Below are 224,209 nucleotides of genomic sequence, written 5' to 3'. Positions count from 1 at the left end.
CGTTTATTTCAATCTTTTTTTATTCCCTTCCGCAACATCCGCTGCTTCTGGATCCCTTCGTTTCCGTTTGGGATTGCAAAGGTAGAAAAACTTTTTTAATCCGCAAGAAAAATAAAATCTTTTTTTTCTTTTGTTTTACCGGCTTAGTCCGCTTAAAGCTTTCTTAAACCCCGTTTTTCCCATTCCTTCAATTCTAATCTCTCTTCACCTTTTCTCTAGCTTACCGTCCTTCCGAACCGGGCTGCAAAGGTAGCAATCTTTTATTCAATCGCAACTTTTATTTGAAAATAATTATCGCTCTCTCTTTTCAACCACTCACCCTCTTTTCCTCTTCCTCCGAAGCGGGTTGCAAAAGTAGAAAAATTATCCAAAACAGCAAAGCTAACACACCCTTTATTTCACCTAAACATCCTAACAGCATGGTTTTCAAGCTTAAAAAATAAATCATAACCCCAAACTTTTTTAGTCAATGGGTGTTTGGGGCTATTAATCCAGTAAAAACGTTATAATTCTATTAAATTACATAGGTAAACCCTGCTACTTTATATATTAATAGTATGCACAGTTTATTTTCAACTATAAAAAATTAGTTTACCAAGGCAAAAAATTACTCAACCGTATACTATATATACTATACTAAAGAAAAATAACCAATGAAATACCCTACCCGACTGAAATAAACCCGACCTGAATGGAAAACCCGCATCCCGAGGTTTTATCGGGAGAGGATTTGAAATGGTGGGCGGGACTAAATGTTAATAGCACCACCAAATTGATTTTCACAAAAATAAGCTTATTGTCAAATACAATTTAATAACAACCTATATATATACTATAAGTAATGGAATTAGAAATGTACCTCAATGAGGTTTTAAGCTTCGTATATATAATAATGTTAAAATTTGTTAAGTGTTTGAAAGGACTAATTGCTTTGCATAGCTTAGCGGTCAATTGTTTTATATTGATGTTATCGTATTATTAATTATCTTTGCAGAATGTTTAAAGTTAAACACTTAATTATTTTAGTATTTGTTGCCGCTTTGGGTATGGCGGGTTGTAAGAGCCGTTTCGAAAAACTTAGGGCTAGTAATGACGTAGCTAAAAAGTACCAGGAGGCCCTTCGTTTGTATAATAAAAGGGATTATAGTAAGGCATTGGTTCTTTTTGAGGATCTTTCTCAAAAATATCGTGGGCGTGCTGAGGCTGAGGATTTGAACTATTATTATGCTTATACACTATATAGATTAAGCGATTATACTACAGCAAGATATCAATTTAAGAGCTTTGCGGATACTTATCCTGCAAGTAAAAATGCTGAGGAGGCTCGCTACATGGGTGCTTATTGCTACTATTTAGAATCGCCTTCATTCTCTTTGGATCAGGAAAATACTTATAAAGCGATAGATGCTTTGCAGTTGTTTATCAACTTATACCCTACTAGTGAGCGTGCGGCAGCGGCAAGTAAATATATAGCTATATTGAGAGGTAAACTTGAAGATAAAGCTTTTGCTAATGCGAAGATGTATTTAACTACTGGCCCTAGTAATGTAGATAATTATAGAGCTGCAGTTATTGCTTTAAAAAATGCTCAGAGAGACTATCCTGATATTAAGTATGCAGAGGAAATGGACTTTTTGATGATTAAATCGCAATATTTATATGCGAAAAACAGTTATGCTGTTCGTCAGGAAGACCGTTATAATGAGGCTTTGGCTTTATATGATGAATTTACAGAGCACCATCCTGAAAGTAAATTTACTAATGACGCTAAACAATTAAAGCAAGATATAGAAAGTGGTTTAGTTGTAGCAAAACAAGAATTGGCTGATTATGCTGCTCAAGAGGCAAAGTATAAAGAAATGCTAATAAGAACTGGTAAGTTAAAAGATACCAATACCGTTAATAATACCGATAAAAAAAACAAGTAACACATGAATACTAACAAACCTGCTGTACCTAATACTACGGTTACCAGAAATGTACACGATTTAGACAGAACAACTGATAATCTTTACGAATCTTTAGTTGTGATTGCTAAAAGAGCAAACCAGATTTCTAATAATATGAAAGAGGAATTGCATGGTAAACTTGCAGAATTTGCTTCAAGCAACGATAACTTAGAAGAGATTTTCGAAAACCGTGAGCAAATTGAAATCAGCAAGCACTACGAACGTATGCCTAAACCTGTTTTAGTTGCTATTGATGAGTTTTTGAATGAGAAGATTTATCACAGAAATCCTGCTAAAGAACAAAAGTAATTAGCATAGCGCATGGCGTTTAGAGCATGGCGTTTTTATGCATTACGCTCTATGCTCTATGCTTAATGTCCTCTGCTTGTATGCTTAAAAATAAAAACATTATCCTTGGCGTTTGCGGTAGCATTGCAGCTTATAAATCGGCATTTCTTGTTCGGTTATTTGTTAAAGCTGGTGCAAACGTTAAGGTTATTCTTACCCCTGATGGCGCAAATTTCATTACGCCACTTACTCTTGCTACACTTTCTAAAAACCCAGTATATACGCAGTATTTCGAAGAGGAAACTGGTGTATGGAGTAATCATGTAGAATTAGGTCTTTGGGCAGATTTAATGATTATTGCTCCAATAAGTGCCAACACACTAGCCAAACTTTCTAATGGAATTTGTGATAATTTATTAACTGCGGTTTATCTTTCGGCAAAATGTCCGGTTTATGTTGCGCCGGCAATGGACCTTGACATGTGGAAACACGAGAGCACGCAGCAAAACATAGAAAGAGTTATCAGTTTTGGAAATACAGTAATTGCACCTGCAAGCGGCGAATTGGCGAGCGGTTTATTTGGCGAAGGCAGAATGGCTGAACCAGAAGAGATTGTTTCTTTTCTTGATGAAGCCATTAAAAAAAGCATGCCCCTTTTTGGAAAAAAAGCATTGGTAACTGCTGGTCCAACTTATGAAGCTATTGATCCGGTACGTTTTATAGGAAATCATTCTTCTGGAAAAATGGGATTTGCAATAGCAGATGAACTAACAAGATTAGGTGCAGATGTTATACTTATTTCAGGACCTAGTGCACAAAAATCAAATTTTCCAATTAAACGAATAGATGTGGTAAGTGCCCAGGATATGTTTAATGCATGCACTTCCATTTTCGAAGAAACGGATATTACTGTAATGTGCGCTGCTGTTGCAGATTATCGTCCGAAGATAGTTGCAACCCAAAAAATAAAAAAGCAGGAAAGTGAATTCACTCTTGAACTTGAAAAAACCATTGATGTACTGGCTTCTTTAGGAAAGATCAAAAAGGAAAATCAAACTTTAGTTGGCTTTGCTTTAGAAACAAATGATGAAGAGAACTATGCAAAAGGCAAACTAGAAAAGAAAAATCTTGATCTTATTGTACTTAATTCATTAAATGATAAAGGAGCAGGTTTTAAATCAGATACAAATAAAATTACTATTTTTAACAAAGCATTTGAACGGACGGTGTTTGATACAAAATCGAAAACTGAGGTTGCCAAAGACATTTGTGAAGCTATTTTAAAGATTATATAAATGATAAAGAGAATTGTTTGCTTGTTGATGTTAATTGGTATTGGGAAAATACAGGCCCAAGAACTTAATGCAAGAGTTACCTTGCTTGCTCCGCAAGTTTCTAACATTAGCAAACCAACGCTTGATGCTTTGCAAAAAACAATTCGGGATTTTTTAAATAATAATAAATTTAGCAACGAAAGTTATCAACCACAAGAGCGTATAGATTGCAATTTGATTATTACCATTAACTCTTGGGATGGTGGTTCTGGTTATACAGCTGAAGCTCAAATTCAAAGTAGCCGCCCTGTTTTCAACAGTACTTACAACAGTACATTATTAAATATGAGCGATAAAAACTTTGACTTTAGTTTTAATGATGGCTCCACAATTGATTTCTCCGATCAAAATTATATTTCTAACATTAGTGCCTTATTAACTTATTATGCCTACACTATTATAGGTATAGATAAAGATAGTTTTAGTAAGATGGGTGGAACACCTTATTTCAAAAAGGCACAAAACATATTAAACCTTGCGCAAGCATCTGGCAATACCGGATGGAAAGCCGCTGATGGTTTACGTAACCGCTTTTGGTTTAACGAAAATGTACTTAACCCTATCTTTGGCGAGTTACGTAACTTTGTTTACAGCTACCATTTAAGTGGGTTAGATCAATTAACGGATAATGATAAGGGCTTAACACAAATTATGGCTGCCCTACCTGCACTACAACAAATGGATAAGCAAAAGTTAGGGTCTATTTTTCCTAACGTATATTTCGCAGCTAAAGCGGAAGAGATCACAAATGTACTCTCTAAGTTAAATCCTCAAGAAAGAATCAGAGCTTATAATATGCTAGCCGAAATTGACCCTGCAAATATTGGTAAATACGAGGGCCTTAAGAAAAATTAATCCTTTACGCTTTTATAGTTTCTAAACACTAAAAAGGTATTTATTTGTTACTATTTGCTTTCTTCCGATCAGTTTATTTTCTGAATTACCTTTAACTATTTAGCGGTACCGATAAAACAAAATGTTTAGTTGCCATTAAAGAAGATCAACTTCCATGGATTCAAGTATCTGACATTAAAAAGGAAAACGAGGCAGCCGCTCTATATGGCGTCACAACTATACCAGAAAAAGTTCTTACTTGTCCTACTGGAAAAGTAATTGAAAAGGATATTAAAGGAAAAGAATTACTTGATAAACTGGCTGATCTAGTTGCTTCCAAATAATAAGCGGTAAGAAAACAAGTTAAAATCTACTCTACGATAACTTAAAAGCTATTTTTTTTAAAAAAATTGATAAAACATTTTGATTATACGAATATCTTCGTACATTTGAATACGAAATAATTCGTAGAACGATTGTAACAAAATGAGTAATACCGGAATCAAACCAACAGAGGGTGAAATGGAAATATTGCAAGTACTTTGGGAAAAAGGAAATGCAACAGTAAGGGATGTTCATGAGGCTTTGAACAAAAAAGATTCTGGCTATACCACTACTTTAAAACTTATGCAAATTATGCATGAAAAAGGAATGGTAGAAAGAGATACAAACCAAAAAACACATATTTATAAAGCACTTGTAAATCGTGATAAAACGGAGAAACAGTTGGTGACAAAAATGATTGATAATGTGTTTAATGGTTCGGCTGCCAGATTAGTGATGCAAGCTTTGGGTAACCACAGCGCCAGTACAGATGAAATAGAAGAAATTAAAAAATATTTGGATAGCCTTAAATAGCCCCTTCCCAAAAAAAAGTAACGTAAATAGTATTTATCAGTTTTTAATAAAATAAACAATAAGCATGGAAACTTTAGTACCACAATTTATCAAAGCATTTGGCTGGAGCATCATAAACTCCCTTTGGCAGTGCGCCCTGATTTACGGAGTATTGTTCATCTTATTATACAGTTTACCAAAGCTGGCTTCAAAATATAAACATAATATGGCATTTGGTTCTATTGTGCTAATGTTTCTTTGCTTTGCATACAATGTAGGAAATCAAATGTTTTCAAACCTTCCGAAGCAAGCTAACGGGGTATTGATTCAAAACCAAGAAGTTTTACAGTACTTAAATAATATCCCTCAAACTTTGAGTAATAAAGCAGAGCAATATTTTCCAATTGTTGTTGCGTTTTATATCCTTGGAATTGTACTACAACTTATCATTATTTTGAAAGGATACAAGCAACTGGCTAAATTTAAAAACGAGTCTCTAAGTTCTGTTCCAGAAGAATGGAAAGTGCTTTTCGAAAAGGTAATTTCAAACTTAAAGATCAAGAAAAAAATACGCTTCCATTTATCGGAGATTGTTAACGTTCCCTTGGTTATTGGATATTTAAAGCCTATTGTATTGTTTCCTGTCGCATTGGTAAATCAGCTGGATGCCGATCAAGTTGAGGCCATATTAATACATGAACTTTCGCATATCCGCAGAAACGATTTCTTACTAAATCTAATTAAAACTGCCATAGAGACTATATTATTTTTTAATCCTTTTGTATGGCTTGCAGGCAGATTTATACACATAGAAAGAGAGCACTCGTGCGATGATTTAGTTTTAAAATTTACGGGCAAACCGCTTAATTATGCCCATGCCCTACTCAAATTAGAATTATTAAAAGATAAAAATACACCTGCATATGCTATGGCTGCTACAGGTAAAACTCAAAATTTATATCAACGCATAAAAAGAATAACCAACATGAAAACGAACTATTTAAACACCAAACAACAAATGGCTGCCTTAACTTTAGGTATTGCCTGTTTATTTTCAATTGCCTGGATAAATCCTGCTGAAAAGAAAAAAGAAGCTATAAAGGCGATAAATACTTATGTATTAAACACTAATAATGATTATGCAAAAACTATCGCTTACACGGATACCACAAAAAGAAAAAAAGTTAAAATTGTAACTGTTGATGCTAAAGGCAAAAAAACAGAATACAGTTCATTTAATGAAATGCCTGATAGCCTTAGAAACGGCTTTAAAGGAAGTATCTATTTTGGTAAAGGCTATAATTATAATATCGACAGCAATAATATTGTAATAAACTTAGATACTGCGGCTTTTTCTTCAATTTACAAACAATTTAGCTCTCCTGAGTGGAAAGCACAGATGGCGGCAATTCAGAAAAATGCAGTTCAAATTGCAAAACATTATGATTCACCAGAATGGAAAGCTAGCATAGAAAAAATCCAAAAAAATGCATTATCTGCTGCTAAAATATATGATTCGCCAGAGTGGAAAGCTAATATAGAAAAGCTTGAGAAAAATGCAATCTCTATTTCAAAACAATATGATTCTCCTGAATGGAAAGCTAGCATAGAAAAAATCCAAAAAAATGCAGTAGAGATTGGCAAAAAATATGACAGTCCTGAATGGAAAGCTAATTTAGAAAAGATACAAAAGAGTGCTGCGGAAATGACAAAGGAATTTAATTCTCCTGAATGGAAGCAAAAAATGAAAGAAATGAAAGAATTCCAAGATTCGAAAGAATATCAGGAGTTGAGGAAAAAATTCGATAAAGATGTTCAGGAATTGAAGGAGAAGAAAGAAAAAACTGAAAGAAAAGAGAAACCAGAGCAGAAAGAACAAAAAGAAGCTCAACAAAACTAATACAACCACACAAACTATAAACTTAAAGCGAAGAAATCTCTTCGCTTTTTTTGTTTGAAAAAATCTCACTCCTTTTTAAAACCTACAAGCTTAATTGTTTATTTTCGCAATAGTTATGCTACAAAAACTTTCTATACGTAATTACGCATTAATTGATAGCCTTGATATTGAATTTGATAAAGGCTTAAATATCATTACCGGTGAAACTGGAGCGGGTAAATCTATCATTTTGGGTGCCCTTTCTTTAATTTTAGGTCAACGGGCAGAAAGCAAATACTTTTTTAACCAAGATAAAAAATGTGTTATTGAAGGTAGCTTTTTGTTGGCAGATGAAAATTTAAGACTCCTATTTGAGGAACAGGATCTTGATTTTTTCAATGAGAATACTTTACGACGTGAGATTTCCATTGATGGAAAATCAAGAGCTTTTATTAACGATACACCTGTTAATCTCACCATTTTAAAGCAGATTGGCGAAAAATTAATTGATATTCATTCTCAGCATGCTACGCAGGAAGTTAATGATCCAGATTTCCAACTGTTAATTGTTGATGCACTTGCCAATCATACCACTTTACTTTTTGAATATAGAGCAGGTTTTAAAAAATTAAAACAAGATCATAACCGATTAAAAAAATTAATTAGCGAAGCTGATGAAGCTCGTAATAAACAAGATTATGAACAGTTTTTATTTAATGAATTGGAGCAAGCCAATTTAAAGGAAGGAGAGCAAGAAGATTTAGAATTAGAGCTTGAACGCTTAACACACGCCGAAACAATTAAAAGAGGACTAATTACTGCCACTGGTTTACTAACTGAAAGCGAACCTTCAGCGTTGCAATTGCTAAAAGAATCATCTATTCAACTACAAAGTATAGAAAAATTTGATCCTGCTATTAACGTTTTGTACGAACGTTTACGCTCGGCCATTATAGAAATTAAGGATGTGGCGGATGAAACTACTTCCATAGAAAGTAACACTTTACACAATGCGGAACGGTTAGAATCTATAAATGAACGATTAGATTTGTTTTACACGCTTCAACAAAAACATCGTGTTGCAAATAATAAAGAACTAATTGAAATACAGCAGCAGCTAGAAAATAATTTAAATCAATTACTTTCTTCTGATGAAGCTATTGAAAAATTAACAAAAGAAACTGAAAAGCTGAAGTTAGATTTAACTAAACAGGCAGAACAGTTAAGTGCAAATCGTAAAAAAGCAATTAAGCTTGTTGAAGAACAAACGGCTAATACTTTGAAAAAAGTTGGTATGCCAAGTGCAAAACTAGTTTTAGAGCAAAAGCGATCAGCTGATTTAAATAAAGATGGATCAGATGAAATTACCTTACTTTTTACTGCAAATGCAGGTCAAGCACCTGCTCCAGTAAATAAAGTTGCATCCGGTGGGGAGTTATCTCGCTTAATGCTGGCGATTAAAGGATTACTGGCAAAACATACTTCGTTGCCTACAATTATTTTTGATGAAATTGATACGGGTATTTCTGGAGAAACCGCATTAAAAGTTGGAGAAGTAATTGCAGAACTTGGAGAAAATATGCAGGTAATTTCCATTACTCATTTACCACAAATTGCAGCAAAAGGAAAATCACATTACTTTGTTCATAAAAATGAAGCCAGCGGAAAAACAACTACAGGAATTAGAAAATTAAAACAAGAAGAACGAATTGAAGCCATTGCAGAAATGCTAAGTGGTAAAAATCCTGGCGCATCAGCAATAGAAAATGCTAAAGAATTGCTAGGATAGCAAAAAAATAAATCCATTCAAATATAAACTAAAAAATTAGTTTATATTTGAATATGAGAAAAATCTTACCTCTTCTTTTATTTCTTCATATTTCGATATTTGCTTTTGCACAACAAAGTTTTATACTGAGTGGAACGGTAAAAGATAATGGTGGTAATCCACTTCCTGGCGCTGGTGTATATATTAGTGGCTATAAAATTGCTACTTCAACTAATGAGAATGGCACTTTTTCTCTAAATCTAAAACCTGGAAACTACGATGTTCTGGTTCAAATGATCGGTTATAAAGCAACGAATACTAATGTAGTTTTAAGCGATAAGGATAAGAATATCCAAATTAAATTGGAGGAAAATTCCGTTCAGTTAAATGAAGTTACAATAAAAGCTGACCCCAATCGACTTAGATACATTAAGATTTTTACAGATTATTTTGTTGGTACAACTCCAAATGCGCAACAATGCAAAATTTTAAATCCTGAGATTTTATATGTCGATTACGACGAAGATGAACAGGCTTTAAAAGTAAAAACGACGGATTTTTTAATTATTGAGAACAGGGCGCTTGGTTATCGGATTAAATATTTGGTTAATAATTTTGAATATAATTACAAAAGTAGAATTATTTACTATGAAGGTTATCCCTATTATGAAGATTTGAAAGGATCAACCGGAAGATTAAAAAAGTGGGCTGAAAAAAGATTAACAGCATACCAAGGCTCATCCCAACATTTTTTCACTTCGTTATACAATGAAAAAGCAACTGAAGAAGGTTTTATTATTCATAAATTGAGTAGAATAAAGAATCCAGAAAAGCCTTCAGATGCGGTAATAACAAGCAAAATGAAGCAATTTATGCCTACTGATAAAAATGCAACTATTCGCATTGGGCATGGTAACGATTCGTTAAGTTACTGGGCAGGAAAAAAAAGAATGCCTGAAAGTATCGCCGTTCTTAATCGTCAACTTGTTACGCCAGATACCTTGGTTCATCAATATAATAATATTTTTAAGTATGTAAATTTCACGGATGTGCTTTACGTAATTTACACCAAAGAAAGAGAAGATCATACTTATGGCAGTTTATTAAATACATCAATTACAAGACCATTAGACATTCCAGATTATCAAATATCATTAATAAACACACTGGTTTCGCCAATTTACTTCTATCAAAACGGAGCACCATATAATCCACGATCGATGCTTTTTGAGGGTTACTGGGCATGGGAAAAAATAGCTGATAGTGTACCGATGGATTACTCGCCTCCAAAGAAACAATAACGCCCTGATCCCATTATTTAACCAAATGTTAAAATTGTTAAAAATCTTTTTAGATTTTAATAAATATTCAGCGTTTTGGCTACATTCGCTTCCATGATTAAAAGCCTTTTGGTAGCCCTTATTTTGTTTGTTTTGGGCACCAATGCATTCGCTCAAAATACTTTTACCATAAGTGGTGTGGTTAAAGATAACAGGGAAAGTTTACCCGGTGCAGGTGTGTACCTAAGTGGCTACAAAGTATCTACCGTGGCAGATAATGATGGAAGATTTAAAATTAGCAACCTTAAACCTGGAAGTTATGATATTCTGGTTCAAATGGTTGGATACCTTCCCTACTCAAAAAGTGTAATTATATCTGATAAATCCGTTCAACTTGAATTAATTTTAAAAGAAAATACTGTTCAATTAGGCGAAGTGGTTATTCGTGCAGATCCTAACAGACAAAAATATATCAATCAGTTTAAAGAGTTTTTCATTGGTAAAACTCCTAATGCTCAACAATGTAAAATATTGAATCCACAGGTTTTAAATGTAGATTTCGATGTTACAAAAAGTACTTTAACCGTAAGCACTACCGAGTTTTTAATTGTTGAAAATAAAGCTCTTGGATATCGCTTAAAGTATATGCTCGATCATTTTGAGTACAATTCCAGAACACGCATTATTTATTATTCTGGTCATCCTTTTTTCGAAGAACTGAAGGCCTCTGCCGCAAAGAAAAAGAAATACATTGCAGCAAGAGAAGCTGCTTATTATGGTTCTTCTCAACATTTTTTTAGAGCTCTTTATGCTGATAAAATTAAAGAAGAAGGATTTATACTCACCAAGATGATTAAAATCCCAAACCCTAATCGTTACCCCGAAGCAGTTATAAACGAAAATCTTTTTAAAATTAAAACGTTGCCAGAAAAAACAGGAATTAGGAAAACAGCTGGTAAAGTTGATACCGCCTTACTTGCATTTTGGACTAAGCAAAAAGAGATGCCCAAAACGATTGATAAATTTAGTCGGGCAGAATTGTTAACAGATACTTTGGTGCATGATTATAATCAAAATCTAAAATGGTTGAACTATACAGATGCCCTTTGCGTACAATATACTAAAGAAAAAGAATCTCTGGAATATTCTAAAACAGGTTTTTGGATTTTCAGACCTTTAGATGTTCCTGAAAATGAAATCTCTGTTGTCAATTTAATGGAAGGTCCAGTACGTTTTTATGAAAACGGAGGCATTTATGATTCTCGATCATTACTTTTTGAAGGCTATTGGGCTTACGAAAAAATAGCCGATATGGTTCCTATGGATTATATTCCACTAAAAAAATAATTTACTAATTTTAGTATAAATACTTTTCAACAGTTATTAAAATTACTAATATTTTTAGTAATTTTAATCTTATGATTGGGGATGATGATAAACAATATTTTAGGGGCCGTGGTGCTCAGGTTAATCCGCACAATAAGTTTTTAAAAGACGATTACGTAAAAGAACATATTGAAGGCATAGATGACTGGGAAGAAAGCGATCATAAAACAACTTTTCTATTCGAAAACTCTAAAACCATTGTAAACAAAGTAGAAAGTCCTGATGTTGGCATGGATTATTCCTTAAATCCATATCAGGGATGCGAGCACGGCTGTACTTATTGTTATGCTCGTAATGCACACCAATATTGGGGTTATAGCGCTGGATTGGATTTTGAAAGAAAAATTATTGTTAAAAAAGATGCCCCAGCCCTTTTCAAAAAATTTCTGGAGAAGAAAGGTTGGGATGCCACAACAATTTCTTTATCCGGAAATACAGATTGCTATCAACCAGCAGAACGAAAATTTAGATTGACGAGACAGTTATTGGAAGTTGCATTAGAATATAAACAACCCATTGGCATGATAACCAAAAACTCTTTAATTTTAAGAGATAAGGATATTCTGCAAGAAATGGCTAAGCTAAATCTTTGCATGGTTTATCTATCTATTAATAGTTTAAACGAAAACTTAAGGCAAGCAATGGAACCCAGAACTACTACTGCTAAGCAGCGTATTAAAGTTGTAGAGGAGTTAAGTAAGCTTAATATTCCGGTCGGTGTAATGGTTGCACCATTGGTACCAGGGCTAAGCGACCATGAAATCCCATCTGTTTTAAAAACTGTTGCAAATGCTGGTGCCGTAAGAGCTGGTTATACTATTGTGAGGTTAAATGGTGCAATTGGTCAAATATTTGAAGACTGGCTGAAGAAGAATTTTCCTGATCGGTTTGATAAAGTATGGCATATGATTCAAAATTGCCATAATGGAAATGTTAACGACAGCCGTTTTGGAGAAAGAATGCGTGGTGGCGGAAATATTGCCCAAATGATAAGAGATACATTCAGGCTTCATTGCAAGTTAAACGGCCTAAACATTAAAAATATTGAGTTAAATCATAGCATCTTTAAAGTACCAGGCTCCCAAATGACTTTATTTTAAGTGATAATATTTTACCTCTTACCAAAATCCTGTGTCCAAAAAACACCTTGCCTTGCTGCGCCCATTTCGGTTACCTGAGCATTCATAATATTTTTACAGTGTCCTTCGCTTTTAAGCCAATCATTAAAAACTTGTTGTTCGGTAGTTTGGCCTTGTGCGATATTCTCTCCATAAGCTACCCACTTATAACCAAAAGTAGTTAATCTTTGCCCAGGGTTTTGCCCGTTTGATGAATCATGCGATAAAACATTTTTATCGGCCATATCTTTACTATGACTTATGGCAGCAGAAGCAAGTGTATTATTCCATACTAACGTAGGAACTGGAGGCATAACAGTTGTACCACAATTACATCCCGCAGCACGGGTATCATTTACAAGTTTTAATAATAAATCATTGTTAATATTTGTGACAACTGTTTTATCGATTTCAACAGTTTTAGTATCAGACGATTTTTTACAAGAGAATGCAAAACATACTGCAAGGCATACTAATGGGAAATAGATGAATTTCATAAATAGGGATTTGATGACCCTAAAATAAGTGGTTTTTTATAAAAATAAGATAATTGAATAAATTAAATCTATAGAACATTAATCATCCAATTTTATAGTTACGTAGAGGAATAGGAAAAAGCAATTATAAAAAAAGCTCCGAATTAAAATCCGGAGCTTTTTTTTATTTACTTGAAGAATCTTCTTCTTTCGATTCTTCTTTTTTAGATTCGCCTTTTCTATGGTGAATAGAAATTAGTTCTGTTTCTTTATCGTAATCGATTTCTAAAACATCCCCTTCGGTTAATTCACCTTTCAGGATTTCCTCTGCAATTGGATCTTCTAAATACTTTTGGATCGCTCTTTTTAGTGGACGGGCTCCAAAATTACTATCGAAACCTTTTTCAGCAATGTATTCTTTAGCATTTTCAGTTAAAGCAATTTCGTAACCTAAGTTATGAACGCGACCGAATAAAGCTTTTAATTCAATATCAATGATTTTGAAAATCTCATCTTTACCTAAGCTGTTGAATACAACTACATCATCAACACGGTTTAAAAATTCAGGTGCAAAAGCACGTTTTAAAGCACTTTCAATTACACCACGACTGTGAGATTCTGCTTGATTGGTTTTTGCTGAAGTAGAGAAACCAACACCTTGACCAAAATCTTTCAACTGGCGGGCACCGATATTTGAAGTCATAATGATGATTGTATTTCTAAAATCAACTTTACGGCCTAAACTATCTGTTAATTGTCCTTCATCTAAAACCTGCAATAATATATTGAATACATCTGGATGGGCTTTTTCAATCTCATCCAACAAGATTACAGCATAAGGTTTTCTTCTAACTTTTTCAGTTAATTGTCCACCCTCTTCGTAACCAACATATCCTGGAGGCGCACCCACTAAACGTGAAACTGCAAATTTCTCCATATATTCACTCATGTCGATTTGAATTAATGAATCATCACTATCAAACATGAAACGGGCAAGTTCTTTTGCTAATTCAGTTTTACCAACACCAGTAGGACCCAAGAAAATAAATGAACCAATTGGTTTTTTAGGATCTTTTAATCCCGCTCTAGTACGTTGAATAGCTTTTGTTAATTTCTTAATCGCATCATCCTGTCCGATAATTTTTTCAGCAACTTTATCGTACATATTTAATAACTTTTGGCTATCTGTTTGTCCAACACGTTGCACCGGAATACCAGTCATCATTGCCACTACTTCGGCTACATTATCTTCTGATACTTCGTAACGTTTAGTTTTGGTTTCTGCTTCCCACTCCGCTTTAGCTTTATCTAATTCTTCAATTAAATTTTTCTCTGTATCGCGAAGTTTTGCTGCTTCTTCATATTTCTGACTGCGAACTACTTTGTTTTTCTCTAACTTAATATCTTCGATTTTAGCTTCGATATCAATAATGTTTTGAGGAACATGAATATTGGTTAAATGCACTCTTGATCCAGCTTCATCTAAGGCATCAATAGCTTTATCAGGTAAGAAACGGTCAGAAATATAACGTGATGTTAAAGTAACACAGGCCAAAATTGCCTCATCTGTATAAGTTACACCGTGGTGTTCTTCATACTTATCTTTAATACGGGTTAAAATTTCTACAGTTTCATCTGGTGTTGCAGGCTCTACCATTACTTTTTGGAAACGACGATCTAAAGCACCATCTTTTTCGATGTATTGACGGTACTCATCTAAAGTTGTTGCACCAATACATTGAATTTCTCCTCTAGCTAATGCCGGTTTAAACATGTTTGAAGCGTCTAAAGAGCCTGATGCGCCACCTGCACCAACAATGGTATGAATCTCATCAATGAATAAGATCACATCTGTTGATTTTTCAAGTTCGTTCATTACCGCTTTCATGCGTTCTTCAAACTGACCACGATATTTTGTACCAGCAACAAGGGAAGCTAAATCTAAAGTAACTACGCGTTTGTTAAATAAAACACGAGAAACTTTGCGTTGCACAATGCGTAAGGCTAAACCTTCTGCAATGGCAGATTTACCAACTCCTGGCTCTCCAATTAAAATCGGGTTGTTCTTTTTACGACGGGATAAAATTTGAGACACACGCTCAATTTCTTTCTCTCGACCAACAATTGGATCTAAACGACCTTCTTCTGCGGCCTTAGTTAAATCACGACCGAAGTTATCTAAAACAGGTGTTTTGGATTTAATATCAGAAACTTTTTTAGGTGTGCTAAAAGCTTCATCTTCGCGATAATCATCATCGCCACCTGTTGAGGCGCTATTAGAGATATCATCTCTGAAACCGTTTTTGTTCACTTCTACCTCCTGTTTAAAAACATCATAAGTAACGCCGTATTGCAATAAAATTTGCGAGGCGATGTTATCATCATCTCTCAAAACCGAAAGCAATAAGTGTTCGGTACCAATTAAGTCACTTTTAAATATCTTAGCTTCTAAGTAAGTAATCTTTAAAACTTTTTCTGCTTGTTTCGTTAAAGGAATATTTCCAAGATTAACGGTAACACTCGAAGTACCACGAACGGCATCTTCAATTGAGCGGCGTAATTTACCGGTATCAACTCCTAACGATCGTAAAATTTTTATAGCCATACCATCCCCTTCGCGGATGAGGCCCAACAATAAATGTTCGGTACCAATGTAATCGTGCCCTAAACGCAAGGCCTCTTCTCTACTAAAAGAGATTACATCTTTAACCTGTGGTGAAAATTTTGCTTCCATAATACCTTTCTTAAACAGCTCGCCACTAATCTATAAAATAACTTTATAAAAACGAACGTGCTGTTTTGTTTATTTTATCAACAATTGCGCCATATCAGTGGATAAAAGGCAGATAAACAAAAAACCAATGCAATAAAAATAGTAATAATATATAGTTAAGGCACCTACTCCATTTACGTAAAAAGCCTTTTTATGGGTTTTGAAAAAGGATAATTTAGGTTAACACAACATTAAATTCATATTGTCGGTTTTTTGTAAGGATTATAACAGAGCAATAACCTGACAATTTGTTGCTTTTTCTTAATGCAATTTACAACATTTGACAGGAAATCTCAGATAATGTGACATCTTTTAACAAAATCTATTCTATATTTTGAAACATTGATATAACTCATCTCTTTATAAGCCAAGTATATTTTTAACTTTTGGAAAGCTGATTTTGTTTTAAAATACACGATCGTAATCAAGCTAATGGATAAAACGCGATACAATTTTGCATCGCGTTTTTATTATTTGAGTTAATTTAAGGAATTTTATCCAGCGCCGCCACATTAGTTTCGTAACCTGTATATCCTTTATTTTGGTTGATATGGCCATTTGTATTAAACCTTTGAGCAGTTGAAGGTACTGGCCAAAGTACGTGGTATGGCGAAATTTTATAGTTTACACCTGAAATGGTCGGTACTTTATTTTTATAAAAATCATTTTTTTCAATAATTCGGTCATAGAAAAAATTATTGTCAGAAAAATTAGCTAATGCATAACTTTTTCCGTTATAAGCAGTTTTGCCAGTAATAGCAAAAATATAGGCAATTCTGGTAAGTTCCGTTTTACGAGGTTCCTCATAATATAATTCTCTCGCTCGCTCATCTAAAATAGTACCGATGTTAATGGTTGATGCATCGGTTAAAATTTTTGCATTCGCTCTTGATCTAACTTCATTAATATCGGCCATTGCCGCAGCCACATTTCCTTTCCAATAGTTCGCCTCCGCTCTTAATAGGTAAGTTTCTGCAAGTCTGAAAATATACCAATCTGTATTTGTTCCTCTCGGTGGAGACCAATATTTATCTATTGCCAACGCATTAGTAGAGTTAATAAAGGTTTTGTAATGAGGCCAGCCAAAAAAGTGACGAATAGAATCCAAACCTTTATTTAAGAACATATTATTAATATTTGCTGGTGTCATATCAACCAATGGTTTACCATACAAAGCTTTTTCGGTGGCATTTGTTGAGTTTTTGAGGGCTGGATTATTATAAACCAAATCTGTCATATTCATCCACATTCCTGGTGCATGACGAAAATCTGTATCATCTGTCCAAATATACTTTGTACTATACGGTGTGCCGCGATATCTGCCAATACCTCTACCATACATTAAAGTAAGTGGAATTTCAACACCTGTTCCATCAACAATTGCAGGGTTTGATCCAGATGGGGTTCTTAAATTTGCAAAATGCCATGCAGGCACACAATTACGCATTACCTGCGAACCTAAATCTGTGAATCCAGCAAGGGCTTCTCTATCAATAGTAAGAAATAAAGCTTCTCTATTTGTTGCAATTGCTTTATTATCCATTCTATGTAAATCCCAAACTACATTTTTCGTGGCGTCTCCGGCTGTACTACCAAATCGGTTTCTCATTAATGAGTACTTTCCACCATTGATTACATTATTTGCCGATGTAATTGCGGCATCAAAATCGCCTAGAGATAAATTTACTTTTGTTAACAAATGACTAACAGCTCCTTTAGTTACTTCGCCCCTATTAACATTATCAGTTACCCACTGCTCTGCAAATAAAAGGTCTTCTTGCATCTTTTTAAGGATTACTTCACGTTTGGTTGAATAATAATCAAGCTTTGGCGAAGTAAGGTCTTTGAGGATTAATGGCACATCTCCAAACTGATTTACCAAACGGTAATACCAATAAGCACGGTAAAAATATGCTGATCCTAAAATTGAATTTCGTTCGGCTGCATCTTTAAATGTTACATTATCTATATAAGTAATGACGGTATTTGCGTACCGGATGCCTTTGAAACCTTCTGTCCAATAAAATCCTATTCTATTAAAATCAGGATTATCAAGGTTTCCATCAGGTGTAACTCGGGTATCCATATCCTGGGCCTGCGTACTTTTATCAGTAGTACCATCAACGGCAACTTCCGAAAAAATTGATTCGGTGACAATTGGAGCCATATCTCCGGTAAATTCTCTTCGTACATTAGATGCCATTCCCGCAAGTGCGGCTTTCATCGCTGTAACACTTGTTAAAGATGTTTCAGGTTCAAATTTAGAAAGTAGGTTTGAGTCGAGATATGATTTTTTGCATCCATTTGCTGAAAGTAAAATTGCAGCGCACAAAAAAGGTGCAATTTTTTTATATAAAGTTTTCATATTCATTTAATTTAAAAAGACACGTTTAAACCGAGGGTATAAATTCTTGGTACAGGAACGGGGTTACCATTTTCATCGGCAGCTTGAGGATCCCATTGATTCCACTTTTGTGTATAAACTGCTGCATTTGAAACATTACAGTATATTTTGGCACTTTGAATTTTTACCTTTTCTAACAGAGATTTAGAAAAACTATATGATAGCGCAACAGTATTTAACCTTATATAAGAACTTTTACGGTATACATTAAATGTGGTACCACTCAGCCCTGAGTTTAATCTTGCGTAATCATTAATCGGGTTTACGGAGGTCCAATAGGGTGTAATATATGAGCTGGTACGACCCAGCCCTACACCACCAGGTTGATTCTTACCTTGGTTATCAATTCGTTGTTGGCCCCAGCTTGAAACTAACTGAAAAGAGAAATCTATGCTTTTAAAAATATTGAAATCGTTTCTTATTGACCAATTAAACCTTGGGCTACGATAGCCGATAAATTGTTTATCAGCATCATTATACACATGATTTCCGTCTACATCTTCAAGTTTATAATCTCCAGGCTTTATACCTTTGTTAAACTTATTGGCCTCCGTCACTTCATTTTCTTGCCAAACGCCGAGTATTTTATATTCCCAAATTACATCTACATCCTTACCTATAAACCAACCATTTCCAGGATCGTTGTTTGGAGTTGCCAAAGCCACAATTTTGTTTCTATTTAAAGAAAAATTTATTCCTGTATTCCAAATTATGTTACCGCTGGTGATGTTTTTACTGGTTAAACCTAATTCTATTCCTCGGTTATTTACCCTACCCAGATTTGCAATTACATTAGAATATCCTGAAACATTGGGTAAGGCCTGGCTAATTAACAGATCAGAAGTTTTCTTATTGTACAAATCAATAGAGCCACTGATTCGGTTTTTTAAAATACCAAAATCTAATCCTAAATTGAGTGATTTTGTTTTCTCCCACTCCAAATTCGGATTACCTAGGCGAGAACTATTTACCACCGTATTTACCTCTCCTGCTGCCCCACTCCCATTAACAGTTTGATATTTTCCCCCATCCAAAGTTTGAATAGAAACGTATGGATCAATTGCATTGTTGACATCACGAATTTCTCGGTTTCCGTTAATACCATAAGAGATGCGAAGTTTTCCATAATCAAGCCAACTGATATTTTTCATAAAGCTTTCTTCACTGAATGACCAGGCAAAAGCTGCCGCAGGAAAATTAGCTCGTTTTTTTGTTGCACCAAAAGCTGAATACCCATCTCTACGGATTGAAAGTGTTAATGCGTACTTACTTAAATAGGAATAATTAATTCTAGCCATCAGTGCATCGCCTGTAAAAGCTTTATCATCACTGGATACCGTTGGTTTATTTCCGCTGCCAATATTGTGATAACCCAAAATATCGGTGGGTGCAAAACCCTCATTCCCTGCCATGGTATACCATGCTTGATATTTTTCGGCATTTGCCAACAATGTTATATCAATGTTATGATTTTTAGCAAAGGTTTTATTCCATTTTAATAAATTATCTAATTGCCAATTATACCGGTTTTCTTCTGCTCTTGTTGCAGAGCCGCCGGGAGTAGTAACATTGGGATTTTGGGATGAAAGGTGGTTAAAAGTACGATACATATCCAAACCAGGGCTAAAGTTAAGCTGGTAAGTTATCCCAAATGGTAATGCAAGCCTACTATAAATGCTACCAAATAATGTACTTTGTTTTTGTAAACGTGAATTGTAAGTAGAATTTAAAAATGGATTTCTTGCATTTAAACCGTTATCGTCTGTAGGGATTCTTCGCAACGATCCGTTCGAATTGTAATAATCACCGTAAGGAGAAAGATCGGTAAGTTGCGTCCAATCGGCTTCAATAGCCCCTTCATCTCTATCTGCAAATTGCATGTTCATGCCAAGCGTTAAAAATTTTGCTGCTTTTCCTTCTAAATTTATTCTAGTACGAAAAGTGCTAAATCCACCTCCAGCAATAATGCTTTCATTTTTTAAATAACCTAAAGACATATAATAGGTTAATTCCTCTTTTTTACCGGCCATGCTTAATGTATGATCCTGACGTTGACCAGTTCGAAATAATAAATCATACCAATCAATAGTTTTGCCTAAGTTATAATTTGCTTTCTCGTTGGTTAGTAAACCTAAACGAGTTAACCATAAGTCAGTTGGGTTTGTAGTAGTTTGCCCGTTAAGCCATTGCGTAAGCGTTATTCCTGATGGCAAATTATTAGGATCATTGTAAATATATGCTGGATTTACCCCGCCACTTCTTGCAACATCGGCACGCCAATTTAAAAAGCCCGGGCCATCATAAACAGGTTGATTTTGAGCTAAAGTTGCGAATCCAAAATTGGTATTTATGGTAATTGTTGGTGTGCCGCTTTTACCTTTTTTAGTTGTAATTGCAACCACTCCTGTAGCTGCTTTAGCCCCATAAACAGCTAATGAACTTGCATCTTTTAAAACATCGACAGATTCAATGTCATTGGGATTAATATCAGAAAGCTGACCAATAAAAATCACACCATCAAGCACAATTAAAGGGCTTGTTGTACCTGTTAGGGTAGTTTTGCCTCTTACTAATAAGTCGCCCCCACCCTTTGGGCTGTTATTAAGCCCAACATTTAACCCAGGAATATTTCCTCGCAAAATATCTGTCACACTATTTGGATTTTCATTTTCCAGTTGCGCAGCTTTTACGCTGGATACGGCCCCCGTAACATCCTTTTTTTTCGCAGTTCCATAACCGATAACCACAACATCAGTTAAATCGTTTACAGATTCTAGGAGCAAAACATTAATGGATGTGCGGTTGTTAACAGCAATTTCTTGTGGTATAAATCCAACGGCAGAATAAACTAAAATTGGATTACCAGAAACAGTAATAGAATATGTTCCCTCTATGGTGGATGAAACACCCGTTTTTGAATTTTTAATTGTGATTGAAACCCCAGGAATTGGAGCACCATTTTTGTCTTTAATCGTTCCTTTGATGCTAGTATCTTGTGCGTTAACTAGTGTACAAAAGAAAAATAAGAGACCGATTAATACGGTAACTTTTCTTTTCATTTTTATTTGGTTAGTAAATTGGATTGGATTTTCCAGTAAAAAAAATGCATTATGATCTACAGATCATTCGATTTTTAGGAGGGATATGAAATAATTGCTAAAAAAAACCTGCAATATCTTTTATTTAACGTTTAAAATGATTGGCTAACAATCAAAAAAACTGAAAAAGAAATTGCAAATATTATTTATACACTAACTTCATTGATAAAAATCTGACTTATAATCAGCAAAATAAATTATTATTATTTATACTTAAAATAAAGGTAATTATACAAACTTATCAATCTAGTAATTATCCTAACAGATTATATAGATTGTTGCCGGAAATTGATTTCAAACGATAGAAATAATTTAACGGTTAGGTAATAATCATTTCGTGGGTTAAACTAAATTTAAAAATTGATAATACCTACAAAGCGCTTTTTTATAGCCACGTTGTTTTTATCTTTGCGCTAAATAAATTTTCAATATTATTTATTGAGCATTTTTTATTCGTTTAATTGACACATTTAAAAAAGAGCGTTTATCGCTTTATAGAAATACTTTATGGATGAAAAAATAATTTTTTCAATGGCGGGTGTAAATAAGATTTACCCACCACAAAAACAGGTTTTAAAAAACATTTACCTTTCTTTCTTCTACGGTGCAAAAATCGGTGTTATTGGTTTAAATGGTTCTGGTAAATCATCATTACTAAAAATTATCGCTGGTTTAGATAAGGCTTATCAAGGTGAGGTGGTTTTTTCGCCGGGTTATTCTGTAGGATATTTGGCACAAGAGCCAATCCTTGACCCTGAAAAAACTGTGCGTGAGGTTGTTGAGGAAGGTGTTGCTGAGGTAACTGCTATTTTAAAAGAATATGAAGAGGTAAACGAGGCGTTTGGTTTAGAAGAAAACTATTCAGACCCTGATGCCATGGATAAATTAATGGCCAGACAGGGGGAGCTTCAAGATAAAATTGACGCTTTAGGCGCTTGGGAAATAGATTCTAAACTTGAAAGAGCGATGGATGCCTTACGTTGCCCTGATCCTGAAACTAAAATAGGTGTACTTTCTGGGGGTGAGCGCCGCCGTGTTGCCATGTGCCGCTTGCTATTGCAACATCCTGATGTTTTATTACTGGATGAGCCTACCAACCACTTGGATGCTGAAAGTATTGATTGGTTGGAGCAATTTTTACAAAATTACGAGGGTACAGTTATTGCCGTAACCCACGATAGATATTTCTTGGATAATGTTGCGGGTTGGATTTTAGAGCTAGATCGTGGTGAAGGTATTCCGTGGAAAGGAAATTACAGCAGCTGGTTAGATCAAAAAGCTAAACGTTTATCTCAGGAGGAAAAAACAGAAAGCAAACGTCAAAAAACTTTAGAGCGTGAATTAGAATGGGTGCGTATGGCTCCAAAAGCTCGCCATGCAAAATCTAAAGCACGTTTGGCAAATTATGATAAACTGGCATCGGAAGATGGAAAAGAAAGAGAAGATAAATTGGAATTGTTTATTCCGGCAGGGCCACGTTTGGGTAATGTTGTAATCGAAGCTACAAATGTGACCAAAGCGTACGGTGATAAAATTTTGTTCGATAACCTTAACTTTTCTTTGCCACCTGCGGGTATTGTTGGAATTATTGGCCCAAATGGTGCAGGTAAAACAACTTTATTTCGTTTAATTACAGGACAGGAAGAAGCTGATGCCGGAACTTTCCGCGTTGGTGAAACCGTTGAATTGGGTTATGTAGATCAAATGCATAATGATTTAGATGCTGATAAAACTGTTTACGAAAACATTACCGATGGCTTAGATAATATCCAATTGGGTACAAAAGCAGTTAATGGTCGTGCTTATGTTTCTAAATTCAACTTTAATGGTGGCGATCAGCAGAAAAAAGTAGGTATTCTTTCTGGTGGTGAGCGTAACCGTGTACACTTGGCTATTACTTTGAAAAAAGGTGCTAACGTACTTTTACTGGATGAGCCTACCAACGATATTGATGTAAATACGCTCCGTGCTTTAGAGGAAGCACTAGAAAACTTTGGTGGCTGTGCAGTAGTGATTAGTCACGATAGATGGTTTTTAGATAGAATCTGTACGCATATTCTTGCTTTTGAAGGAAATTCTGAAGTTTATTTCTTCGAAGGAAACTACTCTGATTACGAAGAAAACAGAAAGAAACGTTTAGGCGATGTTACGCCGAAGCGAATTAGATATAAAAAATTAGATTAGTAGAAAAGTCCTGATGAAAGTCAGGATTTTTTTGTTTAATAAGGTTTTAGGTAGCATTTTACCTGTCGGTGTTATCACCGTACCATTTAAATGTGTCCATTGCAGCCTCAGATGAGCTCCCGACGACCGGATTCTCTCCATTGCAGCCTCAGATGAGCTCCCGACGACCGGATTCTCTCCATTGCAGCCTCAGATGAGCTCCCGACGACCGGATTCTCTCCATTGCAGCCTCAGATGAGCTCCCGACGACCGGATCAAGCTGTTCGAGATGTTAGCTTTTCAGCGCATCTCGTACTATTGATAAAACAGGATTTTCAAATCCTGAAGGTCATTTATAGATTTACTTATTTACGGGTTCACAGAACCCTTTTTATTGTTAATTCGAGATGCCTGCAGAACATCTCAAACAGCTGACCGGATTCTCTCCATCGCAGCCTCAGATAAGCCCCGACGACTGGTTCCCGACGACCGGATTCTCCCGGTGTACACCTCTACAATGCTTACGATTATACCTGCGTTCGCTATTATCACCGTATCATTTAATTTGATCTAAGCAATGTGTTATGATTTTTTGGAAACTATTGTCTGTAGATTTTGGCTAATGCAGCCCCGCCCTTTGCTAAATTCCGATAGAAAAATCGGAATACCGCTGTTGGTCGGGTTTATTTAACAACGGCAGCAAGAATTGGGAACATTAAGTGCACAAACTTGGTATCTAAACAAGCTGTTCGAGATGTTAGCTTTTTCAGCGCATCTCGTACTATTGATAAAACAGGATTTTCAAATTCTGAAGGTCATTTATAGCTTTACTTATTTAAGGGTTCACAGAACCCTTTTTATTGTTAATTCGAGATGCCTGCGGAACATCTCGAACAGCTGAAATTTACCAAATCAAGGGCACAATCTTTATCTCTAAACCGGATTGAAACGGCATCCCGATTTTTTTCTATCGGGATACAGTGCAAAGCAGGACTTCAATTGCCACAAGAGCCGAAGCGTTCATTTCCAAATTCTAATATAAAAGTCCTCACCCTGGATTTATTTTGGGGTTCTTGTAGCATGAAAGATGCCGAAATAAATTTTGCACGACGATGTAAAATATAAATACCAACAGATGGTACTACCTAAACCTTTTGCCGCCGAAATTATTGATGTTGTAACTTAAGCTCGCTTGTACAAAGCGGCTAATAAATCGTGTTCGATTCTCTGATATTGAATTATTATTAACGGTTGTTCTAAAAAGTGAACCTTGGTTAAATAAATCGTTTGCTTGTACGGAGAAACTCAGTCTGTTATTTTTAAGGAAGTATTGATTAAGACCTAAATTTACAATTAAAGGATTTCCATTATTGATGTTAAAGCCAAAATTTAAACTTTTTGATACATTGGTATTCACTCTAAATTTAGGGCTGAAAATATAAGTACCACCAAAGGTCATATTTAAAATCTGAATGTTTTTAATATTTTGATTTTGAACCGAATAGGTATTAGAACTGTAGCTATAATTTGCACCAGCATTTAAACTAAATTTTTCTTCATTTAAATTTAATCGCACTCCATTGGATAGGTTTATACCACCGCTTTTATATAAAACATTATCGGTATAAAAAACATTGTGGCTGTAGGCTACATTTCCGTTATATGATACGGAAAGTTTATTATCCATAAAACGCTGAAATATAGAATAATTACCACCAATATTGTATACACCATTTACGTTTTCGTAGGTGGTTTGCTGCTTTAAACTATTTAGTGTATCGGTTAAAATAACTGTATTATTTACTACACTATTTATGGTAAAAGTTCCAATAAGGCCAACCATTAAGCTAAAACCCGATTTCAGGTTATTTTGATTGTAATCTAAATTGATAATATGTGTTGCGGTAGCTTTAAGATTTGGGTTACCCACAACAATATTTTGTACATCGCTGGTGTTTTTAACGGGTTGTAATTTATTAAAATCAGGTGCACTTGTATAACCATTGTAACCAAAAGCGAGGCTTTTACTATCCTTAATTAAATAACTTAGATTGGCACTTGGCGAAAAATTCAGCTGAAAATTTTGAAGTCGTTCTCCGGTTTTTTCATATTTTCCTGTAATAATACTAGGCATAAAGCTGAAGCCGAAACTGTAACTCAAATTTTTATTGTTGCTATTGTAACTTAAGTTTAAGGTTTGATTAATAAAAGTTGAAGCATAATCTAAACCCAACGAATCTACTTCTTTACTGTTTCCTTCATAATCGAATACAGTAGTATTTTGCAGGTTTTTAGTTTTACTAATTCCAAAGCGATAAGAAAATGTAATAAACCTCGAGCTTAAAGAATCTGCATTAGAATTTAAGGAGTTTGCAAATTGAACATTCCCACCAAAATTTGTACTTAAGGTATTGCTATTTACTAAACGATTAAGCAAAGAATCTTTAACCAACACGTTGTTGGTTTCATTATAGTATTTAATAATATCCTCTATCCCACTATTGGATGTTCCTTTATTACGACCAAAGTTAATACTTGCTGAAAGCGATTTCTTCGCATTTAATAGCTTTCTAGACCAGTTTACATTACCACTAAAGTTTGGCGTACTTTGTTCTGAACCCGATTTGGAAAATAAATCCTGTTTTATATAACCTGTTTTATTGGAGATAGAATAAGCATCAGTTTGGCTATTACTTAAAACTCCTGATACGGCTGCATTTAGGTAATTTTTTTTATTTACTAGATTTAAGCCAAGATTTAAGGTATTATTATTCGATTTAGCATCGTTGGAACTTTGCCTTAAATCGTTGATAACGCCAAGTGGATTAAAAGTTTCCAAATAGCTGGATTGAATTGATTTGCTATCGGTATTGGTAAAAGTATAGCCTCCATTAACTGTAAGTTCTTTTGATACCTTATTCCTTATATTGGCATTTATACGTTTGTTCTGGTTATCTGTAAACTCGTTATTTGTTGTACCGTAATTACCTCCCAAACCTATTTGCTTAGATTCTCGCCATAAATTGCCATTAAAATTAACATTGTAAGCATTACTTGTTGCCGCGTTAACATCAACATTACCAAAAACCCCCTTATTCATTCCTGGCTTGGTTACCAGGTTGAGCATTTTTTGTGGCGATCCAGTTTTAATACCTGTAAAATTAGCTTCATCACCATAATCTTCAATAACCTGCAGCTTGGCAACTAAATCTGCAGGCAACTGCCTGATGTAATCCTGAACATTTCCTGTAAAAAAATCCTCACCATTTACACGAAGCTTATTCATCGGTTTTCCCATTGAGGTAACAGCGCCATTTGCATCAACCTCAACGCCTTGCAGTTGCTTTAATAAATCCTCAATTTTATCGTTTTGCCTAATGGTATACGCCGCAGCATTATACTCCACTGTATCTTTTTTCAATACAATAGGATCAACCTTTACCTTAACCTCTACTTCTTTTAAGGTTATGCTTCCTGCCTTAATCACAATTGGATCAAGAACAATGTTTTTCAGTTGCTTTTCCACTTGATAAATGGTAACAAAGGGCCTATACCCAATTCCACTTATAAAAATGTAAAACGTATTGCTGCGAACGTGATTAAAAGAAAAATTTCCTTTTGAATTTGAATTGGCTTTCAGTGTATCAGTTCCGGTAATTAATTGAATATTAATCCCCTCTACAGGTCGTTTCAAAGAATCCACTACATTCCCTGATACTTTACGCTGTGCCTGAGATTTAACGCTAAAGCTTAAAGCAAAAAATAAAAAAAATAATAGAAAATATAATCTATTACTTTTTCTCATCCCTCGGACCTCTTTTGTAAATGACTAAGCCATTTAAAAAATTGCGTAGAATCTGATCTCCACACGGTTTAAAATTTTCGTGATCTTCACTTCTGAAAATATCGCCCATTTCGGCTTTGGTTACCTTTAAACCAACCAAGCCACAAATTTTAATGATGTCTTCAGTAGTTAAAGATAATGCGACTCTAATTTTTTTTAGTATTTCGTTGTTACTCATGTTTAATCTTTAATATGGAAATGTAACCGTTTTTAGATTAACGGGCAACTTCCAGCTTTAATTTTTTCCCTTTAATCTTTTCACCTTGCAAAGCTTTCAGCAATTTATCCACTACATTTCTTTTTACGGCAACATAACTGGTGGTATCTTTTACCTCTATCAATCCAAGTTCTTCTTTTTGCAAACCGCCTTTCTGTAAAAACAAGCCTACAATATCAATTTTATTTATTTTATCTTTTTTCCCGTGAGCAATATATAAAGTTTGCCAATCACTTTGCTCCGGTAATTTATAATGTTCAGCTAAAATTTCCTCTTCAATCTTTTCTGGCAGATATTTATAATGCTCCTCTTCCGTTAAAATGGCATAAGCAGTACCTTTGGCATTCATTCTGGCTGTACGCCCATTGCGATGAATATATGCATCTTCGGTATATGGTAATTGATAATGCACAATATGCTCCACTTCAGGAATATCTAAACCACGGGCAGCTAAATCTGTTGTGATTAATATTTTATGACTTCCATTTCTAAATTTCAGCAATGCTTTTTCACGATCGTCTTGCTCCATACCACCATGAAATACATCATGCCCCAAACCATGTTCGAAAAGTAAATCACTAATCCGGTCTACCGTTTCCCTATGATTACAAAAAACCAAGGTATTTCTATTGCCAATTTTACTTAATAGCTTAAATAAAACATCAAGTTTATCAGCCGCAGGAGCCATTACTTTTTTAAGCTTTAAATCCGGTTTTACTTGTACATCCTTAGAAAAATCTATTTCTATCTGTTTTGCAAGCTTTACAAAAGCAGGGATTTCTTCCATTTTTGTGGCAGATGTAAGAATACGTTGCTTAAGTGAAAGTAATGCTCCGATGATGTAAGACATATCTGCTTCAAAGCCAAATTCAAGCGCCTTATCAAATTCATCTAAAACCAAAGTTTCAATCGTGGATTCATCAAAATTTTGATGTTCCAAGTGATAAGCAATTCGGCCAGGTGTACCAATTAAAACCGCTGGTGGGTGGGCAAGATTATTTTTTTCTATTCTTACAGCATGACCACCATAACAGCAATTTGCTTTAAAAGGTGTACCCATTTGCTTAAATACCTGCTCAATTTGCAGAGCGAGTTCTCTCGAAGGAACCAAAATCAATGCTTGAACTCCTTTTTGTTCCGGTTTTAAATTTGCTAATACAGGTAAAAGGAAAGCAAGTGTTTTACCTGATCCTGTTGGCGCAATAAGTACGAGATCATTACCGGCTTTTGCAGACTTAACAGAAGCGCGTTGCATTTCATTAAGTGCCGATATATTTAATCTTTTTAGGGCATTTTCTATCATTATGCCATAAAGGTAAGCAATTATACGATTAGCTGAGGGCTATGAAATTAGCCTTTAAAAAATCTATTTCTCAATTTTCTCAAGGCAGTAAAATTTAATCGCTTATCTAGCAGCATTAACATTTTACCCCTTTGGGCAATAGAATATGTAACTTTTTCATTTACAGCATCAACCGATGATAAAATTCGATCCGTTAATTCGCCCGCAAATTTATTTGCTCTGCTTTGTTGTAATAACTGAAATTCCTGAATGAGTTCGATATTCATAATGGATGTGATTTGGTTAAACAATACCTAAATATAACGATTGCTATGTGAATATTGTTGCAAAAATTATCAGATTATATCATTTCAAAGCATTAACTTGTTGATAACTAGATTTCTGTTAGCAAATAAACAATAGTGAATTAACATAAATTTAATTTATTGCTCTTATTTTTATAAAAACCTGATTACCATTTGTTAACCTCAAAAAAACATAGTGTATGACCTGGAAAAAATTTAGTGGCGAAATTATTCATTCTTCCATCCTCGAAGAAGTAGAAAAAGCAATTATCAGAGAAACAGAAAACGGCTACAAATTAAAAGTTTGTATAGGTACGGATTCGCAAGTTAAAGGAGTTATTACCGATTTTGCTACAGTAATTGTATTGGTTAGAGAGCACCATGGAGGCTTTATGTATATTCACCAGGAAAAAAGCACTCAACAAGTAGGTATAAAAGAGCGTATGTTAATGGAAGTGCAAAAATCAATAGAAACTGCTTACTCCATTTGTGATTTACTAGATCTTTATAATGTTGCGCTCGAAGTACATGCAGATATTAACACCAACCCGTCGTTTAAATCAAATAAAGCATTAAACGACGCGATGGGTTATATTTTAAGTATGGGCTTTATTTTTAAAGCAAAACCTGAAGCTTTTGCCAGCTCTACCTGCGCCGATAAGATGGTGCATTAATGGTAAAAACCTGTTGCAGATAGCGGTTTGCGCTTTCCTTCGCCCAAGCTATATTCCAGTTGTAAGGTATAGCCGCCACCGCCTTCAATAAATAATAATTCAAAAGGATGGTATCCTTTACTTAAAGCAATTTGCGCAGATTTTTCTGTTGCACTGTGCAAACCGTCGTTATCTATCAGCAATTTATTATTGATATAAAGGTTGCTCCCATCATCTGCCTTTAAATAGAATGTATAAATTCCATCTTGTGCAGCATAAAAATATCCTTTATGCCTGGTACCAAAAGAAGGTGCCGTATCTTTTATCGGAATATCGATTTTCTCCGTAATTGCAGAATCCGTTCTATCGCTTTCAATTAATTTAGTTACCGATTTATAGTATTTTGGATAATAAGAAAATTTTAATCCTTTTTGTAAGTTAGCTGAGGGCACTCCTTTTTGATAAGCTTGTTTTTTATAGTCAATTACATATACTTCCCCAGGATTTCCATTTGATCTAAAAGCAGCTATTTTAATCTTTTGTGCTTTATTTATGAGCAACGGGCCTGAGTAAATTTTAGAACTTTTCACCGGATCCGATCCATCAGTTGTATAGTGCAAAACAGTGCTTTTTAGTGGATTAGTTAATTTTAACCAAGTTTGATCTACAAAAACACTTTGTGGAGAAAAGCCATTAATATCTGGCATACGGTAATTAATGTTCATTGCATCAAGCATGCTGTATTGATTATTAGCACGCTTTAAAAAGTCATTCCAACCGGCTGTATTTCCTGTCCATGCAACTTCAGATAGTGCAAGCAAACGAGGGAAAACCATATACTCCAATCTACGTAACGAAGGTATTTTTTCTGACCATGTGGCAGCCTGAACGCCTAAAATTAGTTTCTTTTCATCGCTTGTTAAATTGTAATTGTAAGGATCAAATGAATACACTTTTTTCAATGATCCGGCATCTTGAGGTGCATCAAAGTAACAAAATTCTCCAGGCAACATTATTACTTCATTTCCTTTTTCCGCAGCTTTTTTAGGAGCTCCTGGCACCCATGCACGCCAATACATTACAGTAGCCGTAGGCGATAAACCTCCCTCCAACATTTCATCCCAGCCAATTAACTTTTTACCTTTAGTAAGGAAAAATTTCTCCATCCGGTGTACAAAATAACTTTGCAACTCTTCAACACTTTTAAGCCCTTCACGTTTCATTAATTCATTGCATTCAGGAAGCTTTTTCCAACTATCTTTTTCAACTTCATCTGCTCCTAAATGAATGTACTTACTTGGAAAAAGGGCTGCAACCTCCGTAAATATGTTTTCAGCAAATTCAAATGTGGTTTCTTTGCATGGACATATCGGCTCAGAAAAATCTTTCCCAAAACCACCAGAACTAGAAGCAGTTAACCACGGAAACAATTTTGTAGCTGCCATCATATGCCCTGGCATATCTATTTCAGGAATTATCTCTACACCATGATCTTGAGCATACTTAATCAATCCTTTCATCTGCTCTTGCGTGTAAAAGCCCCCGTACATTTTCTTGCCATTAATTATTTTAAAATTCTTTTCAGGCAGGTTAAAGTCTGGATTAGTTTTCGCTAGCTGCATACAAGCAGAATCTTGGTCGTTAAGCGTTCTCCAGGCACCTTTTTCTGTTAATTCAGGATATTTTTTAATTTCTAATCTCCAACCTTGGTCATCTGTTAGGTGCAAATGCAGTTTGTTAAACTTATACAAAGTCATTCTATCGATCATTAAACGGATTTCTGCCAAATCAAAGAAATGGCGGGCAACATCTAAGTGCAAGCCTCTCCAGCTAAATCTAGGTTGATCTTCAATCTCTACACAAGGAATGTCGGTTTTTTTAGCATACAATGAAGTACCTGCCAATTGCTTTAAAGTAGAAACCGCCCAAAAAGCGCCTTCTATATTGGCCGCAGCAATGATAATTTGATTTGGATTAACCGATAATTTATAGCCTTCGCTTGCTTGAATATTTTTATCTTGAACAATTAAAATACTACTTTTTTGGCTAGAAACACTTAATTTTAAGCTAACTGCGCTTAATTCTTTTTTTACAATATCAAAGGATGAATCACCAGATAATTTAATTGTAGTATTTTTCGTCCAGATAAATGCACCATTAACAGGCTTCAGTTTTACTGGTGCCGGAATGATATTATAGCGATTAACATTGGATTGTGCGTAAATAGAGATACTGTTGCCTATGCAAAGCAATAAAAATAATAGCTTAAATTTCATTTGGTTGAGGTATTTTAAACTAAAATAGAGAAAATATTTGTTTTAGAAATTCCTCTATGAGATTAACTTTTAACTAAAAAAGATACAACTTTACCAACAAAACAGGCAGATTTGTGTTAAACAATAAATTGAAATTTGAAAACTTATAGATTAGAGTTTACGCAGAAAATTCCGGTGGATTTGCATCAGGCTTGGGATTTTTTTTCATCGCCTTTAAACTTGTCGGAAATTACGCCAAAGGATATGACTTTTGATGTAACTTCTCCAAACATGGAGCATGCTAAAATGTATCCGGGCATGATAATTACTTACAAAGTTTCGCCACTTTTAGGAATTAAACTAAATTGGGTTACAGAAATTACACATGTTAAGGATAAAGAATATTTTATTGATGAACAGCGTTTTGGTCCTTTTGCATTTTGGCACCATAATCATCATTTCGAGGCCATTGAAGGCGGTGTTTTAATGCATGATATTTTGCACTACAGCATTGGTTGGGGTCCAATTGGGTTAATTGCTAATAGTTTGGTTGTAAGCAAAAAAATTAATGAGATTTTTAATTTCAGATATAAAAAGGTAGAAGAAATATTCGGCAAACTTTAACAAATGCTACCAACTTTTTGTAGAAATATTTTCGGTTTTCTTTTTCATTTTTTCTTTTAAACTCGTTTCCATAACCTTTTTAAAATCTTCACCAAATTTAACCGTTTTAGCGTAGGCACTGTTTACAATATCCTTCCATGCACCTGCGTTTAACTTTCCTGGCGTTTGCTCTAAAGCTGTGCCAATAGTTGTTGTAGCTACATAATTGCCATATCGATCTCGCTGGTACGGAATGAAGTTAAAATCTGTTAACCAAAATCTGTATTTCTCATTGCGCACCTCAACCGTTAAATTATAGCTTATTTCGCCACTTGGATGACTGGCTACCAAAAGTGTTTTATCGATAACCATTTTCCCTTTAGCCAAAATTGAAGTATCCGTTTTACTCTCCAATTTAATGTTTTTAGCATTAATCTTATTTATAAAAACTTCTGCCCTCTCCAATAAACTATCTTTATTCAATTTTTTAGCTTCTACTACAGCGTAATAAATATACTTCCCCCGATCGTCCGAATCAAACTGCTTTTGTTGTGCTTTAACGTTATAAAAGAAAGTGGTTAAAATAAATGATAAAAGGTATTTCATCGGCTGTGTATTTTTTCGGTATCTGAATTACTAATATAATAAAATGCCGCCAGGAAATTCTGGCGGCTAACTTTAAATATTTTATTAAAAAGCGTAAACCGCCGCTAATGAAAACTGACCGGCATTGGGAGCCGCTAATCCATCCTTATTAAAGAAAGGTTTATCGCCATTATGATCCATCCTAACTTCAGGAATAAAAGTTAAACCACCTGATTTAACATTTGCTGTAAAAGTTAAACCTGTATAACTGGTTTTTGCTGCGCCTTTTGTGGTATAATATTCACCCCTTAAACCCAGTGTAACTGCATCACTTAAAGCATATTGAGGATATAAAGCAACACCCACATAACCCTCATCACTACTTTTTTTATCGTAATTTGCCGCATTTAAACCTAGCTTAAACTCTTTAGTTATCTGATATGAAGTAGTTAAGTCTTCTATCGTTCCATAACCATAAGGATCAGCACCGGATAATACATTAATATATGCTGTCCAGCCCTCTACTGGCGAAATGGTTAATTGCCCACCAACACTAGAAACACCTCTTGTAGCTTTATATAAATTCCAATCGTTAAATAATCCCGCCATTAAACTCACTTTATCTGAAAATTTATACGTCGCTTTAATTCCTGCATTTTGAAAAGGACCAGCACCAAATAAATAAGAAGTTGAGTAGTTGAAGTTTCCAACCGGAGAAATTACTTCATAACCCACAAAAGTGCCCATATACCCTGCCGTCATCGAAAACTTATCCGTAAACTCATAATTAATATATAAGTTTTGAATATGGAAAGTATTTTGATCTGTCCCATCTCCATTTGGAATAGATTGATATTGGCCTCTCGGGCCAAAAGATAATTCACCAACAAAAGAAGCTTTACCCGTTTTTTTCTTTAAAGCGATATCAAGCATACCAAGAGATACAGAATTGTGATCTGATGCAAAGTAAGTTCCAATATTAGACCTTTTTGCAAAGTCGTACTTATAATAGGTATCTACAGAACCAGAGATTTCTAGTGGTGATGATGCCTCTTGAGCCAGGGCACACGTAGTGCTGGCTATGCTAAACATAGCAGTTAAAAATTTCTTCATGTGAGCGGGATGGTTTAGGTTTCGTTTATAACAAAGATTCTTGTAAAGGACTATTTTTTTCTATATAAGCCACTTTTTCTTCTACTAATAAGGTACCTTGAGTATACTTTTCGTTGTGCTGACTGGCATCCAATCCTTCTTCTTCTTCCTCTGCAGTTACACGAATTGGTTGTACCAGATTAATTAACTTGAAGATTAAAAATGAAACAACAAAACTAAAGATGATTACAATTACGGCTCCTTTTAATTGTGTAAGAAAAAATGCCGGATTGCCATAAAATAACCCATCAGCACCCAACGGATTTACAGTTTTAGTTGCAAATACGCCCGTTAAAAGCATCCCTACAATACCACCAACTCCATGACAAGGAAACACATCTAAAGTATCATCAAGACTTGTTTTTTCTTTCCATGATACGACTAAATTTGAAACAACTGCACCAATGGCACCAATAAATATACTAGATGGAATACTTACAAAACCTGCGCCTGGCGTAATGGCTACTAAACCCACTACAGCACCTATGCAAAAACCTAAAACTGACGGTTTTTTACCTCTTGCTACATCAAAAAACATCCATGATAAACCCGCAGCACCTGCAGCTGTATTGGTTGTAATAAAAGCTGAAACTGCCAAAGCATTTGCGCCTAAAGCAGAACCTGCGTTAAAACCAAACCAACCGAACCACAATAAGCCTGTTCCAATTAGCACGTAAGGAATATTTGCAGGTGGAACTTCTTTATGCTCCATGTGAGATTTTCTTCTTTTAAGCACCATAGCACCTGCTAAAGCTGCCATCCCTGCAGAAATGTGTACAACTGTACCCCCAGCAAAATCTAATACACCCATTTTTAATAAGAAACCATTTGCAGACCAGGTCCAGTGTGCCAAGGGCGAATAAACAAAAATGGCAAATAATACAATGAACAAAATATACGAGGTAAATTTAATACGCTCTGCAACAGCACCAACCACCAAACCTGGCGTAATAATGGCAAACATTAATTGAAATACAGCAAATAAAGACAATGGAATAGTTCCCCAGGCTGGCCCCGAATTAACGCCTTGAAAAAACAAATAAGTTTTGGGGTTTCCTATAAATCCACCTATTGTATCGCCAAAAGCAAGACTAAAACCTACCACTGTCCATAACACCGTAATTACACCGGCAGCAACAACGCTTTTAATCATGGTAGACAATACATTTTTACGATGAACCATGCCTCCATAGAAAAATGCAAGACCAGGTGTCATCAAAAAAACCAATGCAGCAGAGATCAATACAAAAGCAATATCTGGAGCGCTATACTTCCCTTCGTCAAAGTTGGGAAGAAGTGGAACAAATAAGGCTAAAATTGCGAAGATCATAAGAATCGCAAATGGCGCATACTGTTTTAGGGAAAATTTACTCATAGTTTTTAGTTTAATTTGTTTATGTCAGTAAAATAATTGATTACACAGTAATTATTTTCATAAAAATACTACTTATTGTAATTTTTACACCATAAAATTCAAATATTATAAACTAAACATGCATTTTTTATCAAAAAACAAATAAAAACAATAAAAAAATATAATTAAAAAAAATTAAAACACCCATAAATATCATTTTTTATTAAAAACAAAATAAAAAACAACATAAGGAAGACTTAAAAATTGATAAAAAATAAATAAAATGAAAAAACCCACGATAAATCGTGGGTTTTTGTTGTAAAAAATAAAATTTTTAGTCTTTTTTTAAGAAATATACAATGATCCTTGCACAACTCCACGTTTTTCTATCTCTTTATCAATGTAGGTTTGAATGGCTGATTTATTTAAACCCCAATTAGGTGCTATCAACAAATCCCAGTCAGAAATACCAAATAAACGTTGAATTACAATATCAGGGCGCAACAAAGGGATTAATTCACAAAGTAAGTCTGTATATTCTTCCAGTGAAAATAAATGAAAAGGGTTCTTTTTATATTTCGCTCCCATAATAGATCCCTCTACAATATGTAAATGGTGAAATTTTACGTATTTAATTTGAGGGAAACGGTTAATTTCATATATGTAACCCAACATCATTTCTTTAGTTTCCCAGGGGAAACCGAAAATAGTGTGTACACATAAATCTAGCTTACTATTTTCGAGCAATTTTACAGCTTCAACAAATTCACCATGACTGCAGCCTCGATTAATTTGCTCTAGGGTTTCATCGTAAATAGATTCCATACCCATTTCTAAATCTACATCAAACCTGTCGGTATAGCTTTCTAAAAGGGCAACTTTTTCAGCATCAATACAATCAGGGCGAGTACCTACTGCAAAACCCACAATCTCCTCTGTATTAATAGATAATGCTTCATCGTACATCATCTTTAAATAATGTACTGGCGCATAAGTATTGGTATTGGGTTGAAAATAAACAATAAACTTATCGGCTTTGTAAGATTTTTTGGCTCTCGCCATTCCTTCAGCCAACTGATCTTTAATACTTGGATTTTTTCTTGATGGCTCTGGTGTAAAAGAATCTACATTACAATAGGTACAGCCACCATAACCCTTGCTTCCATCCCGGTTTGGGCATGTAAAACCACCATCCACAATTACCTTAAATACACGCTGCCCATTATACTTTTCGCGTAAGTGAATGCCGTAATTTTTATATCCTTTTATGCCTAAATCTACCTGTGTTCCCATTTGCTGCAAAAATACACAAATAGATTTACGAATTACGATTTTAGATTTAGGATTTCTACTCAGAATTACAGACAATTATCATCTTACTTTCCTATTATTTAGAAAAGCAATTGCAGTAATCCATTTTAAGGTTAATCCCGCCAAATGCTCATACGCCTGCAAGCATTACACACCAGGCCGGTATCCGCTATGTCGGGTTTACGCACTTCATTTCTTGCAAAACAATAGCCATCTAAACCCGGGCGACAGCGTTATCCTTTTTCGGGATTAAGCAAAGCACGGGGCTACAATACGCCACATTGAGATTTACCCTGCTTTCCAAATTATTTTAAAATAAAAAAGGAGCAAATAAATCTGCTCCTATATTAAAATGGTATAAAATAATTTCCTGTTACTCTTCTTTTGGTTTGGTAAAATAATAAACCGGAATACCGGCTAGCATAATTGCTACACCCCAACCGCAAGTACTTGTTTTAAAAACCAGGAGCGCTATAGAAATTGCTGTGGCAACAATAATATAAAATGCTGGCAATATTGGGTATCCAAATGCTTTGTATGGACGTTCGGCATTTGGCATTTTACGGCGTAAAATAAAAATACCAACGATGGTTAAAATGTAAAATATCATTACGATAATGATTACAAAATCTAATAAATCGCCATACTTACCTGTTAAACATAGAGCAGATGCCCAAACGCATTGTGCCCATAATGCCCACCCTGGTACACTTGCCTTATTTAAAATAGCGGCTTTTTTAAAAAACAATCCATCCTTGGCCATTGTATAATAAACCCTTGCACCAGCCATAATTAAACCGTTATTGCAGGCAAAAGTTGAGATCATAATCATTACTGCAATAATAATTGTACCCATACTACCAAATATTGGCTGGGCTGCAGCTACTGCAACTCTATCTTCTGCAGCGGTAGCAATTCCTTGAAGTGGCAATACCGCCAAATACATTAGGTTGGCCAAAATGTAAATTACACTTACAATGAAAGTACCTAAAAATAAACTTAAACCTACATTACGCTGAGGGTTTTTAATTTCGCCGGCAATAAATGTTACACCGTTCCAGGCATCACTACTAAATAAGGAACCAACCATGGCGGCGGCAATTCCAGATACCAGTGCCTTGCCAGCTACATCCGTCCAAACGCCTGTTTTTACATCAAAAGATCTTGTTGTCCATGCATCAGCCCAGTTGGCATGCCATATTTCGGCATTTGCTGCTAAAGAGAAACCAAAAATAATTAGCCCAAAAAGAGAAAGAATTTTAATAATGGTTAAAATGGTTTGTAGTATTTTACTATCCTTTACACCTTTACTATTAATATAAGTTAATAAAATAATTGTTGCTATTGAAACGAGTTGGGCCGCATTCAGTTTAAAGCTCCCTGCATCGAAAAGAATATTTTTATCGCTTAGTGGTTCGTATAAATAAGCAGCAAATTTAGAAAATGCAACACCTACTGCCGCTATGGTTCCTGTTTGAATAACGGCAAAAAAACTCCAGCCGTATAAAAAAGCAATCAGTTTATTGTAAGCCTCTTTAAGGTAAACATATTGGCCACCTGCTTTTGGAAACATCGCACTTAACTCGCCATAACTTACTGCAGCAATAATAGTTACAACAGCGGTAAGTGCCCATATTAAAATTAGCCACCCTGCAGAGCCCACCTGCCTGGTAATATCAGCGCTTACAATAAAAATACCCGAACCGATCATTGATCCAACAACCAGCATGGTACCATCAAAAAGACCAAGCGCTCTTTTGAACGTATTGTCTTGTGGTTCTTTCTCCATAATTTAATTTTAGTTTGTGGCTAAATTTATTAAAAAAATATAAACCGTAACCTCTTGTCTTGTATTATTTTAATAGCGCTACTTTTTTAGATGAATAACATCTCAATATGAACCTCTTGCCCAAGTTAAAGGATAAAAAGAACCTGATACGCAGTTTATTTAACGAATCAATATTTAAAACTTAATGAAGAAACTCCATAAAAATAAATTTATGTCTACTGAAAATTAATTTGTTAACTAAATTTCCTATTTTGTAAATCTAACCAAAACGATAAACCAATTAATAAACTATGGATTTTTTACAAAACAATTTAATTTATGCAATTCCAGCTTTGGGCCTGGTAGGAATTATTGTGATGATGATTAAAAGTGCCTGGGTAAATAAACAGGATGCTGGCGATAAAAACATGCAAGAACTTGCTGGCTATATTGCTGATGGGGCAATGGCATTTTTGAAAGCCGAATGGAGAGTATTGAGTATTTTTGCAGTTTTTACTGCTGCTTTATTGGCTTATTCTGGTACGATAACAGAAATTAAGGGCATTCCGATGCATTCGAGCTGGATTATCTCAATTTCTTTCATCATTGGAGCCGTGTTTTCTGCAACTGCAGGATATATTGGAATGAAATCGGCAACAAAAGCAAATGTTAGAACCACACAAGCCGCTCGTACAAGTTTAAAACAAGCACTAAAGGTTTCTTTTACTGGTGGCACAGTTATGGGACTTGGAGTGGCAGGGCTTGCTGTTTTAGGTTTAGGCGGTTTATTTATTGTTTTTCTGCAAATATTCCACGTAACGAGCGCAAATAGCGTTGAAATGAGAACCGCTATTGAAGTACTAACAGGCTTCTCTTTGGGGGCAGAATCTATTGCTTTATTTGCTCGTGTAGGTGGAGGAATTTATACCAAAGCAGCAGATGTTGGTGCAGATTTAGTTGGGAAAGTTGAAGCCGGCATCCCAGAAGATGATGTTAGAAATCCTGCAACAATTGCGGATAATGTTGGCGATAATGTTGGTGATGTTGCCGGAATGGGCGCCGATTTATTCGGATCTTATGTTGCAACAATATTGGCAACAATGGTTTTAGGCCAAGAAATAACAGTTACAGATAAATTCGGTGGCATGTCTCCTATCCTTTTACCGATGGTAATTTGTGGATTAGGAATTATATTTTCAATTATAGGCACTTGGTTTGTTACCATTAAGGATGATAAATCAAATGTTCAGAATGCCTTAAACTTAGGTAATTGGTCATCTATTGTAATTACAGCTATAGCCTCATTTTTTATTGTTAAATGGATGCTACCAGAAACTTTAAACCTTCGCGGTTACGAGTTTACAAGCATTAATGTATTTTACGCTATTATTGTAGGCTTAGTAGTTGGTACGATTATGAGCGTGGTAACTGAATATTTTACAGCTATGGGTAAAGGCCCTGTTAATTCTATTATTCAACAATCTTCTACCGGGCACGCTACAAATATTATTGCTGGTTTATCTGTCGGCATGAAATCTACAGTAATTCCTATCCTAGTATTAGCAGGCGGTATTATGGCATCTTATCACTTTGCAGGCTTGTATGGCGTTGCTATTGCCGCAGCTGGTATGATGGCAACAACAGCTATGCAATTGGCTATCGATGCTTTTGGCCCTATAGCTGATAACGCTGGTGGTATTGCAGAAATGAGTCAGCTACCTCCTGAAGTACGCGAACGTACGGATAACTTAGATGCCGTTGGCAACACGACTGCTGCAACCGGGAAAGGATTTGCAATTGCTTCTGCAGCATTAACCTCTTTAGCCTTATTTGCGGCTTTTGTGGGCATAGCCGGAATTACAGCAATTGACATTTATAAAGCGCCTGTTTTAGCTGGTTTATTTGTTGGCGGAATGATCCCCTTTATATTTTCAGCATTATGTATTCAGGCAGTTGGTAAAGCAGCTATGGATATGGTGCAAGAAGTACGCAGGCAGTTTCGTGAAATTCCAGGTATTATGGAATATAAAGCTAAGCCTGAATACGAAAAATGTGTAGCCATATCAACCAAAGCTTCAATCCGCGAAATGATGATGCCAGGTGCTATAGCCTTAATTACACCTATTATTATTGGTTTCACTTTCGGACCAGAAGTTTTAGGCGGTTTACTTGCCGGAGTTACCGTAACTGGTGTTTTAATGGGCATTTTCCAAAGTAATGCAGGAGGTGCCTGGGATAACGCCAAAAAATCATTTGAGCAAGGCGTAATGATTAATGGAGAAATGTTTTACAAAAAATCAGAGCCGCATAAAGCTTCTGTTACCGGAGATACTGTTGGAGATCCTTTTAAAGATACTTCGGGCCCATCAATGAACATTTTGATTAAATTAATGTCGATTGTATCACTAGTTATTGCTCCTTATATTGCTGTTAAGGCTGTAACAGGAGAACATAAGACAGAAGTTGTAAAAGAAATCAGAATTACTCAAAAAACAGATAGTTTAGGTACCGTTATTTCAGATACTTTAAAGAATACAACTGATACGATTAAGAAATAACTGTAAAAACACTGATATAATATTTATAAAAGGGATTTTTAACAAAATCCCTTTTACTTTTCAGTAATTTTTATTTAGGTTTACTGCTTATTATCATAAAAATCAACAAACACAAAAGACTAAACAACTTATGAATTTTAAAAAGCCTATTGACGTACTGATAGCAGAATCTGCTGAAAGTGGTGAGGGCACACTCAAACGTACACTGAGCAGTACAAGTCTCGTTGCTCTGGGTATTGGAGCTATTATTGGTGCAGGTTTATTTTCTTTAACTGGTATCGCTGCAGCTGACCACGCAGGGCCTGCCGTAACCTTATCATTTGTATTAGCTGCTGTAGGCTGTGCTTTTGCAGGATTATGCTATGCCGAATTTGCTTCAATGATTCCAGTAGCGGGTAGTGCTTACACCTACTCTTATGCCACCATGGGCGAATTTATGGCTTGGGTTATAGGATGGGATTTAGTATTAGAGTATGCATTAGGAGCTGCAACTGTAGGCGTTTCCTGGTCCGGGTACTTTAACAAATTATTACATGAGTTTGGCGTCGAAATGCCACTCTACTTAACAAAATCTTTCGCAGAAGTTGATGGAGGAGGGATAAATCTTCCAGCAATTGTAATTGTTTCTCTACTTTCCTTAATGTTAATTAGAGGTACAAAAGAATCTGCAAGCCTTAACAACGTCTTAGTTATTGTAAAAGTATGTGTTGTTATATTATTTATTGGCTTAGGATGGAAATTCATTAACCCATCATACCACACACCTTACATTCCTAAAAACACTGGTGTTTATGGCGAATTTGGTATTTCTGGTATTGCAGCAGGTGCAGCCTTAGTATTCTTTGCATTTATCGGTTTTGATGCCGTTTCTACTGCTGCTCAAGAAGCCAAAAATCCTCAAAAAGGTATGCCAATTGGTATATTAGGCTCTTTAGTGGTATGTACAATCCTTTATGTGTTATTTGCTCACGTAATGACAGGCTTAGTACCTTTTAGTATATTTAAAGGTGATGCTTCTCCGGCAGCAACAGCATTTAAAGTAACAGGATACGGTTGGTTACAATTAGGATTAATTATTGCGATTTTAGCAGGCTATACTTCGGTAATCCTAGTGATGTTAATGGGTCAATCAAGAGTATTTTACACCATGTCTAAGGATGGATTATTGCCAAAATTCTTTAGCAGTATTCACCCTAAATTCAGAACACCGTTTAAAACCAACTTATTTTTCATGGTGTTTGTAAGTATATTTGCAGGGCTTGTTCCAGTTACAGAGTTAGGCCATATGGTATCTATCGGTACTTTATTTGCCTTCTCACTTGTATGTATCGGCGTGATGATTTTACGTAAAACTGATCCAGACAGACCTCGTCCTTTTAAAACACCATTAGTTCCATTTGTTCCTATTATGGGTATTATTGTTTGTGTTTACTTAATGTATTCATTGCCACTTGAGGCTTGGATTAGATTAGCAATTTGGATGGCTTTAGGTATAGCAATTTATTTCTTCTATGGTAAGAAAAACTCTATTCTTAGAAATAAAGGTAAAGTTGTACTTCCAGTAGATCCACCAAAACCAGAATTATAATATTAAATAAACTTAAAGCCCCGACCAAAATCGGGGCTTTTTTTTGCTTCAATAATTTTGGTAACAATTTAATTGCTCTACCTTTGTAGAAATCTTTATCGCTATGAAATTCAATTTCAGTCAGATTCTTTCCACCACGATGGTATTATTTGCCATTATTGATATATTGGGCGCTATACCCGTTGTAATTGAGTTGAGAAGAAAGGCTGGACATATCGAATCTGAAAAGGCTGCTTTAGTGGCTACTGGATTAATGATTTTGTTTTTATTTGTTGGAGAATCATTGCTAAAAGTTATTGGTCTTGACGTAGAATCTTTCGCCATAGCAGGTTCATTTGTAATTTTCTTTATCGCAATGGAAATGGTTTTAGGTCTTACCATTTTCAAAGAAGAAGCACCAGAAACAGTTTCTATTGTTCCACTCGCCTTCCCATTAATTGCTGGAGCGGGAACTATGACCACCCTACTTTCGTTAAAAACTGAATACGATACTCAAAATATTTTAGTAGGTATTCTTCTTAATATGCTATTTGTATATTTCGTTTTGAAAAACACCAACCGATTGGAAAAATTGTTTGGCAAATCAGGCTTAAATGTACTTCGTAAAGCTTTTGGTGTTATTCTACTTGCAATTGCTATTAAACTATTCAGAAATAACACAGGGCTTTAATTTCTGTATTAAATTGTACGTTCATCTGACAAAATTCAGGTTTATTGTAACAAAAAAAGCGTATATTGATCTAAACATAAAGCTAAATACACAAAATGAACAGCTTTGAAGAATATACCGTCATTATTGGTGCCATCGCGGTTTTAATTGAAACCGTTAAGTTTCTAAGAAAGAAATTTAAATCATGGGTTAACCACGCTTAGGTTTTAATTAACCTGGCAACAAACATGGTATCTGCATGTTTTTCGTAACCTTTTATTAATTCCATTTTTTCGAGTTCCAAAGGTAACGTATCCAGCATGTGCTGTACAACTTCTTCATTTTCGGCAGCAAAAGCAGAGCACGTAATATAGATTAATGGCTTACCAGGTTTCAGATATTTTACCACATTTTGAACAATTGCTTTCTGCATAATGGCAAACTGCTTAATTTTCCTATCCTCAAAAAAGGTTAACATTTCTGGTGTTCTACCCCACGTACCGCCACCTGTGCAAGGCGCATCTAATATAATTCCATCAAACTGATAGTGGTGCAAAATCTGATCATTATTTTGTAGAAGATCTAACTCCTTTTTATGATATTTCTTAATACCTGCCAACCGAAATCGCTCATCGAGGTTCAGCAAAACGCTTTCCCGTAAATCGGTTACTAATAAATCAATAACAGGCTCTAAACTATGTAGCAGTAATGTTTTACCACCTGATGCAGCACAGCAATCCCACCACTTATCCCATTTATTGGGCATAAAGTAATTACCTGTATGTTGCGATGATAAGTCTTGTACCTGGTAACTTCCTTCTTTTAATATGCCTTCAAGCTTTGTACCGTTAGGCAAAGAAAGAGCTGTATCCGTTACCTGTTTCGCATCAATATTCTCCTGCTTTAATTTGGCAACAATGGCTTTTGTATCATGAGTTGCAACTCTTATAAATAAATTAGGTTGTTTAAAAAAAGATGAATAGAAATCCGTTTTATTTAAATCCTTAGATAGATGTGAATTAAAAGGAAAGATTGTTTCTAGATTAAAATCTGGATATTTTTTGGAGATAAGCTTAATTTTCTCTTCAATTGAATCCGTAATGTGCTCAACTAAATCTGGTAAATTTTTCTCTACAACCAAGCTCAGCGTTTCGTGGCAAAGAAAATCGGCGATGCTTAATCTTTCTTCATTATTTAATGCGGGTAGTGCTTTACCAAGGCGATAAAAACTGTAAACATGCCGTGTGGCCCATCTTCTATCTGATGAACCCATTTGCTTATGTTGCTTAAAATAACCTGGTAAAAAACGATGCAATGGTAAGGTACCATCATATTGCTGCAAAATTTGCTCAAATGCCCTTAACTGGTGTTCTACTCTCATAAGTTGGAAGAAATAATTTTTAAATGTTGATTAAACTTACTCTACAACATTAAGCGCAAAGTTTTTATAGCGTAGCAACATTAAGCTGGTATTAATATAGCCCAATTTTTCATCATACTTAAAAGAAAAGCTATTGTGAAGCCCTTTATACTTATCCTTCACAATATAATCCTGATATTCTTCACCGTAATTATTTAATAACCGACCGAAGTAATAACCAATATCAAAACCTTTGAAAGCATATTCTCCTGGCTCAAAACCGTATCTATTCCGGTATTTTTTTATAAAAGCAATTACAGCAGCACTTTTATAATCTATTTTGTAAGAAGAGCTTATTATTGTGTTTAAACCTTGTAATTTATCTACAGTGTAATTTTGCTTAATCCAGTTTGGATGTCCAAATAAATTAATGGCATAACCACCAGAAGGAAGATTTTTTAGCTTATAAAGCTTATCAAGGGTCGGCTGTACAAAAGCACGATCAGAAGATGTTAAAATTACAGCATAATGCTTTCCTTTTATCATTTTGGTTTCAAAGGTAAAAGCAGATGCATATTCTTGAAAGATAAACTTAGGATTACTTTGGAAATAAGTTCTTATTGGAGCCGCCAACTGCTCATCTTCGGTTTTCTTAGGATTAATTAATACAACAATTGTATTTTCTGGGTTGAAATTTTTGCTAATGTAAGCAGCAATTTTATGGGCATGTAAATCTATGTTATTTACAATTGAAATAAGATTTGGATTATCAAATTCGGTCGGATTTGTAGCTGCCAAAGGCGATACTACCAACATTTTATTTTCAATTGCATAATTTTTAATATGCTTAATTCCATCTGGAAAAACAGGACCAATAATTAGATTGCTTTGTTTAAATCGTTCATTTTTATATAAAGAAGATATATGCGCATTATCATCTTCGGTATCAAAAACATTTAATTTAAAATTCTGTCCGCCAGCAGCAGCAGAATCTAAACCAAGCTTAAAGCCCTGGTAGAAATCAATTGGCATGGCATACTTCTCAATATCAGATTTTGTAGCCGTTTTTAAATTGAGCTCATTAAGTTTAAAAGGTACAAGTAAGGAAATATTGGCTTGAGAAAACTTTTTTATTGACTTTTTCTCTGGTGTTTTTTCCTTTTCCTTTGCGTTTGAGTCATCTTTTTTAGGTGTCCTGATTTTTGGTGAACAGGCCGCAAATAAAAGTGCAAACAAAACAAAAAGACTGTATCTACTTTTAAAATTCATAGCTATTAATTTAACAAAATATGCTGGCAAAGGTTTAACTCTACCAGCATAATATTATATTTTATTCATTATAAAGCCTTTCTAATTCAGAAAAAAGACTCAGGAAATTAATTTATTCCCACTCAATAGTTGCAGGTGGTTTAGAGCTAATATCATAAACAACTCTATTAATTCCTTTAACCTTATTGATAATCTCATTTGAGATTTTAGCAAGAACTTCGTAAGGTAAATGGCACCAGTCAGCAGTCATTCCATCAACAGATTCTACAGCTCTTAGGCAGATTACGTTTTCGTAGGTACGTTCATCCCCCATAACTCCAACAGATTGAACTGGCAAAAAGATTGCTCCTGCCTGCCAAACTCGATCGTATAAACCAGCTGATTTTAATTCATTAATATAAATTGCATCTGCTTGTTGCAAAATCTCTACTTTTTCAGCAGTAACATCGCCTAAAATACGAATAGCCAAGCCAGGACCTGGAAATGGATGGCGACCTAAAATTACATCATCAATGCTTAAAGCCTTACCTACTCTTCTAACCTCATCCTTAAACAAAGTTTTCAATGGTTCAACTACTTTTAGCTTCATAAAATCAGGTAAACCACCAACATTATGGTGAGATTTAATGGTTGCCGATGGACCATTAACAGAAATAGATTCAATTACATCCGGATAAATAGTTCCTTGCCCTAACCAGCTTACGCCAGTTACTTCGTGTGCTGCATCATCAAAAACTTCAATAAAAACTCGTCCTATTGCTTTTCTTTTTAACTCAGGGTCTTTTAATCCGGCAAGCTGACTTAAGAAACGATCTTTAGCATCAATTCCTTTAATGTTTAAGCCCATGTGTTTGTATTGCTCAAGCACTTGGCTATATTCATCTTTACGGAGTAAACCGTTATCAACAAAAATACAATGCAAGTTTTTACCGATTGCCTTATGTAGTAAAACCGCAGCAACGCTACTATCTACACCACCCGATAAGCCTAAAACAACTTTATCATCGCCTAATTTCTCTTTCAAATCTGCAACAGTGGTTTCAATAAAAGAAGCTGAAGTCCAATCTTGGCTACATCCGCAAATATCTACAAGGAAATTCTCTAAAAGAACTTTACCATCAATGCTATGGGTAACTTCTGGGTGAAACTGAATGGCATAAGTATCAGAATCTTTAATGTGGTAAGCTGCTACCCTTACGCTATCGGTGCTCGCAATCAATTCAAAATTTTCAGGAATATGGGTAATGGTATCACCATGGCTCATCCAAACTTGAGAATCGATATTAATGCCTTTAAATAATTTATTTTCCTGATTTACAAAGCTCAGGTTAGCACGGCCGTACTCGCGGGTTGATGATGGTTGTACATCGCCTCCAGAGTGCTGCGCAATATATTGTGCACCATAACAAACGGCTAACAATGGATATTTTAAATGATATTTAGCTAAGTCGATTTGAGGAGCATCATCCTGACGAACAGAATAAGGGCTTCCTGAAAAGATAACACCTTTTACATCGCCTGAAATTTCAGGAAGATTATTAAAAGGATAAATTTCACAGTAAATATTTAGTTCGCGTACTCTACGGGCAATGAGTTGTGTAAATTGCGAACCAAAATCGACGATAATGATTTTTTCTTGCATGCGCAAAGGTAGGGTTTTAAGCGTAAAACGAGAAAGGTAAATGGCAAAATGTTAACATTAAAAATCTCTGCACCAACATTTAAGATAAAAGCACCACTTCTACCCCAAACTTCCTCAAAAAATCTACACCTTCATCACTCGGTAAACCCTTGTAAGCGGCATAAGATTTTGAATAGTAAACCAATTTAATACCTGATGAAAGAATTAAACGTGCGCAGGCTATGCATGGCGATAAAGTGGTATAAAGGGTACATCCTTCAATCTTCGAACCATTTTTTGAGGCATAAAGAATAGCATTTTCCTCTGCATGCAGGGCTAAAGAGCAACTTCCTTTACTATCTCTTTGGCAACCTTCTCCTGGCCATTCTTCATCGCAATTGTGAGTTCCGGCGGGTGGACCGTTGTAACCAATAGAAATAATTCGGGTATCTTTAGTTAAAACTGCACCAACGTGCGCTCTTACACAATGAGAACGGGCGGCTAAATCAGTCGCCAAATTCATAAAAATGGAATCGAAACTAGGTTTTTCAGTCATGTATTAAATTAAAAAGCCACAGAAAGAAAACTTTCTGTGGCTACAAAATTAGTTTATTAAATATTAATGTCCGCCAGAAAGTTTCTTATCAAAAGAAATTCCTTGCGCTCTAAGGATTCCACTAACTCTCCAAGCGTAAAATGCTAGGTAAGCGAAACAAATTACACCAACCAAGTAGCTATACTGAATACCTGTTGTTTCAGAAACCACACCTTGTAACCAGCTAATAATTCCTCCGCCCATAATCATCATGATTAAGAAACTACTACCCTGACTTGTGTTTTTACCCAAACCGCTAACAGCTAAAGTAAAAATACATGGCCATAAAGTACTGCAGAATAAACCAACACTTGTAAATGCGTAAACGCTTACCATACCTGTGGTAAACATTCCAATTAAAAGTGCGGTAATACCTATAAATGAAAATATTAACAACATCCTGGCAGGATTACCTTTACTTGCCATATCAGCAATAATTAGCACTAAAATAATTGCTGCGTAAACATAAAAAGGGGCAAGATCGTGACCACCTAATGCATTAACACCAAGAAAAACACCAAATGCTAAATATGGAGCAATAAATCTTAATACTTTTTGTTTTTGAACATTATCTGTAAAAGCTTCAACAGCACCAGTCCATCTACCAATCATCATACTTGCCCAGTATAAAGAAACGTATGGAGCTATATCTTTAATTGCGAAACCCAATTTATGTTCCATGTAGGCAGGTAAGTTACTAGCGGTAGATACCTCAACACCAACATAAAGAAAAATGGCTAGCATACCTAAAACTAATTGCGGGTATTTTAAAGCTGAACCTTTTACCGATGGATCAACCTCGGTTGCTTCAACCAATTCTGGTTTATTTGGAAGGGAAGAAAACTTAAGAAAAACAGCTACTAGTAAAAAAGCTGCCCCTAAAATTAGATATGGAATTTTTACACTTTCTACACTGATTCCTCCTGTTGAAGAAGATGGTGAACCAAATATAGCATAACTAACAATTAGCGGTCCAATGGTTGTACCAAAGTTATTAATACCACCAGCCATTGTTAAACGCTGAGAACCTGTAGAAATTGGACCTAATGCAATTGCTAAAGGATTTGCTACTGTTTGTTGTAATGAAAAACCTAATGCTACAATAAATAAGCCTGATAACATCAATGCAAACGATCCCGTGTTAGCTGCCGGATAAAACAAAAGTGTGCCTAAAGCCGAAATGGATAAACCTAATACAAGGCCATTTTTATATCCGATTTTATTCACTAAATCTTGCTTCATGATAACAGAAATACCCCAATAAATAAGTGATCCTACTGTGTAAGCAATATAAAATGCTAAGGAAACAAGCTGACTTTGTGGCTGAGATAAGTTAAAAGCTTGCTTAAAAACGGGAATTAAAATATCATTACTGGCTGCAACGAATCCCCAAAAAAAGAATACGGTAACTAAGGGAATAAATTGCCCCCATTTGGTTTGCTGTTGATCTGAACTCATTTTATAATTTAGTTTTTGGAAGGCTAAACATAAATAAAAAAAATAATAAACAATATATTAATAAACAAAATAGTGTATTTACAACACTATCTGCTTTAATATTGGAGCGCTATAGGTATATATTTGGTTAAATAAAAGGGATAACATTCAAAAAACGTTATCCCTTTATTAGATATTCAATAGGCTTTTTTGATATAAAACTTAAATGCTACCAAGTTTTTTCACCTTTTTTCATTTTATCCAAAGTTCCTTGATAATTAGCCTTTTCAGCATCGGGAACTAAATTTATAGCTTTCTCTTCCCATTTTATAGCTTCTTCTGTTTTACCTAACTTATGCAATAAATTAGCGTAGGTATCCATCAATGCCGGTTGTGCATTATTTGTTGCCTCAACACTGCGCTTACTCCAGTTTAACGCTTCGGCAACGCAAGCAGGATCATGGCAGTTTTCAAAAACCGTCCACGCTAAACTATTTAAAGTATTAACATCGGCGTCATTACCATATTTACGCATATAGCTTAATGCTGCTGCCTGATAGTTTGTCCAATCTTTTTTATTTTGATAAAGCTGAACTTTAAACATTGCTAAACTTTTTGATAAGTCTACCGAGGGATATTTTTTCTTAATGGTAGCCTCAATTTCATCAACATTTACATTTGGATCTGATTTTCCTTTTACCAACGCATAAACCTCTTCGTCCATAATAACATCAGTTAATATTTTGTTGGCTGTACCTTTACCTAAAACCTCATCAACTTTTTCAGGATTTTTAAGGATTACATCAAATCCTTTACTTTTACTGCTTGCTGTAAATTTTCCTAAAAACTCCAAATTATCTTTAGTGTATAAATCCTTCTGACTGGCAATGTATTCTGTTGCAACTTTATCTTTAGTTTCTGCATCATACGCTTCATCAGCGGCATAAGTAAGTGATTTTAAAAACTCAGGGTTCTTATCTCCTGCTTTATATTTTTTAAGCACAGTGAAATATTGAGTTTCAGGTTTGAAGGCTTTATTTACTTTAGCAATAAAATAATCAGCTTCGCCACCACCAACAACTTGATGCACCAATTCACCATCAGGAGAAAAAATTAAAAACGTTGGATAAGCTCTAACTTTATAATCTTTAGCAATAGATAAAGCATCGGCATACCAACTTTTTACCTCTTCATTATCTTTAGGTGTTTTATCCATTTGAACTTTAATATTTACAAAGTTCTTATTAAAAAAATCTCCTACTTTTTGTTGAGGAAAAATAGTAGCGGTCATATACTTGCATGGCCCGCACCAAGTGGTAAAACAATCTACAAATAAATATTTGTTTTCTTTTTTAGCTTTCTCTTTGGCCTGTGTCCAGCTTAAATTATGTTCGAAATGAGTTCCAGTTTGTTGTGCCAAACTTAAAAGTGGAGTGAGGAGCATTAAAAAAAATAGTTTTTTCATAGTTTTTAGGTTCATTAAATGAAATATTAACACAATAATACAAAATTAAAAACCTATAAATGAAGTTAATGGAAGCAAAACTTAAGGCACAAATATTTTAAATTACTAGTCGAAAATTTTAAATCAAATGGATACCATTAATAAAATAGATGGCACTAATGTTGGTTGTTTAAACTATAAAATTGCATATTCGCAAATTGTTAAACACAAAAACGCATGTTTGAAGCCATATTATTAGGGATTGGGGCAGGGATTATTTCGTCGTTTTTAACTGGTCCGGTATTTTTTGCCATGATTAAGACCAGTATAGAAAAAGGTTTTAAAGCTGGTTTTTCTTTAGCTGTTGGCGTAATTATAAGTGATGTAATTTTGATTGGCATTGTACTTTTTGGCAGTCAGTTTTTCGAATATAAATCCAGTTTTGATAAATATGTTGGTTTAATTGGTGGCTTATTTTTACTTGCCGTTGGGATTTATTATCTCTTTTCAAAAATCTCTATCCATTACAACAGTAACACCTTGCAAAAAGTAAGTAAGCGGGGTTATTTATTAAAAGGGTTTTTAATGTGTATTCTTACCCCTTCTACACTAATGTTTTGGATAATTGTGAGTGGAATTATTTCCGTAAAGCTTAACAATATGCTTAATGAAAAGTTGGTTTGCTTTTTTATTGCTATGGCTACACAATTAAGCATTGATGGCGCAAAAAGCTTTTACTCCAGCAAGTTACGCTATAGAATTAAAGAAGATGCACTTAAAAAATTAAATAAAATTGCGGGCATCGTCATCATATTTTTTGCCCTTTGGATGATTATAAAAACCTACCTGAAGTTTTACGCATAAACTTCATAAGTTTCGCATTTATTTTATAGAAATCCTTCCTTTTTAAGGGGCAATATTAACAGCTCTCTTTCTTATCATTAGTCCTGCGAACATTTCGAGGCTTCCTCCTATCTTTCTATTCATGTAAATTTTATCACCTGCCAACATACAAACGCTAAAATAGAATTCTTGCTTTTTATTAGGAAAGCACAAACAGCGCATCGATTATCGCTAGTCCTGCCAACCATTACAAGTCCTCAGTTCGTGCCTCACCTCCGGGCTTTCCATTCCTGTCAGGTTTATTTACACAGGCTTAAGTTATTAAACGTGATTGACGTGGCATCATCTGATTTTTCATCAGAGATAGAGCAAAAAGCAGGAACTAGCTTCGTTTAGCTTCACAAAACTGCTTTCCAAAAAAAAATAGCCCATATAAAATATGAGCTATTTAAAATATTAAGAGAAGCTTAAATTAATAAGCCCTTTGATTGTTTCCTTCTTTCCAGTTAACAAATGCTTTATTTACAACCTTGTTGCCTCCAGGGGTTGGATAATTTCCTGAGAAATACCAATCGCCCTTGTTTTTAGGACAAGCGCTGTGCAAGTTTTCAAGGCTCTGATAAATAACCTCAACCTCTGCAACGGTTCCTTTGGGTGTAATAATTTGCGCAATTTTAGCCGAAATTTCCTCAGGTGTAAAAGGTTTATAAATTTCTTTTACGTGATTTACAATTTCTTCCTTTGGCAATAATAAAGAGGCTTTACATTTCTGATAAACATCTTCTATTAACTGCCACATACCGCGTTCGGTTAACAATTGAATAGCAGCATCGAAAGCTACAAACTGCCCCATTCTGCTCATATCGATACCATAACAATCAGGATAACGAATTTGAGGTGCCGAAGAAACAATGATAATTTTTTTCGGGTGAAGGCGATCTACAATCTTAATGATACTTTGTTTTAACGTTGTACCACGAACAATTGAATCATCAAGTGCAACCAAAGTATCCTGATGGTTTTTAATAATACCGTAAGTGGTATCATAAACGTGAGCCACCATTTCGCCACGATCTGCATCCTGAGTAATAAACGTACGCAGTTTTACATCCTTAACGGCAAGCTTTTCTACTCTAGGCGCCATAGAAAGCAATTCTTCAAGCTGTGTATCACTTAATTGCTCTTTTTTGGTTAGCAAAGTATCTTTTTGATAATTGCGGATATATTGATTTACACCTTCAACCATACCAAAGAAAGCTACTTCGGCGGTGTTTGGTATAAACGAAAATACGGTGTTTTTTAAATCGTGCCCAACAGCTTTTAAAATCTGATCGCAAAGTAAGCGACCTAATTGTTTACGCTCCTGATAAATTTCGACATCACTTCCTTTAGAAAAATAAATGCGTTCAAAAGAACACGATAATTTTTCTGTAGGCTCTCTGAACTGCTCCATGCTTACTTCACCATTTTTCTTAATGATTAAAGCATGCCCTGGATCAATTTCTTTAACATCTTTAAACTGAATGTTAAAAGCGGTTTGTAAAGCAGGTCTTTCTGAAGCTGCAACTACAATCTCATCATCATAATAGTAATAAGCCGGGCGAATACCTGCCGGATCACGCATGATAAATGAATCGCCGTTACCAACCATGCCGCAGATAGAATACCCACCATCCCATGTTTTAGCCGATCGGCGTAAAATATTGGCAATGTTTAAGTTTTCAGCAATTTTTTTAGTGATGGCTACGTTATCGTGTCCTTCTTTTTTATAAGTATCAAAAAGCTCTTGATTCTCATCATCTAAAAAGTGACCAATTTTTTCTAAAACCGTTACTGTATCGGCCTTTTCTTTTGGATGCTGACCTAATTCGTAAAGTTGCTCTAGTAATTCGTCAACATTAGTCATGTTAAAATTACCGGCAATAACGAGGTTACGCGTCATCCAGTTGTTTTGCCTTAAAAAAGGGTGGCAATTTTCGATACTGTTTTTACCATGCGTACCATAACGCAAATGGCCCATTAACACCTCGCCTATAAAGCTTACGTTGTCTTTGAGCCACTCTGTATCCTGCATTAGTTCAGGCGTATTTTCTTGTATATCTACAAACTTGTTCTGCACATATTCAAATATATCTGCAACTGCATTCGAAGCCATACTCCGATATCGGCTGATATACCTGCTTCCTGGTTTCATATCCAGTTTAATGGTTGCAATACCTGCGCCATCCTGGCCTCGGTTGTGCTGTTTTTCCATTAAAAGGTATAATTTGTTAAGACCGTAAAGCGCTGTACCGTACTTTTGCTGGTAGTAAGAAAGTGGTTTTAACAGGCGAATAAAAGCGATTCCGCATTCGTGTTTTATCTGATCACTCATTGTGTGGGTTTGAAGCCGCAAAGTTATCCTTTTAAACCATTACAACCTAAACAAAAATGCTTTCTTTTATTAATGATGAGGTTTAGCTGACAGACGGTGTTTTTAATCATTAATAACCCTTAGCTGTATTATTAATTAGAATCGTTCTAAATAATTTGCAAAGTAAGTGTAATTTTTACACCTTTGCGCCGGTAACTAGAATTAGTCTAAATTGAAACAATTATACATCTTTATAATTTTCATTGTATTTTTATTCAAAGCTGCACCATTACATGCACAGAATAAAAGCATTATCCTAAGAGGTACAGTAAAAGATCATAAAAATCAAACAGTAGAATTTGCGACTGTTTTTTGTGAGGAAATGCAATTATATTCTATAACGGATGATAAAGGCAAGTTTTCTATTTCTTTTCCGTCCAACATTAATGAAATTAGTATAAAAATAAGTGCCGTTGGTAAAAAATCTACAGAGAGAAAAGTCGATCGTAAGAATTTTTTAGATGAAGTTAATGTTGTTTTGTTAGAAAGTAGTCTAACACTTCAAGATATTGAGATTAGTTCAAACTATTCTAAAACTAAAAACTCAATTTCATCAATCACATTTGACGAAGAAGCAATTGAAAGAATCCAGGCATTTAGCTTGATGGATGTATTAAATACCTTACCGGGAAAACAACTTGTTGCACCTGATATCAATTCGCCTAAAACACTTACACTAAGAAATACACTTGGTGGCACTTACGATTTAAACAATTCATTGGGTATTCCAATTATTGTAGACGGTGTTACACTTTCTAACGATGCAAATATGCAATCCAGACCTGTTGCACAACGTGGAATGGCTGGTTCGGTACTACCTGCTACAACTGGCGGCTTTGCTGGTGATGTTCCATTTCGAGGTATTGATTTGAGAGAAATACCTGTAGAATCGATCGAAAAGATTGAAGTTATACAAGGAGTTGCATCAGCAGAATATGGCGAATTAACAGATGGTGCAATCATAATTGAGCGAAAGGCTGGTAAATCACCTCTACAATTTACTACAAATCTTAATGCAGGGGCAGGCAATTATTCGTTAAATAAAGGTTTTAATCTTCCTCATAAACTAGGTGGATTAACTACGGATTTCAATTACGCAATTTCGAACAATAAACCAACTGATAATTTTCAGGAATACAGACGATATTCAGCTTCGGTACGCTGGCAGTACAACATTAATAAATTTATCAGAAATAAGTTCAGTATTGATTATAGCCGTAAGGTTGACGAGGTTAAACTTGATCCTGACGATAACAAAAAAGAGCAGTATTATTCTAAACAGAATGGAATAAGATTATCTAACACAACTGACTTTAAAGTGGCATCTAAGTATTTAAATAGTGTCAGTTTGGTTTTATCTTATTCGTATGCTAATCAGAGTAGCTATTCAGAAGAACTACTTAATCAACCACCCAAGGCGTATACTGCAAAAGATACCACCGGAATCTATGAAGGCGTGGTTTTAGGCGGGCAATACATGTCAATGGAACAAATTATAGGTAGGCCCATTACTGCAAGTGGTAATTTAAGATTTATTTCTTTACTGAGTATTGGCAATACAAACCATACCTTAACTTACGGCATTAATAGTTGTTATAGCAACAACGGCGGAAAAGGAATTGCCTACGATCCGGACAGACCAAGATTTATCAATGTTAGTGGAACTAATATTCGCCCATATTCATTTGAGCTAATACCCTCGGCTATTAATTCTGGTATTTATTTTACTGACAATATTAGCTATAGACTATTTGGGAAAAAAGTATCTTCTAATTTAGGTGTTCGTTTTGATTCTCAGAATGGATCTATATCTATACAACCTCGATTAAATACGCAAATAACTTTAAATAACCAGTGGAGCTTTGGTTTAGCCTATGGCATTTCATCAAAATCGCCAACTCTGGCGCAGCGTTATCCACCACCAGCCTGGTTAGATATTCCATTAATTTTTGCACAAACTAATGGTACTGCATTATATTTAGTGTATACAGAAAAAATTCAGGGTGCTAATCCTGATTTAAAACCAAGTAAATCTTCTCAGGCAGAATTTACCTTAAATTTTAAGAGTAAAATATTAAGCATGCGTTTAAATGCTTTTTACAAGGGCAACACAGATGGTTTTGGCTCAATAAAGCAATATCAACAACTTACCTTACCTAACTATAATTATAACTATGATGCAAGTTTAAAAAAAATAGTTTATCAGGAAAATGGAACTTTTACCAACTATTTTGACAAATCATATTACAAAATCGCTAATGTTAAAAGTTCTGATACATATGGATTTGACTGGAGCATAAGTTTTAATAAAATACCTGCAATAAATACAAGTATTTCAACCAGTACTTCTTTTATCATATCTAAAGAGAGTGATCCTACCCTTGATATTGTTCCATTAAGCACTCCAGTCATAATAAATGGACAAAATATTAATTATGGGCTATATAATCTCTCCACTAAAGATCAAAAATATGTTATTACGAGCAAATTAAACACTACCACTCATATTCCTAAGATAGGTTTTGTTGTAATGACGAACACTGATATTTATTGGGCCAATAAATTAAACTCGCAATATTCTAACAGTATTCAACCGGCCGTAGGGTATTTGAATCAAAGCATGCAGGCTGTGGCATTGCCAGAAGGACAAAGCAGTGGTATTCCACCAAGAAATTTACAGCTTACAAATACCGATCAGAAATTAGTTTATGCTGTATTCTCCATGTCGGTGGCAAAAGAAATTAATAAGCGAATTAGAATTGCAATAACAACTTACAATACGTTTAACCTCCGCCCAGAATATAGCTATCTAAATCCAGATACGGGTGTTACAACAACCATTGTTTATTCTTCGCCTCTTAGCGTAACCGGCGGAATTTCTATAAAACTTTAATTATATAATTATGAAACAAAAACTATCAATATTATTTCTCCTACTTGCAACAATTTTCGTAGGCTGTAAAAAAAATCAGGAAGAAGCAAAACCGGTGAACATAAATATCCAACTTAGTGTAGATCCTGCTAAAGTTTGGTTTGAAGTCCCTTTTGAAAAAGCTGAAGTTACCTTAATTAATAAGGCCAACAACACAAAATATTCGTTAAAAGCCAATCACCAGGGTCAATTAACATTAGAGAGTATAGCACCAGGTGTATACAGTATTAATGTATCCTTGAAAATTACTGAAGAAGAATTTACAAAATTAACCGGCACCGTTCATGAAGGAGATTACTATCTGAATTACTCATTGGATAATCAATCTTATTTTGCCAACAGCGACGTAAAAATTCAGTTAATTAACAGTGAAATTATTGGTGGCTTTGTTATTAAACAAGTTTACTTTGCAGGCTCTAATACATCATCAGGTGCAATAACAAGAGATCAATTTATAGAAATTTATAATAACACATCAGAAACTTTATATGCCGATAGCTTATTGGTGGTAGTTGCTTATGGTAAAAATGGCAAAACTACTGATAATTATTCTTTACCAAATAACCAATATGACTGGAGCAAATCTGTAGGCATTAAATATACTGGCAATGCAAATGATGATTATATTTACGCAAAAGCGATATTTATGATACCAAGTGATGGTACAGGCAAAAAATATCCAGTATTACCAGGTAAAAGTATCGTAATTGCTCAAACGGCAGTTGATCACACTAAACCATATGCCAGCAATACTGCGGGCACTACAATAGGCATTATCAATCCTGATTTAACTGTGAACTTGGCGAATGCTGATTTTGAAGTTTGGATGTATCCATACGAACAAAAAGTACAACCAGGAAGAACAATGTTTACCAGCGACATACGTAACCCGAGTGTACCAAACATGGAAACACTTTTCGCTACAAATATGAGGGATATGATTTTAAATCCGCAAGGAAAGGATTCTTATGCAATTTTAAAAGTAGATAAATCGGTTGATTTAAATAATTTACCAGCTTATGCAATTCCTACGGTTACAACTATAACCTCTAGCACAACTTTATATCCACAATTACCGGCAAAATACATTATTGATGCTGTTGAGGTAGAAGCTGTAATTTCTTCTGATCAAACTCCAAGAAGATTACCAATGGCTTATGATTCAGGTGCTGCCTCAATAACAGGAGGACCATACTCAAGCCAGTCTATTATTCGAAAAACTGCAAAAACAATAGCGGGCAGACGTGTTTTACAAGACACCAATAATTCCAGAACAGACTTTGGAGTATTAACAAAAGCAAATCCGTATAAGGATAATGCTTCATTTCTTAACTAATCAGAATACATGTTAAAAAATAAATTTTTAACCATAGTTTTAAGTTTACTTTTCTTTTCCGCTCTTGCGTATGCGCAGAACGGAAAAGATTCAGTTTATATTTTCAACCAAGATAAAAAACTGGTCGAAAATCGATTACTATCTCCAACGTTTTCGAATGGATCGGACTTAAAGAGTTATGGTTTATTACAATTGGATTTTAAGCATGAAAATGGTGGCTTTAGAAGAGCACAGGAAGCATACAAAATAAATTCACCTAAATTCCTTGCACAGGGTTTTAATGTTTTAGGTAGGTTTCGAATTGCAGGTAGTTTCGAATTTAATAAGTCTTTTGAAGATAGTTTGGCTAATGGGCAAAAAAACAATCTCGAAGATTTCACCACCTATTATCCTTACGCCAATAAAAGCGGTCACTATACAAGGCAAAACTACATTATCAAAACATCATTAAGTTATTCTGCATTTAACGATCACATATTGTCTTATCTTAACTTAGACTACCATAAACACGAAAGTTATGGCACAGTAGACCCTCGCCTAAGTTCCAACCGTTTTATTGTTAAAGTAAAGCCTGGTATAGCTTTTAAGTTTAAAAAACAGGTGATTGGAGTATATGGAATTTTAGGAAAAGCTGATGAGACAGTTTCACTATCGTATAAAAACGATAATTTTAAATCGAGCTTTGATTATCCTGATCGGATTCATTATATGCTTTATGGTTATGGGAGTTCTAAAATTAAAGACAGCAGTACCGTTTACAAATATGATAATTATAAAGGAGCGGGAATTGAGTACGCTTTAACTTCGAGTAACTGGAATATTCAGGCTTCAACAGAGTATCAACTATTTGAAAACAAAAATTACGATAGAGGTAGAACTGTAAAAGGATTTGCCACAATTGGTATTTTTTATTTAAATACCTTCTCTGGATCTTTACTTATTACTAAAAAAGAAGATAACCAAAATAATCAACAACTTGCTATCAATGCTATTTATAATGAAGGTTATGACGGTAATTTAAAAACTTCGGGTAGCCTTAACAAAGTGAATTACAGAGTTAATGCGTTCAATTTAAATATGTCTTATTATTATTTGTGGAATAAACATAAGAAGACTTCGAAAGAATTAGGTTTAACCTTTGCTTACAATCAAAATGACAAACAAGATTTAGGTCAATCGGATGGTTTAGCTTACGAACAGATACAAGCAGGTATAAGTACTAAATTATATCATCAGATCGATAACAAAAGTCGTTTTAATTTATCTCTATCTCCATATTATTCCTTCCCTTTAAATGCAACATTGAAATATAATCCAAACTCTTTAACAGAATTCATTAGAAATGTAGTTTTTACGGATTATTACTATTTTAAAGCTAAAACTATAGGTGTAGAACTTAGCGGAGAATACATTACTTCAAAGTTAATTAAGAATCAACAATTTGGTTTTTACTTTAACTATAATTATAACAATATGCTGAACCAAGAATTAAGAAACGATCTTAATCCAACATTTGTACCCAATGGGAATCGAACAGTATTACATCTCGGTATCAATATGTACTTGTAATCTAATTAATTTATAATCCCCTTGGCTTCGTCATTTTGGCTTAGCACAAGACTAGCTCTCTTAAATATAATCTTAAATCTCTATTTTAGCCCATGAATAAAGTTTTTTGCGGACTGGCAATTATCCTCACCGGTCTGATTTTATTTTCTTTTCAATCTTCTGAATTTAACAATGAAGATGATTTAAGTATCGACAGTTTACGTAAAGTATATGCTAAACCTACCGATCAATGGCCGAAGCCAACGGTTGATAAAGGCGCTGTATTTCAAGAGTTAGGAGAACTCCCGCCCTCTCCTATTGATATAAAAAATGATTCGGTTAAAAAGGTTGTTGAGCTCGGTAAAATATTATTTTTCGACCCTCGTTTATCAGGTTCAAATCAAATTTCCTGCTCAAGCTGTCATGCTCCGGATTTACATTGGGCAGATGGCCGTCAGGTTTCTGTTGGACATGACCATTTGAATAACATTAGAAATGCACCATCGCTTGAAAATGTTTGGTTTTACAAACGCTTATTCTGGGATGGAAGAGCTAATAGCTTAGAGGAACAAGCTGGTAACCCTGTAGCGGCACATAATGAAATGCATCAGGATATAAAAGCACTCCCGAAAAAACTAAGTAAGATAAAAGGCTATAAACCATATTTTACAGATGCTTTTGGTTCTGGTCAAATTACCAATCAAAGAATTTTCGAAAGTTTAGCAACTTTTCAACGTAGTATTGTGAGCAGAAGAACCCCATTTGATCGCTTTTTAGCTAAAGATAAAAATGCATTGACAGATCAGCAACTTATTGGTCTTCACTTATTTCGTACCAAAGCTCGCTGCATCAACTGCCATAATGGGCCGCTATTTACTGATAATGAGTTTCATAATGATGGTTTAACATACTATGCTCGTAAATACGAAGATTTAGGCTTATATAACGTAACTAAAAAACCTGAAGATGTGGGTAAGTTTAAAACCCCAGGTTTAAGAAACGTAATGAAAACTGCTCCATGGTTTCACAATGGTTTGTTTGCAAGCATGGATGGTGTAATGAATATGTACAATATTGGTATGCCTGTGCAAAGGGTTAAACCAGAGCAGGTAAATGATCCATTGTTGCCAAAAAACGATAAACTTTTAAAAGGATTGAGGTTAAGTGGAGCAGAGAAAGATGCAGTAATTGCCTTTTTGGATGCCTTATCTTCTCCTCCTATTTTAATTCGTGTGGAACAATTACCCAAATAATTTTGGCTTAATCAGATATTAAAAAATCCTGTTAACGAAAGCTAACAGGATTTTTTGTTTAAAATCTTTTGAAACGACAATCACATCTTCGACGATTTAAGTTCTTCTCCAAAAAAGATTGATGCATGCTCATCGAATGTTTTGGTATCTCCACTGGTAAAAAATACTTTATCTCCATTTTTACCAAGATTACTTTCTATTTCAGGATGTCTTATTAAATAATCAGCAAGGCTTTTGGCTACAATTTCTCCTTGAGCCAAAATATTAATATGATCGGGTAAAATTACTTTAAGTTTTGGCATTAACAGCGGATAATGCGTACAAGCTAAAAGGATGCAGTCTATATCTTCCGATTGCTGCATTAGCGCATTACAGTATTCATTTATAAAAAAGTCGGCACCGGGCTGCAAATGCTCGTTATTTTCGATTAACGGCACCCACATTGGGCAACTTTGCTGGTAAACTTTAATATCGGGGAAAAACTTATTAATTTCTAAAAGGTATGATTCTGAATTTACCGTTCCACGCGTACCCATTACTCCAACTTCTTTCGTGGTGGTAAAACCATCTATAACTTCGGCAGTTGGCCTAATAACGCCTAAAACTCTTTTATCTGGATACTTAGTTGGCAGGTCTCTTTGCTGGATTGTTCTAAGCGCCTTTGCTGAAGCCGTATTACAGGCAAGTATAACCAAAGGGCAACCTTGATTAAAAAGCCATTCTACACACTCTAAAGTATATTTATAAATCGTTTCAAAAGAATGGTCACCATAGGGCGACCTTGCATTATCTCCTAGGTAAATATAGTTGTAATCGGGTAATGCATCCGCAATGGACCTAAATACGGTTAAACCGCCATAACCCGAATCAAAAATGCCAATTGGTGCCTTTGTACTCATTGAACAAATATCAAGTAAAATGCTTAAAACAAAAAACGGGATCAAGTTAAACTTGATCCCGTTTTAAAATTTTTAAAGATTAAATCTTCAATCAATATTATTTTTTAGGTGCAGCTGGTTTTGCAGTAGCTGTAATACCTAACTTAGTTTTCACAGCACCAGTGATGTCATCACCACCTTCCCAGAAAACTAGGTTGTTTCCACCTTGTCCATTTGCGATATCAAAAACGTAAGCTAATCCTTTTTCTTTAGCCACAGATGAAATTGCATTAGCTACTTTAGCTTGGATTGGTTGAAATAATTCACCTTGTTTAGTACCTATGTCTTGAGAAGCTTTAGTACGAGCATCTTCAATACGTTTTCCTAACTCCTGAACTTCACCATAAGCTACTTGTAATTCTTTTGTAAGCGCTTCTCTATTTGCTTCGCTTAAAGTTTTTTCTTTTGCTTGTGCAGCTGTTGCTTTAGTCTGATATTCTTTGATCATTCCATCAATATCAGTTTGCTTCTGTTTTTGTAAAGCTTCTAAAGTAGTTTGTGCTGCTTTAGCTTCAGGTAAGTTAGCAAATACTTCTTCTGAATTAATGTGACCTAGTTTTTGTTGTGCATTTGCCATATTAGCCGTAAACACTAACCCTGCTGCCACAACAAATACGTTAATTAACTTTCTCATTTTTCTGTTTTACTTTTTTTTTATATTATACTATATTATTAATAATAGGTTTTTTAATAAAAACTATACGTCTGATTAATATCTAAATTATTAATGGCGTGTCAAATATACCATAAAAAAAAAGTTAAAAGCTCAAAATCATCTGAGCTTTTAACTTTTTTTAACACTTTATTTTTAAAGAAATTAATAATTAAGTAGTTTGATTAGCACACATGGCCAGGCAACCTTCTAAAGTATACACATAGGTTGTAAAATCGCCACAAGTACACTTAATTTGAGGAAGTGGGCTATCATATCCACCAAGTACATTTTTCATTTCAGCTTTTGTTAGTTTTTTTTGATTTTTCATATTTGTTTTCTTTTAGTATTCACCAATTTAGAAAAAAAACATCCTTGTAGTAAATTAATCAAGTAAAACATTTATTACACAAAAACCCTGATAAAAAAACGAGAGCTGTATTAGTTCACAGTCCCAGGCTTATATCCTAATTTCACAATCACGTCATTACTAACGTCATAGCTACTACTAGCGTAAATCATCATTGTAGCTTCGCTGCTTTTATCGAAAATAAAATCAAGATATTTAGCTTTTGCTATTTGTTTAATTACATCAGCAACTTTATCCTGTATAGGCTTAATTAATTTTGCTCTACTTTGGAAAAGTTCTCCATCTGGACCAAATTTTTGACGTTGAAATTCTTTAGCTTGTTTTTCTTTTTCAATAATTTCATTTTCACGACGCTTACGCATATCGTCAGTTAATAAAACTTGATCTGCCTGATAGGCTTTATACATTCTGTCAATTTCAGAAAAATTCTGATCTGCCTGTTGTTGCCATTGTTTAGATGCAACTTCTAATTGGCTTAAAGCCGATTTATACTCAGGCATGTGTTTTAAGATGTATTCTGTATCTACATAAGCAAATTTTTGTGCAAAAGCCCCAAAGGATGTGCAAAGCAGAAAAGCTATAAAAAGATATTTTTTCATTTGTGTGTGTGTTTAATGAGTAGTAATAATTGAGCAGTTATAAACTCAAATATATAAATTATTGTTTATGCTACTGCAAGCTACAAAGATACTACCAAAAAACAAAAGCCCAAGAAAACTTGGGCTTTTAACTATTTTTAACATTTGATATTAATATCTCTAATCAATTAAAATAATTGATTTATAAGATTTAGAAACCACCTAATTGTTGTGCAATACTTAAGTGGAATTGTCCTTTGTTTGCATCAGGTAAACCTGGGATTGCATCAAAGCCATATCCATAATCAATTCCTAATAAACCAAATATTGGTAAGAAGATTCTGGCACCAACACCAACTGATCTTCTGATGTTAAAAGGATTAAACTCACTAAACTTATCCCAAGTGTTACCACCCTCAGCAAAGGCTAAAACAAATGCTGTTGCTTGCTGGCTAGATATAACCGGGTAACGTGCTTCTAAAACATATTTAGTGTAGATAGGACTTCCTGATGTTTGTGCTAAATTAGGGTTAGAACCTACCGGAATAACCGTATTGTTTGCATAACCACGCATTGCGATTAACTCAGAACCTTGAAGGTAATCGAAACCTTGCATACCATCACCACCTAATTTGAAACGCTCAAATGCTGATTGACCTACTGCGCTGTTATATGTACCTAAGAAACCGAACTGTGCTTGTGCTTTAATTACGAAGTTACCTGCTACACGTTGGTACCATTGCGAATCGAATTTCCATTTGTGATATTCAGTAAATTTATATTTCTCCTTATCAGAAGCTGTTGCATAATTCACTTTGTTAAACAATGAATATGGTGGCGTTGCCTGAATTGTAAATCTGATAAATGAACCCGACTTAGGGAAAATTGGAGAATCTCTTGAATCTCTACTAATTTCTTGAGAAAGGTTAAAGTTGTAAGATGTACCTGTTGAGAATTTAAATCCTGTATAGTTATTTAAAATATACTGTTGGAAACTTACTGCATGGCTTAATTGGAAATAGTTATCTGGCCAGTTTAATCTTCTACCCAAACTTACAGTTACACCATTTAAACGAATTTTTTGATATAATGAACTATTGCTATCGTAACCGTTTGATTGTAATGAAGTAAATGCACTTACACCAAAGCTAACTGGTTTCTCGCCACCAAACCAAGGTTGAGAGAAAGAGAAACTATAAGATTGGTAATATTTACCATTTGTTTGTCCACGTAAGCTTAATTTTTGTCCATCACCTTTTGGTAGTGGTTTGTAAGCTTTTAAGTTGAATAAATTACGAAGTGAAAAGTTGTTGAAAGTTAAACCTAATGTACCGATAATACGGCCACCACCAAAACCACCTGATAACTCAATTTGATCTGAAGGTTTCTCTTCTACGGCATATTCAATATCTACAGTTCCATCAGCAGGGTTTGGTCTTGGAGTTGGTACTGTTTTAGATTCATCAAAGTTACCTAACTGACCAATTTCACGGATAGTACGGATTAAATCACTTTTATTGAATTTTTGTCCTGGTTTAGTACGAATCTCCCTCAACACAACTTTATCATTGGTAATGGTGTTACCTTTCAAAGTAATACGGTTGTTGGTATATTGTGGCCCTTCATACATACGCATTTCCACATCAACGGTATCACCATAAATTTTGGTTTGTACTGGATCAATGTTAAAAGTTAAGTAACCATTATCAGTATACATACTGTTAATATCGCCACCATTTTCGCCACCACCATTTAATTTTTTATTTAAACGCTCTTCGCTAAACACATCACCTTTTTCGATAGTTAATACTTTATTTAAAATACTATCTGGATAAATTGCGTTTCCTGCCCAGGTAATTTTACCGAAGTAATATTTTTTACCTTCATAAAGGTTCATTTTAATGTTAACCTTTTTAGCGTTGAACTGATAAATGCTATCGCTTAAAAGTTCCGCATCGCGATAACCCTTCTCGTGCATTTTAGCAATCATTTTTACTTTGTTCTCTTCATATTTCTCTTTTGAGAATTTTCCTGAACCCCAAAATCTCCACCAGGCAAATTGCTTTGGATTTTTAAGATACTTTCTAAGTTTTGCTGATTTGAATTCCTTATTGCCTGTAAAATCAATGTGCTGAACTTTTACACGGTGTCCTTTATCAATATTGGCTTCAAGCACTACACTATTTTCAGTGTTTGGATCTTTACGGGTTGTATAGTTAATTTTTGTAAAGAAGTAACCTTTATCTAACAAATATTTTTTTACAATAGCCGATGTAGTATTGTATAAGTTATCGTTTACAATTTTTCCAGTTTTATCATTCAGTTTTTCCTGAATGGCTGTTTTTTCTGATTTACGGATCCCTTTTAAATCGATTGAACTTAAACGTGGGCGCTCTACTACTTCAATTTCGAAGTAAACAGTATCCTGAACAAATTTTTCGATATTTAATTTAACATCGTCAAACAATCCTTGTGCCCAAAGCGTTTTAATTGCGTCAGAAGTTGCTTCACCTGGAAGAACTACTTTATCACCTTTGGTTAATTTAGATAATGTTACCAATACTTCTTTATCTAAGTATTGTGTACCAGTAACCGTGGTACCACCGATGATAAATTCTTTAGGACTGAAATAATCGAGATCTAAGCCACCAACCTTGAAAGAGGGTGTTGCCGGAGCCTGACCTGTTGGACGTATTTGAGCAAAGGCCGGAGTGGCTAAAACTAATAGGATTAAAACTTGAAATATTCTTTTCATTAAAATAATTTGTTCAGTAATGACCACGAAGGTAACAATGTTTTATAAAGAGAAATTACTTTATTGTTTACCCTTGTTGTGGTTTCATTTATCGTATAAAAGTGGTGCTAAGTTAGTTTAAACGCTTGTTAAAAAGTGTTAAAAGAAAAATTAGTTTAATTGTTCGCTAATTTTGCCAAAACGGCGTTCGCGTTTTTGATAATCTACAATAGCTTCAAAAAGGTTTTCCCTTCTGAAATCCGGCCATAAAACATCAGTAAAATAAAATTCGGTATAAGCCATTTGCCACAACAAATAATTGCTGATTCTGTGCTCTCCGCTTGTCCTAATCATTAATTCTGGATCAGGAATGTTTACAGTAGTTAACTCAGAAGAAAACAGGTTTTCATCTATATCATCAATTGAAATAGAACCATTTTTAACGGCTGCCGCAATGTTTTTTGTTGCTTGTAAAATTTCCCATTTGGCACTATAGCTTAAGGCTAATGTTAACGTACATTTTTTGTTGTGCGCAGTTTTAGCCATCGCTTCGTTTAAATCATCAATACATTCTTGCGGTAAGGAAGAGATATTGCCGATTGCATTAAGCTTTATATTATTTTTATTAAGCGTTTCGGTTTCTTTATTTATGGTAGAAATAAGGATTTGCATTAAAGCATCTACCTCTTCTTTTGGTCTGTTCCAGTTTTCTGTAGAAAAAGCATAAAGCGTAAGGTACTCAATACCTACATCTACACAGCCTTCTACAATATCTTTTACAGAAAGTACACCTTGCTCATGCCCGAAAACACGCATTTTACCCTGGCCTTTTGCCCAGCGTCCATTACCATCCATAATCACGGCAATGTGCTTTGGCAGGCGGCTATAGTCTATTTGTTCTTTAAATCCCATTAATTATATCAAAATCAGCTTAAAAGGAATAGCATTTTGAGGATACAAAGGTAAAAGATATGCCAACACTAACAAATAGATAAGTGTCCCTTTTTCTAAAATCGCCCCTCTGTGTACCAGGCTTGCCAATATTATTATAGTTTGGGTTGTTAGGATCTGCCGGATTTGTCAAATTTACGGCCGGATTACCTACAAATTTTGGGTTTACAGGGTAAACACCACTAACATCGTCAATATAATCTGTAAGTGGCGTTCTATAACCAATTTCGGCAAAAACATTCCAAGTGTCTTTATAATTGTATTTTACGCCGCCGCCATAAGGAATTGTAACTACTGCATTTTTATATCCATTTTCCTGACCTTCAGTCGATAGCCTATCTAAACGGTATTTCTCTCCATTATATTTTGCTGTTGGCTGAAAAATAACAAGACCTACGCCGGTAAACAAATAAGGAGAAAACCTTCTGTTGCCGCCGCTTGGTTTATAATCAAAGAAATTAAATTCTAATAAGCCTGAAAATTCGTTTAGTGTTGTTTTAAAACGGAGGTTACGATCTCTAAATTGTTCATTGCTAGATTTTGCATCATCAGCACTTACCTGTCCGAAGGTATAATTTGCCCTAAAGCCTAAATAAGGATTAAAGTTTCGCTTTGCAAAAACACCTGCAGATACACCACTAATTTGTAAGGGATTATTTTGATTAAGATCGCCCATGTAACCAGCTGCGCCTCCAGCTACGCCAATTTCCCATGTTCCTTCTTGTGCACTGGCAAACCCAGCACTAAAAAGAAGTAGAAGAACAGTTAAAATAGACTTATTTATAGGCATATTAGTAATTACGGGTATCAATACCCCACAATAATTTATTCCTTAACGTGTTTAAATACGTTTCATTGTTAAGGCGAATAAGATTTATGCAAAAGTCGGCTTTTTTTATGGTAATTTTTACTGATCGTTCTACGGTTACTGTTCTACTATCGCATGATACTAAGAATTTCGATTCCCGGGCTTCCACTTCAAAGGATAATTCGTTATCATCAGGCACAACAACTGGCCTTACATTTAAATTATGCGGCGCTATTGGTGTAACTACAAAATTTTCTGAATCAGGATATATAATTGGCCCTCCGCAGCTTAAAGAGTATGCTGTTGAGCCTGTTGGGGTTGCTATAATTAAACCATCAGCCCAATAAGAGTTTATAAATTCATTATTCATGGAGGCATGAATAATCATCATGGCTGAATTATCACGGCGGTGAATGGTAATATCGTTAAGGGCAAAATTTTCTTCGCCAAAAAGTTTATTTTCAGATTCTAAGGTTAAAAGCGAGCGACTATCTAAAGTAAATTCTTTATTAATTAGCGCATTTAACGCAGATTTTATTTCATTTTTATTGATGCTTGCTAAAAAGCCTAACCGACCAAAGTTAATACCGATTACAGGAATTCCTGAATTTCTAATGAGCGAAAGTGTATCAAGCAAAGTTCCATCACCGCCTAAGCTTAATAAAACATCAGCATGCTCTTTTAATTCTTTGTGGTTATGAAAAATGATGGTACCTGCAGGTAATTTTATTTTACCGTGCAAAGAAGTTTTAAACTTTGAATATAAAACAGGCTGAATTTTATGATCACTCAAATGATTAAAAATTTCCTGTACATAGGGCAATACTGTATCGTTAAAATCTCTCCCGTAAATTGCAATCCTCATACGTTAAGTTTAAACATTTAAATAATTCATGAAAGAATCAAATCGCTCTTGCGAGCCGTTATCAATTTGAGTGTTATTATAAACCTCTTTTACCAGATAGTCGTAACGCTCTAGCGACGCTACTAACGATGTTATTTCTGTTTTATTTACTTTAAGTGTTAATTCTAAACGGGTAGAGTTTTCAAAAGAATTAACGTAAGAAGATAATATTTGAGCATTATCGGCTTCAACAATTTGCGAAATATGTGCTAAAGAATTATCACGATTGCTTATTTCAAGCACAATAATTCCACCTTGTTCATTTACAGCATATTGATCGGCAACGTAATCCACTATATTATTAATGGATACTACACCCAAATATTTTTTTTGCTGATCTAAAACTGGAACGACAGTTAATTTAAGCTGGCTTAACAACCTAATTACATCATAAGTATGTGCGTTGTTAAAAACAAAAGCGTTTAATAGATTTAAAGATATATCTTTTATTTGCTGCTTATGGTCTTGAATACCCAAAAGATCATCTTCAGAAGCTATTCCAATAAACTGCAAGTCGTTAACAACAGGCATATGTTTTAGTTTAAATTCGTTCATACGATCTAAAACTTTCTGCACCGTGTCATCGGTTCTTACTGGTGGTATAACACTTGATATGATTTCTTCAGCAAACATTTATTTCAATAAAATTCTATCCAAAAATTTCTCTAAAAAGGTATTAAATATTTCTGGGTGTTCCATCATTGGAACGTGCCCACATTTATCAACCCAATTTAACTCTGAGTTTGGTAAAAGTTCATGAAACTCTTCTGCAACCTCAGGTGGCGTAACTTTATCATTTCTACCCCAAATTAATGAAACGGGAATAGTAATTTTCGATAATTCTTTAGCCATATTATGTCGGATAGCCGATTTTGCCATAGTTAAAATCCTGATTACCCTTGATCTATCGTTAACGGTTTTAAAAACATCATCAACAAGCTCTTTAGTTGCAATTGCAGGATCATAAAAAGTAAAGGCTACCTTTTCTTTAACATAATCATAGCTTTCTCTCCGTGGAAAAGACCCACCGAAAGCATTTTCATATAAACCAGAACTTCCGGTAAGCACTAAAGCTTTTACAAATTCTTGGTGTGCTACGGTAAAAACCAAACCAACGTGCCCACCCAAAGAGTTACCAATAAGTACAACTTGATTTAAGTTTTTATATTTCAAAAAACGATGAACATATCTCGACAGGGCTTTTACGCCTAAAGTTAAAATCGGTAATTCGTAAATTGGCAAAATAGGAACAACAATATGATAACGATCTTTGAAACGTTCAATAACGAGCTCCCAGTTGCTTAATTCGCCCATAAGGCCATGCAGCAATACCAGTGTTTCGCCCTTTCCAGCTTCTACATATTTAAATCCGTCTTCTTCAATTATCTCGTAAGTCATATTATTTTAGATGGTATTGTGCTACTAAGTTAGTGGAGTAAAATTAATTTTTTGCATTTATGTGCCATTTTTCTGAAATAAAAACGAAAACGGTACAAAAACACTCTTAAAAACATCAGGAAGCAGATATATGGATTTGTTGAGTTTTAAATACCTCAATTAAGCCTATAATAAGCAACCTTTTGGCAAAGCTTAAGCCAGTTTTTCTTTTACAATTTCGGCAATAAGTTTACCATCGGCCTTACCCGCTAGTTCTTTATTAGCCATGCCCATAACTTTTCCCATATCTTTAACTGATGTAGCACCAGATTGTTTGATAACTGCTTCAATAATTACAGCAACCTTCGCTCTATCTAATTGTTTTGGTAAAAACTGATTAATTACTTCAATTTCTTCTTCTTCTACTTTATATAAATCTTCGCGATTTTGTTGTTTATAAATATCAGCTGACTCGCGACGTTGTTTAATTAGTTTTTGAAGAATTTTTAATTCCGTTTCTTCCGTAATTTCTTCTGCTGCTCCTTTTTCAGTTTTGGCTAAAAGCAAAGCTGCTTTTATTGCTCTTAAACCTCTTAATTGTGCATCGTTTTTAGCCAACATGGCTTTTTTAATTTCTTGATTTATTATATCTGATATCATTTCTTTTTAGTTAATTATTTGAATTGCTTAACTGTTGAATAATTTAAGCAATTAATTTCGTTTAACGATAGTTGCCGTTGCTTGTGCAGTTGGCATAATTAGCATATCGTTAATATTTACATGTTTAGGGCGACTTACGGCATACCAGATTGCATCGGCAATATCATCAGCAATAAGAGGTTCTAAGCCATCATAAACTTTTTTTGCCTTGTCTTCATCTCCTTTAAACCGCACCACAGAGAACTCTGTTTCAACCATACCAGGGTTAATTTGCGTTACTTTAATGCCGTGCTGCAAAAGATCTATTCGCATGCCTCTACTTAATGCATCTACAGCATGTTTACTGGCACAATATACATTCCCGTTTGGATAAACTTCTTTTCCAGCAATAGAACCTATGTTAACAATATGCCCTTGTTGATTCGGAATCATCCAGTTGGACACAATTTTAGTAATATAAAGCAACCCTTTTACATTTGTATCTATCATGGTATCCCAATCATTCGGATCTCCTTTATCAATTGGATCCAAACCCTGGCTTAAACCTGCATTATTAATTAAAACATCAACTTTTTTCCACTCTGCAGAAATACCCTCCAGCGCTGCTGATAAATTATCCTTCTCTCTAACATCTGCAAAAACCTGTTTTATGGTAATTGCATACTTATCTTCTAAATGATGCGCAATTTTAGCCAAGCGATCTTCACGACGGGCTAATAAAATTAAATTGTAACCTTGCTGAGCAAATATGTGTGCACAAGCCTCGCCTATTCCGGAAGTTGCGCCTGTTATTAATGCAATTTTAGACATATTGTTGAAATTTAATATCATTTATACTCTTCAACTTATTGGCTTAAGAATAACAAATGATGGCAAAGGTAAGTTTTTTTGCTTGCTATGCTTTATTGAAAAATCAGACTGAAAGTTAATTGACGTAATTTTAACTTATCAATTGGATTTGCAAACGCAGTATTGTCGTGCTGGAGTAAATCATTTGTAGAATAAGAGAGCTTAATTTCGGGCGATACCTTAAAATACTCGAAATATAAATCGCATCCTATTCCTGTTTCGTACGAAAGATAATTCCTTTTACTTTTAAGAAACTTTTCTGCAGGTGGTAGACCATCATCAAAGGTTTTCTTTTTTGAAGCAATATCAATTGAATACTTCATGCCACCCATCCAATAGGCTCTGAAATTATTTTGCCTGTTTGATTTTATCTTAATACCAAGCGGAAACTCAAACATTGTTGCCTGAATTTTCTTATCTATTGTACTATCATAAGTTTTAGTTTGCCCGTTTGGCAATGTTTCCGGCGGGATAGGCTCATATTCATAACGCACCACCCGATCGCTAAAAATCAAGGATGGTGTAGCCCGAATGTCAAAATTATCCGTTACCCTCCTATTCATTACAAAACCCAAACCAAAACCTTGAGATGGCGGACTTGAAATAGACCTTAAAGAATTGGTAACCTTAGCACTACCAGGCGAAGGATTGTAAGAAATATCGTTTGTATTGGGCACATCATAAAATGCACTTTGCCAATTGCTCTTTTTTAAAATTTTATATTCTGCAGAGATGTATTGAAAATTAAAACCCCAGCTCCAATCTTCATCATCTACACCTCCGCCCCAATTTTGGGCAAAAGTTGTGGTTGATAGCATAAAAAGGAGGATAATGAGGCTTAATTTTTTTATCATTTAGTGCCGATATAAATAGAACTTATTCCAAACGTTAAAATTCTTTGTTTGGTACTTTTAAAGCCCACTTTTTCCATTAATGCCGTAAAATCATTACCATCAGGAAAAGCGGCAACAGACTCAGGTAGGTAAGTATAAGCACGAGTATCTTTAGAAAAAAACCTACCGAAGAAAGGCAAAATTTGTTTAAAATAGAAACCGTACAATTGCTTAACTGGAAATGCTTTAGGTTTAGAAAACTCTAAAACTACAATTTTACCATTAGGCTTTAATACCCTGAACATATCTTTTAGTCCTTTTTCAAGGTTTTCGAAGTTACGCACACCATATGCAACTGTAATTGCATCGAAGGTATTATCTTCAAAATGCAAACCTTCAGAATCGCCAAGTTGAACAGAAAAAATCTCGCTTAAATTGCGCTCACTTATTTTCTTTTTGGCAACATTAAGCATTCCTTCAGAAATATCTACACCAATAACTTTCTCCGGATTTAACTTTTTAATGGCTTCAAAAGCGAAATCACCCGTTCCAGTGGCTACATCAAGCATTATTCTTGGGTGAATAGAAACCAATTCTTTAATTGCCTTTTTACGCCATAAAACATCAATCCCTAAGGAAAGGAAGTGATTTAAGAAATCGTATTTGTGAGAAATATTGTTAAACATAATTGCAACCTGCTCTTTTTTGGTTGCATCTTCAACTTGGTATGGGGTGATATTCTGATTCATGATATGTGGCAAAGATAAAGAAAAGAGTTTGCAGTTTGGGGTTTGCTGTTTTCAGTTTAACAATTGTTTTAAACTTTACTTAGTATTGACCACGATCGGTTTAAGACGTATAACGCCAACTCCTATCTCCAAACTAATTGTTACCTTTGCATTATGGTTATTAAAACGGCAACATTTGTTTGCAGCAACACCCAGGTATCGGCTTTGCCGCCGCCAACTATGCCCGAGTATGCCTTTATTGGTCGTTCTAACGTGGGCAAATCTTCTTTAATTAATATGTTGGTTAATCAGCATGGGCTTGCAAAAACTTCGCAACGCCCGGGTAAAACCCAATTAATTAATCATTTTCTGGTAAACGAATCTTGGTATATCGTAGATTTACCTGGCTATGGATACGCCAAAGTTTCCAAAACTAGTCGTGAAAAGTGGGAGAAATTTATTCGTGCATACATTACAAAAAGAGAAAGTTTACAATGTGTTTTTGTGCTTATTGATAGCCGTTTAGATCCACAACAAATAGATCTTGAATTTTGCTATTGGTTGGGCGAAAAGCAAATTCCTTTCTCCTTATTATTTACTAAAGCAGATAAACAAGGTGGTACAACTACAGCTAAAAATGTGGCTGCTTTTAAAAGAAAACTGAGCGATTGGTTTGAAGAAATTCCAACAACAATTGTTACTTCTGCCGAAAAACAAACAGGTAGAGATGAGGTTTTACACTTCATTACCGAAGTGAACAAAGATTTTGTTAAGCCCACGGTATTTAAACAGTTTTAGATTTCTGTTCTATTTATAAATGAAAAAGTATTTTTCACTCGTATTATTTGCGCACTCTGTATTTGCATTGCCTTTTGCAATGATTGGTTTCTTTTTGGGCGTTACCACTACCGAAGCACCATTTTCCTGGTACAAACTTATTTTAGTTTTGCTTTGTATGGTATTTGCCCGCAACGCTGCAATGGCTTTTAATCGCTATTTGGATAGAAACATTGATGCTAAAAATCCGCGTACAAAAATGCGTGATATTCCGGCAGGAAAAGTTTCGGCTAATGAGGCTTTAATTTTTGTAATTACCAACTGCATATTATTTGCTGTAACCACGTATTTTATTAATCCACTATGCTTTTATTTATCGCCAGTGGCATTATTTGTTGTACTTTTTTATAGCTACACTAAAAGGTTTACAGCACTTTGCCATTTGGTTTTAGGTTTAGGCCTAGCCCTTGCACCCATTGGCGCTTATATTGCGGTAACAGGTCATTTTGCATTGGTTCCTGTTTTATACTCCTTAACGGTACTATTTTGGGTAAGTGGCTTTGATATTATTTATGCCTTACAGGATGAAGATTTTGATCGTGAAGAAAATTTACATTCGATTCCGTCAGCGCTTGGCATAAAAAATGCTTTAAATGTTTCAATATTACTGCACGTATTATCCGCTGCCTGCGTAATTATTCCAGTATTCTTTACTACGTTTAGCTGGGTTTATTACATTGGTGTTGTATTTTTTTGCTGCATGTTAATTTATCAGCACTTATTAGTTAAACCGAATGATATTAGTAAAGTAAACAGAGCTTTTCAAACCACAAATGGCTATGCATCAGTTGTATTTGCTGTTTGTTTTTTAATTGATGCGTATATAAGGTATAAATGAGAGAGTTTTGAATGAATGAATTTTGAATGACTAAATTTTGAATGAATGTTTTAGACAATGTACAAATCATTCACTCAATCAATCATTCACTCATTCAATAATTCACTCATTCAATAATTCAATAATTAAACATTATGATTATAAACAAAAAACCTAGAACATATATTCCACAAGATTTAGCCATTACCTGGGAAAGTCTTGAACCTTTATTTTCAGAATTACAGAATAGAGAAATTAATAGCCTTCCTGAGTTAGAGCAATGGCTAAAGGACCGTTCGGAACTGGAAGCGGCTTTAGAAGAAGATTTTGCATGGCGCTATATTAAAATGAGTTGCGATACAGCTAATGAAGAATTGGTTAAAAACTTTCAATATTTTGCGACTGAAATTGAGCCTAAAATCTCTCCTTTATCTAACGAACTAAACAAAAAATTTGTTGAAAGTCCTTTTATGGATGATTTAGATAAAGAAAAATACTTTGTTTACAGCAGAGCGATTAAAAAAGCCTTAGAGCTTTATCGTGATGAAAACATCGAATTATTTACCGAATTACAAGTTAAACAACAAAAATATCAAGGCATTACAGGTGCCATGAGTGTAGAAATTAATAGGCAGGAATATACATTGGAACAGGCTTCGGTTTTTATAAAAGACTTAAACAGAGAAGTACGTGAAAATGCCTGGAAAACCATTCAACAAAGACGATTAATAGATAAAGACGATTTAAATATCCTGTTTGATGAGTTAATTCGTTTGCGAAATCAGGTGGCATTAAACGCAGGTTTTGAAAATTACCGCGATTATATGTTTCAAGCTTTGGGTCGTTTTGATTATACCCCACAAGATTGTTATGATTTTGCAAATGCTATAGAAAAAGAAATCGTTCCAATTTTAAAAGAGCAGGCAGAAAAACGCCGCGAAGCTTTAGGTTTGGAGGTTTTAAAACCCTGGGATATGGAAGTAAGTGTAAGCGGTAAGCCTGCATTGAAACCCTTTAATAATGGCGAAGAATTAATTGATAAAAGTATTGCTTGCTTTAATGCCATTGATAAAAAACTAGGCGATAAGCTGGCAACCATGAAAGCCAACAATCTTTTTGATGTAGAAAGTAGAAAAGGGAAAGCACCTGGAGGTTATAATTATCCATTGGCAGAAACTGGCGCACCGTTTATATTTATGAACTCTGCCAATTCACTTCGTGATTTAACTACAATGGTACACGAAGGCGGCCACGCGATACATACTTTTTTAACGGCAAATTTAGAGCTTAACGATTTTAAACATTGCCCATCCGAAGTTGCAGAACTTGCTTCAATGAGTATGGAATTAATTTCTATGGATAAATGGGATGTTTATTTCAGCAACCCGGAGGAATTAAATCGTGCTAAAAAAGAACAACTTGCCGATGTTTTAAAAACATTACCATGGGTTGCCGTAATTGATCAGTTTCAACACTGGATTTATACCAACCCAAATCATACCGCAGCCGATAGAGAAGAAACGTTTAAACAAATTTATAATCGTTTTGGTGCTGGTTTTGCCAACTGGGAAGATTTAGAACAAGCTTTTGGTAATGTTTGGCAAAAACAATTGCATTTATTCGAAGTGCCTTTTTATTATATCGAATATGCAATTGCACAACTTGGTGCCATTGCTGTTTGGAAAAACTATAAAGAAAATCCTGAAAAGGCTTTGGATCAATATTTAGCCGCTCTAGCCTTAGGTTACACTAAACCTATGAACGAAATTTATGAAACTGCAGGAATTAAATTTGATTTTAGTGCCACTTATGTTAAAGAATTAGCAGATTTTGTAAAACAGGAATTAGAGAAACTGGGTTAAGTGTAAATTTCAATACAGATTATTCATTTTCATAACAAACCCCGCAGTTTTTTCAACCTGCGGGGTTTTGTATTTTCTCCAGATGAGCCTCGGATAAGCTCCCGACGACTGGATTCTCTCCAGCAGAGCCTCGGATAAGCTCCCGACAACCGGATTCTCTCCAGCAGAGCCTCGGATAAGCTCCCGACGACCGGATTCTCTCCAGCAGAGCCTCGGATGAGCTCCCGACGACCGGATTCTCTCCAGCAGAGCCTCGGATGAGCTCCCGTCAACCGGATTCTCTCCAGCAGAGCCTCGGATAAGCTCCCGACGACTGGATTCTCTCCAGCAGAGCCTCGGATGAGCTCCCGACAACCAGATTCTCTCCAGCAGAGCCTCGGATAAGCTCCCGACGACCGGATTCTCTCCAGCAGAGCCTCGGATAAGCTCCCGACAACCGGATTCTCTCCAGCAGAGCCTCGGATCAACTGCCAGCTAAGCTATAGCTTCGTCTTTTTTCCTGATTTTCAAAATCACAAACATCACCAATAAGGATAAAACAATCATTATTAAATAACTATAGCTTAAATTTCGTTCATCTTTAGCAGGTACAAGGTTTACGATTCCATAACTTAAAAAAGATACAATTACATAGGTAATGCCTCCGGTTAAGCCGCCAGCTATACCTGCGTTTTTAGGGAATTTACTTAAGCAGAAAGTAAAATAATTATTAAAGGTAAAACCTGCGCCAACATGGATTATAAACGCAAAGAAAATTAGCGAATACAAATTGCTTATAAAGCTTAAACTTGCGATCATTACAACTACAAAAACAAGTTGCATTAATGAATTTATAGCTAATCTTTTAAAAAACGGACGGTTAATAGTTGCTTTACCAATAAAGCCGCCTACCATCCATGCAAAGCCTAAAACTAACGAACTATAGCCCGCAATTACTGGCGATAAATGTAAATGATGCTCGATAATAAATGGCCCCGTCATGTTGTAAACCATTACCATGCAGTAAGCCAAACCAAGCATAACAATCCCTAAAGTAAAACTTGTTGTTTTAATCATTTGGGCATAAATTCCGGCTATTTTCTTGATGTGGAAATCGGTATAATGTTTTAATGTTTCGCCACTAAAAACCAATTCAAGCACTGCAAATACTAAGGCGAAACCCGCTAAAAAGTAAAAGTTAGATTCCCACCCGAACGCTGCTTGTAAATATCCTCCAATAAATGGGGCAACAATTGGTCCGGTTGACCAAATAATAGAGAATAAACTCAAATAATGTTTAAGCTTATCACCTTCAAAAAGATCCACAAAGTAAGCCCTCTTAGCAACCACAATAGCACCAACGGTTAAACCGTGAATAATTCTCATTAAATAAATCAGGTAAATATTATGGGTTGTTGCAATAATTAAGCTCGCCCCTGCGAAAATAAGTAAGGCGTACAAGCCAATTTTATATCGCCCGAAGCTATCCAGTACACTGCCAATAAATAGCTGAGAAACGCCATAACTTATTAAGAAAAGACTAAGCGTTAGCTGTACCTGAATGCTTGAAACATTCATTGCACCTGCCATTGTTGGTAAAGATGGAATGTAAATATCGGTTGCGAAACCTGAAAGTGGAATTAATGCAAAAGCCAGTAAAGTTGCTATCCCCTGGTGGTTTTCTTTTATATTTTTTGTTTTAGTATCTGTTCTCATATCCCTCGCTGCATTATTAATTAAATTGTATTAATCAAAGTAAAAAATCTATTAATACTTGTTTGAGCGGCAAAAGTAGGCTTTTAAAGGATAACAGAATTATGCAAATCAAAGAATGAATTATTACAATGAAAGTAATGTGCAAATTTGACTTTAAACTAATAAACCGTAAATTTTAAAAGATTAATCTGTTAAAAAGGGTATTGAAATCCATCATTTTTGTATGTAATGAAATTTATATCGTGCATTAGAAATTTTTAGAACATATTTTTTTAAGTTTGGAGAATACAACAACCTAACAACAATGTTCGAAAAGCTATTCAGAAAGAAATCTATTTCCAAAATATTGCAGGATGCAGCAAAAGGCTATGGCGATCATGAAAGTTCATTACATAAAACCCTCGGTGTTCGAGATTTAACCGCTTTTGGTATTGCTGCAATTATTGGAGCGGGCATTTTTAGTACAATTGGTAAAGCCAGCGCAGATGGAGGTCCTGCAGTAATTTTTCTTTTTATTTTTACTGCTGTTGCTTGTAGTTTCGCTGCTTTTGCATATGCAGAATTTGCCTCCATGGTGCCTGTTTCTGGTAGTGCTTACACCTATTCTTACGTTGCTTTTGGCGAATTAGTAGCCTGGATAATTGGTTGGTCACTCATTATGGAGTACGCCATTGGCAATATTACCGTTGCTATTTCATGGTCTGATTACTTTACAGGACTGCTCTCCTCCATTCGAATACCAGCTTGGGGAATAGATGGAATTAATCTACCAGGGTGGATGACAATGGATTATTTAAGCGCCTACAATGGGCATAAACATGCTGAGGCACTTATAAATGCTGGTAAAAGCATTAGCGGATTAGATGCAGCAACGGCAGCAGCAAATAGCGCATGGCTTTCGGCACCAAAAATTGGTAGTTTTCATATCGTTGCAGATCTTCCTGCTTTAGGGATTATCATATTTATTACCTGGTTAGTTTATCGCGGAATGAAAGAGAGTCGTAACGCTAGCAATGCCATGGTTGTGGTTAAATTAGCGGTAATACTTTTGGTTTTGGCGGTAGGTGTATTTTACATTGATACCAAAAATTGGAATCCTTTTGCTCCAAACGGCGTTTCAGGAGTTTTAAAGGGCGTTTCGGCTGTATTTTTTGCTTACATAGGTTTTGATGCTATTTCTACAACTGCAGAAGAGTGTAAAAACCCTCAAAGAGATTTACCTCGCGGAATGATGTGGGCAATTATAATTTGTACTATACTTTATGTTGCCATTGCATTGGTATTAACCGGAATAGTAAAATCGGATACATTGGCTGTTGGCGATCCATTGGCTTTTGTTTTTGATCAGATAGATTTAAAATTAATGAGTGGAATTATTGCGGTGAGTGCTGTATTTGCAATGGCTAGTGTTCTTTTAGTCTTCCAAATGGGCCAGCCACGTATATGGATGAGCATGAGTCGTGATGGTTTATTACCGAAATCATTCTCCAAAATTCACCCAAAGTATAAAACACCTTCTTTTGCAACCATCGTAGTGGGCTTTGTAGTCGCTGTTCCGTCATTATTTATGAACCTTACTATTGTTACCGATTTATGTTCTATTGGTACCTTATTTGCCTTTGTATTGGTTTGTGCTGGTGTTTTAGTGTTACAAAACAGACCAGATGTACAGCGAGGAAAATTTAAAATCCCTTACGTAAATAGTAAATACATTATTCCTCTTGCTTTTATTGGCTGTATTGCTTTTGCCTTTACAAAGTATAACAAAGAAACTAAAGAATTTATTTTTAATACCCCAAAAACAGTTCAAACCATTTCTTTTGTAACTTCTTTAAATGGAGAAGAGCTTAAAATTGTTAAGGAAGAAATCATTAAAAACGCTGCGCCGCAAATTATGCTTGCAGAAAAAGTAGATGCAGAGGCTTATTTAAGCAGCTTACCTTCTGATCGTTATGAGCAATTTATTTCAGCTTCGAAAGTTTCAATAGAGAAGAAATACGAAAGTGGTTGGGGCTTATTTAAACATAAAATTCCAATGTGGATTTTCCTTATTATTTGTGTATTTATAGCTTACTATAGCATTACTAAAAACCTTTCTTTAATCCCTGTTTTAGGCTTAATAAGTTGTTTATATATGATGTGCGAGCTAGGTATTTCTAACTGGATTGGTTTTAGTATTTGGCTTGTTATTGGTCTTGTAATCTACTTTATGTATGGTTACAAACATAGTAAATTGGCTAATCCTGAAGTTTAAATTATAAACCCTACGAGATGACGATTTTTGAAAAAATTGAATTGTATAAAACTCAAAAAAACTACTGCAAAATTACCAGGCAAGTAGATCAAAAATCTAAATGCTTATCTCATGGTTATATTGTAGACTATTCATACAACTTTGTTCTTCTTTTAGAAACTCATGATTTTAAGTTTGAAGGCTTGTGTATTTTTCCAATCTCCAGTATTGTTAAAATAAGGTTTAATGAATATGACCAGTATTTTGACTACATCATGGAAGCTGAACAGCAAAAAAAGCTAATTAAAATTGATTATCCGATAGATTTAACAGACTGGAAATCAATTTTTAAATCAATTAAAAAAACTGAATTAGTTTGTATTATAGAAAAAGAAGGTAAAAAAAATCCATTTTTCTTAATAGGTCCGATCGAAGAAGTTAAAAACAAAAAAGTTTTAATTCATAATTTTGACCCACTTGGTTATTTAGATAAGGAATTTACTAAAGTCAAATTCAACGATATTTCTCAAGCTAAATTTAATGACCCTTACGGAAATACTTTTGGTAAATATTTAAGAAAAAGATAATAAAAAATGAGGCGATAAAATATCACCTCATTTTTTCTAGTTTTGTTGTTAATAAGAATGTTTTAACTCTTATACACAACCATATATTCCATTATATCCATAGCCTCTGCAAAAAGCCTGAGCTTCATCAATGGTAGAGCAGCAAACATCCGCGTAAGATATTACATCATCATTATTTCCACAAATAATATGATAACCCAAACAAGGTGGATTACCTGGATCGCCTGGAGGAAGTTTTCCACCTAAAACATTTTTCATTTCAGCTTTGCTGAGTAGGTTCTTTTTTTTCATTTTTTAAAGTTTAAGTTTGTTCACTTAGATTTTAATTGCCTTTCACGCAAGGCAAATTGAGCGATATCAATAAAAGTTGACATTCATTTTTAAAAAATATTTCTACCCTACTGTATATTTAATCTACACCAGAGCAGTTCAAAAACTTAATCCAATGTGGCTAAATCGCCTAAATTTTCTACTTCTTTATTTGATTAGCTTATTAAGTCAATATAGTTATATTATTAGAAATATAAAATCTTATTATTGTTACATTCTTAATCAAATTATCAATACCAAACCATGTGTAAGGCCTTTATTTGCAATCTGAATCTAAGAATGTATAAATTCAAGAAATGAAAAAGCCTCAGTTTAATTAATAAACTGAGGCTTTTTTGAATTATATGAAGGGATTATTTTGTTTTTTTTCCATTGTTCGGTGAGACACCAACCAATAGAATCCCCCTATCGGTCGATGTCTCCAGGGTCACCGCATTTAAATTAGGTTAAAGAGGGATAATAGATATTTATGATCCCATCCGGCTTTCCCCCTATCGGTCGGTGTCTCCAGGGTCAACGCATTTAAATTAGGTTAAAGAGGGATAATAGATATTTATGATCCCATCTGACTTTCCCCCTATCGGTCCGTGTCTCCAGGGTCAACGCATTTAAATTAGATTAAAGAGGGATAATAGATATTTATGATCCCATCCGGCTTTCCCCTATCGGTCGGTGTCTCACCGACCGATACTTTAGCATTTTTTAATATCTTTATTTTTCTAAAATCTTGATTAAAATCCTTATTTTCCTCCAAGTTATCCCTCCAACTAAAACGTTAATTATGAGTATATTTCACAAACGGCAGGGACAAATGGATTACAACTATCCATATTTTTATACAGATACCATCTTCGGTTTTGCGCATTTGCTTAAAAACGATCATTTAAAAATGGTTATCATAAAATCTCTCCAATATTTAGTTCAGCAAAACTTAGTTGAGGTATATGGATATGTAATTATGCCAAATCACATTCATCTAATTTGGAGGATTTTAAAAATGAACGGAAAAGAAAGTCCAGTTGCAAGTTTCACAAAATTTACAGCACATCAGTTTAAAAAACATCTGCTAGCGGAGTCTCCAGATTTACTGGAAATGTATAAGTCTGACAAAGAAGATCGCAACTATCAATTTTGGAAACGTGACCCCTTAGCAATTCTCTTAAGCGCAGATGAAATATTACTTCAGAAGTTGGATTATATACATGACAATCCGATTAAAGAAAAATGGAAGTTGAGTGATTATCCTGAAAATTATGAATGGAGCAGTGCCAACTTTTATCAAACAGGGATAGATAAATTCGATATTCTTACTCATTTTAGAGATTAAATTATTTCGGTCGGTGAGACACCGACCGATAGGCAAATAGGCTAATGCCAAAAATGAGAGCATAAAAAAATCCGTCATTCAAATAGAGTGGCGGATTTTTAATTTTCCCCTATCGGCTGGTGAGACACCGACCGATAGGCAAAATATTATCTTAATCTTTCTTCTTCACAAAAGCCATAACAGTTATCAATATTAAGCCTGCAATTGAAGCAATCATATATCGATTTTCATTTTGCCAGTGCAAAATTTTAGCCGTAGGCCCAACAAGGAAAAGACAAATAGCAACAATCAAAAGGAAACTTCTCATTGATTAAACAGGCAATCTGTTCAATTCAATATCATCAGGCGTTACAAAAATCAATGGTACTTTTTCCACATCCACGTAACTGCTATCTAAACCAAAACTTCTTTCCTCTGATAAACTTAATTTTTTAAGGATAAAGTAGTAATCCATAATGGTACGTTCATAAAAACTCAATTTAGTAAACTTAGAAAGATGTTTTTCTAGCAATACAAACCTAAAGTCGCCAGCTATTTTATGTTTGTTTAATGAAGCATACTGACTGGTAATATCCACTTCGCCATTTTTAACCAATTCTTCAACCACTTTACGATATAACAGATTTACCCTTTGCTCTATCCTAAAACCTAGTTTAAAATCAATACGAATTAATTTTCCAGGAATTAAAAATTCCACTTTATAATCCAATGTATAAGGCTCATCCATCACATCAACGTGTACTAACCAGTATACATCGGCACGTTTAGGTTCTTTTTGAATAATGGAATAAATGATTTTCGATTCTATCTCCGTTTTAAAATTGGCACTGGTTAAATACACCAATTGAGAAGAGTATTTTGGAACAGATTCATCATTACTTAACTCACCGATAATCTCATAATAATCTTCAATTTCTACATATTTAACGAAACGATTCTTGATTTTTCGGGCCACAAACCAACTCCACATAATTGTGAATAAAAGTGATCCAATTAATACTGTTACCCATCCACCGTGTACAAATTTAGTTAAGTTACTTACTAAAAATGTTCCTTCAATAATGATGTAGGTAAGGAAAAATATTAATATAGAATATTTAGGAAAACGCTTGCTTCGCAAATAATAACTTACCAAAATGGTTGTCATTAGCATGGCTATGGTAATTGATAAACCGTAGGCAGCATCCATTCGCTCTGATTCTCTAAACAATAAAACAATACCACAACATCCAATCCATAACATCCAGTTAATAGAAGGCACATATAATTGTCCTTTTGAAACAGTTGGATAAACGATTCTGATTTTTGGCCAAAGATTTAATCTTACAGCCTCTGATATTAAAGTAAATGAACCACTTATTAAGGCTTGACTTGCAATAATAGCTGCCATTGTAGCTAGTATTACCATTGCCACCTGATACTGCTCAGGAATGATTTGAAAGAAAGGATTCATTTTTGCTCCTGGAATAAAGCCTTTTGAATTTTGCAAAATCCAAACACCCTGTCCCAAATAGTTCATTATTAAGGTAAGCTTAACAAAAATCCAACTTGTACGGATGTTGTTTCTACCACAGTGACCTAAATCTGAATAAAGTGCTTCAGCTCCTGTTGTACATAAGAAAACCCCTCCTAAAATGTAAAATGCATTATGGTTGGTAACCAACAGATGAACTGCATAATATGGATTTAAAGCTCTTAAAATGCTCAAATCCTTAACAATAAACATTAAACCCAGCAAACCTAAAACTGCAAACCAGATAAACATGACTGGTCCAAAAAGTTTTCCAACTAAATTAGTTCCAAACTGTTGAATAATAAACAGTACCGTTAATATACTTAATACAATAGGAATAACAGGAACATCGAATTTATTGGTTAAACCTTCAATTGCTGAGGTTACCGTAATACTTGGGGTAATAATTCCATCAGCTAGTAAAGCACAACCACCAACAATGGCTGGTATTACGAGCCATTTAGCTTTTTTACGCACCAATGAAAAGAGTGAAAATATCCCTCCCTCACCTTTATTATCTGCCCTTAAAGTTATAATTACATATTTAATGGTAGTTTGAAGCGTCAATGTCCAGATAATACATGATAATACTCCTAATACAACTTGCGGAGTAACTGCCTCTGGTGTGCTGGCTATTCCACCTCTTACACCTAAAATGATTTTGAAAATAGCATTCAGCGTATATAAAGGAGAAGTACCAATATCGCCAAACACAATTCCTAAACTAATCAGAACCCCACCGGCGGTTAACGCATTTACATTTTTATGATTTGACACTTTAATATTTTTTAGTGCGGCAAAAGTAAACTAACTATAACAATTTAACAACCAATTTATTGTGTATTTTTGACACCATCAAAATCATTTTTTTATGTTAAAATGTGTTAAATTGTGGTTTTTAAACAAAATGTTTAATTTCTTTGTTTTAAATTAATACATTTGCTATAATAAATTTGATGAAACTCTACACTAAGATAACGCTTCTCCTAAAACTTACATGCACATTGTGTATTGTTTTGTTATGTAGCGTAAATTCTTGGGCACAAACGGACACTTTAAAAATTGGTTTAAAGCCAAGAACTAAAAAAGTAAGCCGAATTCCGGAGATTAAAGCAAATATCCAACCTTATAAACCTACGTTTCTTTCTATCGGAGGAACAGGTGTATTTAATACGTATTCAAATACAACAAAACCCTCTGGCGTTACACCCACAAAAGATAAACTTTTAACAATTGTTAAAATTTATCCTAACCCTGTTGAAGATCAGTTAAATATTATTCTCTCTTTAGGCAAGGATACCCAGGTAACCATAAAAATTATGGATTTACTAGGCAATGAAGTAGTTACGCTATCAAACGAACGCTTAAACGCTGGAGAAATCACAAAATCATTTACCATTCCTAGTCGCTTAAACGCTGGCATTTACTTTTTAAGGGTAATTGCAGGTTCAGAAAGCCAGGTAAAACGAATATCTGTTTTATAACATCATTTTCTTTTCTATTTTTGAACGGGTGCAGTTAAACTGATTCCCTGATTTGTCAATTTTTAAATTTTCCTGTTCTAATATTTCAAAATGTACAGGTTCTTCACCACTTAAAACCCATAAAATGAAAATTATAGCTATTGGTAGAAATTACGCCGAACACGCCAAAGAATTAAATAATCCTGTACCAACTACTCCTGTTATATTTTTAAAACCCGATACCGCTGTACTTAAAGATAATAAACCGTTCTATATTCCTGATTTTTCTGAAGATGTGCATTACGAGCTGGAAGTTGTTTTAAAAATTTGCAAGGAAGGAAAACATATTGCAGAAAAGTTTGCTTCAAATTATTATGATGAAATTGGTTTAGGAATAGATTTTACTGCTCGTGATATCCAAACAAAGCACAAAGAAAAAGGTTTACCTTGGGAACTTGCCAAAGCTTTTGATAATTCTGCTCCTATTAGTACTTTTTTTCCTAAAAACGATTTTGAAGATCTTTACAATCTAAACTTCGAATTAAAAGTAAATGATGAAACCCGACAAAAAGGCTACACTAAAGATCTTTTGTTCTCGTTTGAGAAGATAATCAGCTTCGTTTCTCAATATATTACTCTAAAAAAAGGTGATTTAATTTTCACGGGTACCCCAGAAGGTGTTGGAAAAGTAAATAAAGGCGATAAACTAGAAGCTTGGTTAGAAGACAAACAACTTTTAAATTTTGATGTTAAGTAAAGGCATGTTCAAAAAACCATTAATTTTTAAGATCTATATTCCTCTTTTTGCTTTAAACCTCTTATTGATACCAGTTACAAAAGCACAACAAATTTTTAGTAGTAATAAATACCCAATTACCGATTTTAGGCAACCTCTAGATATTACACCACCTGCACTTGCGGGTTCTTTTGGCGAAATAAGAGGAAATCACTTCCACTCGGGAATAGATTTCAGAACAAACCAACGCGAAGGATATCCTGTTTATGCGGTTGCAGATGGCTATATCTCTCGCCTCCGTGTTCAAAATAGCGGTTTTGGGCAAGCTTTATACATTAACCATCCAAATGGCTTTACCACAGTTTATGGGCACCTGCAGCGCTTTGCACCGAAAATTGCAACCATTGTAAAAAACCTTGAGTACGAAAAAAAATCATTTGAAATAGATGAGTTTCCTGATGCTACATTAATCCCTGTTCATAAAGGTGATATTATTGCATGGTCTGGCAATCGTGGTAGTTCTGGCGGACCGCATTTACATTTCGAAATCAGGGATACAAAAACCGAGGAAACCATCAACCCTCAGTTTTTCGGCATTAATATTCCTGATAATATTCCGCCAGTAATCCATGGCTTGTATGTTTATCACCTAAATGGAAAACCATTTAATGAATTTACTACAAAAGAAGCCATTGGAATTACTGGAGCAAATGGAACTTACAAAGCAACTACCCCAATAAACCTAAGCGGGGAAGTTGGTTTTGGCGTAGTTACTACTGATAGACATAATGGATTATCAGGCACAAACGGCGTTTATTCTATTCAATTGGAAGTAGATGGAAAAATGGTTTATACTTCTGCTTTGGAGCGTTTTGCTTTTGAAGATAGTAAGGCGATAAATTCTCATACTGATTATCCAACTTATTTAAATACTAAAAGAAGTATACAAAAAAGCTTTGTCGATCCCGGTAATCCACTAAAAATATATAGCAATTTGGTAAATAGCGGCCGAATTAATTTTACTGATGGCGAAACACATCAGCTTCGCTATATCATCACAGATTCTAAAGGAAATGCATCAGTACTACCTTTTACGGTTCATGCAGGCACAACACCATCAACAATTGCAGAAACAAAAGGAAACATTTTCCCTTATAACAAAGCCAACGAATTTAATACCGAAAGCATTAAGGTTGTACTACCTAAAGGCACATTATACAACGACTTAAACTTTAGCTACAAACTTTTGCCTAAGCCTACCGGTAATGCCTGGTCTGCAATGCATCAAATACAAAATAACTATACTCCATTGCACGTTGGTTTTGAGTTATGGATTAAGGCTGATAATTTGCCAGAAAATATTAGAAGTAAAGCATTAATTGTAAATGCGAATAGATCTTCTCAGGGTGGTTATTATGAAAACGGCTATGTAAAGGCAAATCCGAAAAATTTCGGGGCTTTCTTTATTTCTATTGATAGTATTGCACCAAATATTACACCGATCAATATTGCTGAAGGAAAAAACATGGCGGCATTATCTAAAATGATTTTCAAAATAAGTGATAATCTTTCTGGTATTAAAAGCTTTAACGGATATATAGATGGCAAGTGGGTTTTAATGGAATTCGACACTAAAACGGCCACTCTTTGGCATAGTTTTGATGAAAGAACAAGCAAAGGAAAACATACTTTCGAGTTAGTTGTTGCTGATATGAAAGATAATACAAAGCGATATTCAATTTCCTTTTTAAAGTAAAATTATGCTAATTAATTGCCCAGTTGCTTTAAGGTTGGCCATATCTATTGGTAACTTAGCGAAGCAATAAAAAGCATAAAATCAATTATAAAAAATATGGCAGAATTAAAAGAAGGTGATCAGGCACCCGCTATTACAGCAAAAGACCAGAATGGAAATTCTATTTCTTTAAGCGATTATAAAGGTAAAACTGTTATACTTTATTTTTATCCAAAAGATGATACGCCAGGCTGCACTGCCGAAGCTTGTGATTTTAGAGACAATTATCAAGGCTTAACCGCTAAAGGCATTATTGTTTTAGGCGTTAGCGTTGATGATGAAAAATCTCACCATAAATTTGTAACCAAACATAGTTTACCTTTTACTTTGCTTGCAGATGCCGACCAAAAAATTGTAAATGATTACGGCGTTTGGGCAGAAAAAAATATGTACGGTAAAAAATATATGGGTACCGTAAGAACTACCTTCATAATTAATGGTGAAGGCAAAATTGCCCACATCATTAAAAAAGTAGACACAAAAAATGCTACTCAGCAAGTGCTGGATTTAATCAATAACTAATTATGATATAGCAAGTAAAATATTACCTTTGTTATATAACAACAACCGCTTATTTTAATGAAACATACAATTAAAGAATTAGAAGATATTGCTTCGCAGATAAGACGAGATATTGTAAGAATGGTTCACGGATGTCAATCTGGCCACCCAGGTGGTTCATTAGGTTGCGCAGACTTTTTTACAGCTTTGTATTTCGAAGTTTTAAATCACAATAAAGAGTTTACTATGGATGGTATTGGCGAAGATTTATTCTTCCTATCCAACGGCCATATTTCTCCAGTTTGGTATAGTACTTTAGCACACGCAGGTTATTTCGATAAATCAGAATTGGCTACCTTCCGTAAACTTGATTCGAGATTGCAAGGACACCCAACTACACACGAAGGCTTACCTGGTATTCGCGTAGCTTCAGGTTCATTAGGTCAGGGTATGTCTGTTGCTATTGGCGCAGCGCTAACTAAAAGATTGAACGGTGATAAATCTTATGTTTTCACTTTACACGGTGATGGAGAATTACAAGAAGGCCAAAATTGGGAAGCTGCCATGTTTGCTCCTTTTCATGAATTAGACCACTTGATTTGTAGTGTTGATTATAACGGACAGCAAATTGATGGCCCAACTAAAAAAGTACTTTCTTTAGATAGCTTACAAGCTAAGTTTGAAGCTTTTGGATGGCATGTAATCAATACTGACGGTAACGATATGCAAGCCATTGTAGAAGGATTGCACTATGCTAAAACCCTAACAGGAAAAGGCAAACCTATTTTAAACTTAATGAGCACTCAAATGGGCGCTGGAGTAGATTATATGATGGGATCGCACAAATGGCATGGTACTGCTCCTAACGATGAGCAATTGGCTGCAGCTTTAGCGCAACTACCAGAAACTTTAGGAGATTACTAAAATCAGATTTTAGCGTTGAGGTATGAGATTTGAATCTCTTATCTGATGTCTAAAAATCTCATATCTAAAAAACAAAATGAAAAAATATACATACACAGAGAAAAAAGATACACGTTCGGGCTTTGGAGCTGGTTTGCATGAAGCAGGAAAGAAAAACGAAAACGTTGTAGCTTTATGTGCCGATTTAGTTGGCTCATTAAAAATGGATGCTTTTATCAAAGATTTCCCTGAGCGTTTTACTCAAGTTGGTATTGCAGAAGCAAACATGATTGGTATAGCAGCTGGTATGACAATTGGCGGTAAAATTCCTTTTACAGGTACTTTTGCTAACTTCTCTACCGGTCGTGTTTACGATCAGATTCGTCAATCAGTAGCTTACTCAAATAAAAATGTTAAAATTTGTGCTTCACACGCGGGCTTAACGCTAGGTGAAGATGGTGCAACACACCAAATTTTAGAAGATATAGGCTTAATGAAAATGTTGCCAGGTATGGTAGTAATAAATCCATGTGATTATAACCAAACTAAAGCTGCAACATTAGCAATTGCCGAATATGAAGGCCCTGTTTATTTACGTTTCGGTCGCCCGATTATCCCTGTGTTTACAGATCCTGATCAAAAATTTGAAATCGGTAAAGCATGGATGGTTAATGAAGGTACTGATGTAACCATTATTGCAACAGGCCACATGGTTTGGAAAGCAATTGAAGCTGGCGAGAAATTAGCAGAGCTAGGTATTGATGCAGAAATCATTAATATACACACCATTAAGCCATTAGACGAGGAAGCGATCTTAAAATCAGTAAAGAAAACTGGTTGCGTAGTAACTTGCGAAGAGCACAATAAATTTGGTGGTTTAGGCGAAAGTGTTGCCCGTTTATTAACAACTGAGCTACCTACCCCACAAGAATTTGTTGCTACAAATGATACTTTTGGCGAAAGTGGTACACCAGATCAATTAATGGCTAAATATGGCTTAGATGCTGTAAACATTGTTGAAGCTGTACAGAAAGTAATCGGCAGAAAAAAATAGTTACTAAATTACAAAGGCACTGAGCACACTAAGTATTTTAAACTTGGTGAACTTGGTGCCTTTCTGGTTAACAAAGAAAATCATCCCTTAATGAAACAAGTTGAAGATTCAGAAATTCTTGCAATGTTTGCTGTCGAGAAAACTCGAAATGAAGCCTTTAACTTGCTTTTAAAAAAATATCAGCAAAAAATATATTGGCACATCAGACGGTTAGTGCTTAATCATGATGATTGTGACGATTTGATTCAGGAGGTTTTTGTTAAAGTTTGGAAAAACCTGGATAAATTTAGAAGTGATTCTCAGCTGTACACCTGGATTTATAGAATCGCGACAAACGAATCCATCACTTTTTTAAACAAACAAAAACAAAGAAATAATACTCCTTTGGATGAGGTATCATCCGAACTAGCCGATAATCTTGTAGCATCATCCTATTTTAATGGCGATAAACTTGAACTAAAACTTCAAAAAGCCATTTTAACCTTACCAGAAAAACAACGGATTATTTTTAATATGAAATATTTTGATGATATGAAATATGAAGAGATATCAGAAGTTTTAGGCACTTCAGTAGGAGCGCTAAAAGCATCATTTCATATTGCTGCAAAAAAAATTGAAGCAATTATAACAAATGATGAAATAGATTATTAAACCTTTTGATCTGAATTGTATCATATATTAGTGATGAATGAAAATATAGAAAATAATGATTGGATTAATGAAGCACCTACCCTTGCGGCTATGGGCAAACGTAATCCTTTTGGTGTGCCCGATGGATATTTTGACAATTTAAATGAGTCGGTTTTTTCTTCTGTTTTTTTAGAAAATCTTAAAGAAAAATCTACAGCAAACAATTTTGAAGTTCCCCCGCATTATTTTGAAGAACTAACAGCACGCCTTGAAACAGCTATCACTTTAGCTACAATACCAAAGGCAGTAAGCGCTTTTGGAGTACCAGAAAATTATTTCGATAGCTTACAAAACCGAATTAACAGTAAAATTGAGGCTTTAGAGCCGAAGAAAGAAACTAAAGTTGTTCCACTTTGGAGTAAAAATTTATTTAAATATGCAAGTGCCGCTTGTTTCTTATTAATCTCTTCTTTTGGACTTTACCTTTATCAAAATCAAGGAAATTCAGTAAGCGAAATTAGAGCCGCTGAGTTTGCTAACGAACAAATGTTATATGATATTGATGAAAATACAATAATTGACCATTTAGAAGCTGGAAGCACAGCAAAATCAAATACAAAAACTACTTCTGCGTCAGATACAGAAATGGAAAACTACATCTTGAGTCATTTCTCTTCAAATGATTTAGCTCAAGAATTAAACAATTAATGGACTGAAAATAATCATGATTCTAACCTCAATCAGAAAATAAATCATGATAACTTCGCCAATGAAAAACAATTAAAAAGATGAAAAACTTATTTTTCGCTGCCTTATTACTTTTATTACCAACCATGCTTTGGGCACAAAGACCAAAGGGTGAGGAAATAGAATCGCTTAAAATCGCTTACTTTACCCAGAAACTTGATTTATCTCCCGATGAAGCTAAAATATTCTGGCCAATTTATAATGAAATGCAGCGTGAGCAAAACGACTTACGTAAGGAACGCATGCAAAAAATGATTTCTTTCAGAAAAACTGACGAAATCGATAATTTATCAGATGCTCAGGTTCAAAGTTTAATTACCAGTGAATTTGATTTCAAACAAAGAGATCTTAATCTTGATAAAAAGTATTACAATAAATTAAAATCAAGCTTACCGATTAAAGTTGTTGGAAAATTTTACCGGGCTCAAGAAGGTTTTAAACGAGAGTTGCTTAACCGATATAAAGGTGCTCAAAAACAATAACAAAAAAAGACTTACAGTAATGTAGGTCTTTTTTGTTTTAAAGCCTATATCATTTCTGTACTTTTGTGCCATGCTTACACAACGTCAGTTGTTTTTACAACATAATGCACAAACATCGCCTGAGCCCCTTTTATTGGAATTTGTAAAAGCCAATGGCTTGTATATTTACGATCAGGATAATAAAAAATACATGGATCTTATTGCCGGCATTGGCGTAAGTAATGTTGGGCATTGCCATCCAAAAGTAGTAAAAGCCATTCAACAACAAGCAGAAACCTATATGCATTTGATGGTTTATGGCGAATATGTTCAAAATCCACAGGTAAATTTTGCAAAAGCACTAGCGGATGTTTTACCTGAAAACCTAAGTTGCACTTATTTTGTAAATTCTGGTGCCGAGGCTGTAGAAGGCGCAATGAAACTGGCTAAGCGCTATACAGGCCGAAAGGGCTTTGTAGCTTGTAAAAATGCCTATCACGGTAGTACCCAAGGTGCAGAAAGTTTAATGGAAAGCGACTTTTATTCTTCTGGTTATGGACCATTTCTGCCTAATGTGAGCTTTATTAACTTTAACCAACATGATGATTTAAATTTAATAACCAAAGAAACTGCTGCCGTATTTATTGAGCCTATTCAGGGTGAAGCCGGAATTAGAGTTGGAGATGCTGAATATTTTCATGCTTTAAGAAAAAAATGTACTGAAACAGGAACCTTACTTGTTTTTGATGAAATACAAAGTGGTTTCGGCCGTTCAGGTAAAATGTTTGCTTTTGAGCATCTCAACATTGTTCCTGATATTTTATTATTAGCGAAGGGAATTGGAGGTGGAATGCCTATTGGAGCATTTATTTCCTCTTCCGAAATTATGTCTGTTCTATCAAATAATCCAATTTTAGGGCATATGACAACTTTTGGAGGGCATCCTGTTTGTTGCGCTGCTGGTTTAGCAACCTTGAATGTTTTAATTGACGAGCAAATTGTTACTGGTGTTGAAGCAAAAGGACAGCTATTTAAAAGCTTGCTAAAACATTCTGCAATTAAAGAAATCCGTGGTAAAGGTTTAATGTTGGCTGTAGAATTTGAAAGTTTCGAAATCAATAAAAAAATAATAGATGCTTGTATAGCAGATGGAATTATTAGTGATTGGTTTTTGCATTGCAGCAATTCAATGCGCATTGCGCCACCGCTAATTATTACAAAAGAAGAAATTGAAGAAGCCTGTGCTATAATTCTGAAAAACGTTAACTTAGTTGCCGGGAACCATAATAACTAAATAATAAGGTTATTGGTATATCAGGAAACTATTAATCATAAAAAGCTAATCTAATGAACGTTTTAATTGTTGAAGACGAGAAAAGTCTTGCGCTAGAAATGGATGAATTTTTAAGCAATGAAGGGTTTATTGTAGAACATGCCTGGAAAAAATCATCCGCGGAAGAGAAAATATTTGTAAATAATTACGACTTTATTCTTTTGGATTTGGGCTTGCCTGATGGCGATGGCTTTGATGTTTTAAAACAATTAAAAGCATTAAAAGATAGAGATGATGCAGTGATTATTTTAACCGCGAGAAGTGCTGTTGATGATCGTATTAAGGGATTAGATGAAGGCGCAGATGATTATTTGCCAAAACCTTTTTCATTGAATGAGCTGCTTGCCCGCATGCACGCAATTATCCGCAGGAAACACAAACTCGAAAAAAACGAAATAAACGTTCATAATTTCCTTTTAAATATTCAGAATAGAACGGTTTCTTTTGGCGAGGAAAGGTTAAATTTAACTAAAAAAGAATTTGAAATTTTCAACTATCTCGTCCTTAATAAAAATCGGGTCGTTTCCAGAATGAGCCTCACAGAACACGTTTGGGGAGATATTTTAGAAGTAAACTCAGATTCAAACTTTGTTGATGTACATGTAAAAAATCTTCGTAAAAAACTTTCAGCCGTAAATCAAACAGATTGGTTTGAAACTGTAAGAAGTATCGGCTACAGGATTAACTGCTAAAAGCATTAAAATGAAGCTACAGGTTAAGTTTTCTTTATACAATGCGGTTACTAAAATTGCTATTATCCTGGTTTTAGGTTCCATAATTTTATTCTCAATAGATAAACTTGCCTATAATCAATTGGATAACCGATTGATTAAAAAGAAAGGAAAAATCATTAAACACCTGAGTGACAATGAGATTGATAGCCTTTTAAACGACCAGCAATCTTATACTGATTACAATATCTTAAAGGAGGAGTACATCACTTTAACCGATATCCCTGACAATCAAAGAGATTCTGCAGCAGTTATTGTTACTGAAGAAAGGGAAATTGAAGGTGATGTAGAGTTTTATAGAATTCTAAATTACAAGTTTATATACCACACCAACTGGTATAATTTAGAAATTGGCGAAAGTATGACTTCGCTTCAATCAATAAAAAGCACAATCCGTTTTTACATGTTAATTGTGCTTATAGCGGCTCTTTTAATTACTTTGGTTACGGATTATACCTTTTCTAATTTCCTGCTTAAGCCTTTTTATCTGATTATCGACAAAAAGATTAACCTTGTAGATGATCCATCACACTACAATTACGAAAATATCCCAACAAATACGGACGATTTCAAAATCCTCGATAACAGTATAAATTCATTAATGCGAAAGATTAATAATCTGTTTTTACTCGAAAAGCAGTTTATCGCTAACGTATCTCACGAGTTGCTCACCCCTATTTCGATCCTAAGTACTAGGTTTGAGAACATGTTGAGCACCCCGAATATTCCTGTGGAACACGAAAATAAAATATTCGCTTCTTTAAAAACACTCAATAGGTTAAAAATAATTATAAATAGTTTGCTATTAATTTCTAAAGTAGAAAACAATCAATATTTAAAAACAGAAGAAATAGATATTAAACAGGAACTTGAAGATATTTATGAGGAATTGGAAGATCGAATTGCGGACAAAAAAATTAGTTTCAGCCTGAATTTAAAAAGTGATTTCAGCTTTATGGGCAATAAAGCACTGATTCATACTTTGTTAATGAATATTATTAATAATGGAATAAAGTATAATATCGAGGGTGGTTTTATTACAATAAACGGTGAAATGCAGCAGCAAAAATTTGTTTTAACCGTAATTGATACTGGTTTAGGTATGAGTAAAGACCTGGTAGAAGATGCTTTCGATCGTTTTAAACGAGGCAATACAGAGGAACATGGCTTTGGTTTAGGCTTGGCAATAGTACAGAGTATTGCTAAATTCCATAAAATTGAAATTGATATTCAATCTGAAGAAGGGAAAGGAACTGCGATAGCCTTAACCTTTTAAAATGAAACTTAACTGATTTATGTAAGCGTTAACACATGAATCAATTTATTACCTTTGTGGTTTATGTTGAATCCACAAAAAGTTAGATTTTTCCTGATTTGTTGCTTTTTAATCTCTTTTGTAATGGATTTAAAGGCGCAAAAAGCTGTACAAATCCTGGATTCGATACCACAGCATATTTTTACTTTTAAGGAAATTGAAGTCCTTGAAGATGCTAAAGACCAATATTCTTTTGAAGCCATCAAAAGCAAACCCTTCGATCAAAAATTTAAAGCCAGTACTTCCAGCACACCCCAAACTAAAAAACTTAATACAACCTATTGGTTTAAAATTAAAATAAAAGCTAATGATTTAGCGAAAAAACCTTTTTTACTGGAATTTTTCGATCAAACAATAGATCATATTACAGCTTATATTCCACAAAATGATCAGAGTTTTAAAGTTGAAGAATTAGGAGATTCAAATCCTTTTAGCAAAAGACTTATTCATCATAAAAATTTCGAAATTCCTATTCAGAATGATGGAGAAGCCATTCAAACTTATTATTTCAAAATAAAATCATCGCAAATTTCTGATGTGATTATTGTTTTGCGTAGCGCCGAATGGTTTATTTCTTATGCATTGGATGAATATTTTTATTTCGGCATTTTTTATGGAATGATTCTGGTTTTTAGCTTCTATAACCTAATTATGTACATTGCCATTAGGCAAAAACAATATTTATATTATGTATTATATAATTTAAGTGTTGGTTTTTTTGAAATGAGCACGGATGGTATTGCCTACCAATACTTATGGCCAAATGCCCCTGGTTGGAATCAGGTTGCCTACGCTTTTGCTCTTTGTGCAACGAGCATATTCGCCTTACTTTTTACCAGAGAATTGCTTCTTGTTAAGTTAAAGGCTCCAAAATTAAACCAAGTTATTGTTGGGGTTATAATATGCAGATTAGTATTTTTTGTTTATTGCTATCTATTTGATCAATCGCTGTTTAGCTATAAATTTATTGAGGCTATTCCACTTTCAGTAGCCTTTTTTACCGGCATTTACATCTATAAAAATGGTTATCAACCTGCCCGTTTCTTTGTATTGGGCTATAGTTTTCTTTTTGCAGGCTTTACTTTAAAGTTTTTAATTATGCTAGGCATTGCCTGGTTAAACTTTGGCGTGATAAGTTACTACAGCCTAAGCTTTTGCTTTGTTTTGGAAATGGTGTTCCTGTCTTTTGCAATTGGCGATAAGGTTAGGATTTTAAAGAAGAAAAAAGATAGCGTTCAGCAGAAAATGATTAGGCAAATGGCGGTTAACGCAAAGCTGAAAGATACCTTAAATCAAGAACTAGAAAGTAAGGTAGAAGAACGCACACGTGAGGTTTACCACAAATCATTAATTATTGAAAGTAAAAATCAAGCTCTTGAAGAAGCAAATTCTTTATTACAACAGCAGGCTGAAGAAATTTCAAGAATGAATGTTTTGCTTGAGCAAGATAATGAAGAATTACAAACAAGCGTAGAAAAGGTTTCGAGAGATAGAGTAATGTCTACCGAGGTAGATTTTGAGGAGTTTAGCAAAATATATCCTGATAAGGAAAGTTGCTACGAGTTTTTGGCAGAACTGAAATGGAATAAGGGCTATCATTGTCGCAAATGTAGTAATGATCATTATTTTAATGGGCACATTTTGCATAGCCGCCGTTGCAGTAAATGTGGCTATGAAGAATCAGTAACCACTTATACCATTTTCCATAATACACGGATTCCAATTAATAAAGCTTTTTATATGATTTTCCTGATTTATTCTTCAAAAGGGAAAATTTCATCTCATAAATTATCAGAATTACTTTCTATCCGACAAAGCACTTGTTGGACATTTGGAACCCGCATAAAAAAGGTTATGGATGATAGGAAGAAAACTTTAAAGAAATCAGCTAAAAATGGCTGGAGTCAACTCGTAATTGAGTAATTCTTATCTCATTTATCCGTCATAAAGCTGTTGTATTCATATTTTTTTAGCTTAATCTAATAGGTATTTAAGCGTATCAAAATGATACTGAGAACATACTACATTAAGACCCTTAACGGCTGATAATCAAGGCTAAAAGCAATAATAAATTAACGGTATTAAAGCGTATCGAATTAAATATAACAAACTAATTATCAATAACTTACATAGAAAATAATTGTTTCAAATACTTGCATTTTAGATTAATTCGGTGTTAACTTTACCGCGTATTAATTAACTAAAGCAAAATTATGAGAAAAAAGTTTACATTGCTTATGGTGTGTATTCTATGCGGAATCTCTTTGAGTATGGCACAGAATGTAACCATTAAAGGCCAGGTAAAAGATCAAAAGGGTTTGCCCCTACCTGGAGTATCCGTAAAGGTAAAAGGAACTAACCAAGGCGCCTCTACACAGGATAATGGTTCTTATACCATTAACGCTCCAAAAAACGCGACATTAGAATTTTCATTCATTGGTTTTAAAACACTTGAAGAGGTTGTAAATAACCGCACAAACATTAACGTAACCCTATCTGATGATAACCAACAATTAAATGAAGTTGTGGTAATTGGTTACGGTACAACAACTAAAAAAGATTTAACAACAGCCGTAGTGTCTATTTCATCTAAAGATATAGAGAATCAACCGGTAACCAATCCATTGCAAGCCATTCAAGGTAAAGCGGCGGGCGTTCAGGTAATCTCACAATCAGGTAAACCTGGTTCAGGTGTATCGGTTAGCATTAGGGGTAATACTTCAATCACAGCCTCAAATAGTCCTTTGTACGTAATTGATGGAGTAACTTCAAGAAATGCAGACTTTTTAAATCCAGGGGATATAGAAACATTAACCATTTTGAAAGATGCATCAGCGGCTGCCATTTATGGTTCAAGCGGTGCTAATGGTGTTGTTTTAATAACAACCAAAAAAGGTAGTTCGGATAAAATGAGAGTAGCATTTAATGCTTTCACTGGTTTTTCTAACTTATGGCAAAAAGTTGATGTTTTAAATGCGGCACAATATAATGCCTTAATGAAGGATATGAATTATACTGCTTTTGGAAATCAGGATACAGATTGGCAGGATGTTACTTTCGGTACTGGAACTCAAAACAATTACCAACTTTCTTTATCTGGAGGTATTAAAGGCGGTCAATATTATTTCTCTACTGGTTACCAACAAGATAAAGGTACTGTTGCACCAGCAGTTTTAGATAAATATACTGCTAACTTTAATGGATCACAAAATATTACAAGCTGGTTAAAATTAACTGGTACCGCTGCATTTACGTATAGAAAATCAGTTGATGTTGGCGATAATAGTGGTGTTGCTGGTGGTGGTGTAATTTTAGCTGCCTTATCTACTCCTCCAACTATCGGAATCTATAATAACTTAGGTCAGTATGCAGGTAATCCAAATCAAGGTGGTTGGGAAAATCCAATTGCTTATGCATACCGTATGACTAACGGAACAAATAACTTCCGTTTCTTAGGTTCATTTGCTGCTCAAGTAAATTTCACTAAAGATTTATACTTAAAATCAAGTATCAGCACCAACTTAAACAGAAATCGTTACAGCAACTTCTTAGATCCATACATGTCTGAATATGGTAGAACTCAACAAGGAAGATTCCAAAGTAATAGAACTAAGGATAATGTTTGGTTAAATGAAAACATTGTTAACTATACCAAAAATGTGGGTAAAAATGCTTTTACAGCTACAGGTGGTATGACTATCCAAGAATCTGATTACAAATATTACAACTACGAAGATTCTAAATATTTAGATGCAAATAAGAATTTATTGCCAGCAGCTACTTCAATTACTGCAACGCTACCATCTTTTGCGCAATGGTCTAAACGTTCTTATTTAGCACGTGTAACCTATGCTTACGATAGCAAATACTTGTTCAGTTCTAACTTCCGTGCGGATGGTTCTTCTCGTTTTGCACCAGATAAACGTTATGGATACTTCCCTTCTGCTTCGGTGGGATGGCGTATTTCTGGAGAAAACTTCATGAAGGAAAGCAAAACCATTAACGATTTAAAAATTAGAGGTAGCTGGGGTAAAGTTGGTAACGATGAAGGTATTGGAGATTATGCTTACCTAGAATTATATCAGCCAACTACTCAAGGTTCTTACAATTTTATTCAATTGGCAAACCCTGATTTAACATGGGAAAAAACAACTCAAACTAACATTGGTTTGGATTTAAGCATGTTCAACTCTAGAATTACTTTTACTGCTGATGCTTATTTAAAGAAAACAAATGACTTACTTTTAAACGTTCCTTTAGCACTTAGCACTGGTTTTAATACACAAGCCAGAAACGTAGGTTCAATGGAAAATAAAGGTTTAGAGTTTGTTTTATCCACCAAAAACTTTGTTAAAAGTAAATTCACCTGGTCTACAGATTTAAACTTCTCTTTAAATCGCAACAAGGTAACTAGTTTGGGTAATTCATTATCATCAATTGATTTTGGTGGTATTGATAGCCGTGACCAAGCCATTAGAGTAGAGGTTGGAAAACCGTTAGGTGCTTTTTATGGTTACGTTTTCCAGGGCGTTAATCCTCAAACTGGTAATGCAATGTATGCTGATTTAAACAACAATGGTAGCGTTGATGCCGGTGATCGTACTTACATTGGAAATGCGCAACCAAAATTCACATATGGGGTAAACAATAACTTAACTTATGGTTCTTTTGGCTTATCATTCTTTTTCCAAGGTGTACAGGGTAACGACATTTTTAATGCTTCAAGAATTGATTTAGAAGGTTTATACGATTCTAAAAACCAATCTACAGCAGTATTAGACAGATGGACTACTCCTGGTCAAATTACAAACATACCAAAGGTTACAAAGGGAAATACGGATAACTCACGTACATCAAGTAGATTTGTTGAAGATGGTTCTTATTTACGTTTAAAATCAGCAACATTATCTTACAACTTCGGTGCAAACACGCTAAAAAAACTGAACATGAGCAAGATAACTGTTTTTGCAACTGGTTATAACTTATTAACCTTTACTAATTATTCAGGTTTTGATCCAGAGGTACAGCGTTACAGCGGTAACAGCCCATCAATGGGTATAGATTATGGTACTTACCCACAATCAAGAACATTTTTATTTGGTGTTAACGTAGGCTTTTAATTTTAAACAGAATGAAACTTAAAATATATTCAATAATCGCTGCCGGCACCCTTACATTGGCTTTGAGCAGTTGTAAGAAAGACTTTTTAGATAAACAACCAATCAGTCAGGTTACGCCTGATGTTGCTTTTGCCGATGCTGCAGCAGCAGAAAAATTAATCCAGGGCGTTTATGATGGAATGTATAATGATTTCCACATCATGGATTTTATGACGAATGGTGATGTAATTGCAGATAACTGTTACGCAGGTGGTGATAACCCAAACAATATCCAGTTGGATCTTTTTACGGTAATCAACACAAATGCCAATGTTAGCCGTGATTATACAGCTTTATACAAAGACATTAAAAATTGTAATTTGGTAACGGATAACGTTCCAAAAATTGCCGATTCTAAATTAGATGTAAACGATCGCCGTAAGCAAATTTTGGCTGAGGCTCGCATTTTACGTGCCTACATGTACTTTAATGTGGTAAGATTATGGGGTGCTGCACCACTTGTGTTAAAAATCCCGGTAACAAACGAGGATTTATCTCCATCGAAATCTACTGTTGATCAAATTTATGCTCAAATTATTGCAGATTTAGAGTATGGCGTACAAAATGCACGTACCACTGCACCCAATAAAGGCATTGTAACTAAAGGTGTTGCTAATGCATTATTAGCTAAAGTTTATGCAAGTAAGCCTAATCCAGATTGGACAAAGGTAAATACCTATGCAGATGCGGTAATTAGTGGTGGTTATTCATTGGTATCTAACTATGATTTCCTTTGGGATTCTCAGCATAAAAACAACTCTGAAGCCATTTGGGAAATGCAATATGATGGTTGGGGTGGTTTACATGGTAACTGGATGCCTAGTCAGCTTTTTGGTGCAGGTTGGAAAAAATTCAATACACCAACAAACGATTTGGTAAATACCTTTAATGCAGAAAATGATGTTGTTCGTAAAAAATCAAGCATTTTAATTGATGGTATTGGATGGGATGATGATTATTGGAAAGATAAAGCTATTTATCCTCACGTTGGTAAATATAGAGCGGATGATAAAACCGATACTTATATTTTACGCCTTGCAGATATTATGTTATTAAAAGCAGAAGCTTTAAATGAACTAAGTGCAAGCGGATGGTCTACTGCTAAAGATGTAGTAAACACAGTTCGTGGTCGTGTTAATTTAGGTGCTACGCCAGCAACCGACCAAGCAAGTATGCGTTTAGCAATTGAAAAAGAACGTCGTTTAGAATTAGCATTCGAAGGTCACCGCTGGTATGATTTGTTAAGAACTAACAGAGCAATAACTGTGATGAATGCGCAAAAAGATGGAAATGGTAATTCATTAAATTACAATGTAACAGCAGCAAAGCTTTTACTACCAATTCCACAAACCGAACTGGATAGAAATCCAAACCTTCGTTAATTTCTTATCAATTTACAAAGGCGGCAATTGCCGCCTTTGTTTTATAAAACAATCTCATATGATTTTCCGGAAAACTCTACTAACGCTCTTCATTTTAGGAACCGTAATTAGTGCTAATGCACAAAACAAAAACCAAGCTAAAATAGATGCCTTGATTAGCAAAATGACCCTTGAGGAAAAAGTTGGTCAAATGGCTCAAATCACACTCGATGTAATTGGTAAAGGTAAAAATCGTTTCGAAAGCGATGAGCCATTTACCCTGGATCAGGCGGCAATGGAAAAAGCTTTAATCCAATATCATGTAGGTTCAGTTTTAAATACTTCAAATAACAGGGCTCGTACACCACAAGTTTGGTATAAAATTATTAGCGAAATTCAAGATGTGGCTATTAAAAAAGGCAAAAATAAAATTCCTGTAATTTATGGTGTGGATGAAGTTCATGGCGCAACTTATACCGTTGGTGCAACTATGTTTCCACAACAAATTGGACAAGCTGCAACTTTTAATCGCAGCTTGGTAAAAAATGGAGCATCAATTACGGCTTACGAAACCCGTGCAAGTTCTATTCCATGGAACTTTGCCCCTATTTTAGATTTAGGTGCCGATCCACGTTTTCCTCGTCAATGGGAAAGCTTTGGCGAAGATCCATTTGTTGTTACCGAATTAGGCAAAGCCGCTGTAAAAGGATACGAAGGCGATGATAATAACGTTGCTAATCCTTTTAAAGTTGCAACTTCCTTAAAACACTTTTTAGGTTATCAGGTTCCCGTTACTGGAAAAGATAGAACACCTTCTTATATATCAGATCAGGCTTTGAGAGAATATCACCTGCCGCCATTTAAGGCCGCTGTAGAGGCTGGAGCGCACACAGTGATGATTAACTCTGGAATTATAAACGGAGTGCCTGTACATGCTAATTACAGTATTGTTACTAAATTATTAAAGGAGGAGTTAGGATTTAAAGGTTTGGCGGTTACAGATTGGGGTGATATTGAAAACTTATTTAAAAGAGATCATATTGCTAAAGATGATAAAGAAGCAATTATGCTTGCCATTAATGCAGGTATAGATATGAGCATGATTGCTTATAACTATGAAGTTTTTTGTGATAATTTAATTGCCCTGGTTAAAGAAGGTAAAGTTAAACAAGAAAGAATTGATGATGCCGTTCGCCGTATTTTAATGGTTAAATATGCAACTGGTTTATTCGAAAAACCAACAACTAACCCTAAAGATTATCCAAAATTTGCAAGCAAGGAGTTTCAAGCCGCTGCTTATAATACTGCCGCAGAATCCATCACCCTATTAAAAAACTCCAACAACATTCTTCCTTTAAAAAAAGGAATGAAATTATTGGTTACTGGTCCAAATGCAAACTCAATGCGTACTTTAAACGGTGCGTGGACCTATAGCTGGCAAGGCGAAAAGGTAGAAGAATTTGCTAAAGATTATAATACAATTGTAGAGGCACTTCAAAATAAAAATGGTGCAGCAAACATTACTTATTTACCGGGCGTAAGCTATAAAATGGATGGTAAATACTTTGAAGACTTCGCCGATAAAATGGAAGAAACCATAGCTGCCGCAAAAAATGCGGATGCTGTGATTTTATGTCTTGGTGAAAATACTTACACAGAATCTCCTGGTAATTTAAGTGATTTATACATTTCTGATTTACAAACTGAATTGGCACAAAAAATTGCTGCAACGGGTAAACCAGTAATCTTAATTTTAAACGAAGGCAGGCCAAGAATCATCAGCAAGTTTGAGAAAAAAATGAGTGCTGTTGTTCAAACATATCTACCAGGTAACTTTGGTGCTGATGCATTGAGCGACATTTTATTTGGTGATGTTAATCCTTCTGGTAAACTTCCATATACTTATCCTCAATTTCCAAATGCATTATTTACTTACTACCACAAACCATCTGAAGCCCGTGAAACCGTAGAAGGTGTTTATAATTACGATTCGGATTTTAACCCACAATATGTTTTCGGGCAGGGTTTAAGTTACACTACTTTTAAATACAGTAATTTAAAATTGAGCAGTAATACTTTAAAAGCAGGCGAAACCTTAACTATAACTGTAGAAGTTAGCAATACGGGCAAATTAGAAGGAAAAGAAAGTGTATTGTTATATACATCCGACTTGGTTGCAAGCTTAATTACGCCAGATGTAAAACGGTTACGTGGCTTCGAAAAGATAAATTTAAAGGCTGGAGAAACTAAAACAGTAACCTTTAGCATTACGCCTGAAGATATTGCGGTTGTAAACCTAGAAAATAAAAAAGTAACTGAGGCCGGAGAATTTAAAGTTCAAATCGGAGATCAGAAAATCAACTTTAATTACACAAATTAAAACCAGAGGGATGGCGGCTTTAGTAAGCTGTCCATCCCTTTTTATTGTAAAAACCTATCATTTAAGACGAAAACATGAAATCAATTTACAGCGTAAGCTTAGCTCTGAGTGTTTTATTTACATCCTGTGCTTCTAAAAGAACACTATCAGGCGATATCGGAAATCCTCAGGTTGGTACAACACCAGTTAAAACAGAAGTAGCTTTTTGGCTTACAAAAGGCGATCAATCTGCCTTATTACAAAAACAAAATATTGCGCTCAACTTTAGCGATGCCACCAATAGCAATCCTTCAATTGAAGTAAATCCTAATACAACCTTTCAAAGTATTGATGGTTTTGGCTATACCCTAACTGGCGGAAGTGCCACTTTAATTAACGCGTTACCTGCGGCAGAAAAAGATAAATTACTAAATGAACTTTTTGGCAAAAAAGATGATGCCATTGCTGTGAGTTATATCCGTTTAAGTATTGGTGCTTCTGATTTAAGCGCTACTCCTTTTACTTATAATGATTTAGCTGATGGGGAAACGGATGAAAGTTTATCTAAATTCTCTATCGCAAAAGAGCAAGCAGATTTAATTCCTTTACTTAAAAAGATTGTGGCTATAAATCCTTCAATTAAAATTTTAGGTTCGCCATGGACTGCTCCAACCTGGATGAAAACTAACAAAAGTTTTATCGGCGGAAGTTTAAAAACAGAGTATTACCAAACTTATGCTAAATATCTGGTAAAGTATATCCAAACAATGAAAGCAGAGGGAATTATTATTGATGCCATTACGCCACAAAACGAGCCTTTGCATCCTGGTAATAATCCAAGCATGTATATGGACGCACTAACGCAGGCAGAATTTATTAAAACAGCTTTAGGTCCAGTATTTAAATCCTCAGGCATCACAACAAAAATTATTGTTTACGATCATAATGCAGATAAACCAGAATACCCGATTACGATTTTAAATGATCCAGAAGCTAAGAAATATGTTGATGGTTCTGCTTTTCATTTATATGCTGGAAATATTTCGGCACTTACAAAAGTTCATGATGCCCACCCAGATAAAAACGTATACTTTACGGAGCAATGGGTTGGTGGCCCAGGTAATTTCTCTGAGGATTTAAAATGGCATGTATCTACACTAATTATTGGCGCAACCCGTAATTGGAGTCGCAATGTTTTAGAATGGAATCTGGCAGCAGATGCAAATTACAATCCCCATACGGATAAAGGTGGCTGCACAAGTTGCTTAGGCGCTATTACTGTAGCACCAGCAGTAAGTAGAAATGTGGCATATTATGTTATTGCACATGCTTCAAAATTTGTTACTCCGGGTTCAGTCCGCATTTCTTCAAACGTTACCAATAATCTACAAAATGTAGCTTTTAAAACTCCAGAAGGTAAAACCGTACTTATTGTTTGCAATAATAACAATAGCGAAACCACATTTAACATTAAATACATTGGCAAAAGTGTTACAACTACCTTAGCGCAAGGTGCTGTAGCTACTTATGTTTGGTAAAAAAATCTTCGTTTAATTGTTAGTTAGCTCCGCTTTTGTGGGGCTTTCTTTTTTTTAGCCTTGTTGAATATTCAATTTTGGCAAGCGCTTTGTTAATACAAAACAATCAACCTTAATAAATTATGAAAAATATTGTCCCAATTATTGCTATTGCAACAGCATTTATGGCTTCTTGCCAAAGCAATACAAAAAACAACAATCAAACAGATTCTACCGTAGCAAAAACGGATAGTATTGCCCCTGCAACCGAGTGTTTTTTATATGCGAAAAATAGAGATACAGCTTCGTTAAAATTAAATATAAACGGAAATGTAATTTCAGGAGATTTGAGCTATAACTTGTTTGAAAAAGATAAAAACACAGGCAAAATTGAAGGTGTTGTTAAGGGCGACACTTTAATTGCAAACTATACTTTTAAATCTGAAGGAATGGAATCTGTTAGAGAGGTGGTATGGCTAAAACAAGCCGATAAATTAATAGAAGGCTTTGGGGAGGTAGAGGAAGCAAATGGAAAGGTAAAATTCAAAAACATCAATAAATTAAAATTTGGTGATGCTATTCAGTTTTCTAAAACCAATTGCAAATAAAAAAAATGGCTGTATCATCACTTTACGATCCAGCCATTTTTCTTTAATTATTAAGTGCTTCGTGGGCAGCCTCTCCCCATTCTTTACTTATTTGAGTTACGTAATCGGTATATTTTTGAATCTCTTCTGGTTTTAATTTAGCAGCTAAAGTAGTAGCCTTTTGAGACCAAGCTTTGTATTTTTCTGTTAAAGCTTGAATTTCTGTTGCATTTTTATTTTTTATAGCAGCAACATAATCGTCTTTTAATTTAGTAAGATCAGCCAAACCACTATTTACATCTTCGCTTGAAAACGTTGGCACTTCTGATGTTTTTACTTCTGTAGTTTTCGTAACCACTTTAACCGTAGTATCGCCATTGGCAGATACCGTTGAATCCGTAGTTTTTTCAGTTTTCTTGGTACTATCACAAGAAACCAAGGTTGTAGCCAGCAAACCTACTGCAGCTACTGATAATAAGATTTTTCTCATTTTGTTATAAGTTTGAAACATCAGCTAAAATATTATGCCAATTTTTTAAACTTCATTTAAACTTAAAAAATGAATAAAAGAAGGACATTCTACGAGTATTATTTTCTACAGTTACACAAATTGTATACACAAAAGTGATGGAGCTTAAAAGTTTTCAAACCTTTCCCAAAAACCATCAATCGGTAATTTGGCAAAAATATTTACAGGTTCTTTTTTAACTGGATGCATAAATTGCAAACGACGTGCATGCAAGCAAATACTGCCTTTTCTACTTCCTCTTGGATATCCATATTTATTATCGCCAACTATTGGACACCCCATTGATGATAATTGAACCCTAATTTGATGAGAGCGCCCCGTTAAAGGATCAACCTCAATAAGGTAATAATCAGCAAATGGAGTAATTAATCGATAAGATAATTCTGCCCTTTGGCTTCCAGGTACTTCAGAATTATAATAGGTAACAACATTTTTTTGTGGATTTTTAACCAACCAATGGATCAAAGTACCAGAAGGTTTTTCGGGTTTTTGCCGTACAACGGCCCAGTATGTTTTTTTTACCTCACGGTTTTTAAATGCCGCATTCATCCGCTCTAAAGCCTTGCTTGTTTTAGCGAATAAAATTACACCACTAACTGGTCTATCTAAACGATGTACAACACCCAAAAATGCACCATTTGGCTTATTATATTTTTTTGCGATGTACTTTTTTACCTGTTCATCCAAAGGTTCATCTCCGGTTTCATCAACCTGCACAATATCCCCCGCCCTTTTATTAATGGCGATTAAATGATTGTCTTCAAAAAGGATATCCTTATCTGTAATTGGCATTATTTAGGTTAAGCTGAAACTTAGTATTGTTCTTTTTCGTTCGGAAAATCATTGGCTTTTACATCTCGAATGTAAGCTTGCGCCGCACCCAAAATTTCGTCATATAAATTAATGTACTGACGTAAAAAACGTGGTTTAAATCCTTTGGTTAAGCCAATCATATCATTAACAACCAAAACTTGTCCATCGCAATGCGGACCAGCACCAATACCAATAGTTGGAATGAGAATACTTTCTGATACAACTTTACCCAATGCTGCCGGAATTTTCTCTAAAACAACCGCAAAGCATCCTGCATTTTGCAAGGCAATAGCGTCTGTTTTAAGCTTATTTGCTTCTTCTTCTTCTTTGGCACGTACAGTATAGGTTCCAAATTTATAAATAGATTGTGGCGTTAACCCCAAATGCCCCATTACGGGTATACCAGCGGTAATAATGCGCTGTACAGATTCTATAATTTCCTCTCCTCCTTCTAATTTCACACCGTGAGCACCAGATTCTTTCATGATACGAATGGCAGAATTTAAGGCCTCTTTAGAATTGCCTTGATAAGAACCAAAAGGTAAATCAACCACAACAAAAGCACGTTTTACCGCTCTAATCACAGATGCTGCATGATAAATCATTTGGTCTAAAGTAATTGGAAGTGTAGTTTCGTGCCCTGCCATAACATTTGATGCAGAATCGCCCACCAGCAAAACATCTAATCCAGCATCATCTAAAATCGTTGCCATTGAATAATCGTAGGCCGTTAGCATGGATATTTTTTCTCCACGCTGTTTCATTTCTTGCAGAATATGCGTGGTAATGCGTTTTATTTCTTTATGTACCGACATCTGTTTTGTTTTGTGCTGTCAAAAGTATTACTTTTTCTTTAAAAAGGTGTATCGTAAAAGGTATATGACAAAAGCCTTATTTTATGTATTAAAATATTAAATAATTAGTAAGCAGTAAGCCATTAAAATGATTTTAAAAGCTTAAAACGGATAACCACAATGTTTCATCTATTTCATTTTTCTCTTTACATTACCAATCTTTAATCCTATCTTTGTACCCCGAAATGGAAGGGATATATTCATCATTTTTTGCCCCCTGCAAAAACGGCTTTATAGCCGACAGCCATTCTTTTTTCAACTCTTTTTTAATCAAAAATCCATATTGTACTTAACATGACTAACTACACCAAGTTACCTGCGATTTTATTACTTGCCGACGGCACAGTTTTTTACGGCAAAGCTGCTGGAAAAATTGGCACCACAACCGGCGAAATTTGTTTTAATACCGGGATGACAGGTTACCAGGAAATTTTTACCGATCCAAGTTATTTTGGACAGATAATGGTTACAACCAATTCGCATATTGGTAATTACGGTATCCATAAAGATGAAATCGAATCTGACTCGATAAAAATTGCAGGTTTAGTTTGCAAAAACTATAACATTGTATACAGTCGTAAACAAGCTACAGAATCTATTCAGGATTATTTTCAAAATGATAATTTAGTAGCGATTTCTGATATTGATACCAGAGCACTTGTTCGTCACATTAGAGATAAAGGTGCAATGAATGCCATCATCTCTTCTGAAATTACAGATCTTGATGAATTAAAGAAAAAACTTGCCGAAGTGCCATCAATGGAAGGTTTAGAGTTATCTTCTAAAGTAAGTACTAAAGAGCCTTATCTTTACGGCAACCCTGATGCATCCTTAAAAGTTGCAGCCTTGGATTTAGGTATCAAGAAAAATATTTTACGCAATTTCGAAGCACGCGACATATACGTTCAGGTTTTTCCTGCTAAAACTACTTTCGCAGAAATGGAAAAATGGAATCCTGATGGATATTTCATTTCAAATGGCCCCGGCGATCCTTCGGTAATGCCATACGCGGTAGAAACGCTAAAACAAATTTTAGAAGCTAATAAACCAATGTTCGGTATTTGCTTAGGTCATCAATTATTGGCTGAAGCAAATGGAATTGGAACAATGAAAATGTTTAACGGCCACCGTGGATTAAACCATCCAGTTAAAAATATCATAAAAAACCATTGCGAGGTAACTTCTCAAAATCATGGTTTTGGCGTAATTCCTGATGAGGTTAGAAACTCAGATAAAGTTGAAATTACCCACATTAACTTAAATGATAAATCTATTGAAGGTATTCGTGTTAAAGGTAAAAAAGCGTTTTCTGTTCAATACCACCCAGAATCTTCACCAGGTCCTCACGATTCTCGTTACTTATTTGATGATTTTGTAAACGTTATTAAAGGTGAATTAACCTGGTAATTTTCACTACACTATAAAGCATTAAAACACTGTCTATAATACTGGCAGTGTTTTTTTATTTAAATTAGTAAATGATCATTAAAAAAGTTCCTCTACTTCTTCTTGTTTACGTTTGCTTATTCTGTGGATGCATTTCAAGGCTTTCGAGGCCCGCAATTACTGGTACTATTTTAGATTATCAGAATAAACCTGTTGCTGGCTGCAAAATTGGTGAAACCATAACCGATGCAAATGGCAAGTTTTACCTTAAAGAAATCCGTTATAGCAAGTTCTTTATCCCAGAAATATTCTATATGGAAGCACCTCCACTACATTATATTGAAGAAATTAAAAAGGAAGGCTTTTTAAATTATAAAATTGAGGTTTTTAATACATTTGGCGGCGGACAAGCAAAGGGAGCAACTACCAATATTGATACCATTTATATAAAAAGAATAAATGAAGTAATAAAGGCCGAAGATTACATTTACACCAAGTGGAAATTCACAGCAACTAAAAACTTGGATACACTTTATGGCACAAACGGTAATTTTAAAGCGGGAAATTACATAACCAATAATCCAGCTTTTGTAGAGAAACTAAATTATGGCTTAGATTATAAATTTAAAGCAACCCAAAAACCTGATACCACCTGGACTGCTGAGTATTACGATTTAAAAACAACCTATTTTGTATCGCTCAACACAAACGGTAGCTACATTGGCAAAAAAATCCTCAAGTATAGTAATGCATGGAAACAAAGAATGCAGTATGATCACTTATACAGAGAATCATATTCTATCAATAACGATAGCCTAAATACAAAGGGCAGCTTTAAACTTTTAAAGAATAAAATTCTTTTCGATGAAGCTTTTAACAAAACAAAAAATCTCTATAAAATTGATTCAATAGATCGGGATGTTATTATTTTAACCCGAAGTAGCAACTAAAAAATGATTTCACCTATGCCAAGCATCATTTTACCGACATTTTACCGCAATAGTGTCGAAATTCATTTTCTATTTATTTAAAGCTCCTTACATTTAGACTTATGGAAACAAAAAAAGCCATTATCAGTGTTAACAATCTGGTAAAAAAGTACGATGACTTCACAGCTGTTCAAGGCTTAAGTTTTGAAGTTTATGAAAATGAAATCTTCGGTTTATTAGGTCCGAACGGAGCTGGAAAAACAACTACATTAGAAATTATAGAAACCTTAAGAGAAAAAACCTCGGGCGAAATTATTGTCGATGGTTTTTCTGTAGATAAGCAAGCGCATGAAATTAAGCAGATTATTGGCGTGCAATTACAGGCTGCTGGCTACTATCCAAATCTTAATTTGGTAGAGTTATTGGAGCTATTTGCCGGTTTATATGGCGCTGATATTAAGCCAATGGAAATGCTAGAAAAAGTTAATTTGCAAGATAAGGCTAAAGCTAAATATAAAGCATTATCTGGCGGACAAAAACAACGCTTTTCAATTGCGACAACATTAATCAATCAGCCTAAAATTATTTTCCTTGATGAACCTACAACAGGCTTGGACCCTCAAGCGAGAAGGAATTTATGGGATTTAATTATCGACATCCGTAAAAATGGTACAACCGTGGTTATAACTACGCATTATATGGATGAAGCAGAACAGCTTTGCGATCGGGTAGCTTTTGTGGAACACGGGCAAATTATCGCTTTGGATACTCCAGACCAGTTGATCGATAATTTGATTAATAGTGGCTTCGAACGTAAAAAAGAGGTTAAAAAAGCCAATCTTGAAGATGTATTTATTCATCTTACTGGTAAAGAATGGCGAGAATAAACAATTACTTTGATCAATTTTAGAAATATCACAACTATTTAAAATACAATAGTAAATGAAACAATATAGTAATACAAAAGCAACCTTAGCCCTTGCAAAGGCAAGTTTTCGTTCAATTATGCGAAGCCCTTCAGCAGTGGTTTTTACCCTTGCTTTTCCATTAATCTTTATTTTAGTTTTTGGTTTTTTAGGCGGTGGTGGCACTCACATTGATGTTGGCATAGCACCAAATTCTGACATTAACAATCCTGTTATTGGAACATTAGAAAAAACAGGAATGATTCGCCTTATCAGAAATAAATCTCAGGGAGATTTAAGCAAATTACTGGAAAAAGGTAATGTAGATGCTGTAATTGATGTACACAGAAAGGTAAATACAGCTGCATACTCGGTAAACGTGGTCTACACATCTGCATCAAGAGACAAGGGCGGCATTTTGAAATCGGTATTGAATAATCTTTTTTATGATAAGCAGTTAAAGCCATCCGTTGCAGAAATTAAAGAAAGTACGGTTGAAGGAAGGGAATATAAAACCATTGATTTTATTCTTCCTGGTCAGTTAGGCTTCTCTTTATTAAGCACTGGCGTATTTGGTACTGCCTTTGTTTTTTTAAGCTTGCGCCAAACACTTGTTATAAAACGCTTTTTCGCTACGCCCGTAAAACGATCAAGCATTGTAATTGGCGAAGGTATTGCACGCATCGGCTTTGCTTTAATTGGTGCTTTATTCATCATTTTATTAGGTCATTTCTTTTTTGGCTTTACACTTGTTCATGGAGCGTTAACAGTGCTCAACATGCTTATACTAGCCACATTAGGTATAATTGTATTTATGGGCTTCGGCTTTATTATATCAGGTATTGCAAAAAATGAAAGCATGGTACCCCCTATTTCAAATATTGTAACATTACCTCAGTTTTTATTGTCGGGCACATTCTTCTCTATCGAAGCATTTCCATCATGGTTACAGCCCATTAGCAGAGCATTGCCACTAACCTATTTAAATGATGCAATGCGCAAAGTAGCTTTCGAAGGGCAAGGCTTATGGGATGTAAAACAGCAAATATTAATTCTAGTAATTTGGGGAATTGGAATTTATGCAGTAGCCGTAAAAGTATTTAAATGGGAATAATTGCAAAAATGCATTAATATCGGATTAAATGCTTTTTAAACCAAAACGATATTAGTACATTTGAGTGTGTGGAAATTTGATTTAACGGATTTAAATGATTTACAACCTCTTATAGATAGGCTGTACGAAAAAAAATCAATGCTTGATGCCTCAAGACCATTGCCAGGCAGCGCTTTGCAAAGAATCAAAACAGACCTAAGTCTCGAATGGACATACAACTCAAACAGCATTGAAGGGAACACACTTAGTTTAAGAGAAACCCAAATAGTACTGCAAGAAGGCATAACAGTTAAAGGCAAATCACTTAGAGAGCATTTCGAGGTATATAATCATGATAAAGCGATTGATTACCTATATACACTTGTTGATGTAAGCAAAACCATAAGATCAATTGATATTTTAAACATCCATGGTTTAGTTTTAAGAAGCATTGAGGATAATTATGCAGGTAGATTAAGAAATGGTGGTGTACGTATTGTTGGGGCAAATTTTGTTCCACCTAATGCCAATAAAGTTTCTGATTTACTTGATGAACTTGTGTTATTTATCAATGAAAATCCTCAAGGTTTAAACGATATAATATTAACTACTATATTTCACCACAAACTTGTTTGGATACATCCTTTCTTTGATGGGAATGGACGTACGGTGCGTTTAGCAATGAATTTATTTTTGATGCGGAAGGGTTTTCCTCCGGCTATTATCTTAAAAACAGATCGTAAGAAATACTACGAAGCGCTAAATCAAGCTAATCAAGGTCTTTACCATAAGCTTTGCTTGTTGATGTTGCAAGCTGTTGAAAGATCTTTAAATATGTACATTAATGCTTTACCAGGAAAAGATTACGGAGATTATGAACCAATATCTTACATTGTTGAAGAACCTGATGTACCTTACGGTCAAGAATATATAAGCTTATTGGCTAGGCAGGGCAAAATTGATGCTTATAAAGAAGGCAGGGAATGGCTTACTACTAAGGCTGCCGTAAAAGAATATGTTAAAAACAGAAAGCGCATACGTTAACTTTATTTAACTTTTCGATAAGTTATATTCAGTTAATTTTGTAAAACATGATAACGAAATTATTTCTAGTTTTTACTACATCTTTTTTAACCACTTGTGCGATAGCTCAAAATAAGTTTGCAGATAACGCAAGCTCTGAAAGATATCACGCTAAAATAAATGTAGAGAGTTGCAATGATGGCCTATGTAGTGGCAAAGCAAATATCATTTTATTTGATAAAATTTCTGGCAAGGAAATCCAGAGTTTCAATTCTAAGGACTTAGATTTTTCTTTAAAAATACATCAAGATCCCAAAGATGGTTTAGTGGAACTTGGCAAATACCAAAGTCCGTTAATATTTGGTGATTTTAATTTCGACGGGAATGAAGATGTCGCCATAAGGAATGGAAGTAATAGCGCTTATAACGATCCTTCTTATGATGTTTATACATTTAATAGCAGCAAAGGCAAGTTTGTTATTAGCAAAGAATTAACCGATTTAGCTAGCACAAATTCTGGAATGTTTAAGATAGATCGAAAAAATAAACAAATATCTGTTTATAAAAAAGATGGATGTTGCTACAATAAAACCACTAATTACAGAATAGATAGTAAAAAAGGCTTAACAGAAGCATCTTCAGTAATAGAAGATTCTACAATTGGGGATTACGTTACTGTAATTACTCAGAAATATGTTGATGGTAAGATCAAAAAAACAATTGAGCGATTTAAAACGGCTGAGTATTATAAAAACGATAATGAGTAATGTTTGATATTAACTAACAGTAATATCAAACATTATCTATAAGGCAGCTTTAACCAAGAATGGAAGAATTTCCTTTTGAAAGCTTACAAAGTTTTTACGCACATCAGAATCACTAACGGATGTAAAAGCAAATGAGAACACAATACTTTTGCTTGCTTTTAGTAAAAATGCCAAGCCTTCTCTCCTGGCAGGATTATTTTTAAAGTTATCAAGTTCCAAGTAAGCGGCTAACAATAAAGCTTCCAGCTGATCTGATAGGTGTTTCAAAAACTCTTGAGAGTTTGCATTTTCTCTAACAAAATCCCAACCAATAAACTCATTACAAGCCGTAAAAGACAAGCGACTGGTTTTCATTACCAATGCCTTTAAATGTTCTTCTTCTGAAGCGTAGCTTACTTTATTATTGATGATTTCGTGTAAATTTTGATCCAGATAATCCATTAGAATACTATCGAGTACCTGTTCCTTACTTTCGAAATATTTATAAATTGTTGCTTTAGCAATACGTGCTTTTTTAGCAATTTCGTTCACACTGGTTTTATGATAACCATACTTTCTAAAAAGTTCCTTAGCTGCTTTTTTTACAGTTTCCTTTATTTTTTCAGCTTCCATTTCTAATTGCTAACGGTTATTGTATTTAAGGTTACCGCTACCGTATATTGTTTTAAATATTTTTCTGCAGGTGCTTTTGCCGGACTACCATCCAAAAGCAAAAATTTGGCGCCCGAACATGGATCAGTTACGGTAATACCTTGAGATTCGTCGTTATTTAATGCACATTTATTTTGCGGATTAACTGTACTACAACGATCGTAAGCAACATAACGCCCGTTAGAACGGTAAAGAATTAAACCTGCTACTCCATATCCGTTTATAAAAACAGGCGTTCCGGAGCTTAACCCACTTAAACGTGGATCACTTAATAAAGTTGTAAAATTGACAGCAACTTCAGGGACATAATTATCCTCTTTACCGCAGCTTGAGAATACTACAAGTGCTAATAACATGCTGTATATTACCCTTTTCATTATATTAAAGCTGATTTAAATTGTTTTAAGAAACGAGCGTCATTTTCTGAGAACAGGCGTAAATCTTTAATTTCATATTTTAGATTTGCGATACGTTCAATACCCATTCCAAAAGCGAAACCACTGTATTTTTTAGAATCGATGCCACAGTTTTCCAATACATTTGGATCTACCATACCGCAACCTAAAATTTCTACCCAGCCACTATATTTACATAATTGGCAACCGGCGCCTTTACAAATGGTACAAGAAATATCCATTTCGGCAGATGGCTCTGTGAAAGGGAAATATGATGGACGGAAACGCACTTTTGTGCCTTCTCCATAAAGTTCTTGTACAAAATAAAATAAGGTTTGCTTTAAATCTGCAAAAGAAACATTTTCATCTACGTACAAGCCTTCAATTTGGTGAAAAAAGCAGTGTGCTCTGGCAGAAATAGCTTCATTACGATAAACACGACCTGGCATAATAGCCCTAAAAGGCGGTTGTCCTTGCTCCATCATTCTTACCTGTACGGATGATGTATGCGTACGCAAAGCGATATCACCTTTTTCGCCACCTTTTTTAATAAAGAAGGTATCTTGCATATCTCTTGCCGGATGTTCTTCAGGGAAGTTTAAAGCCGAGAAATTGTGCCAATCATCTTCAATTTCTGGTCCTTCTGCTACAGTAAATCCAAGTTTAGCATAAATTTCAACAATTTCGCGGCGAACCAAAGCCAAAGGATGGCGAGAACCTATTTCAAACCCTTCTCCAGGTAAAGTTAAATCCTGTTCCGAATTTTCAGTTTTTTGTTCTGAACTTTCGGTTGATTCCTTTAGGGTTAAATATTTTGATTCGGCAAGTTGTTTAAACTCATTTAAAACTTTACCTAATGATTTTTTTTCTTCTATAGAAACAGATTTAAATTCATCAAAAATCTCTTTAATGATGCCTTTACTTCCTAAATATTTAATACGGAACTGCTCTAATTCATCTGCTTTTTCAGTTACAAAAGCATTAATTTTTTCGGTATACTGTGTTATTTTATCCTGTAACATGGCTTCAAATATACGGCAAATTATCTTATTTTTTTAATGTTGCCGGGTTCAAAAAATCTGTTTACAATGCCATTATAAAAGAAAATGAACTCAAAACAAGAAAAGCCGCGATTTACGCAGCTTTTCATTTTATTTTTTATTGTTAATAATTAAATCACACCTAATTCTTTACCAACTTTTGTAAACGCAGCAATTGCTTTATCTAAATGATGTTGTTCATGCGCAGCAGATAATTGAACACGAATACGTGCTTTTCCTTGCGGCACTACTGGGTAGAAAAATCCAATAACATAGATGCCTTCTTCAAGCATTTTTGCAGCAAAGTTTTGAGCAATTTTAGCATCATAAAGCATTACCGGAACAATTGGATGGAAACCTGGTTTAATATCAAATCCAGCCTCAGTCATTTTTTCACGGAAATATTTGGTATTGCTTTCCAATTTATCTCTTAAAGAAGTTGTTTCGCTCAACATATCTAAAACCGCTACTGATGCACCGGCAATTGCTGGGGCAAGCGTATTAGAGAATAAATATGGACGTGAGCGTTGACGCAGCATATCAATGATTTCTTTTTTACCTGATGTAAAACCTCCTGATGCACCACCCAAAGCTTTACCTAAAGTACCAGTAATGATATCAATACGATCAATAACGTTGAAATGTTCGTGTGTACCACGACCTGTTGCACCAATAAAACCTGTACAATGAGATTCATCAATCATAACCAATGCTTCATATTTATCTGCCAAATCGCAAATTTTATCTAATGGAGCAACAGATCCGTCCATTGAAAAAGCACCATCGGTTACTATAATTCTATGTCTGCAATCTTTGGCGGCAATTAATTGTTTTTCTAAATCTTCCATATCCGCATTTTTAAAACGGAAACGTTGTGCTTTACATAATCTAACACCATCAATAATGGATGCATGATTTAATTCATCAGATATGATGGCATCTTCAGCATTAAATAATGGTTCAAAAACACCACCGTTTGCATCAAAAGCCGCCGCATATAAAATGGTATCTTCTGTACCTAAAAACTTAGATATTTTTGTTTCAAGCTCTTTATGTACATCTTGTGTACCGCAAATAAAACGTACCGAAGACATTCCATAACCGTGATCATCAATTGCTTTTTTTGCCGCTTCGATCACTTTAGGATGAGAAGAAAGTCCTAAATAATTATTAGCACAAAAATTGATAACTTCCGCACCGCTGCTTATTTTAATATCTGCACCTTGCGGAGAAATTATAATTCTTTCGCGTTTAAATAATCCTGCGTTTTCTATCTCTTCAAGTTCCTTTTGTAGAACGGGCTGTAGTGTTTTATACATGGCTTTTTTAATAATTGATTAGCTGTCAAAGTTATAAAAAAATCCATTTCACCCTACATAATCCTGAATTATCAAGAGATGATTTTTTCGAGGAAATTGACATTAATAAAGTCTTTTTCATTTGCCGTGCAACCTATTTCACAAAAAAATACTCTGCTAAATATTACGCATTAACAAACTTTAACACCCTGATATATGTATAGTGTTAAAACTTATTCGATATTTATAGCTTAACTACTCAAAAACTTTATGATCAGATTCTGCGCACTCTTTCTTTTTTGCAGCTTATGCAGTGTGGCAATTGCACAAAAAATCACTATTTCAGGAACTATTAAAGATTCGAATGGGCAGCCTATCCCCTTCACTTCAGTTTACTTAAAAAACACCACACATGGCACTTCTGCAAACGTGGATGGTAAGTATAGCATTAAAGTGAATAAGGGAGATCAAACACTAACTTTTAGAGCCGTTGGCTATAAACAACAGGAACAGCAAATTAATGGAAGTGAAAATCAGGTTTTGAATATTGTTTTGGCATCAGAGAGTTACACTTTAAATAATGTTAATATTAAGGGAAATGCTGAAGATCCTGCATATGAGATCATTAGAAAGGCTATAAAACAACGTAAAACACACTTAAACGAGGTAAAGGCATTTAGTTGCGATGTTTATATAAAAGGTGTACAACGCCTAAATGGGGCACCAAAAAAGTTTTTTGGTCAGGATATTCAAAAAGTTTTAGAACTGGATACCAATAGAAAAGGGATTATTTATTTGTCAGAATCTGAAAGCAAATTTAGTTTTCGCCGTCCAAATGAAGTACATGAGGAAATGCTTTCCTCTAAAGTTGCTGGCCGCAATAATGCTTTTAGCTTTAACAAGGCATCTGACTTAATTATTAATTTTTACGACAACTATCTTTTAGAAAACACATTAAGTGCGAGGGGCTTTATTTCGCCTATTGCGGATAATGCCATGTTTTATTACAAATACAAATATTTAGGCGAAACCAGAGAAAATGGAGAGATTGTAAATAAAATTGAGGTAATTCCCCGCCGTACAAATGACCCTGTTTTTAGAGGAATAATTTATATCCTTGATGATAGCTGGAGAATTTACAATACAGATTTATATCTTACCAAAAATTCGGGCATCAATTTTATTGATACCTTAAATATTAGTCAGCAATTTACTAAGGTAAAAGATGTTTATATGCCTACAAACATCAATTTTCAGTTTAACGGAAATGTTTTAGGTTTTAAATTTTCAGGTTATTATTTAGGTGTTTATAGCAACTATGATACTGCTCCTGTTTTCCCTAAAAATTACTTTAATGGTGAAATTTTAAAGGTTACCCAATTGGTAAATAAAAAGGACTCCATTTATTGGAAAAACAATAGACCCATTCCTTTAACACCCGATGAACGCTTAAATTACGTTAAAAAAGACAGTATCGCGAAGCTAAAAGAATCCAAGCACTATCTTGATTCATTAGAAAAGGAAAATAATAAGTTTGGCATTTTAAAGCTTGCATTGCACGGCTACAGTATAAATGATCGTTATGACAAGGAATATTATAGCTTCGATCCTATTTTAAGATCCTTATACTACACCACTGTTGAAGGTTTTGGAATTAGATATGGGGTAACTTATCGTAAAGTATATGAAAACAATCGTTTTTTTAGGATCAGACCAGAACTTAGGTACGGCTTTGCTAATCAAAAACTAACAGGAAGTTTGACAGGTTATTATTTTTATAATCCACTTAAAAGAGCCAGCGTTGGAGCATCATTTGGGAATGGGATTTTCGACCTTAACAATTTAGGTTCAATGACGTTATTAGGGAACTCGATTAACTCACTCTTTTATGAGAAGAACTTTTCTAAGTTTTACGAAAAAAACTTCATTAACATTAATACATCCCGCGAACTTATCAATGGTTTACAAGGAACTGTAAATGTTGACTACAGTAAAAATAAAACACTAACAAATAGTTCTAACTTTAAATTTGTTGATGCTAAGGATAGAGAATTTACTTCAAATAATCCCTTCTCTCCAGAAGTTGAAACGCCACTATTCCCTACTTACAACTCTTTGAGCGCCTCAGTTAATTTAACTTACACCATTGGACAAAAATATATTACCCGCCCAGATGGTAAGTTTTATACAGAATCCAAATTCCCTAAAATTACGGTTTTATACAAAAAGGGATTCAAAGATGTATTGGGAAGTGATGTAGATTATGATTTTGTAAAAGCCGAAATATCACAAGAAAGAATTGGTTTAGGCTTGTGGGGTTATACTTCATTTTTAGCAGGAGTGGGAAAATTTTTAAACAACAATAAAATGTTTTATCCTGATTTTAAACATTTCTCTGGTAACATTTCAACTATTTTCCCACCTAATATTAGAAAGTTCCAATACTTAGATTTCTATCAGTTCAGCACCAACCAACAATATTTTGAAGCCCACGTTGAGCATAATTTCGCTGGTTTCTTTTTAAATAAAGTTCCTTTACTGCGCAAGTTAAAGCTCGAAGAATTTATGGGTGGTGGTTATTTATCATCTCCGGAAAAAAGAAATTATAAAGAATTTTACTTCGGTATTCAACGCCTAATATTAAGAGCTAGCTATGGTTTTGCTTATGATGGAAGCAAGAAAATTTCTCAAGGCTTTAGAATTAGTTACGGATTTTAAGTTCAAAGACTAAAGCTGAAAGACCAAGGCAATAAACATTTTGCTTTGGTCTTTCACCTTAAAGCATTATCTTTGCCCCGCTTTAAACGCCGTTTGCAACGGTATCAACAGCGTTATGAAAAAATATCAGACATTACTTTACTATTGCTATAGCTATATAGCCGATGCAGAACAATTTGCTGCAGATCATCTTAAATTTTGCAAATCTTTAGATTTAACCGGAAGAATTATTGTAGCTGATGAAGGCTTAAATGGCACCGTATCTGGTACGGAAGAGGCTTGTAAGGCTTACATGAAGGCGATTCATGCAGATGATAGATTTGCTAAAACAGAGTTCAAAATTGATTACGTTGAAGAGCCATCTTTTATTAAGATGCATTGCCGTTACAAATCTGAAATTGTACACTCTGGTTTAAGAGATACATCTATTATTGATCCAAATAAACAAACAGGTAAACATTTAGAACCTGTTGATTTTATGGCGATGAAAGATGATGAAGATGTAGTTATTTTAGATGTTAGATCTAACTATGAGCATAATCTTGGCAAATTTAAAAATGCAATAACACTTGATATTGAGAATTTCCGTGATTTCCCTGAAAAAATAAATGAACTTGCGCAATACAAGGACAAAAAGATTTTAACCTACTGTACTGGCGGTATTAAGTGCGAAAAAGCATCTGCTTTACTTTTACATCATGGTTTTAATGATGTTTATCAATTGCATGGCGGGATTATTAAATATGGAAAAGAAGCTGGCGGAAAAGATTTTGAAGGCAAATGCTATGTGTTTGATAATCGAATTGCCGTTGACGTAAATCAAGTAAATCCGACAATTGTTTCTGTTTGCTACAACTGTGGTAAAACGACTCCTAAAATGATTAATTGTGCCAATCCGGAGTGCAATGAACATATTACGCAGTGTGATGAATGTGGCGATCAGTTAGAAGGATGTTGCTCAGTAGAGTGTACAACAAACCCACGCAAACGCCCTTATGATGGAACAGGTTATTATGTAAAAGTTCCTCAACCTGTTGGAAAAGTTACTTTAGCTTAAATATTTAAGCCTCATTATATAAAAGCAGGTGCGATATGAAACACATATCGCACCTGCTTTTTTGTTTGTAAGGGTGCAACAAATGAATCATTCCTATTTTTTTATTTACTTTGTGTATTAAATCGGCTACCTAATTAGCATTACATGCAAAAACTTCTACGTTGTCTTTTTCTGCTTCTCATTCTTGCTCACACTTCTATTTTTGCTGCTGATATAAAAAGCATTGGCGTACCTTATATAGAAAATTATCCCAAGTCTATTTATTCCGCAGGAAATCAAAATTGGAGTATTGCTAAAGATAAAAATGGCGTAATGTATTTCGGCAATGCTGAAGGCTTACTTACTTTCGATGGGCGTTATTGGCAAAAATATCAAATGCCGAACCGTCAAATCGTAAGATCGGTAGCCACGGATAGTAAAGGAAAAATTTATACTGGTTGTTTTGGCGAATTTGGTTATTGGGCGATAAAAAACAATAAATTAAGCTATAATTCCTTAATTTCTTTCTTACCAAAAGGGAAGAATGTTAACGATGAAATATGGAAAATTTACATAGACAAAGACCGTGTAATTTTCCAATCCTTTACAACCATTTACATTTATAAAAACAATAAAGTTGAAATAGTAAAAGGTCCTGCTTCCTTTTTATTTCTCCATAAAGTAAATAATCGCTTTTTTGTTGAAGTATTAGAAAAAGGATTATTCGAATTAGTTGGAAATAAATTAGTTCATTTACCTTTAAGTGAGAAATTAGGTAAAGAAGGGATTTTATCAATCCTTCCTTATAAAAATGGTGGTTTTATTATAGGTACAGTTAAAAACGGTTTATTTACTTATGATGGGAAAAATTTTACTCCACTAAATACTCCAGCAAATTCCTATTTAAAAACATTTCAACTTAATAATGGCGTTAGGCTATTGGATAAGTATTATGCTTATGGTACAATTTTAAACGGCTTAATTATCATTGATGAAGATGGTAGAATTGTACAGAAAATAAATAAATCAAGTGGTTTACAAAACAACACTATTTTAAGTTTATATGCTGATGATGAACAAAACCTTTGGACAGGGCTTGACAATGGCATAGATAGAATTGAATTAAACTCACCTTTATATTTCTATTTTGATAAAACCGGGCAATTTGGAACGGTTTATTCAAGTATTATCTTTAATAATAAAATTTATCTCGGTACTAACCAAGGTGTATTTTATAGCGAGTGGTCGACCAACAAAGAACTTGTACCATTTAATTTCCGTTTAATTCCTAATTCTCAAGGCCAGGTTTGGGAGCTTTCTATTATCGACAATCAATTAATTTGTGGTCACAATAGCGGAACTTTTAGAATTGTGGATGACAGGATTGAAAAAATATCAACCATTAGTGGTGGTTGGACAATCAAAAAATTAAATTCAAATCCAAATTACCTAATTCAGGGAACATATACGGGCTTATCATTATTTATGAAAACGCCTGGCGCCGATTTAAAATTTATTTCTAAAGTAAGTGGCTTTGATGCGCCTTCTAGATATATAGAACAAGATAACAAAGGTGATATTTGGGTGAGTCACGCTTACAAAGGGCTTTATAAAATCTCTTTGAGTCAAGACTACAAAAGAGTAACCAGTACTAAATATTACGATGAGAAGAATGGGCTTCCGGGCAATTACAACATCAATATGTTTAACCTGGAGAATAAGATTTTATTCTCTTCAGATGCTGGTTTTTATACTTATGACGAGCTAAGCAACAAGTTTAGTAAGTATGATGTATTAAACCACAAACTTGGCTCATTCTCAACTTCAAACAAGATTATCAATGCCGGTGGCAAAAAATATTGGTTTATAAATCATGGCAAAACAGCTTTGGTGAACTTTACTGAACCTGGAAAAATTGAAATAGATTCTAACCAATTCAGTCTTTTAGATGGACGCATGGTTCAGTATTATGAAAATATAAGCCGAATAAGCAACTCTATCTATTTAATTAGTGTTGATGATGGTTTTGTAATTTATAACCCAACCTTGGATTTTGTTGGTGGCAAGCACAAGCAACTACCGTCAGTATTAATCAGAAGGATTGATGATATTACCGACAAATATTTTACCATTAGTGAAATTGGAAACAATGGAGAGCCTACAGAAGTTCCGAATAGCCGCAATAATATTCGTATATCCTTTGCTCTTCCTTATTACAGGCAGGCAAAAATTAAATTTCAGTACTATTTAGAAGGATATTCTAAAGATTGGTCAGACTGGAGTTATGCAACACAAAAAGATTTTACCAATTTGGGCAGCGGAAGCTATAGATTTAAAGTACGAGCCAAAATTGATGATCAATCTGTTAGTCAGATTACAACATTCGAATTTACTGTATTGCGTCCATGGTATTTAAGCAACTGGGCTATATTGTTCTATTTTATTTTATTCATTGTAGTTTTAATCCTAGGAAAGAAAATCTATGAAAAGAAGCTGGAGGTAGATAGCAAAAAAATCAGCGACCGTTTACAAGCTGAACAAGATGAAATTATACGGCAGGAAACCGAGGCTAACGAAAAGCAAATTATAAGGCTTCAAACGGAAAAGCTTCAGGCCGAACTGGCTTCTAAAAATAGGGAACTTGCCAATTCTGCAATGACTTTGGTTTACAAAAATGAGCTGTTGCAAAAGCTAAGTGATGAAATTACTAAGCTTAAAGATGAGAACGGCAAGAAGCTATCTGAAGATCAAACACGCAAAATTCAAAAGGTAATTAACGATGGCATGAATGATGAGCGTGATTGGCATTTATTCGAAAACAGTTTTAACGAAGCCCACGAAAGTTTCTTTAAGAAACTTAAAGCGCAGCACCCAGATCTTGTACCAAACGACCTAAAATTGTGCGCTTATTTAAGAATGAATATGAGCAGTAAAGAGATGTCATCCCTACTTAATATCTCTTTACGTGGAGTAGAAATTCGCAGATATCGCTTACGTAAAAAACTAGAAGTACCCCACGATAAGAACCTTACGGAGTTTTTAATGGAGTTATAGCACTACATCATTACCTCTCATAACTCTTTTCTGCACCCCACAAAAACACTTCGTGTATTTTTTACACTTGTGCAGGTAAAATTATTTCATTGTGATTCTAAAAACCGCTTTTTTAGGCTTAAATCGATATTGGTTTTATTCTTTGAGAAACATATTTCACTGAAATGATGTATTAATGTTGAGGTAAAACCACTTGCATAAGCGAGAAAACTACCTCACATTTAAATAACAATTAAACCAAATTTTATAAAAGCATGAAAAGAATTTTTACGAGAATTTCTGTTCTAGCCGGAATTTGTTTACTCACATTGAATGTAGCGTTTGCACAAAACATTACAGTAAAAGGTAGGGTAACTGACGGAGGCGACAAAACCACCATCCCCAGCGTAAGCGTATTGGTTAAGGGGACACAAACTGGCACACAAACAGATGCAACTGGTGCATTTAGTATTAATGCCCCAGCAAATGCAACTTTAGTATTTACTTATTTAGGTTATACTACTCAAGAAGTGGCAGTAAACAATCAAACAACTATTAATGTAGTGTTACAATCATCAACCCAGCAACTAGAGCAAGTTGTGGTAGTGGGTTACGGTACACAAAGAAAAATTGATGTAACTGGATCGGTTGCATCAATAAAAGGTGATGAAATTTCGAAGCAGGCTTCTACAAACGCAGTAAGCGGTTTGCAGGGTAAAGTTGCTGGTGTATCAATTACCAACACTGGTTCTCCAGGCAGTTCTCCACAAATTAGAATTAGAGGTTTAGGTACCATATTTGGTAATGATAAACCATTATATGTTGTTGATGGAGTTTGGTATGATGATATTAATTTCTTAAACCCTGGCGATATAGAGAATCTAAGTGTACTTAAGGATGCTTCAGCTCAATCTATATACGGTATTAGGGCTGCAAATGGTGTAATACTTGTTACAACTAAAAAAGGCAAATTAAACGCCCCTACAACAGTTAATTATGATGGATATGTTGGTTTTCAAAAAGTGACCAACCAAGTAAAAATGGCAAATGCTACTGAGTATGGTACAATTATTAACGAATTGTATACTTCTAATGGTGCAGCTCCATTATTTTCTAACCCATCAAGCTTAGGTGAGGGCACTAACTGGTACAATCAAATTCTTCGTGATGCATTTGTAACAAACCACCAAATATCTATAATGGGCGGTTCAGAGAAATCTACTTACAACTTATCATTAGGTTATTTAAATCAAGATGGAATTGTTAAAAACAATAATTTCAAAAGGTATACAGCCCGTTTATCAAATGATTTTCAAGTATTTAAACCATTAAAAATCGGATATAATGTTACTGGTGTAATGAACAATTCTAATGATGCACCAACAAGCATTTTTCATCAATTGTTTTCGGCATCTCCTACTGTGCCTGTATTTAATGCAGATGGTAGTTATGGAGATCCAAACAAACAAAGTTTAGGTGATGGGGCAAATTTCAATCCTCAGGCAACTATTGATTTCTTCAACCAAAAGACTAAAACCTATCAATTTACAGGTAATGTATATGCAGAGTTAAAATTTGCTAAACACTTTACTTTTAAAACTAGCATTGGTGGCGATTTTGGTCAGTCAGAAACACGTACATATGCTCCAGTATATAACGCAACATTTGCTCAAAAAAGAGCTACTAGTCAGTTAGACATTAAACGTGTTGAAACTCGCAACTGGATTGTTGAAAATACATTAACCTATCAAAATACATTTAATGAGGATCATAATTTAACAGTTTTGGTTGGACAATCTGCTCAACGTAGAAAAACCTATACTTTAAATGCATCTGCTACAAATGTACCATATAGCAGTGAAGGCGATTTATATCTTGCTTTAGGTGATGCTGCAAGCAGAAACGTAGTTGACGCAGGTGCATTAACTACTTTCGCCTCTTATTTTGCTAGAGCAAACTATTCATTTAAGAATAAATACCTTTTAAATGCTTCGATCCGTGCTGATGGAGCTTCTCAGTTCTTTGGCTATGATACTTGGGGATATTTTCCTTCAGTAGGTGCAGGATGGGTTGTAACTCAAGAAGATTTCATGAAAGATCAGCATATCTTTGATAATTTAAAAATTCGTGGTAGCTGGGGTAAAGTAGGTAATGCAAATGTTCCTTCAAATCCTGCAACCCAATTAGTTGCACAAAATGCTGCTTTAATTGCAATTTATAATAATAACCCTGCAACAGGCGCAAGTATTAATACTATTGTTCCACCAAGCATTTTCTGGGAAAGAGGAGTTGGAACAAATATTGGTTTTGAAGCTGCATTTTTGAAAAATAGATTAACTGTTGAAGCTGATTATTATAACAGAAAGACCTCAAGAGCTATTTTCTTCCTTCCAACTTTCTTAAGTATAGGTACAGTTGATAATCAAGTTTTAGGAAATCAAGCTGATATTCAAAACAGAGGTGTTGATGTATCTGTTAATTGGGCAGATAGAACTGAAAGTGGGTTTACATATTCATTTGGAGCAAACTTAAACTATAACCAAAATAAAGTATTATCTGTAGAGTCTGGAGCTACTCCAATTTATTCAGGTAGTACTGGTGTAACTAACGGTTATCAAGCTACCAGAACAGTAGTAAATGAGCCTATTGGTCAGTTTTATGGATATAAAGTTGTGGGTGTTTTTCAAAGTGCTGCTGATATCGCTGCTTCTCCAACTCAATCTGGGGCGGCTGCCGGAAATTTCAAATATCAAGATACGAATGGTGATGGAATAATAGATTCACGGGATAAAGTAGTTTTAGGCAATCCAAATCCAAGATTTAATTACGGATTTAATACTGCTTTTGGCTATAAAAACTTTGATTTAGCTTTAGATTTTCAAGGTGTAGCTGGTGTTGAGGTTTATAACTCAAACATTGCTTACAGATTTGGTAATGAAAATTTCACTAAAGATTTCTATGATAACAGGTGGCATGGTGCGGGTACATCAAATACATATCCGTCTGCAAATGTTGGATCAGCAGCTAACGCAACACCTAACTCCTTCTATGTAGAAAACGGTTCATATTTCAGAGTACGTAATATTCAATTAGGATATACGCTACCAAAAACAATTCTTAATAAATGGAAGATACAAAAAGTTAGATTTTATGCAAATGCACAAAATGCAATAAACCTTTTTGGATATAAAGGATTTAGCCCTGAAGTTGGTCCTGCGGTAGTAGATAATGCTGCAAAAATCACCAATACTTTAAGCAATACAACTTTAAATGCTGGCCTTGATGCTAATGTGTATCCACTTTATGCTACTTATAATTTTGGTGTAAACATTACTTTTTAATCCTATTTATCATGAAAAAGAATTTTAAAAACAATTATATAAAAGCTGTCGCTGGGGTTAGTGTTATTGGCCTTTTAGCCATCACACCAGCTTGTAAAAAGAGCTTTTTGGATGTTCCTGCTCAAGCACAGCAAACGAGTCAGGTATTTTGGAAAACAACAGATGACGCAACAAAAGGTGTAAATGCAATATACGCCAACCTCAGAGCCTGGGGCAACACTGCTTTTCCAGCGATAGCTGTGGAAAGTATAGGTGCAGATGAAGCTGAAAAAGGTAGTAGCCCTACCGATGCGACTTATTTTAACAGCTATGATAATTTTACCGTGGATGTATCTGATGGTCAATTATCTGGTTTTTGGAGTGCACAGTATCAAAACATCAATTACTGTAATCAAGTTTTGGATAATGTTCCAAATATAAATATGGATGCGAGTTTAAAAGCCCGCTACCTTGCAGAAGCAAAATTTGTTAGAGCACTCTCTTATTTCCGCTTAGTTAGAGCATTTGGAGATGTTCCATTAAGATTACACGTACCAACTGATCCAACTCAATATAAAATTCCACAAACAGCAAAAGCATTAGTATATGCTCAGATAGAAACTGACTTAAACGATGCCGCATCTGTTTTACCTCAAAGTTATGGTGCTGCTGATATTGGTCGTGCAACAAAAGGTGCAGCACTAGGTTTACACGCTAAAGTTGCCATGTATCAGAAAAAATGGAATGATGTATTAACATTAACAAATTCTGTAATGACAATGGGCTATTCTTTATTACCTAACTACGATCAGGTTTTCAGAATTGCCAATGAAAATAGTGTAGAATCTATTTTTGAAATCCAATGTGCTTTAGTACTTGGAAACCCTGCGGCATCGAACTCACAGTACTCTCAGGTACAAGGCGTTAGAGGTATTACAGGAGGTGGTTGGGGCTTTAATGTTCCTACGGCTTCTTTAGCTGCAGCTTTTGAAACTGGCGATCCAAGAAGAGATGCAACAATTATTTTCAGAGGTGAAACTACTCCTCAGGGTGATGTGATCCCTCCTACAGGTGATAACCCAATGTACAACCAAAAATCTTATGTACCATTTAGTTTATTTCAAGATGGCTATAATGAAGGTTGTCAGCAAAATTTCCGTGTAATGCGTTATTCTGATGTGTTACTAATGAATGCTGAAGCGGCAAATGAACTTGGAAACCCTTCACAAGCGATTAGCTCTCTAGAAATTGTGAGAGCTAGGGCTCGCCAAGGAAACACCAGCATTTTACCAAAGGTAACTTCAACAGATCAAGCAACTTTACGTACAGCGATTTGGAAAGAGAGACAAGTGGAATTAGCAATGGAATATGACCGTTATTTTGATGTTATTCGTCAAGGCCGTGGTACAGCCGTATTTGGAGCTAAAGGTTGGAAAGCAGGAAGAAATGAAGTTTGGCCAATCCCACAAACTGAAGTTGATTTAAGTGGCGGTTTATATAAACAAAACCCAGGATACTAGTCTTTTTTAATTAATACACCCTTAATGGTTGCCAGAAATGGCAACCATTATTAACTATTTTCATGATTAATACCAGGATTTTTTACTTAGCTCTTATTATAACGCTTTTCTCGTGTAAAAAAAGCTCACAAAATCCTATTTCAGATACTCCAACACCATCTTCTTACTCTTTTTCTGATTTAAAAGTAAATGGCACAAATACTGGCTTTACTTATTATGGTTTAAACAATGCTCCTATTGTAAAAATAACCTTCTCATCACCTATAAACTTCTCTTCCCTTAGCGGAAATATAACTATTACAAGTGCTTCTGGAACTTCAACAGCATTTACCTCAACTTTAGAAAACAACGATAATACAGTTGTAATTGTGCCAACTGCCTTACAACCGATTACAAAATATATTTTAACTGTTAATACGGGTTTACTATCAAAAACTGGTGATAAACTGCAAAGCAGCATAACATTGAATTTAATTACGGCCATTGATGATACTGATAAGTTTACACGTATAACCGATGATGAACTTTTAACTTTAGTACAAAAACAAACTTTCAAGTATTTCTGGGATTTCGGTCACCCTAATAGTGGTTTGGCTAGAGAAAGAAATACTTCAGGGAATACGGTAACCTCAGGTGGATCTGGCTTTGGAATTATGGCAATAATAGCCGGTATAAACCGTGGTTTTATCAGCAGAACCGATGGATTAACCAGAATCCAGAAAATGGTTACTTTTTTAAAAACTGCCGATCGTTTTCATGGAGCATACCCACATTGGTTAGATGGTAATACAGGAAAAGTAATTCCTTTTAGTGTAAAAGACAACGGTGGCGACCTCGTAGAGACATCGTTTTTAATGGCCGGACTAATTACCGCTCGTCAATACTTTAAAGGGACCGATGCTAGCGAATCGACTTTAAGAACTGATATTAATGCTATTTACAATACTGTTGAATGGAGCTGGTATCGAAAAGATAATAGTAACACACTTTATTGGCATTGGAGCCCAAATTATAGCTGGGATTTGAACTTGCCTATAAAAGGTTGGAACGAATGCTTAATTACCTATGTAATGGCGGCATCTTCGCCTACTTATTCCATTCCTAAAAACGTATACGATAATGGTTGGGCACAAAACGGAGCTATGAAGAATGGCAGCACTTATTATGGCGTTCAGCTTCCTTTGGGCGCAACTAATGGTGGTCCGTTATTTTTCTCACATTATTCATTTTTGGGAATAAATCCTAAAGGATTATCAGATGCTTATGCAAATTATGAAACCCAAACTAAAGCGCATACATTAATTAATTACAATTACGCAAAGACAAATCCTTTAAATTATTATGGTTATAGTGAAAACTGCTGGGGTTTAACCGCAAGTGATATTCCTAATGGATACGCCGCAAGCGCACCCGGCAATGATGTAGGTGTTATTGCCCCAACGGCAGCGCTCTCTTCTTTTCCATATACGCCAACAGAATCTATGCAGGCACTTAAATACTTCTACTATAAGCTAGGTAATAAAACATGGGGAGATTATGGCTTTTATGATGCTTTCTCACTACAAGATCAATGGTTTGCTAATTCTACATTAGCTATAGACCAAGGACCAATTATTGTAATGATAGAGAATTATCGTAGCGGTTTATTGTGGAATTTATTTATGAGTGCACCAGAAATTAAAACCGGAATGAAGGGTTTAGGCTTCAATAGCCCTAATCTCTAATAATTTGAATAAATGAAAAAAATTACCATCCTCCCTGTTCTTTTGTATTGCCTTTTTAGCCATGCTTTTGCTATTGGCAAACCAATTGGAGAAACTGATTCGACAACAACAAAAATACAAAAAGGCTTAACAGATGAGCAATTACTTGATTTAGTACAAAAACAAACCTTCCAATATTTTTGGGATGGAGCTGAACCTACTTCTGGGGCAGCAAGAGAACGTTATCATGTAGATAATGTTTACCCAGAAAATGATAAAAGTACAGTAGCAACCGGAGCTACAGGTTTCGGATTAATGGCTATTTTAAGTGGAATTAACAGAAATTACGTTAGCAAAGCTGATGGATTAGCGAGATTAAATAAAATATTAGATTTCTTATCAAAAGCCGACCGTTTTCATGGTGCATGGTCACACTGGATTTACGGTGAAACTGGCAAAGTTCGTCCTTTTGGGCAAAAAGATAATGGAGGTGATTTAGTTGAAACCTCTTTTGTTGCGCAGGCATTAATCTGCATTAACGAATACTATAAAGATGGTAGTGCCGAAGAAAAGAAAGTTGCTGCAAAAGCAAATGAGCTTTGGAAAGGCATTGATTTTAGCTGGTACCGAAACAATCAAAATGTACTTTACTGGCACTGGTCGCCACAATACCAATGGGAAATGAATTTTCCTGTAAAAGGTTATAACGAATGTTTAATTATGTATGTTATGGCCGCCTCCTCTCCTACTCATACCATTCCTGCTGAAGTTTATCATGAAGGATGGGCAAGAAGTGGAGCAATTAAAGCAAATTTCGATCTATATGGACATCATATCCCTTTAGATTATCAAGGTGCGAAAAATTCTGTAGGCCCATTATTTTGGGCCCATTATTCATATTTAGGTTTAAATCCAAAGGGATTAAAAGATCGTTACGCCGATTATTGGGAAAACAACGTTAACCAAACATTGGCCATTCACGATTATTGCGTTGCCAACCCGAAAAAGTTTAAAGGTTATGGAGAAAATACCTGGGGTTTAACTGCTAGCTATTCTGTCAATGGTTATGCTGCACATAGCATTCAAGAAGATTTGGGTGTAATTTCTCCAACTGCCGCCATATCGTCTATTCCATATACGCCAAAAGAATCGATGAAAGTAATCAGGCATTTATATGAAAATCTTGGCGATAAAGTTTGGGGTAAATATGGTTTTTATGATGCTTTTTCTGAAAGTGAAAACTGGTATCCCCAAAAATATTTAGGCATAGACCAAGGACCGATGGTGGTAATGATTGAAAATTACCGTTCAGGATTACTTTGGAAATTATTTATGGGAAATAAAGATGTTCAAAATGGATTAAAGAAGTTAGATTTCAAGTATCCAGCAGCAAAAAAATAACATGAAAAGATTAATCATTACAATAATAATTCTGTTTTGTATTTCTCGAGTGTTCTCTCAACAAAGAACCTATTGTAATCCCATTAATTTAGATTATGGCTACACTCCCATTCCAAATTTTGCCGAATGGGGAAAACACAGAGCAACCGCTGATCCTGTTATTGTAAATTTTAAAGGTGATTATTATCTATTCTCTACCAACCAGTGGGGCTATTGGTATAGCAGTGATATGGCAGATTGGAAATTTGTTTCACGCCATTTTTTAAGGCCTGAGCATAAAGTTTACGATGACCTTTGCGCACCATCCGTTTGGATTCAAGGTGATACCATGCTTGTATTTGGATCTACATACTCTAAAAATTTCCCCATTTGGATGAGCACCAACCCTAAAGGCAACGAATGGAAGGAAGCTGTACACGAATTTGAAATTGGTGGTTGGGACCCTGGTCATTTTGTAGATGATGACGGAAAGCTGTACATGTATAATGGAAGCAGCAATTCTTACCCACTTTACGGAGTTGAATTAAATAGAAAAACCTTTCAGCCAATTGGCACACGTAAGGAGCTTTTACTTTTGAACCCCGGCAGATTTGGCTGGCAACGTTTTGGCGAGTATCTGGATGATACTTTTCTTGATCCTTTTATGGAAGGTGCATGGATGACTAAACATAAAGGCACATATTTTTTACAATATGGCGCTCCGGGAACCGAATTTAGTGGCTATGCCGACGGCGTTGCAACATCAAAAAGCCCACTTGGTCCTTTTGAGCATCAATCTTTACCCCTATCATGGAAACCTGGTGGCTTTGCTCGTGGTGCTGGTCATGGGGCTACTTTTCAGGATAATTTTAACAATTATTGGCATGTTTCAACCGTAGTACTATCCGTTAAAAATAATTTTGAACGCAGAATTGGAATTTGGCCCGCAGGTTTTGATCGGGATAATGTAATGTACACCAATACAGCTTTTGGCGATTATCCAACCTACTTACCAACATCTTTGGATGGCGAAGCTGAACCAGGAATTAGATCTTTATTTACCGGGTGGATGTTATTAAACTACAATAAACCAGTACAGGTATCATCTACTTTAGGAAATTACAACGCAAATAATGCTGTTGATGAAAGCATTAAAACTTATTGGAGCGCTACTTCAGCAAATAAAGGCGAGTGGATTCAAAGCGATTTGGGGCAACTTTCTACTGTTAATGCGGTTCAACTTAACTATGCAGATCAAGATGCAGAATTTTTAGGTAAGCAACTTAATACTTATCATCAATATCAACTTTTTTATTCTGTTGATGGCAAAAGCTGGAAAATACTGGTTGATAAAAGCAATAATAAAACAGATGTACCTCACGATTATATCGAACTAAAGCAACCCGTAAAAGCCAGATATATTAAATTGGTAAATATCCACATGCCTACTGGAAAATTTGCAATAAGCGGTTTAAGAGTATTTGGCAATGGTGGTGGCGCTAAACCCGAGGAAGTTAAAAATTTTATCGTTTTACGTACCGAAAAAGATAAACGCAGTGCCTGGCTTAAATGGAAACCTGTTAATAATGCCTATGCATATAATGTTTACATGGGTATTGCACCCGATAAGCTATACAATTGCGTAATGGTTTATGGCACTAACGAATATTGGTATAAAGGAATGGACAATCAAAAACCTTATTACTTTTCTATTGAAGCTATAAATGAAAATGGTGTTTCTGAGAAAACACAGGTTATAAAAGTTGAATAATATATTTTATTAATAATAAACACACAGAATGAAAAAAGCGAATTTCCTATTTATCGTACTAGCCCTTGCCGCCATGAACTCAATGGCACAAACCAAAAAAACTGTCTCTCCCGAACAGGCAAAAATGAATTCATTTATATCAGGCTTGATGGCTAAAATGACGATAGATGAAAAAATTGGCCAGTTAAATTTGGTTACAGGTGGCGAAGCAACAACAGGATCAACCGTAAGTACGGATGTTGAATCTAAAATTGCAAAAGGGAATGTTGGTGGTATTTTCAGTATGACTACCCCAGAAAAGATTAGAAAAACACAAGAAGTGGCGATGAAAAGTCGTTTAAAAATTCCATTGATTTTTGGTCAGGATGTTATTCATGGTTACAAAACCACATTTCCTATTCCTTTGGCTTTAGCAGCCAGCTGGGATATGCCTCTTATCCAAAATACGGCTCGTATTGCAGCAACAGAAGCGAGTGCTGATGGTATAAACTGGACATTTTCGCCTATGGTGGATGTTTCTCGTGATGCCAGATGGGGAAGAATATCCGAAGGTAGTGGTGAAGATACTTTCTTAGGATCAGAAATTGCCAAAGTAATGGTTAAGGGTTACCAAGGTGATGATTTGAAAAAAATTAATACCATTATGGCTTGTGTTAAGCATTTTGCACTTTATGGAGCGGCAGAATCTGGTCGTGATTATAACACAACAGATATGAGCTTAGATAGAATGTACAACGATTATTTGCCACCATATAAGGCTGCCTTAGATGCAGGCGCCGGCAGTATAATGGTTTCTTTTAATGATATTAATGGCGTTCCTGCTACTGCAAACAAATGGTTATTAACCGATCTTTTACGTAAACAATGGGGTTTTAATGGCTTTGTTGTTTCTGATTACACAGGTGTTAGCGAATTAATTGAACATGGCTTAGGCGATCTTCAAACGGTATCTGCAAAATCATTAGCAGCCGGTAATGATATGGATATGGTAAGCGAAGGTTTTTTAACCACACTTAAAAAGTCATTACAAGAAGGAAAGGTAACTATTGCACAAATTAATAATTCTTGTCGTTTAATTTTAGAAGCGAAATATAAATTAGGTCTGTTTGATGATCCTTACAGATATTGCAATAACGAGCGTGCTAAAAATGAAATTTTAACACCTGCGAACTTAAAGGCAGCAAGAGAAGCGGCAACCCAAAGTTTTGTTCTTTTGAAAAATGAAAACAAAACCCTTCCATTAAAAAAATCTGGTACGGTTGCATTGGTTGGTCCTTTGGCAAATACCAGAGCCAATATGCCAGGTACCTGGAGTGTAAATGCAGATTTAGTTAATACGCCCTCGTTATTAGAAGGATTGCAAAACGTAGTAGGCGATAAAGTTAAAATTATCCATGCTTTAGGGGCCAACTTAACTGCTGATGCAACATTGCAAACCAACTCTACCATGTTTGGGCGTGATATTCCAAGAGATAACAGACCAGAGGAAGAAATTATTGCCGAGGCTGTAAAAGCAGCTAAAAATGCTGATGTTGTAGTTGCTGCTTTAGGCGAAAGTTCGGAAATGAGTGGCGAAAGCTCAAGCCGTACGGATATTGGTATTCCTGAAACACAAAAAAAATTACTTGCTGCTTTATTAAAAACAGGTAAACCTGTCGTGTTGGTATTGTTTACCGGCAGACCATTAGCCATTAAATGGGAAAGTGAAAATGTACCTGCAATTTTAAATGTTTGGTTCGGCGGCGTTCAAGCAGCAAATGCAATTGGCGATGTATTATTTGGCGATGTTAATCCATCAGGAAAACTTCCTGTTACTTTCCCTCAAAATGTTGGTCAGGTGCCAATTTACTATAGTCACAAAAATACTGGCAGACCTTTAGCTGAAGGAAAATGGTTTACTAAATTTCGTTCAAACTATTTAGATGTAAGCAACGATCCACTTTATCCTTTTGGATACGGTTTAAGTTACACCACATTTACCTATAGCGATATTAAATTAAGCTCAAATACTTTAACAAAAGGAAAATCTATTACTGCAACTATTACACTTACCAACAATGGCAGCGTAGAAGGAAAAGAAGTTGTTCAGCTTTATACAAGAGATTTAGTTGGAAGCAGCACACGCCCGGTTAAAGAATTAAAAGGTTTCAAGAAAATTAGCCTAAAACCAGGAGAAAGCAAAGAAGTAAGCTTTAACATTTCAGAAAATGATCTTAAATTTTATAATTCAGATTTGAAATATGTAGCTGAGCCCGGAGATTTTAAACTGTTTATAGGTTCTAATTCTCACGATGTTAAAGAGATTGGTTTCACTTTAAAATAAAAAAATTATACAGCCCATAAGCCCCGGTCTATTGTTTAATAGCCGGGGTTTTATATTTTTGCTCTATGAAGAAGTTATCCCTAACAATTGCAGTACTTCTATTTGTGCTTTTTTCTAAAGCTCAGGATTTTAAAAAATATGATAAAGGAAGTTTTATAAAAGGAAAAGATTCTATTTATTACAGAATTCTTTTTCCTGAAAACTTCGATGCATCTAAAAAGTACCCTATTGTTTTCTTTCTACATGGAAGCGGTGAACGTGGAAATGACAATGAGAAACAATTAGTTCATGGTGGTAAATTATTTTTAAAAGACGATTTACGTAAAAAATTTCCAGCTATTGTTGTTTTCCCCCAATGCCCTGCAAATGATTTTTGGGCTAATGCCAATTTCAATACAAGTGCAAGTGGAAAAAGAAAAATCAGCTTTGTTGAAGGTGGTAAACCAACCAAAGTTATGCATGCATTAACTCGCATGGTGAAAGATTTTTTAAGAAAACCTTATGTAAATAGAGAGCAGGTGTATATTGGAGGCCTTTCTATGGGTGGTATGGGAACTTTTGAACTGTTAAGACGTAAACGCCATACATTTGCCGCCGCATTTTCTATTTGTGGTGGAGATAATACCAATAATATTAAGAAATATCAAACCGTGCCTTTGTGGATTTTTCATGGTGCTAAGGATGATGTAGTTGATCCAGCATTTTCTATTGCAATTTCCGAACGATTAAAAACAGTAGGTGACGAAGTTAAATTTAGCCTTTATCCAAAAGATAACCACAACAGTTGGGATAGTGCTTTTGCAGAACCAGAATTATTGCCTTGGTTATTTTCTCATAAAAAAAATTAATTATTTCTAACGTATTTGCCAGGAATCACTTGGTAAACGGTCGCAATTGACTTGGTAATAGTCACAATTGACTTGGTAACAGTCACAATTGACTTGGTAACGGTCGCAATTGACTTGGCAAGCCTTCACTAAAGCATCGATAATACACCCGTCATTGCGAGGCACGAAGCAATCTTTCTGATAATACACACCTACCGAAAGCGTCCCGCTTGTGGTCGTCAGTTTTAATTAATGAGTCATAATTATGGGTACCTAGGCTTAGCATGCGGCCACAAGCGAGATGCTTGCGATAGCTATTGGATAACACTCAAATTAAATCTAATTAGCAGCGGCATCCCCGATTTTTTCTATCGGGATACAGCGGAAAGTAGGGACAAATTCTAATAAGAACCACAGGTTTTGCTTTCCAAAAAACGTAAAATAAATATTTGGAAATGAACGGACACAGACATTTGGCTGGATGAAGTCCCGCTCCCGTTACTGTCCCGATACAAAATCGGGGGCATTCACTAAATCGGGTTTATAAACAGCAGATTAATGCCTCATTTCTTTTAAGCGAATAAACAACAAACCGCTTCTCTTTTTTGAGAAACGGTTTGTTAAGATATATAATAAATCCTTTATAGAATTTAAAGTAATACTAATTAGCAATTAGAGTTAGATTACGTTTATAAAACAAATTAGATATAGCTGAATACCTTGATAAATCAGCGCCTTTAACATCATAATACATCACAAATTTATAAGCATTATCCTTTACATATTTTGCTGTTTCAGTTCCTGATTTCTCATCATTAAGTCCATCGCTAAAATCTATCCCCAATCCAAGTCTTGCTTTAGTCATTCCTGCAGTTTCATAATCACTTAATCTGTATTCATAAGCCGAACTTTGATACGTCATTTCCCATCCATAATCTAACAGATCTGAAAGAGCATACTTTTTTTTATCAACTGTAATAGAAGCATCAAAATCTTCGCTATCATCATACAGTGCCTTTGCAGTAATTAATACTTTTCCAGGATGTAGGAGATCTTCAGCTTTCCAAAGTTTTTTCAATTCATATAAAACTCTTAAAATAGATTCTTTATAAGTTGTACCGGTGTAGTTTGCCCATTCTTCATCAATATCAATTCCATCGTACTGATAAAGCTTAATAGACTCATTAATTTGTTTGGCAAACTTGAGGGCTTTATCCTGGGTATCAAAACTTTTCCAGCCAGCATTTTCATGATCTGGAATAATATTCATTAAAACTGTGGTACCTGTAGCTTTCAAGTCTAAAATATCCTTTTTCAGTTCATTATTCATAGTTAAAGAATATCTTCCTGCATCGCCAGTTGTAGTTTTAACAGCGCTAGAATTATAAAGATCGCCTGAGCTTAATGCTTTTGCCGATGGTGAGAAACTTGAAGAAGAACTCCATTCTTTATATGCGAGCACATAATCTCCTAAATCAGTTCCTGTTTCTCCTCTAAGTTTTTTCGATTTTGCGGGTATTATCTTCGCCGATTCAAATACAATAGCGATATCAAAGAAATTTTGAGCAGTTTTTGTTTTTTGCTCATCTTTAGTAAGTTCAAATTTAAACTTGTTAATATCTGTAATGCGACCAGAATTTACTTTTGCGTAGGCAACATGTTTCACCTTATCATCCTTTACAATAAGGATTTTATTAGCAACGTCTAAACCATTTCTACTGTTTATGTGGCCATTTTCCGTTGTAGGTTCTTCGGTTTTTTTACAGGCATAAAAAGATAAAGAAAGGGCTAATAACAATGAGCCCGATAATAGTTGTTTTTTCATTGGTTTGTTTTTTTGGTTATGTATATAGAAATTTTAATTAATAGCACAAGTTATATAGGTTGTGGTGCAGTGAGCAGACAAATCAGCGCTTGAACAGCTTTTCTGTTTCAGGAGTTTTGGCTTTCGCCTAGATGGATGATCTAAAAAATAGGTGAACAATGGCTCATACCAATGCTTATTTTTTTTTAATAACACACTTAATAAGGATTATTGATTATGGTAAATATTTGGTTTAAATAAAGGTGAACTTTATAGGGGAGTTTATAAAATTTTCACAATCACATAAAAATGTGATGTGTATTTAGGTACCAGTTCACTTTTTATAATGCTATACCATTGGTTGGTAGGGGCAATTATTAGGAGAGAAAAAGACATAAAAAAAGGCTTAAAGAACAAGTTCTTTAAGCCTTTTTTTATTTTATAACGTTTAAAATTTATTCCGCCATATTGTGATAAACCGCTTGAACGTCATCATCCTCTTCAAGCTTATCAATTAATTTTAATACATCAGCTGCCTGCTCTTCAGTTACCTCGTGGTGAGAAAGTGCAATGCGCTCTAGTTTTGAACTTTTTAATTCAATTCCTTTTTCTTCCAATGCTTTTTGTAAAGAACCGAAGTTTTCAAAAGCACCTTGAGCTACAGCAATATCATTTCCTTCTTCATCAGCCTCAACATATAATTCTTCTAAACCGGCATCAATTAATTCAAATTCCAGTTCTTCCAAATCTAAACCTTCAGCAGGTACAAAGCGAAAAATAGATTTACGGTTAAAAACAAAATCCAATGAACCTGTTTTACCCAAAGAACCATCAGTTTTATTAAAGTAACTACGCACGTTTGCTACAGTACGATTGGTATTATCTGTGGCCGTTTCTATTAAAACAGCAACACCATGAGGCGCGTAACCTTCGTAAACAATTTCTTCGTAGTTAGCCATTGATTTGTCGGATGCACGTTTAATTGCAGCCTCAACCCTATCTTTTGGCATATTTACAGCCTTAGCATTTTGCATAGCCGTACGTAAACGAGAGTTGGTTTCAGGATGAGGTCCTGATTCCTTAACAGCCATTACGATATCTTTACCAATACGCGTAAACTGGACTGCCATTTTAGCCCAACGCTTAAATTTTCTCTCTTTTCTAAATTCGAATGCTCTTCCCATTTTTTTAGTATTGAGATATGAGATGTGAGATAGAGACCTTATGCCATCAATCTTAAACCTCTCTATCTTTATATTATTTTTTTAAATTTTTTAACATATCTATTGTAAGCTTCGACAAATCGAACTCGGGTTTCCAGTTCCAATCCTTTGTAGCATAACTATCATCAATAGAACGTGGCCAACTGTTTGCAATTTGCTGACGAGGATCGTTATCGGTGTAAGTTAATTTAAAATCTGGAATATGCTTTCTGATTTCGCTTGCTAAAACTTCAGGAGTAAAGTTTACACCGCCAAAATTATAACTACTTCTAACACTAATTTTATCAGCAGGCGCATCCATCAATTCAATAGTTCCTCTAATTGCATCATCCATATACATCATAGGCAATTCAGTTTCTGCATTTAAAAAGCTTTGGTAGCTTCCTTTTTTTAATGCATCATGAAAAATGTGAATGGCATAATCAGTTGTTCCACCACCTGGAGCGGCTTTCCAGCTAATTAAACCTGGGTATCGGATACTACGAACATCCAAGCCATATTTTTGATGATAATATTCGCACCAACGCTCACCAGCTAACTTACTAATTCCGTAAACGGTATTAGGGTCCATAATACAATATTGTGGCGTATTATCCTTAGGAGAATTTGGTCCGAAAACGGCAATTGAGCTTGGCCAGTATACTTTAGCTGTTTTATATTCTAAGGCTAAATCCAAAACATTCAATAAACCATTCATGTTTAAATCCCAGGCAAGCTTAGGATTTTGTTCGCCTGTGGCAGATAATAATGCAGCAAGTAAATAAACTTGTGTTGGTTTATATTTTTGGAAAATACCGTTGATGATATCTTTTTCCAAAACGTTTACAAATTCAAATGGTCCCGCATTTTTAATGTCATAATCAGGCCTGCGGATATCGCATGCAATTACATTATCATCGCCATGGATTTTACGCAACATGGTTACCAACTCTGTACCTATTTGCCCGTTGGAGCCTAAAACAACTATTTTTTCCTGCATATTTTATCGAAATTTAGCAAAGGTAAAAAAATGAGGTAAAAAGAAACACAAATTATTTATTCTTTATTCTGCTTTTAAAAAAACCGGGTAACAAGCTGTTCTTTAAGGAGAAAAACCGCAGCATTTTATAAAGCTATGTTGATCTATAAAATAAATAAATCGTTACATTTACTATACGAAACATATCTATAACCAATAATGACCCTTCTTGTTGAGCCACAAGATTCTGCTGATTTAATTAATCGCCTTAAAACTGGCGATAAAGGGGCTTATGAAAAAATTTATTTTCTATTCAGTAAGTCACTACTTTCTGCGGCTTATAAAAAAACCGGCGATAAGATAATTGCTGAAGAACTGGTTCAAAATATATTTATTTCTCTTTGGGAAAAAAGACTAAGTGCCGAAATACAAAACCTGCAATCCTATTTATTTGGTTCTTTAAAGTTTAGTGTAATAAACCACATCCGTAAACAAGTGATGGAAAATAAATACATTGAATATAAAAATCTTAATTATAGCGAAAACCATCAGGATACAGCCAATATTGTTAGTTTAAATGACTTATCAGGACTTATTGAAGAGGGAATAAATTCTTTACCTGAAAAAACACAAGAGGTTTTTAGGCTGAGCAGATATGAACACCAAACTACAAAAGATATTTCTGCTGAATTAAACATTTCTGAAAAGGCTGTAGAATACCACATCACAAGATCATTAAAGCGTATAAAGCTATACATCAAAAACTTCTATTCTTTTTTATAACTCATTATCAACTAGTTGTAAAATATTTAAATTTATTTTACCTTTCTGTTTAGGGTTTATAGCTGGTTGCGTTACCTGTATATAATTGCGCCAAATATATCTTTATGAACCAACAATCGTTTATCGATCTGCTAACCCGTTATGAGGAGGGAAATTGTACAGAAAGTGAAAAGCTTTTTGTAAATAAATGGTATGATCTTCTGGGAGACAAAAATATCAATCAGCTATCAGCTACAGAGCTTGATGAAATGAGCAATAGAGTTTGGGCCAATTTAGAAACCGAAAGATACCTGCCTGTCAAAAAAATTAGTTTAAAACGTACTTGGGTTAAAGTAGCCATTGCGGCATCTATAACTGTCGCATTTTTAATTGCTGGTTTATATGCTATCAATTATAATCATGCACAACATTCGTTTATAGATGAAAACAGTGGTTTAACTTTAATTACTGAAAAGAATAATAGCAACCATAACATTATTGTAAACCTGCCAGATTATAGTACAATTACACTTGCACCAAAGGCGAGTATTATTTATCCGAAGGTTTTCGCAGTTGATAAAAGAAACGTTTACCTAAATGGTAATGCCTTTTTTGCGGTAAGTAAAAACCCAGCGAAACCATTTTATGTGTATAACCAGCACTTAGTTGTTCGGGTTTTAGGTACCAGTTTTTTTATTAGAGAATGTGGAGATAAAGGCCCAGCTCAAGTTTCGGTAAGAACGGGTAAAGTTCAGGTAGATGAGAATATAAAAAGTAAACTTATTGACTTAGAAACTCATAAGATTGCAAAAACAATATTACTTACACCAAATCAAAAAGGAATTTTTAGCAAACATCAGTTAAATAAAACGCTGGTAGAAAAGCCTATTCCACTTGCGGTAGCCTATAATATTCCGAACAGCATTAGCTACAACTTTAAAGAAGAACGGTTGAGAGATATTTTTAAAACATTAACAGAAGCCTACGGTATAGAAATTAAAACTGAAAATGAGCAGTTATTAGACTATACATTTACAGGTGATTTAAGTAAAAAAGGGCTTTACGATCAGCTTAGCTTGATTTGCGGCTCTATTTCGGGCAAATATTCAATTAACGGAACCAACATCATGGTTTCAAACCACAACTAACCAAAATATATAAATTATGAAGCAACAAACCATCTCAAACAGTCCTTAGCCACAGGCTAACACACCTAATATATTCTTGAAAAAACAAAGCCGACAATGTGGGGCATTGCCGGCGAGTTAAATACATTAAGAATGTATTCGGGTATTTCTATGTCCAATAAATCCTATCATTTAATGAACAATAACCAAATTTATGAAAAAAAAACTACTTATTTCCCTGGCTCTATATGCAATGAGAAATTCGATCTACCAGATATTAGCAATTACCATATTTACCTGTAGCGCATTGGCTAAAGATGCAAAAGCACAGGATTTTCTTAATAAACAAATCTCAATTAAAGCAGAACAAATTGATATTAAAACCATTATAGATAAAGCCAGTAATATGGCAAGTGTACAATTTGTGTATAGCCCACAATTAATTAATTCTAACAGGAAAGTATCTATCAATGTTGTAAATCAAAAACTCAAGTACTTTTTAGATAATTCCTTAAAAAAATATGATGTAGGTTATCGCATAGTAAAAGATCAGATTTTACTTTATTCCATTCCGGCCAACAACAATTTAGAACTATTAAAAGCTTTTGATGGCGTAGTTACGGGTAAAGTAAGCGATAGTAAAGGCAATCCTCTACCTGGTGTATCCGTTACGGTAAAAGGTAAAACCATAGGAACCACCACAGATTTAAATGGTAATTTTGCTTTAAAGGGCTTAACAGTAGATAGTCGCATTATTGTGCTTACTTACGTTGGCTTTATTTCAAAAGAAGTTACTTTATCACCAGGCAATGCCGATGAAAATTTAAACATCAGCTTATCAGAAGATGCCTTACAGCTGGAAGGTGTTATGGTAACGGGTGGTAATCCGAAGAAAAAACTAGAAAGTAGTGTTGCCCTAACTTCGGTAAGCAACCAGGATATTACAAACCGTGCACCTTTAAATAGCACCGATTTACTAAAAGCTATACCAGGTTTAACTGTAGAAAGTACTGGTGGCGATGGACCAGGGAATGTTTGGGTAAGGGGATTTCCACAGCAGGGAGGCTATATTTTCTTAGGGATACAAGAAGATGGCTTGCCACTTTTACCAACAGGTTTTAATACAAACCCTTCGGTAGATCAATATTATAAAACAGATTTAACCATCCAAAATATTGAGGCAGTAAGAGGTGGAAATGCTTCAATAATCCAAGCAAATACACCTGGCGCAGTGGTAAATAACATTAGCTACGTGGGCGCCGACAAGCAATATGGACAGGTTAAATTTACCAGCGGACTTTCTCAGGGTTTATATCGTTTTGATGGAAATACAGGTGGCAAAATAAACGATTTAATTAAATATAACATAGGTGGTTTTTACAGGACAGATAAAGGTGTAGTAGATCAAGGTTTTTCGCCAGCAAACCAGGGTGGGCAAATTAAAGGAAACATGACATTTAACTTTAAAAACAATAAAGGCTTTATCAGGGTTTACGGAAAATACCTGAATGATAAAGTACAGTTTTTACTAACAAGTTACTATCCATACGATGGAACTGGGAAACCAAGAACTTATGGCAGTTACGATATGGTAAGTCAATCTATTGTTCCATTGCAAACAGAGTGGAGCTATACCGATCCGGTAGGAAGCAGTCATAATTTTAGCCTAAAGGATGGTATTCACACTAAATTAGGTTCTGCTGGCTTTCAGTTTAACTATATGACAGATGGTGGATGGCAGATTGTAAATAATTTCCGCTATCAAAACACGCACACCAACAGTACATACACAGTGCCAAGCGGTATTGCCGCCAGAACTGCTGCTACACCATATTATTATCCTGGTGGCGCTGTTGCTCCTTTCAATGCTGGCGATCAGGTTATCACTTCTTCAGCCAATGCACAAATGAATAGCGACGTACAAGTTGTAGATTATCTTGACTTGAAAAAAACCTTCGAAAAACATAGTTTAAGTTTAGGTTTAGGCATCCACCAGTACAATCGTGATGATTTAAGATATGCTTTCAGAAGTTTTTCTGAATTTAAAGAGCATCCAAGTATTATATTGCAAAGCCCAACTGCTGCAGAAAGAACCATTCAAACTAAAAATACCTTTATTGGCGATACCAGAACATTATCGGCCTATGCCAGCGACGAAATTAAAATCAGCGATCAATGGCGTTTGGATATTGGAGCGAGGATAGATAACCAGAATGTTAAAGGCAAAAGACCATTTTACGCTTTAACTGCCAACGGTACCCCAAATATAACAGCAGCATCTACAGCAACCATTTTGGGCTATACAGATTATAATGAAACTTTAACCAATTGGTCTGCCTCAATAGGTGCAAATTATAAAATCAACGCTACAGCAAGTATTTTCGCTCGTGCAACCAAAGCTTACAACGCACCAAACATTGGCGATTATAATGCATCAGCCTATAACCCTGCCAACATTAAAAAGCGCCCGGTTTATTTAGGAGAAATTGGTTTTAAATATGCTAAAAACAACCTGGCCATTTTTGCATCAGGAAGTTATTCTGCCATAAAAAACACCTCTTTAACAATCAATGTTCCTACAACAACAGCTGGAACACAATCGCTAGTTGCTTTTGGATCGACTAGAACGTGGAGCGCAGAGTACGAGATTTCTTATAAAGTATTTAAACCACTTAGTTTAAGGCTTACCGGAACTTTACAGGATTCTAAATATACAGATTACACTGCTTCTACCCGCACAAACTCTGCCGTATTAGCCGAGTTTGGAGATAAAGACTACAGCTTTACAGGCAACAGAACCGAAAGAGTGCCAGTACTGAACACAGAACTTGGCGCAAATTATGATTATAAAAAAGTAAACTTGTATGTATCTGCAACCTACGTAGGCAGTCGATTTACCTCTCCAAGCGACAGCTATAAACTACCCGCATACGTAGTAATGAAAGCGGGTGCAGGTTATAACTTTACTAAACAGGTAGCCATTAGGTTTTGGGCAGATAACTTATTAAATGCAAGGGTACTTACCGAAGGTGATGTTCGCGGCGATCAGTTTAGAGATTTCTCTAAAGTAACGCCAGGCACATTAATGATTGGAAGAACCTTACTTCAACGCACTTTCTGGGGATCATTATCTTATTCATTTTAATAACAAAGCCAGCGTTTAATAGCGCTGGCTTTTTAATTTAACAACATGACAAATAGAAGAACATTTTTGCAAAGAGCAGGTGTAGCTGCAGCAGCAGCGTTTTTAAGCCCATCTATAATTACTTCAGCGTTAGCCAATAACAGCAACCTTAAAATTTCTAAAATTGGGATTCAACTGTTTACTTTAAGAGAACAGTTAACAGCAAATGTAACTGAAACCATTACCAAAGTAGCCAAAATTGGTTATAACCAGGTAGAAACCTACTATGGCTATCCAGGGAAATACGAAGTAAAGGGCTTTTGGGGCTTGGAAGCGAAGGATTTTAACGCCTTGTTGCAATCAAATAATTTAACCTCCCCAAGCGGGCATTACAATACAACAGAATTCTTAATCAGCGGTGATGATAAACTTTTGAAACAATACATTGAAACCGCAGCAACAGTTGGGCAAAAATATTTCATCATTCCTGCCCTGCCTCCCAATGTAAGAACAGCGGGAACAGTGGATGATTATAAAAAAATGGCTTCCAAGTTTAATACAGCGGCAGAACTATGCCGAAAATCAGGCTTAAAATTGGGTTACCATAACCACAACTTTGAATTTAAAGACCAAGGTGGTGGACAAACAGGATACGATATTTTACTTAAAGAAACTGATCCAAAACTAGTTAGCTTTGAGCTTGATTTATTTTGGGCGGTTAATGCCGGATTAGATCCTATTGAAATGTTTAAAAAGAACCCTGGTCGTTATAACCTTTTTCATGTAAAGGATATGGATAAGCAAGACAAAACTATTTTTGCTGAAGTAGGATCAGGAAGAATAGATTTCAAAAGCATTTTTGCCCAGGCTAAACTTGCCGGATTGGATTATATTTTTACCGAGCAGGATGTAATTAAAAAGGACCCTTACCAAAGTATTTCAGAGAGTTATAACTACATAAAAAATAATCTGATTTAGGTATTTTACACGGCTGAAAATTCATCATTGTTGCTATGTTGCTATTTTATAAGGTACAAATAATCTTAATGTACAATATACACGAAGGATATTAAGAAGTAAAAAACGATTTAGTAATAGCTAAAAGGCAACAAAATCAATTTATTTAGAATAATTCTACGGGGTAACAATCGTATTGCACACTAATAATTTCCCGGTTTTTGCAACCTGTTTCTCCCATATTTTTTCTAATATTACTAATTCAACACATAGATAACCAATATATAAAATCATAAAGACGATGCAAAGAAGAGAAGCACTAAAAAGCGTTGCCTTATTGCTGGGCGGAGCCATCTCAGCAAGCACTATGGGCGTTTTGTTTGAGAGTTTTACCTTGCCCGAAAATGAGAAGAATTTTGTTTCATTTACACCCGAGCAGGAAAAGGTCTTAGCAGAATTTGCTGATATCATTGTTCCAACAACCAAATCATCAGCTGGAGCGAAAGCCGCAGGATTAGGAACTTTTATTCCTATGATGATTAAAGATTGTTATCCTAAGGAGATGCAAACATCATTTGCCAAGGGTTTTGCTGCCTTTGAAGCAAAATCAAACAAAGATTTCGGTAAAAGTTTTGCGCTATTAACCGTTCCTGATCGTGAAAAATTTATGGGAGATGTTAGAACCATAACTCTTGCACAAAAAGAAAATAAAGCTGATGAGAATAAAGACCTCGCCTATTTCTTTATTACCGCAAGAGACTTAACACTTCTAGGTTATTATTCATCAGAAATTGGTTGTACCAAAGCAAGAGAATATGTTCTTATTCCCGGCAGGTACGATGGTAGCGCACCTTTAAAACCAGGTCAAAGATCTTGGGCAACCTAATTAATAATCAACTACAACAAACTTCGAGCAAAACATCATGAATTTAAATACGAATTTAAAAGCAGAAAATACATACGATGCTATTGTTATAGGATCGGGGATTAGTGGCGGCTGGGCTGCAAAAGAATTAACAGAAAAAGGTCTTCGTGTTTTAATGCTTGAAAGAGGCATGAATATAGAACACATTAAAGACTATGATTCTGCCATGAAAAACCCATGGGATATTAAGCACGCAGGGAAATTAACCGAGGAGATGAAAAGAACTCACCCAGTGCAAAAAAGAGATTATCCATATAACGAAGCAACAGAAAAATGGTGGGTAAACGATTTAGAATGCCCGTATACAGAAGATAAACGCTTCGATTGGTATCGTGGTTTTCACGTTGGTGGTAAATCATTAATGTGGGGCCGCCAAAGCTATCGTTTAAGCGATCATAACTTTGAAGATAACGCTAAAGATGGTCACGGAAACGATTGGCCTGTGCGTTATAAAGAATTATCTCCATGGTATGATTACGCCGAGCGCTTTGCCGGTATCAGTGGTCAAAATGAAAACTGGCCAACTTGCCCTGACGGACAATTTTTACCTCCAATGGATTTAAACTGTGTTGAAAAATCAGTTAAAGCCCGCGTAGAAGAGCACTATAAAAGAGAACGTATCATTACCATTGGTCGTGTTGCCAACTTAACGGTACCACATAAAGGTCGTGGAAATTGCCAGTACAGAAATTTATGTAGCCGCGGTTGCCCATTTGGTGCTTATTTCAGCACTCAATCATCAACACTTCCTGCAGCAATGGCAACTAAACGCCTAACACTTAGACCGTATTCAATCGTAAACCATATTATTTACGATAAAAACACTAAAAAAGCTAAAGGTGTAATGGTTATTGATGCCCAAACCAATAAAACAATGGAGTTTTACGCTAAAATTGTTTTCGTTAATGGCTCTACTTTAGGCTCTACATTCATTTTATTAAACTCAACGTCAGAAGCACATCCAAATGGTTTAGGTAATGCCAGCGGACAATTAGGACATAACTTAATGGATCACCATTTCCGCTGTGGCGCATCTGGCGAAGCTGAAGGTTTTGATGATAAATATACTTACGGTCGTCGTGCAAACGGTGTTTATGTACCAAGGTATCAAAATATAGGTAACGATAAACGTGATTATTTACGTGGTTTCGGTTATCAAGGTGGTGCAAGCAGAAGCAACTGGCAAAATGATGTAGCCGAGCTTTCTTTTGGTGCTGATCTTAAAGAAAAAATGACTACCCCAGGAAAATGGTCGATGGGATTAGGTGGTTTCGGTGAAATGTTGCCATACTATGAAAACAAGGTTTACATTGATAAAACCAAAAAAGATAAATGGGGACAACCAGTATTGGCAATTGATTGCGAATACAAAGAAAACGAGAAAAAAATGCGTGTTGATATGATGAACGATGCAGCAGAAATGCTTGAAGCAGCGGGCATGAAAAATATTAAAACGTATGATGCTGGCTGTTATCCAGGTATGGCTATTCACGAAATGGGTACCGCCAGAATGGGCAACGATCCAAAAACATCTGTTTTGAACAAATGGAACCAAATGCACGAAGTAAACAATGTGTTTGTTACCGATGGATCGTGCATGCCTTCTATCGCTTGTCAAAACCCATCATTAACCTTTATGGCGCTTACCGCACGTGCTGCAGATTATGCTGTTAAAGAATTAAAGAAAAAGAATATCTAAAAGGGTGTAAGGTAAAAGGCTTAAGGTGTAAGGTTTTAAATTTTACGCCTTAAGCCTTAAGCCCTAAACCTGATTCCGTATGAATAGAAAATTAAAAATGGGCATGATTGGTGGCGGGAAAAATGCCTTTATAGGCGCCGTTCATCGTATTGCTGCAAATATAGATGGCTTAATCGAGTTACACTGTGGGGCATTTAGCTCCAATGCGGAAACTTCAAAAGCATCTGGTAAAGATTTATTCCTTCCCGAAGATAAATGCTACAGCTCTTATGAAGAAATGATTAAGACTGAAAGTAATCTTCCTATTGGAAAACGCATGGATTTTGTAAGCATCGTTACCCCTAACTTTGCGCATTTTGCACCTGCAATGCTTGCTTTAGAACATGGTTTTAATGTTTTAATCGATAAACCAATGACACTTACCCTTGATGAAGCCAAAAAACTTCAGCAAAAGGTAAACGAAACTGGTTTAATTTTATGCCTTACCCACACTTACTCTGGCTACCCAATGGTGAAACAGGCCCGTAAAATGGTTGCCGACCAACTTTTTGGAAAAATAAGAAAGGTAATGGTAGAATATCCTCAGGGCTGGCTAAGTACCTTATCAGAAAAAGATGATAATAAACAGGCCGCATGGCGAACCGATCCATCAAAAAGTGGCATTAGTGGCTGCATGGGCGATATTGGTACTCATGCTGCGCAACTTGCTGAATACATTTCTGGATTAAAAATTTCGAAACTTTGCGCTGACATCAACATTGTTGTAGAAGGCAGGCAGCTGGATGATGATGGCAATGTGTTGTTAAAATTTGACAACGGTGCTAACGGAATTCTTGTGGCTTCGCAAATTGCTGCAGGTGAAGAAAATGCATTAAAAATTAAAGTTTATGGTGAAAAAGGTGGTTTGGAATGGCATCAAATGGAACCTAACACTTTATTGGTAAAGTGGCTTGATGCACCCACACAAATTTATCGTACAGGTGGTGGTTATCTAAATCAGGTTGCCGCTTTTAACACTCGCACTCCTGGTGGGCACCCTGAGGGTTATTTAGAGGCTTTCGCCAATCTATATAAAAACTTTGCCCTTACTTTATCAGCAAAGCTTGAAGGTAAGGAGGCTACTGCCGAAATGCTTGATTTCCCTGGTGCAGATGATGGTGTGCGTGGAATGGCTTTTATAGAAAATGTAATTGCCTCTGGTAAATCAGATCAAAAATGGTTAGACTTTAAAATCTAAATAAAAATGACAACAATAAAAGGACCAGCGGTATTTCTAGCACAATTTATTAGCGATGAAGCGCCGTTTAATTCCCTTGACAATATATGTAAATGGGCAGCCGGATTAGGCTTTAAAGGCATCCAGATGCCAACTTTAGATCCAAGGTTTATCGATTTACAAAAAGCTGCGGAAAGTAAAACCTATGCAGATGAGTTAAAAGGAACTATTGCTTCTTATGGATTAGAAATTACCGAACTTTCTACCCACTTACAAGGGCAACTAGTTGCAGTACACCCTGCTTATGATGATTTGTTTAATGCCTTTGCACCAAAAGAACTTCATAAAAATCCAAAAGCAAGAACAGAATGGGCAGTACAACAATTAAAATATGCAGCTAAGGCATCACAAAATTTGGGTTTAAATGCTCATGCAACCTTTAGTGGCTCTTTGTTATGGCAATATTTTCATCCATGGCCACAGCGCCCGGCAGGCTTGGTTGAGGAAGGTTTTGCTGAACTTGCTAAACGCTGGACACCAATTTTAAATGAATTTGACCAATGCGGCGTAGATGTTTGTTATGAAATACACCCAGGTGAAGATTTATTTGATGGCGAAACTTATGAAATGTTTCTAAAAGCTGTTAACAATCATCCAAGAGCATGTTTATTATACGATCCATCTCACTTTGTATTGCAACAATTGGATTATATCCAATACATTGATTTTTACCATGAACGCATTAAAGCTTTTCACGTAAAAGATGCTGAATTTAATCCTACTGGTAAACAAGGCACATTTGGCGGGTACCAAAGCTGGGCAAACCGAGCTGGGCGTTATCGTTCGCCAGGCGATGGACAGGTAGATTTTAAAACCATTTTCAGCAAACTTGCCCAATACGATTTTAAGGGCTGGGCAGTAATGGAATGGGAATGTTGCATTAAAAATCAGGAAGATGGTGCCCGCGAAGGATCAGAATTTATAAAAAACCACATTATTAACGTAACTGATAAGGCATTTGATGATTTTGCCGCATCAGGAAGTGATAGCGCTTTCAATAAAAGAATATTAGGATTAAACAATTAACAACACACACAATGAAAAAAACATTTTTAATTTTAGGCGCTGTAGTCATATTCATGGCGTCATTTTCGAAAGCAGATTTAGAGAAAGAGAAAGCAGTTATTGCAACATCAACGTTAAACAGTCACGCATTTCAAATGTCAACTGGCGAAAAATTGATTAATAAATCAGATTGTATCGGTTGCCACAATAAAACAAATAAAATTATCGGTCCTGCATACGTAGAAATCGCAAAGAAATATCCAGCCAATGAAAAAAACATCAACTATCTTGCTGATAAAATCATTAAAGGTGGTACTGGTGTTTGGGGAAGCATGCCGATGACCGCCCACCCTACCGTTAAAAAAGACGACGCTAAATTGATGGTTAAATATATTTTATCATTGAAAAAATAAAACCAGATAACCGATATAAACTTCCCTAATTATGAAAACAGAGCAAGACAATAAAAACACGAGTAACCGACGTGATTTTATTAAAACAAGTGCAATTGCTGCGGCAGCTTTTATGATCGTTCCACGCCATGTTTTAGGTGGAAAAGGATTTTTAGCACCAAGTGATCGCCTTTTAGTTGCTGGAATTGGTGTGGGTGGAAAAGGACAAAGTGATATTGCCATGTTTGCCAAAAGCGGCAAGGCCGATATTGCTTTCTTATGTGATGTAGATGATCGCCGTGCAGCAAATAGTGTAAAAGCTTTTCCGAAGGCAAAATACTATAAAGACTGGCGTGAAATGCTGGATAAAGAACACAAAAATTTTGATGCAGTTTCTGTATCTACACCAGACCATAACCATGCCATCCAAACTTTAGCGGCCATGCAATTGGGCAAACATGTGTATGTACAAAAACCTTTAACGCACGATATTTACGAAGCTCGTATTTTAACTGCCGCAGCAAAAAAATATAAAGTGGTTACTCAAATGGGTAATCAAGGTGCATCTAACGATGGGCCAAGACAAATGAAAGAGTGGTATGAAGCTGGCTTAATTGGTGATGTGCATACAGTTTACGCATGGACAAATCGCCCGGTATGGCCTCAAGGCATTCCTTGGCCAACAACAAAAGCTGAAATACCAAAAGAACTAAATTGGAATTTATGGTTAGGAACAGCGCCAGAGAAGGATTATGTTGATAAACTGGTTCCTTTTAACTGGCGTGGCTGGTGGGATTACGGAACTGGAGCATTAGGAGATATGGGTTGCCATCTAATTGAAGCTCCTTTTAGTGTGTTAAACTTAAAATATGCTAAAGAGGTTGAAGCCAGCGTTGGCTCTGTATATGTTGATGAGTTTAAACGTGGCTATTTCCCTGAAAGTTGCCCCCCATCAAGTCACGTAACATTAAAATTCCCTAAAACTAATAAAACAAAAGGCGATGTAACTTTACATTGGATGGATGGTGGTATACAACCAGAACGTCCTGAAGAATTGGAAGCAAATGAAACTTTTGGTGATGGCGGTAACGGAACTTTATTTATCGGTACAAAAGGTAAAATGATGAGTGAAACCTATAGTGCAAATCCAAAATTATTGCCTTTAAGCAGAAATAAGGATATTAAAGTGCCAGCAAAATACGCCCGTGTTAAAGGCGGTGCGGATGGTCACTACGCTCAATGGGTAGAAGCCGCAATTGCAGGTTATGGCAAACAAGAAGTAAGTTCTCCTTTCGAAATTGCTGGCCCGCTTACCGAAGCTTTATTAATGGCCAACTTAGCCATTAGAAGTTTCGACATTAAAAAATCAGTAAACGGAAAAGATTCTTATCCTGGCAGATACATGAAAATGCTTTGGGATAATGACAACATGAAGATTACCAATTTTGATGAAGCCAACCAATTTGTTAAACGTGAATATCGTAAAGGCTGGAATAATTTAACTCTTTAATTAATAAGCACATTCGTCATTGCGAGGTACGAAGCAATCTTTCCCTAGCATAAAGATTGCTTCGTACCTCGCAATGACGACAAATATGAAAAAAATGAAAAAAATCTTCCTTTCTGCATGCATTCTACTTGCAGTAACTCAAATAACAAAAGCTCAAAAAGGTTTTAAACCTTTATTTGATGGCAAAACTACAACCGGCTGGCATACTTACAACAAAACAACTGTTGGCAGCGCATGGCAGGTACAAGATGGTGCTTTACATTTAGATCCTGCTAAAAAAGGACAAGATGGAGGTGGCGATTTAGTTACCGATAAAGAATATTCTAACTTCCATTTAAAACTAGATTGGAAAGTTGCTCCAAAATCTAACAGCGGTATTATTTTCTTTGTTCACGAAGATCCTAAGTTCCACGCAACTTACTCTACCGGACCAGAAATGCAGGTATTGGATAATGATGGTCACCCAGATGGTAAAATAACCAAACACCGCTCTGGAGATTTATACGATTTAATTAAAAGTTATTCGGAGCCAGTTAAACCAGTTGGCGAATGGAATACTGCAGAAATTATCAGTAAAAATGGTAAATTAACCTTAATATTAAACGGTGTTAAAACGGTTAATACTACACTTTGGGATGAAAACTGGAAAGCTTTAATCGCTGGAAGTAAATTTGCCAAATGGGAAGGTTTTGGAACCTATAAAACTGGAAAAATTGCACTTCAGGATCATGGTGATGAAGTTTGGTTCAAAAACATCCTGATTAAAGAACTATAACTAAGGTAGAAGGTAAAAGGCAGAAGACTGAAGGTTTCCTTTCTTTCGCTTTAATCAAATATTTGAGTTTGAAGGCAGGAAAGCATAAAGTTTACCCACTTTCACATTAACCTTACACCCTATACCTTTAACCTTATATCTTAAATAACCTTATATAAACCAAATGAATAGCACTACTCGCTTTAAACTCTCTGCCATGATGTTCCTAGAATTTTTTATCTGGGGCGCATGGTTTGTTACTTTAGGAGCTTTCTTAAACAATAACTTAAAGGCAACCAATTCCGAAATTGGTTCTGTATTTTCAACTCAATCTTGGGGGGCCATCATTGCTCCATTTATAATTGGCCTTATTGCCGATAGATATTTCAATGCCGAAAGAATTTTAGGTATTTTACACATTATAGGTGCTATTTTGATGTATCAAATGTATAATGCACCAGATGTTGCAGTTTTCTATCCTTATGTTTTAGGCTACATGATTTTATTTATGCCTACTCTGGCATTAGTTAATTCAGTTTCTTTTAACCAAATGAAAGATGCAGAAAAAGAATTTGCAAACATCAGGGTATTCGGTACAATCGGTTGGATCATTGCCGGTTTACTAATCAGCTTTGCATTTCATTGGGATTCACCAGAAGGTATTAAGGCCGGCCTGTTAAAAAGTACATTTTTAATGGCAGGAATAGCTTCCTTAGTACTAGGTTTATTTAGCTTTACGCTACCTGCTACCCCTCCAAAAGTAGCTAAAAACGAAAAAATTAAAATAGGTGATATTTTAGGTTTAGATGCATTAAAATTGTTAAAAGACAAAAATTTTGCAATTTTCTTTATTTCATCAATCCTAATTTGTATTCCCTTAGCTTTTTACTATCAAAATGCAGGTCTTTTCCTTGCAGATATTAAAGTATCCAACCCAACAGGTAAAATGGCAATCGGTCAGGTTTCTGAAGCGTTATTTTTATTAGCTATCCCTGTATTCTTTTCAAAGTATGGTTTTAAGAAAACCATTATAGTAGGTATGTTGGCCTGGGCAGTTCGATATTTGCTATTTGCATATGGCAATGCAGGTAGTTTAAGTTTTATGCTGATTATAGGAATTGCGCTTCATGGCGTTTGCTACGATTTCTTCTTCGTATCAGGTCAGATTTATACCAATTCAAAAGCAGGAGAAAAATTTAAAAGCGCAGCACAAGGAATCATCACTCTGGCCACTTATGGCGTTGGTATGCTTATTGGTTTTAAAGTAGCCGGGTTAATTACTGATATGTATAAAACCGGAGCCGTAACCGATTGGAAAATGGTTTGGATTATCCCTGCAGGTATTGCCGCTGTTGTATTCTTATTATTTGCCGTTTTATTTAATGATAAAACAAAATCAGAATTAAAAGAAGCATAATGGGAACTAATTTAAATAGAAGAACAGCATTAAAAGGAATCCTTGCAGGTACCGCTGCCATAGGTGTTTCTTCAGGCTTTTCTGCATTAGCAATGGATCAACAAGATTTAAATCAACCATCGGCGAAACTAAAAGGAAATATAAATCACTCCGTATGCCGATGGTGCTTTAGTGATTTAGATGTGGATACACTTTGCGTTGAAGCTAAAAAACTAGGCTTAAAAGGTATCGATTTAGTTGGACCAAAAGATTGGCCAACACTTAAAAAACATGGTCTAACCTCTTCTATGTGTAATGGTGCCGAAATTAATTTAGTTGATGGTTTTAATGATACAGCATTTCATGAAACATTAATTAAAAATTATTCAGCCATGATTCCATTGGTTGCTGAGGCTGGGTATAAAAATCTAATCTGTTTTAGTGGCAACAAACGTGGAAAAAGCGATGAAATTGGTTGGAATAACTGCGTACAAGGCTTAAAAAAACTTATGCCACTGGCAGAAAAACACAATGTAGTTTTGGTTATGGAGCTTTTAAACAGCAAGGTTAACCATAAAGATTATCAATGTGATACCACTGCTTGGGGTGTAGAATTGGCTAAACGCCTGGGCTCAGAAAATTTTAAGTTGCTTTATGATATTTATCATATGCAAATTGATGAAGGCAATGTAATTAGCAACATCAAAAATAATCATCAATATATTGCACATTACCACACCGCGGGTGTTCCTGGACGTAATGAAATTGATGAAACACAAGAATTATATTATCCTGCAATAATGAAAGCTATCGCCGAAACGGGCTTTAGTGGATTTGTTGCTCAAGAGTTTATTCCAAAAAACGTAGATAAGTTAGCATCCTTAAAAAAGGCTATATCTATTTGCGACATTTAATATTTTAAAATATGTTATCAAGAAGAAGTTTTTTAATCAATAGCAGTATGGCTGCGGCAGCTGCATTCTTAATTCCTTCATTGGCTTTCGCAGCCGTGAAAAGGAAAGTAGGTTTACAACTTTACTCTTTAAGAGATGAACTTCCTAAAGATGTTAAAGGTACTTTAGAAAAAGTAGCAAAAGCAGGTTTTGGTGAAGTAGAAACTTATGGTTTTTCAATTAAAGATCAATTCTGGGGCCTAACACCAACTCAGTTAAAGAAAATTTTAGATGATAACGGCTTAAAAGCTGTTAGTGGTCATTACGGTTTAGGTTCTTTCCTTGCCGATGGAAATACTGACGAACTTAAAGCTGCAATTGCTGCCGCCAAAGTTTTAAAAAGTGAGTATGTAACCATTCCATGGTTGGATGAGCATATCAGAAAAAGCGCTGAAGATTATAAAAAAATAGCCGAAAGAATTAACATCGCCGGAAAAATGTGCAAGGATGCTGGTTTAAGATTAGCGTATCATAACCACAATTTCGAATTTGAAAAACATGGAGATACTACAGGCTATGAAATTTTATTAAAAAATACGGATAAAAATCTGGTAGATTTTGAATTGGATTTATATTGGGTAGTGCGTTCTGGCAACGATCCAATTAAATTGTTTAAAGAAAACCCAGGTCGTTTTACCATGTGGCATGTTAAGGATATGGACAAAACAAATCCAGCACTTAATGCTGAAGTTGGAACAGGATCTATCGATTTCAAAACTATTTTTGCCGATGCAAAATTATCTGGCATGAAACATTTCTTTGTAGAGCACGAAACCAATTATAAACCAAACCCATTAGGATCGGTTACAGCTAGTTGCACTTATATTAAAAAGAGTTTAATATAACCTTTATTATCGGATGAGCTTTAAAATAAACTCATCCGATACTCCCCTCAGAAACTTAGCTAAGTAAATAGGAATTAGAAGACTATGATCAAGCAATTTATCGAAAATTAAAGCTTCTCTTGGTTTTTACTTAATTTACCAAATTCCTTCGTTAATAAGTTGATTTGTTCAGAGATAGCACCTATTTGTTTTTTTTGCTTCTGAATTTCTTTATCTTTTTCTATTAAATGAAGTGTTAGTTCTTCTATCTTTTTAAGTAATAGCATATTCATTTCACTAAGATTAATGCCATTCTTTTCCATATTCTTTGCTGAAGGTATTTCAGGCAAATGTTTATTAATTTTAATATAATTCTCAACCTCACTAAGGTGCAAAAGTGAATAGTTTTCTTCAAATACGTAGTCTGGTCCAGGTACATTTATATCTACTTTTATCTCTTCTGCATGTATTTTTCCTTTAACAGTCAATTTGGAATCTGGTGTTGTGGTACCGATACCTACATTGCCTCCCATTGTTACGAAGGTTCCATCGGTTTTTAGACCAAAGTATTTTGAAGTCCATAATCCATCTACGCCAAAAAAATTATTAAAACCAGCAATGGAAAACATAACACTCGAATTAGGCAAAGGGCTATTCGAACTGGTAATAACTGTTGCTGCTATTTTGCCATCACTTGCAACCTCTATTCCATGTTGAGGATTTAATGTTCCAATCCCAACATTTCCTCCCATTGTAACAAAGGTTCCATCAGTTTTTATTCCAAAATATTTGGAAGTCCATAGTCCATCTACTCCAAAAAAATTATTAAAACCAGCAGTGGAAGATAAAATACTTGAATTAGGCAAAGGACTATTAGAATTAGTAATAACTGTTGTTGCTATCTTACCCTCGCCTGTAACCTCTATACTATGTTGAGGATTTAGAGTACCTATTCCAACATTACCATTAGTAGGGAAAGTATTTTGTGCAAAACCATTTAGGGAGAATAATGTAAGAGCAAGAAATAGATGTTTTTTTTCCATAATTAATTTTATTTTTTTATGTTTAAAATATAGACTTAATTTAATTTTGAAGCCAGTACAAAAGTATTTTTATATCGCTTAGTATTTCCATTCAAATCAAAAACATCAAATGTTAATACATAAATGCCAATACCTGAAAGTTGTGCATTTTCATTCAAACCATCCCAAAAAATACTTCCCTTTGTTCCTACTGTTTGATTTTTCAGCAACTTCTTAACTAATATACCCTTATCTGTAAATATATTGATTGTTGCCAAGTTTGCATTTTCTGAAAGCTGATAATCGAGTTGAAGTAAATCTTCAAAACCATCGTTATCTGGAGAAAAGGTTTTAGATAAAAGTTTCACATAACTTTCTTCGCCATTTATTTCCTGAGAGTTTTTATAACCGGGCGTAGCAAAACCAACGGAGGCTGCAGCTGATTTAAAGTTCCCTGATTCATTAGCGCCTTTTGTAAATGAAACCCTTTCTAATGATACGCCATCTACATTTTGCAATAATGGAATATGCATTTTGGCATCATAATTAAATTGATCTATCATTAAATCATTGTTCAGCAAAATCACCGTTCCCTTTTCATTATTATAAACTGGCATACTACTTAACTGTGTAAAATGATCAGGATGTTCACTAAAGTAATTTGACCTTACCTGATCAGAATTGCTACTCAACACCCAATATGCGCTGGGCAGAATTAAGAGATTTACCGCAGAAACCTTTTTTATATTTGCTGGTTTTCCAAGTAAATCTACATTGGCTATTTGCAAATCTTTCAAATCTAAAACATGATCGGTAGCATTGTAAATTTCTATAAAATCTACTCCAGATGCTTTGGGATTAAATAAAACCTCTGAAATTAACAAATCATTAATTCCCGTCTCCTTTGCAATAAATAGCTTTGCAGTATTTGTTGGAGCATTAATTAAATTACCTGCACAATCTGTTATTCCTTCTACAACCAGAGCATGCTCTACCCCTCTTGTTAAAGGCAGTGCAAATTTTAAAACTGCAGAATTAAATAAAGGCGACCCCACAATAACACTTGTCGGGTTTCCAATACCATTGTTTATCGAATAATTTGTTAATTGGGAAGCCGACAAACTATCAACTGCTTTTGAAAATTGAATTGAAATAGTAACATTATCAGTAATGCTTGCGCTTATCAATTTCGGCACTTCAGTACTTATTTGAGAACGATAAACTGAGTTTTGCTTTCCAGGAGTTCCGCCAGTTACATCAGTACTCGCCATCCAATTTTGAATACCCGTGCAAACATTCTTTGGGTCGATTAATTCCAAACTAAAACCACCCTTCTTTTTCGCATCATCCTTATACCAAGTATCGTAATACGTTACTTTGTTAATTATTTCGTCTGCTGCATTTCTGAGGGTTAAAATATCATGGTTATTATTTAAACTCGACCAAGGCGAAAGTCCAATAGTTTTTCCATAAACTTTAAATAAAGAAATATCAGCTTTTGCGCATAAAATAACATGTTCGTTTGGCTTTATTGTATCTATTAAAAATGTGAATGTTGAATTTTGATCGCCATATTTCCAGCCCTTGGTTAAAATGTATTCATTCGTGGTATTCCAAAGCTCTACAAACTCTTTTTGAGGTAAAGTTACATTAGCAACCGGGTTCGCAAATATTTCGTTTATAACCACATCACCATATCTGGCTACATAAGGCTTTATATAAAAGAAATTAATATTGCTATTTGCAGCTATCATATTCCCCTTTTTGTCAGTTACATTGTTTACCGTTAAACTATAATTTTTGGTTTCTAGTGTTGATGAAAAAGTTAAACGATAAGTATTGGCTAAGGTGGTAGCTTCAACTTTAATTGGACTACCATAATTTGATAAACTATAATTAGCCGTTAACAATGCTGACGAATTTTCTAATGGCTCTGAAAAGGAAATATCTAAATTTAAAGCATCTATTACCGTTAAATTTTTTAAAGTTGGGGCAGTAATATCGGGTACGAGATCGTTCACTTCAAAATCATCAAAAATATACTGATTAAACCTTGATGCGGTGGCATATTTACACATTACGCCCATAAAAGCAGATGTAGTAAAGGTTTTGTCGGTAACATTCCCTTCCAAGCTATAGTTAGTACCACCTGTTATATCTGTATAAAGCGCCCAATTTCCTTCATCATCTCTGGTTACCTTAATTTTTGCTAATAATACTCCAGCATTTGCTCTTATTTTGGGTGGTCCGCTTATTATTTTGGTTATCGTAATGCCCGATTGCCGGTATAAATGGTAACCATCGGCATTGCCAGTTTCGCCAATTTGGACAAAATACCCATTTAATGCACCTTTTAAATCCTGCTGATCTGAACTCAGATAAATCCTTGTAAAATTAGTATTGGACGGATCAAAATTAAGTTGTACAGAAAACTCCCATCTGGTATTTAAACTTTGTTGGTTTACTGTAGAAAGCGAAATTGTTTGTGCCGCCAATTGCAGTCCCGAAGACTGCAGCTGCTTGACAGTATTAATTTTAAAATAATTTACATCACCAAGCCACACCGGATTTTGGGAGAAATCACCATCATCAAAATGATCAGCAACCTGTGAATGTGCAATTTTAGAAAGCAATAATAGGGATATAAGCAAATTTTTTAGCATATTTGGACTTATATCAAATGTTTACTAATATATAAAATTAAAACTTAAAAATGAAAGTAGCAGTAGTAGGTGCAACCGGTTTGGTTGGTACCGTTATGTTAAAAGTATTGGAGGAAAGAAATTTCCCTTTAACAGAGTTAATTCCCGTAGCATCAGAAAAGAGCGTTGGTAAGGAAATTACTTTTAAGGGTAAGAAGTTCCCAATCGTTAGCATGGATACTGCCATTAGCATGAAACCAGATATCGCTTTGTTCTCTGCTGGAGGTTCTACTTCTTTAGAGCATGCTCCTCGTTTCAAAGAAGCTGGAACTACCGTAATTGATAATTCATCGGCATGGCGTATGGATCCTTCAATTAAATTGATTGTTCCTGAAGTTAATGCACACGAACTTTCTATTGATAATAAAATTATTGCGAATCCAAATTGCTCTACCATTCAAATGGTTGTGGTTTTAAAGCCTTTACACGATAAATATAAAATTAAGCGTGTAATTGTTTCTACGTATCAATCTGTTACTGGAACAGGCGTTAAAGCTGTTGAGCAATTAATGAACGAGCGTAAAGGTATTGATGGACCTAAAGCTTATCCATATGAAATTGATTTGAATGTATTGCCTCACATCGATGTTTTTACCGAAAACGGCTATACTAAGGAAGAAATGAAAATGGTTAAGGAAACCAATAAAATTATGAGCGATGATAGCATTAAAGTTACGGCTACAACTGTTCGTATTCCGGTAATGGGTGGCCACTCAGAATCTGTAAACATCGAGTTTGAAAATGATTTCGATTTAGCTGAAGTACGTAGTATTTTAGAAAAAGCACCTGGTATTATCGTAGTGGATGATGTTGCAAACTTAAAATATCCAATGCCTAAAGATGCACACGAAAAAGACGAAGTTTTTGTTGGTCGTATCCGCAGAGATGAATCGCACCCTAAAGCTTTAAACCTTTGGATTGTTGCTGATAATTTGCGTAAAGGTGCAGCTACCAATGCGGTTCAAATTGCCGAATATTTATTGCAGAAAGAATTAGTTTAACAAATAATTCTTAATAAAAAAAAGTGATGCTCAAACAGCATCACTTTTTTTTTGTTATCATATCTTTATACTTCACCAAATATTTTGAAATAGAAAAATCTTAATTAAATAATGAGTTTTACTCCGCTCCTCTACTCAATAACACCAGCTGGATACCTGTTTTTTGGAACTATAATTATTTCCATTTTTTTGGCCTACAGATGGTTAAAAAAAGACAAAACAGAAAACCCTGGATGCATCTCTATTGGCTTTGTAAGTTTAATAATAGGGTTTATGATCCTATTTCCAGTGATGATTAGCTTTCAATTTTTCGAAACTGGCAATTTAAAAATTCAGATTATTGTTGCTATTTTTTGGATTATACTTATTGCAGCTATTATTTACGTGGCAAAAAGCAAAAACTATAAAATATTATGGAAAGTTGGACGCTACATTCTATACATCATTTTTGGTGGCTTATTTCTAATTTTAGTTGGAGGAATGGCCTATTTCGTTTACTTAAGAATGTTTACGCATGAAAAAGACGACGCTCCAATGTGGGCAGTTTTTTTATGTATATTTTTCCTCGCAGTTCTCATTTTAGCAACTATAGGTCTTTTTATAGGAAATCAGAAAAAAATGCAAGCGCAATTGGTTGAATTTAAAACCCTTGAAGAAGCAAAGTTAAAACCAGAGGATGTATATATTTTAAACTTATCTAATAAAAATATAAGCAGTTTTCCTTACGAAATTTTGGATTTTAAAAACTTAAAATCTTTAGATTTAAGCAATAATCAATTAACAGAATTGCCTTTTGAGATCAGCAGGATGAAGAATTTATTTACCATTAAACTTTCAAACAATCCAATATCCGACCAGCAAAGAGCCGCAATAAGAAAAATGTTTTCACCAGAGGTTGACCTTATTTTTCGTTCTTAACTTTAATACTTTAACTGATGAACGAGTTTTTTGATTTCTTTAATAAGCAGCAGGTAGATTACCCAATGTTGGTTTTTTTAATGGCTTTTAGCTGTGGCATTGCTCTTTTTCACACTTTAATATTTTCGGGTCTTTATGATCTTAATCTACGCCCAAAATGGATTTTCTTTTTAACTAACCCATTATTTGTTTGTTTACTTTTTATTAAACAACCTGGTTATGCTTTCCTTGCAATAGTTATATTATTCGCCACTGTATTTATTTCTGCTTTTATCGGGATGATTTATGCCGGAATAACGGAAGGTAAAAAGGATAAAATAGAGCAAGAAAAGTTTAACACTAAATATAATATCCCCAAAAAGAGTCGATTAAGAAGATTTTTAGGCGGTATGGCTGCTTTTGCAATTATAGCTTTGGGATTATGGTTAGCCAGCATTGAGAAATTATCTCTATTGCTGATTATTATTCCTGTTTTAGTTGTTTTAGATGCCATATTCTTTCCATCTCGAAAAACAAATTTCTATAAACTTCAGGCTATTTTGCCAACATCAAAAATGAATGCTGTGGCTATGGGAGTTGTGGAAGTAATTGGAGATTTGGTTGTAATAGAGCCTTTAATCTCACCGCATTTTCAGGAATCATGTATCGGTTATTCGCTGCGCATTGAACAAGAAACTAGAGATAAAGATGGGAAAAGCAGCTGGAGAACGATTTTTTCGGAATGTAAAACAAATCCTTTTAAAATAAAAGATGAAACTGGAACTGTAAATGTGGATGGTGAAGGGCTTGAATATTACATCAGCAAAATTGATCGACAGTACGAGAGTGGTAGCAAGCGCTACTCAGAAACTTATTTAAAAAACGATGATTATATCTTCCTAATTGGCTATGCAGATTCAAACAATGGAGAAACTATTATTAAAAAGGATGACTATCATAAAGTTTTTGGGGCTGCTATTCCACGGGAGGTGGCTTTACGAAATAAATTTAGCCCATTACTGACTTCATTTTTAACTACTTTGTTTTTTATAACTTTAATTATCATTTACATTATTCTAAATTAAATAAAATGAGCGCACAAAATATTGCACTAATCGTTGGAGTTTTACTCATTATAATCTTCTTTAGCTATTTCATTGGCATTTACAATAAGTTGGTAATGCTTAAAAATAATGTTGAAAAAGCGTTTATGAACATCGATGTAATTTTGATGCAACGAGCAGGAGAAATTCCAGAATTGGTTAAAGTAGCAAGTAAATTTATGGAGCATGAAACAACCTTACTTACTAATTTAACGAAATTGAGAACGGATTTTTTAAATGCGAAATCAATAGACGAAAAAATAGAAAACTCTGTGGAATTCTCTAAAGCTATGAAATCACTTTTTGCCGTTTCAGAAAATTATCCCGCTTTATTATCGAATAGTAATTTTCTGGAGTTGCAAAAAAGGGTATCTCAATTGGAAGATAAAATTGCCGATAGAAGAGAATTTTTTAATGATAGCGTAAATCTTTACAATATAGGTATTCAAGAATTTCCAAATATTATTTTAGCTAAAGCATTAGCATATCAGGCAAAACCATTATTTATTGTTACACCAGAACAAAAAGAATACAATGGCATTCAACTTTGAGCAGTTTTTTGGTTACGAAAATCAAATTAATAAAAACCCAGATCTGGTGTTAATTTATGGTTTCGCTGGAATAATTTTCGGAATAATGGCCATGATCCTTATTGCCATCATATTGAGAAAAATTGGTCTTGCAATTTTAGTAAGTAAATTTTTAAACCCCATAATGTTATCATTAGGAATTTGTTTTTTAGTTGCCATAGTCCCAACTATTCTATTTAAGGTTTTAGCAAATGATGTCTCAGGCGTTAAAATTATTTATATATGGATTACCATTTTCGCTGGCATTTCCATATTTACTACTTTAAATTATCAAATGCTAAAAAAATGGTTTTATAGTTTTGATAGAAAATCCTAGCCTATGAAAGTTCCTGTAACTTTACTCCTGCTTTTTGGAATTGCCATTGGCATTTTAATCTTCTACAATCAGGGGGAACATCCATCAGAAACAACTCCGTATTTTGCCATTCCGATTGCGATAGAAGTACTATTGATATTTATTTTTTTCTTTAGCAATAAGAACACGGTTTACCGCAAAGTTTTCAAAATTGTATTAATTATCTGGAGCTTGATTTTTGTGTTATCCATGATAGGACTTGTTTACCTAGCTGGCATGGCTGGCGCCTACTTACATTAATATTTATCCTATGTTTAAAGAAAGAGAAAATATTATCAATGTAGTTTTAGCAGCTATTTTAGGCATTATTATCATCGCCAATATTGTTAAAATGAAGAATTATAGGGCCGGTGATAGGTTTGAATGGTCTAGCGGTGTTTATACTAAGCCAGGGAACACAATACAGGTGGCTAATTGTACTTTTTTTTACGCAAATAACTGGAACTATGAGATTAATAAAACTAAAATATTAAATACCGGTCGGGAAGATATAAATTATACTGAAAAAGGACTCGAAAAAGCCTTTTATCCCGATAGCTTGGATATTTGTTGGTATTCTTATACTGAACGTAAATTTTATGGTGGTAAATTTTTATTGCCTTATAAACTTATTAATGATCTTGCAAGGCAACTCCGAAACACCACAAAATCCTACAACATAGAATATGCGAGGGCCAATCCAGATAAAATTCAATTGTATTTTTTTGCTGAAGTATTGCCTGGTGGGAAGATAACAACTTGGTTAAGTGATTTGGATAAATACATCGAAATTGGAAAGCATCAGGCCAAACCTGTAAATAAAACCTGGGAAATTTTTAACAGTAATTATGGAAATAATACGGAAAAAGTAAATATTGCAACTCAAACAGCACTGGTAATGGAAGAATATCCTCACTCGGTAAAATTTCTACTGCCTGATTCCTTGAAAGCGCTAACAATTGATCCATTTAATCAGGTAAGGTGGGAATTAGATAAAGAAAAGCCCCGAAATATACCCACTTTCAAAAATATCCCTAAAGAAATAGATTTTACTTGGGGCACTAAAGAAAAAGAATATTGGGTGCAATGGTATTTTAAAGACGAAGAAATTTTGTCGGCTTTTAAAAAACTGCAATCTTTACCAGGAAATTCCGAACCGATTTTGCTAATTACGGTGAATGATAAAAACGATAAAGTTGTTACGAGTTTGAAAAAAGGAAATACGATTATAGAGCTTCATTATGCCTATGATCAATTTCAAATTTACGACCGTACGCCAAAAAAGGAGGATGAATAATTTATCCTTAGATTTTAAAATATGATACCAAAAAAAGTTATAGTACTTCTATTTTTATTGCTCAATACCGCAGTTTTTTCACAAAATAGGATTCAAAAATTAGAAAGTGCTTTTAATCGCTTGCTCGCTGATGAACAAACTAAACATGCAATCACTTCGCTTTGCGTATTAGATGCAAATACGGGTAAAATACTTTTTGCAAAAAACGAAGAAATTGGCTTAGCCACAGCTTCAACACTAAAAACCATTACTGCTGCAACTGCTTTTAGCATTTTAGGAAAGGATTTTCAGTTTCAAACTACTTTAGCTTATTCAGGAAATATTACAGCAGATGGCACCTTAAAAGGTAATTTAATTATAGGCGGTAGTGGCGATCCTACGCTTGGTTCTTCGCGTTATCAGAATAAAGAAAATGCAGTTTTAAATCAATGGGTTACAGCTATTAAAGCTGCTGGAATAAAAAAAATTGAAGGCTCTGTAATTGGTGATGACAGTATTTTCGGTACACAAACTACGCCCGAAGGTTGGGTTTGGCAGGATATTGGAAATTACTACGGCGCAGGAACTTCTGGTTTGGCATGGAGAGAAAATCAGTTCGATATACACCTAAAACCAGGAAATAGTACTGGTGATGCCGTCAGCATTATAAAAACAGTACCCGAAACACCTTATGTAAAAATTGTAAATGAACTAAAAACCGGCAGTTCAGGTTCTGGTGATAATGCATATGCTTTTTTCCCTCCTTATAGCAATGTTGCTTACCTGCGTGGCAGCTGGGGCATGGGCATTGGTAAATCTGGAATTTCGATCGCCTTGCCAGACCCTGCTTTTGATTGCGCTTATCGCTTACAAGACACTTTAAAACGTTTGGGTATTAGCATCAGTCAGCAAGCTACAACTGCAAGATTACTCGCCTTAAATAATCAGGCTGTTCCTGCTATTGCTCAAAAAATAAGTACCATTAACTCCCCTACTTTAAGCGAAATAACTTTTTGGTTTTTGAAGAAAAGCATCAATTTATATGGAGAAACGCTTTTAAAAACCATTGCTTTAAAAGCTGGCAAACCCGCTACAACTGCTAAAGGAGCTGAAACAGAAATTAATTTCTGGAGCAACAAAGGCATTGATAAAAGCGCATTAAATATTATTGATGGCAGTGGTTTATCACCAGGCGATAGAGTTACAACCGCGGCAATGGCAAATATTTTATTCCAAATTCAGAAAGAAAGCTGGTATCCTGATTACTATAAAGCCCTACCGGAATATAATGGCATGAAGATCAAGAGTGGAACTATAAACGATGTTTCTGCCTTTGCAGGATACCATACCGATGCCGCTGGAAATAAATATGTAATCGTAATTAACATTAATAATTATAGCGGAAGCGGCATTAATAAAAAATTATTTAGGGTTTTAGATGAATTGAAATAGTTAGCTCAGTGGTCTTACTTGCAGTTGAATTCCTGCTTCAGATAAAACAGATTTAACATCAATCATAGCTTCTGTTCTAACTTCGCCAGCTACGCTTAAATCTGCAACCCACAATAAAACCCTAATTCCGATTGCATATTCCCCAAAATCTTGTAAAATAATAACAGGTTTAGGCATCGGTAATACTCTTTCATTAAGCGCCAGTTTATCTGAAATTAATTTTCTGGCCGCTTCTAAATTCGTATCGTACGGTACACCAACAGTAAATTCTACCCGTTTACTACGATCCTGCATTGTCCAGTTGATTAAGTGCTGCGAAAGTAAATCTCCATTGGGTACAATAATATCCGAACCTTCGGCACTATGAATTTTGCTAGATCGAACTCCAATTTCTTTCACAACTCCAGCCTTTGTTCCAATTTCTATCTGATCGCCAATTTGGATTGGACGCTCAAAAGCCAGAATAACACCAGACACCAAATTGTTTACAATATTTTGCAAGCCAAAACCTATACCAACACCTAAAGCACCCAACATAATAGAAAGCCTGTCGATAGGGATGCCTGCCGCTGCAACGGCAATTAAAAATCCCACAGTCCAAATGGCGAGACGAATAAGCAACATCATAGAATTTAAGCTATTTCTTTTGCCACCAGCCACAGCTTTTTCATGACCAAAGAAAAAGCTAATAAAACTCGATATGATAGAAGATAACCAGATAATACAGATGAATATGGCAATGCTGGCAAAAGTGAATTTATAACTTCCGATGCTTCTGGTTTCGTAAAAAAACTGCGAAGCAGAGTTGGTTAATAAATCGTATAGAGTGATGTTTCTAACAAAGGAAATAAAGAATACCAAAGAAGCAATAACCCATAAATAGGTTTGAAAACGGTGTTGTAACTCTTTAAAGTTGATGAAATCGGAAAAACGACTGGATTGATAAGCTTCGGTTTGCAGGTAAATAGCTTCTAAAACCATCGTACAAAATACTTTTAGGGTAATACCCAACATTAAACATTGAATGGCACTTACGCCAAAAATCTTGGCTAAGGAAACACGCCCTGTTAAATTAAAAAAGATAGATAGTACAACTTGAACTATCGTAAAAATAATCAAAGCCTTTGTAGCGGGCGATGGTTCTAATTGCACAAAAAGCAGCGTCCGTTTCCTTAAAATTTGAATACATAACACCAGGAGCATAACCCCAGCTATAAATAAACACCAACGTTCGCCAAAAGCCGAATCTAAAAGAACATCATCCAACGCATAAAAAACCCACAAACCACTTAAGCTAAACCATAATATTCTTGCTTCTTTTGTTAAAAACGGTGGAAGAAGAAAACATAAAGCAGCCAGTCTGAAAACTTCAAAAGTATGGAGCAGTGACATCGTTGGGTTTGCAAATAGAAAAGGGATATAAGTAAAAAAGCCCATTAAAGAAGCTATAATAACACTTCTCTTTAGGAATTTAACCTGTACCAAAATGCTTTCAGCATCTTCCATTTTCTTTATCCTGCGCATGTTAGAAACCATCCAACCGGTTACAACAATAAAAATGAACAAGCTAAGTACAATTATGCCGATTTTAGCCGAGAGATAAATTAGAATTATTTTCCAGGATCGGTCTAAAGCTTTAAATATTACTTCAAGAAATGAGCTCTCGTACTCGCTGCTTTTCGCTTTAAATAAAGGAGATTCTTCTTGCGACCACATATTAATTTTCTTCGAGATGGATAGATAAAGCATATCAGAAGAAAGGTTTTTTGTTTGCAACAGATTTACAGAAATCCGGCTACTTAAGAGATTTATCTTGGTTAGGGTTTTATTTTCCAACAGGTTTGCGTTTCTGCCTTCGTTAATTACATCCGTTAGTTGGGTTCTTAAAGTAGAATCTTCTACGGCAACTTTTAAGCCTGCATCATTGATAATTTTCTTTAAATCAGCTTTGCTTTTTGCAAGTTCGGCGGTATAGCCAGAAAGAATTGTTTTATAATCGGCTAAGTTATCAGAAACTTCGCTCAATAAAATAACCGCACTATTTAGGCTGCGCAAATTCATTTGCTGACCGCTCTTTTCAAACCTCGCCTTAAATCCTTTTACTTTCTTTTCTATATCAGGTAGCGCCTTTTCAATTTTACTTACATCATAACCGCGTTGCAACAAAAATTTATTCCGATCTATTATGAAATTATAAGTTTCAATTTTATTGACTAAAACGGGCACCTCACTTTCGTCTATATCTTTAGTTTCAACTTTGGCTTTCGGGTTGACTTTATGTTGTGCAGATACTTGCAAAACCGACAACAATAATAATACGCAAAGAAAATTGCGAATACCATTTTTCAAAAGACCTTTTAAAACCATGTAAATTGTAAACTAAAAAAAATAAAACGTAGTAATGTTGTGCAATGGGTTTGTACTCAATAGGGAATACAAAATTAGAATTTATAAACGACTAAATCTATATTTTAACATTTAGTCGAGGTCATTATATAGAGCGTTTAATGATAAGAACCCAATAACATTGTAATTGATAATACTGATGATTTAATCCATTTATAAACTCATCACCTGTGATTAAACGCTTTTATAACAAAGTTATTGGTTTTAACTCCTTCTCGTTCCAGCAGGTTGGAAAAGACTTTTGTTGCTTTTACAAATCCTAGTGAATCTATCCCAATTTGGTGATTATCTTGATCATAACCCACCATGTAAAAAAAGAAACTTTTGCTATTCTTAGCCAAAAAAGCACTTCCTAATGTATATCCGTTGCTCAGCATTTTTGTATTTACCTGCTCAACATCGTTAAAACCTATCCCCCAATTGGTGAAGAAAGGCTGTTTACTTAATGAGGTTTTTGCCGTATCGGGTGTTTTATTTTTATAATCTAAACCAACAAACCATATTTTTTTATTTGCTTGGTTTAACATTATGCCTTTATTAACTGGATAAATAGCATTACTTCCTGTTTTTAAAAGCAATAAAAACCCAAGAGAATCTTTTTTATTCACAAATTTTTCTGCCATTATCGCATCAGAAATCATCGCCTTAGTTGAAGTATAACTGTAGTTTTCCAGGTTAGGAGCCCAAGCTAATTGAGCTTCACGATCATTGGTATAAAGGTATATTTTCCCCTGAAGCTTTAAAAGACTGTCTATTGAGAAATCGGACCGTTGTTTTTTAATTAAGTAAGCTTTTCTAATGCCAGCCATTAATTTATTATTCTCCGCTTCTATTTTTTCCTTTTGATCAGAAATAAACATTCTGCCTATTGCCAAAACAATAATTAAAATCGATGCTGCGCTAATGCCTACCTTTTTATTCACCTTAACGGATCTAAATGAAATACAAGATAACATTAACTAAAATAAAATTATAAAATTTATTTTCCATTGAACAGCTGCACAGCGTAACTTATAAAAAAGGACTTCTATAAACCAAAAAGTAGGCTGTTATAAATTTAAAGCTAAGGTAGTACAGAGGGAGATGCATAAATATTAACTTAAGATTAACTGCAAATTAAACCCGAATTACTAATGTAATATTAAGCCGTTTAACTCTTTATTTATTTAAAAAATATATTAACTTTGATGTTAAGCTTAGTAATTGTACTTTTTACACTAAGCAGAATAAAAAATCAACAAAAATCAAATAAAATGAGCATAATAATTAGTGTCCATGCCAGACAAATTCTCGATTCGAGAGGCAATCCAACAGTAGAAGTAGAAGTATTAACAGAAGCAGGAGCCTTCGGTCGCGCTGCTGTACCAAGTGGAGCATCTACTGGTCAATACGAAGCTGTTGAATTACGTGATGGAGATAAATCTACATATTTAGGTAAAGGCGTTTTAAAAGCGGTAGAAAATGTAAATACTAAAATTGCTTCGGCATTAAGAGGTGTTGATGTTTTTGAGCAAAACGCGATTGACAAAATTATGTTAGATCTTGATGGTACTGAAAACAAAGGTAACTTAGGTGCTAATGCTATTTTAGGTGTTTCTTTAGCGGTTGCTAAAGCTGCTGCTGATGAAATTGGACAACCTTTATATCGTTATATTGGTGGTGTTAATGCAAATACATTACCAATTCCGATGATGAACATCATTAACGGTGGTTCTCACTCTGATGCGCCTATTGCTTTCCAGGAATTTATGATTATGCCAGTTGGTGCTCCATCTTTCTCTGAAGCATTACGTTGGGGTACAGAAGTTTTCCATAACTTAAAAAATATTCTTCACGATAGAGGCTTATCTACTGCTGTAGGCGATGAAGGTGGTTTTGCCCCTACTTTTGAAGGTACTGAAGATGCAATTGAAACTGTATTAAAAGCCATTGAAAAAGCAGGTTATAAACCAGGTTCTCAAATTTGTTTAGCTTTAGATTGTGCTTCATCTGAGTTTTACAAAGATGGTAAATACGATTATACTAAATTTGAAGGCGATAAAGGTGCCATTCGTTCAAGCGAAGAGCAGGCTCAATACTTAGCAGATTTATCAGCTAAATATCCAATTATTTCTATTGAAGATGGTATGGACGAAAATGACTGGGCTGGATGGAAATTATTAACTGAAAAAATTGGCGATCGCGTTCAATTAGTTGGTGATGATTTATTTGTAACCAATGTAACTCGTTTACAGCGTGGTATTGACGAAGATACAGCTAACTCAATTTTAGTTAAGGTAAACCAAATCGGTTCATTAACTGAAACGATTAACGCAGTAACTTTGGCTCAAACTAACGGTTATACTTCGGTAATGAGTCACCGTTCTGGCGAAACAGAAGATGTTACCATCGCTGATTTAGCTGTTGCTTTAAACTGTGGTCAAATTAAAACTGGTTCTGCATCACGTTCTGATAGGATTGCAAAATATAATCAATTACTACGTATTGAAGAAGAATTAGGTGAAAATGCTCGTTTCATCGGAAAAAACTTCAAATACGCTAAAAAATAGTGTTAATAAGTTGAAAAACTTATTTGTAAAACATCCGGAGATTTTAAATCTTCGGATGTTTTTATTTTAATACTATATTTGCGGAAGGGTTTTGCATGCCATTTGCATATATCCAGACTCATATTTCAGATTATGAAACGATTAATAGACCTTTTCCGCAATAAGTATTTCCTGGCAACCATTGCCTTTATCGTGTGGATGCTATTTTTCGATAAGAATGATATGCTTTCTCAATATGAGTATCGTAGCCAGGCGAATAAGCTTCAAGAAGAAAAAGAATATTTCGAGAAGGAAACCGCTCAGGTTAAAAAAGATTTAAATGAGTTAAATACCAATCTAAATACTGCAGAAAAGTTTGCTCGTGAAAAATACTTCATGAAAAAAGATAATGAAGATGTTTATGTAATTATCCACGAAGAGAAGAAATAAATCTCTTATTCGTTCTCTAAGTACTTGATTTAAGCTTTTTTACTCAATAAACAAATTTAGGAAGTGTAAGTTTATACCTCACAACCAATATTCTGATTACAAATATAAAGGCAATCACAATTAGCTTTGCAACAACTACACTAAGCGAAAACTGAATCAATATAAAATAAAGGATTCCACCTAAAATACAGGCAGTTGCATATATTTCTTTTCTAAAAATTAGAGGAATAGTATTTAGTAGAGTATCTCTGATAATACCACCAAAACAACCTGTAATAGTTCCTAAAGCCACACAAATACCTGGACTAAGGCCAAAAGCAATTCCCTTTTGCAAGCCTAACATGGTAAAAAGACCTAAACCTAAACTATCAAAAAGGAAAAGAGTCACTTTAAATTTCTTGATGTGAGTTTTAAAAAATATGGTGGCAATTGAGGTAAACAAAATTAATAAACAGATTCTTACATCTCGCATCCAGGCTACAGGTGTATCACCTAAAAGCAAATCTCGAACGGTACCGCCACCAATAGAGGTTACAAATGCAATAATAAGCACGCCAAAAGGATCAAGCCGTTTTTGCATAGCCGCAAAAGTACCCGATATGGCAAAAGATATGGTTCCTAAAACCTCAATTGTTTCTGTTGTACTAATATCCATTTGGTTAGAAGATTATAATTCTCCATTTCTTTTCCGTAAAAACCACTCTGTACCGAGCAAAATTAATATTAATCCGAATAACCATTTCATATTAATTAATTCGTCGTAACGGCGATCCTCATAACTTACTGTTTTTATATTTTCGTTCTTTAAAATCTCATCCGCTATATTCAATAAATTGGCAGGCATAAATAATTTACCATTACTTTGCGTAGCAATTGTATTAAGCAACTGGTGGTTAGCTGTGGTTTGTTGATACTCAGCAATTAATGCATTGATATAAAAACTTCCGTTTGCGGTAAACTTTTTACCACCCAAAGTAGTATTGGCATTATAAGTATAATTTCCCGCTGGCATGGATCCTGCATCAAGCCGATAACCGCTTTCCGTTTTAGAAAAAGTATAGCTAAAAACTTTACCAGCTTCATTTTTAAGCTGTAAATTCACTTCAGGCTCATTTATTGGTTGATAGCTTTCGTTATAAAGGGTTCCATTAAATTGGATACTTTCATTTTCATCATAAGCTGACTTTGAAGTAAAAACTTTAAATCTGCGTTTATCATCCTTCACGGAAAGATATTGAATGGCATTGGAAATTAAATCATTTAAAACAGATTTTGGAGCCTCGTTTTCTGCTTCCGATAATTTCCATCGCCATAAACCCTCTCCTACTAAATAACCAGCTTTTAATCCATTCTCTGCAGTAAAAAATAGTAATGGAGATTGCGTGCTAACTTTGCCAATGCGTTGATTAAATACTGGTGTTGCATTGGCATTAACCGATAACCTACCAAATGGCATTAATAAAGGATCGAAAGTTAAAAATAGCTTCTTATCTTCTTCTGATAAGTTAAAAACAGTAAATCCATTGGCAATATCAGGATAAACCTCTTGTAACGAACCATTTGAAGAAGATAAATTAACTTGATTTTGAATTTGATTAAATACATTTATATTGCTTTGAGCACCCAAAATGTACCAAATAGGTTTGTTTGACGCTGTAAGTTTTTGTAAAAAGCTTTTATATAAATTTTGAGCATCGGGCAACTGATATAAAACAACCAGATCGAAATTGGCAGGGTCTATAGCATTCAAATCATCAGCGAGAACTAATTTAGCCTCGTAATGTTTATTAAGAGATATTGCTTCTTTTAAAACACTTAAATCAGGATGTGGGGCAGCAGCAGCAAGAAGTACCTTTTGGCGCCCGTCAATAACCTCAATATAAAAAGATTGGCTGTTGTTTTTAGTTGTAATTTCATTTTGTAAAGCACCAAGCTGCACGGTATACTTTTGTATTCCAATTTTGCCTGCATGTAATTTTAATGAAATTGTTTTTACGAAGTTATTAGCATTGATGCTTAAATTTTGTTGGATAACTTTGCTCCCATTTTGAGTAACAGTTAAATTAGTACTTTCGCCATTGCTCTGATAAGCTTGTACTTGCACTTCAATGTTAAAATCGTCATCTAAATAAACGATATTATTGTAATTAACATTCGCAATTAATACATCTCTTTTTGGAATACTATCGCCTAAAGCAATGGTATAAATAGGGGCATTAATTTGACTGATGGTATAAAGTGGATTTCCTCCACGATTAAATATTCCATCGGTAGCGAGTATAATTGCACCAACATTTCTATTGGTATATTCATCTTTAACTTTCTGAAAAAATGCTGAAACATCTGTTAATTTCCCTTGGTTTTTAAAGTCAAAACCCTCGGCAACGGAATCAGAAAAGTTATAGGTTTTAACTTCATATTTATCGGCAAGCTTATTCTGCAATTTTTTTAAATTTTGTTCATATAGCTTCTGATCAAAGCCTGCAGCTTTTATCTGCCCTACAGATAAGGAATTATCTTGTCCGATAATAATAATTGGTTTATCTAACGTATAATTTAATGTTTTAATTAAGGGTGCAAAAAGTAACCACGCAATCGCAGAAACCACAATTACTCTTAAAGTTGCTAGAATGTATTGAAGTTTTTTATCGAGATTTTTATTGCCACGATAAAGCAACCATGCGTATAACAGGCCTAACGCTACACAACCCAGAAAAAATAAAATAAGATTACCGGAAAAAAAGCCATTCATAATTTATAAAGATGATAATTTTAGAGAAACTTTCAAGTTTATTAGCCACAAAGCGCACAAAGAATTTTCTCGGAGTACTACAATTTCATTTATAAAGCTTTAATCGTATTATCTGACATTTTTTGAGTTGAAATGAATATAATCCTTAGTCTAAAATTCTTAAATTAGCTAACTTTAATCAAACCAAAATCTATGAAATTAATTTATTTTATGTTTCTTTTAGCATTTACTGTTGGCGCCAAAGCTCAGGATGATTTTAAAACCCAACAACTTAAATTTGAACGCGTTAGAACAGCTTATAAAGAAAAATGGGAAGATTTAAATAAATTTCTGAAGCACGATGGCTTTGGGAATCATTTCTCCATGGCAATAAATGCCTATAAAGCAGAAGGTAAGGTGGAAATTTGGTTAAAAAACAGCAACGAAAAGAAATATAAATTGTTTAGAACTTATGATTTTTGTGCCCATTCTGGCACATTAGGTCCTAAAGTTATTGAAGGCGATGGGCAAACACCCGAGGGGTTTTATAAAGTTAATGTATTTAACCCAATGAGTAATTTTTATCTTTCTCTTGGCGTCGATTATCCCAATGCAACTGATTTAGCAAGAACGGGAAAAGACCGCAAGCCTGGTGGAGATATTTACATTCATGGAAATTGCGTAACTGTGGGCTGTATTCCCTTAACCGACGAAAAAATTAAGGAGGTTTATGTACTTGCGGTTGAAGCGAGAAATAATGGCCAGCAGGATATCCCCGTGACCATTATGCCTTTTAAAATGACAAAAGCTAACCTCGATCGCTATATTAAAGCTTATCCGCAGCAAAAAAGCTTTTGGGAAGGTTTATACAACACCTATAATAAACATGTTAATAACAGACCTTAAAAAATTGTTATTTAATATGCTTTTTGCAGTCATCAATATGATTTATGTATTTACCTCCGTTTGGCTAGACAAAAAAGCAGCCTTTTTATTAACTAGCCTCAATGCCAATAATATAAATCCCAAACTCAAGTTATTTAAGTTGTAGTAACTGAGCCAAATCAACTAAATTTTCTAAAATATGATCTGGTTTAGCTATTTCTAATTGCTCTTTAGTTTGCGCACCGCTTAGCACTCCAATGGTTAAGCCACAATTTGCATTTTTACCTTCAATAATGTCAATTTCTGAATCTCCTGCTTTTAAAACCAATGCAGGATCGGTAATTCCGAACATTTCCATGGCCTTTTGTATCATATCTGGATGTGGTCTTCCATTTACTACATCATCAGATGTGATTAATCCATCGATTTGTTTACCCACTTCCCAGTTTAACTTTTTAAGGAGTTTTTGCGCCGTTGGAAGATCATAACCAGTATTAAGTACAACATGTATTCCATTTGCTTTTAACTGTTCGAAAAAATCTTCAACACCATCGAACCCTTCAATATTAGCATCGTCATAAATTGCTGCCAATGTTGGCTTAAATTTTTCAAATGCTTTATCGGCAACTTTCTCTATGTTTTTAGCATCTGTGCAAGCTGTTAAAATATCAGTAATGGCTTTATATTTTTCTTTACCTGCACCATGTTCAAGTACTTGATCTAAGCTTAAATCGTAACCCGCATCCTTTATTACACTTTGAACGGTTTTATACACAATATTGTTTTCGTTTACGGTAGTACCCGCCATGTCAAAAACCGCCAGTTTAATTGTTGTCATTTGCTATTATATTGGAAATTAGTTAAATAATATATTTTCAAGCCCTAAATGGCCACAGTTAATTCGTTTAATTTTTTCTTCGGTATTTTTTTATTAAAATAAAGCTGAACCAAAATAAGTAAGGCCAACATTATCATTGCCGCAATATGGTTTAATGATATAAAGAAGCTTGACCAAGTTTGCTTAAAGCCAATTATTTCTTTTAAAATTAGTACGCCAACACTACCTAAATAGCCCAAGGCATCCGCTAGATAAAACAAAAAGCCCACATTCCCCTTATAACTTAACAATGCAATTAACCTTTCAAATAATAAACAATGGAACAAAATGTAAGGCAAATAAATACCAATACCACTGGTAATAATCCATAAAACCGGGCTGATGGTACTTTGCTGATATAGAAGCGTTGAAAGTAAAATTAGCATTGCACTAGCTACAGAAAGCCAAATACCAAAATTGAAGGCCAATTTATTTTTACGGATGAGAACGCCTGCAGCAGCAATAACAAGAACAATTAAAGCGATAGGAATCTCTGTTAAAGTTATTAATTGCGGCGCTTTGGAAAATCCTTGTTCAGCCCAGAAATCAACAATAAAGTTATCCCTAAAATCACGGATAATTGTTAGCAACACATAAATCGCTACTAAACCAAAATAACCTAAACCATTCGCTTTTAAAAAAGCAATGCGGTCTTTACCATACATTGGAACCCGAACGGTTCGTTCTGCGACATCTTTTTCATCAGGTATTTTAGCATGTTTCAGCATTAAAAGCGATGCGATAAAAATTGGTAAAAACACAATACCAGTTAAAAAAGGCATGTTAAACTCCGTTACGCCAAAATTTTGCATCAAAATTAAACCAACGGTTTTTACCAAACCTGTTGAAAAAATAAATGTGGCACTTAATGCTGCTGCCAATAATTCGGTATTTCTTCTTCCCTCAATAAAAGAGAAAACTAAACCAAATACAATTCCTAATGGCAAACCATTAAAAAATAGGGCAATTATCTTTAATTTATCAGGCAAAATGGCAAATAAACCTAACATAGCAAGTCCAAAAATTATAAGCCCAAGTAGCCATGTTATACGCTTATTTTTTGGCATCTCTGAAATGATTTTGATCCCCATAAATTTCGAAACCATGTAACCAAATACCTGACTAATTACGAACGTAGTTTTTGCATCAAGCCCGAAACCAATATAAATACCTGCATACTGGCCAGCAAGAAATGATTTTCTGATAGCGTACATTCCGGTATAAGACAGAAACACTGCAATCATAATCCAAATGGTAGATATTTTATCTGCCTTAGCAATACTTTTCATTTATTTATGATATTAATAATTTCTATTTTCACCGTCTTTTAAACGCCTTAGCATTTGGTAGATACAACTAAAATTTATCGCTTCCAAAATGTAATCAAGATAAGAGCAAGTAGTTGATGGTTCAAAAATGGACCATTAATATTAAGGCAATATTACTTAATTATTAACTTATTTGTTTAACTATACTAAACTTAAAATAGTAATACTAAATACCATAGATTTGTTTGAACCTTAATTCCTATTATGAAAAATGACAATCAAGCTTTAGCTATGGTATTTAGCGAAACCGGTAAAGCTTTTGCAAAAGAGAGTGTTGTACTAAGCCCGCCATCAACTGGCGAGATTTTAGTAAATATATTATATACAACCATTTGTGCAAGCGATTTACACACCTACAATGGGCGAAGATCTACCCCATCGCCTTGTATACTTGGCCACGAAATTATTGGTAGAATTGTAACTTTTGGAGATCAACCACCTAAAGATGAACGTGGTACAACCTTAAAAATTGGTGATTTAGTAACTTGGTGTATTTATGCTTTTGACCCAAACAACGAACTAGCACGAAACGGTATTCCACAAAAATCACCAAATCTTTATAAATACGGCCATCATCAATTTGGAGTTAACGATTCGCTAAACGGTGGTTTTGCTACACATTGCCTGCTGAAAGAGGGAACTGCCATTTTTAAGTTGCCAGAAAACATCGATTTAAAGGTATTGGCACCACTAAATTGCACGCACGCTACAATGGCTGGGGCTTTAAGGGTTGCGGGCAATATCAGTAATAAAAATGTATTGATTACAGGTTTAGGAATGTTAGGGCTTTCTGCCTGTGCCCTAGCTAATGAAGCTGGTGCAAAAAAGGTACTTGGGATGGATGTTAACCCCAAAAGGATACTTTTTGCAAAGGAATTTGGAGTTAAGCAATTTTTAGATGCTGACTTAACTGTAGCTGAACTTCAGGCTCAACTTGAAATTGAAGACAAAATAGATATTGTGATTGATACCACAGGTTTACCTGCCGTTATGGAAAAGGGGCTCGAATTGTTAAATATTGGCGGTACTGCCGTTTGGATCGGTGCGGTTTACAGTCAGCCAAAAACTGCGGTAAATGCAGAAATGATTATTAGAAACGTATTAACAATTAAGGGCTTACACAATTACACCCCTTCCGATTTGGCTGTAGCTGTGGATTTTATAGAAAAAAATCATTTAAAATATCCTTTTGCGAGCCTTGTAGGAACTGATTTTGAACTTAATGATTTGGACGAAGCTTTTGAAATAGCGAGTAAAGGGCAACATTACAGAGTAGGCGTGAAACAATAATAGATGATAACCTGAGTCTTTATAATATGCTTTTTAAAGATCTTCTGTAAGCATTTTTGAGCTAGAACCGTCACCCTGAATTTATTTCAGGGTCTATTTTGGCTGGAAAGATGCTGAAACAAGTTCAGCATGACGATCGACTCAGCTAGTGGAACTAAATTGGTCAATATGAATAAATATTAATTTGCAAATCTCAAGGAAATCAGGTTGATACTAAAAAGGCGTAAGATTTAGGGTTAACCTATCTTACGCCTCTCAATATTTTATAGTTCTGAAAATGAAACCTTCAACCTCAAACCTTCTAACCCTCAACCTCTATTACAGCATCCCACCACAAACGGATAATGTTTGCCCAGTAACGTAAGCGCTCATATCTGAAGCTAAAAAGACACAAACATTTGCAATATCTTCAGTTTCACCTGCACGCTTAAGTGGAATATCTTTCTCCCATCCTTCAACAACCTTAGGATCTAAAACTTCTGTCATTTCAGTACGGATAAATCCTGGAGCAACAACATTGGCACGTATATTTCTTGAACCTAACTCTTTAGCTACTGATTTAGTAAAGCCTACAATACCAGCTTTTGATGCTGCATAATTTGCCTGGCCAGCGTTACCTGTAATTCCTACAACTGAGCTCATATTAATAAAAACACCTTTTCGGGCTTTCATCATTACTTTTGATGCTGATTTAGTTACATTGAAAACCGATTTAAGATTTACATTAATCACATCATCCCAGTTTTCTTCGCTCATACGCATTAATAAACCATCTTTAGTAATTCCTGCATTATTTACAACAATATCTAAAGCACCAAAATCAGCAACAATATCATTAATTAATTGCTCGGCTTCGTCAAATTTAGAAGCATCAGAACGATAACCTTTAACTTGTGTTCCAAAGCTTTTAAGTTCTTCTTCCAAAGCTTGTCCTTTTTCTACTGATGATAAGTAAGTAAAAGCAACATTTGCACCTTGTTCTGCAAATTTTTCTGCTATTTTACGACCTATTCCTTTTGAAGCACCTGTAATTAATGCTGTTTTTCCTTCTAATAATTTCATTCGTTATTTTATTTGTTTGTCAGTCTGAGCTTGTCGAAGACCAAATATATCTATTTTTCCATTTTTAGATTTGATAATCTGACAATCTCATCCCAATCTTCTTTAAATAATGCTTCTTTCTTTTTTCTATTCCAACCCTTTACCTGCTTTTCAAAATCTATTGCATCCTCTATCCGTTCAAAACGTTTATAATATCTTAATATTAATGGCCTACGACTAAAAGTATATGCCTTTATATTTTTTCCTCCGTTGTGTTCATCAAATCTTGCACTTAGATCATTGGTTATACCTGTATAATAGCTTTTATCAGCGCATTCAAGCAAATAAACGAAGTAGTTGTGAATCGCTGGCATATCCTAATTTACAAAAATTTACTGGCTTGAACTTCTCTTAGAACAAACTATTAAATCTATCTTCCTTCGACAGGCTCAGGATGACAGTCTGCATAAACTATACCGCTGGTTCTTGTTGACTTAAGCAATGGAAACTACCTAATCCCCAAATAATATCCACAGAATTAATACCAATTACTTTTCTATCCGGAAAACAGCCTTGAATAATATCTAAAGCAATTTGATCGTTTACATCGTTAAATATTGGAACAATAACTGCTGCATTAGCGATGTAAAAATTGGCATATGAAGCTGGTAAGCGAGTATCTTCATGAATAACAGGAGAAGGCATTGGTAATTTCACAATTTTTAATGGCCTGCCATCCTTTAGCTTCATATTTTTTAAACTTTCATAATTCTCTTCTAAAAGAATATGATTTTCATCCAGGGGATTGCTTTCTATTACAGTTAGAACGGTATCCTCGTTTACAAAACGGGTAATATCATCAATGTGTCCATCTGTATCATCGCCTACAATACCATCGCCAAGCCATAAAACTTGTTCAACACCATAGTATTCTGTTAAGTATTCTTCAATCTGTTCTTTTGTTAAATGTGGATTACGGTTTTCATTTAGCAAACAAGCTGTTGTTGTTAAAACTGTTCCTGCTCCATTAAATTCAACAGATCCACCTTCCATTACAATGTCGGGTAAAAACAAGGGTAAATCGAAGTACATGGCAATTTTTGTAGGTACAACATCATCCAAATCAAACGGAGGGTATTTTCCACCCCACGCGTTATAGCCCCAATCAACTATCGCTTTTTTATTTCCATTTAATATGAAAGCTGGCCCATGATCTCTGCACCAGGCATCATTCGTTTCATTAAAATAAAATTCAATCTGATTCAAATCTGCACCAACTTTATCCAGTTCGGCTAAAGCAAATGCTTTCATTTCTTCATCTTTCACATTAATGCGAACCTTTTCACCTTCAGCAACTGCTTTTATAAATTCGCAATAAGGCTTATAAATGGTTTCGATTTTTCCAGGCCAACTTGCCTCTTTATGCGGCCAGCTTAACCAGGTTGCTTCATGTTTAGCCCATTCAGCAGGGAAAGAATATCCTTGTTTTTTCGGTGAATAATCGAATTGATTAATATTAAACTCTTTTCTTGGAGGAAATTGTGACATTTGTTAATCTTGTAATTTAAAGGTATCACATTGAGCTTGTCCAAATGTTTAGTCTTTCGACCATTCGTCCCGATTTCTCGGGAGGCTCAGGATGACACTCATGAATAGTTTTCGCTTTAAGCTTTGGTCTTTAACCTCTCTGCTTAATCTTCGTCTATATATCTTTTAGTTATTGGCTGGTAAGAATCTATCCTTCTATCTCTTAAAAACGGCCAGTGTTTACGCATAAAATCGCTTTGATTCAAGTCTAATTCAACAACTGTTGTTTCTTCCTGATCGTGTGAAGCCAGATAGAGTAGTTTACCTTGAGCGTTTGTTGCAAAACTTCCGCCCCAAAATTTCATAGCTCCATCCTGTTCAAAACCAACACGGTTAACACTTACAACCGGAACGCCATTTGCTACGGCATGAGAACGTTGAATGGTTTGCCATGCATTGTACTGATCTTGGTTTGTTTCCTCATCCTGATCGGTTGCCCAACCAATGGCTGTTGGATAAAACATAATATCAGCCCCCATTAAAGCAGTAATTCTTGATGCTTCAGGATACCACTGATCCCAACATATTAAAATACCGATTTTAGCAAACTTAGTTTCAAAAACTTTGTATCCTAAATCGCCCGGGGTGAAGTAAAATTTCTCATAAAAAGCAGGATCATCAGGAATGTGCATTTTGCGGTATTTGCCCAAATATTTTCCATCCGCATCTAAAACTGCGGTTGTATTATGATACAAACCTTGAGCACGTTTTTCAAATAAAGAAGCAATAATAACAACGCCCAACTCTGCTGCCACAACTGATAAAGCATCGGTTGAAGGACCTGGAATAGCTTCGGCTAAGTCAAAATTATCATAATCTTCTACATCGCAAAAGTATAGAGAAGTAAAAAGCTCTTGCAAACACACAATTTGTGCGCCCTTTGCGGCAGCTTCTCTAACTTTAACAATTGCTTTATCTAAATTTTCCTGTTTATCTTTAGTACAGCTCATCTGCACTAAGCCAACTTTTACTTTACTCATTTTTTTAAATTATAGGATGAGAGAATGATAAAATGAGTGATTGCACATCATTCAATCATTCAAAATTTATTCATTCAAAATTAGGTTGCAAAGTTACTATTTTGTTTAAAAGTAGAACGGCATTATTATGTAATTGTTTTTGTAATCGAAATGAATAAAAATTAAAAAGCCCAAATTTTCATTGGGACTTTAAACTTCAAATTAAATTAAGGATTAATGTTATCTCTCTTAGGTTTTGGCTTCGATTCAACAATTTCTGCCACTGCAACCACTTCTTTTCGTTTCTCAGGATCCATTAATTCCATTAGTTTTAATCCTAATAAGCCATCCATCGCTGAACCGCCATTATTTCCATTTCCACCAATTAATACATCAGGGATAAGCTTAACATTACCTTTGGATAGTTCTTCAGTAATTTTATAACGGGTAAAGTTTTCACCACCCAGTGCTTTTACGGCTAACTCATAGGCTTCTGCTGTTGATTTACCTACTGCTAAAATTTTTCCTGCCTCTGCGCTACCTGTAAGTGAAATTTGTTCTGCTTCTGCAGATGCTCTTAGCTTTATGGCTTCAGAGTCTGCTTGTGCCCTTGCTTTAGTTGCTTCAGCCTCTGCATGCGCTCTCATCTTGGTAGCCTCAGCTTCTGCACCAACTGCCAGTTTAACCCCCGCTGCATCACCTTCTGATTTTTTAACCGTTGCACTTGCTGTACGTTCGGCAATTTCAACACTTTGTTGTGCCTTTACAATATCCTTTTGCATATCAGCAATTGCAGTTTCCTTTTCCATACCTTGGCGGGTTTCCTGCGCTTGTTTCTGTGTATTATAAGTCACCTTTTGCTCTTCCGCAATTTTTCTATCGGTTAAGGTTTTCATTAATGATTCTGGTGGTACAATATCTCCAATGAGCGTATCAACTGCATTCACATTATATTCATCTAATACTTTACGAATGTGTTCTTTCGCGGATTCCTGACGTTCTTTACGGGTACTTAAGAAAGCAATAACGTCGCTATCCTGAGCCGAATTACGGAAATAGTTACCAATAGTTGGCTCTAAAACTTGCGAAACCAGGTTAACCATGTTACCAAAACGTGCAATTACCTTTGGTGCCTCAGTTGTTGGAACGTGAATAATTTGAGCAACATCCAAATTAAAAGGGAAACCATCTTTTGAACGTACCGTAATTGTTGATAAATTTTTATCTAGATTGTGTGCCTCACTTCTGGCAGATGCCCAATTTAAAACCAAATTTGTTGTTGGCACCAACTCTACCTTCATAATGTATTTATTAATTGGGTATTTACCTGGTCCAAGGGGCTCCAGCCATACACCTTTAGAGCCTTTTGCTACAATATTTCCATGCTTAAAGTCAACTCCAGTTAAATCATTTCCCTCATTACCTATGTAAGAAATAACCACACCTACATAACCAATTGCAATTTCCGTCATCGGGATTTCTTCCATTTGAATTGCCCATGGATTTAAATTGTAAGAACCCGCCAAAATAACCTGAGGTTGCAAACCACGATTACCACCGTTTTTAATAAAATTATCGAAGTTTTGGAAATTATTATGTCCATCAATGAGTTTACCAGCAATTTGATTTGCTTCAATTGGCAAACCATCAAGCGTAGTTACAATTCCGACCATACTTTCTTGTATTCGGATCATATCTGTAACCGAAATTTGAAATAACATGGTGTTTATACGGTAAGAACCCGAAGTTATATAAGAAGTTTGCCGACCACGCTGACCTCCGTTTTCCAGGAACTTCACTGCATCCTGAAAGTTATCAGATTCTACCCTTTGCCCTAAAATATTTCCTGTTGGAATTTCGGCACCATCTTTTGCCATAATTAATCCAATTTTCCCTTCGGGGATAATTGTAAATTGTTCCATGGTTACACTATATTGCCAAAACCACATACCAAAGTATAAACCTGGGGCTAATGTTTTACCTTGAAAACCTGCTTCGCCCTTTACAGCAATAATTCGTCCATCAGGTAGCTCACGATCTGAGCCAAAGAGTACAAACTTCTTGGTAATTAATCCAATCTTATCTTCAGGAACAATAACCATCCCAAATAAGAAGCGTAAAATATATTTGTATAAAACTACACATAACAGTGCCACTAAAACCCACCAGTAATTAGAAACGAGAGATTCCATAATCTATATTATTTTTAGTTTTTGATGCATGATAATTCATTTATCAAGCATGATATAGATGGTTCCGTTACAAGAATGTTACTCTTTTTAACACATTTTTTTTCTAAAAAATTAAGTCGAAAAAACACCTGTGTTTAAATGATTTAAAGGCACATTTTCTTTTGAAAGTAGGTTCATTATTATTATTAAAATCCACTTATACGCTCTAGTTTATCCGGGTGCTTAGAAATGTAATTGTAGATGGAAACACCTAAAAAACAAATATTTAAAGGATTAATCAACCAATTTCGAATACTATTTACTACCTTCATTTAACTTGAAGAGGCTTTGATCTTATTTAATAATCTTAATTAAAATGATCTTTCTATCCAAAATACTTTATTTTATTAGCCACCATGGTTTTTATACCGTTCTTATAATTATTTTAATTATAAGTTTAATCTTCAGATTGAGCAGAAAGGCATGGGTCCTTATCTTAATCTTTCCGCTTTCTATTGCCAATGGTTTTGCAAGTCAGTTTTTAAATGCCTGGTTTTTGAACAAATTTGGTGTAAAAAGTACGGCGATCATTACTTCTAATATAGAAACAAGCTCTACTTTAAATGAACAAAATATTCATGATTACGAAGCCATTGTAAAAAAACAGGATGGCAAATATGTAAATACTTATTTTTCGACAACTTCGGCGACTATCTATCCAATTGAAAATTCAATTCGTATCCCATCAACGGATAAGGCCTTTCCTGTTAAGTATATTCCCGGCTACGAAAAGAATATTGTAATTTTATACGATGAATCGGAAGAAGGTTTAATTCTTCGACGTTACGAAAAACAAGAACCGATTAATACTGCTCGCATTAAGTATGAGGCTGATAAAACGAATAAAGAATTTATAGAAGAATATATTTCTGCTTTAAAAGAATATACGGAAGAATATCACGACGAAAATGCGGAAACCTATCTCGTGTTAGCTAAAGAATTACAGCAAGAATTGGATCGTTTATAAATTTTATACTTTTAAACCTTCCTGATATTCATCCTGAAGTTCTTTTAAGCATTTAGCACAAAGGCAACCATCATATAATTCACTTATGTACTGTACTTCGTTAATACTTAATTGCACTACGCTGCATTGGCATTTGGTGTAAGAATTTGCCTTACATTCAATAGCAGTATTGCATCTTTCGCAAGGAATGATTTCGTGTTTGGCGCTATGGATATGTGAAGACATGGTGCAAAAATATAAACAAAAAATAAGGTTTTGAGCATTTGCCCAAAACCTTACTTAATTTTGAATATGTAATCGACAAGCAGACTTTAAACTTTCCGCTTTCTTTCCTCGTTTCTATCCAGAGCAGCTAATGCAACCCTCTTCCATTGAACAAACTGGGCCGTCAATGATTTCTTCTGCAACTTGATCTTGCGACATTTCTGCTGGGATAACTGCTTCAATTGCTTTACCGCCTTGGTTTTCTACCGTAAATTTAACCGCTTGCGATGCAGCTTGTGTACGTAAGTAATACATACCGGTTTTTAAACCTTTTTCCCATGCGTAGAAGTGCATTGAAGTTAATTTTGATGTATTCGGTGCGTTTACAAATAGATTTAAAGATTGCGACTGGCAGATATAAGCGCCACGATCTGCAGCCATATCAATGATGTTACGCATTTTAATTTCCCAAACTGTTTTGTATAATTCTTTAATATAGTCAGGAATTTCAGCTATAGCTTGGATAGAACCGTTTGCCAATATGATTTTGTTTTTCATATCGTTGTTCCATAAACCTAATGCTACTAAATCTTTTAATAAATGTTTGTTTACTACTACAAATTCTCCGCTTAATACACGACGGGTATAAATATTTGAAGTATATGGTTCAAAACATTCGTTATTACCTAAAATTTGTGAAGTAGATGCAGTTGGCATTGGCGCAACTAATAAAGAGTTGTATACACCATCTTTTACTACTTTTTTACGTAATGCATTCCAATCCCAACGACCGCTATCTGGAGTTACATTCCAAAGATCAAACTGGAATTTACCTTTTGATAAAGGAGAACCTTTAAATGTTTGATAAGGACCGTTTTTTACAGCTAAATCATGCGAAGCAGTCATTGATGCAAAATAGATTGTTTCGAAAATATCTTTATTTAAACGCTTAGCCTCATCGCTTTCGAAAGGCAAACGCATTAAAATAAATGCATCAGCCAAACCTTGTACTCCTAATCCAACTGGTCTGTGACGCATGTTAGAGTTTTCAGCTTCCTGAACAGGGTAATAGTTATGATCGATGATTTTATTTAGGTTTAATGTAGCTTGATAAGTTACATCGTATAATTTTTGATGATCGAATTGACCGCCAATTACAAAGCGAGGTAAAGCTAATGATGCTAAGTTACATACAGCAACTTCATCTTTAGAGGTGTACTCAATAATTTCGGTACACAAGTTAGAACTCTTAATAGTACCTAAGTTTTGCTGATTAGATTTGCTGTTCGCTGCATCTTTAAACAACATATAAGGTGTACCCGTTTCAATTTGCGAATCTAAAATTGCAAACCAAAGTTCTTGTGCTTTAATCGTTTTACGACCACGACCTTCTGCTTCGTATTTAGTATATAGTTCTTCAAATTCTGCTCCAAAACAATCGGCTAAGCCTGGGGCTTCATGTGGGCAAAATAATGTCCAATCGCCGTTATCTTTAACGCGTTGCATAAACAAATCATTTATCCAAAGGGCATAAAATAAATCACGGGCACGCATTTCTTCTTTACCGTGGTTTTTACGTAAATCTAAAAACTCAAAAACATCAGCATGCCAAGGTTCTAAATAAATTGCAAAAGCACCTTTACGCTTACCTCCACCCTGATCTACATAGCGTGCTGTATCATTAAAAACACGTAACATTGGGATGATACCATTACTTGTACCATTTGTACCGCCAATGTAAGAGCCTGTTGCACGGATATTGTGGATGCTTAAGCCAATACCGCCAGCACTTTGAGAAATTTTAGCAGTTTGTTTTAATGTATCATAAATCCCTTCGATGCTATCATCTTGCATAGTTAACAAGAAACATGATGACATTTGAGGTTTTGGTGTAGCAGCATTAAATAAGGTTGGCGTAGCGTGTGTAAACCAACGCTCACTCATTAAATTATACGTTTTAATTGCACTTTCAATATCTTCTTTGTGGATACCTACAGAAACACGCATGAACAAATGCTGAGGACGCTCAACAATTTGTCCGTTTACTTTTAAAAGGTAAGATTTTTCTAAAGTTTTAAAACCGAAATAATCGAATCCGAAATCACGGTCATAAATAATAGAACTATCTAAAATATCTTTATTTTTTTCAATAATCTCATAAACGTCATCAGCAATAAGCGGGGCAGCTTTTTGTGCTTTCGGGTCGAAATATTCGTACAACATTTTCATCGTTCCCGAGAATGACTTCGTCGTATTTTTATGCAAGTTAGAAACTGCTATACGCGATGCCAACAAGGCATAGTCAGGGTGTTTTGTAGTTAACGATGCAGCAGTTTCTGCGGCAAGGTTATCTAATTCAGAAGTTGTTACACCGTCATATAAACCTTCAATAACCTTTTTGGCTACATCAATAGGATCTACAAGGTCTGAATTTAAACTGTAGCACAGCTTTTGAATCCTGGCAGTGATTTTGTCAAATTGTACCGCCTCTTTGCGGCCATCTCTTTTTAGTACGAACATATATTTTGAGATTTAAATTTTATTAATGATTGAATGAGTAAGTTTTGAATGAGATAATGTTAATACACCCATCGCCCTGCTCCATCCATTATATATTTATTTAATTTTTGATTGATTGATAAAAGAGCATTCACTCATTTCATCATTCATTAATTCTAAATTCCTTTAAAAGTCCTCATCTAAAGAAAATGCTTGTTTATTATTATCAGCAGAGGTTAATACACCACTTTTTTGATAATCACCAACACGTTTCTCGAAGAAGTTTGTTTTTCCTTGTAACGAAATCATTTCCATGAAATCGAATGGATTTGTAGCATTGTAAATTTTTGTGTAGCCCAATTCCTGTAACCATCTATCGGCTACAAATTCAATATATTGGCTCATTAATTTTGCATTCATACCAATTAGAGCAACTGGAAGTGCATCGGTAATAAATTCTTTTTCAATTTCAACGGCATCGCTAATAATTGCATGCACTTGTTCTTCTGATAGTTTATTGCTCAACATGCTGTATAATAAACATGCAAACTCACAGTGTGAACCTTCATCTCTGGAAATTAACTCATTGCTAAAAGTTAATCCTGGCATTAAGCCACGTTTTTTCAACCAGAAAATTGAACAGAAACTACCGCTAAAGAAAATACCTTCTACAGCTGCGAAGGCAACTAAACGTTCGGCAAAATTTCCATTTTCAATCCAGCGAAGTGCCCATTCCGCTTTTCTTTTTACAGCCGGAACTGTATCAATAGCATGGAATAAGCGATCTTTTTCTTCAGGATCTTTAATATAGGTATCAATTAATAAGGCGTAGGTTTCTGCATGGATATTTTCCATCATAATTTGGAAACCATAGAAGCAACGCGCTTCAGGTAGTTGAACCTCGCTCATAAAGTTTACAGCCAGGTTTTCATTTACTATACCATCACTGGCAGAAAAGAAAGCTAAAATGTGCGAAATAAAATGTCTTTCGCCATCATTTAAGTTATCCCAATGTTTTTGGTCATCAGAAAGATCGATTTCCTCGGCCGTCCAGAAACTTGCTTCGGTTTTTTTATACATTTCCCAAATTGCCGGATACTTAATTGGTAAAAGCACAAATCGGTCTTTGTTTTCTCTTAATAGTAATTCATCCTGTTCCATACGCTGATAGTTTTTAATCTTTTAATCGTTTTATTTAGAGCAGACGAAGCACCTCAGCCATCAATTTTATATGATGATTGTTTGGTCTTATATCAAAACTCTGTTTTGTGAAAGTGTTAAGCCTGGCTTTTGATGAACAACTTTGTTTTTAGTTGAGGAATTTAATTTTTAAATCAGGAGATCCGCTTTTTAAATCACTAAAAATTAAGCTTTTATATTTGTTTTCAAAGGCAAGAACTTAAAGAACTTTGTTGAACAAATATATAGAAGTGAGCCCTTTTTTGTTAGTCAAAGTTGTTAACACTTGTTCGATTTGGGTGGAGAAAACGATCAGCTAAATATCATTTTCAATGGAAAAAAAAGCTAATCATTTCTTTTTAAGGGTTTAGGAAACCAAAATGAGTGTTAATAACTTAAATTTAGCCTTTAAATTAGAGCTAAAAAGAGTGCTATTCAACACTATAGCTTAATTGTACCTTAGCGCTACCTTTACGGTAAATACCGATTTCTTTTGCGGCGCTTTCTGATAAATCTATAGCATATTTTTTAACAAATGGACCACGATCATTTACTTTAACCGTTACTGATTTTCCATTAGCTGGGTTGGTTACTGTAATTTTGGTACCGAAGGGAAGTGTTCTGTGAGCGGCGGTTAATTTTTTACCGCGGTAGCGTGCTCCGCTTGAGGTGCGGCGACCTTCGAATTTTCTGTGGTAATAGGTTGCATATCCTGTTTTTTTGATGCTATCTGGTTCATTATTCGAATCAGAATTTTGTGCGTTGCTATGTAAAAACAAAAACAAACTACTTAATAACAGAAGGTATCTCATAGGCTAAATCTTTTCTAAAGAGCATGCAAATATAAGCATTTAGTTTATAATCAAACTTTTACCCTAAAAATATACGTTTAAAGCAGCTTAAACGCAATATATTATAATCCTTCCATTAGAACTTGCTATTTTTATGGAGTACAAAAAAAGGTGTAAAACTTATGTCTTACACCTTATCCTAACCCAACTAATCCTACTCTTTATTTTTTATCTGGCACAAAATTCATAGAGATTGAATTTACGCAATGGCGGGTATCTTTATTTGTAAATCCTTCCCCTAAAAATACGTGTCCTAAGTGAGCACCACAATTGGCGCAAACAATTTCTGTACGTGATCCGTCTGCATCAGGAATACGTTTAACTGCGCCTTTAATTTCATCATCAAATGCAGGCCATCCGCAATGTGCATCAAACTTACTTTCTGAACGATAAAGTGGTGCGTTACATCTTTTACAAACATAAGTTCCTTTATCAGTAGTGTGTTCATATTTACCTGTACCTGGGTATTCGGTACCTTTATTAACAATTACTCTTTCTTCTTCAGGTGTTAGCGGATTCCAATTCATCTTTTTCTTTGGTATTATTTGTTCTGTTTCTTTAGTTTGTTTTGCCTGCTTATCTTGTTTTTGTGCACATGCACTAAATCCCATTGTTATAATAACAGCCGAAACTAAAATTAGTTTATTTAACATCGTTTTCATTTTGTATGTGTGTTTAAGTTGCTTATAAACACATATACGCTAAGCTATAGATTTTGGTTTGTTGTTATCAATATTTGCAATACAGTTTACAAATTGGTGATAAAATTAAATTTGATCAAGGATTTTTATAGATTGAAGTAAATAATTCATTTTAGAAACTTTATTATTTGCCACCGATGCACAGAATTACACGGAATCATTTTCTTACCATACAACCCTTCTTATTTCAAGAACTGGCTTTCCAAAATTTAAAATCAAACCCACGTTACATTCAGAACACTCTAAATAATTAATTATAACATTCTTCCCCTTTATTTTCCGTGGCTTTAGTGTTTCCGTGGTAACATTTAAAAACAAAAAAAGCGTTCCGAAATTAATCGAAACGCTTTCATTATGTAAATTTTAAAATCTTACTTTGCTAATTCTTCTGCCATTGCAGCTCCAATTTCAGCCGGACTTTCTACTACGCGAATACCACACTCACGCATGATTTTCATTTTCGCAGCAGCAGTATCATCAGCTCCACCAACAATTGCACCAGCGTGGCCCATTCTACGTCCTGGAGGCGCAGTTTGGCCAGCGATAAAGCCTACAACAGGCTTAGTACCATGTTCTTTAATCCAACGGGCAGCTTCTGCTTCCATACCACCACCAATTTCACCAATCATGATGATACCGTGAGTTTCTGGATCGTTCATTAATAATTTAACAGCTTCTACTGTTGGCGTACCAATAATTGGATCACCACCAATACCGATAGCAGTTGTAATACCTAAACCAGCTTTAACAACCTGATCTACTGCTTCGTAAGTTAAAGTTCCTGATTTAGAAACAACACCTACATTACCTTTTTTGAAGATAAACCCTGGCATAATACCAATTTTAGCCTCATCAGCAGTGATAATACCTGGGCAGTTAGGGCCAATAAGGGTTACATCACGATCTGCAATATATTCTTTAACCTGAATCATATCCTTTGTAGGGATACCTTCAGTAATACAAACAATAACTTTAATACCACCTTCGGCAGCTTCCATAATTGCATCAGCAGCAAAAGCCGGTGGCACAAAAATGATAGATACATTTGCACCCGTCTTATCAACGGCATCTTTAACAGTATTAAAAACAGGCTTATCTAAATGCGATTGCCCACCTTTGCCAGGCGTTACACCACCAACTACGTTTGTACCATAAGCCAGCATCTGCTCGGCGTGGTAAGTTCCTTCGTTTCCGGTAAAACCCTGAACGATAACCTTAGAATCTTTATTTACTAAAACGCTCATGTATCAATTTTTTTTGTGCAAAGCTAATATTATTGACTGGAAAGTCAAACCCAAAAGCATATTATTTAAAGCAAATTATAAGTAATTGTAAGTAATTACACTAAGGCGACTTCTGCCTTGCTTGGAAATAAAGTTTTTATGCTTTAAGCGAAAGACTTATCTACGATATAAAATAAAAAAGCCCTGTTAACTTTAATCGCTAACTGGGCTTAAGTAATATTTTATTAAGGGAATTTTAAATTGTTTTTGCTTCTGTTTTTGAAGTTTCAGTTTTCCATTTCTTAGCCCACTCTGCTTGTGCTGCTTCGTTATGAAACGTCCATGCTACAAAGCGACTAATTTTTTGTCCTTGCGACATTTGAACTGTGGTTACTTCAAAAGCTTTTGCTTTAATTAAGGCGCTATAAATACTTTTCAGGTTTGCACTTTTAGAAACCAGGGAAGTAAACCATAAACACTGATTTGGAATTTGAGCACTTTGAATAATCATTTGCTCGATAAAAGCTCTTTCTCCACCTGGGCACCATAATTCGGCTTTATTTCCACCAAAATTTAAAACATGTTTTACTTCTGCTTCACCTTTAAGATTTCTCCATTTTTGGCGGGTTCCTTGTTCAGCTTCTTTTAATGATGCATGGAATGGTGGATTACAAATAGTTACGTCAAATTGTTCTTTTGCGCCAACAATTCCTCTAAAAATACCCATTCTTGAAGATTGCAAACGTGGTTCTATTGCGCCCTGTAAAGATTTATTTGCATCAATAATCCGTTTTGAAGATTCAATAGAAAGTGGATCAATATCTGAGCCTACAAAATTCCAACCATATTCTTGATGTCCAATTATTGGATAAATACAATTAGCGCCCATTCCAATATCTAATACTTTAATATTGTTTCCCTTTGGAATTTTACCTTTATTACTTGAGCCTAAAAGATCAGCTACGTAATGAATATAATCTGCACGGCCTGGTATTGGCGGACACAAATAATCTTTAGGAATATCCCATTGTGGAATATCATAAAAATGTTTTAATAACGCTTTATTAAGTGCTTTTACAGCGCTTTGATCAGCAAAATCTATAGAATCTTCATCGTGATCATTTTTAAAAACGAAACGTTTAAGTTCTTTAGATGTTCCTATAAGTTGTTTGAAATTGTAGCGTGAACGGTGTTTGTTACGTGGGTGTAGCTCGCTTTTTTCTGAGCGGCTATTTTCTTTTTGCTGAGCCAATATGGTATCGATTAATTAAATAAGCTGTGTGCTTATTTCTAATGCAAAGGTAGGCAAAAGAGTTGGGAGTATAAGCAAGTGGCTAAACCTATGTATTTAATGTGATTTTATGCCATTTAGACTCTACCAACTCGATGTAAAACCCGCTAGTTAAAAACTACTCATTTAAAACGGCTGGTCTTATTGCCAATTGATATTTTTCTTCGTCAAATTGATTTTCACTTTTCGCAATTACGATGGTTGCTACTCCATTTCCTATTACATTTGTTATGGCTCTAGCTTCGCTCATAAAACGATCCACTCCTATTAAAATTGAAATGTGTTCGATAGGCATAATTTTAAGTGCGGTAAGTGTAGAAACCAACACAATAAAGCCGCTCCCGGTAACACCTGCGGCTCCTTTTGAAGTAACCATTAATATAGCTAAAATAGTTAATTGCTGACCGATGGATAGATCGATATGAAAAACCTGACAAAGAAAAATTACGGCCATTGCTAGATAAATTGCAGTTCCATCGAGGTTAAATGAATAACCTGTTGGAATAACTAAACCTACAACAGATTTATCACAACCGATGGCTTCCATTTTCTGCATCATACTTGGCAGCGCAGATTCTGACGAGGAGGTGCCTAAAACAATTAGTATTTCTTGCCTGATGTACTTCAGATATTGCCATAAACTGAATTTATAATATCTACAAATGCCATTTAAAATCACAAAAATAAATAGAATACAGGTTAAATAAACCGACCCCATTAGTTTTGCCATTCCGTAAATACTTTGAATACCGTGTGTGCCAATACTAAAAGCCATACCACCGAAAGCACCAATTGGGGCTAATCTCATAATCACCTTCATGATTTTGAAGAGTACTTTCGAAATTTTATCGAATGCGTTTAAAACTGGTGTTCCTTCTCCGCCAAGTTTATTTAATCCATAGCCAAAAAGAATGGCGAAGAACAAAATCTGTAAGATATTACCTTCAGCGAAGGATGCAATAACATTATGTGGGATTATATGTAGAAAAAACTCTGCCCAATTCATATCTTTTGCCTGTTCGGCATAGCCTGCAATTTTAGTTGCATCGCCTTTGGTTGTTTCAATGCCAACGCCAGGTTTTAAAATATTAGCCACTAATAAACCAATGGCAATCGCTACAGTACTTACAATCTCGAAGTACAATAATGCCTTTCCGCCCACTCTACCAACCTTTTTCATATCACCCATGTGGGCAATCCCCAAAACGATGGTAAAAAATATGATCGGCGCAATTAGCATGCTAATCATATTGATAAAACCCTGACTGATTAATTTAGCTGTTGGCGCAAAACCAGGAAAGTAAGCACCAACAAATATCCCTAGGATAATAGCTACAATAACCTGAAATGTTAAATTGGAGAATACTTGCTTTGCGAATTTTATAAATGTCATTTACGTAGTTTGGGGATGAAATATATAATTATTTTTTCACCTAGTATAAAAATTTCTATTTATAAATGAGCACTTCAATTTTTCCATCGGCGGTTATTGTTCCTCTGTACATACCCTCAGTATTAAAAGGCATTGCAACATTTCCTTTTCTATCTAAAGCAATCAGGCCTCCATCACCGCCCATTTTACCAACTTTATCTAATACAATTTTTGAAGCTTCGGCAACCGATAAGTTTTTGTATTCCATTAAATCAGAAATGGTTTTCGCTACCACATTCCTAATGTAATATTCACCCCAACCTGTGCAAGAAATACCTGCTGTTTCATTATTACAATAGGTGCCGGCGCCAATAATTGGCGAATCGCCTACTCTACCATATTTTTTATTTGTCATACCACCAGTAGAAGTTCCTGCGGCCAAATTACCGGCCTTATCTAACGCCACACAGCCAACTGTCCCGAATTTATTGTCGTGGTTTTTAATTCCTAAAAGTTCAGATTTCTTATTGCCATGATCCAGTACTGCTTTTGTAGAATCTTCCTTAATTGCTTTTTGCAAACCATCCCATCTTTCCTTAGTCCAAAAATATTTGGGATCAACAATATCAAGACCTGCATCTTTTGCAAACTGATCTGCTCCGGCGCCAACCATTATCACATGTTCTGATTTTTCCATTACTGCACGTGCTGCCGAAATTGGATTTTTAATTGTGGTAACTCCTGCTACTGCACCAGCTTCTAAAGTTTTGCCATTCATAATGGCCGCATCCAATTCATTTCGTCCATCGTGTGTAAAAACTGCACCTTTACCGGCATTAAATAAGGGAGAATTTTCCATTACGTGAATCGTTGCTTCAACGGCATCTAAACTTGTTTTGCCAGATTGTATTTTAGCATAACCCGCTTTTAGCGCTTCCGTTAAAGCAGCAATATAAGCGGCTTCCTTTTCGGGTGTCATATTCTTTTTTAAGATTGTGCCTGCGCCACCATGAATAACCATAACATATTTTTGTTGTTGTGCCGAAACACTGAATGTTAACGCCATTACAAATAGCACGGCTAATAATCTTATTGATTTCATTTTATTATAAATTTTAGATACAAAAATTCCGTTAGCAAGTTTTTATGAATTAAAGTTAGCAACATGAAATGTAAGTAAAAGGTTATAAAATTTGAATTAAATTTTATTTATATTCAAATAAACTTAAACTACTAAATATGAACTCCTCAACACGTAAACTATCCAGGTTAGAAATGAAAAATGTACTCGGCGGTGTAGGCCCAGGCAAACCTCGTTGTAATGAACAATGCCTACCTTGGGCAAACTCAGAAATGTCTTGTGAAGACCAATGCGGATCTTGCAATTTTGTACAGGGCGTGGGCTATATATGCCAAATTCCTTTAGATGAAAAATAGATTATTTACCATTTGGATAAACTTTAGAGCTTATTAAAGTTCTAAAGTTTTATTGTTAAGCTTTTGCAATTCCTTCTGATGAGAATTGTAAATCGTAAAGCTTTTTATAATAACCATTTAGTTTTAGCAATTCTTGATGCGTACCTTTTTCTTTTATTTCACCTTTATCAAGCACAATAATTTGATCGGCTTTTTGGATGGTAGATAAACGGTGTGCAATAACAATTGAGGTTCGCCCATCCATTAAATTATCTATAGCTTTTTGAATTAGTAATTCTGTTTCGGTATCAACCGAGGACGTTGCTTCATCTAATACTAAAATTGCTGGATTATGAACCAACGCTCTTATGAATGAGATTAGCTGTGCCTGACCTGCAGAAAGCGTGGCTCCCCTTTCCATTACGTTGTATTGATAACCGCCCGGCAAACGCTCAATAAAATCGTGAGCACCAACTTTTTTTGCCGCATTAACCACCTCTTCAATAGTAATTTGGGGATTATTTAAGGTGATGTTATTTAGTATGGTATCCGAAAAAAGAAAAACATCTTGCAAAACCGTTGCAATATTACTACGAAGGTAATCTAGCTCAAAATCTTCAATGTGAATTCCATCAACGGTTATATCGCCTTTTTTAACTTCATAGAAACGATTTAAAATATTAATGGTTGAAGATTTTCCGGCTCCGGTTGCCCCCACTAAAGCTACAGTTTGACCGGCTTTAACTTCAAAAGATAAATCTTTAAGCACATAATTTTCATCATTATATGCAAACCAAACGTTTTTAAATTTGATGTTTCCATTAAGATGTGCAGGCTTTTGCGTACCTAAATTTGGTGTACTTTCATCGGTATCCAATACTTTGAAAACACGCTCGGCTCCAACCATTCCCATTTGAAGGGTGTTAAATTTATCTGCCAGTTGGCGAATTGGCGTAAAAACCATCCCTAAATACATAATAAATTGTGTAATGGTGCCAGGAGTTACATCCAACGGTTTAGCCAGAATACTTTTTGCTCCATACCAAACCAAGAGTCCCAATGACATGGCTGAAATTAACTCAACCACAGGGAAAAAGATAGAATAATACCAGTTAGAACGAATATTAGCATCGCGATAACGCTTATTAATGGCATTAAACTTTCTATATTCTTGCTTCTCTCTGGCAAAATACTGCACAATTGAAACACCTGTAATGTGTTCTTGTAAAAAAGTATTCAAATTGGCTACTTCAGTTCTAATTTCCTGGAAAGCAACTTTTATAGATTTTTGAAACTTTCTTGTCGCCATAATTAATAAGGGAATGGGCAAAAGCACCACAATGCTCAACTCCCAATCGGTATAAAGCATTACGCCAATAATTACAACTACTTGCAGGGTATCGCCAATCATGGAAATTAAGCCTTCAGAAAAAATATCCGCAATGGTTTCTAAATCGGAAACAGTTCTTGTAATTAGCTGACCTATTGGTGTTTTATCAAAAAATTTGAGTTTGAGTTTAGTAATGTGATTGAATACATTTATACGTAAATCCCGAATAACCGACTGACCTAAAGTATTGGTTAGAAGCGTATGATTGTATTGGATTAACGTTTGTAAAATCAACATAAAAATCATCAGGATTGTCATGTTAACCAAACCTGAATATTTACCTGTTAATATATAATGATCGAGTGTGTATTTAATTAAAAATGGACGAACCGGAGAAATAGCCGCAAGCAAAATAGTTAAAATTACCGACCACACGAAAACGGCACGATAAGGCTTTACGTATTGAAAAATACGTTTTAATAATCCTGTGTTATATACATCGCCAGTTATTGCCATTTTATTTTTTTAATTTTGAATGAGAAAAGGATTGAATGAGTGAATTTTAAAGGCAATCGCCAATCAACATTCTCTCATTCATTAATTCTATCATTCAATATAAGAATATTCAACCTTCACCAAATATAAACCACAAGCTGCAACAGATTGTCCGGCATTGCTTCGATTTTTACTTTCTATAATTTTCTTAAAATCCTCAATATCAATTTCTCCCTTACCTATTCTAACGAGTGTACCCATTTTATTTTTTTAATTTTGAATGAGAAAAGGATTGAATGAGTGAATTTTAAAGGCAATCGCCAATTAACATTCTCTCATTCATTAATTCTATCATTCAATATAAGGATATTCAATCTTCACCAAATATAAACCACAAGCTGCAACAGATTGTCCGGCATTGCTTCGATTTTTACTTTCTATAATTTTCTTAAAGTCCTCAATATCAATCTCTCCCTTACCTATTCTAACAAGCGTACCCATAATTGCACGCACCATGTTTCTTAAAAAGCGATCGGCTTTAATAGTAAAAACTAAGCCTCCTTCCTTCTCTTCAAAAACGGCCTCGGTAATTTTACAATTATTGGTAAAAGTTTGTGTATTCGATTTACTAAAGCACGAAAAATCGTTGTAATTAAATAACTCTTTAGCTGCCTCGTTCATTAAAACAACATTCAATTTATCCTTTATTAACCACGATCTATTCAGTTTAAATGGATCTTTTTCGAAGTGAATATAGTATTTATATGCTCTTGCTGTTGCATCAAATCTTGCATGTGCATCATCAGCCACTGTGATTATCTTTTTGACAGCAATTTGATAAGGTAACAAAGCATTAATGCTCGATACTGCATTTAAAACCTTCGCTTCATTAAAATTTTCAACATCAAAGTGTGCAAAAAATTCAGTTGCATGTACTCCGGCATCAGTTCTACCGCAACCCAAAGTTTCTATAGCTTGCCTAAAATAGATAGACATTGCTTTATCCAAGCACTCCTGAACCGTTATTGCATTCGGTTGAATTTGCCAGCCGTGGTATAAGCTGCCATCATAAGCCAGTTGTATGAAATATCGTTTTTTACTCAAAGTGATGCAAAAATACTTTTTTCCTTTTATTAGATGGAGTAGTAAGATGGAATTAAATATATTTGCCTTAAATATTGAATTAACATGATACAAAGAATACAATCCGTTTGGCTGTTGCTAGCAACTTTTACCTTAGTTTTAATGATCTTTTTACCAATTGCTACTAAAGATGTCAATGGATCTGATGCAACAGTTTACACCACTGGATTACACCAAATTGTAGCGGGGAAAACAGGCAAAGTATTATCGGTAGATGCATTTTTACCTTTATTAATTTTAAATATTGTGATTGCAATAATGTGCTTCATTAATATTTTCAATTTCAAAAAAAGAACGCTTCAAAAAAGAATACTAATTATAACAATTGTTGCTATTGGTGGTTTTGCCTTTTGGTGTAGTGTTCATTTAAAAGAGCTTCCTGGCGGTAGCGAAGGCGCCACCTTTGGAATTGGTGCTTATATGCCTGCGTTGGCTATTTTGTTTTGCGTGTTGGCTATCTTTGGTATTAATAAGGATGAAAGGCTAATTCGCTCTGCAGAAAGATTAAGATAACTTTGATGTTAAAGAGAGCTAGTTCACTTTGGCTATTTTTATCATCATTGATATTAGTGGTAATGATTTTTTCACCAATAGCAAGTATTCAAATAAATGGAGTTGAATTTCCTTTACTTTACACAACAAGGGCAATATCTTATTGGGATGCAGGAGAATTTATAACAACTAAAAAAGAACCTCTTTACTTATTGCTAACTGTAAATATAGCATTAGCTTTAACGTGTTTTGTAAATATATTTAATCATAAAAAAAAGCTTCAAAAAAAAATCGTAATTGCCTCGATTATTCTTATCAGTGTTTTTGATAGCTTTTGCATTTTCTATACACTAAAATTACCTATTGAAACTAAACTAATACAATTTGAAATAGCTGCTTATTTGCCTTTAATAGCCGTCCTTTTTTGCATACTAGCGATAACGAATAACAAGAATTCTTTAAAAGAAAATGGCTGAATTAATTTCCATAATTGTACTATATCCATTTCTATTACTAAATTCTCAACTCTTATAAGCTATAACTACTGTTTCTTTATAAAGCTCTCAATCGGCATGGTCAATTATTCGGAAAGCACCCCCTAAGCCCACCCACTGCCTTAAAGAGAAAAATTGCAAGCCGACAATTTTTGGTTCTTTTTGTTGTCAAAAAGAATAGAAGCCTCCGCGGCAGCGGAAAACACTGTCTCGCCAGACGGGCTTCGTACCTTTTTCTTAACAAAAAGGTACCCAAAAGTCAAGGCTGGCACTCTTTCTTGCATAGCAGCATTATAATTCTTAAAGCAGTAATATGAGGCTTAGCCCAACACAAAATCCTACGCTCGCTGCATATTCCTTTGGTTATTCGTATAATGAAAGTAAGTACAAGAATTCCAATGAGCTATCCTGCGAAATACTGCTATGCCTGGGCGTAATCGGATAATTCAGTAATATAATTTAAAGTTAGTTTAGCGATCGCCTATACTCCCAACAAATCCAAACCACTGCTTCTTCGTTAACCTCTCAATCGGCATGGTCAATTATTCGGGAAGCACCCGCTAAGCCCACCCACTGCCTTAAAGAGAAAAAATTGCGAGCCGACAATTTTTGGTTCTTTTTGTTGCCAAAAAGAATAAGGCCTCCGCGGCAGCGGAATAAAGATTTGTCTTGCCAGACGGGCTTTGTACCTTTTTCTTAACAAAAAGGCGCCCAAAAGTCAAGGCTGGCACCCTTTCTTGCATAGCAGCATTATAATTCCGACAGCAGTAATATGAGGCTTAGCCCAACACATAATCCTGCGCCCGCTGCATATTTCTTTAGTTATTCGTAAAACGGATGTAAGTACAAGAATTATAATGAGCTATTCTGCGAAATGCTGCTATGCCTGGGCGTAATCGGAAAGCTTTTGCAATATGAACGTTTGATTAGCAATGCGCTTAAAACACTAACAAGTCCAAACCATTGTTTTTTCGTAAGCTCTCAATCGGCATGGTCAATTATTCGGGAAGCACAATCTAATCCCACCCACTGCCTTACACAGAAAAATTGCGAGCCGACAATTTTGCTTCTTTGGTTGCCAAAAAGAATAAGGCCTCCGCGGCAGCGGAAAACCTTACTCTAATCAAATTCAAGAAGCTTTTTCGGCTCCATACTTACCCCCATTTACCTCATACAGTTTACTAAAACCTCTTTCCCCTTAATCCTCAAATAATTACACCAAAAAACTATTTCCTTAGCTATCAATAAAATACGGATTATTAACCGTACCTTTGCGGCTCAATTAAAATAATAAAAAGACGAATGACAAACCCATTTCAATTATTGGGGATAAGTGATGACGTCGTTAATGCCGTAAAGGACCTTGGATTTGAAAATCCAACGCCTATTCAGGAGCAAAGTATTCCTGTACTGTTAGAAGGCACTAATGATTTTGTTGGTTTGGCCCAAACAGGAACAGGAAAAACAGCCGCATTTGGTTTGCCGCTGTTAGAACTAATCGATTTTAAAAGCAATAAACCGCAGGCATTAATTTTATGCCCTACTCGCGAGTTATGTTTACAGATCGCTAACGACCTTAAAAACTTTTCTAAAAACATTGCTAATGCCCACGTAGTTGCCGTTTACGGTGGTGCGAACATTATGCAACAACTACGTGAAATACGCAATGGCGTACAAATTGTAGTGGCCACGCCCGGCCGTATGTTAGATATCATTGGCCGTAAGGCAATTGATTTTTCTGGCGTTAAATATGTTGTGCTTGATGAAGCCGACGAGATGTTAAACATGGGTTTCCAAGATGACATCAACGACATTTTATCAACCACTCCTGATGACAAAAAAACCTGGTTATTCTCGGCTACAATGCCTGCAGAAGTTCGCCGTATTGCTAAAAAATACATGAACGAGCCTGTTGAATTAACCATGGGCACAAAAAACACAGGTAACGTAAATATCGAACATGAGTATTACATCGTTCGTGCACGTGATAAATATGCAGCCCTTAAACGGATTGTAGATTTTAACCCTGAAATTTTTGCCGTAGTATTTTGTAAAACCAAATTGGATACACAAGATGTTGCTGAGCATTTAATTAAAGATGGCTACAATGCTGATGCTTTACACGGTGATTTATCACAACAACAACGTGATAAAGTAATGCAACGTTTCCGTGAGCGTAACATGCAATTATTAATTGCTACTGATGTTGCTGCTCGTGGTATTGATGTTAACAACGTAACACACGTAATTAACTATTCATTACCTGATGAGATTGAAAGTTATACCCACCGCTCTGGTCGTACTGGCCGTGCTGGTAAAACAGGTATCTCAATCTGTATCATCAACTCTAAAGAAGTTGGTAAAATCCGTCAATTGGAGCGTATCATTGGTAAACAATTTACTAAAGCTGAGCTTCCGACAGGATTTGATGTTTGCGAAAAACAATTATTCTCTTTAGTACATAAAGTACACAATGTAGAGGTTAATAATGAGCAAATAGATCAGTACATTCCTCGTATTATGGATGAATTTGCTGAGTTAAGCAAAGAAGAAGTAATCAAACGTTTTGCATCTTTAGAATTTAACCGTTTCTTAGATTACTATTCTAAAGCACCTGATTTAAATGCTGCAGTAGCTGAAGATCGTAACGAACGTGATCGTGTACGTGGTAACAACAGAGGTAGCGAAGGTTATACTCGTTTGTTTATCAACTTAGGTTCTGTAGATGAATTTACTCGTGGTGATATGTTATCATTCATTTGCAATAATGCAAAAATTGGTGGCAAAAGCGTTGGTAAAATCGATTTAAAAGGTGTTTACTCTTTCTTTGAAGTTGAAGATGACGTAGCTGAAAAAGTTTTCGAAGGTTTCAAAGCTGTAGAATTCAAAGGCCGTAATGTTCGTATCGAGAAAAGTGGTGATGGTGGCCGTGATGGAAGTGATGGCAGACCAAGACGTGATGGTGGCGAAAGACGCAGCGGTGGTTTTGGTGGAGAAAGAAGAAGTGGCGGCGGTGGACGTAGTTACGGTGGCGGTGGCGACAGAAGAAGTTCTGGCGGTGGCGAGAGAAGTGAAGGCGGAAACGGTGGTGGCGGATTCAGAGATTTCTCTGGTCGTAAACGTGAAGATCGTGGTGGTAGTACTGGCGGTAGCGGAAGACGTGAAGGTGGAAGTCGTGAAGGCGGAAGCAGAGAAGGTGGCGAACGCAGAAAAAAATGGTAATACACTAATCCAAATATTAAAGCCGGTTTTGTTTATTCAAAACCGGCTTTTTTTTTAACTAAAAGACTAAATCCGTACCAAGTATAAAAATTGAGGAGCGTAATTAACAACTGGCTGCTGTTTGTTATTGTCAAATATTAGTATTTGGAAATGATCGCTTCGGTGTGCATGGCAATTGAAGCCCTGCTTTTACACTGTATCCCGATAAAAAAAATCGGGATGCCGTTTCAATCAGGTTTAAATACAATTTCAGCTGTTCGAGATGTTCCGCAGGCATCTCGAATTAACAATAAAAAGGGTTCTGTGAACCCGTAAATAAGTAAAGCTATAAATGACCTTCAGAATTTGAAAATCCTGTTTTATCAATAGTACGAGATACTTCAGCTGTTCGAGATGTTCCGCATGCATCTCGAATTAACAATAAAAATGGTTCTGTGAACCCGTAAATAAGTAAAGCTATAAATGACCTTCAGAATTTGAAAATCCTGTTTTATCAATAGTACGAGATGCGCTGAAAAAGCTAACATCTCGAACAGCTTGTAAAAACTACTGACAATAGTTTCCAAAAAAATAAATCGGTTCTAACCTTTTTAAAATATTGGTTTCAATCATATTTAGATAAAAAAATTCGCATAATACCGCCTTAGCAGAAAATTGACCTGATCCCTAAATTATTTAGAAATTTAAGTTGATTCTGGTAAATACATATCTGCCCAAGAAACCAAATTGAGGTGCCTGGTTTGGATATAAAATACCTGATGTACCTTGGCTACCCAATAAAAGTTCTGCCGGATAAACATCAAATATATTATTTGCACCAACCGTTAATTTCAAGCTTTTAGTTAGGTTATAACCAAAACCTAAATCTGTAATTACGCGTCCTGGTAAATCTTGTCTGTTTGCTACAACATTAGTTGGTTGAGATACTGTACCGAAATAAACATTACGTAGAAACACATTAAATTTATTTAGGGTATAATCAAATGTTAAGTTGGCTTTTAAACGAGGAACTACCTTAGTTAATAAAATTACGCTGGCATCATCTAAATAGATACTTTCTTTACCGGCAAGTAAAGGCGAAGTGTTAATGCCTCCAACCAACGAAGTTTTAGAAATTGTACCCGCTAAATCTGTCCTCAAAGTACCTCCCCCTAAGCCTGTTGTATAGGTAATTACCGCATCAACACCTTTAGTTTCGGTATTTACAGCGTTTGCGAAGAAGCGTGCTGTACTGGCATTTGCCTGGCGCAATAGGTTATAAATTTCCTTATCTTGTGGAGAAGCTGATGCCGCATTGCTTCCGCTAAATTGACCAGTATAAATTACACGATCGTTAATACGGATTAGATAGCCATCAACCGTTATTTTAATTTTGCCTAAGTTTGAAGTAAAACCTGCACTATAACTGGTTGATGTTTCTTCTTTTAATTTAGGGATTCCTAAAAGTTGTGCTACGCGACTATCGTTTGAAAAAGTTCCTGATTCAACAAAATTACCGTCAATAAATACACTTGATGTTGCATTAAAATAGCGTTGTTGTAATGATGGAGCTCTAAAACCAGTACTTGCGGCTGCACGAAATACAAACTTGTCGGAAAATTTATATCGCCCAGCTAATTTAAAATTAAGTGTAGAGCCAAAATCAGAGTAATTTTCAAAGCGTAAAGCTCCATCCACTAAGAATTTATCGGTAAAATTAACTTCCACATCTCCATAAGCGGCTACAGAAGACCGCCCTACGTTAGTTGCATTATCTTTACTAAAGCCAGGAAACCCTTGTGCACCACCAGCATAAGCAGCGCCATTTGCGGCAAAACGTGTAGAAATATTTCCTTTAGGATCAGGAATTAAAATTGGATTAGCGGTTGTACCAACATTAATCGCATTGCCATAATTTACGTAAGATGCTTCTTCGCCGGCAATAATTTTATAGTTTTCATAACGATGCTCTGCACCAAATGCAACGTTGATTCCGCTTAAAGTATTTTTAAAGAAACGAGTAAAGTCTAAATTGGTTGTATTTTGAACAAAATCGTAACCTCCGGCATCAAATGAGGTTGGAGATGCCGTTAATAAAGAAGCATTTAATGTATTTGCGGTGGTAAAATTGATATAATTACGACCATAAGTATTGCTGAAATCTGCTTTCCATTCGCCTAAGTTTCCACGTATGCCAATAGCTAACGATTGATCGTTATTATCTGTTATAATTTGCGGTAAGAAACCATTAGGATAAATTGTTGCATTGGTTTGTGTTAATTGGCGAGGGGTTCTGTAAAAAGCATTAGAAGTACCGTTTCGGTAATTTAAACCACCGAAAGCATAAATTTCTGCACCATCTGAAACTGGAATTACCGAATTTAGAAACAAGGCACCGCCACGGTTTTTACTTTGACCAATATTAGGCACAAAATCACCACGGGTTAATCCTCTTCTTGCTAATTCAGCATCCGTAATATCGATACCTGTTGGTGTTGGATAAAGTGTTGGATTGTTATAATCGGTAAAAATAACACCACGATAAGGTGTGGTTCTTGATGCGAAATCACGATAATCAAAAGATCCACTAAGATTTAAAAAGCCTCCTTTATCATTCAGCTTCACGCCATAATTTACATTAGCCTGGGTTGTTGCCCCATCTAATCCATCAGAGTGCTTTCCGGCAAAACCGCCACCTGTAATACTTGCTGAAAGTTTATTCACATCTTCATTTAAAATAATGTTAATTACGCCTGCAATGGCATCAGAGCCGTATTGTGCGGCAGCTCCATCACGTAAAACCTCTACCCTTTTTATTGCAGCGGTTGGAATTGCATTCAAATCCGTTCCAACAGATCCTTTTCCTAAGCTGCCATTAATATTAATTAGTGAAGTTGTGTGGCGGCGTTTTCCATTGATTAAAACTAAAACCTGATCTGGCCCCAAGCCACGTAAAGAAGCTGGATCAATGTGATCGGTTCCATCTGTAAGGTTAGCTACATTTGAAGTGAATGAAGGCGCTACATAATTTAAAATTTGCGCCAATGATACTTGAGGTGAGTTTTGGGCGAGCTTTTTAACATCAACTAAATCAACTGGTACAGGCGTTTCCATTTGAGAACGAGGTGCACTTCTTGATCCAACGATTACAATGCCTTCTAAATCATTTTTATTCTCTGTTAATGTAAAGTTCAGTTCTTTAGTTTCTCCTACAGTGATAGTAATTTTTTTCTGCTGACTTTGATAACCTACATAAATGGCACTAATAGTATAAGTTCCGGCGGATGGGAACTTTAATTCATATCGCCCTTGTGCATTGGTAGCGGTTTTAATATTTTGACCAGAAACTGTGATGGTTGCTCCAATAATGGTTTGTAAGGAATCGCTCACTACACCTTTTACTACCTGAGCCTTAAGCCCTGAGACAAATAAAAAGGATAAAGAAACAATTAAGTAGAATTTATTTTTCATAAGCTATTTGTATTAGTATGATTATTAATTTGTAGAACAAACATACAAAAATTAAATCTACAGATTTAGTATACTATAATTTTTCTGTTACTTAGTGCCACACAATAATAGCTGATCTCCAATTACACTTAATAATTTACCTTTTAAATTTAACTATCTGCAATCGAAATAAAATATATTTACGAGTTCAAACCATATAAAATGAGCCTAAAAAAAATATTTCCACTCCTATTGCTACTTATTACTTCAGGAAACATTTACAGTCAAACGGTGCAAAAATCTAAAGAATCAAAAATGGAATGGTTTGGAGATGCTAAACTTGGTATTTTTATTCATTGGGGGATATATTCTGTAAATGGAATTTCAGAATCATGGTCCTTTTTCAATAATTACATCAATCATGATGCTTACATGAAACAGCTTCAGGGGTTTAATGCTTCAAAATATGATCCTAAAAAATGGGTAGATTTAATTAAAGAAAGTGGTGCAAAATATGCAGTAATTACAACGAAACATCATGATGGCATTTCCCTTTGGAACACCAAGGCTTTGGATGCTACAACAACCTTAAAAAATAGCGCAGCAAAACAGGATTTAATTACCCCTTTTATTGGAGCATTAAAGCAATCGGGCTTAAAAACAGGCTTATATTTTTCTTTACCAGATTGGAGTTATAAAAATTATGACGTTTTTACCAGAGATAGAAAGCGCTACGATGCGAAAGCTGATCCAAAACGCTGGAATACTTTCTTAAATTATTATCAAGAGCAATTAAGTGATCTTTCGGCTCAATTTAAACCAGATTTATTATGGTTTGATGGAAACTGGGAACATTCTGCAGCAGAATGGCAAGCCGATAAAGTACGTAAAATTTTGACTAGCTATAATCCTAATATTATTATTAATGCCCGTTTAGATGAACATGGCGATTACGAAACGCCTGAACAAGGTGTGCCTGTTGTAAAACCAAACGCTCCTTATTGGGAACTTTGTTATACAATGAATGATTCTTGGGGCTTCCAGCCTTACGATCAAAATTATAAAAGCTCAAATATGATTATCCGCACTTTGGTTGATTGTATTAGCATGGGTGGAAATCTATTATTGGATATTGGTCCTAAAGCGGATGGAACAATTGCTACAGAACAGGTTTCAATATTAAAGGACTTAGGCCGTTGGACGAAGAAAAATGCAGAGGCTATTTATAGAACTCAAGCAGGGCTTGAAGCCGGACACTTCAATGGTAAAACTACATTATCGAAAGATAAAAAAACCTTATTTCTGTATCTTGATTATCAAGATAAATCGGGCGTTAATCTATCTGGCATCGCCTCAAAAATTGCAAATATTTCTGTGATCGGTTATCAGGGAAAAATTAATTTTGAGCAAGGAGAAAATCAGAATTATGTTATAGACATTCCACAAGCTGCTTATGATAAAGATGTAACTGTGGTTGCCATAAAATTTAATGAAGCTATTAAAACGGTTAATCCAGCCACCACACCAATTAATTTATCAACATTAATTGGTACAAATTCCAAAGTTCCAGTAACTACAAAACTAAAAAAACTTGCTTCAGACTTGAATAAAGGGATCAATATTTTTAATGATACAAATTTATCTGCTGATGGTTTAAATTTTTCAACTGAAGTAAAACCTTTAGATAATGAAGCTAAAGATTGGATTGAAAAAAATGCGGAAGTGTTATATAAAACCACAGCAGGCATTCCAGCTGGTCATTATGACGGAAATACAGTTCTATCTGCCGATAAACAAACTCTTTATTTATTTGTAGAGGGAAAACCGACCGGACCAATTGCAATAAAAGGGCTTAAAAATCAAATCAGCAGAATTAGAGTGGTTGGCGAAGGAACGATGCTTCCGCATGAAGTTTACAACAAACTATACTGGAGTAAAATACCTGGCATTGTATATATTCCTGTTCCAGAGGATAGATTGGATAGAAATTTAACCGTAATTGCGGTATTACTTGATGGTCCTATTGATCTTTACAGGGAAAAAGTTGGTGCCATAGAAAGTAATCTGTAAAGCTTAAAACCTAAGATATAAATTACTTCTGTAGTTGCACAAAGAAGATAAGCCACCGAGGCAGCAAATTAAAGGATAGTAATTTTTAAAGCCACCATTTTATCTACTATTTGTAAAATATGTAAGGCAAAAGCATTTTCTCCTTAAATTTGCCTTAATTCGCAAATCATGCAGGCAAAATATATTTCTTATCAGGAAACTGGTTCCTTCTCAAAACTGGTTTTAGATTATATAAATAATGAGGAGAACCTCGCTCCTTTTTACAGTTATCGCCCAGATATGGATGGCTTGGCGCAAGCTATTGAAAATAGAAACTTTAAAGGTGATAGAGCCCTTTTGGTTGATGTTTTAAAGCAACAATATCAACACCTGCAAGTAAATAAATCGGTAAGTAAAAACATTGAACTTTTAGGTTTAGACCAAACTTTTACTGTTACAACTGGTCACCAGCTAAACTTATTTACCGGGCCATTATACTTTATTTATAAAATAGTAACGGCAATTAATCTTGCTATTGAGCTTAAAATTGCACATCCCGAAAAGAACTTTGTTCCTGTATATTGGATGGCTACTGAGGATCACGATTTTGATGAGATTAACCACGTAAGTGTTGACGAGAAAAATATCAGCTGGATACAAAGCACCAATGGTGCAACAGGAAGATTAAGTACAAAAACCGTTGCTGCAGCCGTTACGGCCTACAAAGGTTATTTAGGAATTTCTAAAAATGGTAAGCGAATTGCCAAACTGGTTGAACAAGCTTACTTAGAGCACGACAATTTAGCTGATGCGACCAGGTTTATGGTGAACAGCTTATTCGAAAAATACGGACTTGTTATCGTAAATGCTGATGATAAACGTTTAAAAAGGCTTTTTGCTCCAATTATTACAGCAGATATATTACAGCAAAACAGCGAAAGAATTATTCAGGAAACCTCATCAAAGCTAGAAGATTTAGGCTATAAAACGCAGGTTAACGGTCGTGATATAAACTTCTTTTACCTTAAGGATTCTCTTCGTGAGCGAATTATCTTAGAAGGTAAAACTTACAAAGTAAATCATACCGATATTAGTTTTACTGAGGAAGAACTAAAAGCAGAGATTGATTTATTTCCAGAGCGTTTTAGCCCTAACGTGATAATGCGACCAATGTATGAGGAATTAATTTTACCAAATATTGCCTACATAGGTGGCGGTGCGGAAGTATCATACTGGATGCAGCTTAAAGCCAACTTTGATTTCTATAAAGTGGATTTCCCAGTATTGCTTTTACGTAATTCGGCATTGTTAATTGATAAGCGAAGTGCGGAAAACTTGCATAGTTTAGGCTTCACAATGGAAGACGCTTTTTTACCTGTTGAAGAATTGAAAAACATTTGGGTAAAGAAAAACTCAACAGCACAGCTAAGTCTTGCCGATGAGATAAGAGCCGTTAATAGCATTTTTGATCAAATTAAACTAAACTCTTTCAAGGTAGATAAAACTCTTTCTGCTTCAACAGACTCAGCACGGCAGAAGACGAATCATCTTTTATCTAATCTGGAAAAGAAATTATTCAGAGCTGAAAAAAGAAAGCATGAATTTTCACTCCAACAAATAGAAAATGTAAAGAAAAGGCTCTTTCCAAATGGAACTTTACAGGAAAGAATTTCTAACATTGCGCCGATGTACGTTAATTATGGAGAAGATTTTCTTTCTTCCTTAATTGAAAACTTTGAGCCTCTGGGCGGCGATTTCACTTTATTATTACCTTAGTTGAGCGCTATTCTGATTTTACACTAAAATAAAATGAACTTTATAACTTTTACCGAAGCCGAACTCAGATCTTTTACCTACAATGTTTTTAAAAAAATAGGCTGTTCTGATGAACATGCAACCTTAGCGACAGATGTTTTATTACGATCTGATTTACGTGGAATTGATTCACACGGTGTAGCCAGATTAAGCGGTTACGTGCGTCTTTGGGAAAAGAAAAGAATAAATGCAACGCCAAATATTAAAGTTGTTTACGAAACTCCAACAACAGCAACTGTTGATGGCGATGGCGGATTAGGTTTGGTGGTAGCCCCTTTTGCTATGAAAGTAGCAATAGAAAAAGCCGAGAAATATGGAAGCGGATGGGTTTCGGTTAAAAATTCTAACCATTTTGGTATTGCTGGCTATCACGCTTTAATGGCGGTAGAAAAAGATATGATTGGAGTAAGTATGACTAACGCCAGCCCTTTAGTTGCCCCAACTTATGCCAATGAAAGGTTATTAGGTACCAACCCCATGTGTTATGCTTTCCCGGCAGGTAAATACCCACCAGTTATTGTTGATATGGCTACGGCTGCTGCTGCAAACGGAAAACTTGAAATTGCACAAAGAGCCAATAAAAATGTGCCAGATGGTTGGGTACAAAATAAGGATGGGCATGCTTCTATTGATCCTAATGAGTTAAAAAATGGCGGTTCTCTTTTGCCTTTAGGTAGCGATAAAGACCATGGAAGCCATAAAGGTTATGGATTAAGCGCAGCAGTTGATATTTTATCTGCAGTACTTTCTGGTGCAAATTACGGCCCTTGGGTTCCTCCTTTTGTTGCCTTTTTAGAGCCTTCAGCAAATCCTGTTGGCGAAGGTCTTGGTCATTTTTTAGGTGCCATGCGTGTAGATGGATTTCGCCCTACGGCTGATTTTAAAGATCATTTAGACAATTGGATTGAGCGTTTTAAAAGTGCAAAAACTATAGATCCCGATAAGAAAGTGATTATTCCTGGTGAACCTGAGCATGATTTCGAACAGGAAAGAAAAGTTTCTGGCATTCCAATAATTGATGTTGTAGTTAAGGATTTAAATGATCTGGCAGATAAGCTTGGCATTGATAAATTAGTTGGGAGCGATAATTAATTTTCTAATAATAAAAAAGCCGCAGATCTTACCAGGAATCTGCGGCAATATTTACCAAGTACATGGATTTTAAGCTCCCCATAAAGAGCAAGGATAATCAGTAATAAATTACTTTATCACCGTCAGCGTATCCTTAAGCTGTAATTCTTTGCTTGAAGATCCAATCATAATTCTAAAATCACCAGGCTCAATTACTGTTTTCATATTGGCATTAAGCATTTGTAGCATTTTTGGAGTAATGGTAAAACTTAACTGTTTACTTTCTCCAGCTTTTAATTTAATTCTTTGAAAGCCTTTTAATTCTAAAACAGGTCGTGCAACGCTAGCCAGAACATCACGAATGTACAATTGTACGACTTCCTCGCCATCATATTTCCCAGTATTTTGAATAGTAAAATCTGCCTTAATACTTTCGTTTGAACCAATTTGTTTTTTAGAAAGTTTTAAATCTTTGTATTGGAAAGTGCTATAACTTAACCCGAAACCAAAAGGGAAAAGTGCTTCTCCGCTCAAGTTATTATAATCATCACCTCGCCCTGTAGGTTTATGGTTATACACTAAAGGTAATTGTGCTTCGTTTATAGGGTAAGTAATAGGGAGTTTTCCAGCAGGATTATAATCACCAAATAAGGTTTCGGCAACGGCGTTCCCGCCCTCTTCACCAGGATACCAAACATTTAAAACCGCAGCAGATTGATCAAACCAACTATTCATAGTAATTGCACTACCGCCAACCAACAGCACCACTACAGGCTTACCCGTATTTTGCATTTCTTTTATCAATTCTTCTTGGTTGCCAGGTAAATTTAACATCGCCCTATCCAAAAATTCTCCCTCTTTAATGCCGGCAGTCACTACAATTACATCTGCATTTTTTGCGAGTTTAACAGCTTCATCAATCTCAGTTTTCCGAGTATCTGGTGTATTGTAATCCCAAACCAATTTAATATAAGCGTTGCCCTTTGATTCCTTAAATTCTACACGAATGTTATAGTTTTTATTTGCTTCGAAATTAAATGGAACCAGTTGAGTATGGTAAGATCTTTTCTCCCAACGATCAATAATTAATTTATCATCAAGATATAAACGATAACCATCATTCCCTTCCAACCCAATTTGGTATGTACCAGATTTCGGTGCAGATACTGTACCCTTCCACCGAATAGAATATTGGTCTTTTGCCAGTTTTCTATCGGGAGCGTGCAATGTCCACATAAAATTGATTGATTTATCAACTCTGTTTAACATTGGATTTCCAGATAACTCCAGATTACTAAAATACTCACCAGAAAGCCCCTTGGCAGTGTCGGATTTCAAAAATTGCTCAGTTATTGGCGTATATAAAACCGGAATACGACTACTACCTTTGCTATAAACAACGTTTACATCTTGGCCAGCTCTTTTCTTTAATCCTTCAAGAATATTCACTTTACCATTTCCACTACCACTATAACCACCCAAACGGGCTTCGATAGCATCCTCTCCAACTAGGAGAATATTTTTTATCCCATTAAAAGGCAATATAGATTTCTCATTTTTAAGGAGTACAAACGATTTTAAAGCCGCTTCTTTTGCCACAGCTTTATTGCTTTTATCACTTACCGCTTTTTGCGCATCGCTTTCTGATACATATGGATTTTCGAACAAACCGAGTTCAAATTTTGCTCTCAATACTCTTGAAACAGCATCATCAATTCTTTTCTTCGAAATAGAACCGTCTAAAAACGGAGGAATAAACAACTTATAATGATCAAATTCTGTTTGAAAAATCACATCTAATCCACCTGAAATTGCTTGTGTTGTCGCCTCAGCATAATTTTTAGCAGTATAGTGTAATACATTGGCACCACCAACAGCACCAGCATCAGAAATTACGAAGCCCTTAAAACCCCAGTCAGTTTTTAATTTTTGGGCTAACAAGTTATAGCTAGATGTAGCCGGAGTACCATCAACCGAGTTGTAAGCTGTCATTAAAGATCTGCTCTTACCCTGCTGAATTGTTGTTTTAAACGGTGGGAAATATATTTCTTCCATCAGGCGATCATTAAAATGGATCGGGTAACTATCTCTGCCGCCATCGCCAACATTGGCAACAAAATGTTTAGGAGTGGTAATAATATTCTGATTTTCAAAAGCTTTAACAAAAGCCAAACCCATTTGAGAAGTTAAAAAAGGATCTTCGCCATAAGTTTCTTCAGTTCTACCCCAACGTACATCAGATGCAATATTAATTACAGGGGTTAAAATATCGCGAATACCTCTTACTTTGGTTTCCTTTGCTATTGCGCCAGCCACTTTACTCATCATAAGTGTATCAAAACTTGCTGCCAGCCCAATGGCTTGTGGAAAAGCTGTTGCACCCTGCCTAACAAGACCATGCAAAGCCTCATCAAACGCAATCATTGGAATACCTAAACGGGTTTCATTTACAAAATAACGTTGAATGGCATTAATTTTTTTAGCTAATGTATAGGCGTTTTCTTGTGTATTGTAGCTTAACATTTGATTTGCACCACCACCTGCCTGTGCCACTGCGCTAACCTGTAAACCAAAAATTCCATTTTTATACCGTGTTTTATCCACACCATCTAAATCACCTGGAATCATAAACAACTGCCAAAATTTTTCTTCTGGTGTCATTCTGGCTAATAAATCATTTATCCTTGCATCTATACTTGCCTTTGGGTTTTTATAGATTGGATCTGTTGATCGTTCTTTATTACTTGATTTGTATTTACCTTTTTTTACATCATCATTTGCAAAAGCACTGTGGCCTAGTGCGGTGAGTAAAAGTATACTATAAATGACTTGGTTAAATTTCATTAATAATTTTTAAGGATATTAAAAGCTATATATTATATTTCGTTATACTGAATGATGTCGTTTCTTAAACAATTTGGAAAACTAATTAATCTCGATTTATTCAGTTGTAAATTCAAAAGCCAGTGCAATATTTTCATTAGTAGCATCGGCTGGTAACTCTACCGTTATTTGACCATTTAAAGATTTCCACTTTAATTTTTTGCCGCTTGATAATAGAGTAATTAATGTACCTTTTTTCGGAGTATTGCCCGACCAGCTAATGGTTTTAACTAATTTTTCATCCTTCTTAATACAATAAACTGCATATTTTGCCTTTCCGTTTTTACTTTGAGTAAACCAAGTTTGGCCGCTGTTGTAATTTTTGGTAATGCGAGTATTATATATTGCTTTGCCATTTATTGTTGTCCACTTACCAATTTCATTTAGCCTGTTGGTTACTTCCTCAGGTAAAGTTCCATCTGGTTTAGGACCTACGCCAAGTAATAAACTACCCCCTTTAGCCACAATTTCTATCAATTTATGAATCACTTCTGCCGCTGGCTTATAGGGCTCGTTAGCTACAAAACCCCAGTTATTACCTAGTGTCATACAGCTTTCCCATGGATGATCTAACTGCTTTTCAGGAATTTTTTGTTCAGGTGTTTGATAATTTTCATACGGACCGTGAACTGTTCTATCAACCATTAACAACCCTGGCTGTGCCTTACGGGCCATTTGAGCAATTTTTGGCATATCAATATCCTGACTCCATTTTGGGATATTAGCCCCCCAGGATAGTACTTCTTCATTTACGCTTTCTAACGGACGAACCCATCCGCCATCAAGCCAAAGAATATCTACCGATCCGTAGTTGTGCATCAACTCTCCTATTTGGTTATATACTAACCCCTTGAATTTGTTCCAACGCCACGGATTTTTCCTAATATCATAATTACTGTTTCTATCTGCTGTTGCATATTTTTGCCACCAGTAGTATTGCGAATGCCAGTCTGGCTTTGAAAAATACGCTCCGATCATAAACCCTTCTTTTCTAAAGGCATCAAAAACGTATTTTGCTACATCAGCTTTAGGATTATTCGCAAAAGGACCTTTGGCAATGCTAAAATCAGATTCCTTAGTATCAAACATCGCAAATCCATCGTGGTGTTTGGTTGTAAAAACCAGGTATTTCATTCCAGCATTTTTACCCGCTTTTGCCCATTGTTCGGGATTAAACTTTACAGGATTAAAATCTTTACTCAAACCCCAATACCATTTTTTATAGTCTTCGTATGCAATTGTGCTATCACGATCGATCCAATCTTCAGAACAAAGATTCCACGATTCCATAATTCCAGGAACGGAATAAAGACCCCAATGGATAATCATACCAAATTTTTTATCCTGCCAATTATCAAGCTTTTCCTTAACTAAAGGATCAGAAGGCCATTCGTACTTGGTTGATTGCTGATGTATGCCATTTTGTTGGGCCATTAGCATCTTAGTAAAACATATAAATAGTAGTAGCAGGGTTGATTTTTTATTCATGGTTCAATAAATTAAAAAAAATCCCGGCATTGAGCTGCCGGGATTAATTAATAACTGGATTAAGGCATCCAGAATATTTTTGTTTTACGTGTATCTTTAGCTTGTACAGCCTGATAATTTACACTATTTAATGTTTTTTCCTTTGCAGGATATATTAAACGTGTAGGTGGAGTATCGTATCCTGATAATTTACCATTCGATGGAAATGTTAAGATAGGAAATCCAGTTCTTCTATATTCAGACCATGCTTCTGTAGATTGTAAAACTCCGAAATGTGTCCATTTTTGAGTATAAATCTTAGTTAGTTTATCTACAGATGATCCTGAATAGGTTGCTGATGATGCATCTACCCAACTATCAATAATTGTGCTGGCAGGAGCAGTTACATTTACGTAACCATTTCCTTGATTTAAATTATTTAAGTAATAATAAAAAGCTACTGATTGTTTCAATGCATTATCATATGCAATTTTAGCATCTGTAGTGCTTCCCCATCTTTCATACGCTTCTGCTTTTAATAAGTTAACTTCTGAAGCTGTAATTACAATACCAGGTAATTTTTGATTGTAAAGAAATGTCGCAGAATCTAAAACTGAATAGTCAGCAAAGCTATTTTCTTGCTCTGTTGTAGTAAATGTAACAGGCATTGCTCTATAAGTTTTATTAGGCACAAACGTGTCCTTTCCATTAATTTTAACAGTACGACCAAATTTATCATATATAACAGGAATACGTGGATCATTTGCAGGCAACATTACTGTATTTAACATGTAATCTGTAGCGTAAAAGCTACCCTCTAAAAAAGCATCATGTAAATCGCTTGTGCTATTAGTAAGAGGTTGCAATAAAATATCTGACGTAGCTGGATTGTACTGACCTACATTACCACCATCTACCAAAGGATAAGTTGCCTGGTTATTTAACATTTCAAGTATGGCAGTTTTAGCTGTTGCTTCGTCTGTTTTTGAAATACGCATTAATAATCTCAAACGAAGTGAATTTGCATAACGTGCCCATCTATTCACATCTCCTTTTAATAGGATATCAGATTTTGAAAATGCAGCATTAGATGCATTGCTTTTAAAATAAGTTGATGCACTTGCAAGATCAGTTAAAAAACTATTATACAATGCTTTTTGCTCATCATATTTAGGGTTTTTAATTGTATTATTTGATGGTAGATTTCCTGCTTCAGAATATGGAATATCTCCCCATAAATCAACCATTTTAGCAGCTTGTTCTATCAATACAACCTTAGCAGCCTGCATAATAATTCTTTGTGTAGCTTGCTCATTTGCAGGTAATGAGTTGAATTTTACTTCCATTGCTCTATAAAGAGGTATAACGCCACTACCGTTACCATTTGTAGAGTAAAAATCATCCCAATAGTTTTGAGAATACCCATCACTTTGTTGATAAATAGAATTACTATTAGATATATATGCTGTTTGTGCATATACTCCAGGCATTTGACTTAAAAATGTACGTACATTCCAATATTTAGCAGCTACCCTGTCATTATTTAACATAGCTGTAAATAAACCGGCCACATTAGCATCCTTTGCTTGTTCCGGGTTATTAAACTTTTCTTCAAGTTCCTTTTTACAACCAACTAGAGCCGTTATTGCAACCAAAAGAAAACTTGCTTTTATAATTAACTTTTTCATAATATCATTAATTTTTAGGCTAAAAATTTGCGTTTAAAGAAAATCCGAAGTTTCTTGATGCTGCAGTTGAGCCAACATCCACTCCTTGCGACCACCATTTGTTTCCAAGAGGAGCCTCTGGATCTAAATCTTTAAGGGTACGATAGATGTAAAATAGGTTACGTCCGATTAAAGAAAATCTTAAATTGGTAATTTTTAACTTCTTGGTAAATGAAGCAGGTATTTTATAGCTTAAAGTTATTTCTCTCATTTTAACATAGCTGTTATCAAAAATTTCACCTTCTGTTAAAGAACCTTCACCCCAGTTATATGTTGTTAAATAATAATCTGCTGCAGAAAGAATTTTGCTATTTGGTAAACCTGTATTTTCATTAACACCTTGAAGCAATACACCATCATTATATGTTTTGCCGTTTGCTGTATATGCTAATCCTCCACTGGCTGCATCTCTAAACTCCATTGAGTTTTCAAGCATTCCAGCACCTCTCATATATTTAAGGTTTGGAGCAATCATTTTACCACCAAAGCGATAATCAATTGTAAAATCTAAAGCTAAATTACCATAGCTAAAAGTATTTGAAAATCCTCCAACTGCTTTAGGCATAATATTGCCAGCTTTAACGTAAGTAGAATTATCCATTACGTAGAAACCATCATTGTTGATAAGATAATTTCCATTTGCATCAGTTTTTCTTGGACGGATATATATATTTCCAAGATCCTCTCCTGTTCTAGCAACAATTTTAGCTGTTGATTGATCTGATGCATAAAAGTTGATTTCAGAATTAGCATCTTTCAATGAATTCACTTTTGATTTATTTGTTGAGAAGTTTAATCTTGTATCCCATCTAAATTTACCTGATATCGGAGTTGCATTAAATGCTAATTCAAATCCTTGGTTACCAATTTCTCCAACGTTTACAATTTGACTTCTTGCACCATTTGTAGATGTTACATCTAAAGGAATGATTTGATTTTTTATTTTATTTTTATAATAACTTACATCTAAACCAATACGACCATTTAGAAAACGAGTTTCTAAGCCAAACTCTGCTTCATGTTTTTTCTCTGGCATTAAGTCTATATTTCCATAAGCGCTGGCAGGACTTAAAGCAGGAACTGAGCCATTTATGGTTTGAAGAGAAACTTGCTTAAATAAAATGTTCGATTCATATATCGGTGGCGCATTACCAACAACACCGTAAGAAGCTCTTAATTTACCATAGCTCCAAAATGAAGGTAGCTTCCATAAATCACTAAAAACAAAACCTCCATTTACTGAATAGTATGAATATTTGTTATTTGCCGGAGGTAGTGTTGATACATATTCCTGACGAGCAGTTCCTTCTAAGAATAAATAATCCTTATAGGCTAAGTTCAACATCCCTAAATATGCATATTTCAATTGCTCTTTACGGGTGTCAGAAGTTTCAGCAACACCAAATGAGTTGGTGATAGCAAACCAATTTTCGGATACTAAACCATCTTTCGTATTTGATTTTTGGTCTTTATAATTTTCTTTTCTTCCTTGATAACCTCCACTTAGTGATACGTTAAAATCCTCACCAATCTTGTTTGAATAAGTTACCAATGCATCACCGTATAAAATTGCATACTGCCCTTGTGTAGTGGTATAAGCTCCTGTACTGGTATTACCATTCAATGCACTTGGAATTTCTGTATACTGACGATTTTCTGTTCTAGCACCTGTATAATCATTACCAATCCGCCCTCTAAATTTAAGGTTTTTAGCAAAATCATAATTTAAAGTGAAACTTGATAACAATCTGTTCTCATTCTCATCGTAAGTATTTTTTAATTGTTGCCAGTAGAAATCTAAAAGATTTGTTGCTCTGATATTAAATACGAAAGGCTCAGGACGATTAGTTTGATCAAAAGTTGCGTATTTGTATCCATTACTAGTTTGGAATTTCTCTTTCATTAAGTCCATATCTTCCGCACGGCTAAAGAAACCTCCGAAGGAACCCAATACCTGACCTAATTGATAGGGTCTGTTTCTGGTAATCGTATTTACATAACTTACAATTACATCTGCTGATAATTTTGGTGCAAGTTTAATTGTAGAGTTTAAATTGAAAGAGTTTTTTGATCCTGTGTTACCAGGTTGTGTTCCTCTATAATCTAATCTTGATGCAGAAAAACGATAATTTAAAGCTTCAGTTTGGTTAGATATTGCAATGTTTGCATTAGAGGTATAACCTGTTTGATATACATTTT

173 protein-coding genes (1 of these 173 running past the window's edge) are annotated in these 224,209 nt (G+C 35.0%); 95 read left to right on the top strand and 78 right to left on the bottom strand.

Features of this window, described 5'->3' with window-relative positions; genetic code table 11:
• The first annotated feature begins 995 nt into the window (after nt 1-995).
• The 10 genes from EHC72_RS01905 to EHC72_RS01860 all read left to right on the top strand — a co-directional run bounded on the left by EHC72_RS01905 (nt 996) and on the right by EHC72_RS01860 (nt 12,655).
• Entirely contained in the window at nt 996-1,928 is a 933-nt protein-coding gene (locus EHC72_RS01905; protein WP_131535785.1) for an outer membrane protein assembly factor BamD, read from the top strand.
• 3 nt (nt 1,929-1,931) lie between these two features.
• Nucleotides 1,932-2,258, top strand: a complete 327-nt coding sequence (locus EHC72_RS01900) for a DNA-directed RNA polymerase subunit omega (RefSeq protein WP_131535784.1) — start codon at nt 1,932-1,934, stop codon at nt 2,256-2,258.
• An 80-nt stretch (nt 2,259-2,338) separates the two neighbouring features.
• The gene (gene coaBC / locus EHC72_RS01895) at nt 2,339-3,532 is read left to right on the top strand and encodes a bifunctional phosphopantothenoylcysteine decarboxylase/phosphopantothenate--cysteine ligase CoaBC (protein WP_131535783.1); all 1,194 of its coding nucleotides are present in this window, start codon (nt 2,339-2,341) and stop codon (nt 3,530-3,532) included.
• Nucleotides 3,533-4,426 (top strand): type IX secretion system protein PorD, encoded by an 894-nt coding sequence (gene porD / locus EHC72_RS01890; protein ID WP_131535782.1) that lies wholly within the window; start codon nt 3,533-3,535, stop codon nt 4,424-4,426.
• Nucleotides 4,427-4,891: 465 nt separating this feature from the next.
• Nucleotides 4,892-5,263, top strand: coding sequence for a BlaI/MecI/CopY family transcriptional regulator (locus EHC72_RS01885; RefSeq protein ID WP_131535781.1), 372 nt, complete (start codon nt 4,892-4,894; stop codon nt 5,261-5,263).
• A gap of 64 nt (nt 5,264-5,327) precedes the next feature.
• Nucleotides 5,328-7,142, top strand: a complete 1,815-nt coding sequence (locus EHC72_RS01880) for a M56 family metallopeptidase (RefSeq protein WP_131535780.1) — start codon at nt 5,328-5,330, stop codon at nt 7,140-7,142.
• Nucleotides 7,143-7,257: 115 nt separating this feature from the next.
• Entirely contained in the window at nt 7,258-8,910 is a 1,653-nt protein-coding gene (gene recN / locus EHC72_RS01875; protein ID WP_131535779.1) for a DNA repair protein RecN, read from the top strand.
• Between the two features lie 53 nt (nt 8,911-8,963).
• Nucleotides 8,964-10,190 (top strand): carboxypeptidase-like regulatory domain-containing protein, encoded by a 1,227-nt coding sequence (locus EHC72_RS01870; protein WP_131535778.1) that lies wholly within the window; start codon nt 8,964-8,966, stop codon nt 10,188-10,190.
• A gap of 93 nt (nt 10,191-10,283) precedes the next feature.
• Nucleotides 10,284-11,516 carry a carboxypeptidase-like regulatory domain-containing protein gene (locus EHC72_RS01865; RefSeq protein WP_131535777.1) on the top strand — a complete coding sequence of 411 codons (1,233 nt, stop codon included), beginning with the start codon at nt 10,284-10,286 and terminating at the stop codon, nt 11,514-11,516.
• A gap of 71 nt (nt 11,517-11,587) precedes the next feature.
• On the top strand, nt 11,588-12,655 hold the full coding sequence (locus EHC72_RS01860) for a PA0069 family radical SAM protein (protein ID WP_131535776.1): 1,068 nt from the start codon (nt 11,588-11,590) through the stop codon (nt 12,653-12,655).
• A gap of 11 nt (nt 12,656-12,666) precedes the next feature.
• Here the strand turns inward: EHC72_RS01860 and EHC72_RS01855 are convergent, their stop codons facing one another.
• From EHC72_RS01855 to EHC72_RS01840, 4 genes are all read right to left on the bottom strand, one after another.
• Nucleotides 12,667-13,170: a CAP domain-containing protein gene (locus EHC72_RS01855; RefSeq protein WP_131535775.1), complete on the bottom strand. Its 504-nt coding sequence runs from the start codon at nt 13,168-13,170 to the stop codon at nt 12,667-12,669.
• Nucleotides 13,171-13,333: 163 nt separating this feature from the next.
• Nucleotides 13,334-15,883: an ATP-dependent Clp protease ATP-binding subunit gene (locus EHC72_RS01850; protein ID WP_131535774.1), complete on the bottom strand. Its 2,550-nt coding sequence runs from the start codon at nt 15,881-15,883 to the stop codon at nt 13,334-13,336.
• 523 nt (nt 15,884-16,406) lie between these two features.
• Nucleotides 16,407-18,287 carry a RagB/SusD family nutrient uptake outer membrane protein gene (locus EHC72_RS01845; RefSeq protein WP_131535773.1) on the bottom strand — a complete coding sequence of 627 codons (1,881 nt, stop codon included), beginning with the start codon at nt 18,285-18,287 and terminating at the stop codon, nt 16,407-16,409.
• Between the two features lie 11 nt (nt 18,288-18,298).
• Nucleotides 18,299-21,385 (bottom strand): SusC/RagA family TonB-linked outer membrane protein, encoded by a 3,087-nt coding sequence (locus EHC72_RS01840; RefSeq protein WP_131535772.1) that lies wholly within the window; start codon nt 21,383-21,385, stop codon nt 18,299-18,301.
• Between the two features lie 546 nt (nt 21,386-21,931).
• On the opposite strand from EHC72_RS01840, the gene ettA reads away from it, so the two are divergent.
• A complete protein-coding gene (gene ettA, locus EHC72_RS01835) occupies nt 21,932-23,608 on the top strand; it encodes an energy-dependent translational throttle protein EttA (protein ID WP_131535771.1) in 1,677 nt (558 codons plus the stop codon).
• 1,120 nt (nt 23,609-24,728) lie between these two features.
• On the opposite strand, the gene EHC72_RS01830 is transcribed toward ettA, so the two are convergent.
• The 4 genes from EHC72_RS01830 to EHC72_RS01815 are packed head-to-tail and all read right to left on the bottom strand — an operon-like array spanning nt 24,729 to nt 29,217.
• A complete protein-coding gene (locus EHC72_RS01830; protein WP_131535770.1) occupies nt 24,729-27,392 on the bottom strand; it encodes an outer membrane beta-barrel protein in 2,664 nt (887 codons plus the stop codon).
• Nucleotides 27,379-27,609 carry a DUF1456 family protein gene (locus EHC72_RS01825; RefSeq protein WP_131535769.1) on the bottom strand — a complete coding sequence of 77 codons (231 nt, stop codon included), beginning with the start codon at nt 27,607-27,609 and terminating at the stop codon, nt 27,379-27,381. Before EHC72_RS01825 ends, EHC72_RS01830 begins: the two co-directional genes overlap by 14 nt.
• A 37-nt stretch (nt 27,610-27,646) precedes the next feature.
• Complete coding sequence (locus EHC72_RS01820; RefSeq protein ID WP_211660259.1) at nt 27,647-28,951, bottom strand: DEAD/DEAH box helicase; 1,305 nt, start codon at nt 28,949-28,951, stop codon at nt 27,647-27,649.
• 47 nt (nt 28,952-28,998) lie between these two features.
• Entirely contained in the window at nt 28,999-29,217 is a 219-nt protein-coding gene (locus EHC72_RS01815; RefSeq protein WP_131535767.1) for a hypothetical protein, read from the bottom strand.
• 218 nt (nt 29,218-29,435) lie between these two features.
• Between EHC72_RS01815 and EHC72_RS01810 the strand changes: the two genes are divergently transcribed.
• Entirely contained in the window at nt 29,436-29,909 is a 474-nt protein-coding gene (locus EHC72_RS01810; protein ID WP_131535766.1) for a ribonuclease H-like YkuK family protein, read from the top strand.
• Here EHC72_RS01810 and EHC72_RS01805 read toward each other — a convergent pair.
• The gene (locus tag EHC72_RS01805; RefSeq protein ID WP_131535765.1) at nt 29,906-32,164 is read right to left on the bottom strand and encodes a family 20 glycosylhydrolase; all 2,259 of its coding nucleotides are present in this window, start codon (nt 32,162-32,164) and stop codon (nt 29,906-29,908) included. The genes EHC72_RS01810 and EHC72_RS01805 overlap by 4 nt on opposite strands.
• A 135-nt stretch (nt 32,165-32,299) precedes the next feature.
• On the opposite strand from EHC72_RS01805, the gene EHC72_RS01800 reads away from it, so the two are divergent.
• Complete coding sequence (locus tag EHC72_RS01800) at nt 32,300-32,767, top strand: SRPBCC family protein (protein WP_165585752.1); 468 nt, start codon at nt 32,300-32,302, stop codon at nt 32,765-32,767.
• Between the two features lie 6 nt (nt 32,768-32,773).
• Here EHC72_RS01800 and EHC72_RS01795 read toward each other — a convergent pair whose 3' ends face one another.
• From EHC72_RS01795 to EHC72_RS01775, 5 genes are all read right to left on the bottom strand, one after another.
• Nucleotides 32,774-33,352, bottom strand: coding sequence for a DUF4468 domain-containing protein (locus EHC72_RS01795; protein ID WP_131535764.1), 579 nt, complete (start codon nt 33,350-33,352; stop codon nt 32,774-32,776).
• An 84-nt stretch (nt 33,353-33,436) separates the two neighbouring features.
• On the bottom strand, nt 33,437-34,444 hold the full coding sequence (locus EHC72_RS01790) for an outer membrane beta-barrel protein (RefSeq protein ID WP_131535763.1): 1,008 nt from the start codon (nt 34,442-34,444) through the stop codon (nt 33,437-33,439).
• 25 nt (nt 34,445-34,469) lie between these two features.
• Complete coding sequence (locus tag EHC72_RS01785) at nt 34,470-35,858, bottom strand: ammonium transporter (protein WP_131535762.1); 1,389 nt, start codon at nt 35,856-35,858, stop codon at nt 34,470-34,472.
• Between the two features lie 324 nt (nt 35,859-36,182).
• Complete coding sequence (locus tag EHC72_RS01780; RefSeq protein ID WP_131535761.1) at nt 36,183-37,130, bottom strand: TIGR01212 family radical SAM protein; 948 nt, start codon at nt 37,128-37,130, stop codon at nt 36,183-36,185.
• Between the two features lie 391 nt (nt 37,131-37,521).
• Nucleotides 37,522-38,937: an APC family permease gene (locus tag EHC72_RS01775; RefSeq protein ID WP_131535760.1), complete on the bottom strand. Its 1,416-nt coding sequence runs from the start codon at nt 38,935-38,937 to the stop codon at nt 37,522-37,524.
• Between the two features lie 290 nt (nt 38,938-39,227).
• On the opposite strand from EHC72_RS01775, the gene EHC72_RS01770 reads away from it, so the two are divergent.
• From EHC72_RS01770 to EHC72_RS01760, 3 genes are all read left to right on the top strand, one after another.
• Entirely contained in the window at nt 39,228-41,474 is a 2,247-nt protein-coding gene (locus EHC72_RS01770) for a sodium-translocating pyrophosphatase (protein WP_131535759.1), read from the top strand.
• A 130-nt stretch (nt 41,475-41,604) separates the two neighbouring features.
• A complete protein-coding gene (locus tag EHC72_RS01765; protein ID WP_131535758.1) occupies nt 41,605-43,062 on the top strand; it encodes an amino acid permease in 1,458 nt (485 codons plus the stop codon).
• Nucleotides 43,063-43,165: 103 nt separating this feature from the next.
• Complete coding sequence (locus EHC72_RS01760; protein WP_131535757.1) at nt 43,166-43,732, top strand: MarC family protein; 567 nt, start codon at nt 43,166-43,168, stop codon at nt 43,730-43,732.
• 199 nt (nt 43,733-43,931) lie between these two features.
• Here the strand turns inward: EHC72_RS01760 and EHC72_RS01755 are convergent, their stop codons facing one another.
• The 6 genes from EHC72_RS01755 to EHC72_RS01730 form a co-directional block, all read right to left on the bottom strand.
• Nucleotides 43,932-45,092 carry an RsmB/NOP family class I SAM-dependent RNA methyltransferase gene (locus tag EHC72_RS01755; protein ID WP_131535756.1) on the bottom strand — a complete coding sequence of 387 codons (1,161 nt, stop codon included), beginning with the start codon at nt 45,090-45,092 and terminating at the stop codon, nt 43,932-43,934.
• A gap of 36 nt (nt 45,093-45,128) precedes the next feature.
• The gene (locus tag EHC72_RS01750; RefSeq protein WP_131535755.1) at nt 45,129-46,340 is read right to left on the bottom strand and encodes an ABC transporter substrate-binding protein; all 1,212 of its coding nucleotides are present in this window, start codon (nt 46,338-46,340) and stop codon (nt 45,129-45,131) included.
• Nucleotides 46,341-46,452: 112 nt separating this feature from the next.
• Nucleotides 46,453-47,982 carry a glutamine-hydrolyzing GMP synthase gene (gene guaA, locus EHC72_RS01745; RefSeq protein ID WP_131535754.1) on the bottom strand — a complete coding sequence of 510 codons (1,530 nt, stop codon included), beginning with the start codon at nt 47,980-47,982 and terminating at the stop codon, nt 46,453-46,455.
• A 79-nt stretch (nt 47,983-48,061) separates the two neighbouring features.
• Entirely contained in the window at nt 48,062-48,517 is a 456-nt protein-coding gene (locus EHC72_RS01740) for a deoxycytidylate deaminase (protein ID WP_131535753.1), read from the bottom strand.
• Between the two features lie 63 nt (nt 48,518-48,580).
• On the bottom strand, nt 48,581-50,014 hold the full coding sequence (locus tag EHC72_RS01735) for an MFS transporter (protein ID WP_131535752.1): 1,434 nt from the start codon (nt 50,012-50,014) through the stop codon (nt 48,581-48,583).
• A 208-nt stretch (nt 50,015-50,222) separates the two neighbouring features.
• Complete coding sequence (locus EHC72_RS01730; RefSeq protein ID WP_246029354.1) at nt 50,223-51,458, bottom strand: thioredoxin family protein; 1,236 nt, start codon at nt 51,456-51,458, stop codon at nt 50,223-50,225.
• A gap of 216 nt (nt 51,459-51,674) precedes the next feature.
• Between EHC72_RS01730 and EHC72_RS01725 the strand changes: the two genes are divergently transcribed.
• Nucleotides 51,675-52,301, top strand: a complete 627-nt coding sequence (locus tag EHC72_RS01725) for a LysE family translocator (RefSeq protein ID WP_131535750.1) — start codon at nt 51,675-51,677, stop codon at nt 52,299-52,301.
• Nucleotides 52,302-52,752: 451 nt separating this feature from the next.
• Here the strand turns inward: EHC72_RS01725 and EHC72_RS01720 are convergent, their stop codons facing one another.
• Nucleotides 52,753-54,654, bottom strand: a complete 1,902-nt coding sequence (locus EHC72_RS01720; protein ID WP_131535749.1) for an amidophosphoribosyltransferase — start codon at nt 54,652-54,654, stop codon at nt 52,753-52,755.
• Nucleotides 54,655-54,865: 211 nt separating this feature from the next.
• Between EHC72_RS01720 and EHC72_RS01715 the strand changes: the two genes are divergently transcribed.
• The 4 genes from EHC72_RS01715 (at nt 54,866) to EHC72_RS01700 (ending at nt 61,762) form a co-directional block, all read left to right on the top strand.
• On the top strand, nt 54,866-57,586 hold the full coding sequence (locus EHC72_RS01715) for a TonB-dependent receptor (RefSeq protein WP_131535748.1): 2,721 nt from the start codon (nt 54,866-54,868) through the stop codon (nt 57,584-57,586).
• 10 nt (nt 57,587-57,596) lie between these two features.
• A complete protein-coding gene (locus EHC72_RS01710; RefSeq protein WP_131535747.1) occupies nt 57,597-58,961 on the top strand; it encodes a DUF4876 domain-containing protein in 1,365 nt (454 codons plus the stop codon).
• Between the two features lie 9 nt (nt 58,962-58,970).
• Nucleotides 58,971-60,530, top strand: coding sequence for a DUF6850 family outer membrane beta-barrel protein (locus EHC72_RS01705; RefSeq protein ID WP_131535746.1), 1,560 nt, complete (start codon nt 58,971-58,973; stop codon nt 60,528-60,530).
• 92 nt (nt 60,531-60,622) lie between these two features.
• Complete coding sequence (locus EHC72_RS01700; RefSeq protein ID WP_131535745.1) at nt 60,623-61,762, top strand: cytochrome-c peroxidase; 1,140 nt, start codon at nt 60,623-60,625, stop codon at nt 61,760-61,762.
• 80 nt (nt 61,763-61,842) lie between these two features.
• Here EHC72_RS01700 and murI read toward each other — a convergent pair whose 3' ends face one another.
• The 14 genes from murI to ubiE all read right to left on the bottom strand — a co-directional run bounded on the left by murI (nt 61,843) and on the right by ubiE (nt 74,165).
• Nucleotides 61,843-62,661 carry a glutamate racemase gene (gene murI / locus EHC72_RS01695; RefSeq protein WP_131535744.1) on the bottom strand — a complete coding sequence of 273 codons (819 nt, stop codon included), beginning with the start codon at nt 62,659-62,661 and terminating at the stop codon, nt 61,843-61,845.
• Between the two features lie 97 nt (nt 62,662-62,758).
• Nucleotides 62,759-63,334 carry an OmpH family outer membrane protein gene (locus EHC72_RS01690; protein ID WP_131535743.1) on the bottom strand — a complete coding sequence of 192 codons (576 nt, stop codon included), beginning with the start codon at nt 63,332-63,334 and terminating at the stop codon, nt 62,759-62,761.
• A 190-nt stretch (nt 63,335-63,524) separates the two neighbouring features.
• Nucleotides 63,525-63,683, bottom strand: coding sequence for a bacteriocin-like protein (locus tag EHC72_RS23165; RefSeq protein ID WP_449415925.1), 159 nt, complete (start codon nt 63,681-63,683; stop codon nt 63,525-63,527).
• A 110-nt stretch (nt 63,684-63,793) separates the two neighbouring features.
• Nucleotides 63,794-64,321, bottom strand: coding sequence for an OmpH family outer membrane protein (locus tag EHC72_RS01685; protein ID WP_131535742.1), 528 nt, complete (start codon nt 64,319-64,321; stop codon nt 63,794-63,796).
• Between the two features lie 190 nt (nt 64,322-64,511).
• Nucleotides 64,512-67,055: an outer membrane protein assembly factor BamA gene (gene bamA / locus EHC72_RS01680; protein WP_131535741.1), complete on the bottom strand. Its 2,544-nt coding sequence runs from the start codon at nt 67,053-67,055 to the stop codon at nt 64,512-64,514.
• Between the two features lie 150 nt (nt 67,056-67,205).
• The gene (locus tag EHC72_RS01675) at nt 67,206-67,946 is read right to left on the bottom strand and encodes an isoprenyl transferase (RefSeq protein ID WP_131535740.1); all 741 of its coding nucleotides are present in this window, start codon (nt 67,944-67,946) and stop codon (nt 67,206-67,208) included.
• Nucleotides 67,947-67,965: 19 nt separating this feature from the next.
• Nucleotides 67,966-68,775: a type IX secretion system protein PorG gene (porG, locus tag EHC72_RS01670; protein WP_131535739.1), complete on the bottom strand. Its 810-nt coding sequence runs from the start codon at nt 68,773-68,775 to the stop codon at nt 67,966-67,968.
• Between the two features lies 1 nt (nt 68,776).
• Nucleotides 68,777-69,658 (bottom strand): NAD kinase, encoded by an 882-nt coding sequence (locus tag EHC72_RS01665; RefSeq protein ID WP_131535738.1) that lies wholly within the window; start codon nt 69,656-69,658, stop codon nt 68,777-68,779.
• Between the two features lie 9 nt (nt 69,659-69,667).
• The gene (locus EHC72_RS01660) at nt 69,668-70,330 is read right to left on the bottom strand and encodes a CBS domain-containing protein (protein ID WP_131535737.1); all 663 of its coding nucleotides are present in this window, start codon (nt 70,328-70,330) and stop codon (nt 69,668-69,670) included.
• On the bottom strand, nt 70,331-71,095 hold the full coding sequence (locus tag EHC72_RS01655) for an alpha/beta fold hydrolase (RefSeq protein ID WP_131535736.1): 765 nt from the start codon (nt 71,093-71,095) through the stop codon (nt 70,331-70,333).
• Nucleotides 71,096-71,287: 192 nt separating this feature from the next.
• Entirely contained in the window at nt 71,288-71,734 is a 447-nt protein-coding gene (locus EHC72_RS01650) for a GatB/YqeY domain-containing protein (RefSeq protein ID WP_131535735.1), read from the bottom strand.
• 51 nt (nt 71,735-71,785) lie between these two features.
• Nucleotides 71,786-72,544 (bottom strand): SDR family NAD(P)-dependent oxidoreductase, encoded by a 759-nt coding sequence (locus EHC72_RS01645; RefSeq protein ID WP_131535734.1) that lies wholly within the window; start codon nt 72,542-72,544, stop codon nt 71,786-71,788.
• A 92-nt stretch (nt 72,545-72,636) separates the two neighbouring features.
• Complete coding sequence (porT, locus tag EHC72_RS01640; RefSeq protein ID WP_131535733.1) at nt 72,637-73,437, bottom strand: type IX secretion/gliding motility protein PorT/SprT; 801 nt, start codon at nt 73,435-73,437, stop codon at nt 72,637-72,639.
• Nucleotides 73,434-74,165 carry a bifunctional demethylmenaquinone methyltransferase/2-methoxy-6-polyprenyl-1,4-benzoquinol methylase UbiE gene (gene ubiE, locus EHC72_RS01635; protein ID WP_170311704.1) on the bottom strand — a complete coding sequence of 244 codons (732 nt, stop codon included), beginning with the start codon at nt 74,163-74,165 and terminating at the stop codon, nt 73,434-73,436. The genes porT and ubiE overlap by 4 nt, the downstream gene beginning before the upstream one ends.
• Before the next feature lie 153 nt (nt 74,166-74,318).
• Here ubiE and yihA point away from each other — a divergent pair, with 153 nt between their 5' ends.
• The 3 genes from yihA to EHC72_RS01620 all read left to right on the top strand — a co-directional run bounded on the left by yihA (nt 74,319) and on the right by EHC72_RS01620 (nt 77,660).
• A complete protein-coding gene (gene yihA / locus EHC72_RS01630) occupies nt 74,319-74,942 on the top strand; it encodes a ribosome biogenesis GTP-binding protein YihA/YsxC (RefSeq protein WP_131535732.1) in 624 nt (207 codons plus the stop codon).
• Between the two features lie 19 nt (nt 74,943-74,961).
• A complete protein-coding gene (locus EHC72_RS01625) occupies nt 74,962-75,819 on the top strand; it encodes a UbiA-like polyprenyltransferase (protein ID WP_131535731.1) in 858 nt (285 codons plus the stop codon).
• A gap of 134 nt (nt 75,820-75,953) precedes the next feature.
• The gene (locus EHC72_RS01620) at nt 75,954-77,660 is read left to right on the top strand and encodes a M3 family oligoendopeptidase (RefSeq protein WP_131535730.1); all 1,707 of its coding nucleotides are present in this window, start codon (nt 75,954-75,956) and stop codon (nt 77,658-77,660) included.
• Between the two features lie 474 nt (nt 77,661-78,134).
• Here EHC72_RS01620 and EHC72_RS01615 read toward each other — a convergent pair whose 3' ends face one another.
• On the bottom strand, nt 78,135-79,355 hold the full coding sequence (locus EHC72_RS01615) for an MFS transporter (RefSeq protein WP_131535729.1): 1,221 nt from the start codon (nt 79,353-79,355) through the stop codon (nt 78,135-78,137).
• A gap of 304 nt (nt 79,356-79,659) precedes the next feature.
• Between EHC72_RS01615 and EHC72_RS01610 the strand changes: the two genes are divergently transcribed.
• Together EHC72_RS01610 and EHC72_RS01605 are read left to right on the top strand one after the other, a co-directional pair.
• The gene (locus EHC72_RS01610) at nt 79,660-81,609 is read left to right on the top strand and encodes an amino acid permease (protein ID WP_131535728.1); all 1,950 of its coding nucleotides are present in this window, start codon (nt 79,660-79,662) and stop codon (nt 81,607-81,609) included.
• Between the two features lie 17 nt (nt 81,610-81,626).
• Nucleotides 81,627-82,175, top strand: a complete 549-nt coding sequence (locus EHC72_RS01605; RefSeq protein WP_131535727.1) for a hypothetical protein — start codon at nt 81,627-81,629, stop codon at nt 82,173-82,175.
• Between the two features lie 69 nt (nt 82,176-82,244).
• Here EHC72_RS01605 and EHC72_RS01600 read toward each other — a convergent pair whose 3' ends face one another.
• Complete coding sequence (locus tag EHC72_RS01600; RefSeq protein WP_131535726.1) at nt 82,245-82,466, bottom strand: hypothetical protein; 222 nt, start codon at nt 82,464-82,466, stop codon at nt 82,245-82,247.
• Nucleotides 82,467-83,286: 820 nt separating this feature from the next.
• Between EHC72_RS01600 and EHC72_RS01595 the strand changes: the two genes are divergently transcribed.
• Nucleotides 83,287-83,832 (top strand): transposase, encoded by a 546-nt coding sequence (locus EHC72_RS01595; protein WP_211660258.1) that lies wholly within the window; start codon nt 83,287-83,289, stop codon nt 83,830-83,832.
• A gap of 310 nt (nt 83,833-84,142) precedes the next feature.
• Here EHC72_RS01595 and EHC72_RS01590 read toward each other — a convergent pair whose 3' ends face one another.
• Nucleotides 84,143-86,122 (bottom strand): KUP/HAK/KT family potassium transporter, encoded by a 1,980-nt coding sequence (locus EHC72_RS01590; RefSeq protein ID WP_131535725.1) that lies wholly within the window; start codon nt 86,120-86,122, stop codon nt 84,143-84,145.
• 179 nt (nt 86,123-86,301) lie between these two features.
• On the opposite strand from EHC72_RS01590, the gene EHC72_RS01585 reads away from it, so the two are divergent.
• From EHC72_RS01585 to EHC72_RS01500, 18 genes are all read left to right on the top strand, one after another.
• Nucleotides 86,302-86,829 carry a T9SS type A sorting domain-containing protein gene (locus EHC72_RS01585; RefSeq protein WP_246029353.1) on the top strand — a complete coding sequence of 176 codons (528 nt, stop codon included), beginning with the start codon at nt 86,302-86,304 and terminating at the stop codon, nt 86,827-86,829.
• A 124-nt stretch (nt 86,830-86,953) separates the two neighbouring features.
• Nucleotides 86,954-87,565 (top strand): fumarylacetoacetate hydrolase family protein, encoded by a 612-nt coding sequence (locus tag EHC72_RS01580; RefSeq protein WP_131535724.1) that lies wholly within the window; start codon nt 86,954-86,956, stop codon nt 87,563-87,565.
• 64 nt (nt 87,566-87,629) lie between these two features.
• Nucleotides 87,630-89,300 carry a M23 family metallopeptidase gene (locus tag EHC72_RS01575; protein ID WP_246029352.1) on the top strand — a complete coding sequence of 557 codons (1,671 nt, stop codon included), beginning with the start codon at nt 87,630-87,632 and terminating at the stop codon, nt 89,298-89,300.
• Between the two features lie 96 nt (nt 89,301-89,396).
• Complete coding sequence (bcp, locus tag EHC72_RS01570) at nt 89,397-89,861, top strand: thioredoxin-dependent thiol peroxidase (RefSeq protein ID WP_131535722.1); 465 nt, start codon at nt 89,397-89,399, stop codon at nt 89,859-89,861.
• A gap of 57 nt (nt 89,862-89,918) precedes the next feature.
• Nucleotides 89,919-90,764 carry a transketolase gene (locus EHC72_RS01565; RefSeq protein ID WP_131535721.1) on the top strand — a complete coding sequence of 282 codons (846 nt, stop codon included), beginning with the start codon at nt 89,919-89,921 and terminating at the stop codon, nt 90,762-90,764.
• A 76-nt stretch (nt 90,765-90,840) separates the two neighbouring features.
• Nucleotides 90,841-91,797, top strand: a complete 957-nt coding sequence (locus tag EHC72_RS01560; RefSeq protein ID WP_131535720.1) for a transketolase family protein — start codon at nt 90,841-90,843, stop codon at nt 91,795-91,797.
• 90 nt (nt 91,798-91,887) lie between these two features.
• Nucleotides 91,888-92,448, top strand: coding sequence for an RNA polymerase sigma factor (locus EHC72_RS01555; protein WP_131535719.1), 561 nt, complete (start codon nt 91,888-91,890; stop codon nt 92,446-92,448).
• A 33-nt stretch (nt 92,449-92,481) separates the two neighbouring features.
• Nucleotides 92,482-93,135, top strand: coding sequence for a hypothetical protein (locus EHC72_RS01550; protein WP_131535718.1), 654 nt, complete (start codon nt 92,482-92,484; stop codon nt 93,133-93,135).
• An 80-nt stretch (nt 93,136-93,215) separates the two neighbouring features.
• Nucleotides 93,216-93,656 (top strand): hypothetical protein, encoded by a 441-nt coding sequence (locus EHC72_RS01545; protein WP_131535717.1) that lies wholly within the window; start codon nt 93,216-93,218, stop codon nt 93,654-93,656.
• A gap of 70 nt (nt 93,657-93,726) precedes the next feature.
• Complete coding sequence (locus EHC72_RS01540) at nt 93,727-94,929, top strand: aspartate aminotransferase family protein (protein WP_131535716.1); 1,203 nt, start codon at nt 93,727-93,729, stop codon at nt 94,927-94,929.
• Nucleotides 94,930-94,982: 53 nt separating this feature from the next.
• Entirely contained in the window at nt 94,983-95,660 is a 678-nt protein-coding gene (locus EHC72_RS01535) for a response regulator transcription factor (RefSeq protein WP_131535715.1), read from the top strand.
• Nucleotides 95,661-95,670: 10 nt separating this feature from the next.
• Entirely contained in the window at nt 95,671-96,975 is a 1,305-nt protein-coding gene (locus EHC72_RS01530; protein WP_131535714.1) for a sensor histidine kinase, read from the top strand.
• A 123-nt stretch (nt 96,976-97,098) separates the two neighbouring features.
• Nucleotides 97,099-98,937 carry a 7TM diverse intracellular signaling domain-containing protein gene (locus EHC72_RS01525; protein ID WP_246029351.1) on the top strand — a complete coding sequence of 613 codons (1,839 nt, stop codon included), beginning with the start codon at nt 97,099-97,101 and terminating at the stop codon, nt 98,935-98,937.
• Between the two features lie 290 nt (nt 98,938-99,227).
• A complete protein-coding gene (locus EHC72_RS01520; RefSeq protein WP_131535712.1) occupies nt 99,228-102,134 on the top strand; it encodes a SusC/RagA family TonB-linked outer membrane protein in 2,907 nt (968 codons plus the stop codon).
• Between the two features lie 11 nt (nt 102,135-102,145).
• Nucleotides 102,146-103,555 carry a RagB/SusD family nutrient uptake outer membrane protein gene (locus EHC72_RS01515; RefSeq protein ID WP_131535711.1) on the top strand — a complete coding sequence of 470 codons (1,410 nt, stop codon included), beginning with the start codon at nt 102,146-102,148 and terminating at the stop codon, nt 103,553-103,555.
• A 58-nt stretch (nt 103,556-103,613) separates the two neighbouring features.
• On the top strand, nt 103,614-105,914 hold the full coding sequence (locus EHC72_RS01510; protein ID WP_131535710.1) for a glycoside hydrolase family 3 N-terminal domain-containing protein: 2,301 nt from the start codon (nt 103,614-103,616) through the stop codon (nt 105,912-105,914).
• Between the two features lie 74 nt (nt 105,915-105,988).
• A complete protein-coding gene (locus EHC72_RS01505; RefSeq protein ID WP_131535709.1) occupies nt 105,989-107,431 on the top strand; it encodes a glycoside hydrolase family 30 protein in 1,443 nt (480 codons plus the stop codon).
• A gap of 122 nt (nt 107,432-107,553) precedes the next feature.
• Complete coding sequence (locus tag EHC72_RS01500) at nt 107,554-108,018, top strand: hypothetical protein (RefSeq protein WP_131535708.1); 465 nt, start codon at nt 107,554-107,556, stop codon at nt 108,016-108,018.
• 43 nt (nt 108,019-108,061) lie between these two features.
• Here the strand turns inward: EHC72_RS01500 and EHC72_RS01495 are convergent, their stop codons facing one another.
• From EHC72_RS01495 to panB, 3 genes are all read right to left on the bottom strand, one after another.
• Nucleotides 108,062-108,487: a hypothetical protein gene (locus tag EHC72_RS01495; RefSeq protein ID WP_131535707.1), complete on the bottom strand. Its 426-nt coding sequence runs from the start codon at nt 108,485-108,487 to the stop codon at nt 108,062-108,064.
• Between the two features lie 144 nt (nt 108,488-108,631).
• Nucleotides 108,632-109,318 carry an RluA family pseudouridine synthase gene (locus tag EHC72_RS01490; protein ID WP_131535706.1) on the bottom strand — a complete coding sequence of 229 codons (687 nt, stop codon included), beginning with the start codon at nt 109,316-109,318 and terminating at the stop codon, nt 108,632-108,634.
• A gap of 20 nt (nt 109,319-109,338) precedes the next feature.
• Nucleotides 109,339-110,154, bottom strand: coding sequence for a 3-methyl-2-oxobutanoate hydroxymethyltransferase (gene panB, locus EHC72_RS01485; RefSeq protein ID WP_131535705.1), 816 nt, complete (start codon nt 110,152-110,154; stop codon nt 109,339-109,341).
• Nucleotides 110,155-110,487: 333 nt separating this feature from the next.
• On the opposite strand from panB, the gene carA reads away from it, so the two are divergent.
• From carA to EHC72_RS01455, 6 genes are all read left to right on the top strand, one after another.
• Nucleotides 110,488-111,600: a glutamine-hydrolyzing carbamoyl-phosphate synthase small subunit gene (carA, locus tag EHC72_RS01480; RefSeq protein WP_131535704.1), complete on the top strand. Its 1,113-nt coding sequence runs from the start codon at nt 110,488-110,490 to the stop codon at nt 111,598-111,600.
• 71 nt (nt 111,601-111,671) lie between these two features.
• Entirely contained in the window at nt 111,672-112,529 is an 858-nt protein-coding gene (locus tag EHC72_RS01475) for a transthyretin-like family protein (protein ID WP_131535703.1), read from the top strand.
• A gap of 101 nt (nt 112,530-112,630) precedes the next feature.
• Nucleotides 112,631-113,395: an ABC transporter ATP-binding protein gene (locus tag EHC72_RS01470; protein ID WP_131535702.1), complete on the top strand. Its 765-nt coding sequence runs from the start codon at nt 112,631-112,633 to the stop codon at nt 113,393-113,395.
• A gap of 55 nt (nt 113,396-113,450) precedes the next feature.
• On the top strand, nt 113,451-114,527 hold the full coding sequence (locus tag EHC72_RS01465) for an ABC transporter permease (protein WP_131535701.1): 1,077 nt from the start codon (nt 113,451-113,453) through the stop codon (nt 114,525-114,527).
• 66 nt (nt 114,528-114,593) lie between these two features.
• On the top strand, nt 114,594-115,550 hold the full coding sequence (locus EHC72_RS01460; RefSeq protein ID WP_246029356.1) for a Fic family protein: 957 nt from the start codon (nt 114,594-114,596) through the stop codon (nt 115,548-115,550).
• 47 nt (nt 115,551-115,597) lie between these two features.
• A complete protein-coding gene (locus EHC72_RS01455; RefSeq protein WP_131535700.1) occupies nt 115,598-116,296 on the top strand; it encodes an XAC2610-related protein in 699 nt (232 codons plus the stop codon).
• Nucleotides 116,297-116,332: 36 nt separating this feature from the next.
• On the opposite strand, the gene EHC72_RS01450 is transcribed toward EHC72_RS01455, so the two are convergent.
• The 4 genes from EHC72_RS01450 to kbl form a co-directional block, all read right to left on the bottom strand.
• The gene (locus tag EHC72_RS01450) at nt 116,333-116,908 is read right to left on the bottom strand and encodes a TetR/AcrR family transcriptional regulator (protein ID WP_131535699.1); all 576 of its coding nucleotides are present in this window, start codon (nt 116,906-116,908) and stop codon (nt 116,333-116,335) included.
• A gap of 2 nt (nt 116,909-116,910) precedes the next feature.
• Nucleotides 116,911-117,324 carry a Rieske (2Fe-2S) protein gene (locus tag EHC72_RS01445; RefSeq protein ID WP_165585751.1) on the bottom strand — a complete coding sequence of 138 codons (414 nt, stop codon included), beginning with the start codon at nt 117,322-117,324 and terminating at the stop codon, nt 116,911-116,913.
• The gene (pheS, locus tag EHC72_RS01440; protein WP_131535697.1) at nt 117,324-118,364 is read right to left on the bottom strand and encodes a phenylalanine--tRNA ligase subunit alpha; all 1,041 of its coding nucleotides are present in this window, start codon (nt 118,362-118,364) and stop codon (nt 117,324-117,326) included. The genes EHC72_RS01445 and pheS overlap by 1 nt, the downstream gene beginning before the upstream one ends.
• Nucleotides 118,365-118,513: 149 nt before the next feature.
• On the bottom strand, nt 118,514-119,701 hold the full coding sequence (kbl, locus tag EHC72_RS01435) for a glycine C-acetyltransferase (protein WP_131535696.1): 1,188 nt from the start codon (nt 119,699-119,701) through the stop codon (nt 118,514-118,516).
• A gap of 249 nt (nt 119,702-119,950) precedes the next feature.
• On the opposite strand from kbl, the gene EHC72_RS01430 reads away from it, so the two are divergent.
• From EHC72_RS01430 to EHC72_RS01385, 10 genes are all read left to right on the top strand, one after another.
• Complete coding sequence (locus tag EHC72_RS01430) at nt 119,951-122,398, top strand: DUF5686 and carboxypeptidase regulatory-like domain-containing protein (RefSeq protein ID WP_131535695.1); 2,448 nt, start codon at nt 119,951-119,953, stop codon at nt 122,396-122,398.
• 115 nt (nt 122,399-122,513) lie between these two features.
• Nucleotides 122,514-123,455: an oxygen-dependent tRNA uridine(34) hydroxylase TrhO gene (trhO, locus tag EHC72_RS01425; protein WP_131535694.1), complete on the top strand. Its 942-nt coding sequence runs from the start codon at nt 122,514-122,516 to the stop codon at nt 123,453-123,455.
• 144 nt (nt 123,456-123,599) lie between these two features.
• Nucleotides 123,600-126,488, top strand: coding sequence for a triple tyrosine motif-containing protein (locus EHC72_RS01420; protein WP_131535693.1), 2,889 nt, complete (start codon nt 123,600-123,602; stop codon nt 126,486-126,488).
• Nucleotides 126,489-126,742: 254 nt separating this feature from the next.
• Nucleotides 126,743-129,808 carry a SusC/RagA family TonB-linked outer membrane protein gene (locus tag EHC72_RS01415; RefSeq protein ID WP_131535692.1) on the top strand — a complete coding sequence of 1,022 codons (3,066 nt, stop codon included), beginning with the start codon at nt 126,743-126,745 and terminating at the stop codon, nt 129,806-129,808.
• 11 nt (nt 129,809-129,819) lie between these two features.
• Nucleotides 129,820-131,307: a RagB/SusD family nutrient uptake outer membrane protein gene (locus EHC72_RS01410; protein ID WP_131535691.1), complete on the top strand. Its 1,488-nt coding sequence runs from the start codon at nt 129,820-129,822 to the stop codon at nt 131,305-131,307.
• A 62-nt stretch (nt 131,308-131,369) separates the two neighbouring features.
• Complete coding sequence (locus EHC72_RS01405; RefSeq protein ID WP_131535690.1) at nt 131,370-133,031, top strand: glucoamylase family protein; 1,662 nt, start codon at nt 131,370-131,372, stop codon at nt 133,029-133,031.
• 12 nt (nt 133,032-133,043) lie between these two features.
• A complete protein-coding gene (locus tag EHC72_RS01400; RefSeq protein ID WP_131535689.1) occupies nt 133,044-134,411 on the top strand; it encodes a glucoamylase family protein in 1,368 nt (455 codons plus the stop codon).
• 1 nt (nt 134,412) lies between these two features.
• Nucleotides 134,413-136,161: a family 43 glycosylhydrolase gene (locus EHC72_RS01395; protein ID WP_131535688.1), complete on the top strand. Its 1,749-nt coding sequence runs from the start codon at nt 134,413-134,415 to the stop codon at nt 136,159-136,161.
• Nucleotides 136,162-136,189: 28 nt separating this feature from the next.
• Nucleotides 136,190-138,484 (top strand): beta-glucosidase BglX, encoded by a 2,295-nt coding sequence (gene bglX / locus EHC72_RS01390; protein ID WP_131535687.1) that lies wholly within the window; start codon nt 136,190-136,192, stop codon nt 138,482-138,484.
• A 65-nt stretch (nt 138,485-138,549) separates the two neighbouring features.
• Entirely contained in the window at nt 138,550-139,332 is a 783-nt protein-coding gene (locus EHC72_RS01385) for a carboxylesterase family protein (protein WP_131535686.1), read from the top strand.
• A 640-nt stretch (nt 139,333-139,972) separates the two neighbouring features.
• On the opposite strand, the gene EHC72_RS01380 is transcribed toward EHC72_RS01385, so the two are convergent.
• From EHC72_RS01380 to EHC72_RS01370, 3 genes are all read right to left on the bottom strand, one after another.
• Nucleotides 139,973-141,136 carry a glycoside hydrolase family 18 protein gene (locus EHC72_RS01380; protein ID WP_131535685.1) on the bottom strand — a complete coding sequence of 388 codons (1,164 nt, stop codon included), beginning with the start codon at nt 141,134-141,136 and terminating at the stop codon, nt 139,973-139,975.
• Between the two features lie 434 nt (nt 141,137-141,570).
• Complete coding sequence (locus EHC72_RS01375) at nt 141,571-142,299, bottom strand: YebC/PmpR family DNA-binding transcriptional regulator (protein WP_025145740.1); 729 nt, start codon at nt 142,297-142,299, stop codon at nt 141,571-141,573.
• Between the two features lie 73 nt (nt 142,300-142,372).
• Nucleotides 142,373-143,317 (bottom strand): NAD-dependent epimerase/dehydratase family protein, encoded by a 945-nt coding sequence (locus tag EHC72_RS01370; protein ID WP_131535684.1) that lies wholly within the window; start codon nt 143,315-143,317, stop codon nt 142,373-142,375.
• A gap of 198 nt (nt 143,318-143,515) precedes the next feature.
• On the opposite strand from EHC72_RS01370, the gene EHC72_RS01365 reads away from it, so the two are divergent.
• From EHC72_RS01365 to EHC72_RS01300, 14 genes are all read left to right on the top strand, one after another.
• Nucleotides 143,516-144,079: an RNA polymerase sigma factor gene (locus EHC72_RS01365; protein WP_131535683.1), complete on the top strand. Its 564-nt coding sequence runs from the start codon at nt 143,516-143,518 to the stop codon at nt 144,077-144,079.
• A gap of 104 nt (nt 144,080-144,183) precedes the next feature.
• Nucleotides 144,184-145,206, top strand: coding sequence for a FecR family protein (locus EHC72_RS01360; protein ID WP_131535682.1), 1,023 nt, complete (start codon nt 144,184-144,186; stop codon nt 145,204-145,206).
• 193 nt (nt 145,207-145,399) lie between these two features.
• A complete protein-coding gene (locus EHC72_RS01355; protein WP_131535681.1) occupies nt 145,400-148,330 on the top strand; it encodes a TonB-dependent receptor domain-containing protein in 2,931 nt (976 codons plus the stop codon).
• Between the two features lie 45 nt (nt 148,331-148,375).
• Complete coding sequence (locus tag EHC72_RS01350) at nt 148,376-149,287, top strand: sugar phosphate isomerase/epimerase family protein (RefSeq protein ID WP_131535680.1); 912 nt, start codon at nt 148,376-148,378, stop codon at nt 149,285-149,287.
• A 280-nt stretch (nt 149,288-149,567) separates the two neighbouring features.
• A complete protein-coding gene (locus EHC72_RS01345) occupies nt 149,568-150,152 on the top strand; it encodes a gluconate 2-dehydrogenase subunit 3 family protein (RefSeq protein ID WP_131535679.1) in 585 nt (194 codons plus the stop codon).
• A 37-nt stretch (nt 150,153-150,189) separates the two neighbouring features.
• Complete coding sequence (locus tag EHC72_RS01340) at nt 150,190-151,890, top strand: GMC oxidoreductase (RefSeq protein WP_170311703.1); 1,701 nt, start codon at nt 150,190-150,192, stop codon at nt 151,888-151,890.
• A 79-nt stretch (nt 151,891-151,969) separates the two neighbouring features.
• A complete protein-coding gene (locus tag EHC72_RS01335) occupies nt 151,970-153,127 on the top strand; it encodes a Gfo/Idh/MocA family protein (protein ID WP_131535677.1) in 1,158 nt (385 codons plus the stop codon).
• Nucleotides 153,128-153,133: 6 nt separating this feature from the next.
• Nucleotides 153,134-154,192: a sugar phosphate isomerase/epimerase family protein gene (locus EHC72_RS01330; RefSeq protein WP_131535676.1), complete on the top strand. Its 1,059-nt coding sequence runs from the start codon at nt 153,134-153,136 to the stop codon at nt 154,190-154,192.
• 11 nt (nt 154,193-154,203) lie between these two features.
• Nucleotides 154,204-154,584 carry a c-type cytochrome gene (locus EHC72_RS01325; RefSeq protein WP_131535675.1) on the top strand — a complete coding sequence of 127 codons (381 nt, stop codon included), beginning with the start codon at nt 154,204-154,206 and terminating at the stop codon, nt 154,582-154,584.
• Nucleotides 154,585-154,615: 31 nt separating this feature from the next.
• The gene (locus tag EHC72_RS01320) at nt 154,616-156,073 is read left to right on the top strand and encodes a Gfo/Idh/MocA family protein (RefSeq protein WP_131535674.1); all 1,458 of its coding nucleotides are present in this window, start codon (nt 154,616-154,618) and stop codon (nt 156,071-156,073) included.
• A 94-nt stretch (nt 156,074-156,167) separates the two neighbouring features.
• Nucleotides 156,168-156,848, top strand: coding sequence for a 3-keto-disaccharide hydrolase (locus tag EHC72_RS01315; protein WP_131535673.1), 681 nt, complete (start codon nt 156,168-156,170; stop codon nt 156,846-156,848).
• A gap of 163 nt (nt 156,849-157,011) precedes the next feature.
• Nucleotides 157,012-158,244 (top strand): nucleoside permease, encoded by a 1,233-nt coding sequence (locus tag EHC72_RS01310; protein WP_131535672.1) that lies wholly within the window; start codon nt 157,012-157,014, stop codon nt 158,242-158,244.
• Nucleotides 158,244-159,137: a hydroxypyruvate isomerase family protein gene (locus tag EHC72_RS01305; RefSeq protein WP_131535671.1), complete on the top strand. Its 894-nt coding sequence runs from the start codon at nt 158,244-158,246 to the stop codon at nt 159,135-159,137. Before EHC72_RS01310 ends, EHC72_RS01305 begins: the two co-directional genes overlap by 1 nt.
• 11 nt (nt 159,138-159,148) lie before the next feature.
• A complete protein-coding gene (locus EHC72_RS01300; RefSeq protein WP_131535670.1) occupies nt 159,149-160,021 on the top strand; it encodes a sugar phosphate isomerase/epimerase family protein in 873 nt (290 codons plus the stop codon).
• Between the two features lie 107 nt (nt 160,022-160,128).
• Here the strand turns inward: EHC72_RS01300 and EHC72_RS01295 are convergent, their stop codons facing one another.
• The gene (locus EHC72_RS01295; RefSeq protein ID WP_131535669.1) at nt 160,129-161,043 is read right to left on the bottom strand and encodes a tail fiber protein; all 915 of its coding nucleotides are present in this window, start codon (nt 161,041-161,043) and stop codon (nt 160,129-160,131) included.
• 35 nt (nt 161,044-161,078) lie between these two features.
• Nucleotides 161,079-163,673, bottom strand: coding sequence for a lamin tail domain-containing protein (locus tag EHC72_RS01290; RefSeq protein ID WP_165585750.1), 2,595 nt, complete (start codon nt 163,671-163,673; stop codon nt 161,079-161,081).
• Between the two features lie 62 nt (nt 163,674-163,735).
• Here EHC72_RS01290 and EHC72_RS01285 point away from each other — a divergent pair, with 62 nt between their 5' ends.
• From EHC72_RS01285 to dacB, 8 genes are all read left to right on the top strand, one after another.
• Entirely contained in the window at nt 163,736-164,725 is a 990-nt protein-coding gene (locus EHC72_RS01285; protein ID WP_131535667.1) for an aspartate-semialdehyde dehydrogenase, read from the top strand.
• A 111-nt stretch (nt 164,726-164,836) separates the two neighbouring features.
• A complete protein-coding gene (locus tag EHC72_RS01280) occupies nt 164,837-165,643 on the top strand; it encodes a leucine-rich repeat domain-containing protein (protein WP_131535666.1) in 807 nt (268 codons plus the stop codon).
• 17 nt (nt 165,644-165,660) lie between these two features.
• Nucleotides 165,661-166,707, top strand: a complete 1,047-nt coding sequence (locus EHC72_RS01275; RefSeq protein ID WP_131535665.1) for a hypothetical protein — start codon at nt 165,661-165,663, stop codon at nt 166,705-166,707.
• A 5-nt stretch (nt 166,708-166,712) separates the two neighbouring features.
• Nucleotides 166,713-167,276 carry a LemA family protein gene (locus tag EHC72_RS01270; protein ID WP_131535664.1) on the top strand — a complete coding sequence of 188 codons (564 nt, stop codon included), beginning with the start codon at nt 166,713-166,715 and terminating at the stop codon, nt 167,274-167,276.
• Nucleotides 167,260-167,631 (top strand): hypothetical protein, encoded by a 372-nt coding sequence (locus EHC72_RS01265; protein WP_131535663.1) that lies wholly within the window; start codon nt 167,260-167,262, stop codon nt 167,629-167,631. Before EHC72_RS01270 ends, EHC72_RS01265 begins: the two co-directional genes overlap by 17 nt.
• Nucleotides 167,632-167,634: 3 nt before the next feature.
• Nucleotides 167,635-167,910 (top strand): hypothetical protein, encoded by a 276-nt coding sequence (locus EHC72_RS01260; protein WP_131535662.1) that lies wholly within the window; start codon nt 167,635-167,637, stop codon nt 167,908-167,910.
• Between the two features lie 10 nt (nt 167,911-167,920).
• Nucleotides 167,921-168,946 (top strand): DUF2931 family protein, encoded by a 1,026-nt coding sequence (locus EHC72_RS01255; RefSeq protein WP_131535661.1) that lies wholly within the window; start codon nt 167,921-167,923, stop codon nt 168,944-168,946.
• A 21-nt stretch (nt 168,947-168,967) separates the two neighbouring features.
• Complete coding sequence (gene dacB, locus EHC72_RS01250) at nt 168,968-170,377, top strand: D-alanyl-D-alanine carboxypeptidase/D-alanyl-D-alanine endopeptidase (RefSeq protein ID WP_165585749.1); 1,410 nt, start codon at nt 168,968-168,970, stop codon at nt 170,375-170,377.
• On the opposite strand, the gene EHC72_RS01245 is transcribed toward dacB, so the two are convergent.
• On the bottom strand, nt 170,378-172,744 hold the full coding sequence (locus tag EHC72_RS01245) for a mechanosensitive ion channel family protein (RefSeq protein WP_131535660.1): 2,367 nt from the start codon (nt 172,742-172,744) through the stop codon (nt 170,378-170,380).
• Between the two features lie 203 nt (nt 172,745-172,947).
• The gene (locus EHC72_RS01240) at nt 172,948-173,706 is read right to left on the bottom strand and encodes a hypothetical protein (RefSeq protein WP_131535659.1); all 759 of its coding nucleotides are present in this window, start codon (nt 173,704-173,706) and stop codon (nt 172,948-172,950) included.
• A gap of 330 nt (nt 173,707-174,036) precedes the next feature.
• Between EHC72_RS01240 and eno the strand changes: the two genes are divergently transcribed.
• Both eno and EHC72_RS01230 read left to right on the top strand, forming a co-directional pair.
• Nucleotides 174,037-175,332 carry a phosphopyruvate hydratase gene (gene eno / locus EHC72_RS01235; RefSeq protein ID WP_131535658.1) on the top strand — a complete coding sequence of 432 codons (1,296 nt, stop codon included), beginning with the start codon at nt 174,037-174,039 and terminating at the stop codon, nt 175,330-175,332.
• A gap of 132 nt (nt 175,333-175,464) precedes the next feature.
• On the top strand, nt 175,465-175,761 hold the full coding sequence (locus EHC72_RS01230; RefSeq protein ID WP_131535657.1) for an FtsB family cell division protein: 297 nt from the start codon (nt 175,465-175,467) through the stop codon (nt 175,759-175,761).
• A gap of 43 nt (nt 175,762-175,804) precedes the next feature.
• Here EHC72_RS01230 and EHC72_RS01225 read toward each other — a convergent pair whose 3' ends face one another.
• Together EHC72_RS01225 and EHC72_RS01220 are read right to left on the bottom strand one after the other, a co-directional pair.
• The gene (locus tag EHC72_RS01225) at nt 175,805-176,416 is read right to left on the bottom strand and encodes a trimeric intracellular cation channel family protein (protein WP_131535656.1); all 612 of its coding nucleotides are present in this window, start codon (nt 176,414-176,416) and stop codon (nt 175,805-175,807) included.
• 12 nt (nt 176,417-176,428) lie between these two features.
• Nucleotides 176,429-178,513 carry a hypothetical protein gene (locus EHC72_RS01220; protein WP_131535655.1) on the bottom strand — a complete coding sequence of 695 codons (2,085 nt, stop codon included), beginning with the start codon at nt 178,511-178,513 and terminating at the stop codon, nt 176,429-176,431.
• Nucleotides 178,514-178,705: 192 nt separating this feature from the next.
• Between EHC72_RS01220 and EHC72_RS01215 the strand changes: the two genes are divergently transcribed.
• Entirely contained in the window at nt 178,706-179,398 is a 693-nt protein-coding gene (locus EHC72_RS01215) for a L,D-transpeptidase family protein (RefSeq protein ID WP_131535654.1), read from the top strand.
• A 130-nt stretch (nt 179,399-179,528) separates the two neighbouring features.
• Here the strand turns inward: EHC72_RS01215 and EHC72_RS01210 are convergent, their stop codons facing one another.
• A complete protein-coding gene (locus EHC72_RS01210; protein ID WP_131535653.1) occupies nt 179,529-180,215 on the bottom strand; it encodes a phosphonatase-like hydrolase in 687 nt (228 codons plus the stop codon).
• 44 nt (nt 180,216-180,259) lie between these two features.
• Complete coding sequence (locus EHC72_RS01205) at nt 180,260-181,543, bottom strand: DUF5690 family protein (RefSeq protein WP_131535652.1); 1,284 nt, start codon at nt 181,541-181,543, stop codon at nt 180,260-180,262.
• Between the two features lie 243 nt (nt 181,544-181,786).
• On the opposite strand from EHC72_RS01205, the gene EHC72_RS01200 reads away from it, so the two are divergent.
• A complete protein-coding gene (locus EHC72_RS01200; RefSeq protein WP_131535651.1) occupies nt 181,787-182,872 on the top strand; it encodes a zinc-binding dehydrogenase in 1,086 nt (361 codons plus the stop codon).
• 318 nt (nt 182,873-183,190) lie between these two features.
• On the opposite strand, the gene fabG is transcribed toward EHC72_RS01200, so the two are convergent.
• The 5 genes from fabG to EHC72_RS01175 all read right to left on the bottom strand — a co-directional run bounded on the left by fabG (nt 183,191) and on the right by EHC72_RS01175 (nt 188,651).
• On the bottom strand, nt 183,191-183,934 hold the full coding sequence (gene fabG, locus EHC72_RS01195) for a 3-oxoacyl-[acyl-carrier-protein] reductase (RefSeq protein ID WP_131535650.1): 744 nt from the start codon (nt 183,932-183,934) through the stop codon (nt 183,191-183,193).
• A gap of 50 nt (nt 183,935-183,984) precedes the next feature.
• Nucleotides 183,985-184,287 carry a GIY-YIG nuclease family protein gene (locus tag EHC72_RS01190; RefSeq protein ID WP_246029350.1) on the bottom strand — a complete coding sequence of 101 codons (303 nt, stop codon included), beginning with the start codon at nt 184,285-184,287 and terminating at the stop codon, nt 183,985-183,987.
• Between the two features lie 97 nt (nt 184,288-184,384).
• On the bottom strand, nt 184,385-185,461 hold the full coding sequence (locus EHC72_RS01185; RefSeq protein ID WP_131535649.1) for an agmatine deiminase family protein: 1,077 nt from the start codon (nt 185,459-185,461) through the stop codon (nt 184,385-184,387).
• A gap of 143 nt (nt 185,462-185,604) precedes the next feature.
• Complete coding sequence (locus tag EHC72_RS01180) at nt 185,605-186,480, bottom strand: carbon-nitrogen hydrolase (protein ID WP_131535648.1); 876 nt, start codon at nt 186,478-186,480, stop codon at nt 185,605-185,607.
• A gap of 206 nt (nt 186,481-186,686) precedes the next feature.
• Entirely contained in the window at nt 186,687-188,651 is a 1,965-nt protein-coding gene (locus EHC72_RS01175) for an SPFH domain-containing protein (RefSeq protein WP_131535647.1), read from the bottom strand.
• 448 nt (nt 188,652-189,099) lie between these two features.
• On the opposite strand from EHC72_RS01175, the gene EHC72_RS01170 reads away from it, so the two are divergent.
• The gene (locus EHC72_RS01170) at nt 189,100-189,657 is read left to right on the top strand and encodes a hypothetical protein (RefSeq protein WP_211660256.1); all 558 of its coding nucleotides are present in this window, start codon (nt 189,100-189,102) and stop codon (nt 189,655-189,657) included.
• 3 nt (nt 189,658-189,660) lie between these two features.
• Here the strand turns inward: EHC72_RS01170 and EHC72_RS01165 are convergent, their stop codons facing one another.
• From EHC72_RS01165 to EHC72_RS01125, 9 genes are all read right to left on the bottom strand, one after another.
• On the bottom strand, nt 189,661-189,882 hold the full coding sequence (locus tag EHC72_RS01165) for a cysteine-rich CWC family protein (protein WP_131535645.1): 222 nt from the start codon (nt 189,880-189,882) through the stop codon (nt 189,661-189,663).
• Between the two features lie 114 nt (nt 189,883-189,996).
• Complete coding sequence (locus EHC72_RS01160) at nt 189,997-192,381, bottom strand: ribonucleoside-diphosphate reductase subunit alpha (RefSeq protein ID WP_131535644.1); 2,385 nt, start codon at nt 192,379-192,381, stop codon at nt 189,997-189,999.
• 165 nt (nt 192,382-192,546) lie between these two features.
• Nucleotides 192,547-193,521: a ribonucleoside-diphosphate reductase small subunit gene (locus EHC72_RS01155; RefSeq protein ID WP_131535643.1), complete on the bottom strand. Its 975-nt coding sequence runs from the start codon at nt 193,519-193,521 to the stop codon at nt 192,547-192,549.
• Between the two features lie 449 nt (nt 193,522-193,970).
• Nucleotides 193,971-194,351, bottom strand: a complete 381-nt coding sequence (locus tag EHC72_RS01150; RefSeq protein WP_131535642.1) for a septal ring lytic transglycosylase RlpA family protein — start codon at nt 194,349-194,351, stop codon at nt 193,971-193,973.
• Nucleotides 194,352-194,551: 200 nt separating this feature from the next.
• Nucleotides 194,552-195,052, bottom strand: coding sequence for a methionine-R-sulfoxide reductase (locus tag EHC72_RS01145; RefSeq protein ID WP_131535641.1), 501 nt, complete (start codon nt 195,050-195,052; stop codon nt 194,552-194,554).
• Nucleotides 195,053-195,462: 410 nt separating this feature from the next.
• Nucleotides 195,463-196,335 (bottom strand): succinate--CoA ligase subunit alpha, encoded by an 873-nt coding sequence (sucD, locus tag EHC72_RS01140; RefSeq protein WP_131535640.1) that lies wholly within the window; start codon nt 196,333-196,335, stop codon nt 195,463-195,465.
• 235 nt (nt 196,336-196,570) lie between these two features.
• The gene (gene rlmF, locus EHC72_RS01135; RefSeq protein ID WP_131535639.1) at nt 196,571-197,566 is read right to left on the bottom strand and encodes a 23S rRNA (adenine(1618)-N(6))-methyltransferase RlmF; all 996 of its coding nucleotides are present in this window, start codon (nt 197,564-197,566) and stop codon (nt 196,571-196,573) included.
• Nucleotides 197,567-197,723: 157 nt separating this feature from the next.
• The gene (gene dctA, locus EHC72_RS01130; RefSeq protein ID WP_131535638.1) at nt 197,724-198,998 is read right to left on the bottom strand and encodes a C4-dicarboxylate transporter DctA; all 1,275 of its coding nucleotides are present in this window, start codon (nt 198,996-198,998) and stop codon (nt 197,724-197,726) included.
• 55 nt (nt 198,999-199,053) lie between these two features.
• Nucleotides 199,054-200,079, bottom strand: a complete 1,026-nt coding sequence (locus tag EHC72_RS01125; RefSeq protein WP_131535637.1) for an isoaspartyl peptidase/L-asparaginase family protein — start codon at nt 200,077-200,079, stop codon at nt 199,054-199,056.
• 137 nt (nt 200,080-200,216) lie between these two features.
• Here EHC72_RS01125 and EHC72_RS01120 point away from each other — a divergent pair, with 137 nt between their 5' ends.
• Nucleotides 200,217-200,414, top strand: a complete 198-nt coding sequence (locus tag EHC72_RS01120; RefSeq protein ID WP_131535636.1) for a hypothetical protein — start codon at nt 200,217-200,219, stop codon at nt 200,412-200,414.
• Nucleotides 200,415-200,469: 55 nt separating this feature from the next.
• Here the strand turns inward: EHC72_RS01120 and EHC72_RS01115 are convergent, their stop codons facing one another.
• From EHC72_RS01115 to truA, 3 genes are all read right to left on the bottom strand, one after another.
• Nucleotides 200,470-202,239 (bottom strand): ABC transporter ATP-binding protein, encoded by a 1,770-nt coding sequence (locus EHC72_RS01115; RefSeq protein ID WP_131535635.1) that lies wholly within the window; start codon nt 202,237-202,239, stop codon nt 200,470-200,472.
• A gap of 90 nt (nt 202,240-202,329) precedes the next feature.
• Nucleotides 202,330-202,479 carry a hypothetical protein gene (locus EHC72_RS01110; RefSeq protein WP_131535634.1) on the bottom strand — a complete coding sequence of 50 codons (150 nt, stop codon included), beginning with the start codon at nt 202,477-202,479 and terminating at the stop codon, nt 202,330-202,332.
• Between the two features lie 90 nt (nt 202,480-202,569).
• Nucleotides 202,570-203,322: a tRNA pseudouridine(38-40) synthase TruA gene (truA, locus tag EHC72_RS01105; protein ID WP_131535633.1), complete on the bottom strand. Its 753-nt coding sequence runs from the start codon at nt 203,320-203,322 to the stop codon at nt 202,570-202,572.
• Between the two features lie 84 nt (nt 203,323-203,406).
• On the opposite strand from truA, the gene EHC72_RS01100 reads away from it, so the two are divergent.
• The 3 genes from EHC72_RS01100 to EHC72_RS01090 all read left to right on the top strand — a co-directional run bounded on the left by EHC72_RS01100 (nt 203,407) and on the right by EHC72_RS01090 (nt 207,569).
• A complete protein-coding gene (locus EHC72_RS01100) occupies nt 203,407-203,874 on the top strand; it encodes a DUF4293 domain-containing protein (protein ID WP_131535632.1) in 468 nt (155 codons plus the stop codon).
• Between the two features lie 5 nt (nt 203,875-203,879).
• Entirely contained in the window at nt 203,880-204,329 is a 450-nt protein-coding gene (locus tag EHC72_RS01095; protein ID WP_131535631.1) for a DUF4293 family protein, read from the top strand.
• 1,320 nt (nt 204,330-205,649) lie between these two features.
• Entirely contained in the window at nt 205,650-207,569 is a 1,920-nt protein-coding gene (locus EHC72_RS01090) for a DEAD/DEAH box helicase (RefSeq protein ID WP_131535630.1), read from the top strand.
• 675 nt (nt 207,570-208,244) lie between these two features.
• On the opposite strand, the gene EHC72_RS01085 is transcribed toward EHC72_RS01090, so the two are convergent.
• On the bottom strand, nt 208,245-211,019 hold the full coding sequence (locus tag EHC72_RS01085) for a TonB-dependent receptor (RefSeq protein WP_131535629.1): 2,775 nt from the start codon (nt 211,017-211,019) through the stop codon (nt 208,245-208,247).
• 201 nt (nt 211,020-211,220) lie between these two features.
• Between EHC72_RS01085 and EHC72_RS01080 the strand changes: the two genes are divergently transcribed.
• From EHC72_RS01080 to EHC72_RS01070, 3 genes are all read left to right on the top strand, one after another.
• Entirely contained in the window at nt 211,221-213,068 is a 1,848-nt protein-coding gene (locus tag EHC72_RS01080; RefSeq protein WP_131535628.1) for an alpha-L-fucosidase, read from the top strand.
• A gap of 168 nt (nt 213,069-213,236) precedes the next feature.
• A complete protein-coding gene (gene bshC, locus EHC72_RS01075) occupies nt 213,237-214,823 on the top strand; it encodes a bacillithiol biosynthesis cysteine-adding enzyme BshC (protein WP_131535627.1) in 1,587 nt (528 codons plus the stop codon).
• A 33-nt stretch (nt 214,824-214,856) separates the two neighbouring features.
• A complete protein-coding gene (locus EHC72_RS01070; RefSeq protein ID WP_131535626.1) occupies nt 214,857-215,954 on the top strand; it encodes an Ldh family oxidoreductase in 1,098 nt (365 codons plus the stop codon).
• Nucleotides 215,955-216,062: 108 nt separating this feature from the next.
• On the opposite strand, the gene EHC72_RS01065 is transcribed toward EHC72_RS01070, so the two are convergent.
• The 4 genes from EHC72_RS01065 to EHC72_RS01050 all read right to left on the bottom strand — a co-directional run.
• The gene (locus EHC72_RS01065; RefSeq protein ID WP_131535625.1) at nt 216,063-218,777 is read right to left on the bottom strand and encodes a glycoside hydrolase family 3 protein; all 2,715 of its coding nucleotides are present in this window, start codon (nt 218,775-218,777) and stop codon (nt 216,063-216,065) included.
• A 96-nt stretch (nt 218,778-218,873) separates the two neighbouring features.
• The gene (locus EHC72_RS01060; protein ID WP_131535624.1) at nt 218,874-220,304 is read right to left on the bottom strand and encodes an alpha-L-fucosidase; all 1,431 of its coding nucleotides are present in this window, start codon (nt 220,302-220,304) and stop codon (nt 218,874-218,876) included.
• Between the two features lie 59 nt (nt 220,305-220,363).
• Complete coding sequence (locus tag EHC72_RS01055) at nt 220,364-221,971, bottom strand: SusD/RagB family nutrient-binding outer membrane lipoprotein (RefSeq protein ID WP_131535623.1); 1,608 nt, start codon at nt 221,969-221,971, stop codon at nt 220,364-220,366.
• 19 nt (nt 221,972-221,990) lie between these two features.
• Nucleotides 221,991-224,209: the 3' portion of a SusC/RagA family TonB-linked outer membrane protein gene (locus EHC72_RS01050; protein ID WP_131535622.1), read on the bottom strand. Its footprint extends 1,048 nt past the window's final position; the window shows 2,219 of its 3,267 coding nt (coding positions 1,049-3,267); its start codon lies off the right edge, out of view; the stop codon is at nt 221,991-221,993.

Origin of the sequence: Pedobacter nototheniae (assembly GCF_004335085.1) — a bacterium.
Classification (GTDB): Bacteria; Bacteroidota; Bacteroidia; order Sphingobacteriales; family Sphingobacteriaceae; genus Pedobacter; species Pedobacter nototheniae.
Note: the sequence above shows the minus strand (reverse complement) of the source record. Positions and strands in the feature narration are given on the sequence as shown.

Coding starts and splice junctions, on each gene's coding strand:
- EHC72_RS01905 (WP_131535785.1), top strand. CDS start 996: ATGTTTAAAGTTAAACACTTAATTATTTTAGTATTTGTTGCCGCTTTG.
- EHC72_RS01900 (WP_131535784.1), top strand. CDS start 1,932: ATGAATACTAACAAACCTGCTGTACCTAATACTACGGTTACCAGAAAT.
- coaBC (WP_131535783.1), top strand. CDS start 2,339: ATGCTTAAAAATAAAAACATTATCCTTGGCGTTTGCGGTAGCATTGCA.
- porD (WP_131535782.1), top strand. CDS start 3,533: ATGATAAAGAGAATTGTTTGCTTGTTGATGTTAATTGGTATTGGGAAA.
- EHC72_RS01885 (WP_131535781.1), top strand. CDS start 4,892: ATGAGTAATACCGGAATCAAACCAACAGAGGGTGAAATGGAAATATTG.
- EHC72_RS01880 (WP_131535780.1), top strand. CDS start 5,328: ATGGAAACTTTAGTACCACAATTTATCAAAGCATTTGGCTGGAGCATC.
- recN (WP_131535779.1), top strand. CDS start 7,258: ATGCTACAAAAACTTTCTATACGTAATTACGCATTAATTGATAGCCTT.
- EHC72_RS01870 (WP_131535778.1), top strand. CDS start 8,964: ATGAGAAAAATCTTACCTCTTCTTTTATTTCTTCATATTTCGATATTT.
- EHC72_RS01865 (WP_131535777.1), top strand. CDS start 10,284: ATGATTAAAAGCCTTTTGGTAGCCCTTATTTTGTTTGTTTTGGGCACC.
- EHC72_RS01860 (WP_131535776.1), top strand. CDS start 11,588: ATGATTGGGGATGATGATAAACAATATTTTAGGGGCCGTGGTGCTCAG.
- EHC72_RS01855 (WP_131535775.1), bottom strand. CDS start 13,170: ATGAAATTCATCTATTTCCCATTAGTATGCCTTGCAGTATGTTTTGCA.
- EHC72_RS01850 (WP_131535774.1), bottom strand. CDS start 15,883: ATGGAAGCAAAATTTTCACCACAGGTTAAAGATGTAATCTCTTTTAGT.
- EHC72_RS01845 (WP_131535773.1), bottom strand. CDS start 18,287: ATGAAAACTTTATATAAAAAAATTGCACCTTTTTTGTGCGCTGCAATT.
- EHC72_RS01840 (WP_131535772.1), bottom strand. CDS start 21,385: ATGAAAAGAAAAGTTACCGTATTAATCGGTCTCTTATTTTTCTTTTGT.
- ettA (WP_131535771.1), top strand. CDS start 21,932: ATGGATGAAAAAATAATTTTTTCAATGGCGGGTGTAAATAAGATTTAC.
- EHC72_RS01830 (WP_131535770.1), bottom strand. CDS start 27,392: ATGAGAAAAAGTAATAGATTATATTTTCTATTATTTTTTTTATTTTTT.
- EHC72_RS01825 (WP_131535769.1), bottom strand. CDS start 27,609: ATGAGTAACAACGAAATACTAAAAAAAATTAGAGTCGCATTATCTTTA.
- EHC72_RS01820 (WP_211660259.1), bottom strand. CDS start 28,951: ATGATAGAAAATGCCCTAAAAAGATTAAATATATCGGCACTTAATGAA.
- EHC72_RS01815 (WP_131535767.1), bottom strand. CDS start 29,217: ATGAATATCGAACTCATTCAGGAATTTCAGTTATTACAACAAAGCAGA.
- EHC72_RS01810 (WP_131535766.1), top strand. CDS start 29,436: ATGACCTGGAAAAAATTTAGTGGCGAAATTATTCATTCTTCCATCCTC.
- EHC72_RS01805 (WP_131535765.1), bottom strand. CDS start 32,164: ATGAAATTTAAGCTATTATTTTTATTGCTTTGCATAGGCAACAGTATC.
- EHC72_RS01795 (WP_131535764.1), bottom strand. CDS start 33,352: ATGAAATACCTTTTATCATTTATTTTAACCACTTTCTTTTATAACGTT.
- EHC72_RS01790 (WP_131535763.1), bottom strand. CDS start 34,444: ATGAAGAAATTTTTAACTGCTATGTTTAGCATAGCCAGCACTACGTGT.
- EHC72_RS01785 (WP_131535762.1), bottom strand. CDS start 35,858: ATGAGTAAATTTTCCCTAAAACAGTATGCGCCATTTGCGATTCTTATG.
- EHC72_RS01780 (WP_131535761.1), bottom strand. CDS start 37,130: ATGGGAACACAGGTAGATTTAGGCATAAAAGGATATAAAAATTACGGC.
- EHC72_RS01775 (WP_131535760.1), bottom strand. CDS start 38,937: ATGGAGAAAGAACCACAAGACAATACGTTCAAAAGAGCGCTTGGTCTT.
- EHC72_RS01770 (WP_131535759.1), top strand. CDS start 39,228: ATGGATTTTTTACAAAACAATTTAATTTATGCAATTCCAGCTTTGGGC.
- EHC72_RS01765 (WP_131535758.1), top strand. CDS start 41,605: ATGAATTTTAAAAAGCCTATTGACGTACTGATAGCAGAATCTGCTGAA.
- EHC72_RS01760 (WP_131535757.1), top strand. CDS start 43,166: ATGAAATTCAATTTCAGTCAGATTCTTTCCACCACGATGGTATTATTT.
- EHC72_RS01755 (WP_131535756.1), bottom strand. CDS start 45,092: ATGAGAGTAGAACACCAGTTAAGGGCATTTGAGCAAATTTTGCAGCAA.
- EHC72_RS01750 (WP_131535755.1), bottom strand. CDS start 46,340: ATGAATTTTAAAAGTAGATACAGTCTTTTTGTTTTGTTTGCACTTTTA.
- guaA (WP_131535754.1), bottom strand. CDS start 47,982: ATGCAAGAAAAAATCATTATCGTCGATTTTGGTTCGCAATTTACACAA.
- EHC72_RS01740 (WP_131535753.1), bottom strand. CDS start 48,517: ATGACTGAAAAACCTAGTTTCGATTCCATTTTTATGAATTTGGCGACT.
- EHC72_RS01735 (WP_131535752.1), bottom strand. CDS start 50,014: ATGAGTTCAGATCAACAGCAAACCAAATGGGGGCAATTTATTCCCTTA.
- EHC72_RS01730 (WP_246029354.1), bottom strand. CDS start 51,458: ATGAAAAAACTATTTTTTTTAATGCTCCTCACTCCACTTTTAAGTTTG.
- EHC72_RS01725 (WP_131535750.1), top strand. CDS start 51,675: ATGTTTGAAGCCATATTATTAGGGATTGGGGCAGGGATTATTTCGTCG.
- EHC72_RS01720 (WP_131535749.1), bottom strand. CDS start 54,654: ATGAGTGATCAGATAAAACACGAATGCGGAATCGCTTTTATTCGCCTG.
- EHC72_RS01710 (WP_131535747.1), top strand. CDS start 57,597: ATGAAACAAAAACTATCAATATTATTTCTCCTACTTGCAACAATTTTC.
- EHC72_RS01705 (WP_131535746.1), top strand. CDS start 58,971: ATGTTAAAAAATAAATTTTTAACCATAGTTTTAAGTTTACTTTTCTTT.
- EHC72_RS01700 (WP_131535745.1), top strand. CDS start 60,623: ATGAATAAAGTTTTTTGCGGACTGGCAATTATCCTCACCGGTCTGATT.
- murI (WP_131535744.1), bottom strand. CDS start 62,661: ATGAGTACAAAGGCACCAATTGGCATTTTTGATTCGGGTTATGGCGGT.
- EHC72_RS01690 (WP_131535743.1), bottom strand. CDS start 63,334: ATGAGAAAGTTAATTAACGTATTTGTTGTGGCAGCAGGGTTAGTGTTT.
- EHC72_RS23165 (WP_449415925.1), bottom strand. CDS start 63,683: ATGAAAAATCAAAAAAAACTAACAAAAGCTGAAATGAAAAATGTACTT.
- EHC72_RS01685 (WP_131535742.1), bottom strand. CDS start 64,321: ATGAAAAAATATCTTTTTATAGCTTTTCTGCTTTGCACATCCTTTGGG.
- bamA (WP_131535741.1), bottom strand. CDS start 67,055: ATGAAAAGAATATTTCAAGTTTTAATCCTATTAGTTTTAGCCACTCCG.
- EHC72_RS01675 (WP_131535740.1), bottom strand. CDS start 67,946: ATGGGATTTAAAGAACAAATAGACTATAGCCGCCTGCCAAAGCACATT.
- porG (WP_131535739.1), bottom strand. CDS start 68,775: ATGCCTATAAATAAGTCTATTTTAACTGTTCTTCTACTTCTTTTTAGT.
- EHC72_RS01665 (WP_131535738.1), bottom strand. CDS start 69,658: ATGAGGATTGCAATTTACGGGAGAGATTTTAACGATACAGTATTGCCC.
- EHC72_RS01660 (WP_131535737.1), bottom strand. CDS start 70,330: ATGTTTGCTGAAGAAATCATATCAAGTGTTATACCACCAGTAAGAACC.
- EHC72_RS01655 (WP_131535736.1), bottom strand. CDS start 71,095: ATGACTTACGAGATAATTGAAGAAGACGGATTTAAATATGTAGAAGCT.
- EHC72_RS01650 (WP_131535735.1), bottom strand. CDS start 71,734: ATGATATCAGATATAATAAATCAAGAAATTAAAAAAGCCATGTTGGCT.
- EHC72_RS01645 (WP_131535734.1), bottom strand. CDS start 72,544: ATGTCTAAAATTGCATTAATAACAGGCGCAACTTCCGGAATAGGCGAG.
- porT (WP_131535733.1), bottom strand. CDS start 73,437: ATGATAAAAAAATTAAGCCTCATTATCCTCCTTTTTATGCTATCAACC.
- ubiE (WP_170311704.1), bottom strand. CDS start 74,165: ATGAATCAGAATATCACCCCATACCAAGTTGAAGATGCAACCAAAAAA.
- yihA (WP_131535732.1), top strand. CDS start 74,319: ATGGTTATTAAAACGGCAACATTTGTTTGCAGCAACACCCAGGTATCG.
- EHC72_RS01625 (WP_131535731.1), top strand. CDS start 74,962: ATGAAAAAGTATTTTTCACTCGTATTATTTGCGCACTCTGTATTTGCA.
- EHC72_RS01620 (WP_131535730.1), top strand. CDS start 75,954: ATGATTATAAACAAAAAACCTAGAACATATATTCCACAAGATTTAGCC.
- EHC72_RS01615 (WP_131535729.1), bottom strand. CDS start 79,355: ATGAGAACAGATACTAAAACAAAAAATATAAAAGAAAACCACCAGGGG.
- EHC72_RS01610 (WP_131535728.1), top strand. CDS start 79,660: ATGTTCGAAAAGCTATTCAGAAAGAAATCTATTTCCAAAATATTGCAG.
- EHC72_RS01605 (WP_131535727.1), top strand. CDS start 81,627: ATGACGATTTTTGAAAAAATTGAATTGTATAAAACTCAAAAAAACTAC.
- EHC72_RS01600 (WP_131535726.1), bottom strand. CDS start 82,466: ATGAAAAAAAAGAACCTACTCAGCAAAGCTGAAATGAAAAATGTTTTA.
- EHC72_RS01595 (WP_211660258.1), top strand. CDS start 83,287: ATGAGTATATTTCACAAACGGCAGGGACAAATGGATTACAACTATCCA.
- EHC72_RS01585 (WP_246029353.1), top strand. CDS start 86,302: ATGAAACTCTACACTAAGATAACGCTTCTCCTAAAACTTACATGCACA.
- EHC72_RS01580 (WP_131535724.1), top strand. CDS start 86,954: ATGAAAATTATAGCTATTGGTAGAAATTACGCCGAACACGCCAAAGAA.
- bcp (WP_131535722.1), top strand. CDS start 89,397: ATGGCAGAATTAAAAGAAGGTGATCAGGCACCCGCTATTACAGCAAAA.
- EHC72_RS01565 (WP_131535721.1), top strand. CDS start 89,919: ATGAAACATACAATTAAAGAATTAGAAGATATTGCTTCGCAGATAAGA.
- EHC72_RS01560 (WP_131535720.1), top strand. CDS start 90,841: ATGAAAAAATATACATACACAGAGAAAAAAGATACACGTTCGGGCTTT.
- EHC72_RS01555 (WP_131535719.1), top strand. CDS start 91,888: ATGAAACAAGTTGAAGATTCAGAAATTCTTGCAATGTTTGCTGTCGAG.
- EHC72_RS01550 (WP_131535718.1), top strand. CDS start 92,482: ATGAATGAAAATATAGAAAATAATGATTGGATTAATGAAGCACCTACC.
- EHC72_RS01545 (WP_131535717.1), top strand. CDS start 93,216: ATGAAAAACTTATTTTTCGCTGCCTTATTACTTTTATTACCAACCATG.
- EHC72_RS01540 (WP_131535716.1), top strand. CDS start 93,727: ATGCTTACACAACGTCAGTTGTTTTTACAACATAATGCACAAACATCG.
- EHC72_RS01535 (WP_131535715.1), top strand. CDS start 94,983: ATGAACGTTTTAATTGTTGAAGACGAGAAAAGTCTTGCGCTAGAAATG.
- EHC72_RS01530 (WP_131535714.1), top strand. CDS start 95,671: ATGAAGCTACAGGTTAAGTTTTCTTTATACAATGCGGTTACTAAAATT.
- EHC72_RS01525 (WP_246029351.1), top strand. CDS start 97,099: ATGGATTTAAAGGCGCAAAAAGCTGTACAAATCCTGGATTCGATACCA.
- EHC72_RS01520 (WP_131535712.1), top strand. CDS start 99,228: ATGAGAAAAAAGTTTACATTGCTTATGGTGTGTATTCTATGCGGAATC.
- EHC72_RS01515 (WP_131535711.1), top strand. CDS start 102,146: ATGAAACTTAAAATATATTCAATAATCGCTGCCGGCACCCTTACATTG.
- EHC72_RS01510 (WP_131535710.1), top strand. CDS start 103,614: ATGATTTTCCGGAAAACTCTACTAACGCTCTTCATTTTAGGAACCGTA.
- EHC72_RS01505 (WP_131535709.1), top strand. CDS start 105,989: ATGAAATCAATTTACAGCGTAAGCTTAGCTCTGAGTGTTTTATTTACA.
- EHC72_RS01500 (WP_131535708.1), top strand. CDS start 107,554: ATGAAAAATATTGTCCCAATTATTGCTATTGCAACAGCATTTATGGCT.
- EHC72_RS01495 (WP_131535707.1), bottom strand. CDS start 108,487: ATGAGAAAAATCTTATTATCAGTAGCTGCAGTAGGTTTGCTGGCTACA.
- EHC72_RS01490 (WP_131535706.1), bottom strand. CDS start 109,318: ATGCCAATTACAGATAAGGATATCCTTTTTGAAGACAATCATTTAATC.
- panB (WP_131535705.1), bottom strand. CDS start 110,154: ATGTCGGTACATAAAGAAATAAAACGCATTACCACGCATATTCTGCAA.
- carA (WP_131535704.1), top strand. CDS start 110,488: ATGACTAACTACACCAAGTTACCTGCGATTTTATTACTTGCCGACGGC.
- EHC72_RS01475 (WP_131535703.1), top strand. CDS start 111,672: ATGATCATTAAAAAAGTTCCTCTACTTCTTCTTGTTTACGTTTGCTTA.
- EHC72_RS01470 (WP_131535702.1), top strand. CDS start 112,631: ATGGAAACAAAAAAAGCCATTATCAGTGTTAACAATCTGGTAAAAAAG.
- EHC72_RS01465 (WP_131535701.1), top strand. CDS start 113,451: ATGAAACAATATAGTAATACAAAAGCAACCTTAGCCCTTGCAAAGGCA.
- EHC72_RS01455 (WP_131535700.1), top strand. CDS start 115,598: ATGATAACGAAATTATTTCTAGTTTTTACTACATCTTTTTTAACCACT.
- EHC72_RS01450 (WP_131535699.1), bottom strand. CDS start 116,908: ATGGAAGCTGAAAAAATAAAGGAAACTGTAAAAAAAGCAGCTAAGGAA.
- EHC72_RS01445 (WP_165585751.1), bottom strand. CDS start 117,324: ATGAAAAGGGTAATATACAGCATGTTATTAGCACTTGTAGTATTCTCA.
- pheS (WP_131535697.1), bottom strand. CDS start 118,364: ATGTTACAGGATAAAATAACACAGTATACCGAAAAAATTAATGCTTTT.
- kbl (WP_131535696.1), bottom strand. CDS start 119,701: ATGTATAAAACACTACAGCCCGTTCTACAAAAGGAACTTGAAGAGATA.
- EHC72_RS01430 (WP_131535695.1), top strand. CDS start 119,951: ATGATCAGATTCTGCGCACTCTTTCTTTTTTGCAGCTTATGCAGTGTG.
- trhO (WP_131535694.1), top strand. CDS start 122,514: ATGAAAAAATATCAGACATTACTTTACTATTGCTATAGCTATATAGCC.
- EHC72_RS01420 (WP_131535693.1), top strand. CDS start 123,600: ATGCAAAAACTTCTACGTTGTCTTTTTCTGCTTCTCATTCTTGCTCAC.
- EHC72_RS01415 (WP_131535692.1), top strand. CDS start 126,743: ATGAAAAGAATTTTTACGAGAATTTCTGTTCTAGCCGGAATTTGTTTA.
- EHC72_RS01410 (WP_131535691.1), top strand. CDS start 129,820: ATGAAAAAGAATTTTAAAAACAATTATATAAAAGCTGTCGCTGGGGTT.
- EHC72_RS01405 (WP_131535690.1), top strand. CDS start 131,370: ATGATTAATACCAGGATTTTTTACTTAGCTCTTATTATAACGCTTTTC.
- EHC72_RS01400 (WP_131535689.1), top strand. CDS start 133,044: ATGAAAAAAATTACCATCCTCCCTGTTCTTTTGTATTGCCTTTTTAGC.
- EHC72_RS01395 (WP_131535688.1), top strand. CDS start 134,413: ATGAAAAGATTAATCATTACAATAATAATTCTGTTTTGTATTTCTCGA.
- bglX (WP_131535687.1), top strand. CDS start 136,190: ATGAAAAAAGCGAATTTCCTATTTATCGTACTAGCCCTTGCCGCCATG.
- EHC72_RS01385 (WP_131535686.1), top strand. CDS start 138,550: ATGAAGAAGTTATCCCTAACAATTGCAGTACTTCTATTTGTGCTTTTT.
- EHC72_RS01380 (WP_131535685.1), bottom strand. CDS start 141,136: ATGAAAAAACAACTATTATCGGGCTCATTGTTATTAGCCCTTTCTTTA.
- EHC72_RS01375 (WP_025145740.1), bottom strand. CDS start 142,299: ATGGGAAGAGCATTCGAATTTAGAAAAGAGAGAAAATTTAAGCGTTGG.
- EHC72_RS01370 (WP_131535684.1), bottom strand. CDS start 143,317: ATGCAGGAAAAAATAGTTGTTTTAGGCTCCAACGGGCAAATAGGTACA.
- EHC72_RS01365 (WP_131535683.1), top strand. CDS start 143,516: ATGACCCTTCTTGTTGAGCCACAAGATTCTGCTGATTTAATTAATCGC.
- EHC72_RS01360 (WP_131535682.1), top strand. CDS start 144,184: ATGAACCAACAATCGTTTATCGATCTGCTAACCCGTTATGAGGAGGGA.
- EHC72_RS01355 (WP_131535681.1), top strand. CDS start 145,400: ATGAAAAAAAAACTACTTATTTCCCTGGCTCTATATGCAATGAGAAAT.
- EHC72_RS01350 (WP_131535680.1), top strand. CDS start 148,376: ATGACAAATAGAAGAACATTTTTGCAAAGAGCAGGTGTAGCTGCAGCA.
- EHC72_RS01345 (WP_131535679.1), top strand. CDS start 149,568: ATGCAAAGAAGAGAAGCACTAAAAAGCGTTGCCTTATTGCTGGGCGGA.
- EHC72_RS01340 (WP_170311703.1), top strand. CDS start 150,190: ATGAATTTAAATACGAATTTAAAAGCAGAAAATACATACGATGCTATT.
- EHC72_RS01335 (WP_131535677.1), top strand. CDS start 151,970: ATGAATAGAAAATTAAAAATGGGCATGATTGGTGGCGGGAAAAATGCC.
- EHC72_RS01330 (WP_131535676.1), top strand. CDS start 153,134: ATGACAACAATAAAAGGACCAGCGGTATTTCTAGCACAATTTATTAGC.
- EHC72_RS01325 (WP_131535675.1), top strand. CDS start 154,204: ATGAAAAAAACATTTTTAATTTTAGGCGCTGTAGTCATATTCATGGCG.
- EHC72_RS01320 (WP_131535674.1), top strand. CDS start 154,616: ATGAAAACAGAGCAAGACAATAAAAACACGAGTAACCGACGTGATTTT.
- EHC72_RS01315 (WP_131535673.1), top strand. CDS start 156,168: ATGAAAAAAATCTTCCTTTCTGCATGCATTCTACTTGCAGTAACTCAA.
- EHC72_RS01310 (WP_131535672.1), top strand. CDS start 157,012: ATGAATAGCACTACTCGCTTTAAACTCTCTGCCATGATGTTCCTAGAA.
- EHC72_RS01305 (WP_131535671.1), top strand. CDS start 158,244: ATGGGAACTAATTTAAATAGAAGAACAGCATTAAAAGGAATCCTTGCA.
- EHC72_RS01300 (WP_131535670.1), top strand. CDS start 159,149: ATGTTATCAAGAAGAAGTTTTTTAATCAATAGCAGTATGGCTGCGGCA.
- EHC72_RS01295 (WP_131535669.1), bottom strand. CDS start 161,043: ATGGAAAAAAAACATCTATTTCTTGCTCTTACATTATTCTCCCTAAAT.
- EHC72_RS01285 (WP_131535667.1), top strand. CDS start 163,736: ATGAAAGTAGCAGTAGTAGGTGCAACCGGTTTGGTTGGTACCGTTATG.
- EHC72_RS01280 (WP_131535666.1), top strand. CDS start 164,837: ATGAGTTTTACTCCGCTCCTCTACTCAATAACACCAGCTGGATACCTG.
- EHC72_RS01275 (WP_131535665.1), top strand. CDS start 165,661: ATGAACGAGTTTTTTGATTTCTTTAATAAGCAGCAGGTAGATTACCCA.
- EHC72_RS01270 (WP_131535664.1), top strand. CDS start 166,713: ATGAGCGCACAAAATATTGCACTAATCGTTGGAGTTTTACTCATTATA.
- EHC72_RS01265 (WP_131535663.1), top strand. CDS start 167,260: ATGGCATTCAACTTTGAGCAGTTTTTTGGTTACGAAAATCAAATTAAT.
- EHC72_RS01260 (WP_131535662.1), top strand. CDS start 167,635: ATGAAAGTTCCTGTAACTTTACTCCTGCTTTTTGGAATTGCCATTGGC.
- EHC72_RS01255 (WP_131535661.1), top strand. CDS start 167,921: ATGTTTAAAGAAAGAGAAAATATTATCAATGTAGTTTTAGCAGCTATT.
- dacB (WP_165585749.1), top strand. CDS start 168,968: ATGATACCAAAAAAAGTTATAGTACTTCTATTTTTATTGCTCAATACC.
- EHC72_RS01245 (WP_131535660.1), bottom strand. CDS start 172,744: ATGGTTTTAAAAGGTCTTTTGAAAAATGGTATTCGCAATTTTCTTTGC.
- eno (WP_131535658.1), top strand. CDS start 174,037: ATGAGCATAATAATTAGTGTCCATGCCAGACAAATTCTCGATTCGAGA.
- EHC72_RS01230 (WP_131535657.1), top strand. CDS start 175,465: ATGAAACGATTAATAGACCTTTTCCGCAATAAGTATTTCCTGGCAACC.
- EHC72_RS01225 (WP_131535656.1), bottom strand. CDS start 176,416: ATGGATATTAGTACAACAGAAACAATTGAGGTTTTAGGAACCATATCT.
- EHC72_RS01220 (WP_131535655.1), bottom strand. CDS start 178,513: ATGAATGGCTTTTTTTCCGGTAATCTTATTTTATTTTTTCTGGGTTGT.
- EHC72_RS01215 (WP_131535654.1), top strand. CDS start 178,706: ATGAAATTAATTTATTTTATGTTTCTTTTAGCATTTACTGTTGGCGCC.
- EHC72_RS01210 (WP_131535653.1), bottom strand. CDS start 180,215: ATGACAACAATTAAACTGGCGGTTTTTGACATGGCGGGTACTACCGTA.
- EHC72_RS01205 (WP_131535652.1), bottom strand. CDS start 181,543: ATGAAAAGTATTGCTAAGGCAGATAAAATATCTACCATTTGGATTATG.
- EHC72_RS01200 (WP_131535651.1), top strand. CDS start 181,787: ATGAAAAATGACAATCAAGCTTTAGCTATGGTATTTAGCGAAACCGGT.
- fabG (WP_131535650.1), bottom strand. CDS start 183,934: ATGAAATTATTAGAAGGAAAAACAGCATTAATTACAGGTGCTTCAAAA.
- EHC72_RS01190 (WP_246029350.1), bottom strand. CDS start 184,287: ATGCCAGCGATTCACAACTACTTCGTTTATTTGCTTGAATGCGCTGAT.
- EHC72_RS01185 (WP_131535649.1), bottom strand. CDS start 185,461: ATGTCACAATTTCCTCCAAGAAAAGAGTTTAATATTAATCAATTCGAT.
- EHC72_RS01180 (WP_131535648.1), bottom strand. CDS start 186,480: ATGAGTAAAGTAAAAGTTGGCTTAGTGCAGATGAGCTGTACTAAAGAT.
- EHC72_RS01175 (WP_131535647.1), bottom strand. CDS start 188,651: ATGGAATCTCTCGTTTCTAATTACTGGTGGGTTTTAGTGGCACTGTTA.
- EHC72_RS01165 (WP_131535645.1), bottom strand. CDS start 189,882: ATGTCTTCACATATCCATAGCGCCAAACACGAAATCATTCCTTGCGAA.
- EHC72_RS01160 (WP_131535644.1), bottom strand. CDS start 192,381: ATGTTCGTACTAAAAAGAGATGGCCGCAAAGAGGCGGTACAATTTGAC.
- EHC72_RS01155 (WP_131535643.1), bottom strand. CDS start 193,521: ATGGAACAGGATGAATTACTATTAAGAGAAAACAAAGACCGATTTGTG.
- EHC72_RS01150 (WP_131535642.1), bottom strand. CDS start 194,351: ATGAGATACCTTCTGTTATTAAGTAGTTTGTTTTTGTTTTTACATAGC.
- EHC72_RS01145 (WP_131535641.1), bottom strand. CDS start 195,052: ATGAAAACGATGTTAAATAAACTAATTTTAGTTTCGGCTGTTATTATA.
- sucD (WP_131535640.1), bottom strand. CDS start 196,335: ATGAGCGTTTTAGTAAATAAAGATTCTAAGGTTATCGTTCAGGGTTTT.
- dctA (WP_131535638.1), bottom strand. CDS start 198,998: ATGACATTTATAAAATTCGCAAAGCAAGTATTCTCCAATTTAACATTT.
- EHC72_RS01125 (WP_131535637.1), bottom strand. CDS start 200,079: ATGAAATCAATAAGATTATTAGCCGTGCTATTTGTAATGGCGTTAACA.
- EHC72_RS01120 (WP_131535636.1), top strand. CDS start 200,217: ATGAACTCCTCAACACGTAAACTATCCAGGTTAGAAATGAAAAATGTA.
- EHC72_RS01115 (WP_131535635.1), bottom strand. CDS start 202,239: ATGGCAATAACTGGCGATGTATATAACACAGGATTATTAAAACGTATT.
- EHC72_RS01110 (WP_131535634.1), bottom strand. CDS start 202,479: ATGGGTACACTCGTTAGAATAGGTAAGGGAGAAATTGATATTGAGGAT.
- EHC72_RS01100 (WP_131535632.1), top strand. CDS start 203,407: ATGATACAAAGAATACAATCCGTTTGGCTGTTGCTAGCAACTTTTACC.
- EHC72_RS01095 (WP_131535631.1), top strand. CDS start 203,880: ATGTTAAAGAGAGCTAGTTCACTTTGGCTATTTTTATCATCATTGATA.
- EHC72_RS01090 (WP_131535630.1), top strand. CDS start 205,650: ATGACAAACCCATTTCAATTATTGGGGATAAGTGATGACGTCGTTAAT.
- EHC72_RS01085 (WP_131535629.1), bottom strand. CDS start 211,019: ATGAAAAATAAATTCTACTTAATTGTTTCTTTATCCTTTTTATTTGTC.
- EHC72_RS01080 (WP_131535628.1), top strand. CDS start 211,221: ATGAGCCTAAAAAAAATATTTCCACTCCTATTGCTACTTATTACTTCA.
- bshC (WP_131535627.1), top strand. CDS start 213,237: ATGCAGGCAAAATATATTTCTTATCAGGAAACTGGTTCCTTCTCAAAA.
- EHC72_RS01070 (WP_131535626.1), top strand. CDS start 214,857: ATGAACTTTATAACTTTTACCGAAGCCGAACTCAGATCTTTTACCTAC.
- EHC72_RS01065 (WP_131535625.1), bottom strand. CDS start 218,777: ATGAAATTTAACCAAGTCATTTATAGTATACTTTTACTCACCGCACTA.
- EHC72_RS01060 (WP_131535624.1), bottom strand. CDS start 220,304: ATGAATAAAAAATCAACCCTGCTACTACTATTTATATGTTTTACTAAG.
- EHC72_RS01055 (WP_131535623.1), bottom strand. CDS start 221,971: ATGAAAAAGTTAATTATAAAAGCAAGTTTTCTTTTGGTTGCAATAACG.